Origin of the sequence: Streptomyces sp. NPDC005181, from assembly GCF_040608395.1 — a bacterium.
In the GTDB taxonomy this organism is placed as follows: Bacteria; Actinomycetota; Actinomycetes; order Streptomycetales; family Streptomycetaceae; genus Streptomyces.
Genome location: NZ_JBEXID010000002.1, coordinates 1 through 226670, shown reverse-complemented (window position 1 = coordinate 226670; position 226670 = coordinate 1). Strand labels below are relative to the sequence as shown.

At 69.3% G+C, this 226670-nt stretch carries 213 protein-coding genes, 2 tRNA genes, 1 rRNA gene and 9 pseudogenes (1 of these 225 running past the window's edge); 112 read left to right on the top strand and 113 right to left on the bottom strand.

The window, feature by feature from the left end; translation table 11 throughout:
• The 13 genes from ABZV38_RS02995 to ABZV38_RS02935 all read left to right on the top strand — a co-directional run.
• Positions 1 to 1264, top strand: the 3' portion of a protein-coding gene (locus ABZV38_RS02995; RefSeq protein WP_356323886.1) for an ATP-binding protein. Its footprint begins 131 nt before the window's first position; the window shows 1264 of its 1395 coding nt (coding positions 132-1395); its start codon lies beyond the left edge, outside the window; its stop codon occupies positions 1262 to 1264.
• Between the two features lie 142 nt (positions 1265 to 1406).
• Positions 1407 to 2879: an SCO6880 family protein gene (locus ABZV38_RS02990; protein ID WP_356323884.1), complete on the top strand. Its 1473-nt coding sequence runs from the start codon at positions 1407 to 1409 to the stop codon at positions 2877 to 2879.
• A gap of 34 nt (positions 2880 to 2913) precedes the next feature.
• Positions 2914 to 3366, top strand: coding sequence for a DUF6238 family protein (locus ABZV38_RS02985; protein WP_356323882.1), 453 nt, complete (start codon positions 2914 to 2916; stop codon positions 3364 to 3366).
• 27 nt (positions 3367 to 3393) lie between these two features.
• Complete coding sequence (locus tag ABZV38_RS02980; RefSeq protein WP_356323880.1) at positions 3394 to 4962, top strand: ATP-binding protein; 1569 nt, start codon at positions 3394 to 3396, stop codon at positions 4960 to 4962.
• Entirely contained in the window at positions 4962 to 5483 is a 522-nt protein-coding gene (locus tag ABZV38_RS02975; protein ID WP_356323878.1) for a hypothetical protein, read from the top strand. Before ABZV38_RS02980 ends, ABZV38_RS02975 begins: the two co-directional genes overlap by 1 nt.
• Positions 5484 to 5511: 28 nt before the next feature.
• Positions 5512 to 6210, top strand: a complete 699-nt coding sequence (locus ABZV38_RS02970) for a hypothetical protein (protein WP_356323876.1) — start codon at positions 5512 to 5514, stop codon at positions 6208 to 6210.
• A gap of 141 nt (positions 6211 to 6351) precedes the next feature.
• Positions 6352 to 7497, top strand: coding sequence for a hypothetical protein (locus ABZV38_RS02965; protein WP_356323874.1), 1146 nt, complete (start codon positions 6352 to 6354; stop codon positions 7495 to 7497).
• Positions 7498 to 7594: 97 nt separating this feature from the next.
• The gene (locus tag ABZV38_RS02960; protein WP_356323872.1) at positions 7595 to 8371 is read left to right on the top strand and encodes a hypothetical protein; all 777 of its coding nucleotides are present in this window, start codon (positions 7595 to 7597) and stop codon (positions 8369 to 8371) included.
• A 28-nt stretch (positions 8372 to 8399) separates the two neighbouring features.
• The gene (locus tag ABZV38_RS02955) at positions 8400 to 8897 is read left to right on the top strand and encodes a hypothetical protein (protein ID WP_356323871.1); all 498 of its coding nucleotides are present in this window, start codon (positions 8400 to 8402) and stop codon (positions 8895 to 8897) included.
• Between the two features lie 63 nt (positions 8898 to 8960).
• A complete protein-coding gene (locus tag ABZV38_RS02950) occupies positions 8961 to 9470 on the top strand; it encodes a hypothetical protein (protein ID WP_356323869.1) in 510 nt (169 codons plus the stop codon).
• A 118-nt stretch (positions 9471 to 9588) separates the two neighbouring features.
• Positions 9589 to 10860, top strand: coding sequence for a hypothetical protein (locus ABZV38_RS02945; protein WP_356323867.1), 1272 nt, complete (start codon positions 9589 to 9591; stop codon positions 10858 to 10860).
• 196 nt (positions 10861 to 11056) lie between these two features.
• Positions 11057 to 11734, top strand: coding sequence for a hypothetical protein (locus ABZV38_RS02940; RefSeq protein WP_356323865.1), 678 nt, complete (start codon positions 11057 to 11059; stop codon positions 11732 to 11734).
• 105 nt (positions 11735 to 11839) lie between these two features.
• Positions 11840 to 13627, top strand: a complete 1788-nt coding sequence (locus tag ABZV38_RS02935; RefSeq protein ID WP_356323863.1) for a TraM recognition domain-containing protein — start codon at positions 11840 to 11842, stop codon at positions 13625 to 13627.
• A gap of 136 nt (positions 13628 to 13763) precedes the next feature.
• Here ABZV38_RS02935 and ABZV38_RS02930 read toward each other — a convergent pair whose 3' ends face one another.
• Positions 13764 to 14282, bottom strand: coding sequence for an N-acetyltransferase (locus tag ABZV38_RS02930; RefSeq protein ID WP_356323924.1), 519 nt, complete (start codon positions 14280 to 14282; stop codon positions 13764 to 13766).
• 133 nt (positions 14283 to 14415) lie between these two features.
• Here ABZV38_RS02930 and ABZV38_RS02925 point away from each other — a divergent pair, with 133 nt between their 5' ends.
• From ABZV38_RS02925 to ABZV38_RS02855, 15 genes and pseudogenes are all read left to right on the top strand, one after another.
• The gene (locus tag ABZV38_RS02925; protein ID WP_356323861.1) at positions 14416 to 14661 is read left to right on the top strand and encodes a hypothetical protein; all 246 of its coding nucleotides are present in this window, start codon (positions 14416 to 14418) and stop codon (positions 14659 to 14661) included.
• Positions 14658 to 15827 (top strand): DnaB-like helicase N-terminal domain-containing protein, encoded by a 1170-nt coding sequence (locus tag ABZV38_RS02920; RefSeq protein WP_356323859.1) that lies wholly within the window; start codon positions 14658 to 14660, stop codon positions 15825 to 15827. Before ABZV38_RS02925 ends, ABZV38_RS02920 begins: the two co-directional genes overlap by 4 nt.
• 56 nt (positions 15828 to 15883) lie before the next feature.
• Positions 15884 to 16468 (top strand): hypothetical protein, encoded by a 585-nt coding sequence (locus ABZV38_RS02915; protein ID WP_356323857.1) that lies wholly within the window; start codon positions 15884 to 15886, stop codon positions 16466 to 16468.
• A gap of 1 nt (position 16469) precedes the next feature.
• Positions 16470 to 16652: pseudogene (locus ABZV38_RS02910) on the top strand (hypothetical protein); the annotation flags it as partial.
• A 115-nt stretch (positions 16653 to 16767) separates the two neighbouring features.
• Positions 16768 to 17046, top strand: a pseudogene (locus ABZV38_RS02905) (DNA cytosine methyltransferase); the annotation flags it as partial.
• Between the two features lie 117 nt (positions 17047 to 17163).
• Positions 17164 to 17667, top strand: a complete 504-nt coding sequence (locus ABZV38_RS02900; protein ID WP_356323925.1) for a hypothetical protein — start codon at positions 17164 to 17166, stop codon at positions 17665 to 17667.
• Positions 17668 to 17820: 153 nt separating this feature from the next.
• Positions 17821 to 18411 (top strand): DUF4913 domain-containing protein, encoded by a 591-nt coding sequence (locus ABZV38_RS02895; protein ID WP_356323855.1) that lies wholly within the window; start codon positions 17821 to 17823, stop codon positions 18409 to 18411.
• On the top strand, positions 18408 to 19175 hold the full coding sequence (locus ABZV38_RS02890) for a glycosyl hydrolase (RefSeq protein ID WP_356323853.1): 768 nt from the start codon (positions 18408 to 18410) through the stop codon (positions 19173 to 19175). Before ABZV38_RS02895 ends, ABZV38_RS02890 begins: the two co-directional genes overlap by 4 nt.
• Positions 19172 to 19660 (top strand): hypothetical protein, encoded by a 489-nt coding sequence (locus ABZV38_RS02885; protein WP_356323851.1) that lies wholly within the window; start codon positions 19172 to 19174, stop codon positions 19658 to 19660. Before ABZV38_RS02890 ends, ABZV38_RS02885 begins: the two co-directional genes overlap by 4 nt.
• A complete protein-coding gene (locus ABZV38_RS02880; protein WP_356323849.1) occupies positions 19657 to 20325 on the top strand; it encodes a hypothetical protein in 669 nt (222 codons plus the stop codon). Before ABZV38_RS02885 ends, ABZV38_RS02880 begins: the two co-directional genes overlap by 4 nt.
• Positions 20322 to 21164, top strand: a complete 843-nt coding sequence (locus ABZV38_RS02875; RefSeq protein WP_356323847.1) for a large ATP-binding protein — start codon at positions 20322 to 20324, stop codon at positions 21162 to 21164. Before ABZV38_RS02880 ends, ABZV38_RS02875 begins: the two co-directional genes overlap by 4 nt.
• A gap of 24 nt (positions 21165 to 21188) precedes the next feature.
• Positions 21189 to 21731 (top strand): hypothetical protein, encoded by a 543-nt coding sequence (locus tag ABZV38_RS02870; protein ID WP_356323845.1) that lies wholly within the window; start codon positions 21189 to 21191, stop codon positions 21729 to 21731.
• Between the two features lie 49 nt (positions 21732 to 21780).
• The gene (locus ABZV38_RS02865) at positions 21781 to 22611 is read left to right on the top strand and encodes a winged helix-turn-helix transcriptional regulator (protein WP_356323843.1); all 831 of its coding nucleotides are present in this window, start codon (positions 21781 to 21783) and stop codon (positions 22609 to 22611) included.
• Positions 22612 to 22733: 122 nt separating this feature from the next.
• Positions 22734 to 23678 (top strand): DUF317 domain-containing protein, encoded by a 945-nt coding sequence (locus tag ABZV38_RS02860; RefSeq protein WP_356323841.1) that lies wholly within the window; start codon positions 22734 to 22736, stop codon positions 23676 to 23678.
• A gap of 72 nt (positions 23679 to 23750) precedes the next feature.
• Positions 23751 to 24239, top strand: a complete 489-nt coding sequence (locus ABZV38_RS02855; RefSeq protein WP_356323839.1) for a hypothetical protein — start codon at positions 23751 to 23753, stop codon at positions 24237 to 24239.
• 4 nt (positions 24240 to 24243) lie between these two features.
• Here the strand turns inward: ABZV38_RS02855 and ABZV38_RS02850 are convergent, their stop codons facing one another.
• Positions 24244 to 24516, bottom strand: a complete 273-nt coding sequence (locus ABZV38_RS02850) for a hypothetical protein (RefSeq protein ID WP_356323837.1) — start codon at positions 24514 to 24516, stop codon at positions 24244 to 24246.
• A gap of 220 nt (positions 24517 to 24736) precedes the next feature.
• Between ABZV38_RS02850 and ABZV38_RS02845 the strand changes: the two genes are divergently transcribed.
• The 6 genes from ABZV38_RS02845 (at position 24737) to ABZV38_RS02820 (ending at position 26756) form a co-directional block, all read left to right on the top strand.
• Positions 24737 to 25084 (top strand): DUF317 domain-containing protein, encoded by a 348-nt coding sequence (locus ABZV38_RS02845; protein ID WP_356323835.1) that lies wholly within the window; start codon positions 24737 to 24739, stop codon positions 25082 to 25084.
• 105 nt (positions 25085 to 25189) lie between these two features.
• A complete protein-coding gene (locus ABZV38_RS02840; RefSeq protein ID WP_356323833.1) occupies positions 25190 to 25462 on the top strand; it encodes a hypothetical protein in 273 nt (90 codons plus the stop codon).
• A gap of 53 nt (positions 25463 to 25515) precedes the next feature.
• Positions 25516 to 25728 carry a hypothetical protein gene (locus ABZV38_RS02835; RefSeq protein WP_215127616.1) on the top strand — a complete coding sequence of 71 codons (213 nt, stop codon included), beginning with the start codon at positions 25516 to 25518 and terminating at the stop codon, positions 25726 to 25728.
• A gap of 92 nt (positions 25729 to 25820) precedes the next feature.
• A complete protein-coding gene (locus tag ABZV38_RS02830; protein WP_356323831.1) occupies positions 25821 to 26150 on the top strand; it encodes an esterase in 330 nt (109 codons plus the stop codon).
• A gap of 104 nt (positions 26151 to 26254) precedes the next feature.
• Positions 26255 to 26491 (top strand): MarR family transcriptional regulator, encoded by a 237-nt coding sequence (locus ABZV38_RS02825; RefSeq protein ID WP_356323830.1) that lies wholly within the window; start codon positions 26255 to 26257, stop codon positions 26489 to 26491.
• 85 nt (positions 26492 to 26576) lie between these two features.
• Complete coding sequence (locus tag ABZV38_RS02820) at positions 26577 to 26756, top strand: hypothetical protein (RefSeq protein ID WP_356323828.1); 180 nt, start codon at positions 26577 to 26579, stop codon at positions 26754 to 26756.
• A 154-nt stretch (positions 26757 to 26910) separates the two neighbouring features.
• On the opposite strand, the gene ABZV38_RS02815 is transcribed toward ABZV38_RS02820, so the two are convergent.
• The 13 genes from ABZV38_RS02815 to ABZV38_RS02755 all read right to left on the bottom strand — a co-directional run bounded on the left by ABZV38_RS02815 (position 26911) and on the right by ABZV38_RS02755 (position 43331).
• Complete coding sequence (locus tag ABZV38_RS02815; RefSeq protein ID WP_356323825.1) at positions 26911 to 29874, bottom strand: DEAD/DEAH box helicase family protein; 2964 nt, start codon at positions 29872 to 29874, stop codon at positions 26911 to 26913.
• Between the two features lie 14 nt (positions 29875 to 29888).
• Complete coding sequence (locus ABZV38_RS02810) at positions 29889 to 31886, bottom strand: site-specific DNA-methyltransferase (protein WP_356323823.1); 1998 nt, start codon at positions 31884 to 31886, stop codon at positions 29889 to 29891.
• 4 nt (positions 31887 to 31890) lie between these two features.
• Entirely contained in the window at positions 31891 to 32667 is a 777-nt protein-coding gene (locus ABZV38_RS02805) for a DUF4391 domain-containing protein (RefSeq protein ID WP_356323821.1), read from the bottom strand.
• Positions 32664 to 35840 (bottom strand): helicase-related protein, encoded by a 3177-nt coding sequence (locus ABZV38_RS02800; protein ID WP_356323819.1) that lies wholly within the window; start codon positions 35838 to 35840, stop codon positions 32664 to 32666. The genes ABZV38_RS02805 and ABZV38_RS02800 overlap by 4 nt, the downstream gene beginning before the upstream one ends.
• 288 nt (positions 35841 to 36128) lie before the next feature.
• Positions 36129 to 36527, bottom strand: a complete 399-nt coding sequence (locus tag ABZV38_RS02795; RefSeq protein ID WP_356323818.1) for a hypothetical protein — start codon at positions 36525 to 36527, stop codon at positions 36129 to 36131.
• Positions 36528 to 36647: 120 nt separating this feature from the next.
• Positions 36648 to 38417, bottom strand: coding sequence for a mobilization protein (locus tag ABZV38_RS02790; protein WP_356323816.1), 1770 nt, complete (start codon positions 38415 to 38417; stop codon positions 36648 to 36650).
• The gene (gene mobC, locus ABZV38_RS02785) at positions 38417 to 38875 is read right to left on the bottom strand and encodes a plasmid mobilization relaxosome protein MobC (RefSeq protein ID WP_356323814.1); all 459 of its coding nucleotides are present in this window, start codon (positions 38873 to 38875) and stop codon (positions 38417 to 38419) included. Before mobC ends, ABZV38_RS02790 begins: the two co-directional genes overlap by 1 nt.
• Positions 38876 to 39204: 329 nt before the next feature.
• On the bottom strand, positions 39205 to 39429 hold the full coding sequence (locus ABZV38_RS02780) for a hypothetical protein (RefSeq protein WP_356323812.1): 225 nt from the start codon (positions 39427 to 39429) through the stop codon (positions 39205 to 39207).
• 105 nt (positions 39430 to 39534) lie between these two features.
• Complete coding sequence (locus tag ABZV38_RS02775) at positions 39535 to 40602, bottom strand: DUF2637 domain-containing protein (RefSeq protein WP_356323810.1); 1068 nt, start codon at positions 40600 to 40602, stop codon at positions 39535 to 39537.
• On the bottom strand, positions 40599 to 41165 hold the full coding sequence (locus ABZV38_RS02770; protein WP_356323807.1) for a WhiB family transcriptional regulator: 567 nt from the start codon (positions 41163 to 41165) through the stop codon (positions 40599 to 40601). Before ABZV38_RS02770 ends, ABZV38_RS02775 begins: the two co-directional genes overlap by 4 nt.
• A gap of 117 nt (positions 41166 to 41282) precedes the next feature.
• Positions 41283 to 41990: an ATP-binding protein gene (locus tag ABZV38_RS02765; protein ID WP_356323805.1), complete on the bottom strand. Its 708-nt coding sequence runs from the start codon at positions 41988 to 41990 to the stop codon at positions 41283 to 41285.
• Positions 41990 to 43006: a hypothetical protein gene (locus tag ABZV38_RS02760; RefSeq protein WP_356323803.1), complete on the bottom strand. Its 1017-nt coding sequence runs from the start codon at positions 43004 to 43006 to the stop codon at positions 41990 to 41992. The genes ABZV38_RS02765 and ABZV38_RS02760 overlap by 1 nt, the downstream gene beginning before the upstream one ends.
• Position 43007: 1 nt before the next feature.
• Positions 43008 to 43331 carry a transcriptional regulator gene (locus ABZV38_RS02755; RefSeq protein WP_356323801.1) on the bottom strand — a complete coding sequence of 108 codons (324 nt, stop codon included), beginning with the start codon at positions 43329 to 43331 and terminating at the stop codon, positions 43008 to 43010.
• Between the two features lie 435 nt (positions 43332 to 43766).
• On the opposite strand from ABZV38_RS02755, the gene ABZV38_RS02750 reads away from it, so the two are divergent.
• Positions 43767 to 44213 (top strand): helix-turn-helix domain-containing protein, encoded by a 447-nt coding sequence (locus ABZV38_RS02750; RefSeq protein ID WP_356323799.1) that lies wholly within the window; start codon positions 43767 to 43769, stop codon positions 44211 to 44213.
• A 54-nt stretch (positions 44214 to 44267) separates the two neighbouring features.
• Here the strand turns inward: ABZV38_RS02750 and ABZV38_RS02745 are convergent, their stop codons facing one another.
• Positions 44268 to 45107, bottom strand: a complete 840-nt coding sequence (locus ABZV38_RS02745) for a helix-turn-helix domain-containing protein (protein WP_356323797.1) — start codon at positions 45105 to 45107, stop codon at positions 44268 to 44270.
• A gap of 284 nt (positions 45108 to 45391) precedes the next feature.
• On the bottom strand, positions 45392 to 45721 hold the full coding sequence (locus ABZV38_RS02740; RefSeq protein ID WP_356323795.1) for a hypothetical protein: 330 nt from the start codon (positions 45719 to 45721) through the stop codon (positions 45392 to 45394).
• A gap of 263 nt (positions 45722 to 45984) precedes the next feature.
• Between ABZV38_RS02740 and ABZV38_RS02735 the strand changes: the two genes are divergently transcribed.
• Together ABZV38_RS02735 and ABZV38_RS02730 are read left to right on the top strand one after the other, a co-directional pair.
• On the top strand, positions 45985 to 47178 hold the full coding sequence (locus tag ABZV38_RS02735; RefSeq protein ID WP_356323793.1) for an MAB_1171c family putative transporter: 1194 nt from the start codon (positions 45985 to 45987) through the stop codon (positions 47176 to 47178).
• Between the two features lie 4 nt (positions 47179 to 47182).
• The gene (locus ABZV38_RS02730) at positions 47183 to 48361 is read left to right on the top strand and encodes a cytochrome P450 (protein ID WP_356323791.1); all 1179 of its coding nucleotides are present in this window, start codon (positions 47183 to 47185) and stop codon (positions 48359 to 48361) included.
• Positions 48362 to 48733: 372 nt separating this feature from the next.
• Here ABZV38_RS02730 and ABZV38_RS02725 read toward each other — a convergent pair whose 3' ends face one another.
• The 13 genes from ABZV38_RS02725 to ABZV38_RS02665 all read right to left on the bottom strand — a co-directional run bounded on the left by ABZV38_RS02725 (position 48734) and on the right by ABZV38_RS02665 (position 62064).
• Positions 48734 to 49477: a 3-deoxy-manno-octulosonate cytidylyltransferase gene (locus ABZV38_RS02725; RefSeq protein ID WP_356323789.1), complete on the bottom strand. Its 744-nt coding sequence runs from the start codon at positions 49475 to 49477 to the stop codon at positions 48734 to 48736.
• A gap of 55 nt (positions 49478 to 49532) precedes the next feature.
• Positions 49533 to 50654 (bottom strand): adenosylhomocysteinase, encoded by a 1122-nt coding sequence (locus ABZV38_RS02720; protein WP_356323787.1) that lies wholly within the window; start codon positions 50652 to 50654, stop codon positions 49533 to 49535.
• Positions 50655 to 50681: 27 nt separating this feature from the next.
• Positions 50682 to 51677 (bottom strand): NAD-dependent epimerase/dehydratase family protein, encoded by a 996-nt coding sequence (locus ABZV38_RS02715; protein ID WP_356323785.1) that lies wholly within the window; start codon positions 51675 to 51677, stop codon positions 50682 to 50684.
• A 28-nt stretch (positions 51678 to 51705) separates the two neighbouring features.
• Complete coding sequence (locus ABZV38_RS02710; protein ID WP_356323784.1) at positions 51706 to 52515, bottom strand: aminoglycoside phosphotransferase; 810 nt, start codon at positions 52513 to 52515, stop codon at positions 51706 to 51708.
• 23 nt (positions 52516 to 52538) lie between these two features.
• Positions 52539 to 53195, bottom strand: a complete 657-nt coding sequence (locus tag ABZV38_RS02705; protein ID WP_356323782.1) for a histidine phosphatase family protein — start codon at positions 53193 to 53195, stop codon at positions 52539 to 52541.
• Positions 53192 to 53956, bottom strand: coding sequence for a phosphotransferase (locus tag ABZV38_RS02700; RefSeq protein ID WP_356323780.1), 765 nt, complete (start codon positions 53954 to 53956; stop codon positions 53192 to 53194). The genes ABZV38_RS02705 and ABZV38_RS02700 overlap by 4 nt, the downstream gene beginning before the upstream one ends.
• Positions 53953 to 54798: a class I SAM-dependent methyltransferase gene (locus tag ABZV38_RS02695; RefSeq protein WP_356323778.1), complete on the bottom strand. Its 846-nt coding sequence runs from the start codon at positions 54796 to 54798 to the stop codon at positions 53953 to 53955. The genes ABZV38_RS02700 and ABZV38_RS02695 overlap by 4 nt, the downstream gene beginning before the upstream one ends.
• 31 nt (positions 54799 to 54829) lie before the next feature.
• The gene (locus ABZV38_RS02690) at positions 54830 to 55342 is read right to left on the bottom strand and encodes a topology modulation protein (RefSeq protein WP_356323776.1); all 513 of its coding nucleotides are present in this window, start codon (positions 55340 to 55342) and stop codon (positions 54830 to 54832) included.
• A gap of 96 nt (positions 55343 to 55438) precedes the next feature.
• The gene (locus tag ABZV38_RS02685) at positions 55439 to 56491 is read right to left on the bottom strand and encodes a hypothetical protein (protein WP_356323774.1); all 1053 of its coding nucleotides are present in this window, start codon (positions 56489 to 56491) and stop codon (positions 55439 to 55441) included.
• Positions 56488 to 58212, bottom strand: coding sequence for a carbamoyltransferase C-terminal domain-containing protein (locus ABZV38_RS02680; RefSeq protein ID WP_356323772.1), 1725 nt, complete (start codon positions 58210 to 58212; stop codon positions 56488 to 56490). Before ABZV38_RS02680 ends, ABZV38_RS02685 begins: the two co-directional genes overlap by 4 nt.
• Positions 58213 to 58220: 8 nt before the next feature.
• Entirely contained in the window at positions 58221 to 59180 is a 960-nt protein-coding gene (locus ABZV38_RS02675) for a thymidylate synthase (RefSeq protein ID WP_356323770.1), read from the bottom strand.
• On the bottom strand, positions 59177 to 60775 hold the full coding sequence (locus ABZV38_RS02670) for a hypothetical protein (protein WP_356323768.1): 1599 nt from the start codon (positions 60773 to 60775) through the stop codon (positions 59177 to 59179). Before ABZV38_RS02670 ends, ABZV38_RS02675 begins: the two co-directional genes overlap by 4 nt.
• Before the next feature lie 29 nt (positions 60776 to 60804).
• Positions 60805 to 62064, bottom strand: a complete 1260-nt coding sequence (locus tag ABZV38_RS02665) for an HAD-IA family hydrolase (RefSeq protein ID WP_356323766.1) — start codon at positions 62062 to 62064, stop codon at positions 60805 to 60807.
• Between the two features lie 334 nt (positions 62065 to 62398).
• Between ABZV38_RS02665 and ABZV38_RS02660 the strand changes: the two genes are divergently transcribed.
• Both ABZV38_RS02660 and ABZV38_RS02655 read left to right on the top strand, forming a co-directional pair.
• Positions 62399 to 63787 carry a Tat pathway signal protein gene (locus tag ABZV38_RS02660; protein WP_356323764.1) on the top strand — a complete coding sequence of 463 codons (1389 nt, stop codon included), beginning with the start codon at positions 62399 to 62401 and terminating at the stop codon, positions 63785 to 63787.
• A gap of 75 nt (positions 63788 to 63862) precedes the next feature.
• Positions 63863 to 64348 (top strand): TrmO family methyltransferase, encoded by a 486-nt coding sequence (locus tag ABZV38_RS02655; RefSeq protein WP_356323762.1) that lies wholly within the window; start codon positions 63863 to 63865, stop codon positions 64346 to 64348.
• A 45-nt stretch (positions 64349 to 64393) separates the two neighbouring features.
• Here ABZV38_RS02655 and ABZV38_RS02650 read toward each other — a convergent pair whose 3' ends face one another.
• On the bottom strand, positions 64394 to 65038 hold the full coding sequence (locus ABZV38_RS02650; protein WP_356323760.1) for a uracil-DNA glycosylase: 645 nt from the start codon (positions 65036 to 65038) through the stop codon (positions 64394 to 64396).
• A gap of 246 nt (positions 65039 to 65284) precedes the next feature.
• On the opposite strand from ABZV38_RS02650, the gene ABZV38_RS02645 reads away from it, so the two are divergent.
• Positions 65285 to 65818, top strand: a complete 534-nt coding sequence (locus tag ABZV38_RS02645) for a hypothetical protein (protein WP_356323758.1) — start codon at positions 65285 to 65287, stop codon at positions 65816 to 65818.
• A 197-nt stretch (positions 65819 to 66015) separates the two neighbouring features.
• On the opposite strand, the gene ABZV38_RS02640 is transcribed toward ABZV38_RS02645, so the two are convergent.
• From ABZV38_RS02640 to ABZV38_RS02620, 5 genes are all read right to left on the bottom strand, one after another.
• Complete coding sequence (locus ABZV38_RS02640; protein WP_356323757.1) at positions 66016 to 68256, bottom strand: tetratricopeptide repeat protein; 2241 nt, start codon at positions 68254 to 68256, stop codon at positions 66016 to 66018.
• 181 nt (positions 68257 to 68437) lie between these two features.
• Positions 68438 to 69061: a DUF6879 family protein gene (locus ABZV38_RS02635; protein WP_356323755.1), complete on the bottom strand. Its 624-nt coding sequence runs from the start codon at positions 69059 to 69061 to the stop codon at positions 68438 to 68440.
• A complete protein-coding gene (locus tag ABZV38_RS02630; protein WP_356323922.1) occupies positions 69054 to 69323 on the bottom strand; it encodes a hypothetical protein in 270 nt (89 codons plus the stop codon). Before ABZV38_RS02630 ends, ABZV38_RS02635 begins: the two co-directional genes overlap by 8 nt.
• Before the next feature lie 243 nt (positions 69324 to 69566).
• The gene (locus ABZV38_RS02625) at positions 69567 to 69971 is read right to left on the bottom strand and encodes a hypothetical protein (protein ID WP_356323753.1); all 405 of its coding nucleotides are present in this window, start codon (positions 69969 to 69971) and stop codon (positions 69567 to 69569) included.
• Between the two features lie 235 nt (positions 69972 to 70206).
• Entirely contained in the window at positions 70207 to 70497 is a 291-nt protein-coding gene (locus ABZV38_RS02620; protein ID WP_356323751.1) for a hypothetical protein, read from the bottom strand.
• Positions 70498 to 70589: 92 nt separating this feature from the next.
• Here ABZV38_RS02620 and ABZV38_RS02615 point away from each other — a divergent pair, with 92 nt between their 5' ends.
• From ABZV38_RS02615 to ABZV38_RS02605, 3 genes are all read left to right on the top strand, one after another.
• Positions 70590 to 71252, top strand: coding sequence for a helix-turn-helix domain-containing protein (locus ABZV38_RS02615; protein WP_356323749.1), 663 nt, complete (start codon positions 70590 to 70592; stop codon positions 71250 to 71252).
• The gene (locus ABZV38_RS02610; protein ID WP_356323747.1) at positions 71249 to 72859 is read left to right on the top strand and encodes a tyrosine-type recombinase/integrase; all 1611 of its coding nucleotides are present in this window, start codon (positions 71249 to 71251) and stop codon (positions 72857 to 72859) included. The genes ABZV38_RS02615 and ABZV38_RS02610 overlap by 4 nt, the downstream gene beginning before the upstream one ends.
• A 713-nt stretch (positions 72860 to 73572) precedes the next feature.
• Positions 73573 to 74820 (top strand): hypothetical protein, encoded by a 1248-nt coding sequence (locus ABZV38_RS02605; protein WP_356323745.1) that lies wholly within the window; start codon positions 73573 to 73575, stop codon positions 74818 to 74820.
• A gap of 467 nt (positions 74821 to 75287) precedes the next feature.
• Here the strand turns inward: ABZV38_RS02605 and ABZV38_RS02600 are convergent, their stop codons facing one another.
• From ABZV38_RS02600 to ABZV38_RS02525, 16 genes are all read right to left on the bottom strand, one after another.
• The gene (locus ABZV38_RS02600) at positions 75288 to 75911 is read right to left on the bottom strand and encodes a hypothetical protein (RefSeq protein WP_356323743.1); all 624 of its coding nucleotides are present in this window, start codon (positions 75909 to 75911) and stop codon (positions 75288 to 75290) included.
• Between the two features lie 340 nt (positions 75912 to 76251).
• Positions 76252 to 76325, bottom strand: a tRNA-Thr gene (locus tag ABZV38_RS02595).
• Between the two features lie 126 nt (positions 76326 to 76451).
• Positions 76452 to 77981 (bottom strand): alpha/beta hydrolase, encoded by a 1530-nt coding sequence (locus tag ABZV38_RS02590; RefSeq protein ID WP_356323741.1) that lies wholly within the window; start codon positions 77979 to 77981, stop codon positions 76452 to 76454.
• Between the two features lie 162 nt (positions 77982 to 78143).
• Positions 78144 to 79349, bottom strand: a complete 1206-nt coding sequence (locus ABZV38_RS02585) for a DNA polymerase III subunit delta' (RefSeq protein ID WP_356323739.1) — start codon at positions 79347 to 79349, stop codon at positions 78144 to 78146.
• A gap of 150 nt (positions 79350 to 79499) precedes the next feature.
• Entirely contained in the window at positions 79500 to 82619 is a 3120-nt protein-coding gene (gene tmk / locus ABZV38_RS02580; protein WP_356323737.1) for a dTMP kinase, read from the bottom strand.
• Between the two features lie 236 nt (positions 82620 to 82855).
• Entirely contained in the window at positions 82856 to 85729 is a 2874-nt protein-coding gene (topA, locus tag ABZV38_RS02575; RefSeq protein WP_356323735.1) for a type I DNA topoisomerase, read from the bottom strand.
• Between the two features lie 348 nt (positions 85730 to 86077).
• Positions 86078 to 86275, bottom strand: coding sequence for a hypothetical protein (locus tag ABZV38_RS02570; RefSeq protein ID WP_356323733.1), 198 nt, complete (start codon positions 86273 to 86275; stop codon positions 86078 to 86080).
• Positions 86276 to 86511: 236 nt separating this feature from the next.
• Complete coding sequence (locus ABZV38_RS02565; protein WP_356323731.1) at positions 86512 to 87327, bottom strand: ABC transporter permease; 816 nt, start codon at positions 87325 to 87327, stop codon at positions 86512 to 86514.
• Between the two features lie 19 nt (positions 87328 to 87346).
• Positions 87347 to 88138 carry an ABC transporter permease gene (locus tag ABZV38_RS02560; RefSeq protein ID WP_356323729.1) on the bottom strand — a complete coding sequence of 264 codons (792 nt, stop codon included), beginning with the start codon at positions 88136 to 88138 and terminating at the stop codon, positions 87347 to 87349.
• On the bottom strand, positions 88135 to 89208 hold the full coding sequence (locus ABZV38_RS02555; RefSeq protein ID WP_356323727.1) for an ABC transporter ATP-binding protein: 1074 nt from the start codon (positions 89206 to 89208) through the stop codon (positions 88135 to 88137). The genes ABZV38_RS02560 and ABZV38_RS02555 overlap by 4 nt, the downstream gene beginning before the upstream one ends.
• Before the next feature lie 80 nt (positions 89209 to 89288).
• Complete coding sequence (locus ABZV38_RS02550) at positions 89289 to 90296, bottom strand: helix-turn-helix domain-containing protein (protein WP_356323725.1); 1008 nt, start codon at positions 90294 to 90296, stop codon at positions 89289 to 89291.
• Positions 90297 to 90356: 60 nt separating this feature from the next.
• On the bottom strand, positions 90357 to 91865 hold the full coding sequence (locus tag ABZV38_RS02545; RefSeq protein ID WP_356323723.1) for a class I SAM-dependent methyltransferase: 1509 nt from the start codon (positions 91863 to 91865) through the stop codon (positions 90357 to 90359).
• An 82-nt stretch (positions 91866 to 91947) separates the two neighbouring features.
• A complete protein-coding gene (locus ABZV38_RS02540; RefSeq protein ID WP_356323721.1) occupies positions 91948 to 92586 on the bottom strand; it encodes a small secreted protein in 639 nt (212 codons plus the stop codon).
• Positions 92587 to 92905: 319 nt separating this feature from the next.
• Positions 92906 to 95347, bottom strand: a complete 2442-nt coding sequence (locus tag ABZV38_RS02535; RefSeq protein ID WP_356323719.1) for a sodium-translocating pyrophosphatase — start codon at positions 95345 to 95347, stop codon at positions 92906 to 92908.
• Between the two features lie 285 nt (positions 95348 to 95632).
• Positions 95633 to 96106, bottom strand: a complete 474-nt coding sequence (locus tag ABZV38_RS02530; protein WP_356323717.1) for an ATP-binding protein — start codon at positions 96104 to 96106, stop codon at positions 95633 to 95635.
• Positions 96107 to 96366: 260 nt separating this feature from the next.
• Entirely contained in the window at positions 96367 to 96720 is a 354-nt protein-coding gene (locus ABZV38_RS02525; RefSeq protein WP_003967428.1) for an STAS domain-containing protein, read from the bottom strand.
• Between the two features lie 78 nt (positions 96721 to 96798).
• On the opposite strand from ABZV38_RS02525, the gene ABZV38_RS02520 reads away from it, so the two are divergent.
• Positions 96799 to 99372: a DEAD/DEAH box helicase gene (locus ABZV38_RS02520; protein WP_356323715.1), complete on the top strand. Its 2574-nt coding sequence runs from the start codon at positions 96799 to 96801 to the stop codon at positions 99370 to 99372.
• A 40-nt stretch (positions 99373 to 99412) separates the two neighbouring features.
• Here ABZV38_RS02520 and ABZV38_RS02515 read toward each other — a convergent pair.
• The 7 genes and pseudogenes from ABZV38_RS02515 to ssd form a co-directional block, all read right to left on the bottom strand.
• Positions 99413 to 99634 (bottom strand): annotated as a pseudogene (locus ABZV38_RS02515) (Rv3654c family TadE-like protein); the annotation flags it as partial.
• Positions 99635 to 99774: 140 nt separating this feature from the next.
• Positions 99775 to 100179: a TadE family type IV pilus minor pilin gene (locus ABZV38_RS02510; protein ID WP_356323713.1), complete on the bottom strand. Its 405-nt coding sequence runs from the start codon at positions 100177 to 100179 to the stop codon at positions 99775 to 99777.
• Positions 100166 to 100366, bottom strand: coding sequence for a DUF4244 domain-containing protein (locus ABZV38_RS02505; protein WP_356323711.1), 201 nt, complete (start codon positions 100364 to 100366; stop codon positions 100166 to 100168). Before ABZV38_RS02505 ends, ABZV38_RS02510 begins: the two co-directional genes overlap by 14 nt.
• Positions 100367 to 100421: 55 nt before the next feature.
• Positions 100422 to 101225, bottom strand: a complete 804-nt coding sequence (locus tag ABZV38_RS02500) for a type II secretion system F family protein (RefSeq protein WP_356323708.1) — start codon at positions 101223 to 101225, stop codon at positions 100422 to 100424.
• The gene (locus tag ABZV38_RS02495; protein ID WP_356323920.1) at positions 101222 to 102055 is read right to left on the bottom strand and encodes a type II secretion system F family protein; all 834 of its coding nucleotides are present in this window, start codon (positions 102053 to 102055) and stop codon (positions 101222 to 101224) included. The genes ABZV38_RS02500 and ABZV38_RS02495 overlap by 4 nt, the downstream gene beginning before the upstream one ends.
• 44 nt (positions 102056 to 102099) lie before the next feature.
• Entirely contained in the window at positions 102100 to 103248 is a 1149-nt protein-coding gene (locus tag ABZV38_RS02490; protein WP_356323706.1) for a TadA family conjugal transfer-associated ATPase, read from the bottom strand.
• Positions 103245 to 104294, bottom strand: a complete 1050-nt coding sequence (gene ssd / locus ABZV38_RS02485; protein WP_356323918.1) for a septum site-determining protein Ssd — start codon at positions 104292 to 104294, stop codon at positions 103245 to 103247. Before ssd ends, ABZV38_RS02490 begins: the two co-directional genes overlap by 4 nt.
• 568 nt (positions 104295 to 104862) lie before the next feature.
• Between ssd and ABZV38_RS02480 the strand changes: the two genes are divergently transcribed.
• A complete protein-coding gene (locus ABZV38_RS02480; protein WP_356323704.1) occupies positions 104863 to 105702 on the top strand; it encodes an HAD-IB family hydrolase in 840 nt (279 codons plus the stop codon).
• Positions 105703 to 106254: 552 nt separating this feature from the next.
• On the opposite strand, the gene ABZV38_RS02475 is transcribed toward ABZV38_RS02480, so the two are convergent.
• Positions 106255 to 107079 (bottom strand): oxidoreductase, encoded by an 825-nt coding sequence (locus ABZV38_RS02475; RefSeq protein ID WP_356323702.1) that lies wholly within the window; start codon positions 107077 to 107079, stop codon positions 106255 to 106257.
• A 102-nt stretch (positions 107080 to 107181) separates the two neighbouring features.
• Here ABZV38_RS02475 and ABZV38_RS02470 point away from each other — a divergent pair, with 102 nt between their 5' ends.
• The 12 genes and pseudogenes from ABZV38_RS02470 to ABZV38_RS02415 all read left to right on the top strand — a co-directional run bounded on the left by ABZV38_RS02470 (position 107182) and on the right by ABZV38_RS02415 (position 121569).
• On the top strand, positions 107182 to 108174 hold the full coding sequence (locus ABZV38_RS02470) for an ATP-binding protein (protein ID WP_356323700.1): 993 nt from the start codon (positions 107182 to 107184) through the stop codon (positions 108172 to 108174).
• 396 nt (positions 108175 to 108570) lie between these two features.
• Positions 108571 to 111264, top strand: coding sequence for a bifunctional SulP family inorganic anion transporter/carbonic anhydrase (locus ABZV38_RS02465; protein ID WP_356323698.1), 2694 nt, complete (start codon positions 108571 to 108573; stop codon positions 111262 to 111264).
• A 113-nt stretch (positions 111265 to 111377) separates the two neighbouring features.
• A complete protein-coding gene (acs, locus tag ABZV38_RS02460) occupies positions 111378 to 113375 on the top strand; it encodes an acetate--CoA ligase (RefSeq protein ID WP_356323696.1) in 1998 nt (665 codons plus the stop codon).
• 234 nt (positions 113376 to 113609) lie between these two features.
• On the top strand, positions 113610 to 115019 hold the full coding sequence (nhaA, locus tag ABZV38_RS02455) for a Na+/H+ antiporter NhaA (RefSeq protein WP_356323694.1): 1410 nt from the start codon (positions 113610 to 113612) through the stop codon (positions 115017 to 115019).
• 354 nt (positions 115020 to 115373) lie between these two features.
• Positions 115374 to 115649: a hypothetical protein gene (locus ABZV38_RS02450; protein WP_356323692.1), complete on the top strand. Its 276-nt coding sequence runs from the start codon at positions 115374 to 115376 to the stop codon at positions 115647 to 115649.
• Complete coding sequence (locus tag ABZV38_RS02445) at positions 115642 to 116307, top strand: hypothetical protein (protein ID WP_356323690.1); 666 nt, start codon at positions 115642 to 115644, stop codon at positions 116305 to 116307. The genes ABZV38_RS02450 and ABZV38_RS02445 overlap by 8 nt, the downstream gene beginning before the upstream one ends.
• Positions 116304 to 117743, top strand: a complete 1440-nt coding sequence (locus ABZV38_RS02440; RefSeq protein WP_356323688.1) for a peptidoglycan-binding protein — start codon at positions 116304 to 116306, stop codon at positions 117741 to 117743. The genes ABZV38_RS02445 and ABZV38_RS02440 overlap by 4 nt, the downstream gene beginning before the upstream one ends.
• A 68-nt stretch (positions 117744 to 117811) precedes the next feature.
• A pseudogene (locus ABZV38_RS02435) lies at positions 117812 to 118476 on the top strand (ABC transporter ATP-binding protein).
• 201 nt (positions 118477 to 118677) lie between these two features.
• Positions 118678 to 119364 (top strand): DUF3152 domain-containing protein, encoded by a 687-nt coding sequence (locus ABZV38_RS02430; RefSeq protein WP_356323687.1) that lies wholly within the window; start codon positions 118678 to 118680, stop codon positions 119362 to 119364.
• Positions 119365 to 119693: 329 nt separating this feature from the next.
• A complete protein-coding gene (locus tag ABZV38_RS02425; protein WP_356323685.1) occupies positions 119694 to 120233 on the top strand; it encodes a phage holin family protein in 540 nt (179 codons plus the stop codon).
• On the top strand, positions 120230 to 121192 hold the full coding sequence (locus ABZV38_RS02420) for an alpha/beta hydrolase (RefSeq protein WP_356323683.1): 963 nt from the start codon (positions 120230 to 120232) through the stop codon (positions 121190 to 121192). The genes ABZV38_RS02425 and ABZV38_RS02420 overlap by 4 nt, the downstream gene beginning before the upstream one ends.
• A gap of 173 nt (positions 121193 to 121365) precedes the next feature.
• Entirely contained in the window at positions 121366 to 121569 is a 204-nt protein-coding gene (locus tag ABZV38_RS02415; protein WP_356323681.1) for a hypothetical protein, read from the top strand.
• 74 nt (positions 121570 to 121643) lie between these two features.
• Here the strand turns inward: ABZV38_RS02415 and ABZV38_RS02410 are convergent, their stop codons facing one another.
• The 3 genes from ABZV38_RS02410 to nth form a co-directional block, all read right to left on the bottom strand.
• A complete protein-coding gene (locus tag ABZV38_RS02410) occupies positions 121644 to 122849 on the bottom strand; it encodes a MarP family serine protease (RefSeq protein ID WP_356323679.1) in 1206 nt (401 codons plus the stop codon).
• 86 nt (positions 122850 to 122935) lie between these two features.
• Complete coding sequence (locus ABZV38_RS02405; RefSeq protein WP_356323677.1) at positions 122936 to 123769, bottom strand: CoA pyrophosphatase; 834 nt, start codon at positions 123767 to 123769, stop codon at positions 122936 to 122938.
• 84 nt (positions 123770 to 123853) lie between these two features.
• Positions 123854 to 124678, bottom strand: coding sequence for an endonuclease III (gene nth, locus ABZV38_RS02400; RefSeq protein ID WP_356323916.1), 825 nt, complete (start codon positions 124676 to 124678; stop codon positions 123854 to 123856).
• Between the two features lie 394 nt (positions 124679 to 125072).
• On the opposite strand from nth, the gene ABZV38_RS02395 reads away from it, so the two are divergent.
• Positions 125073 to 125747 (top strand): Crp/Fnr family transcriptional regulator, encoded by a 675-nt coding sequence (locus ABZV38_RS02395; protein ID WP_030972192.1) that lies wholly within the window; start codon positions 125073 to 125075, stop codon positions 125745 to 125747.
• Between the two features lie 109 nt (positions 125748 to 125856).
• Here ABZV38_RS02395 and ABZV38_RS02390 read toward each other — a convergent pair whose 3' ends face one another.
• The 4 genes from ABZV38_RS02390 to ABZV38_RS02375 form a co-directional block, all read right to left on the bottom strand.
• Positions 125857 to 126687, bottom strand: a complete 831-nt coding sequence (locus ABZV38_RS02390; RefSeq protein WP_356323675.1) for an MBL fold metallo-hydrolase — start codon at positions 126685 to 126687, stop codon at positions 125857 to 125859.
• Entirely contained in the window at positions 126684 to 127574 is an 891-nt protein-coding gene (locus ABZV38_RS02385; RefSeq protein WP_356323673.1) for an NUDIX hydrolase, read from the bottom strand. Before ABZV38_RS02385 ends, ABZV38_RS02390 begins: the two co-directional genes overlap by 4 nt.
• A gap of 188 nt (positions 127575 to 127762) precedes the next feature.
• Positions 127763 to 128233 (bottom strand): RidA family protein, encoded by a 471-nt coding sequence (locus ABZV38_RS02380; protein WP_356323671.1) that lies wholly within the window; start codon positions 128231 to 128233, stop codon positions 127763 to 127765.
• Positions 128233 to 128391: a DUF4177 domain-containing protein gene (locus ABZV38_RS02375; protein ID WP_019992579.1), complete on the bottom strand. Its 159-nt coding sequence runs from the start codon at positions 128389 to 128391 to the stop codon at positions 128233 to 128235. Before ABZV38_RS02375 ends, ABZV38_RS02380 begins: the two co-directional genes overlap by 1 nt.
• A gap of 71 nt (positions 128392 to 128462) precedes the next feature.
• Here ABZV38_RS02375 and ABZV38_RS02370 point away from each other — a divergent pair, with 71 nt between their 5' ends.
• Together ABZV38_RS02370 and ABZV38_RS02365 are read left to right on the top strand one after the other, a co-directional pair.
• The gene (locus ABZV38_RS02370) at positions 128463 to 129449 is read left to right on the top strand and encodes an ArsA-related P-loop ATPase (protein WP_356323669.1); all 987 of its coding nucleotides are present in this window, start codon (positions 128463 to 128465) and stop codon (positions 129447 to 129449) included.
• Complete coding sequence (locus ABZV38_RS02365; RefSeq protein ID WP_356323667.1) at positions 129446 to 130831, top strand: ArsA-related P-loop ATPase; 1386 nt, start codon at positions 129446 to 129448, stop codon at positions 130829 to 130831. Before ABZV38_RS02370 ends, ABZV38_RS02365 begins: the two co-directional genes overlap by 4 nt.
• Before the next feature lie 30 nt (positions 130832 to 130861).
• On the opposite strand, the gene ABZV38_RS02360 is transcribed toward ABZV38_RS02365, so the two are convergent.
• The gene (locus ABZV38_RS02360; RefSeq protein WP_030925100.1) at positions 130862 to 131212 is read right to left on the bottom strand and encodes a WhiB family transcriptional regulator; all 351 of its coding nucleotides are present in this window, start codon (positions 131210 to 131212) and stop codon (positions 130862 to 130864) included.
• Between the two features lie 397 nt (positions 131213 to 131609).
• On the opposite strand from ABZV38_RS02360, the gene ABZV38_RS02355 reads away from it, so the two are divergent.
• Entirely contained in the window at positions 131610 to 133847 is a 2238-nt protein-coding gene (locus tag ABZV38_RS02355) for a transglycosylase domain-containing protein (RefSeq protein WP_356323665.1), read from the top strand.
• 97 nt (positions 133848 to 133944) lie between these two features.
• Here ABZV38_RS02355 and ABZV38_RS02350 read toward each other — a convergent pair whose 3' ends face one another.
• Positions 133945 to 134409, bottom strand: coding sequence for a GatB/YqeY domain-containing protein (locus ABZV38_RS02350; protein WP_356323663.1), 465 nt, complete (start codon positions 134407 to 134409; stop codon positions 133945 to 133947).
• Between the two features lie 79 nt (positions 134410 to 134488).
• Between ABZV38_RS02350 and ABZV38_RS02345 the strand changes: the two genes are divergently transcribed.
• Together ABZV38_RS02345 and ABZV38_RS02340 are read left to right on the top strand one after the other, a co-directional pair.
• Positions 134489 to 135427 carry a metallophosphoesterase gene (locus ABZV38_RS02345; protein WP_356323661.1) on the top strand — a complete coding sequence of 313 codons (939 nt, stop codon included), beginning with the start codon at positions 134489 to 134491 and terminating at the stop codon, positions 135425 to 135427.
• A 110-nt stretch (positions 135428 to 135537) separates the two neighbouring features.
• Positions 135538 to 135611, top strand: a tRNA-Pro gene (locus tag ABZV38_RS02340).
• 93 nt (positions 135612 to 135704) lie between these two features.
• Here ABZV38_RS02340 and ABZV38_RS02335 read toward each other — a convergent pair.
• The gene (locus ABZV38_RS02335) at positions 135705 to 136202 is read right to left on the bottom strand and encodes a tyrosine-type recombinase/integrase (protein ID WP_356323659.1); all 498 of its coding nucleotides are present in this window, start codon (positions 136200 to 136202) and stop codon (positions 135705 to 135707) included.
• Positions 136203 to 136225: 23 nt separating this feature from the next.
• Between ABZV38_RS02335 and ABZV38_RS02330 the strand changes: the two genes are divergently transcribed.
• Positions 136226 to 136465 carry a DUF6233 domain-containing protein gene (locus ABZV38_RS02330; RefSeq protein ID WP_356323657.1) on the top strand — a complete coding sequence of 80 codons (240 nt, stop codon included), beginning with the start codon at positions 136226 to 136228 and terminating at the stop codon, positions 136463 to 136465.
• A 168-nt stretch (positions 136466 to 136633) separates the two neighbouring features.
• Here ABZV38_RS02330 and ABZV38_RS02325 read toward each other — a convergent pair whose 3' ends face one another.
• Positions 136634 to 137482, bottom strand: coding sequence for a hypothetical protein (locus ABZV38_RS02325; RefSeq protein ID WP_356323655.1), 849 nt, complete (start codon positions 137480 to 137482; stop codon positions 136634 to 136636).
• A gap of 235 nt (positions 137483 to 137717) precedes the next feature.
• Here ABZV38_RS02325 and ABZV38_RS02320 point away from each other — a divergent pair.
• The 7 genes and pseudogenes from ABZV38_RS02320 (at position 137718) to ABZV38_RS02290 (ending at position 147531) form a co-directional block, all read left to right on the top strand.
• Positions 137718 to 137925, top strand: a pseudogene (locus ABZV38_RS02320) (hypothetical protein).
• An 887-nt stretch (positions 137926 to 138812) separates the two neighbouring features.
• Positions 138813 to 141290, top strand: a complete 2478-nt coding sequence (locus ABZV38_RS02315; RefSeq protein WP_356323653.1) for a SpoIIE family protein phosphatase — start codon at positions 138813 to 138815, stop codon at positions 141288 to 141290.
• 1170 nt (positions 141291 to 142460) lie between these two features.
• Positions 142461 to 143255 (top strand): alpha/beta hydrolase, encoded by a 795-nt coding sequence (locus tag ABZV38_RS02310; RefSeq protein ID WP_356323651.1) that lies wholly within the window; start codon positions 142461 to 142463, stop codon positions 143253 to 143255.
• Between the two features lie 223 nt (positions 143256 to 143478).
• Positions 143479 to 143796, top strand: coding sequence for a winged helix-turn-helix domain-containing protein (locus ABZV38_RS02305; RefSeq protein WP_356323914.1), 318 nt, complete (start codon positions 143479 to 143481; stop codon positions 143794 to 143796).
• Positions 143797 to 144030: 234 nt separating this feature from the next.
• The gene (locus tag ABZV38_RS02300) at positions 144031 to 144888 is read left to right on the top strand and encodes an alpha/beta hydrolase (RefSeq protein WP_356323649.1); all 858 of its coding nucleotides are present in this window, start codon (positions 144031 to 144033) and stop codon (positions 144886 to 144888) included.
• A 447-nt stretch (positions 144889 to 145335) separates the two neighbouring features.
• Entirely contained in the window at positions 145336 to 146055 is a 720-nt protein-coding gene (locus ABZV38_RS02295) for an SDR family oxidoreductase (RefSeq protein WP_356323647.1), read from the top strand.
• Between the two features lie 1041 nt (positions 146056 to 147096).
• Complete coding sequence (locus ABZV38_RS02290) at positions 147097 to 147531, top strand: VOC family protein (protein WP_356323645.1); 435 nt, start codon at positions 147097 to 147099, stop codon at positions 147529 to 147531.
• 321 nt (positions 147532 to 147852) lie between these two features.
• On the opposite strand, the gene ABZV38_RS02285 is transcribed toward ABZV38_RS02290, so the two are convergent.
• Together ABZV38_RS02285 and ABZV38_RS02280 are read right to left on the bottom strand one after the other, a co-directional pair.
• Positions 147853 to 148032, bottom strand: a complete 180-nt coding sequence (locus ABZV38_RS02285) for a hypothetical protein (protein WP_356323643.1) — start codon at positions 148030 to 148032, stop codon at positions 147853 to 147855.
• A gap of 121 nt (positions 148033 to 148153) precedes the next feature.
• Positions 148154 to 148801, bottom strand: a complete 648-nt coding sequence (locus ABZV38_RS02280) for a methyltransferase domain-containing protein (RefSeq protein ID WP_356323641.1) — start codon at positions 148799 to 148801, stop codon at positions 148154 to 148156.
• A gap of 1188 nt (positions 148802 to 149989) precedes the next feature.
• Between ABZV38_RS02280 and ABZV38_RS02275 the strand changes: the two genes are divergently transcribed.
• Positions 149990 to 151420 carry an FG-GAP and VCBS repeat-containing protein gene (locus ABZV38_RS02275; RefSeq protein WP_356323639.1) on the top strand — a complete coding sequence of 477 codons (1431 nt, stop codon included), beginning with the start codon at positions 149990 to 149992 and terminating at the stop codon, positions 151418 to 151420.
• A 9-nt stretch (positions 151421 to 151429) separates the two neighbouring features.
• On the opposite strand, the gene ABZV38_RS02270 is transcribed toward ABZV38_RS02275, so the two are convergent.
• On the bottom strand, positions 151430 to 152884 hold the full coding sequence (locus ABZV38_RS02270) for an MFS transporter (protein ID WP_356323638.1): 1455 nt from the start codon (positions 152882 to 152884) through the stop codon (positions 151430 to 151432).
• A gap of 178 nt (positions 152885 to 153062) precedes the next feature.
• Between ABZV38_RS02270 and ABZV38_RS02265 the strand changes: the two are divergent.
• Positions 153063 to 153179 (top strand): annotated as a pseudogene (locus ABZV38_RS02265) (DUF2199 domain-containing protein); the annotation flags it as partial.
• A gap of 18 nt (positions 153180 to 153197) precedes the next feature.
• Here ABZV38_RS02265 and ABZV38_RS02260 read toward each other — a convergent pair.
• A complete protein-coding gene (locus tag ABZV38_RS02260; RefSeq protein WP_356323636.1) occupies positions 153198 to 153854 on the bottom strand; it encodes a TetR family transcriptional regulator in 657 nt (218 codons plus the stop codon).
• A gap of 99 nt (positions 153855 to 153953) precedes the next feature.
• Between ABZV38_RS02260 and ABZV38_RS02255 the strand changes: the two genes are divergently transcribed.
• Positions 153954 to 154943, top strand: a complete 990-nt coding sequence (locus ABZV38_RS02255; protein ID WP_356323912.1) for a zinc-binding dehydrogenase — start codon at positions 153954 to 153956, stop codon at positions 154941 to 154943.
• Positions 154944 to 154999: 56 nt separating this feature from the next.
• Here the strand turns inward: ABZV38_RS02255 and ABZV38_RS02250 are convergent, their stop codons facing one another.
• The 3 genes from ABZV38_RS02250 to ABZV38_RS02240 form a co-directional block, all read right to left on the bottom strand.
• The gene (locus ABZV38_RS02250; RefSeq protein WP_356323634.1) at positions 155000 to 156094 is read right to left on the bottom strand and encodes a phosphotransferase; all 1095 of its coding nucleotides are present in this window, start codon (positions 156092 to 156094) and stop codon (positions 155000 to 155002) included.
• A gap of 133 nt (positions 156095 to 156227) precedes the next feature.
• On the bottom strand, positions 156228 to 156947 hold the full coding sequence (locus ABZV38_RS02245) for an HAD hydrolase-like protein (RefSeq protein ID WP_356323632.1): 720 nt from the start codon (positions 156945 to 156947) through the stop codon (positions 156228 to 156230).
• A 132-nt stretch (positions 156948 to 157079) separates the two neighbouring features.
• Entirely contained in the window at positions 157080 to 157931 is an 852-nt protein-coding gene (locus ABZV38_RS02240; protein ID WP_356323910.1) for a GntR family transcriptional regulator, read from the bottom strand.
• Between the two features lie 226 nt (positions 157932 to 158157).
• On the opposite strand from ABZV38_RS02240, the gene ABZV38_RS02235 reads away from it, so the two are divergent.
• Positions 158158 to 158400 (top strand): hypothetical protein, encoded by a 243-nt coding sequence (locus ABZV38_RS02235; protein ID WP_356323630.1) that lies wholly within the window; start codon positions 158158 to 158160, stop codon positions 158398 to 158400.
• A gap of 148 nt (positions 158401 to 158548) precedes the next feature.
• Here ABZV38_RS02235 and ABZV38_RS02230 read toward each other — a convergent pair whose 3' ends face one another.
• From ABZV38_RS02230 to ABZV38_RS02220, 3 genes are all read right to left on the bottom strand, one after another.
• A complete protein-coding gene (locus ABZV38_RS02230) occupies positions 158549 to 159799 on the bottom strand; it encodes a GNAT family N-acetyltransferase (protein ID WP_356323628.1) in 1251 nt (416 codons plus the stop codon).
• Positions 159800 to 159886: 87 nt separating this feature from the next.
• Positions 159887 to 160879, bottom strand: coding sequence for an asparaginase (locus ABZV38_RS02225; RefSeq protein ID WP_356323626.1), 993 nt, complete (start codon positions 160877 to 160879; stop codon positions 159887 to 159889).
• 52 nt (positions 160880 to 160931) lie between these two features.
• Complete coding sequence (locus ABZV38_RS02220) at positions 160932 to 161552, bottom strand: ABC transporter substrate-binding protein (protein WP_356323624.1); 621 nt, start codon at positions 161550 to 161552, stop codon at positions 160932 to 160934.
• 116 nt (positions 161553 to 161668) lie between these two features.
• Here ABZV38_RS02220 and dtd point away from each other — a divergent pair, with 116 nt between their 5' ends.
• On the top strand, positions 161669 to 162118 hold the full coding sequence (gene dtd / locus ABZV38_RS02215) for a D-aminoacyl-tRNA deacylase (protein ID WP_356323622.1): 450 nt from the start codon (positions 161669 to 161671) through the stop codon (positions 162116 to 162118).
• A 50-nt stretch (positions 162119 to 162168) separates the two neighbouring features.
• Here dtd and ABZV38_RS02210 read toward each other — a convergent pair whose 3' ends face one another.
• The 6 genes from ABZV38_RS02210 to ABZV38_RS02185 form a co-directional block, all read right to left on the bottom strand.
• On the bottom strand, positions 162169 to 163134 hold the full coding sequence (locus tag ABZV38_RS02210; protein WP_356323619.1) for a folate-binding protein: 966 nt from the start codon (positions 163132 to 163134) through the stop codon (positions 162169 to 162171).
• Positions 163135 to 163155: 21 nt separating this feature from the next.
• Positions 163156 to 163614 carry a transcriptional repressor gene (locus ABZV38_RS02205; RefSeq protein ID WP_356323617.1) on the bottom strand — a complete coding sequence of 153 codons (459 nt, stop codon included), beginning with the start codon at positions 163612 to 163614 and terminating at the stop codon, positions 163156 to 163158.
• Between the two features lie 77 nt (positions 163615 to 163691).
• Entirely contained in the window at positions 163692 to 164264 is a 573-nt protein-coding gene (locus tag ABZV38_RS02200; RefSeq protein ID WP_356323615.1) for an FABP family protein, read from the bottom strand.
• A gap of 272 nt (positions 164265 to 164536) precedes the next feature.
• Complete coding sequence (locus tag ABZV38_RS02195) at positions 164537 to 165502, bottom strand: hypothetical protein (RefSeq protein WP_356323613.1); 966 nt, start codon at positions 165500 to 165502, stop codon at positions 164537 to 164539.
• Positions 165499 to 166287: a hypothetical protein gene (locus tag ABZV38_RS02190; RefSeq protein WP_356323908.1), complete on the bottom strand. Its 789-nt coding sequence runs from the start codon at positions 166285 to 166287 to the stop codon at positions 165499 to 165501. The genes ABZV38_RS02195 and ABZV38_RS02190 overlap by 4 nt, the downstream gene beginning before the upstream one ends.
• 11 nt (positions 166288 to 166298) lie before the next feature.
• Complete coding sequence (locus ABZV38_RS02185; protein ID WP_356323611.1) at positions 166299 to 167249, bottom strand: hypothetical protein; 951 nt, start codon at positions 167247 to 167249, stop codon at positions 166299 to 166301.
• Between the two features lie 105 nt (positions 167250 to 167354).
• Here ABZV38_RS02185 and ABZV38_RS02180 point away from each other — a divergent pair, with 105 nt between their 5' ends.
• Positions 167355 to 167717 carry a DsrE family protein gene (locus ABZV38_RS02180; protein ID WP_356323609.1) on the top strand — a complete coding sequence of 121 codons (363 nt, stop codon included), beginning with the start codon at positions 167355 to 167357 and terminating at the stop codon, positions 167715 to 167717.
• 49 nt (positions 167718 to 167766) lie between these two features.
• On the opposite strand, the gene ABZV38_RS02175 is transcribed toward ABZV38_RS02180, so the two are convergent.
• The 7 genes from ABZV38_RS02175 to ABZV38_RS02145 all read right to left on the bottom strand — a co-directional run bounded on the left by ABZV38_RS02175 (position 167767) and on the right by ABZV38_RS02145 (position 173128).
• The gene (locus ABZV38_RS02175; protein WP_356323607.1) at positions 167767 to 168027 is read right to left on the bottom strand and encodes a DUF3099 domain-containing protein; all 261 of its coding nucleotides are present in this window, start codon (positions 168025 to 168027) and stop codon (positions 167767 to 167769) included.
• Between the two features lie 113 nt (positions 168028 to 168140).
• Entirely contained in the window at positions 168141 to 168428 is a 288-nt protein-coding gene (locus tag ABZV38_RS02170) for a DUF1416 domain-containing protein (RefSeq protein WP_018490348.1), read from the bottom strand.
• A gap of 49 nt (positions 168429 to 168477) precedes the next feature.
• Positions 168478 to 169323: a sulfurtransferase gene (locus tag ABZV38_RS02165; protein ID WP_356323605.1), complete on the bottom strand. Its 846-nt coding sequence runs from the start codon at positions 169321 to 169323 to the stop codon at positions 168478 to 168480.
• Positions 169324 to 169775: 452 nt separating this feature from the next.
• On the bottom strand, positions 169776 to 170465 hold the full coding sequence (locus ABZV38_RS02160) for a DUF2993 domain-containing protein (RefSeq protein WP_356323603.1): 690 nt from the start codon (positions 170463 to 170465) through the stop codon (positions 169776 to 169778).
• Positions 170466 to 170629: 164 nt separating this feature from the next.
• Complete coding sequence (locus ABZV38_RS02155) at positions 170630 to 171928, bottom strand: hypothetical protein (protein ID WP_356323600.1); 1299 nt, start codon at positions 171926 to 171928, stop codon at positions 170630 to 170632.
• Between the two features lie 10 nt (positions 171929 to 171938).
• Positions 171939 to 172193, bottom strand: coding sequence for a MoaD/ThiS family protein (locus tag ABZV38_RS02150; RefSeq protein WP_356323598.1), 255 nt, complete (start codon positions 172191 to 172193; stop codon positions 171939 to 171941).
• A 41-nt stretch (positions 172194 to 172234) separates the two neighbouring features.
• Positions 172235 to 173128 (bottom strand): alpha/beta fold hydrolase, encoded by an 894-nt coding sequence (locus ABZV38_RS02145; RefSeq protein ID WP_356323596.1) that lies wholly within the window; start codon positions 173126 to 173128, stop codon positions 172235 to 172237.
• Between the two features lie 306 nt (positions 173129 to 173434).
• Here ABZV38_RS02145 and ABZV38_RS02140 point away from each other — a divergent pair, with 306 nt between their 5' ends.
• The 6 genes from ABZV38_RS02140 to ABZV38_RS02115 all read left to right on the top strand — a co-directional run bounded on the left by ABZV38_RS02140 (position 173435) and on the right by ABZV38_RS02115 (position 178964).
• Positions 173435 to 174256, top strand: coding sequence for a response regulator transcription factor (locus tag ABZV38_RS02140; RefSeq protein WP_356323594.1), 822 nt, complete (start codon positions 173435 to 173437; stop codon positions 174254 to 174256).
• Positions 174257 to 174280: 24 nt separating this feature from the next.
• Positions 174281 to 175327: a LacI family DNA-binding transcriptional regulator gene (locus tag ABZV38_RS02135; RefSeq protein WP_356323592.1), complete on the top strand. Its 1047-nt coding sequence runs from the start codon at positions 174281 to 174283 to the stop codon at positions 175325 to 175327.
• A gap of 123 nt (positions 175328 to 175450) precedes the next feature.
• Complete coding sequence (locus ABZV38_RS02130; protein WP_356323590.1) at positions 175451 to 176575, top strand: trypsin-like peptidase domain-containing protein; 1125 nt, start codon at positions 175451 to 175453, stop codon at positions 176573 to 176575.
• 11 nt (positions 176576 to 176586) lie between these two features.
• Positions 176587 to 176769, top strand: a complete 183-nt coding sequence (locus ABZV38_RS02125) for a hypothetical protein (RefSeq protein WP_356323588.1) — start codon at positions 176587 to 176589, stop codon at positions 176767 to 176769.
• Positions 176770 to 176808: 39 nt separating this feature from the next.
• Complete coding sequence (locus ABZV38_RS02120; protein WP_356323586.1) at positions 176809 to 177540, top strand: response regulator transcription factor; 732 nt, start codon at positions 176809 to 176811, stop codon at positions 177538 to 177540.
• Entirely contained in the window at positions 177537 to 178964 is a 1428-nt protein-coding gene (locus ABZV38_RS02115) for a HAMP domain-containing sensor histidine kinase (RefSeq protein WP_356323584.1), read from the top strand. The genes ABZV38_RS02120 and ABZV38_RS02115 overlap by 4 nt, the downstream gene beginning before the upstream one ends.
• Positions 178965 to 178982: 18 nt before the next feature.
• Here ABZV38_RS02115 and ABZV38_RS02110 read toward each other — a convergent pair.
• The 4 genes and pseudogenes from ABZV38_RS02110 to ABZV38_RS02095 all read right to left on the bottom strand — a co-directional run.
• Positions 178983 to 179252 (bottom strand): annotated as a pseudogene (locus ABZV38_RS02110) (phospholipase); the annotation flags it as partial.
• A gap of 230 nt (positions 179253 to 179482) precedes the next feature.
• Positions 179483 to 179901, bottom strand: a pseudogene (locus ABZV38_RS02105) (phospholipase); the annotation flags it as partial.
• 104 nt (positions 179902 to 180005) lie between these two features.
• Positions 180006 to 180431, bottom strand: coding sequence for a DUF302 domain-containing protein (locus ABZV38_RS02100; RefSeq protein WP_356323582.1), 426 nt, complete (start codon positions 180429 to 180431; stop codon positions 180006 to 180008).
• 95 nt (positions 180432 to 180526) lie between these two features.
• Positions 180527 to 182368 (bottom strand): bifunctional metallophosphatase/5'-nucleotidase, encoded by a 1842-nt coding sequence (locus ABZV38_RS02095; protein ID WP_356323580.1) that lies wholly within the window; start codon positions 182366 to 182368, stop codon positions 180527 to 180529.
• 233 nt (positions 182369 to 182601) lie between these two features.
• Here ABZV38_RS02095 and mshD point away from each other — a divergent pair, with 233 nt between their 5' ends.
• From mshD to pstB, 11 genes are all read left to right on the top strand, one after another.
• Positions 182602 to 183525 carry a mycothiol synthase gene (gene mshD, locus ABZV38_RS02090; RefSeq protein WP_356323577.1) on the top strand — a complete coding sequence of 308 codons (924 nt, stop codon included), beginning with the start codon at positions 182602 to 182604 and terminating at the stop codon, positions 183523 to 183525.
• Positions 183526 to 183656: 131 nt separating this feature from the next.
• Positions 183657 to 184064, top strand: coding sequence for a GntR family transcriptional regulator (locus ABZV38_RS02085; protein WP_356323575.1), 408 nt, complete (start codon positions 183657 to 183659; stop codon positions 184062 to 184064).
• On the top strand, positions 184061 to 184957 hold the full coding sequence (locus ABZV38_RS02080) for an ABC transporter ATP-binding protein (protein WP_356323573.1): 897 nt from the start codon (positions 184061 to 184063) through the stop codon (positions 184955 to 184957). Before ABZV38_RS02085 ends, ABZV38_RS02080 begins: the two co-directional genes overlap by 4 nt.
• A complete protein-coding gene (locus ABZV38_RS02075) occupies positions 184954 to 185946 on the top strand; it encodes an ABC transporter permease (protein WP_356323571.1) in 993 nt (330 codons plus the stop codon). The genes ABZV38_RS02080 and ABZV38_RS02075 overlap by 4 nt, the downstream gene beginning before the upstream one ends.
• A gap of 270 nt (positions 185947 to 186216) precedes the next feature.
• Positions 186217 to 188463 carry an RNA degradosome polyphosphate kinase gene (locus tag ABZV38_RS02070; RefSeq protein WP_356323569.1) on the top strand — a complete coding sequence of 749 codons (2247 nt, stop codon included), beginning with the start codon at positions 186217 to 186219 and terminating at the stop codon, positions 188461 to 188463.
• Positions 188450 to 189493 carry a CHAD domain-containing protein gene (locus ABZV38_RS02065; protein WP_356323567.1) on the top strand — a complete coding sequence of 348 codons (1044 nt, stop codon included), beginning with the start codon at positions 188450 to 188452 and terminating at the stop codon, positions 189491 to 189493. The genes ABZV38_RS02070 and ABZV38_RS02065 overlap by 14 nt, the downstream gene beginning before the upstream one ends.
• Complete coding sequence (locus tag ABZV38_RS02060; RefSeq protein WP_356323566.1) at positions 189490 to 189903, top strand: NUDIX hydrolase; 414 nt, start codon at positions 189490 to 189492, stop codon at positions 189901 to 189903. Before ABZV38_RS02065 ends, ABZV38_RS02060 begins: the two co-directional genes overlap by 4 nt.
• Before the next feature lie 344 nt (positions 189904 to 190247).
• The gene (pstS, locus tag ABZV38_RS02055) at positions 190248 to 191384 is read left to right on the top strand and encodes a phosphate ABC transporter substrate-binding protein PstS (RefSeq protein ID WP_356323564.1); all 1137 of its coding nucleotides are present in this window, start codon (positions 190248 to 190250) and stop codon (positions 191382 to 191384) included.
• Positions 191385 to 191542: 158 nt separating this feature from the next.
• Positions 191543 to 192541: a phosphate ABC transporter permease subunit PstC gene (gene pstC / locus ABZV38_RS02050; protein ID WP_356323562.1), complete on the top strand. Its 999-nt coding sequence runs from the start codon at positions 191543 to 191545 to the stop codon at positions 192539 to 192541.
• Positions 192538 to 193623 carry a phosphate ABC transporter permease PstA gene (gene pstA, locus ABZV38_RS02045; protein WP_356323560.1) on the top strand — a complete coding sequence of 362 codons (1086 nt, stop codon included), beginning with the start codon at positions 192538 to 192540 and terminating at the stop codon, positions 193621 to 193623. Before pstC ends, pstA begins: the two co-directional genes overlap by 4 nt.
• A 27-nt stretch (positions 193624 to 193650) precedes the next feature.
• Positions 193651 to 194427 (top strand): phosphate ABC transporter ATP-binding protein PstB, encoded by a 777-nt coding sequence (gene pstB / locus ABZV38_RS02040; protein ID WP_356323557.1) that lies wholly within the window; start codon positions 193651 to 193653, stop codon positions 194425 to 194427.
• A gap of 188 nt (positions 194428 to 194615) precedes the next feature.
• Here the strand turns inward: pstB and ABZV38_RS02035 are convergent, their stop codons facing one another.
• Complete coding sequence (locus ABZV38_RS02035) at positions 194616 to 195614, bottom strand: inorganic phosphate transporter (RefSeq protein ID WP_356323555.1); 999 nt, start codon at positions 195612 to 195614, stop codon at positions 194616 to 194618.
• A 5-nt stretch (positions 195615 to 195619) separates the two neighbouring features.
• Entirely contained in the window at positions 195620 to 196240 is a 621-nt protein-coding gene (locus ABZV38_RS02030; RefSeq protein WP_356323553.1) for a DUF47 family protein, read from the bottom strand.
• 201 nt (positions 196241 to 196441) lie between these two features.
• On the opposite strand from ABZV38_RS02030, the gene ABZV38_RS02025 reads away from it, so the two are divergent.
• Positions 196442 to 196807, top strand: coding sequence for a metal-sensitive transcriptional regulator (locus tag ABZV38_RS02025; RefSeq protein ID WP_356323550.1), 366 nt, complete (start codon positions 196442 to 196444; stop codon positions 196805 to 196807).
• A 73-nt stretch (positions 196808 to 196880) separates the two neighbouring features.
• Here ABZV38_RS02025 and ABZV38_RS02020 read toward each other — a convergent pair whose 3' ends face one another.
• Positions 196881 to 197081, bottom strand: coding sequence for a hypothetical protein (locus ABZV38_RS02020; RefSeq protein ID WP_356323548.1), 201 nt, complete (start codon positions 197079 to 197081; stop codon positions 196881 to 196883).
• A 141-nt stretch (positions 197082 to 197222) separates the two neighbouring features.
• A complete protein-coding gene (locus ABZV38_RS02015) occupies positions 197223 to 198143 on the bottom strand; it encodes a hypothetical protein (protein WP_356323546.1) in 921 nt (306 codons plus the stop codon).
• Positions 198144 to 198276: 133 nt separating this feature from the next.
• Here ABZV38_RS02015 and ABZV38_RS02010 point away from each other — a divergent pair, with 133 nt between their 5' ends.
• Complete coding sequence (locus ABZV38_RS02010) at positions 198277 to 198471, top strand: hypothetical protein (protein ID WP_356323544.1); 195 nt, start codon at positions 198277 to 198279, stop codon at positions 198469 to 198471.
• 103 nt (positions 198472 to 198574) lie between these two features.
• Positions 198575 to 200179, top strand: a complete 1605-nt coding sequence (locus tag ABZV38_RS02005) for an FAD-binding oxidoreductase (RefSeq protein WP_356323542.1) — start codon at positions 198575 to 198577, stop codon at positions 200177 to 200179.
• Positions 200180 to 200284: 105 nt separating this feature from the next.
• Here the strand turns inward: ABZV38_RS02005 and ABZV38_RS02000 are convergent, their stop codons facing one another.
• The 7 genes and pseudogenes from ABZV38_RS02000 to ABZV38_RS01970 form a co-directional block, all read right to left on the bottom strand.
• A complete protein-coding gene (locus ABZV38_RS02000; RefSeq protein WP_356323540.1) occupies positions 200285 to 201013 on the bottom strand; it encodes a phosphatase PAP2 family protein in 729 nt (242 codons plus the stop codon).
• Between the two features lie 319 nt (positions 201014 to 201332).
• The gene (locus ABZV38_RS01995; RefSeq protein ID WP_356323538.1) at positions 201333 to 202343 is read right to left on the bottom strand and encodes a bifunctional lytic transglycosylase/C40 family peptidase; all 1011 of its coding nucleotides are present in this window, start codon (positions 202341 to 202343) and stop codon (positions 201333 to 201335) included.
• A gap of 108 nt (positions 202344 to 202451) precedes the next feature.
• Positions 202452 to 203018 carry a hypothetical protein gene (locus tag ABZV38_RS01990; protein ID WP_356323535.1) on the bottom strand — a complete coding sequence of 189 codons (567 nt, stop codon included), beginning with the start codon at positions 203016 to 203018 and terminating at the stop codon, positions 202452 to 202454.
• Positions 203015 to 204686, bottom strand: a pseudogene (locus tag ABZV38_RS01985) (alpha/beta hydrolase). The gene ABZV38_RS01990 and the pseudogene ABZV38_RS01985 overlap by 4 nt, the downstream one beginning before the upstream one ends.
• 183 nt (positions 204687 to 204869) lie before the next feature.
• Positions 204870 to 205385 (bottom strand): hypothetical protein, encoded by a 516-nt coding sequence (locus ABZV38_RS01980; protein WP_356323906.1) that lies wholly within the window; start codon positions 205383 to 205385, stop codon positions 204870 to 204872.
• Between the two features lie 23 nt (positions 205386 to 205408).
• On the bottom strand, positions 205409 to 207199 hold the full coding sequence (locus ABZV38_RS01975; RefSeq protein WP_356323533.1) for an alpha/beta hydrolase: 1791 nt from the start codon (positions 207197 to 207199) through the stop codon (positions 205409 to 205411).
• Positions 207196 to 207594, bottom strand: a complete 399-nt coding sequence (locus ABZV38_RS01970; RefSeq protein ID WP_356323531.1) for a hypothetical protein — start codon at positions 207592 to 207594, stop codon at positions 207196 to 207198. Before ABZV38_RS01970 ends, ABZV38_RS01975 begins: the two co-directional genes overlap by 4 nt.
• A 355-nt stretch (positions 207595 to 207949) precedes the next feature.
• On the opposite strand from ABZV38_RS01970, the gene ABZV38_RS01965 reads away from it, so the two are divergent.
• From ABZV38_RS01965 to ABZV38_RS01950, 4 genes are all read left to right on the top strand, one after another.
• Positions 207950 to 208960, top strand: a complete 1011-nt coding sequence (locus ABZV38_RS01965) for a DUF1259 domain-containing protein (RefSeq protein ID WP_356323529.1) — start codon at positions 207950 to 207952, stop codon at positions 208958 to 208960.
• Between the two features lie 203 nt (positions 208961 to 209163).
• A complete protein-coding gene (locus tag ABZV38_RS01960; RefSeq protein ID WP_356323527.1) occupies positions 209164 to 210369 on the top strand; it encodes a cytochrome P450 in 1206 nt (401 codons plus the stop codon).
• Positions 210370 to 210989: 620 nt separating this feature from the next.
• Positions 210990 to 212054, top strand: coding sequence for a type III polyketide synthase (locus ABZV38_RS01955; RefSeq protein WP_356323525.1), 1065 nt, complete (start codon positions 210990 to 210992; stop codon positions 212052 to 212054).
• A 301-nt stretch (positions 212055 to 212355) separates the two neighbouring features.
• Complete coding sequence (locus ABZV38_RS01950; protein WP_356323523.1) at positions 212356 to 212856, top strand: DUF4328 domain-containing protein; 501 nt, start codon at positions 212356 to 212358, stop codon at positions 212854 to 212856.
• 146 nt (positions 212857 to 213002) lie between these two features.
• Here ABZV38_RS01950 and ABZV38_RS01945 read toward each other — a convergent pair whose 3' ends face one another.
• Entirely contained in the window at positions 213003 to 213752 is a 750-nt protein-coding gene (locus ABZV38_RS01945; RefSeq protein WP_356323521.1) for a TetR/AcrR family transcriptional regulator C-terminal domain-containing protein, read from the bottom strand.
• Positions 213753 to 213877: 125 nt separating this feature from the next.
• Between ABZV38_RS01945 and ABZV38_RS01940 the strand changes: the two genes are divergently transcribed.
• Positions 213878 to 215380 carry an MFS transporter gene (locus tag ABZV38_RS01940; RefSeq protein ID WP_356323519.1) on the top strand — a complete coding sequence of 501 codons (1503 nt, stop codon included), beginning with the start codon at positions 213878 to 213880 and terminating at the stop codon, positions 215378 to 215380.
• A gap of 60 nt (positions 215381 to 215440) precedes the next feature.
• Here ABZV38_RS01940 and ABZV38_RS01935 read toward each other — a convergent pair whose 3' ends face one another.
• Positions 215441 to 215896, bottom strand: coding sequence for an ATP-binding protein (locus tag ABZV38_RS01935; protein ID WP_356323517.1), 456 nt, complete (start codon positions 215894 to 215896; stop codon positions 215441 to 215443).
• Positions 215897 to 216109: 213 nt separating this feature from the next.
• Between ABZV38_RS01935 and ABZV38_RS01930 the strand changes: the two genes are divergently transcribed.
• The 10 genes from ABZV38_RS01930 (at position 216110) to ABZV38_RS01885 (ending at position 225836) form a co-directional block, all read left to right on the top strand.
• Positions 216110 to 216961, top strand: coding sequence for a helix-turn-helix transcriptional regulator (locus tag ABZV38_RS01930; RefSeq protein ID WP_356323515.1), 852 nt, complete (start codon positions 216110 to 216112; stop codon positions 216959 to 216961).
• 11 nt (positions 216962 to 216972) lie between these two features.
• Positions 216973 to 217161 (top strand): DUF397 domain-containing protein, encoded by a 189-nt coding sequence (locus tag ABZV38_RS01925; RefSeq protein ID WP_356323513.1) that lies wholly within the window; start codon positions 216973 to 216975, stop codon positions 217159 to 217161.
• Entirely contained in the window at positions 217154 to 217405 is a 252-nt protein-coding gene (locus tag ABZV38_RS01920; protein ID WP_356323511.1) for a DUF397 domain-containing protein, read from the top strand. The genes ABZV38_RS01925 and ABZV38_RS01920 overlap by 8 nt, the downstream gene beginning before the upstream one ends.
• A 210-nt stretch (positions 217406 to 217615) precedes the next feature.
• Positions 217616 to 218272, top strand: coding sequence for a DUF402 domain-containing protein (locus ABZV38_RS01915; RefSeq protein ID WP_356323509.1), 657 nt, complete (start codon positions 217616 to 217618; stop codon positions 218270 to 218272).
• A gap of 303 nt (positions 218273 to 218575) precedes the next feature.
• A complete protein-coding gene (locus tag ABZV38_RS01910) occupies positions 218576 to 218890 on the top strand; it encodes a hypothetical protein (RefSeq protein WP_356323904.1) in 315 nt (104 codons plus the stop codon).
• Positions 218891 to 219078: 188 nt separating this feature from the next.
• Positions 219079 to 219957, top strand: a complete 879-nt coding sequence (locus tag ABZV38_RS01905) for a hypothetical protein (RefSeq protein ID WP_356323507.1) — start codon at positions 219079 to 219081, stop codon at positions 219955 to 219957.
• Positions 219947 to 221320 (top strand): hypothetical protein, encoded by a 1374-nt coding sequence (locus tag ABZV38_RS01900; RefSeq protein WP_356323505.1) that lies wholly within the window; start codon positions 219947 to 219949, stop codon positions 221318 to 221320. Before ABZV38_RS01905 ends, ABZV38_RS01900 begins: the two co-directional genes overlap by 11 nt.
• Positions 221317 to 222867 carry an SCO6880 family protein gene (locus ABZV38_RS01895; protein WP_356323503.1) on the top strand — a complete coding sequence of 517 codons (1551 nt, stop codon included), beginning with the start codon at positions 221317 to 221319 and terminating at the stop codon, positions 222865 to 222867. The genes ABZV38_RS01900 and ABZV38_RS01895 overlap by 4 nt, the downstream gene beginning before the upstream one ends.
• Before the next feature lie 19 nt (positions 222868 to 222886).
• A complete protein-coding gene (locus ABZV38_RS01890; RefSeq protein WP_356323502.1) occupies positions 222887 to 224305 on the top strand; it encodes an ATP-binding protein in 1419 nt (472 codons plus the stop codon).
• A 1-nt stretch (position 224306) separates the two neighbouring features.
• Positions 224307 to 225836 (top strand): type IV secretory system conjugative DNA transfer family protein, encoded by a 1530-nt coding sequence (locus ABZV38_RS01885; RefSeq protein WP_356323500.1) that lies wholly within the window; start codon positions 224307 to 224309, stop codon positions 225834 to 225836.
• An 81-nt stretch (positions 225837 to 225917) separates the two neighbouring features.
• Here the strand turns inward: ABZV38_RS01885 and ABZV38_RS01880 are convergent, their stop codons facing one another.
• Entirely contained in the window at positions 225918 to 226478 is a 561-nt protein-coding gene (locus ABZV38_RS01880) for a GNAT family N-acetyltransferase (RefSeq protein ID WP_356323498.1), read from the bottom strand.
• A 100-nt stretch (positions 226479 to 226578) separates the two neighbouring features.
• A 5S ribosomal RNA gene (rrf, locus tag ABZV38_RS01875) occupies positions 226579 to 226670 on the bottom strand; the annotation flags it as partial.

Sequence of the window (226670 nt, the reverse complement as noted above, 5' to 3'; positions counted from 1 at the left end):
CGCAGCCGATCTCGCCGCCAAGGCCGTCAACGAAACCACAGCCATCGATCTCAACGCCGGCTGGTTCCGGGACAACTACGAGCTGCTGTTGCCCATCGGACTCGCCCTGACCGTCGGCACGTTCTGCATCCAGTTGATGTTCGCGGCATGGCGACGGGACGAACGCGCCCTCGCCCAAGCGGCGATCGGCACGATGACCGGCGTCCTCTTCTCCTTCTGCGCCGTCGCCTTCACCTCCGTCGCCATCACGGTGGTCGACGCCCTTTCCGACGGCCTGTTCCAAGCAGCCAACAGCTCAGTGGACGACGCGATCCGCCGCGTCATCAAAGTCAACAACCTGGGGGCGATGTACGGCCTCGGCTGGACAGTCCCAGCCCTGGTCGCCTTCGGCTGCGCGATCGGCGCGTTCATGTACTGGGGCGTGATGGTCGCCCGCAAGGTCGGCGTCCTGATCATGGTCGCCCTCGCGGTCTTCGCCGGATCCGGCGGCGGCTGGGAGGTCGCCAAGCGCTGGCGGCGCGGCTGGATCGAGGCCACCGCCACCCTCGTCGTGTCGAAACTGCTAATGACCGTGGTCTTCCTGATCGGCGTCTCGGCGATGGGCAAGTCCGATCCCCAGGACGGAATGGCCGCCCTGTCCGACGCGATGGCCGGCATCGTCGTGATGGTCCTGGTCCTGCTCTGCCCGTACGCCACTTACAAGTTCGTCCACTGGGCGACCGACGGCGGCGGCCACGACGACCTGCACCGTACCGGCGTCGCCGGCATGGCTGTCGCCGCGGGGGCCGCGAAGACCGCGGGCAGCCTCGCGATGCAGGCCAGCACCGGCACTCCTGCTCCGCAGGGGCCGAGCAAGGTCCCCGGCGCGGGCAGCGACGGTGTCGCCTCCGGCATCAACCCCACCGGCGGCAACCTGAGCAAGGAGGGCATCGACGCCGGACCCCCGAAGCCGCAGACCAGCTTCCGGTACGGCGAGGACCCGAACGCCTCCGGCGACAAGGGCCGCGCCCTGATCCAGCGCCCCGGCATCCCCGCGCTGATCACACGGCCTGCCGACACCGAAGCGGGAGGCTCCGAGGGGGGCGCTCCCTCCGCCGCCCAGCCCGCTGGTGCGTCGGCTCCGGGCAGCAGCCTGACCCGCGCAGGTGCCGTGCAGCCCAGCGGTCCCGCCGCACCGCTGGCGCCCTCCACCGGTCCGTCGGCGACCGGCTCCCCGACTCCGACGAGCTGGGTCTACCCCAACCAGCCGCCGTCCGGGTCCTGACCCACCGCCACCCAGGGGGCGGGCTGCATCCTTCCAGCCCGCCCCCTTCCCCCGGCCACCCGAAATGGAGTCCTGCCATGACCTCCAGAAGAGCGCCGCGCCTTCCGCCCCTCCTCGCCCGTCCCCACCGTCTGGAACCGCCATGTCTGACAGCCCCCAGGCCGTAGCCGCCACGGCCACCGTGAAGTTCCCGCACCGCAGCAGGCGCGGCATCCTGCTCGGCCTGACCGCCCCGCAGCTGATCGTCGTGAGCCTCACCGGCCTGCTCCTGCTCGCCGTGATCCTCGCCCGTGGCGTGGTCGGCGCTCTCGAACTCATCCCGCTGTGGGCCGCCATCGCCCTCCTCGTCTTCGTTCGCCACCGAGGCCGATCCCTGGCCGACTGGGCTCCGATCGTCACCCGGTACGTGCTCCGGCGGATGCGGGGTCAGTTGATCTGGCTCGTCCGGCCCTCCCGCCGCCCGGTGCGCGAAGGACTCCTCCACCTGCCCGGTACCGCCGCCAGCCTGCGCGTGGTCACCGCCCCGGACCGCCGGTACGGCGCGGTACACAACCCCCACACCGGCACGCTGACCGCCGTCGTCAAGGTGTCCTCCCACGCCTACGCGCTGCTCGACCCGGGCACCCAGAACGCCAACGTCAACGGCTGGGGACGCACGCTCGCCGCGCTCGCCCGCACCGGCCAGGTCGCCCGCATCCAGGTGATCGAGCGCACCGTGCCGGACTCCGGCGACGCCCTTCGCCGGTACTGGGAGGAGCACGGCTGGCCCGACGCCCCGGTGGCCGGCGCGATCTACAGCGAGCTGATCCAGAGCGCGGGCCCGGCTGCGGCTCCGCACGAGGCGTACGTCGCCATCTCGCTGGACGCCAAGGCCGCGCGACGCCTGATCAACCAGGCCGGAGGCGGTCTGACCGGGTCCTTCAGCGTCCTGGCGCAGCTGACCTCGACCTTCGACCAGGCCGCGCGCACCGCCGGGCTCAACCCCACCGGCTGGCTCACCGCCCACGAGATCGCGGCCGTCGTGCGAACGGCGTACGACCCCAAGGCCCTTGCCGCACTGGACCGTTGGTCCTCCTCCGGGCGTCCCGAGGCCGACCCCGCTGCTGCGGGCCCGGTCGTTGTCGTCGAGAAGTCGGACCACATCGCGACCGACTCCGCCGTCCACTCCACGTACTGGGTGGAGAACTGGCCCCGCACCGAGACGTCGGCGGGCTTCCTGCACCAGCTTCTGTTCACCGCCGGGGTGCGGCGGACTCTGTCGCTGTCGTACGAGCCGAAGGGTCTGGACGCCGCCCTGCGCGATGTCCAGCGCAAGAAGGCCACTGTGATCGCGGACGCCGCTGAGCGAGCGCGGCGCGGCCAGGTCGACTCCGAAGCGGACTCGATCGAGTACCAGGACATCAAGTCCCGTGAGCGCCAGCTCATCGCGGGCCACGCGGATGTCGCCCTGACCGGCCTGCTGACCGTCTCGGCCGACACGGAGGAGGAGCTGCGGTCCGCCTGCGCGGTCGTGGAGACCGCGGCGGTCGGCGCCCAGCTCGACCTCCGGCCGCTCACCTGGCAGCAGGCCGAAGCGTTCACCGCCGCGGCGATGCCGCTGGCCCTCGCCGCCTGATGCCGGCCCTCCTCCCTTCCGAAAGAGCACCCCCATGTCCCGCACCGCCAGCCCGACCGCGCAGGACTTCGTGCCCTTCGCCACCGCCGCGCTCGACTTCCACCGCGCGCTCAACGTGCCAGGCGGTCCGCTCGTCACCACCCGCGCCGAGCTGGACGCCCTGCACGCCCACCTCGTCTCGCTGCACGGCCTGCTCGACGCCCACGCCGCCCGCACAGGCCAGCTCGTGCCGATCGAGGGCGACCAGCTCCGCGCCGCCCGCACCCGAATCTGGCAGGCCGCCGACCACGCCCATGCCGCCTACCACGCGGCCCCTCGGTCGGACTCCGGCGAGGTCCCGGAACGCGAGGCGTGCCAGGCCGGCCTGCCAGAAGGCGCACCGGAGCTGACCATCTGCCAGCGCCACCAGCGCACCGCGCACCTGGTCCGCCGCCGCACCACCCCGGCCGACCTCCACGCGCCGTTCACCGGCCTCGTCCGCCACTGACCCTGCCTTCCGTCTGGAGAAACGTTCATGCCCCGTACCCGCGCCAGCGCCTCCCACCTGTTCGTCCCCCGCAAGGCATCGCGTGCCGAGCAGCGAGCCGCCCGCGCCGGTTTCGCTGAGGCCCGGCGCCAGGCCCGCCTCGCCGGAGCCCCGCCCAAGCGCCGCAACGAGGAAACCCTCGACCCGGAGCTGCGGCCCACCTATCCGCCGTCCGGACGCCCCGGCTCCTCCTCGGCACGCGGCGGCAAGCTCAGCCTGCCCGCCCACCGGATGACCACCGCCACCGTCAGCGGTGCCTATCCCTTCCTCGCCGAGGGCGGCCTGGGCGCGGAGGGAATCTTCATCGGCCGCGATGTCCACGCGGAGGCCGCGTTCTGCTACGACCCGTTCTCGCTGTACAGCAGCGGCCGGATCGAGGGCTTCACCAATCCCAACGCCGTCCTGGCGGGGATCATCGGCATGGGCAAGTCGGCGCTGGCCAAGTCCATAGCCACCAGGGCGATTGCCCACGGCTACCGGGTCTACGTGCCGTGCGACCCCAAGGGCGAGTGGACGGCCGTCGCGCAGGCTCTCGGCGGCTACAGCATCGCCCTGGGACCGGGGCTCCCGGGCAGGCTGAACCCGTTGGATGCTCCGGCCCGGCCCGCCGCGGTAAGCGAGGACGACTGGTCGACCGAGGTCCGCAAGCGCCGTCTCCTGCTCCTGGCCGGCCTCGCGCGCACCGTGCTGAAGCGCGATCTCCAGCCGATGGAGCACACCGCCCTGGACCTCGCGCTGGACCTGGTCGTCGCCGAAGCCGAGGCCGGGGGCACCGTGCCGCTGCTCGGCGAGATCGCGCACACCCTCGGCTCGCCCGAGCGCCTCGACCGGGCCCTCGGCGACCAGGCCGGGCACATGGGACCCGCCGCGCAAGACCTCGCGCACGCCCTGCGCCGTCTGGTCCACGGCGACTTGAGCGGCATGTTCGACGCGCCCTCGACCGTGGCCTTCGACCCGACCACCCCGATGCTGTCGATCGACCTCTCCCGGCTCGGCGGCTCGGGCGACGACACCGCGCTGGTCCTCGCGATGACCTGCGCGAGCGCCTGGATGGAGTCCGCACTCGCCGACCCCGACGGCGGCCGACGCTGGGTGATCTACGACGAGGCATGGCGCGTGATGAGGCACGTCGGCCTCCTGGAGCGCATGCAGAGCCAGTGGAAGCTCAGCCGAGGTCTCGGCATCGCCAACCTGATGGTCATCCACCGCCTCAGCGATCTGCTGAGCGCGGGCGACGCCGGCTCGCGCGGCCGGGTACTGGCCGAGGGCCTCCTCGCCGACTGCAGCACCCGCATCATCTACCGCCAGGAGCCCGACCAGCTCGCCGCCGCCGCGTCGCTGCTCGGCCTGACCGGTGTCGAAACCCAGGCAGTGTCCGCCCTGACCAAGGGCCGGGGCCTGTGGAAAGTCGCAGGTCGGAGCTTCATCACTCAGCACATCCTGCATCCGGCCGAGCGCAAGCTGTTCGACACCGACGCCCGCATGTCCGCCAAAAGCGCCGAGTTCACGCCTACTGACGGATTCTCAATTCCGCTGCGGCTCCGTGAGGTGCGGTGATGAGTCTACGCGGGGTCGCGGGTTCCCGGTCCGGGCTCGTCCCCGGTCTCGGGTTCGGTGTGCCCGAGAACGCCGCCCCACCCAAGCGCCACCCGACGACCGGCCCGGCCGCGAGTCCGGACAGCGGCGCACCGGCCACCGACTGGAACGACCGCCTCGCCGCAGCCCGAACCGAGGAGTTCACCGGCCTGTTCTACGAGGCCGTTACGGAGGACTTCGGCGCGGTGGCCCGCCTGCACCAGATGCTCGAAACCGCCTCCGAGTGGTGCCGCACCCACGGCGCCCGAAGCAGTGCGTCCGAACTGGACGCCATCGCTGCCCGGTTGACCGACCTCGGCGAGGAGCTGCATCTCGTGGGGGAGAACGTCGGCCACGAGATCCGCTCCCGGTCGCACGGGGCGGCAGCAGCGGCCCGCCCCTCGCCAGCGGCGTCGGCCCGGGGAACTTCCCCCGGCCAGCAGAGCGACGCTTCGGCTCCCGTCTCACCGTCCGCTGTGCGCTCGCTGCCGCGTTCGCGGTGAGGCACCCGCATAGGAACGAGGAACAACCATGCCCACCTCTCCCGGCTCCCCCACCTCCCCTGACAGCCAGCCGCAAGACACCGGCGAACAAGCGGCATGGCGAGTGCGCGTCCAGGCCCTGGCCTTGGCCGCTGACGGCATCAGGCAGGCGTCAGACCGATGGGATGCCGTCTCGGACTCGTACTGCGACGAAGACGGCTGGCCCGTCGACGAAACCGGGTACGCCGACGGCAAAGTGGCCCGGGACGCCGCCGCCTGGGAGCACGTCGAGACCTTTCTGGCCCATGGCCCCGGAGTCCTCGCCGGTGTACGGGCAACCGCTCAACCGGCCGACTACCTTGGCGGCACGATCAGCGCCGACCTGCTGCGCCTGCGGGGGATCGATTCCGTACTGGCGCGGGCGGGCGAGATCCGCCGCGAGTGGGATCAGGTCATCGCGCTCATGGAGGGCTCCATGCCCGGGTCACGGGAGCTCTACGAGGAACGGGCCCAAGAGATCCGCAACTCCGAAGGCTGGCACTACGCCGACGAACTCAGCTACAGCGGAGCGGCGTTGGCCAGGGCTGCCGATCACCTGACCGACCGGATCGGTGTCGACCAGTCTGCGCACACCGGGCGTGTCCAGGCGGCCCTGGCCCGATCCGCCTCCGGCCAACGCGGTGCCTCTCCCCCTTCGCCGCCAGCCTCGGCGGCGTCGGACCCCCCTGCCGCACGCCGCTCGCGCTGACGCCTCTAGCACCGACTTCCGGCGAGGCCAAACCGCCCGATCACCGGATCCTCAACGAACGCCACTACCCCTGCCAGCTCCCGCCCGGCTGCGGCTTCCCGCCGTCTACCGCTTGGGACGACCGGCCACGGAGAAGCCCACATGCGCCCCGATCAGACGCTGGTCACCCTCCAACGCGAGGGCACACGCATCACTGCGCGCACCAGCGAACCCTTCATCCAGGAAGCCGCCGCTGGCGCGTCGGAGCGTGAGCACCAGTACAGCCACCTGACCACACCGCTTCGGCAGCGCGGCCTGGCCTGCACCGTCGAGTACGGCCTCAGTGACTACATCGTCCGCGCCGAACTTCCCGACGGCAGCGCCCTGATCATCTCTCCGCCCCAGGAACCGGCCACCGACCACCCGCCCGGGTATCCGGAGAGCTGGTTGGTGACGCGCGGGCATCCCGATGACTCCACGCTCCACGAAGTGATCTACGACTCGGAGCCCGACGGTCCTCACGCCGGGTACGGCGGCAGCGTCCCCCGCCTGCTCGCCGCCATCGACGCGCGCCTGGATCTGCTCGGCCTGCCACCCCGACCGGAACCCCGGCGACTCGCTCAGGAGAGCGCTGCCGACGCAGCGCTCCACCGTGCGGGCTTCGTCCCCGTCGTGCTGTTCCGTGAACGCTTCCACCGACTGCCCTCGGCCATGACCAACCTGGTCGAGCAGCGGGAGATGGTGACCCGGGCCTTCGACATGCTGCAGGCCGAGGGCTTCGACGTCTCGTGCGATCCCGACCTGCTCGATCCCAGCCGGCCGCCCCCTGGCGGTCACGGGTTCAGCCTCGGCGACCGGCTCGGCTACCTGTCCGAGTCCATCCAGTCGGCGGCGCATACGAGCGAGGTCGTCGCCGCGCTGAGCGAGCTCACCGCTCCCGGTGACGGCGTTCTCCAGCGGGTCGTAAAGTCCCTCACCACGACGGCCGACTGGTGGGAGGGCCTAGGCGAACCCGTCGATCCCCACTACGCGAACCGACTGCGCTACATCACCAAGAAGCTCGACTCCTACGCGTTGGAGATTCGGTCCATGCGCGGCGATCTGGCCGACCGGCACACCTACCACCCCGACAAGGTCCTGGTCCGGGTGGACCGAGTCGCTCCGGAGGAGCCTGCGGGGCCTCGCGTCGCCGCCGCTCTCGCGGTCTCGCCGACCGCACGGCGCACGACCCCGGCGGCGGTGCCGTCAGCTCCTGCCGTACGTCCCGCCCTGCCTCCTGCCCGACCCTCGTCCGCACCCGGTCGCTGACCGCTGCCCACCTCGGAGCCCGCCTTGACTAGCACCAGCAGAACCATCCCCGCCCTCGACCGCCCCTCTACCCATGCCCGCACCGGATGGATCCGCCATGCCCACCTCCGAGCACGACCCGCTTCCCGACATCGCATTCGGCCGCCACCCCGACTTCGGCATCGTCGCCTCCAACCCCAAGCAACTGGCCGCGAGCGCCTGGATGTTGAAGGGATTCGACTTCCACCCCGTCCCCGACCACTCCAACCTGTACGCGCTGGCCAACCAGCAGCGCGACGGGCAGGACCGCGCTACCCGGGCCGTCGCGCTGTTGCGCAAGGCCGGCTACCGGGTGGACGCGGACGCGGCATTCGATCCTTCGCCGGCCTCCGGCCCAGCCGCCGCCCGCGACCGGCCCCCGCGCGCTGAGCCGGACGTCGCGTTCGCCGAGCATCCGCAGCTCGGCGTGGTCACCGCGACCGCCGACGGTTCCTCCGCTCTCGGCGGCCGACTCATCCTGGAAGAGAACGGCTGGCGGCATAACCCGAGCCTGGACATCTACACGCTGCCGATCACCACCGACCGTGGCCAGGCGCTCGGCAAGGTAGCTCAGGCCACCATGGCGATACACCGCGCCGACCTCCAGGTAGCCGTGCAGCCCGCCCTCGCCCGGGACGTCACCGCACGCCACCCGCCCGCACCGTCGGCGGCAGCGCGCCATGAACACGGCCCGGACGTCGCCCCCCGCCGGTTCCCCGTCATGAACGCCGCCGCGCTCGCCGCCAGTCCCGCCCGCGCCGGCCTGCCCGGCAAACCCCCGGTCCCCACGCCCGCCGCCTCCGTCCCGGCTTCCCGCCCGGTGGACCCGCGCGTGGCGTTCTCCCGCACCCCCTGACATCCAACACCCGTAAGGAAAAGCTCCCATGGCCGTGAAAACCATCTGGCACATCGACTTCTCGTGCGGGCACAGCGGCGCCCGCGACCTGTCCGACCGGGCGGCCGACCGCCGCGCGGGCTTCGCCGAGTGGCTCGCCAAGCAGGAGTGCACCGATTGCTGGCGGTCCGCGAAGGAGGGCGACGAGCAGGACAAGGCCGCCTGGCTGGAGGCCAAGCGCGCCGAAGAGCAGGCCGAGTCCGATGCCTGGTCGGAGCTGTACCGAATGCCGCCCCTCGAAGGCCGCGAGCGCGCCATCGCGTGGGGCGTGCGCTGCCGCCACCAGGTCCTGGCTGCCGCGTACACCGCTCTGGTCCTCGAAGGCGAGAACAGCGAGGCGCAGTGGGAGGAGATCGAGGAAACGGCTCGCACGATCACCCGCGCCGGGTGGTGGATCGACCAGCGCTCCTCCGAGCCCGGCGACCTGACCGAGCTGCTCCAGGCGGCCACCGTAGCCGACCGGCCCACCGAGAACCCCCACTTCTGACCACCCCGGTGCCCCGCCCCGTCGGGGCACCGGATCCCTCTCCCTGCCAGATGCGGATACCCCATGCCCGAGTACCCCTTGCGCTGCGATGTGCGGCGCACCGAGAGCACCACCGATCTGCTCACCGACCTCCACCGCAGCGAGCCTGGCTTCGCCCCCTTCCTGCTCACCGCTTGGTCGCCGGAGTTGACCGCCCAGGACGCCGTTGTCCTGCCGTACCTGGCGCTGCTGCTCGACGAGCCCCTGTCCTTGCGTAAACCACGGACCGGACACATCGCGTCCCAGCGGCTCACCTGGCACTGCGCGCTCCGCAACACCACCGGCGTGGAACTCGACGACGACGACTGGTTCGAGCTGACGCGCGAGGTCCTCGACGCCACCGGCATCGAGCCGGACGACGACCCGGCCGCCTGCCGGTGGGCCGCCCTGCGCAACCAGGCCAACGGACTCGACATCGTCGCCACCGTCATCCGCCAGGACGGCCACTGGGCCCGGCTGCACAACGACGCGTACTTCGCACGCTCCGCCTGCGCGGACTTCGCCTACGACCACGGCCTCGACGAGCCGCGGTGACCGCAGGCGTCTATCACCCATCTCCGGCCGGGCCAAATCGCGGATTCTGCGGATCCTCTCTCCCTGACGGCCCGGCCACCCGGGCTCCCGTTCGCCACTCCCCTTCGAGGTAGACGCCGTGATCGCCCACCTGCAGCGCGCCAGCCACACCGCCGGTCTGCTCACGTATCTGTTCGGGCCGGGCGAGCGCGGCAACCACACCAACCCCCGCCTGATCGCGGGGGACGGCCACGGCGCCCCGATCGAGATGCTCGCCCAGCCCGACGCGCTGCCGTACCTCGCCCGCGCCCTGGACGCACCCGTCGAGCGTCTCGGGGCCCGCGCGCCCGAGCGGCCGGTGTGGGTCTGCTCGGTCCGCTCCGACCCCCGGCATCCCGACCTGACCGACTCGCAGTGGGCCGAGGTGGCCCGCCGGGTGGTAGCGGTCACCGGCATCGCCCCGGACGGCGATCCGGACGCCTGCCGGTGGATCGCCCTGCGCAACCAGCCCCACCGGGTCTACGTCGTGGCCACTCTCGCCCGCAAGGACGGCAGCCTCCACAACGCCTATCGCGACGCCTTCCACCTGCAGACCGAGTGCCACCGCATCGCCACCGAACTCGGCCACCTGCCCCTGGCCCCACGCCCAACACCCCTCGCCCAGGAGTCCCACGTGCCTGCCCCCTACGTCACCATCAATATCGAGCCCAGCGGCAGCGTCTCAGCGAGGGGCGCCAGTGACGACCTGTCCGCCACGCTCCTCAAGCACGCCGGATTCCAGCAGATCGAGGACTGGTACGGCCGACGCCACCGCCTGCCGACCACCACCCCGCAGGCCGACCGCGCCGCCATCGCCACCCACGCAGCCGAGATGCTCCGCGCCGCCCGGTACAGCGTCGACCTGGACCCCGACCTCGACACCAGCCGGTTGCCCACCCCGGCCAACCCTCTCGGGCTCTACACCACCGGAGCCGAGATCCTGCGGCTGACCGACCAGATCAGGGCCGCCGAGAACGGCGCCGGCCTTGAGCAGGCGGTCGATCACCTTCTTCATCCCGAGCACGGAGTCCTGGAACGCGTCCGGGAAGCGCTGGAGACGGCAGGCGAGCAGATCACCGACCTCGACGACGAGGCGTACGCACTGGCCGACCGGTTCGGCTTCGCTGCGGAGTTCGTCAGCGCAGCGCAGTCGGAACTCGTCGGGGCGGAAGTCGAATTGCATCGTGTCGGCGACTCGCAGCAGGACCAGGTGAAGGCGCGGACGCAGCCCCCGGCACTCCCCGGCTCCCGCAGCGCTGCTCTCGCCACGTCGCCCGCAGCGGCCAAGGTGTCCTCGGCGCTCGGCACTGGAGCACCAGAGGTCGGCGCGGTCGTACATCCGTCGCAGGCCCCCGGCTCTCGGACCCGGTGACCCCGATGCTCTCCTCCCTGCTCCCTCCGTCGGCCTGCCGTGCACCAATCTCATGCGGGCCACCGACGCTCTGGCCAGCGCGTCCGCGATCAGATCGGTCAGGGCCGAGGGGCCTATCCATCCAGGTGGGAAGCGCGCACGGCGTGTGCTCCCGGCCGGGCTGGCACCGATCCAACACCACGACCGAGGAGGAACAGTGCCCAAGTTCTACCCGAGCATCGGCGAGGCCATCGGCGCCGCGATGCAGCACAACATCCGGCTTGCCCACGGCGGCGAGGCGTCCGGCTCCGACACGCCCCTGCAGGTCCGACACCTGCCCCACCCGTCGGCCGACCCGTACTCCGTCCCGGGGATGATCGCCCGGCTTACCGAGACAGCAACTCCCGATGAGGTCGCCGGAATCATCGAGGAGGTCAACGGAGCCCTGGTCGGGGCCCTCCCGCAGCTGACCGAACTCGTGGCTGCAGCCGCCGACTGGACCCGAGCCCGCCTGACCTTCGATAACCCGCACCACAACCCGACCTTCAAGACGTGGACACGCCTGGCCGCCGCCACCCGCCTGTTGCGGGACGTCCAGGAGGAGCTGGGGGTCGCCGAGGACATGGTCGCCGCGTGCCCTGCGGAACTCAGCGACCCCAAGTACCGCGACGAGGTGCCTGTCCTGCGGACCAGGGAACTGCTCAGCGACGTCCTCGGCGACGACGCGATCGCGGACATCAAACCGTCCGCCGCCCAGAACCCAGAAGCGGACCGGCAGCGAGCCGCCCGCGCCTCCTCCCCGCACGCCGCCACCCAGCGGGCCACGCCCTCCGCCGGCACGACGTCCGAACCACCGGCCACCGCGCCGCCGCCCCGGTCGCCGCGCACCCGATGACCTCGGCCACCGTCCCTTTTCCGGAACAGGAGCTGCCCCGATGACCAGCAGAAGAGCGCCGCGCACCCCGCACCGCCTTGTCCGTTCTCCCTCCTTGGATCCGCCATGCCCGCCCCGCGTACCAGCGCGCCCTCGACCACCACCGGCTCCGACGCGCTCCTCTACCTCCTGTTCGGCGTCCTCGGCGCCGCCATCGCCTTCGGCTCCCTCGCCTGGCTGACCGGCAACCTCACCAACTCCCTCGTCGGCGCCGGCCACTGGGCGCCGTTCAAGGCCACCGACGCGCTGCTGCACCCCGACGTGCTGTGGCCGCACCTGAGCCCCACCGCCCTGCTGGTCGGCGCGCGACTCGTCCCCGGCCTGCTCTCCGTCTGCCTCACCATCACCGGCCTGGTCCTGTGGCTGCGGCTGCGCGGCGGCGCGAAGAACGGCCTCGCCCGCAAGCAAGATCTCGCACCACTGCTGGACAAGGAGATCACCGCCAAGGCGAAGAGCCTGCGGCCGAGCCTGTCCGATCTCAAACCGAAAGAGGTCACTCCCGCCGACCGCGGCATCCTCGTCGGCACGCTCTCCCCGGGCCGAGCCGCGGTCCGCGCCTCCTGGGAGGACGTGATCGTCGCGATCATGGCCCCGCGCTCCGGCAAGACGTCCGGGCTGGCGATCCCCGCGATCCTCGCCGCTCCCGGCCCGGTGCTGCTGACCTCGAACAAGGCGGCGAACGATGCCTTCACCGCGACAGTGGACGCCCGCGCCGAGGTCGGCACGATCTGGACGCTCGACCCGCAGCAGATCGCCCACCACCCGCGCGAGATGTGGTGGGACATCCTGGCCGACGCCCGCGACCTGGCCGGGGCGAAACGTTTGGCCGGGCACTTCGTCGCCGCTTCGGTGGACGAATCCAGCGGCTCCGACTTCTGGTCCACCGCCGCATCGAACACTCTCGGTGCGCTGTTCCTGGCCGCCGCCAGCCACCGGAGCCCGATCACCGATGTCCTGGCCTGGCTCGCCTCCCCTGCCGACCGCACTCCGGTGGACCTGCTCACCGATGCCGGCCACGACGCCGTCGCCGCCCAGCTCCAGGGCACCGTCAGCGGGGCCACGGAAACGCGGGACGGCATCTACGAGACCGCGCGGCAGTACGCGAGCTGCCTGCTCGACCCGGACGTCGCCGCCTGGGTCACCCCCAGCAAGCACCTTCCCGAGTTCAGGCCCTCCGCGTTCGCCACCTCCCGCGACACGTTGTACCTGCTCAGCAAGGATGGCGGTGGCTCGGCATCGGCGATCATCGCCGCAGCGGCCGATGCGGTGATGCGCGCGGCCGTGGTCGTCGCCGAGCGCTCCGGCGGGCGGCTCGACCCGCCTGCCCTGTGCGTCCTCGACGAGGCCGCCAACGTGTGCAAAATCGCCGATCTCCCCGACCTGTACAGCCACCTGGGCTCACGGGGCGTGATCCCGATGACGATCCTGCAGTCCTACCGGCAGGGGCAGCGGTGCTGGGGCGAGGCGGGCATGGACGCCCTATGGTCCGCCGCCACGATCAAGATCATCGGAAGTGGCATCGACGACGCCGACTTCGCTGACCGTCTGAGCAGGCAGGTCGGTGACCACGACGTGCAGACGACGTCGGTGTCGACCAGCGACGGCGGCAAGTCCACCTCAGTGAGCATGCGCACCGAACGGATCCTGCCCCCCGACGCGATCCGCGCGCTCCCCAAGGGGAAGGCGCTGCTGCTCGCTACTGGTATCCGGGTGGCGATGCTCGAACTGCGGCCCTGGTACAAGGAGCCCGCCGCCAAGGTGGTCGGTCCGGCCTCGGCCCGCGCGACGAAGGCCATCACCGAGCGGGCCATCGCCAAGTCCCTGGGCCGCGACGACTTCGGGCTGTCGGCATGAGCGCCCCGACGCCCAAGGTGCTCTCGCTCGGTGCCGGGGTCCAGTCGACATGTCTGCTGCTCATGGCCGCCGAGGACCATCCGCCCGGCCTGGACGTGGCGATCTTCGCGGACACAGGCTGGGAGCCCAGCCGAACCTACGAGAGTTCCTTGCGCATCAATGTGCACATCGTTTCGTGGCGGCGCAGTGATCCATCCGGGGCTTGCTCGTCCCACGAGTCAGGTTGACGGTCGTATGCGACATAGCCCAGTCGTTCGTACAGCGCCCGAGCCCGCGGATTGTTCTCCTCCACGCCGAGCTCGGCCTGCCACAGACCTCGGTTCCTGATCCGAAGCTCCGCCGCTTCAACAAGGAAGGTGCCAATCCCGCACGACTGCAATGCCGGATGGACTGCCAGCTGCCAAAGAGTGCCGACACCCTCCTTGACCCGGTAGTCGACGCCACCCTTCGCCACAGGAATGTCCGTTGAAGGGCAAACCGCAAGGTAGTCGACCTCGCCGAGCCGGGCACGCTCCAACTGCCTCGCGACGCTGGCCAGGTGGTGCTCGGACCCTGACCACCCGCACGACACGAGGTCCGCACGCACCAAATCGCGCGCCGACAGCTTCAACACAACGTTGATCATCTTCACCACCTCCAACCAGCCAGCATCCATGCCGGTCACGCGGGAATCAATGCCGTTTCCTCGGCCGTACTCCTGGGCCAGCCACGGCCTCACGACCCACTGGCATGCGCCCCTTCAGCTCACGGCCTGATGCTCCCCCCTCTACCTGTTCAGGAGTCCCCTCGTGTCCTCGCGCACTCCATCCTCCCCTCTGGCACGCTCCGAACGCCTCGCCCAGTCACCGGTCGTCCGGCGCGGCGGCCAGTGGTGGCTGGTCACCCGTTCCGGCTCGATCCTCGCCACCGATCCGACATTCACCGGCGAGCTGGACCGCTTCGCCGGCGCGATGGCCGCCGCCGACCAGGCCATCGCCGATCTCCGCTCCCAGCAGGCTGATCCGCCGACTCCCCACCCCGGGCTGCAGCGATGAACCCGCTGCTGAGTGCCGAGCAGGCGGTGCTCGGCTCGGTGCTGCTCGACCCCGGCCAGCTCGCGCACCTCGACTGGCTCGCACCGGATCACTTCTACCGGCCGGTCCACCAAGCGCTGTTCGCCGCCCTGCGCAAGCTGCGGACCGAGGGCCACCCCGCCGTGGCGACCAAGGAACCGCTGCCGCTGTCCTGGGTGACCGACGCGGTCGACGAGGCCAGCCACCACGTCCGGGGGCTGACCTCTGTATACGCCCACACCCTGATCTCGGCCTGCCCGCGTCCCGAACACGCCCCGGTGTACGGCCGGATAGTGCTGGAGGGCGCAATCCACCGCAGCGTGACCGAGCACGCGATCCGCCTGCACCAAGCGGCCCGTGCCGACGCCCTCCAGGGCGAGGTCAAGGGAGCGCTGCACTATGCGGACGTCCTGACCGGGGTACTCGGCGACCTCGCGCGCCGCTGGGGGTCCGAACCGCGCCCGGTCGCGCCTGCCTCGCCACCGTCTACAGCACCCGTCGCGCCGCCGCCGATACGGGCGGACCAGGTCGCCGAGGACGAGCAGTTCCTGCTGGCGGTCCTGGTCGAGCGGCCGAAGGCGATGGACGAGGTCGTCGGCTGGCTGCGACCGGGTGATTTCGCCGACCCCTCCCACGGCCAGCTCTACCGCTGTCTGGGCGCACTGCACCACCGTGGCGAGCCCATCGACAGGGTCACTGTGCTGTGGGAGGCCCAGCGGCGCGGTTTGCTGGCCGACGGCACGCTGACCGCCGAACAGCTCACCGCCATCTGCGACGGCGTCGGCCCCGGCAGCGCCGAGTGGCTCGGCGAGCAGATCATTCGCTCCTCCGTCGCCCGTACGGCCGCCACCTCCGCCCGCGCCATCCGCGCCCTGGCCGAGAACGAGACCCTGGCCCCCGGAAGGCTCATCAACCACGCCCTGCACGCGCTCGGGCCGCTCGACGAAGTGCGCGCCCGCTGGCAGACCGCGAACGGCCACCCCTCTCCGACGCCACCCCCCGCGCCGCAGGCCGAGGGGCCCCCGACGGCGCGGGTCCACGCCGCCCTCGCCCGCAGCACACCGCAACCGGCCGCGCGGTCCTCGGAATGCCCAGGCCCAGCCTCCACGCCATCAGCCGCACGACCGCCCTCGCGCACCCACGGCTGACCCGCCCTCACCCACCGACCCAGCCCATCCGACTGTCCCCACCTCTGGAACGCACCATGAAAAACGCCCCCCTCTCCGACGCCCTGGCCCTGCGCGCCACGGCCTCCACCTTCGACGCCCAGCGCGGCAAACTGCCAGTGCCTGGTGACCCCCACCGCTCGCCCGATGCCGTCGCCGTCGCACGCCAGATCTCCGAACTTGGAAAGCTGATCACCGACTTGGGCGACGAGCTCCTCTTCCGTGCCGCCGACCCGGATCAGGCGCCCCACACCGCTCGGGTGATCACCAACTTCGCCGCCGCCGTCGAGCTCGCAGGCGAAGCAACTTCCGCCGTGGGAGCGGTGGCCCACCAGCTCGCCTTCCTGAACCAGACCGAGAGTCTGCGCGACCAGCCCGACGCCAGGGATGCCCGGGAGACAGCCGTACGAGTGATGGAGGAAGCACTCGCCACCGCCGACGCGGCCCTGCATGACGGGGCCAACTCCCTGCACTCAGCATCAACAACGGTCTCTCCCGCGTCCGTTCGGCTCCAGGCTGCCTGCAGCCGGTCCACGACCGCCGCGCCCGCTCCGGAGCTGCCACCTCCCGACGTCACCACGGCGGTGGCGGCTCCCTCGGACCGAATCGCACGGAGCCGATGACATGGAGACCACCACCGCGCGAGGGCCGTTGATCGGCTCGCTCTGCTCGGGTTACGGCGGTCTGGACCTCGGGGTCCAGACCGTCCTCGGCGGCACCCTGGCCTGGCACGCCGAGATCAACCCCGACGCCGCGCGCATCCTGGCCCGGCACTGGCCCGGTGTGCCCAATCTGCAGGACATCACCACCGTCAACTGGGCCGATGTGCCTCGGGTGTGTGTCCTGACGGCCGGCTTCCCCTGTCAAAGACGTCTCCGTCGCCGGCCGCAGGGCCGGACTCAACCCCCACACCCGCTCGGGGCTGTGGCTGCACGTCGCCCGTGCGGTCGAAGCCCTCCGCCCCTGCTTGGTCGTGATCGAGAATGTCCGAGGTCTCCTCACCTCGCCCGCCGGTTCCCCTGGCGACGTGGAATTCTGCCCGTGGTGTCTGGGAGACGACCCAACCCAGCCTCCTGTGCGGGCACTTGGTGCCGTACTCGGCTCCCTGGCCGATCTCCGGTACGACGCGAGGTGGTTCGTGCTTCGTGCCTCCGACGTCGGAGCCCCCCATCGCCGCGAGCGGACCTTCCTCACCGCCTGGCCCGCCGAGCACCCTGTTCAAGACCCCGACGAGCAACATCGGGAAGAACGGCGGCTCCCAGCACCCGTCGAAGCGGAAGAGCGGCGGCCACGGCCCGAACCTGGCCGACGAAGTCGAGTGGCTGCTGCCCACGCCGAAGGCATCGGACGGGACCAAGGGCTCGCCGAACCAGCGGCACGGCAACGGGGACATGACGCTGCCGAGCGCGGCAGCATCGCTGCTGCCCACCCCGAGGGCGAACGACACCGGCACTCCTGTCCGCCGTCCGAGCAAGAGCTGGCGCTCGCCCCAGTCGGTGGTGGTCCTGCCGCTGTGGGCGGAGGCGACCCTGGAAGCTGGGGAATCGACGGGCGATGGGGAGCGTACGCCTCCGCAATCGGCCGATGGGAGAACCTCACCCGCCCCGCTCCGCCGCCCACCGACGCTGCCGGACGCCTGCGCGCCGACTTCGTGGAGTGGATGCAGGGCCTGGCCCCTGGCTGGGTGACCGCCACTCCGGGACTCGGCCGACCGGCTCAGCTCACCGCGCTCGGCAACGGCGTGGTCCCCCAACAGGCCGCCCGCGCCGTGCAGTTGCTGGCACCGTCCTTCCCGCGCTGCCCACGCTGCACCGCGCCGTAGCGCTGCACTACTGCCTTTCTCCGGCCGTACCAAATCGCGGAATCTCCGCATCCTCTTGCCTATGCCGACCTGCGAACGGAGCAACGCCATGACCTCCAGAAGAGCGCGCCGCACCTCGCCCCCGCCCTGCTCGCTCACTCCCTTGGATCCGCTATGCCCGACCCCAGCAAGGCCGCCCCCGAGCCGTTCCGTGTTCCCGACGGCGATCTCGACGATCTCGCCAGCACCCTCGCCAAGACCATGTCGGAGGTACGCCAGCACGGTGTCATCCTCGACCGCCTCGGCTCCGAGCCCGTCGCCACCCCTCAGTCCACCGCCGACGCCCCCACCGCGGACACGGCCGACGCCGACAAGGCCGACGTCCCGGCCTCGGTGTTCATCCTCGCCCTGGGCGGCGAGGCGTACGCCGTCGAACTGGCCGCGCTCAGCGACTGGGTGAACTACCTGTTCCTGCCCGTCTACGGACGAGAGATCAGCACCACCCGCCCGTGGTGCGACCAGTGGCACCAGCATCCCGAGGCTGTGGCCCGGCTGCACGCGCTCTGGCTCGCGTGGCAGCAGCTCACTGACGCCGAGGCCGGCCTGTCCGGTCCCTCAACGTGGCACCGCGACCACCTTGACCAGGCCCTGGTCCATCTCCGTGCCCCCGACGGCCCCTTCGCCGCATGCACGACGAGCCCAACCCGGCCCAACCACCGCGTACTGGCCACCCCGGCGCCCGAGCTGGCGGGAGCCACCCAGTGACCACCGAACTCGACTTCCGCCTCGACGACTTCGAACCCATCGACGCCGCCTCCGAACTCGCCGAGAGCAGCGTCTGGGCCGGAGACCTGACCGTGCTGGCCGAGCACCACACCACCCCGAACGGGTCGCACAGCTACCTCGTCGCCCACGACGGGTCGGTGACCTGGGGCGTCCCCGGCGAACCACAGCTCGTTGCCATCAAGATCACGCGGGATCTACGCGAGCGCACGTTCACCTTCGAGACCGCGAACCACGCCGGTCTGGCCTTCGCCCAGAACTGGCTGATCGACCATGGCTGCCCGCCCGAGCAGATCGCCCAGACCGGCGGGGACTCCCTGAAACCCGCCGACGATCTCACCCTCTGGATCGAGCAGCAGATCCGGGAGTCAGGCTCTCGCTACAAAGTCCTCGACAGCTGGACCTCGGACTTCGCCCCGTGCGAGACGTGGACATTGACCCGTGACTCCAGCGCCGCTCAGGCACCGATTCGTGTCTTCCTCGAAGAGGGGAACCACGACGCCCACACGTACACGATGCGCGAGGGCTCCTTCGCCGATGAGGCCGCCACCCTGCACTGGCTGGAAGACCGCAGCAGTCCGCTGCCGCAGCCACCGGATTACCGCGGTGAGGCAGCCGCCCGGCTGACCCGCGCCGCCCTCGCTCGGTCAGCGGGCGCCTCCGCGATCCCGAATGCCGGCCTCGACACGGGCAACGCGCCGTCGACAGGAACCGCCCAGCGCCCGAGCCCTGGGAGGTCGATGTGAGCCGCGCCCGCTTCGCCTTCGCCGCGCACCCGGATGCCATCGCGGACCTGCGTGAACTCCCTGCCGACATCCGCGACCTGGCGCTGCTGGAGCTGCAGAACCTGGTCCACGGCAGCGACGACTGTCTGCCGCTGACCGGCCGCCTCGCAGGCTTCCACAAGGTCTACATCGACCCGGCCGTCTCCTACCGGATGGTCATCCAGTTCCGCCCGGCCCCGCTCACCTCGACCCACAAGCGCGAGATCTACCTCGTCGCGGCCGGGGCCCGGGAGGACTACGCGGTCTACCGCACGGCCCAGCTCCGCACCAACCGCACGGGCCTCGGCCGGCTCGCCGACATGGACCCGGCGACCGAAGCGCGAGTCCAGGCAGCCCGATCGCGATCCCCCCACGCGGTCGACCACGCCGCGTCCCTCGCGGCCACCGCACCGGCGGCAGCCAGCCCCACCGCGCCCGCCGCCTCCCGAAAGGCCCCGCAGCGATGACCGCCGACCGTACGCCCGTGGCCCGCGCCGAACTGGCCGCGCTGCTCACCGACGCCGCACAGAGCGTCTCCGGGGTCCTGACCACCGAGTACCCCACCGCTGCCAGCCGCTCCTACTTGCATCCCGTCCTCGGCGCGCTGTCCGCCGGACCCCGGGTGGTCTGCGAGTTGAACGACCGGCTCGAAGGGTTCGTCATCGAGGAGCCGCTTCCCTCCACCCCTGCCGGTCTGTTCACCCTGGCGTCCTACGCCTCCGCGCTCGGCTGGCTCACCGAGTCCCTCGCTGAGCTGACCGCCTCCGTGGACCAGATCTGCACGCGCGTCGGCATCCCCGCCGAGCCGCCGGACCCGGCCTTCGCCGCGCCGTCACCGGCGGCGCAGGACGACGAGTTCGACTTCGCGTTCAGCGCGCTGGAACTGGCCGCCATCCGTACAGCCGCTGAGGCTGCCGACCTGAGCCCCGGCGACTACGTCGAGGTGCTCTCGCAGTCCCTCCTCGCCGCCTCCCGGATCACCGACGCCTGCATGGAGATCTCCAGCGGCCTACTCGAAGACGCCGCGTACGTCCTCGGCGAGTCGACCGACCACGTCTGGTTCGGCGAGGGCCCCGACAGCCTGCCCACCCTGGTGCGCTCCCTGCTCGCCCGGATGGAGGCGGCCGAATGAACCCCCATGACATGGCGAAGCGGCCCGGCGCGCACTTGGTCGCCGAGGAGTTCGGTGTCGAGAACTCCTGGGCGTTGAGCGACGACCATCCGCCCCGCGACCCGATTCACCTCGTCGGCAGGATGGTCGCCGAAGCCGCTCGCGATGTCGACGAGTTGCACGGCGAACTGGCCCGCGCCGCCCAGTCCGCAATCGAGCTTCTTGAGCCCATAGGGCGGGGCGACCACGCCGGCATGCGCGGCTGGTACGGCATCCTGCGCACCACGGGCCCACAGATCGAGCTGCTCGTCGCCCGCCGGGGTGCGGCGTACGAGCAACTGACTCGGGCCATGTCCACGTACCGCCGCCTTCTGCCCGAGTCCGACACCGCGCCAGCCTCGAACGCACCGCGCCAGAGCCTGGGCCTGGGCCTGGGAGGCCCTGAGCAGGCGCCGGGGCGGGACGACAACTGGGCCATCGCGGGTGGTCGCCAGCTCCGAGCCCTTGAAGCCGTGGAGGCGGGCGGGCTTCGATTCCACCGGAGCGGGGCCTACGGCTACATCTATCTCTCCGACGGACGGGGCCAACGCCCCAACCCGGAGATCTGGCCCGAAACCGTCCAGCGACTGGTCACGGCCGGGCTGTTGGACCAGGACACCAGCGAGGGGCTGTACCGGCCTGGACAGCTCCTCTCGCTCACGCCGCAGGGCGAGGCGGCCCTTCGAGATGCACGTACGGCCACGTCACGCGTATCCGCCGCACTCAGCCGCAGCGACACTGCGGCGATCTCCGTCGTCGTCGCCGATTCGGCTGTCGCACCCGCGACAAGCGCGGCCACCAAGCCTTCCCGTTCCCGCTGATTCCCCCTGGAAAGGACGTCCCCCATGTCCACCGCGATCAACACCCGCCGCTTGGTCGAGCACCGGTACGGCCGCCCGCTGGAGGACCTCCAGCGCCACGGCGCCCATGGCGGTTCGGGCGATCCCGTTCTGCCGATCGTGCTGCGGCGGCTCGGTGGTCTGGCCGAGACAAACGCCCAGGCCCGTGCCGCCCGCCGCAACCTCGACGCGGCCTGGCAGCGCTGCCGCTCCGGCGAGCACGCCCTCGACGAGCTCGTGCTGCAGTACGCGGCCGAAGTCGTGGACCTCGAACGCCAGGAGCAGTCGGAAGCCGAGGCGGTGTGGGACCTGCTGGACGTCCGCCTCCTGCTTGACCAGCCTGCCGCCCGCCGGCCTTCGGCTCGGCGAACCGGACCCGCGCCCGGCGATGAGGACCTCATGGCCATCGCCCGCCAGGTCGCCGCCCGTCTGCCCCGGCTCAACCGCGAAGCCCTGCGACGGGGCCTGCGCGACCGAGGCATCCACGTCAGCAACCGCCGCCTCGGCACCGTGCTCCAGCGTCTTCGCGCCGAGCGCGGCCCTCACTGACCCACGCCCCGGCGCCCGATTCACCCTTCGTCATAACGGAGTTACCGCCATGTCCATCCCCGTACAGCCCGCAACCTCCCAGATCGGCTCCGTCGACGCGCAGCGCGTCGAGGACGCGCTTTCTCTGATAGCGCCGAAGTGGACCAACTGGTCGGCGCAGACCCTGGCCCAGCAGGGCGGCCCCATGCGTGTGCGTGATGTCGCCGCCCGGCTCCCCTTCGTCAGCGAGCAGTTCGTCGGCAAGCGGCTGGCTCAGATGCACGCTGACGGGCTGGTGACCCGAGCCGGTGATCGGCACGGTGCCCCGTACCAGCTCAGCGGGTTCGGCAACTCACTGTCCTCGGTGCACGGGGCCTTGTCCGACTGGTCCCAGGCGAACCTGCCGCTCGGCAAGGTGGCCGGTGCAGAGCGCGTCGAGGACGCCGTGCGCCGGCTGCACCTTCGCCACTCGACCGCCGTGATCCAGGTCCTCGACGCGGGCGGGCCCATGCGGTTCGTCCGCATCGCCGAGGAGGCCGGGCTGGACAACGGCTTCACCCGGCAGCGGCTGATGCGGCTTCAGCTCGACGGCCTGGTCACCCGCACCGGATCGCGCCGCGGCGATCCGTACGTGCTGACCGATGCCGGGCGGGCGCTGGGCCCGGTCTACACAGCCGTCGAGCGCTGGAGCAACCCCGTCGCCACGCCGCGTCCCGCCGCTGCCCCGGTCGCGGCGGCCACGCGCACCCACACCGGCATCCCGCTGGGGTCGGACGGCATCCGTACCGCAGCGGCTCTGCGTCGGAGCACCGCCGCGCCGAGCTCCCTCTTCAGCCACGCCCCGCAGCCGCGGGTGCCGGCGGCCGTCACTGCCCGGTCCGCCCCCTCTCAGGGCCGGTGATCGGCGTGGCACTGAGAGCGAGCCGCGTCTCCCGGTTGCCACGAAGCCCGCGTGCCTTCAAGCAGCTCGTTCCGCTGCGCACGCGGGCGCGTTCCCCTCCTTACGCCCCCGGAGCCTCGACTATGAGCACCCAGCAGCCCTACGACCAGCATCCCTACCAGGAGGTACTGGTCAGCCCCATGTACCTGGCCGAATCCAACGGGACCGGAGACGCTGGCTTCGCCCCCGTCGCCCGCTGGCCGCACCACTATCTCGACGAGGGTCCCTGCCAGCTCCTTGTTACCTCGCCCGACCAGAGGATTCGTATCGGCTGGTTCGGCGACGACTTCGAGCTGTGGAAGATCACCGCAGCCGAGGACGCCGTCTCCGCACCCCGCTGGACGGCAACCTTCAACCATGTCACCCCGGCGGAGATCGTCGCCGGTCTCACCACCGCTCTGGCCCACGACTACGCCGAAGCCGACGCCGCTGACGGCAACGGGCGTTTTCTGGCGAGCCCGTCGTTGTACTGGGCCGACGCCGTCCGGCCGCTGACCGATGCTGGCTGGACCCGCGACGGCGGGGCCAAGCGCGGCACCGTCGAGATCATCGCCCCTGACGGACAAGCAGGCGTCCTGATCGACAACCGTCTCTCTGACTGGGACGACGAAACCGTCACGCTGTGGGCCGGTCCACCAGGATGGGGCACTCGCGCGGAGGCGGTCTTCACAGCCCGCACCCCGTCCCACTTGATCGCCGCGACGGCAGCCGCCATGACCGATTCAGCCCCGGTGCTGCGTGAGCGGCATCAGCTCGATCGCAAGGTGGAGCACCTGATCACGCTCACCCCCGTCGGCCCAACCGTCCCCCAGATCTCTCGGGCTCCGACCCCACTCGACGTGCGCCGCACCGCTGTCGCCCAGGCCGTCCACCGCGCTGCACGCGCTCCGCAGACAGCCGCCGACCTCCGGGTCATGGCCGCCCGCAGCCGCACGGCGACTTCGGCACAGAACCGGTCGAGCACGTCCGCGCACACTCTCGGGGCCCGGCCTCTGGCCAGCCCGTCGGCCCCGCGGCACAGCCGCTGACCCCTGGGCTCCGGGCCTTCCGGGGCATCACCTCTGACCGAAGCAGCACCTCCGAATGCCGGGAGTTCCGCCATGCCCGACACCACCGCGCTCGACCAGGCCACGGCCATGATCGAGAAAGCCTGGGGCCGCCCTATCGAAGCTCTGGAGTCCCTCGCGGTCCGCCGCCCCGCCGAGGACCCTCTCCTGCGCTCGGCGATGCATATCCGATCGACCCTCATCGTCTCGAACAACACGGTCGCCGTCCACCAGGACCGCTTGCACGCCCTCACCCGGCCCGGCCATGTGCCGGCCTTCTACGACCTGGAGCGGATCACGAGCTCGGCGGTGGACCTGCGGGTCGCGCAGGCCGAGAGCCGGACCGCCCTGCAGGCGATCAGCCACGTGATAGAAGCCCGCGAAGCCGCCGCAACAGCGGCCCGCGCACCGGCGGTTCGCTTGGCCCAGGCCGCTGTCGCCCGCTCGGCGCACGCACCGCGCGCCCTGGGCCAACCACCCGACCAGCCCGCTCCGTCGGCCGCTGTCGGTCCGACGGTGGCCGCGACCGGGCCGCGCCGCTAACTGCTCAGTCCGTGTCTTCGTCGCGGTGGGCTTCCCCGAACCGGGAGCCCACCGCGCGGGCCAGCTCCTCCACCGTCAGCTCGACGCGCCGCCCATCCGCGATCCGGTGCTCCGCCACGGCTTCCCCGTCGCGCTTCTCCTCGGTGTCGGGCTTCGTACGCACGGCCCACTGGCCGTCGGCGACCATCGCGATGTCACCCACCGTCCACGGCCGCCCGGCCGCCCGGATCTTGCGCTCCAGCCCTGCTCCGTCCCAGTGTCTGCTCGCCTCCGCCACGTCTTCTCCCCTTTCGGCTTCGTACGGCCTTGCATCGCAACCCAGTTACGACAACCGCCCTCGCCGGTCCATTCCCCGGCCCGTCGGAACAACGCTCCCGACGGCCAGTTCGCCCACGGCAGACACCACCTTCCGGGAAACGACTACGTACTTCGGCACACCGCATGTCAACGTACGGGCGTCGGGAAAAGTCGCAGGTCAACGAAGGGAACGTCTAGTCGTGAGCGCCTCCAGTACCCTCCTGCCCGCTGTCGTCTGCCCCGCCGTGGAGGAGCGCGCCTGGCTCTCCAGCGACCACTGCGCGGGCCCGGTGCTCGAACTTCTCGGGGCGCTCGGCTGGGCGATGGTCGACACCCCGGAAGTCAACGTGCTCTGCACCAGCCCGGACGGCCGCGTCTACGTCGGCTGGCTCCCCGAGGACACCGCCGCCTGGAAGCGGGGCATCGTCTGGCAGGTCCGGGTGGTCCCCGCCGACGCCGAGCCCTGGGTCCAGGAATTCGGCCTCTACACCCCCGCCGAGGCCGTCGCCGGATTCATCGCCGCCCTCGTCGCCACCCCCTCCCGCTGACCGTGCGGCGGCCGGGACACCCTCCCGGCCGCCGCACACACCGCACCCCCGCTGATCGACTCATTCATCGAGCCGACCGTCCCTGACCACCGAGAGGAACGCGTCTTGACCTTCCGCGCCCCGCTGACCAACCACCACGCCGACGGCACCAACTGCCCGGCGGACCACAAGCACACCAGCTCCGCCAAGCCGCTCCACCCCGACTGCCCCGGCCGCACCTACTCCCAGGCCGTCTGCTCCTGCGGTGACTGGCAGATGACGAACCCCGGCAAGGGCTACGTCAACGAGTCCCGCAGGCGGCACCTCGCCAGCCATCCCAAGCCGGAGGCGACCGGCCCGAAGGTCCTGCGCGACCTGCTCCGCCTCGACGCCCACTGACGCTCCAACAACAACCCTGCTTCGCCCAACCGGACCCGCTCCCGGAGGTTCCCGTGCCCCACTACCTGACCGTCGGCCACCTGCTCCGCCAGCTCCAGAACCTCGACCCCAACCTGCCGATCCGCCTCGCCGTCAACCCCGACTGGCCATTCACCCACTACCTCGGCACCGACGTCGTCGTGCGCGACGGCGTCGCGTTCATCGCCGACGACGGCCAGGAGGACTACCTCCCGCCAGCAGTCCGCGGCGCCCTCGCCTGGGCCTGACCCCGGCGCACCGACTCCGACAGGAGGCCCTCATCTCACCGCGACTCCACACTTGCACCGCCCGCCCGCTGCACGGCCTCGCCCTGCGACCCATGCCGTCCGGAGTGCGCGGCGCACTCGTCCACCGCGTCTCCGCCCTGCCCAACGGACCACTCGACGTCTCCTGGCTCCCGGCCGACACCCCCAGACTCCCTCTCGGACGCATCCGCCTTCACTGGGAACCCGCCTCCCTGTCGGGCTGGGACGTCACCGCCCACCTCGGGCTAGCCAACACCGAGGTCCATCTCGCCTCCTGGCCCGCCGCACCCGACGACTGGCCGCACCTGGTCCGCCCGACCATCCACGAGGTACGCGGCCTGTGCGCCGCCCTCGCGGTGGCCACCGCCGCCCTCGACCTCTCCAATCGCCTCGCCAAGGTGTGACCGCAACCGCAAAGGCCGCCCCGTGCCGATCAGGCAGGGGCGGCCTTGCCGTGCGCCCAGCCGCGCGTTGCGTACGCTCGTCACCGACAAACGAGGAGAACACGATGGCCGACGACCAGCAGCTCTGGGGGTATCCGGAGGTCGCCGCTCACCTGGGTATCAGCGTCCGAGCAGCCCGGAGCCGCAAGAGCCGGGGCAGTCTGCCGGAGCCCGACGACACCAGCGTGCCGGACCGGCCGCGCTGGAGGCCCGCTACCTTCCAGGGCTGGCAGCCCGTCGGCCGGGGGTTCCGTAGCGACCTGCACGGCACCGCTCAGCACGACGGCACCGCATCCGGCTGACCGGCGGTCGGGTCCGCCCGTAGGCTGCGGCCATGACGACCGACTCGCCGATGCCGTCCCCGCCGTTCCCTCGCCCAACAGCGCCGTGCTCCGGGTGGTCGTCGCCAACGCCATCGCATCGGTCCGCAGCGGCGAAGCCTCGGTGGAGGAGGCGATCCTCCACGCAGCCGTTCACGGCTGGTACGAGGGCCATGTGCAGGGCGAGGATGAGTGCCCTGGCTGCGACCTCCGGGGCGAGCTGCCCAAACACAGCAACCGCGGCTGACTACCCTGCACAACCGAGGAGCGCCACCGACGTGCCGGTGGCGCTCCTCGGCTTTGGGCGCTTCGCTCGCCCGACCAGCAAGCCCAGCGCACGTTCCATCACGAGCCTGACCTAGGAAGGTATGACGGGCGACCCCAGCGCGCTATGAGACCAACTATCCGAAGACCTGGTCGAAGTCGTCGACGACCAGGTAACTCACCCCGCTCTTAAGGGCTTGGAAGTGCTTCGCCCCGCACCTGGTCTTCCCCTTCTCCGCGGGACGGAGCAGGCCAGCCTGCTGGGTGCTCTTGGTCTCTATCACGAAGTACAGGCGTTCGCCCTCGGAGGAGTTGCGCACGATCGCCCAGTCGGGGTTGTAGGTGCCGAGCGGAGTGGGGATCTTGAACCAGTCGGGGAGCTTGGCGTAGACCTTGACGTCATTGTGCGGCTCTTCGAGTCGGTCGATGAACTTCCTCTCGTTCTCGGAGTCGTACACGACGTCCTCGTACACGCTCTTGAGCGTGTTCTCCCGCAGGTTCTTGTCGAGGTACCCCATCAGCTCCTTCAGTTCGAAACGCTCCTGCGCGTAGTAGGCACCATCGCTGGTCCGCTCATACTTGACGCCCTTCACTAGCAACTGCTGCTTGCAGTGGTTGATGGCGGTGGCTGCCTCATCGATGAACTGCTGCGGGTTCCTGCGGAAGTCGGCCAGCCGCCCACTCTCGACGAGGATCCGCTGGATGGTCCGGCGCGTCAGCTGGGTACGGTTGTGCAGCTCGCTCAGGATGTCGGGCAGCGGGATATCTGTGTCGTTCAGCACGACGGGGGCCGACGCGGACGCTTCGGTCGCGGTGATCCCGACATCGCTTATCACCAGTTTGGCCTTGACCCACTGGAGGCGGGCCGACGGGATGGGCGGTGCCTCCTTCAAAGCTTCGGCGCAGTCCTCAATGAGGCTCTCCGTGGAGAAGCTCACCCGGTACGTGGTCCGGTACTTGATGCGCTCCCAGAGTTCCTTGAACTCCGGGCTGTCCAGTACGGCCTTCCGCGTTTTGACGGTCTTCTTCTTGTCCGCGTTCTTGATCGGCAGCCCGCTGGCGCGCTTGTGCAGTAGCTCCGCGACCTGGGCGGTCAGTGCGGCGAATTCCGGAGGCAGCTCGAACGTCTCCTCCGCGAGCGCGACACGCAGTGCATCCTGGATCTTTCCGGCGGGACTGAGGTAGCCCTGGGCCAAGAGATGGTCGTAGATCTTCTGTGACTGCTCGGATCCAAGGCTCGACAGACTGCCGTCAGGGGCGGCGACGGCGATGCCGGCGAACAGGTGAGGCTCGACCCGGCCGAAGCGGATGTCGGTCTCCTGCTCGATCTCTGACTGCAGTTCAGCTGCGAACTGTTCGAAGCTCTCGGTGGCCACGACGGTGAGCGTGTTGACGTCGAAGCCCTGTACGCGCTCGCCTGACTGGTTCACGGCCAGGCGCAGACCGCGTCCGATGGTCTGGCGGCGCTGGCGCTCGGTGCTCATCTCGCGCAGGCTGCAGATCTGGAACACGTTCGGGTTGTCCCAGCCCTCACGGAGTGCGGAGTGGGAGAAGAGGAATTTGAGGGGCTCGTCGAGGCTGAGCAGCCGCTCCTTCTCCTTCATGATCAGGTTGTAGGCGCTCTCGGCGTCGGAGCCGTCCCGGCCGCGCTCGCTGGTGTCCTTCCAGACGCCCTTCTTGTCAACGGAGAAGTAGCCGTTGTGCACCTGTTCGGCTGTGGACCGCAGGTCGACCCCTTCGAAGAGGGTCTGGTAGTCGGGGTGCGCGGCGAGCCGCCGGTACTCCTCCTCGAAGATCAGGGCGTAGTCGCCCTTAACCGGGTCCCCCTGCGCGTCGTACTGACGGTAGTGGTCAACCTTGTCGATGAAGAAGAGGCTGAGCACCTTGAGGCCCTTGGGGCGAAGGACCAGCTCCTTGTTCAGGTGCTCGCGGATGGTGCGGTTGATGAGCTGGCGCACCATCTCTCGAGGGTCCACATCGCCATGGGTCTCGCCCTCCTTCAGGTACTTGTCCACGCCGCCGCCATGGAGCTGCATGAACTTCGAGCCGGTGGCGGTGCGGATCTCTCCGACCTGGAGGCCCTCGTAGATATCGCGCTCGGTGATGTCGCGGAGCAAGTCATTGGGCTGCACCGTCTTCTTCACCCGGCGGATGCCACCGGGGGTCAGCGCGTCGACCTCGATCTGCGCGCTGAAGACGTTGCGCGGACTCTTGACGGACAGCAGGCGGACGTAAGGGCGACTGTGTGCGCCCTCGACAGTCCCGCCAGCGATCTCGATCTGCTTGACCAGCTTCTGCTCGAAGGCGTCGATCGCGTCCAGCCGGTGCACCATGTGGTGCTTATCCACGTGAGTGGCCGAGTAGCGCAGCGTGCAGAGCGGGTTCATCTCCGCGAGCGCCTGCTTGCCGGCGCCCTGTAGGCCACCGTCGACGCTCTGTGGCTCGTCGACGATCAGGATCGGGTTCGTTGCCCTGATCAGATCGATCGGCCGCTCGCCGCCGATCTGCTCACTGTCCTTGTAGATGCGGGCGGTGTCTTTCTTGTTGATCGCGCCGACCGTCGCGATCATCACTTGGACGTCTGCACTCGTGGCGTAGTTACGGACGTCGCCGAGCCGGGTGGAGTCGTAGAGGAAGTAATTGACGTGGGTTCCGTCGTAGAGATTCTTGAAGTGGTCCTCCATGATCTGGAGGGACTTGTAGACACCCTCCTTGATCGCGACGGAGGGGACGACGATGACGAACTTGGTGAATCCGTACCGTCGGTGCAGCTCGTAGATGGTCCGCAGGTAGACGTAGGTCTTCCCGGTGCCGGTCTCCATCTCCACGGTGAAGTTGAGGTCATGCGGATCCACAGCAGTGGACTGAGGCAGCTGGTTCTCCAGCTGCACGGCACGCAGGTTCTTAAGCAGCTCGTCCGGGAGCAGAGCCAGGCGATTGCCGATACCGAGGTCGCTCTCGGCGGCGAAGAGCGTGTCAACGGCTGCGGCGGTGCTGACCGTGAACTCGCTGCGGCAAGTCTCCTGGCCACGAAAGAGGCCGCAGACGGCCTCCCACGCCTGCCGCTGGTGTTCGAGCTCGGCACTGAAATGCAGCTTCATGTCCCGCCCTCCCACTAGAGACTGCGCACGATCATCTTGACCTGCGACTCCGGCTCGCTGTACTGCTCCAGGATAGCGACGATATTGGCCTTGGCCTCGTCGCTGGTGAAAGCGCTGTCGCGGAAATACACCTTCGTCTCGCCGACCGGGTCGAGCTCCTTGTGCCAGTCGATAATCCCGTGCGCGATGGCTTCAACGTCACCTGATGTGATCTTCTCCGGCAGGCAGGCGAAGAGCACGCCACCGCCAATGGCGTGAACGTCCTTGCCGCCGATCACGTGTGTCTCTATAGGCACGCACAGATCCAGGCCAAGGTGCAACAGCAGCTCGAAGAGCACGTCCTGCTCACTGCGGCCAGGGAGGATGTTATCGACACTGTCGAGAGTTTCCTGCTCGAGGTTCTCCGGGGTGGCGTTCCAAGGGCGGATGTTGGAGGCATCGAGCTTGTATACCCGCATGCCAATATCCCCATTTGTCGAAGAAGTCTCCTTGGCAATGGAAGCAGATGCCCTTCGGAGGCGCTCCTTAGTCAACTCCGCGACGCTATGCGCCTTACCGATGGAGTCGCAAAACTCCACCGCCGGTTTCTGGCTTCCATTATTTGAATCAAGACGCTCCGGGAGCTGCACGAGGATAAATCGCCGACCACCCAGGCCTTCGGAATTTGCTCGCATCACGGCCTCTCCCAAGCTCCCCGAGCCCGCAAAGAAGTCGAGTACAATATCTCCCGGAGAACTTCCAATCCGCGTTAGCAGCCGCAGCAGATCCACAGGCTTCGGAGTGTCGAATACCGACTTCCTCCCATAGATTACCTCGAGCTCACGAGCAGCATGCTGATTAAAAGGCATCTCTGGAAGGATTGATGGAGTCGTCATTCCATCCTTAGCCTCCGACATAAACAGCTTGCGCATGGGCGTAGTCGCCGTACCACTAACACCCCAATATAGGCGCGAGTCTGCTTGAAGTCGACCCATCTCCTCCTCCGAGTGCCTCCAGCAAGTCCCCTCGCGCGGGAATACGACCTGCCCCGTGTGTGGATTAGTGACCCCATAGTGGAGGGACTTCACATCACGGCCACCCTTGGCATTTGCCGTAGTGTCAATCTTTCGAAAAGGTCCACGCGAATCAGGGCCGTCCGGCTCGCGATAGACCTGATAGTAGGAGTCTGCCTTACTTGTCCGAGGCATCAAATTAAAGCTCTCCTCTGCGGCGGTCCGCAGGGATTCCCGAGCAACACTCTTTCCATAGACCAAGATATGGTCATGAACCGATCCAATGGTCCGATCATTCGGCGCGCCGTCACGCTTCTTCCAGATCAAATCAATAACGAAACACTCGCCGCCGAAAATTTCGTCGCAAACCAGTCGAAGATTAGCCACTTCGGTGGAGTCGATGGAAATAAAGATAGCCCCATCATTTCGCAAGAGATTTCGTGCCAGCTTCAGTCGCGGGTACACCATATCAAGCCAGTCAGTGTGAAATCGTCCAGACGACTCAGAGTTGCTGGAAACCTGAATGCCATCACCACCAACCTGCCCCGTCATTTTCAGGTAATTGTGAATGCTGTCGCGAAAATCATCTGCATACACAAAATCCTTGCCGGTGTTATACGGCGGGTCGATGTAGATCAGCTTCACCTTGCCGGCGTAGCTCTTCTGTAGGAGCTTCAGCACCTCGAGGTTGTCTCCCTCGATCATCAGGTTCTGTGTGGTATCCCAGTCCACGCTCTCCTGCGGGCAGGGCCGCAGCGTCCCAGCGCTCGGGGTCAGTGCGATCTGGCGGGCGCGGCGCTTGCCGTGCCAGCTGAGGCCGTACTTCTCCTCCCGCTCCTCGACCTCGCCGCCGAGCAGCTGCTTGAGCACCTCGAAGTCGATCTTCCCTTCAGTGAAGGCATCAGGAAAGAGCGCCTTCAGCTGCTCGACGTTGCCCGCCACGACGTCCATCGAATGCGTCTCCGCGTCGCCCGGCTGAACCCGCTCCATCGTCATCCCGCTCTCTGCTGTCCCGCTCATCCGACTACAACTTGCTCTTCGCCGCGACCAGCCTGGCCTGTAGGCGCTTAATCTCCAAGTTCAGATCGACCTGTCTGGAGGTCCGTCTCTCCTTCCGGGCCTCGCTGCGCAGCCTGGCGAGGTCCAGTTCCAGCTTGCTCACCTCCTCCAGCGCGCTCCGCCGTTCCTGCGCCTGCTCAACCGTGCCGGATGCCTTGAAAACACCGGTCACCCGCGCGGCGAGGAGCGCCAGTACGTGGTCCATCCACCCTTGGTAGAGGGCCAAGAGATCCGTCTGCGGCTGCTTGCCCATCGCGAGTTCGCGCAGGAACATCCGTTCCAGCTCCGAGGTCTCCGGCCCGGATGCCGCGAGCTGCGCGGACAGCACCTCGCCGTCGAGCACGGCTCGCTCCGTCTGCCCCTGCGACAGCCGTTTGAGCGCCATGGAGACGATCGGACCTGACCCTTCCTCTGAGTCCGTTGCGGTCACCAGAATCAGCGGGAGCGGGAAGACCCGGTGGACCAACTCGTTCACCCGCGCTGCCGCAGCCCCCGCGCGCAGCTCCAGAGTCATGACCTGGAGCTCCGGCACACACCGCACGCCGTCGTCATGTCCGCGAATACCCACCACCGTGGGCTTGACGACCGCGACCCACCGCAACTCCTCGATGCAGTCCCTCAGTCGGCGCTGGTCCGCCGCCGTGAAGCCTCCCTGCTCCACCAGCTTGCCCTTGGGTACGCGCACATCGCGCAAGCACTCCTGAGGAAGCCGCAGCGCCTCGACCACCTCATCAGTTCTCACGCCGATTTCCCCTCGCCTGTTCCGGCAGCACCCGGCAGCACGACCAGGAACGCCATCACCTCGAAGTCATCGACTCCGGCGAACCCACCCGCCAGCGCGTGCGTCCCCTCCATGCTGAACAGACTGTCAATCGCCCGCTCCTCCACCTTCCCTGTGATGGAACTCACAGCCGCTGCGAGCGCCCTGCGCGCTACGCGCATCTCCGCCCCCTTTCGGGTGACAGCGTCATATCGCGCACAAGCATCCACGTCAGACACGTCCTGCCCAGCCCCGGCCTTGCGCAGGCGGTCCAGGACATGCTTCGCCTGGCTGTGCGTCAGCAGCACCGCGCCGTCCTCCCCCACATGGACCAGATGGTGAGGCGCGAGCGGGTCCCCAGATTGGCTGGCCCGCTCTGCAGCCTTGCCCTCCGCCCGCAAACAGAAGATGATCCCCGGCGGCACGTCGCCTACCGCGTCAGCGGTGGTCACGGCGTGCGCGCCGAATGGTTCCTGCTCCAGTACCTGCGGATGCGCCTTGCTGTAGTCCGACAGGTCGACCCGAAAGTCGGTCAGTGTGAGGTCTGCGATGGAGACGCCGGTGGACAGGTCCTCCAGATCCAGAACCGAGTCCTGGAGCTTGAGCAGCTGGGTACGCCGGTACTCGAGGTCGTTCATCGCATTACCGCCCTCGGCGGTGATCATGTTCTCCTCGCCTGTGGCAGAGATATCGAGCAGAACCATGCGCCCGCTGACCCGCTGTTCCAGGTTGATGTACTCCTCCAGCTCCAGCTGCGGCCAGAAGTTGACGAGCTGGATGCTCTCGTTGGACGAACCGAGGCGGTCGATGCGGCCGAAACGCTGGATGATCCGGACCGGATTCCAGTGGATGTCATAGTTGACCAGCCAGTCGCAGTCCTGCAGGTTCTGCCCCTCGGAGATGCAGTCCGTGGCGATCAGCAGATCCAGTTCGCCCTCACTTCCAAGGTCCGTCGGCCGTTCCTTCGAACGTGGGGAGAACGCGGACAGGATCGCCGACAGGTCCCTGGGGAGCTTGGGCAAGGTCACCTTGTTGCCGCCCGCTCCGGTAACAAGTCCGGTCTCGATGCCCAGCTCGTCCTGAGCCCAGGCGGCCAGGTGCTGGTAGAGATACTTGGCCGTGTCCGCGAAGGCGGTGAAGACGATGATCTTCTGGTTGCCCTCGTTGATCGGGTTCCGGGTCTTGTCGGCGATCATGGTCTTCAGCTCTGCGAGCTTCGCGTCTCGGTCCGCGCCGACCTTCTCCGCATCATCGAGAAGGCGTGCGAGCCGATTGCGGTCCTCCGTGAGGTCCTGACTCCAACGGCGCAGGTCCACGTCCGTGAGCAGCACCTTGACCTTCTTGCCGATGAGGAGGCCCTCATAGGCCGGGTCATCGATGTCGATGTCCGCGATCTCGGGCGAGCCCAGGGAGCCGTCCTGGTGCGCGATGGCGGCCAGGAGGGACTCGACGTCGCGCAGCTGGCGCCCGACCGTCAGCCGAAACGACTCGATCGAACTCTCAAGGCGCTTGAGCACGTTGACGCGCAGCAGATTGACCAGACTGTTCTCCCGGTCCGCCTGGTTGAAGCTCCCCTTGCCGCTGGACAATTTGGTGCTGTAGCGCTCTTCGTACTCCGCGCGCTTTGCGGGCAGGACGTACTGCATCGGTGCGTAGGCAGCCAGCCGCAGCCGGCGGATCTCGTCGTTAAGTTCCTTGATCGACTGGAATTCCCCGAGAATGTCGACGTCCGCCTTGACGTTGACGGGCTTGCGCCGTTCCGGGAAACGACCCGTCTCGCTGGTGCCGTAGTACTTCTCCACGTGCCTGCGCGACCGGGCGATGGTGACCAGATCGAGCAGTGCGAAGTAGTCGAAGCCGAGCATGTCGATCAGCCGCGCGGGGCTGCGCTCCTGCGGATCGAGGTCCTGCCACGTGTTGAACTGGCGTTGGGCGCGGCGTGTCGTGGCGGCGATGCTCGCGATGCCACTGCCGGCAAGCGCGGCGTCGTCGCCCTCGGTTGCGAAGGCGATCTGGTTGCGCAGATCAGCGAGCCGGTTGTTCACCGGTGTCGCCGACAACATCAACACCCGGGTCTTGACGCCCTCCTGGAAGACCTGGCGCATCAGTCGGTCGTATCGGGTCTCCCCGCCCTGCTTGGGGGAGTTGGCGTTACGGAAGTTGTGTGACTCGTCGATAACGACGAGGTCGTAGTTTCCCCAGTTGAGGTGAGCGAGGTCGATGTCGCCGGACTGGCCCCGCTCCCGGGAGAGGTCGGTGTGGTTGAGGACGTCGTAATGGAAGCGATCGGCTGCAAGGATGTTACGGCGGTCGTTGGCTGCGTAGACGGTCCAGTTGTCACGCAACCGTTTGGGACAGAGCACCAGGACACGGTCATTGCGCAACTCGTGGTATTTGATCACAGCCAGCGCTTCGAACGTCTTGCCCAGGCCGACGCTGTCGGCAATGACGCACCCGCCATACCGGTTGAGCTTGTCGATCGCTCCGACAACGCCGTCGCGCTGGAACTTGTAGAGCTTGTTCCACACCACGGTGTCCCGGATGCCCGTCCTGGCATCCACGATCTTGTCCTCGTCGAGTTCTCCCCCCGTCGCGCTGAAGAGATGGTGCAGCACGAGGTGGTAGATCCGCGCGGGGTCCCGGTAGGTGGCCAGCTCGCGCAGCCGTTCGCCGAGCTCGGACGGTGCACCCGATTCCCCCGACGACTGGGACCACGCGTCTTCGAACCAGGTAGCGAGATCCGCGCTCTCGGTCCTGCCCTCGGACGCATGGACCAGGCTCATCCTGTTGCCGGGAGTGATCCCAAGGCCTGCCGTACTGAAGGACAACGTCCCAGCAGCTGCCTGCTGCGGCTCACCGTCAACGTTACGGACCACCATGGCGCCCTGCGGGACCGCACCGCCCGCCCAACGGACCTCGGCCCTGGCCTGCAGCCAATCCGCACAGCGCCCGGCCAGCCAGCGGGTACGCAGCTGATTGCGAGCGGCTCGATCGCCCGCACCTCCGAGCAAGCCGAGGTCAGCCTCTTCGCTCGGCAGAACCACCCGCGCACCGGCGAGTTTGGACAGCTGGTCCCGAAGCTCGGCGAACGCGAAGAGGGAGAGTTCTTGCGTGGCCAGATCAAGACGGCCCCCTGGCAGGAGAGCCGGGCGCATCAGGTCGATGAGCCGGTCATCCCCACGGTTGCCGACGATTCTCACTGTGTCCCTCTGCTCTCAGTTGCTTCGAACGTACCGCCTCATACCGACAACGCCTGCCGTCCGCACGCCACTCCGGACCAACGGCACGCTACGCAGCATCTTTCCCGATCAGCTGGTGAAGGGCGACCAATTCGGCAGGCTGAGAGGCCCTGCCTCGTGCGAACCCCGGAGCTGTCATCGGCCCCGCCTTCGCCAACGGCGTGTTCCGTACATGGCGAATTGCTGCATCCGAGGCAATTCAGCCTAGTTCTCCAGGTAGGTGCCGGCGAAGGCGCCATCGAAGCCGAGTGCGATCAGGCCCTGCTCGACGCTGGGGTAGGTCGTCCCGTCCGGGATGGCGATCATGGCGTCGAAGTCGGCGCGGCTGATCTCGGGCTCGAGCCACTGGTTGCTGCAGCGGCAGCGGACCCAGACGTTGCGGTCATGGTTGATGAGCAGCCAGTCGCGCCGGGCGAGGCAGGCCGAGCACATCACGGGGATCCCGCGCAGGGACAGCTGAGGTGGGTGGCTGAGGCAGCGCGTCGCGCTGGGTCCACTGGGAGGCTGCGTCTCGAACTGGAGCTGCAGCAGGGGGTCGCTTCCGGCGGGGACGGCGGGCAGGACGGGGGTCGGCTCTACGTGGTGGTCGGTCGTTCTGAGCACGAGCGTCGTCTCCCGGTCGAGGGCGTTCTCTGTTCATCCGTAACCGCCGGTGGAGCCGGTTGTCCAGAGGTTTCGCGCAGTCCGGCAGGCAGGTGGCGGGCCTGCCTGCCGGACTGCGGGTCAGCGGCGCGGCGCGTGGTTGCGCGGGTCCGGTGCGGCGGGACGGGTCGTTGTCGGAGGTGCGGTCCGGGTGCCGGTTCGGTTGGGCGTCGGCTTGGTTCGGCCGGTGCCAGCCTGCGGGGGGCGGGCGGCCTCGCCCGGGTGCGCGGGGAGCTGGGCGAGTCGGCGCAGTCGCCAGACCAGGACGTCGTTCACGTCCTCGGCGGTGTCGAGTTCGCGCATCTCGATGGCCTCCTGCAGCAGGACCTTGGGGTCGTGGCCTGCCTGCTCGGCCTGGGCCAGTGTGGCGGCGAGGGCGTCGGTATTCGTCTCGGCGTAGGCACGAATACCGCTGGCAGGGAGGACTGCGCGGATGGTGGTCTCGTACGTGCGGCGCTCGGATTCGGGCAGAGCGCGGCCGTGGTCGCGCAGGGCCTGCATGGGTGCGGTGGCGGCCTGACGGTAGGCGGCGCGCAGATGCTCGGCGGTCTGGCGGGAGGCTTCGGCCTGCTGGGCGTGACCGCGGGCTGAGTGCCAACGGGCGGCGGCCAGGGCGACCAGGACCAGGGTGGACACCAGCATGGCGGTAGTGCCGCCGTCCTCGCCACGGCCGAGCGCGCCGCCGGCCTGGATGATGCCCCGGGCCGCCGAGCGGATCGAGCGGGTATCAGCGCGCTCGGCGCGGACGTGGCTGCGGGTGGCGCGTTCGAAGGAGCGAGCGGCGGCACCAAGTTCGGCGCGAGTGGCGGCCGGAGAGGTCTGGGCAACCGCGTCCAGGAGTTCGCCGACTCCCACGAGTTGGGCTGCGGCATCTTCGTCGTTGCTGTCAAGCAGGATCGCGGCGCGCTCGGCGATCCCGGTCGCCGTGCGTCGCCCCCGTGCGGGCGGCGACCAGTCCGACCGGCCGCTGGCGGCTTCCGCCGTTGTAACCGCGTCGGCGGTTCCGTGGGCAAGGCGGCGCTGGATCTTCGGATAGGAAAGGTCGGGGGCCAGGGTCGAGCCCGCGAACCAGACCGGTTCGCGGTCGCGGTTGCGGTCGCCGGGCAGTGCGACGGTGTAGCCGAGGATGTCCCCGGACGGGGCGTGCCGGAGCTTGACGCGCAGGCCCGCCTCGCGAAGGCGGGTGAAGAACTCGGGTTCGCCGGCGGCTCCGGCGACGGCCTGGCGGACGGCTTCACGCAGTGTCTCGCGCGGTGTCTCGGGTCGGCCGGTGCGCTCGGCCTTGAAGCGCTCGGCGCTGGTGGGGGTCTTGGCTCCGGTCCCGTCGCCGGGCTTGAGCTTGCGCAGGCCCATCTCCTGTTCGATACGGCGGCATTCGGCCTGGGCCTTCTTGAAGTCGTAGTTCATCCTCGGACGGCGCAGGTCGCCTCGGACCATGGTGGCCAGGATGTGGATGTGGTCGTCGGCGTGGCGCACCGCGACCCAGCGGCAGCCGTCCGGGTCGCCATCGGGGGCGAGGTTGACGGCTTGGACCAAACGGCGGGCGACGGTACCCCACTCGGCATCGGTCAGATTCCGGTCGCCGGGGTCGGTGCGTACCGAACAGTGCCAGACGTGCTCGGCCGGTGCCTTGGTACCGGCCTGCTTGACCCGCAGGTCCAAGGCTGCGGCGAGCCGGGCCAGCGTGACCTTGGGGTCGGGGTCGGGGCTGGTGTCGCGGCCGGGGTCGGGGGCGAAGCCGTCCCAACTGCCGACGAGGTGGGGGTCTGCGTGCTCGTCGCGTTTTCCCGGGCCGTACAGGTAGACGAGCAAGCCGTGGGTGCGCGAGCCGCGTCGGATCTTGGGGACCATCAGAGGCGCTTCTTCACCAGCGTGTCGGCCGCGTCGTCTACGCGGGCCAGGAGGCGGGTCAAGGTCGTGAGGGCGTGGTCGAGTTCACCGGGGCGGGGCTGTCCTCCGGCGTTGTGGACGAAGGCGATCTGGTTGATGTTGTTGCCGATGCGGGAGATGGCGGTGCGCAGGGCGGCCAGCTCGTCGATGGCGGCATCGAGCTGTTCGTTGGTGTGCGCGGTGGTCGAACCACGGGCGACGGCGAGGCCGGCGGCGGCGAGGAAACGGGCGACGGTGACGGCGCGCTGCTTGGCGGCGGCGGTGATCTCGGTCTTCTCGGTGTCGGACAGGCGCGTGGTCGTCTTGTGGGTGCGCTGGCTCGGGTTGCGGGTGCGTCGGCGCGGCGTGCGGTCGGGGAACGCGGGTTGGCTCGGGCTCTGCTGCTCGCGCGGAGCGCGGTCGTCTGCTTCTCCTCCCACGACCGGCGCCCCCTGGTGCCGGGAGTCTGGTTGGTCCCCGAGCGCCCTCGCTCGGGGACCAACCAGACTTCCCCCACCCCCCTGGGCGGGGGCAAGTGCATACGACGGGCCGTAGGACCGTCGTATGCGACAACTTGCTCCGCCAGAAGCCGTGTTGGGGTCACGCTGCGGTCCGGACGTGGTGGCCGCCGGGTCGTTGACGGTCACCGACTCGTCTCCGCGTCCTGCTGGTGGATGTCGCGGACGACTTCCTCGATCCAGTCCATGGCCAGGAGCCGTGTTGGGGTCACGCTGCGGTCCGGACGTGGTGGCCGCCGGGTCGTTGACGGTCACCGGCTCGTCTCCGCGTCCTGCTGGTGGATGTCGCGGACGACTTCCTCGATCCAGTCCATGGCCAGGACCGGGTGGTGCAGGGTCCAAGGGTGGCTGTGTCGGCGTCGTTGCACGGTCCAGGTGTTGTCGGGACCGGATTCGGCGCGGTGGAGGTGGCCGCCCTGGTGCAGGACGGTCAGCCAGGAGTCCACCTCGGCCGGCGTGGCGGGGTTCGTACGCATGGCGGTGCTCTCCGGTTCACTTCAGGAGGTCGTGGGGTGCGTGTCCAGGGGGCGGGTGACCGGCCGAGCTGTCCGGCTCGGTCACCCGCCCCATGTGATGTGCGGTCAGTTCCGGGAGGTGGTGACCGACTGTCCGTGCTGCTGGCGGAGCTGGACCATCAGGGCGGTCAGCGTGTCGCTGGACAGCGGGATCTGCTGACCGCGGATCGCCTGGGCGACCACCTTGCGGGTCAGTTTGTCCTCGGCCCTGACCGCTGACCGGGCGATCTCCAGCAGCTCCTCGGTGTCCGGGTCAGGTCGCCGGTCACCGGGTGTCCGGGTGTCCCGGTCAGTGACCGGTGGCGGAGTGACCGGCGGGTCAGTGACCGGCGGGAGGTTGTCCGGACGACCGGTGACCGGCTCCGTGCCGGCCGGCCGGTCACTGGCCGCCGGAGCGGTGTCCGGCTGTCCGCCCAGGTCAGCGGCCTTGAGCCCCCGGTCATGGTGACCGGTGTCCGGGCTGGTGCTGTCCGCCGGGGCGCTGTCCCCGCCCAGTGTCCGGGTGTCCGGGGTCTGCTTGTCCAGGGACAGTCGGGGCCGGTCAGTCAGGGCGGTGACCGGCTGTCCGGCGCTGACCTGGCCGGGCTGCGGCTGCTGCTGACCGGCCCGGTCAGTCCGAGTGACCGCGATGCGCTCGGGCTGACCGGGGTGACTGGCCTGACCGAGGTCGTCGCGGTCACTTCGGTCACTGTCCTTGACCGGCCCCCGGGCGATGAGGATGTAGAGGTGGACCGCTCCGGCCAGGGCGAGCGGGGCGATGGTGGACAGCACGGCGACCACCGTGTCTCCGAGCCGCAGTCCGGTGTCCGAGGCGGTCTCCTGGTTGAGCCTGACCGCGTGCAGCGCGTTGGCCCAGATGCTGGCGGCGGTGGCCGTGCCGAAGAGTGTCCAGACGTAAAGCCGGGCGCGCAGCGGTGCGTCGCGCAGGACCAGCAGGGCGCGGATGCCGTATGCGATGAACCCGTCGATCACCAAGGGGAAGAGGTAGGTCAGCAGGCCCCGGACGTGGATGGCGACGGCCATCTGCTGCAGCGCGTCGTACGACAGGGCGCATCCCGCACCGCCGAGGGCGATGACGACCGCGCGGTCCCACCCGGTGACATGCGCCGTGCTCGGCGCGCTCGCGATACTCACGCCGCCGTCCCGAAGTCGTCGCGGCCCAGGCGCTTACCGTCGGTCTCGGGGGGCGGGGTGGTCTTCGTGGTCTTCTCCAGGTCTCGGTTGCGCAGGGCTCGGCGGGTTTCGCGGTAGAGCTTCTGGGCGTGCTCCTCGGTGATCTTCAGGAGCCAGGCCAGGCGCTGTTCGGTGAGGCCGTGGCGGTAGGCGGCGTGGACGACCGCGCGGCGCTCGGCCTTGGTGAGGTGGACGTCGCGCCCGGCGATGGTGGCGTTGACCCGGCTGTAGTCGAGGCGGCTGGCGAGGTTCTCGTGTAGCGGCTCGCGCTCCTCCTCGGTCATCCCGCCCCGGATGCCGTGGCTGTCGCTGCCCTCCAGGGCGGCGTCCAGGCAGGTGCGGCGGACCGGGCACTGGCCGCACAGCGACTTGGCGACGGTGATCTTGGCGGTCTCTTCTGGCTCGGGGAAGAAGATTTCGGGGTCCACCGGGTTGTACTCGGTGCTCTGGCAGACGGCCTGGTCCTGCCAGGTGTGGTCGCCGAGCGACCGGTGGCGGGCAGGGCTGATCGTCGTGGTGGTCATGCAGGTTGCTCCGATCGCTCTCCGCGCGCAGGGGCGTCGGCGGAGGGGTGCGCTGGGTCGGGAGGTGCACGGGGCGGCGCGCTGGGGGCGCGGCCCGGCGTGGCGGCCTGCGGTGGGTCAGGCTGCGGGGCGGTGGCGTCTGCGGTCGACCGGTTCGAACTCGACCCGGGTGGTCATCTGCGCGAGTCGAGAGGTGACGCGGTCGCCGAGGTAGGCCCGGAGGTCCTTGATCGCCAGGTTGGTGGTGATCAGCGTCGGGAGCATGTGGTTGTACCGGCGATTGATCAGCCGGTACGTCACTTCCTCGACCCACTCGGACGCCTTGGCCGCTCCGAGGTCGTCGATGATCAGCAGCGGGCATCGGCTGACGGCCGCCAGCTCTCGCTCGCTGTCGGCTCCCGGCCGGGGGCGCAGGTCCGCGTACAGGTCGGCGGCAGTGGTCGCGCGCCAGCGCACGCCGACGCCGGTCTGCACCAGCTGTCGGACCGCGCCGTACGCCTGGTGGGTCTTGCCCGCGCCGACCACCCCGGCCATCAGCAGGCTCGGGCCGGTGGTGACCTGCCGCCGGGCTCCGATGCTCGGGGCGACGGCCTGACGGGCGACATCCCGGGCCCAGTCCAGGACCTGCGGGTGGTCGGCGACCGCGCCCTGGTAGCGCGGGGGCATCGTGGCCAACAGGGCGTCCAGCGGGGAGAAGCGCTCGGGCTCGTCGGACAGGGCGGCGACGGCTGCCGGATCGATGTTGCGGGCAGCCAGGATCCGGGCCATCCGGTCCAGGGTGCCCGCGCCGCCGAGGGTCTGCGGGTCGCGGATGTGGGTGCGCATCACAGCTCCTCGGCGTAGGCGGCGGCGTCGACCGGGTTGGTCCACGCCTGGTGAGCGGGCACGGTAGGCCGGATTCCCGGCCGCGCCAAACCGGCCGATCGTGCGTTCATGGCGTCGTTGACCAGGCTCGGCAGGCGGCTGGGGTGGCCCTGGATCTCCGCGAAGCGCCGCAGTCCGGCGCGGACGTGTTCCGGGGCGATGCCCTCGCCGAGGAGCTTCTTGGCGATGCGGCCGAGGTGTCCGAGCACGTCGCTGGGCGGTCGCTCGTCGCAGGCGGCGACGTACTCGCCGATCAGGTCGTTGGCCGAGACGGTGGCGGCGGGCGCTGTGCGCCCCGTAGGGAATGAAGATCCAGGATCCAAGATCCTAGATCCAGGCGCCGAGCCTTCTCCGAGGTTTCGGGGAGGCTTCGGGGAGTCCTCGGAGAATACCGTCTGACCTGCGGTTTTCGCGCCGGTGGGGTCAGGGGTGCCGACAAGGCCGACGAGGGCTTCCTGCTGGGCGGTCGGGGCCCCGCTTCGGGGGGCGGGAGGCGTCGGTGCGGGCTGCGCGGGCAGATCGAGGGCTCGGGGAGCGTTCGGCGAAGCCTCGGCGAGCCCTCGGGTAGGGGTGGGCGACGCCTCGGTGCGCTTGGTGCAGGTCCCCTTGCAGGTGCCGCACCGGTCCGCCGCGTGGTGCTGCGGGCAGGAGGGCAGTCGGGACTGGCTCGGCTTGTCGATCTTCTGGTGCTCGGACCAGGTCACGATGTGGAGGTAACGGCGGCCGTCGCAGCCGGTGTACCGGCAGATCAGGCTCGCGTTGGCGAGCTGCTGGAGGTCGTCCTCGACGTGGACCGAGGTGTGCTCGGCCCGCAGTGGCCAGAGCAGCCCCGCGATGATCGCGGCGTTGTCGCGGTGGCGGCCGTGGTCGTCGGCCTGGGTGAGGAGGCCGAAGAAGGTCCGCTCGGCCTCGACGCTCGCCTCGGCGAGCGACTCGGAGAAGAATGCCTCCGGCTTGATGGTTCGGATCCGCGCCATGTCAGAGGGCCCTGCCGACGGCGAGGTCGCTCCGGGTCAGGGTCGCGGTGGCGAGGTCGAAGGTGTGGGGCCTGTTCCAGTCGGCGTCCGGCCAGACCCGCAGGACCCACCGGGCTGCGACCCTGGCTGTCGTCCGGTTCAGCTCGATCGGCTCCCCGGCCGCGTCCTTGGCGATGGCGTGGGGGTGGGGCCACGCCTGCTTCGGGTCGGTGAGGCTGACTCGGATGGTCACCGCCCCGGGGATCATGTCGGCAAGCTGTGCCGCGAGGCGGTGCTGGCGGGCCGTGTCCGGGCATGCCAGGGTTCCGCTCGGCATGGCGAGCATGGGATACTCCGTTGTTCGTAGGAGTGCGGTGCGGCGGTTCTCGTGCAAAAGCCCCGCCGCCCGCGAGATGTGAATCGGTGCCCTTCGGGGTGTCGGCCCGGCGTCCAGGAGTTGGTAGCTCCCGGGCGCCGGCCTCCTTCGCCCCGGTGGGCGCTATGGCCCCCGTGCGTGCATCACGCTTCCTTTCTCTTCCTGACCGCCTGGCGGCCGGTGATCCGCTTGTGCGGGACCAGGACCATATGGCGACCCCTGACACAAGTCCAGCTTCTCCGCACCCACTCCCACCAGGTACGGAACACCACAGTGGATGAGATGCGTGGCCAACGTACACCGCAATTGCGCCAATCCGTCAACTGCGATGTCGTCACCCGAGTCGCGCAGGCGCGTGATCACCACTGGAGTGGATAGGATCGCGTCCACGAGGAAGGGTTGGAGATGACCGAGAAGCACGAGCGCCCCTTCGCGGAGCTGCTCGACTACCTGTTCAGGGAGGTACACCCGAAGGAGCGCGGCTCCTACACGTACGCGGAGGTATCGCAGGGCATCCGGGACAGCTCCGGCGTAGCCATCTCGGCGAGCGCCATCCAGCAGCTCCGCACCGGGACCAACACGAACCCGAAGATGCAGACCATCCGGGCACTGGCGGGCTTTTTCGGCGTACCTCCTGGCTACTTCTTCGACGAGGAGGTAGCCGAGCGGACACGTGCCGAGATTCAAGTGGTCGCGGCGATGCGCGACCAGGAAGTGCGGAGGGTCGCCCTGCGGGCAAACGGGCTCAGCACGTCGAGCCTGCGGATGCTGAACGCGGTGATCGACCAAGCCCGGCGGCTCGAAGGAATGCCGGATGACTCGGGCGACTCTGGACTTCTTGACGACGAATGACCCACGCTCCAGCTTGCACCTCGGCGCGGATCGGCCCGTCCCCGCACAGGCCGATTACCCGCTGCTGACTCCTCGGCGGCTTTCCATCAGCACGGTCACGCGTAGACGGTCACTACGCATGGGCCGCAAGGCGATGACGCGAACAGGAACTTCCCGGCCCCGGTGACAGGGCAGCTTGAGCCTGCGCAGGTCGCCGTTGACATGTTCATAGACCTCGCGGCGATCCCACATTCCCTGTACGTCCGGAGATCCCGCGAGGATGTCACGCTCCAAGCGGCGCAGAGCTTCGCTTTTCGGATGATGGACCCGCGCATAGCGAATTTGACCCAGGTAGGGCCGCGCCCAATCCTCCCGCCAGTTCACGAGCTGCTCGCGGGCCTCCCGGCTGAGGAATGTCCATCGCATGAGGTTGGCCTGATGGGCAGCCCAGGGGAACCACTCGCGCAGCGGCTCGTTGTAACCGATCACATTCCATGCCAGGTCCGACACATAGGCCGGATTGGGCGACTGACCGTCGAGGAATTGCTGGAGGACGTCGTCCATTTCGGCGGCAGCGTCCGTCTCCGGGACTGCGGCGAGGGCCGGCGGTCGTCCGATGGCCCCCAAGTACAGGGCGTGGCGTTCAGCGGGGCTCAGCCGCAGGGCGGACGACAGACGGTCGAGGAAGTCCGCCGAGTAGTTGGCTTCGTTTCCCCGCTCCAGGGAGCGGTACCAGCGCTCGCTCACGCCCGCCAGGCGGGCCACATCACGCTGCGACAGGCCAATACTCCGCCTTCCCCGCACCGTCAGCCCCGCGAAGGCACAGGGATCCGACCGGCTCCGCCAAGAACGCAGCAGCTCGGACAGGGACTCATCCTGCGGGTCATCGTCGCCACGCCCATCCCGGGAGTCCATGGAGCGAGATGCTAGATCACCTGATCACATGACATGCCTCACAACATGCAGTGATACCCAATCAAAGGATCATGGGATCGTCATTCAGCGTAGTCGGACATAACGGATAGTTGATCTTTTGCCGAACTGCGCCACGCGACACAACACCGAGAAGCTGTCAGAGATCAAGAGTCGAAGCAGGTCGCCTCCCGCCTCGCTTCGCATAGCGGAATGACTCACAGCCCGTAACCGGAACTGTCAGTTCCGGTCAGCGCGAGTTCCACCTTCTTCCTGACATCGTCTTGTCATCGTTCACCAGCAAGATGGCGTACAGCCCAGGCCGAGGGGGGATTGCCATGCCCTTGCCAGAAATCGACGAAAGCCAACTGCTCAAGTCGTGCGAGGAGCAGGTTGATCGTTTGTGTCTGCCATACCGATTCAGCACCCGGGAATTGCGCGAAGCGATAGCGGCGCTTCGCGGGAAGCCCATATTCCTCAAGCCCCTGAGCACGCTCGGCGCGGTCGACGCGCCGTGCGGCATACGCCTGGAGACGCCAGAGTCCGACCTTCTCTTCTACGAGGAGGGGACCTCGATTCATCACCAGCGGCACATCCTCACGCACGAGCTGTGCCATGTGTACTGCGACCATCCCGGAAGCCTGGAGGTCGACACCTCCACGGCGCGTGCCCTCGGAGTAAATCCCACGCTGGTGATGCGCATGTCGGGACGCACGAGTTATTCCTCTGCAGACGAACGAGAAGCGGAGATGATGGCGACCGTAATTCGCCAGCGTATCTACCGAGAACGCGAATCCCCTCCCCGTCAGCCCGAAAAGGGATCGGATAGCTGGGACGCACTCTTCGCGCAGCCCATTAAGAAAGGTCGGTTCCGCTCACGATGAATGCCGTTTTCCTCGGGATGGCCTGCCTCCTCGCAGCGGCTGCCAGCTACTGGGTCCTCGGCCGGGGCACCCCCCGTCCTGCCGGAACGTGGGCCATGGGTGCCCTCCTCGCCTCCTTCTCCCTGGCCTTCGCCTCCTACGCGCCACTGTTCGAGAACGCGGTCGAGGCGGTCGTGCCACATGTGGGCCGGCTGGTGAGCAACTCCGCCTCGCTGGCGGCTGCCACGTCTGTCCTGGCCGTCTCTTTCCAAGTCAACCTGGAACCCGCGGAAGCTCGGCGGCGCATCCGCTTGCGCGTCATCCTTCTCGCGGCCTCCGTCTTCGGCATGACGGTGCTGATCACGTTTGAGCAGATGACGCACCGCTCGCCGCAGGCATACGCGCTCTACCTGCTCCTTTTCATCTCCTACCTGGGCTTCGCCATCGTCGACTTCCTGCGGCAGGCTTTGCGGCAGTCGAAGTCGACCCGCAGAAACAGCGTTCGGATTGGTCTGCGGCTGGCAGCCGCAGGCTGCGTGTTCGCGCTGGTCTACGCCGCGTACAAGGTCACAGTCCTCTTCTCCCTCGGCCTGGGCTTTCAACTCGTACCCGACCACGCGCGGTGCTCCTCGCTGGTCTCCGTGCCGTGCGTCTTCAGCGTGACCTCCCCGGCGGTCGCGGTCCTGCTGATCTGCCTCGGCCTCACGCTGCCCGCCGTGGTCTATCCGATCAGTCAGGCCCGCCGCCACCGCTGGGAAGTGCGGTCCTTCGACGCGCTCGGCCCGCTGTGGCAGGACCTGTCGGCCGCAATGCCGGAGATCGTCCTGCCAGCCGAAGGGCTTGGCGAGGACGCAGCGAGCGACTCCGACTTCCTCCTCCAGAGGCGTGTCATCGAGATCAGCGACGGCATTCTCGCCCTGCGCCCGTACCGCTCCCGGAGCGTGCACGAAGCCGCGCAGCGGACCGTCGACGCCGGGACGGAGCAGGGCGCCGCGATCGTCGAAGCTACGGTCGTCAAGGCGGCACTGGCCGCTTTCCAGGCCGGCGATCCCGCCGACGAGGTCGCCGTGCCGTCCGCGACGGACACCGCTTCCCGTGCCGGAGACCTCCATGCGGAGACGCAGTGGCTTCTCCGGATCGCCGACGCTTACGCGCACCGCGAGACTGTGCGTGTCGCCGAGGGCGGCCAAACGGAACCGGTTGGACCCTGACAGCATGAACGACCCGACCAAGGACCCTCGATTCCTGCACGACCCCTACCCCACCTACGCGGCCATGCGGTCCGCGTGCCCGGTGCAAGCTGTTCCCACCGGCTCAGGTGGGCACAGCAGCTACCTGGTCACCGGGTACGCGGAGGCCCGGCAGGCACTCAGCGACCCACGGCTCTCGAAGAACACGGCCGCTTTCTTCGCCGACAAGGCGTCACGACGCCGCCTGCACCCCGCGGTGGCGCACAACATGCTGGCCAGCGATCCGCCCCAGCACACCCGCCTGCGCAAGCTGGTGACCAAGGCGTTCACGACGGGCGCCGTCGCCGAGTTGCGCCCATTCATCGGCGAGGTGACCGACACACTGCTCGACCGGTGGCCCGTCGGCGGGCAGGTCGACCTCATCGCCAGCTTGGCGGTACCCCTGCCGGTCATCGTGATCTGCGAGCTGCTGGGGGTGCCGGAGGCCGACCGGCCCGACGTCCAGCGCTGGTCCGCCGAGCTGTTCGCCGCGGGGAAACCCGACCGCATCGACGCGGCCTCGCACGCAGTAGCCGACTACATGACCGGCCTCATCGCCGCCAAGCGCCTGCGGCCAGGTAATGCGCTGCTCGACCGCCTCATCGCGGCCCGCGACGGCACCGACCAACTCAGCGAGCAGGAACTGGTCTCCCTGGCCGTGTTGCTGCTCGTCGCCGGGCACGAGACCACCACCAACTTCCTCGGCAACGCCGCCTTGGCCCTGCTCCAGCACCCTGCCGAGCTGGACCGCCTGCGCAGCAACCCCGAGGAGGTCCCAGCCTCGCTGGACGAGCTACTTCGCTTCGACTCGCCCGTCAGCACGGCCACCTTCCGGTACACCACGGAAGCCGTCACGCTCGGCGGCACCGAGATCCCGGCCGGCGTCCCTGTGCTGGTCGCTCTTGGAGCGGCCAACCGCGATCCGGAGCGGTTTCCGTCGCCGGACCAGCTCAACCTGGATCGGGATGCCGCCGGCCATCTCGGCTTCGGCCACGGCATCCACCGCTGTGTCGGTGCTCCACTGGCCAAGGCCGAAGCCGACCTCGCACTGCGTGCGATTCTGACGCGCTTCCCCGGGCTCCGGCTTGCGGTCCCACCTGATCAACTGGAGTGGCGGGACACTCGTCTAGTCCGCGGGCTGGCCACCCTTCCCATCCTCACCTAGGGCTGACCCATAACTGCTGGTCACGGGGCAGCCCTTGGGTGAGCGGCTGACGCAGTCTCGTGGACATTCCTCTGGTGATATCACCAGAGGAATGGGGAGTCGGGGAACTGGTCACGAACTCGGTCACGCACACGAAAGCCGCGTGCGTGGTGTGCGCACGGTGGGCCGGAGAGCGGCTCCGCTCAGAATCGAACCGCGGCTGAAGCCGGATGAGTGCTGATCCCTCTGGCGCCTCGGCCAGGGGGCTCCGAAGCGCGCCGCGAACCCTGTCCTGCGGTGGGCCGGTTCAACTATCGACCACGACGGTCGGCTGGCTTGTCACCGAGCAGATCCAGAACCTCTCGAGCAGCGATATTGGCAATCCAGGGGCTCTCAAGAATGGGATCGCAGCATCGCGCACGCCCTTTCGAGGTCTTCCGGCGTATCCACCGCGATGCCCTCGTCCTCGACGGGAAGCATCCGTACGCCGTGCCCGTGCTCAACGAGCCGGAGCATCTCGACGCCTTCGGCGCGCTCAACCGGCCCCTGTTCGAGACGCCGGAACAGGTCGAGTCCGCTGCGCGTGAAGCCGTAAAGGCCGAGCTGTCGCAGGTAGTTCGGACGATGGCCCCGCGGATACGGGATCGGCTGCCGGGAGAACATGAGGGCGTTGCCGTTCTCGCCGACCACGACCTTGACGACGTTGTGGTCGATGACCGATGCCGCGTCGTCCAGCCTCGCGTACGCGTTGACCGCCAGGGTCTCGGCGTTGAGGTGGACCAGGGCTTCCGACACCGCGTCGATCGCGGCGGGGGCGATGAACGGTTCGTCGCCCTGGACGTTGATGTATGCGTCGGCCTGGACGCGCTGGGCGCACTCGGCGACCCGATCCGTCCCGGTGAGGTGGTTGCCGGTCATCACGCAGGGGATGCCGAGCCGGCGGCAGGCTGCTTCGATGCGCTCGTCGTCGGTGGCGACCACGGCGTCGTCGATCCGCTTCGCCTCCTGACAGCGCTGGTGGACGTGCCACAGCAACGGCATGTCGCCGAGCAGGGCCAGGGGCTTTCCGGGAAATCGTGAGGCGCCCCAGCGGCAGGGGATCACCGCTATGTGGCGACGCGCTGCGGTGACAGCCACGGCGTTCTCCTGTCGGTCGGTGGCGGATCAAGGGTGTGTGGGACGGGGCACGTGATCACTTGGCGAAGTGGTCGAGCCAGACCTTCGCAATGATCTGGCGGGCGGACAAAGGCACTTCACGCAGGCCGGGCTCACAGTCGCCGCGGCTGAGCGCGGCGGTCGCCGCGAGTATCTCGGCCTGCACGAGGTGGATGTACGTACCGACGGACGCGCCGTGGACGAAGTTGACCGCCCCACCGTCGGCGAGGACGAAGAAGTGGTGGCCCGTCACCTCGTACCGCGTCAGATGCTCCCCGGCGGGTGTCCGCCGGTAGAGCCCGTCGAGCGAGTCCAGTTCGAGTTCGTCCTCGGAGGACGTCACCGAGGCCAAGTAGGCGCCGTTGCGCAGCGCCTCGAAGTGCCCTTTCCGGAGCGCCAGGTTGCCGGTCGCGCACAGCACGAGGTCGGCGTCGCGGAGTGCCTCGGCGCGGGAAGTGGCCGTGCGGAACCCCTGAGAGTGCGCCTGTACCCGCTTCACCGGGTCGCTGTCGTAGACAGTGACGCGTACGTCGTTGGCGCGCAGGGTCTGGGCGATGGCGCGGCCGACCTTGCCGAAGCCGATCACACAGGCACCCCGGCTGACCAGGATGTCGCCGCGGGTGCGGACCAGGGACTCTGTGGAGAAGACGATGGACCGTCCCACCAAGTGGTCTTCGCAGTCCTTCAGCGGGGAACGGGCCACCGAGAAGACAGGGCAGGGTAGTTGGTCGAGTGACGCGTACCGCTGATGTCCGTTCTCCGTGTCCTCGACGACGCCCACGATCCGGCCGGAGAACTTCTCCACCAGAGTGCCGAGGCTGGGTGCGAAGTAGCCCCCGATGTCGAGCAGTACGACGTCACGGCCGGGAGCGGTGACCTCCAGGTAGTCCAAGGCGCTGGTGGGATCCGTGAACAGGTCGCGGCTCAGGGGGTGCACGGCGTACTCGCGGCGCACCTCCGTGAGGGTCTGCGGGGAGATGGATCTGGGCTTGGGCAGCACGGCCGCGACCGTGGTGGTCCGGGCCATCGCGTGGAGGAACGCCGGGCGCTCGGGGAGCAGATGGGTGATGATCAGCGAGCTGATCTGTCCGTCGGCGGGGAATTGCGCGGTGATCCGGCGGAAGAAGGCATCCCGCCGGACTTCTTCGGGGCTCTCCACGGCAACTCCTGTCAGGTCGCGAGATGGTCAGGCCGCTGCGTGGTACGCGGGCTGGGTCAGGGCGTGCATCTGGGCGCGCATGCCGTTGTGAAGGTCGACCGAGGGTTGCCAGCCGAGTAGGTCGTGGGCGCGGCCGGAGTTGGCCCGGGTGGTCAGCACGTCGCCGTTGCGGGCGTGCTCCACGTGGATCTGGATGTCGCGGCCGACGAGGCTCTTGGCGATGTTGATCACTTCGAGCAGGGAGGCGTTGGAGCCACCGCCGACGTTGACGATGCCCGTGTCTGCCGGAGCGGAGGCAGCCGCGATGGTGGCTGCGACCGCGTCGTCGATGTAGGTGAAGTCCCGGCGCTGGTGACCGTCGCCGTACAGGCGGAGCGGCTGTCCGGTGATGGCGGCCAGGAGAGCGCGGTGGGTGAACATGTCAGGGCGCTGGCGCGGCCCGTAGACGGTGAAGTACCGCAGAGCGACGACGTCCGTGGGGCAGTCGACGCGGGCCGCGTGCGCCAGGCAGAGCTGCTCCTCGGCGAGCTTGGTGACCGCGTACGGGGAGGCCGGCCGAGGATGGTCGCTCTCGATACTGGGACCGCCACTGGTGGGTCCGTAGACGCTGGAGGAGGAGGCCACGACCACGCGGGGGACGCGCATGCGGGTGGCGGCGTCCATCACTCGCTGGGTGGCGAGGATGTTGGAGGCCACATAGTCGCCGAAGTGCGGGCCCCACGAAGCTCGTACGCCGGGAATGCCCGCCAGGTGGAAGATCACGTCCGCGTCGAAGAGAAGCGGATCAATCGCGCAGGTCAGCAGATCGGCGGTGATGTGCATGTATCCCGGGAGGCCGTGCGACGCGGCGAGGTTGGCCGCTGCCGTTCGATCTGCGGCGGGGTCGCGACGGTCGACGCCGATCACGGTGGTTCCTGCCTGGAGCAGGATGTGGGCAAGGTGAGAGCCGATGAATCCGGCGGCCCCGGTCACCACCGCGCGCCGGGGTGTCGGTGTGGTCAAGTTGGAGGTGCTTTCTGACACGTAACTCTCCAGAGATTGGTGGGGTCGGTCAACTCAGTCGCGCCAACACGGTGCGGCCGTGGGCGCTGAGAGCGAGGTCGTCCTGCTCGTGTCCCCGGACCAGAGCGGTGGCGGCTTCGATGGCGCCGAAGGATTCCAGGAGGTGCTGCTCGGCGTCGCACAGCTCCCTCCCATACGCGGCGAAGAAGGCACGACGGAGATGAGGGGCAGCCTGCCAGCGACGGAACTCGAGCCGGGCAAAGTCCCGGAGGCGGGCGTCGCGTCGCATGTGCTCGAAGTCGCAGATCCAGAAGCCGTCCCCGATGAGCCAGTTCCTGGGCTGGTAGTCAAGGTGGCACACGGCGCTCTCCACCTGGACGTGGGACAGAAGGTCCGCAACCTGCAGCAGGCTCCTCCTTTCGTCTGTCGACAGGAGGTCCGCGCGGTCGGCCCTGTCGACCCAGCCTCGGAGCCGACCGGCCAGTTCGACGCCGATGCCGCCGGCCTTGGGACCTGCCGTGGCCCGGTGGAGGGCACCCAGTACGAGGCCGGCGTTGTGGTGAGCCTGTTCCTCCTCGGCCGAGCCCGGCGGCAGGATGTCGCCGCTCTGCCCACGTATCGCCGTGAGCAGCAGAGTGCGTGTGGAGTCCTGTCGGCCGACCAGCTCAGGGGCGTGGCCTTGAAGGTGGCGTCTCCACGTCAGGTAGGCGTGCGCCTCGTGGACATACCGGTTCCGGCTGGCGTGCTGCTTGGCGAAGTAGGCGTTCCCGCGGACATCGACAAGGTGCAGCAGGTGAGGCGGTAGGGCCGGGTCCGCGACGATGCGGACGGCTCCGACCGTCTGCCGCGCGAGTTCCATGCGCGGGTCGTCGTACGCCGTGATCACGACGCCGCCCGCATCGCTGAGGCGCCCAGGTGGGCGGTGTCGTTGTGCCGGTCCAGCATCCAACGCCGCTGGTCGAGCCGGTTGAGGTGGTGCTGCCAGCGGGTGATGGAGCCGTGGGACACGGTGAAGCCCGCCGGCGAACCCAGCGGGATCGCGAGAAGCAAGGTGTGCGCGACGATCACGGTCTCGCCGTGTGCGGCGAACAGGACACGATCGCCCTCGTGCCGGTCGATGAGGCCGTGGAGGAAGTCTCCGGCCCGCTGGAGGTAGCCGTTCCAGGTGTCGGACCCATCCTCCCAGGGCCGGTCAGGGTGGGCGTGCGGCCCGCCGTCGGCGGCGGTCTTCACCTCGGTCCAGGATTTGCCGTCGGCCACGCCGTGGATGGGGCCGCCGAGACCGGGCGCGGTGCGCATCGGCAGGCCGAGGGCCTGGCTGAGGATCTCGCCGGTCTGCCGAAGCCGGAGACGAGGGCCGGTGTAGAGGGCGGTGAAGGGTCTGTCGCGATGCTCTTCAGCCAGCCGGGCGGCTGCCTGTTCGACCTGGTGGTACCCGAGGTCGGTGAGCCCGGTGCAGGTGACCGGGCCGCCGACGACGCCGTTGGCGTTGCAGTGGGCTTCGCCGTGGCGGACGAAAACGAGTTCCGTGGTGATCATGCGAGACCTTGGAGTCGGGGGCGCGGAACCGGCCAGCCGAAGCGGTAACCGTTGCGCCCTGCGTACGGGGCGGTCAGAACGCAGTGCAGGGCGAGGAAGTCGTCGAGGCGCTCGCGATCCGTCGTACCGAGCCGGGAGTCGTGGCGGCCGGCGGCCTCGTTGTACGTGCTCAGGGCCTCGTCGATGGCAGGTGGGCCGACCGGGCCGTACGTCATGACCAGCGTCGTGATCAGCTTGGCCAGGTCGTACCCGAACGGGGCGAGTGTGAGGTCGTCGGTGTCGAGGGTGAAGAGCGTGCCGTCCTCGGTGAACAGGAAGTTCCGCGGGTTGCTGTCCTTGTAGAAGGCGGCAGGTCCCTCGGCCGTCTTCTCCAGAAGCGTCAGCGTCGCGTGCAGAGCGATCCTGTCCGGCAGATGGCCTTGCTCCAGCCGCCTGCGCAGTGCCACTTCGCGTACCGCGAGGTAGCCGCCGAACGGAGTGCCGTCGCGGAAGGTGTGCGGCTCGTTCAGTGAGACGGATCGCAGGTCACTGGCCCACGCGGTGCCGTGAGCGTCGCCCAGCAGCCCCGCCAGCCGCGGCAGGTCGCCGGGTTCTGCGTGGCGGCCCTCGATCCACTCGAAGGTCAGGCTGTTCGGGCCGATGACCGTCAGGGCCGGCTGGCGGAGCGGCTGCGCGTGGGCGGCCAGCCAGGTGCGGTGACGGGCGGCAGCGGCAGTGTGTTCCGGGGTCGCGTAGGTCTTGGTGAAGTGGGTGGTTCTCACGTCCGGCCTCCTCGCGGTCGGGCCACGACGTACGTGATGACCGAGTTGGTAGCGATCGGTGCGTCCGGGAGGAGTTCGTGGAGCGTGGCGGCCAGCGCGCCCGGCTTGCCGTACAGGCCGGGGGCGAGGTCGTACTTCGGGTTCGTGGCGACGTACTCGGCCACGTGATCGTGTCCGTCGAAGGTGAAGCGGTGCTCCTCGTGCTCGGTCGCGATCACGTTCAGGGAGGGCTTCGCCAGGTCGGCGAGGTTGCCGCCGTGCGCGGAGACGTAGAGGCTCTCGTGCTGCTCGGCGCGCGGGTCGAGTCCGGCGGCGGCCACCAGGGAGTCCATCTCGCGGTAGCTGTCGAGCGCCTTGGTGACGAGGATGGCCACGCCGTCGGGGGCCAAGACACGGGCGATCTCCGCGATGGCCTGCTCGGGGCGCGTCGAGTGGTAGAGGCAGAAGGCGGCGACGGCCAGGTCGCAGGAACCGTCCGGCATCGGCATTCGGTGGAAGTCCCCCTGCAGGAAGCCCACTTGGACACCGGGAACGCGGCCCACCCGCTTGCGGGCATCGGCCACCAGCGCGGGCGCCGCGTCGATGCCGACGAGGCGTTCCGGATGGAGCTGCTCGGCCAGGACCCGGCTGCTGGTGCCGCGTCCGCAACCGATGTCCGCCACGAGGCGGAGACGCTCCAAACCCTGCGCACAGTGGGACCGGGCCAGGTGGACGATGGTGTCGGGTACCGGCCGACCGGCGGTCCTAGCCCGTATCAACGCGTTGGACCGTCTGGCCAGCCGGGAGGCGTGCCCGTACAGGTCTGCCTGCCGCCCGGGATCGAGGAACGGGTTGAGGTTCATGCGCCGCACCCCCCTCGGAGGCGCGGGCGGCTCAGCTCTGCCGGGCGGCGGCCTTCCGCAACCAGCGCCGTGTCTGCCGTCGGCTGGTCAGCAGCACCACGTCGGCGTGCCCGGTCGCGAACTGGTCGATCTTGGCCATGACACGGGGACGCATCTTGCGCCGGTACGTCGCCACGTACTTGATCACGCCCCAGTGGATGCGGTTGTGCACCCCGTTGCCCTTGTGCCCGGAGCCGTGCCGGAGCTGCCTGGAGAAGACCCCCCACAGTGCGGCGAGGGTGGAGACGTCCATCAGGACGATGGTGTCGCAGGCTTGGAGCCGGATCTGGAGCGTGGAGTTGTAGTTGCCGTCGATCACCCACTTCTCCCGCGCGACCAGGTCGCGCTGGACCTCGGCGAACTTCTCCATGGGCAGTGCGTTCCACTCGTCGTCGTAGAACGCGGCGTCCAGGTGCGTCACCGGGGCGTCCAGGACGTCCCCCAGCGCACGGGCCACATGCGACTTGCCGCTGCCTCCGCAGCCGACGATGGCGACCTTCTTCATGGTGCTCCACCCTAGGGGTGCTCAGGTGTCCGGACGGACCGACCGCCGGCACACGTACGGATGGTCCGGGCTCGGCGGCCCGTGACAGGTGGTTCATCACGCGGCTCCTCGCTGCTCTTCAGCAGCTCCCGTAACCGTGGCGAGAACGGTCTCCAGCGCGTCCACCTGACGGCTGAGCCGGAAGAGTTCCAGACGGCCGAGGCAGTCGGCGATCAGTTCGGCGTGCCGGTGGCTGCCGGCGATCTTCTGAAGGTCGGTGATCCGTCGGATCACCTGTCCGCCGGAACTCACCACCAGTTCCTCGGGCACGAACCGCTCGACGTGCTGAATACCGGCGGGGGCCAGTGGAAGGCACCCGGCGAGAACGGCTTCGAAGATCCGCTGCGTCATCTGACCGACCGCGGCGTATCGCTCGGGCAGCAGCAGGACGGTGGCCAGGGCTCCACTGTAGAGGCGGTGGACCTCTTCGAAGGGGACCCGGCCGAGGAAGGTGATGTGCGGCCAGCGGCTGGTGTCCGTCCACTTTCCACCGACCTGGTGATCGACGCATGCGGCAGCCGGGGAGAAGTAGCGGTCGAACTGGGCGTCGCGGTCGTACCGGTTGCCGACGTAGCCGAGCGCTGTCTCCCGCGGCCTCCTAGCGAGCGCGATCGGGTCCGCCTGGTCCAGCAGTCGGTCGTCGACAGGGAAGAGCAGACGGTGGGCGCCGGGCGTGGGGGTGAGAGCTGCCTCGCACACCGCGACGCCGGGAACATGGCGAAGGACGTTGTGTTCGCGCAGTTGGCGGTCCTTGTCCCAGATCACGGTGGGGGTACTGCGGAGCACGGTGTAGCGCTTGACGAGTTCGGCCTGGCGGTGAAGGTCGCAGGTGTGCCCCTCGGCGCCGCAGGGCGTGTTGTTGCGTCCGTCGATGAGCCAGCGCCATTCGAGGAAGAGCACGTCGATGTCAGGGATGCCGCCGTCGAAGGAGTACGTACCGCCGAGGTCGTCTCCTGCTTCAAGGAGGTCCCGGTCGGCCTGGAGGAAGACGATCTCGTGGCCGCGCGCGAGGAGAGCGTCGACCAGAGGGCGGCGGTGGCTGCGGCCTCCGTCGGGTGTGTCCGTGATGCCGTTGCCGAGGAAGCCCCAGAAGCTGTATCCGATCTTCATTTGGTGATCCACCGGCCTTCCAGCAGCAAAGCGTCGAGCCCGGAGTCGGCAAGGCAGCCGAGGGCCATGTCCGGGGTGCCGCAGATGGGCTTGCCCTTGACGTTGAGCGAGGTGTTGATCAGCACGGGCACGCCGGTACGGCGAGCGAATGCCCGCAGCACGTCGTGCACGAAGGGGTTCTGGGCCGGGCTGACGGTCTGGAGACGGGAGGTGCCGTTGGCGTGGATGACGGCGGGGATGTGTTCGCGGGCCTTGTCCGTCACTCCGGAGGCCATGGACATGTACGGCGCGTCCTGGCCGAGGGTGAAGTACTCCCCTGCCCGGTCGGCGAGGACCATGGGGGCGAACGGGCGGAACGGCTCACGGAACTTCACGCCCGCGTTCAGCCGCTCGACGACGCCGGGCTCCAGAGGCGAGGCGAGGATCGACCGGTTCCCCAGTGCGCGAGGGCCGGCCTCCACACGTCCCTGGAACAGCCCGACGATCATGCCGTGGGCGAGCTGGTCGGCGAGGAACTCCGCGACCTCTATGTCCAGGGTCTTCTGCTGGAGTCCCGGCCATGGTGTGAGGTCCAGGTTCGGCTCTGGGTAGGACGGCCCGAGGTAGCAGGCGCGGGCGACCCCGCACAGCGGCCGGCCGTTCCCGCTGTCGCTGTCGCTGTGCACGGCGACAGCGGCACCGAGCGCGGTGCCGGCGTCGCCCGGAGCGGGCGGCACGAAGACCTCGTCGAAGATGCCCGCCTCGATGATCCGCCCGATGCTGACGCAGTTCGTGGCCACGCCGCCGCCCAGGCACAACCGCCGTGAGCCGGTGAGCAGGCGAGCGCGCCGCGCCAGGTGAAGCATCACCTGTTCGGTGCGCTCCTGCAGCGCTGCGGCCAGGTCCTGGTGAACCTCCTGGAGCGGCTCGTCCGGGCGCCGGGGCGGACAGGTCTCCACGACGAAGCGGTGGGAGGTCCGCGGGTAGCCGGAGATGAGAACGCGAGGCGGGAAGTAGGCCGGGTCCAGGGCGAAGCCGGTGGCGGTGGTGCGGACCGCGCGGGCGAGGAGATGCCGGAAGCGGGTGGCGTCGCCGAGGGCGGCGAGCGCCATCACGGTGCCTTCCTCGTCGCCCCGGCGCCAGCCCAGGTGCTCGGTGACCGCCCCGTACACGTAACCCAGCGAGGCCGGGTCGTAGATCGCCTCCAGGGTGCGGGTGGTGGGATGGCCTGCATGGTGGCCATGGGCGATCGTCGTGGTCTGCCGCTCACCGAGGCTGTCGACGACCAGCACGGCGGACTCGTTCCACCCCGAGGCGGCGAAGGCGGCCAGCTGATGGGCGCGGTGATGCAGTACGGGCGAGACCTGCGCGCCAGGGAACAGCCGGTCGAGGGACTGGACCCGGCGCCGGGTGCGCAACGCGACCTTGGCGAATCCGGCGGCCCGCGGCAGAGCCCGGTCACGGGTTGTGGTCGAGAGCGCGAGGCGCAGGGCTGCGGGGGTTTCCGCCAGGTAGCGGGCCGGCTGGAAGTTGTACGCGACGGCGTCGACGTCGCCGGGTGTGAGGCGGGCCTCGCCCAGCAGCCACTCGACGGCGAGGTGGGGGTACTCGTGGGTGTGCTTCTTCTGGGAGAGGCGTTCCTCCTCGACGAAGCCGACCAGTTCACCGTCCACCAGGAGCGCGGCGGCGGAGTCGTGCGTGTAGGAGCAGAGACCGAGGATGACGGCGGGCACGTGGTCCATCGCGGTCGTCACCTCGTTCCCGCAGCAGCCTGTACGGCCGAGGTTCCGGTGCGGCGGTTCAGTTCGCCGTACCAGGCGGTCAGTGCCTCGCCGAGCGGTCCGTCGACGGCGTCGGCAACGCGCCACGCCTCCTCGCGCCTCCCGTCCTTCCACAGCCGGTAGCTGCACATCGTCTCGGCCATGGAGTCCCAGCCCGGATGCCCGGTCTCAGCACGTGCCTCGACTCGGCCGAGGAGTTCGTCGAAGCCCTGCCACCGCGTGGTGAGTTCGGGCATGAGCGGGCTCGCGGCGACGTCCGTCAGCCCGTCGGCCCTGTCGAGGTCGCGCTCGTAGATGTGCAGCGAGCTGACGTGGTGGTGGTACTCGCCCAGTTCCGCGTCGAGCCAGCCGGCGACCAGTTCGTGCAGCGTGGTGAAGAAGAACAGGTCGTACGGCAGGCCGATCCACACGTCCTGGCCGCGCATGGTGGTGGACATGTGCAGGCGGCCCGCGCGCAGGTGGAAGCGGAAGCCGAGCGTGCAGGGGACGTCCTTGTGCCCGGCGGTGTCGCGGGCCGGGTCGTACAACTGGATCAGGGCGCGACGGGAGTCGGGGTCGTCCTTGAGGATCTCGACCACGCGGTGAAGCTGATCCACCTTCCCGGCCCAGTTCCGCATCCGCGGCCCGTAGGCACCCTGCAGGATCCCTTCATCGGCGTACTGCCGCAGCTGCTCGTTGTATCCGTAGATCCACGGGTCGTCGGTCCCGGAGAGATGCCAGACGGTCTCGGCCACCGCGAAGGCGGGATTCAGGATTCGGGCGGGCGGCGCGTACAGCAGACGGGCCCTGGGCTGGGTCAGCGTCATGTTGACGTCGAAGACCTCGCGGGTGGCCATTCCACGCGGGCTGACCTTGTCCCCGCTCTTGGCCAACATCACCGCTCCGATGAAGAGTTCGGCGACGCTGTCACCGGTGAACGTGTTTGTCATCGCCTGTCGGTCCCTCGCGCTGAGTGGTGGGGAGTTGTGCTGATGGACAGCGCCTGGGCGACGATGTCCGCGACGGCGTCGGCGCTGCGCCCGTCCCGGTGGCAGATCAACTCCCTGGCCGCCGTCGGTACGCGTACGGTCTGCGGAGACTCGTCGATACGCGTCAGGTGCCTGGCGATGTCCCGGCTGGACTCGCAACGCCAAGCGGCCCCGTGGTCGGCGAGTCCCAACGTGCGCGTGGCCGGAAGCGCCAGTTCCAGTACGGGCACTTCCAGGAGCAGAGCCTCGATCCCACACGTCGATGACGCGCTGATCAGGGCATCCCCGCCGGCCAGGCATCCGCGGGCTCCGACCTCCGAGCCAATCAAGGCGACCGGGACACCGTTCAGCACGTCGAGCAGAGGCGACAGCGTCTCGGCGTTCTGGGCGGGGTGTGGCGCCACCACGAGGCCCCAGCCGCCCTGCGCGTTCCGTAGTCCCTCGGCCAGAACCTCCGTCTGACCAAGAAGCCGCTGCTCGCTGAACGGCTGGCACGCCCACACGACGATCCTTGTCGGCGATGAACCCGTCTGCTCCTTCAAAACCCTCTGCAGATAGGCCCGCTGGCCGAGACGGTCAACCTGGGTCAGCCCGTCGAACCGCGGCTGGCCGACGACGTACATACGAGCGTCAGGGCGCCGAGTCTGAGCCTGGGCCGCGCGCACATCGCGCGCCCCCATGACCGCGACATGGCGGGAGCGCTGGGAGTGCGAGGAGGTCTGCCCCTCGATCCACGCGCCGTGCTGGACGTAGACGGTGTCCGCGGCAGCACGTTCGGCGGCGCGAACAGCGAGGACGCCGAGCGGGCTGGTGTCGTTGCTGCACAGCAGGACCCGGCTGTGGGACACGAGGAGAACGGCGTCTAGCCACTCCTCGACGTACAGCGTTGCCGACCAGGACGGTTGAGTGCAGCCAGCGCTGCGTACAAGCAATCGGGCGGCGAGCCACGCCAGTCGGCCGATGCCGATCTCGTGCTGTCCCACTCGTACCGTGCGCTCGTTTTCGGGCCGGAAAGCGCTCCGGGCAGGCACTTCACCATCGCGGCCAAAGGCTTCATCTGACAGGCGGAGCACGGTGATTCCCGGATCCGACGTATCCGGAAAACGTTGATCCGCTTCGGAGGCCATGTCCACGACGGTGCTCCTCACTCCTTGGCCGACGAGGGCGGAGAGAACCGGAAGCAGCGTCTCCGCATGACGGGATGACCAGGAGACGGCGCACACGGGTGCGGTGGTGACCTTCAAGCGAGGCTGGACCGGCACCGCGAGCTCGCCACCGTCCGGGGTGAGTTGGCCGGGCTCGCCGTGCCCGAGGAGAAAGGAAAGACCTGCCTCGGACACTTCGTACGCGACGTAGCCGAGAGACATACTGCCGCCGGCCACCACCAGATCCTCGGCTGCGCCGAACACCGTGGTGGTCGGCACCTCGTCCAGTTCCAGGAGCCGCCTCACCAGGCGGGTGGCCAGGCGGCGAATCGGTACGTGGTGGACCGACAGCCAGCTCACGCCGCCGGCCGTCACGAGCGCATCACCGTACTCTGCTTCCAGCGCGGTCATCAGCGCCTCGGCGCCTTGGCCAGAGTCGGTCACAGCAGGCTCCCCTCGATGAGGGGCACGCTCTTCTTGCTCACGTCGAGCAGTCGAAGGAGGTCCACCGGCGACTGCGCGATCCGGGGCTTCGGAGTGCCGGGGGCGCCGTAGCCCCATGCGGCGTGGACGTAGGAGACGCCGGCTCGGCGAGCGGCCTCACGGTCGACTTCCATGTCGCCCACGTAGGTTGCGGACGCCGGATCGGCCGCGAGGTCGACGAGGGCGAGCAGCAGCGGGTCCGGGGCCGGCTTGCCCCTCCCCGGACCGCCGGGTGCGCGGACCGTGGCGAAGGGACAGCCGAGTTGGGCGAGGAGCGGAGCGGCTCTGTCCAAAGGCTTGGACGTCACGACGCCGAGGCGCCAGTCGGCGGCGGCGAAAGCACGGAGCACTTCTTCCACGCCTTCGAATGATCGGGCCAGAGGGGAGGCGGCCTGCGAGGCCGCCGTGTACGTCTGGTGGATCCGATCGGCGTCGGCCAGTTCGAGCCGCTCCATGATGTCGTTGAACGGACGGCCCAGGTGCTGCTCGTACATCTCGAACGGCAGGTCGACGCCGTGAGTCTGCTGGACCGCACGCCACGCCTCCTGCATGACGGGGCGCGTATCGACCAGGACACCGTCCAGGTCGAGGAGCAGCACGTGCTGCGTCACGACGTCTTCCATCTTCTTCCTCGGAGGTAAGGGCGCGGCGACGGGCGCGTGTTGAGTAGGCATGGCGAACGCCTCCATGGCGAGCGAGTAGGGCTGAAAGGGGTGTGTGGTGGGGGTCGGGCCGCAGGGGACGGACTCTCGGCGTTTCACGACCGCGAGAACCCGCTTGCCGCTGCCGTCCTCGTTGAGGCAAGCCGTCCATGCATCGGCCTCGGCCGTGACGAGCAGAAGACCGCGTCCGTCCAGCGAGTCCGGCCCACTGGTGCGAGGGATCGGCGGCAGGGGGGAGTTGTCCTCCACCTCGATGCCCACGGTTCCGCTCTGGGCGGTGAGGGTCAGAGTGATGTGCTCGGCCACCACCTGGCTGTCCGCGTCCGAGGGACGCTCGGCGCCGCCTGGCGTACCGCCGTGGCGCTCGGCGTTCGTGGTGAGTTCGCTGACGATCAGGACCGTGCGGTCCATCAGCTCTTCAAGTCCCCAGGCCGACAGCGTCTCCCGCGTGAAGGTCCGTGCCGCCCCGGGTGCCATGTCGTCCGAGACCATGGTGAGGCTCACCCGGTACTCGGGAGATTCGATGACGGACTCCAGGCTCCAGATGGGCATCATCTCGGCCTCCTCACAGCGTCCGCCGGAGTCCGTCAAGGACTCGGCGGCAGGTCTCGGTGGAGGCGTCGAAGCTGCGGAGGTGCGCGTCCACCGCCGTTCTCGGACCTCCTTCTCTGGCCTGGGCCGACTCGGAGGCATGGCCCTGCCCACCCGGCGGCATCCGGTCTCCAGAGCCGTACGTCTGGATTGCGTTCACCGAATTCCTCCCGAGGGCAAGCCGGTTGGTGGTTTGGTTGACCTTGAGCGAACCGTGAATCACGGTGGGTTGGTATCCCCCACCGGTCGGCGATGCCGTCAAACCCGTCAAAGATCATCTTGTGAACAGGGGCGCACGATGAGGCGCGAGCGGAACGAGAAGCTGGCCGCTGCGATCGCGGAAACCGGCTGGTCGCAGCCGAAGGTCGCCGCTGCCCTCGTACGGGTTGCGGCCGAGGTCGGCGCCGACGAGCTGCTCGGCACCAGCCGCTCGCACATCGCGATGTGGATCGCGGGAACGGAACCCTCCGGGCGGGCGCCCCTTATCTTGAGTGAGACGTTGTCCCGTCGGCTCCAACGCCCCATCACTCCCGCCGAGATCGGCCTCACCCCGCCGAAATCGGGTGCGGTCACGGCATCCGAATGGCACGTCGATACGGTGAGTGCGTTGGTGGATCTGGGGAGAAGCAACGTGGACCTGGAGCGACGCCGAGTGCTGGCCGGCACTGCCTACTCGGTTACCGGACTCGCCCTGCCTGAACAGACGTGGTGGGACGAGGCCCCCGAACGTGCCCGATCGCGCCCCGCTTCGACGAGCCGGAGAATCGGGACTGCCGAGATCAATGCGCTGAAGGAGATGACCGAGTTCTTCTCGAAGCGCGACCAACGCCAAGGCGGAGTGGACGGCCGGACAGCCCTCTACCAGTACATCTACGACGACGTCGCGACGTACGTCGGCGGTGTCTTCGCCAGCGACGAGACCCGCTGCCGCCTCTTCGCCGCCGCTGCCGAGTTGGTGTACGTCGCCGGCTGGATGAGCTTCGACGCGTCGCACCACGAGGCCGCCCGGCGGTACTTCACCCTGGCGGTGAAGCTGGCGGCCGAGGCCGAGGACGCACCGCTGGCCGGCCACGTCCTGCGTGCCATGGCCCACCAGGCGACAGACCTCGGGCACCCCAAGGAAGCCGTCGACATCGCGACGGCCTCCGTCGAGCACAAGCGGTACACCTTGGCAACTCCCCGCGAACGAGCCCTGCTAGGCGTCGTGCGGGCGCGGAGCCTGGCAATGGCTAGACGGCGGCAAGAAGCGCGTACAGCCCTCCTCCGTGCTGAGGACGACCTCGCGGCGGCAAGGCCCGGGGATGACGAACCCGCCCGCGTCTGGTTCTTCTCCGAGGCCAGCCTGGCGCACGAAACGGCTCGTACTCTCTGGGCTCTCGGCGATCTCCAGGGAGCCCAGGACGAGTTCTGGCGCAGCGTCCATACGAGGGAGACCGGTGCCTTCGGTCGCACTCACGTCGTGACCTTGGGATACCTGGGCGCCGCGCAGGCAAGTCAGGGCAACGTCGAGGCAGCGTGCAGCACTTGGGCCCAAGCCCTGGACGCCATGAACGGCGTCCATTCCGGCCGAGCTCGCGAGGCGGTGATCAACATGCGCCGGGTTCTCTCCCCGTACCGCAACCGCGGGATCAGCGCGGCGGCGGAGATCGACGAACGAGCCAAGGCCGTGCTCAGGCGAGTAGCCTGACCGCGCCATGACGATGGGGGCGCGCGGTGCGGACACGTACCGTGCATCCCATCTGGAGGGAAAGAAGGGGCAGTTGTGACCGCACAGTCCATCGAGGTGCCGATCGTCGCCACGGTTGTCGGGGGCCACCTGAAGGTCGGCGACGACTTCCAGGGCGGCGTGGAATCCATCATCCGGCTGCACCCGGACTACCCCCTCGACACGTTGCAGGGGATCGAGGAGTTCTCGCATCTCCAGGTCACCTGGTACTTCTCCGAGGGCTCACCCAGCGACGTGGCTCTGCACGCCCGCAGCCCTCGCAACAACCCGGAGTGGCCGGCGACCGGAACGTTCGTACACCGCAACCACCGGCGCCCCGCCCGGATCGCGACGTCGTTCCCGCGCCTGCTCGGAGTGGACGGGCGCGACCTCCGCGTGACGGACCTCGACGCCGTCGACGGCACACCGATCATCGACTTCGTGGCCGTGTTCAAGGAGATGCTCCCGCGCGGCCCTGTCACACAGCCTTCATGGCCGACCGAGATGCTCCATGACTACTGGAGGGATGCGCGCGAGCGGTGAGCGACAGATGATCCACGGCCTGGTCCCCGCCAGCACGGCCAAGCTCTACAACTGCCCGCCCACCCCACGGAGCACGTCACCGACGGTCTGGCAGGAGTCGACTCTGTGCTGTGCGCGGCGGGCGCGTTCATCCGGGTCTCGCACGAAGAGAGCCTGCCGTCCCGGGTGGTAGGTGCTGACCACCTTAAGACTCCGTTCACGGACAACTCCGGGGTGCGTCTTGAGCAGGCGGCGCCACGCGTCCTGGGCTTCGCCGCCTTGGAGAAGCACGACCTTGACTTTCGGCATCAACCCCAGCAGCTGTTTCAGGACCTCGACGCCTGCCTGGAGCTCGGCCGCCTTCGGCGAGCGGTTGATGTACCAGGGGTAGGCGTTCCAGGGAGTGACGTCTCGCGGCGCGATCCCCGCCCCCTCGAAGAGCTGGACCTGGAGCTCCGCTGTCGGATCGTCGTTCTCCACGCACAGAAATCCGGAGCCGACACCCTCCTGTGTCTTGGGGCCCGGGTCCCGCAGGATCGACAGGGCGCGCGCCTCCACTCCCCCGTGCCAGGGGGCGACGTGCGGCATCCAGCCACGCTCGTCCTGGTCGCGCAAGGCGTCGACCATCTCATTGATCGGACGTACGTGGGGGGCGTAGCGCCCCTGCTCCTGCTCTATCCGGAACGCCTCGTCCCGCATTCGTCTCGCCATATTTCCTCCGACACCGGCTCACACCATCGCGGGGACCCTACCGGGAACGTCTGACACTGCAGACCGCTCCATCGACCCTGCCCACAGATGCCAGAGGACGAGTAGCGATGGACGCGACGGAGGCGGCGGGCAACTTCTGCTGTCGATGGGAAGTCCTGAGCATCCAGAGAGCTACACGCCACCTGGCCGTAGCTATTACGAGAACTGGGCCGAGGACTGTCAGATGCGCCTGGCACGATGCCTGGCATGAGCCCGACACCAGAGCTGACGCAGAGGACCCTGACCGCACGCGGCTTCCGCGGCTTCGTGCCCTTCCGTGAACTGCCCGACAGCAACGTCCCCACCGGGCACGGAATCTACGTGGTGATCCGCACGGACACCTCGCGCCCGTCGTTCCTCCCCACCAGCCCTGCCGGACACCTAAAAGGCCGCGACCCATCCGTGACCGCCGACAAGCTCGGCGATGCCTGGGTGGACGGGGCAACGGTCGTGTACATCGGCAAGGCCGCGGGCCAGGACGGACTGAATCAGCGGCTTGCCGACTACCGCCGCCACGGCACTGGTCTGCTGGCTGGCCATTGGGGCGGTCGCTACATCTGGCAGCTGGTCGACTCGGACGCACTGCTCGTCGCCTGGCGGCCGATGACCGAGGACGACGCGGGTGAGGCTGAGCAGGACCTGATCGACGAGTTCAAAGCACTCCACGAAGGAACTCTGCCCTTCGCCAACCTCAGGAACAACGCCCGAAGGGCTCCAGGGATGGACACCAACATCGGCTAAGCCGTGGAACCCGCGCTGGGCCAGAGGAACGAGTGGGCGGCGAGGACGACGATGTCACCGGCTTCGTCCTCGACCAAGAGCGCGGACGCCAGGGGTGGGGAGCCGAAGAGGGCCTCCTCCGGCCTGGGCCCGGCGTTCCTCGAACGGCTGGATCTCCGTCGAGCTTGGTGGCGTCGTTGGCCACATCAGCGACGGCGTCAACCGGCAGCTCCGGTCAGCAACGCTTCTATGCGGGAGCGGATGGACGTGGCCCGGGGGTCGGTACAGGGGGTCAGGTGGGTCAGGGCCTCGGTCCAGTGGCCACGGGCAGTCTCGGGATCCTCCGGGTGAACGACTGCGGCCAGGTGGTCGAGTTCCAGGGCGAGTTGCCAGGTGTCCCCCAGGTCGCGGTGAACGGCCGCCGCCTGGCGGTGGAAGGTAGTGGCCTCGCCGTGGCGGTCCATCACGGCATACGTCTGGCCCGTGCCGCGCCAGGCCAGGGCTTCGCGGCTGCGGTCGCCGAGGCGTCGGTGGAGCATGGCGGAGCGCTGGTAGGAGGTCAGGGCGTCGCCGTGCTGGGCGGCGGTGCGCTGGATGTCGCCGAGAGTCAGGAGCCAGAAGCCTTCCCGGGTGTGGTCGCGGAGGGCGAGCGCGATATCGAGCGCCTCGTCGATGGATCGCCGGGCGGCATCCGTGTCACCCTCCTCGAGTCGCAGGGCGGCTGCGATCCGAAGGAGGTTGCCTTCACCGCCACGATTGCCCAGGGCCCGGTGCGCGGCAAGCGCCTCGTCGATGACCGAGGCGGCCTCGGGCAGGCGGCCGGCGCTCAGGCGAGTGCTGGCGATGTTGGACAGTGCGGTGGCGGTTCGTTGACCATTTCCCAGGTCTCGGAAAACGGACATGGCCTGCCCGAAATGCGCGTCCGCCAAGTCGAGTTCGCGCTGTCGTAGATGGATCAGGCCCATGAGGTTGAGGGCCTGGGCCTCGTCGAACCGGCTCTGCGAGCTGCGAGCCAACGTGACGGCTCGCTCCAGAGCGTCCAGGCCCTCGGAGAAATTGTTCAGAGCCCTGTGCGCGATGCCCATGTTGATGAGCAGCCGTGTCCGCGCTCTCTGGTCCTCTCGTCTTGTCGCTGCCTCCAATCCGATTCGGCCCAGTTCCAGCCAGTCCCGCTCCGACGACGAGGCGGGACGTGCGAACCACAGGATCGTGGCCAACTGCCAAGCCGTCTCGTCCATTCCGTTTCGGGCGGCGTCGCGCACGGCGGGGAGGAAGTTGCCCTGTTCCCGTTCGGACCAGTCGACTGCGGCGTTGTAGTCGGTGAAGACGAGGGGCGTGACTTCCGGCAGGGGTCCAGGCAGTGGCAGGTGGTCCTCTGACGGATAGAACCACGTCTGGGCGGCGTCGGCGGTGTGGAGGTACCAGCTCAGGACGCGTCGTCGCGCAGCTTGCCTCTGGTCGGACGACTCCTCTGTCTGCGCAAGGTCGGTGGCGTACGCGCGTAAAAGGTCGTGGAACTGGAACCGGTCCGGAGCGGTCTGCTCCAGCAGGTGGGCCCCGACCAGATCGTCGAGTAACTGGCGTGTTCGGCTGGGTGTGATTTCGCCGAGGGCGGCGGCAGCGGGGAGGCTGAACGCCGCTCCAGGGTGCAGGCCAAGGAGGCGGAAGAGGCGGGCCGAGTGCGTGGACAGAGCGCGGTAGGACCAGGTGAAGACCGAACGGATGGCTTCGGCCTCGTCATCGATGCCGGTACTGAGGGCGTCCCAGAGGGCGGACTCGTCACGCAGATCGCTGATGAGATCGTCGAGTCGCATGTGCGGGTGGCTGGCGGCCCGTTCCGCGGCGATCCGCAGGGCAAGCGGCAGACGGGCGCACAGGCCCGCCAGTTCCGCGAGTTTGTCGCCGTCGTCCTCGGGTCGATAGCCCCTCGTGACCGCGCGCAGCAGAGCGACCGCCTCCGGCTCCGGAAGCGTGCCGAGGGTGATCCTGCGGGCGCCGTCACGCACCGAGAGACCCGCCAGGCGGCTGCGGCTGGTGACCACGACGAGGCTGTCTCCTGCGCCGGGGAGCAGCGGCCGGACCTGGCTGACTGTGGCCGCGTTGTCCAGGAGGATCAGGACCCGGCGGTCGGCGATCAGTGAGCGGTACATCGCTGCCGCGTCGTCGACGTCCTGGGGAACGTCGGCCGGGGACACGCCCAGGGCCCGCAGGAAGCGCTGGAGTGCCTGCGCGGCTGTGACTGGTTCTCCGGGATCGTACCCGCGGAGGTTGACGAAGAGCTGGCCGTCGGGGAACTGGTCCTTGACCTGGTGCGCCCAGTGCAGGACCAGCGAGGTTTTGCCCGCGCCCGCCGTGCCGGCCACCACGTGAACGGAGACGACGACGCGCTCGCCGTTTCGGTCGGCAAGCACCGCGTTCAGCTGTCCCAGTTCGTCGAAGCGGTTGACGAAGGTGTTCACGTCGGCGGGGAGCTGGCGTGGGACGGGCCCCGACGGCCCCGAGGCGGCGCCGTGGTGGAAGTGGATGTCACCAGTGACGCTCCCGGCCTGTACGACATCGCGAGACGACCCAGAGAGGTCGTTCTGCGAGTCTCCGGGTCGCCTGTTGCCCTCTGTAGACACGTCGATCGATGCGCCCTGGTCAGGCCGCAGGCGGCGGAGGCAGGTCGACCACGGCACGGCCGAAGTACGCCTGGACGTCCTCCGCAGCCGCGTACAGGTCCCGCAGATACTCCGACCAGTTCCTCACGGTGCTGGGATCCGTGAAACGAATCGCCCCGTCCGGTTGACCGGCAGCGGTGTACAGCACACGGTAGAGAACCCGACTGTCCAGAAGGCTCAACTCCGGCAGCACCCCATCGCCCTCCGCGACGGCGACCGCGGAAGCAGGCAGGACGCGAATGGAATGCCCGCATTCCGCGCTCAGTCGCAGCCAGTGCAGCTCCCACTGCACATACGGCGTCAGCGGCTCCTCAACCACACGAATACGATGAAAGACCGCCCCCCGCGACACTTCATCCCTGGCCCTTCGAACCAAGGCGTCACGGTCGGCCTCGAACAGCCGCAACACTGCTGGCCAGTCCCCCTGACGCAGCGCCTCCCGGCTGTCGTCGTTCGTCTCCTCGAAGTGCTGCAACCGCTCCAGTTTCCAGGACTCCCCATCGCGGATCGCGGCGCGCCGCTCCCGGAAGTCCCGCTTGTAGTCCTCGCGGGTGAGCCGCTCACCCAGCTCGTCCGGGAGCCCAGGAGCACGGAGATCAAGCATCGGGAATGTCCGCCTTCGCCGCGCTCAGCATGTTGCCCGGGATGACGACCAACCGCTCGTCCGGCCCCAGGTTCACCTCGCCCGGCAGGCTCGACCGGTAGTGCGCGGTGAGATCACGGCCGATCACGGCAACGTCACCGTTGCTCAGCTGCCAGATGTCCGGGCACTCGTCGTCGTCCTTGGAATTGCCCAGCTCCGCCGCCGACTTACCGAGGCGTTTGACGAATAACGCGGACGGATCGGCTTCCCATGCGCGGGCCACGACTGCCTCCAGTATCCACAGCATCACTGACAGTGTCCTCAACGATACCGGGCACACCTGGATGCGTACATCAGGAAAACCGCCAGTCCACGCAGCACTCCCCCAGCGGACGCACGGACGTCTTGAGCTACCGCTCAACACCGCACAGGTGATCGGAGTCATACAGATGACGGGGCGCAACCCCCTGTGTCGACGGCATCCGAACCGGGGCCGCCCGGGACGCCGCAAGGGTCCGAAGCGCCGTCAACTCTCCCGCGCGGGAGGAGATGTAGGACTGTTGAAGGTGATGCCGGAGAAGTCCCGACCCTGGATCACCGGACCATATTGGGTACCGCCACTGACCGTGTTGGTCACCGAGCCCTCAGCCAACGCTGGAATCCGGCCACGCCACGAGTCCAGCGCGGCAGCGAACTCCGGGTCAACGGCCGCCCGCGCGGCGAGGGCACCACTCAACGCTTCTGCCCGTGCCGGTTCGCCTGGTGCCTCGCTCAGCGCCACCAACTCGGCCTCCCCGGATACCGGGGCTCCCGCCTGCCTGCCGAACGGTCTCCGCACCAACTCACTCAGCGTCGCCCATGCCTGCCGACCCAGCTCGCCCCCGGCCCCGCCTGCCAGCGCCGCCAGCACTCCCACCGATACCGGATCCAAGGCGTCTCCTCGACTACACGTTCCCGGTCTCATTTCGACTGACCCACGGTAGAGGAGCGACCATCCTCACCGCAGCCCGAATCTCTGAACCTTTCCAGACGCCGCCCACATGAGCCGAGTCAGACCACCCGCCACTGTCCGGGCAGCAGACTGCACCGAGCACGAGACGATGCCGCGCAGGCCCTGCGCACGGCCGGCAGTCCAGCCGGTGACATAGACGAGCAAACCGCTAGTGCTAGTGGGCGGCAAGGCCGCGACGCTCGCTTCGGTCATCGTCCTGGCTCGCATCCCCCTGCTGGCGCCCCAGCCCCAGCAGCTTCAGCAGGTCGGCCGTCACCACTCGGTAGGCGTTGCCGAGCCGCAGAACCTTGACCGGGTACTCCCCTTGCTTGGCGAGTCCGTAACCGGTGGATCGGCCGATCATCAACGCCCGGTTCGAGGTGTCGAGGTCGATCACGGCGGGAAGGGCAAGCAGTTCGTCGCCCGTCAGCCCTCGCGCCTCACGGACCAAGCCGGATGCCGTCATGATGCCCTCCGCGTGATTTATCGGTGTCGTGGTGACGCCAAAGATGTATCACTATGTTGCGGCGGCGCTTTATTGCTGCATAAAGTGCCACCATGACACCTGATCAATGGCCGACAGCGTTCACCGGTCGGATCGCCCAGCGCTTGCGGGACACACGCAAGGCCGCTGGCCTAACCATGGCCGAAGTCGCCCAGGGCTGCGCCGACCGCGGCTTGCCGGAGTTCACTGAGCACTCCATGAAGAACCTGGAATCCGGGCGCAAGACGAGCATCACCGTCGCGGACTTCGTCGTCCTGGCCGACGTGCTCGGCGTCCCGCCAGTGACCCTCCTCTTCCCCCTCGGTTCCTCGGCCACGGTCGAGGTCCTCCCGGGCAGGGAAGTGTCCACCTGGGACGCCGTCGCGTGGTTCACCGGCGAGACCCCCCTGAACGAGCCCGCCCCAGAAGGCACCGCCCGCGACGTCCTCGACGTCTTCCGCCACCACGGAGACCTGGTGGCCGCCGCAACGTCCTCCCACGCCCTGGCCAGGGAGCGGCGACGAGCGGCGAGCACCACCCTGGACCGGACCCGCAGGGCCACACTCCTGCAGCGCGCCGAGGGCTACGAGGAGCACGCCTTCGAGGACTGCCAGGAACTGCGCGCCTTCCGCACCCGGATGCGTGAGCGCTCCCTCGTTCCCCCTGCCCTTCCCGACGAGATCGCCTTCGTCGACCAGCCCGAAACACAGACCCAGCCGGAGGACGGCCTTCAATGAGTGGCACGACCACCCGGCGGTGTTCCTGCCGCGACCCGAAGACCGGGAAGAACTACGGAAAGGCGTGCCCGAAGTTCGCCAGCAAGCGTCACGGCACCTACGCCGTACGCCACGAGCTGCCCGCCCGCCAGGACGGTACCCGGCGCGAGTACCGCCGCTCGGGCTTTCCCAGCGCCACGAAGGCATCCGAGGAACTGGACAAGATCCGGGCCCTGCTGGCCATACCCGACGAGGACGACCCCGCCGGACTGATGCTCATCAGCGATCTGCTGGAATCCTGCGCCCGGAGCAAGGAGCCGCTACCCGACTACGACGAGACCCGGCGCCGGTTCACCACCGGACAGACCCTCAACGCGAAGACCACCGTCGCCGAGTGGCTCGACCTGTGGCTCACGGGCCGCAAACGGCTGCGGCCGACCGGACTCAAGCGCTACGAGCTGGACGTGCGCGTACACCTCAAGCCGCACCTGGGCGAGCTGCGTCTGGACAAGCTCCGGGTGCACCACCTGGACAAGATGTTCGACGCCGTCAATGAGGCCAACATCGAGATCAGCGAGCAGAACGCACAGCGGCGGGCAGCCATCACTCAGCTCAGGGCAACCTCGCGCAAGGGCGCGGACGGCCGGGCCCAGCGCGCCGCACTCCAGGAGTCGATCCAGGCCATGCCGCCCTTCCGCCGGATCACCGGGGCCAGCACCCAGCAGCACATCAAGGCCACCCTGCGCGCCGCGCTGAACGTTGCCATCGCCCAGCAGGCGATGCCAAACTTCAACCCGGCCGAGCACGTCGAAGTCGAGCCCGGCGCCAAGCCCAAGGCGCTGGTGTGGACCGACGAGCGCCTCGCCCACTGGCAGGCCACCGGCACCAAGCCCTCCCCGGTCATGGTCTGGACGCCGGAACAGACCGGGCGTTTCCTCGACTTCATCGCCGATGACCGCCTCTACGGCCTGTGGCACCTGATCGCGTTCCGGGGACTTCGGCGCGGTGAAGCCTGCGGGCTGCGGTGGATGGACCTCAACCGGGCGGACTCCTCGCTCGCCGTGGCCACCCAGCTCGTCCAGGACGGCTGGGAGATCACCGAAGGCGCCCCCAAGACGAACTCAGGCGTGCGCACCATCGCATTGGACGAGGAGTCCATCGCCTACCTGAGCGAGCACAAGAAGCGGCAGGCCGGCGAGCGCGCTCAGTGGGGTTCCGCCTGGAAGCTGACCGGGCGCATCTTCACCCAGGAAGACGGCTCCTGGCTCCATCCCGGCAAGGTTTCCGACCTGTTCGAGCGCCTGGTGGCCGCCGCCGGGCTGCCCCCAGTCCGCCTCCACGACCTGCGCCACGGAGCCGCCACCCTCATGCTCGCCGCCGGAGTCGACATCAAGGTCGTCTCCGACACCCTCGGCCACTCCGACACTCGCATCACCCGGGACATCTACCAGGCCGTTCTCGACGACCTCGCCCGCGCCGCAGCCGAAGCCGTCATCAAGCTCGTCCCACGAGCCCACACCCGGGGCGGCAAACCCCGTGCGGCAGAGCCGCCCCGGCCGATGCCGGGCATGGCCCCACCGAAGCGCCCCCAGGACGACGCGGAAACGACCGACGGCCAGAGCGCGTAAGCAATCCAGCCAAACAACAGGCCCCGGTCAGCATGACCGGGGCCTGTTGTTGCCATCTCAGCCGGGGCGAGCCGCCCGCCGACCATGGAAGCGAGCAGGCAGTAGCGGCCCTGCCGCAGGCACGTTGCAGCCACCATCTGCTCTGCGGAGATCCTGCGTCAGAATCGATGCTGCGCCGCCAGTCTCAACACCCGCCATGCTTCCCGCGCGGCAAGGCCGGGATTCGACCACCGCCTCGGGTGTCGCGACCGCACTGCGGACCGGGGCGAAGCGCCTCGGTCCGCAGTGCGCCACCGTCGCCCGAACCCGCCGCACCGTACGCGGCGGCCGAGCCACCGACACCCTCCGCGTGCGCCACTGCACCCGCCCGCAGATCGCCCAGATCGCCCAGATCGCCACGCGTACAAGCCGCGCAGGGCTGGCCACAAGGCCGCGACCGCCTGCCTCGCCCGCACCGTCAAGGCAGCGTGACCAGCGCAGCGACCCTGGGGGAACTACCACCCGCGACGTCGCTCAAGCTCTTCGAAAGCGCGCATCTTACAGGCGACCTACTGGACGGTAATCAGCCTTGGTGCGACGCCCACCCGAACGGAGAAGGGGCACTCCCGCCCGATCGCCAAGGCCACTAAACAAGAGCCAAGCGGCCTCGGACCCGGTCCCGTGAACACCGGCTCCAAGGCCTTGACCAGAACCTGAACCCACCAGGAGTGATCGTGAACCACACCGCACAGTCCGCTGCCGCCCTCGCCGCCCCGCCGCTGTTCGACGCCGACGCCCGCACCACCGAGCCCACCGTCCACGACCGCGCCAACCTCGCCCTCGTCCCGTCCGCGCCGGCCTGCGTCGTCTGGTCGTGGTGCACCGTCACCGTCGACCACGAGATGCACACCTCCCACGACGTCACTATCGAGCAGCCCGGCGGCGGGACCGTCCTGGACGCCCGTGTCATGGCCGAGGACGGCCGCGACGGCGGCCCCGGCCTCGCCCCGTTCATCGGCTACTGCGAGACCGACGTCACCCCCGATGGGCTGCGCGCCGAGGTCGCCAACATCCGCGCCGCCCTGCCCCGCCTGGAGGCGCTGGCGGACATCGTCGACGGCACCCCGACAAGGCTGTCGGTTGCCCAGGTTCTCGGCAGCCTCGACCGGTTCCTCACCACCGATGGCGACCCGAAGGTCACCGCCTTCGTCGACTACGTCAAGGAACAGGTCGCCGAGTCCGACGACCCCGCCGCGACGGTGGAGGACATCGCCTTCGCCATCGCCCACCACCGGGCCCGCAAGTCCGTCACAGCCAGCCGAGCCCTCACCGAGTTCCTCACCGAGTTCCTCACCGAGCACAGCATCACCCGGATTCCGGCCAACGGCCCGAACGGTGACTTACTGACCGGGCCGCTCTACTTCCGCGAGCGCGACGGCCGCCGCTTCCTGGTGACGCCGGTCGGCGCGGCCCCGGCCGAAACACTGGAATACCTTCGCGGCGCGTTCACGGCCCGGGAGCAAGCCGTGCCAGAGGCGCGCACCTGGTCCATCACCACCGAGAGCGGGGCGACAGTCAGCGGCCACCTCCCGGCATGGAGCGAGGACGACCCGAGCAAGACCGATCTGCCCGACGACAAGCTCCACCTGCACCTCTCCGACGTGACGCACCACCAGGCCATCCCCGGCCAGCCGATGGTGATCAACACTCCGTTCGGCATCGATGGGGGCCGTGAAATCTACGAAGAGAACGTGTTCTGCGCAACGATCACGTGCTCCCCGCATTCCCCCGTCCCCGCCGACCGTGTCCCGACCGCGACCATCACGGTCGTCGAGGACTGCGTCATGGAGGACTTGGACCCACAGGACGTCACGGACGTCGCGGCCAAGCTGCGCGCGCAGGCCGACCGCCTCAACCAGGTCGCGCAGCAGCTCGCCGACGCCCGCGCAGATTGGGCCGCGAACGCCGAGGCGACGGCGTGACCGAGCACCAGCAGCCGACGGCCGGTACCCCGAGCGTCCGGCCACCGACCGCATCCTGTTTGTAGGCCAGCGACAGCCGGGCACACCGTCGCCACGTCCGACCACGACGACGTCGCCATCCCCTAGCCCGCCTGGTGCCTCGGCCACCACCCAGCCGACGGATACCGCGGACACGGGCCACGAGAGGTCGGAGACGACGTTCAACGTCACCACTGCCCACCGCGAGATCATGCTGATGACGGCAGGCCCAGAGCAACAGCCGCTCACCGAACGCGAGCCCGGTACCGGGGCCTCGTCAACCTCGAGCTCGGCGGCGACTGAGTTGCATCGGCTGGTCTGTGCACGCCTTGTCAAGTGTTCGGTGCGTGTGGGCACCGCCGAGCGTCGAAACGACCTGCTCGAGCAATTGACGCCGCACGATGAGGCCCGCCATTACCGGGCTGGCTCCAGCACATGGCGATTCACTGCTAGCTCCAGCGATGGGCGAGCGCAGCGTCGGCGCGCAGGGTCGCCGGCATGCCCGCATCCACTTCGTTCTGGTCGTGCTCATCGCCGCAGGGGCAGATACTCCAGCCGTCACGTTCGACCCGTAGGGCTACCGTCTCGCTGATGCCGGCGAGTTCGGTCAGGACGCCGACCGGGGTATCGGCCTTATCCCCGACGCCTGCGAAGGACAGGGCCGCTCCGATCTCGGTGGCCAGGTCCAGCGCATGGGAGGCGGTGCGGCCATCGCCGTTCAGCGCCGCGTACTTGCCAGCCTGGGCGGCAGCCATCACCAGGCGGCCGGCAACCTGCACGGGGACCGCGACCATGCGGGCGTCGACCCGTACCGGCCGCACGGCGTGCACGTTCTCAGCACCCTCACGGCCCGGATCCGCAGCAGCGGTGATGGCCTCGGCCACCGCATCCGGCTGGACTAGGTGGAGCGCCTCCTCCTCGTCCATGCCGATCCGCTCGGCCACGGAACGGACCATCAGCGCCACCACGTCGCGCACAGTCACCGGTTCGACCTCGACTCCGCGCGTCAGCAGCACAGCACTCGTCTGGGCGACGAGCGCCTTGAAGCCCACGTTTTCCTGAATGTCCGGCACCCCTTCAGCCTACGGGCTGCTTCTTGTCGGGATGCGACAACTCAACAAGGACAGCGCACCGCTCCACGCGTCCGCCGTCTGCTACCTGGCTCTGCCGGACGGTCGCGAGCGCCTGCTGCCATCACCGGACCACCCACACGAACAGCGCCCCCAGCGAGCCTCTGCGGCGCGCACCGCGCGCTCCCCAGAAACGGCCCGTTGTGCTCCGCCTGTCCCGATGCGCTCCCCTCGCGCTCCCCAGGCCATCTGCGGGGGTCCCCAGCCGAACCAGCGGAACCGCGATACACAGAGAAAAAGGAAAAACCCCAGGTCACGGCGAGTGAGTCCTAGGGTCTTCCAGAGCCGCCTTCGGGATTCGAACCCGAGACCTACGCATTACGAGTGCGTTGCTCTGGCCAACTGAGCTAAGGCGGCACGCCCGTCGCACCATGGTGCGATCAGCGGCGTCGCCAAGTCTACACAGTTTCGGAGGGTGCTCCGTACCGCCCTCCCCCGGAACCGTATGCGCAGGTCAGGGGGGAGATTCGGCGGATCGGTGGGTCAGGAGCACCTCTTGCCCTCGGCAGGCGGGGTGCCGTCCAGGAGGTACGTGTTGATCGCCGTGTCGATGCAGTTGCTGCCGCGGCCGTACGCCGTGTGGCCGTCACCCTCGTAGGTGAGGAGCCTGCCGGAGGAGAGCTGGCCGGCCAGGGACTGGGCCCACTTGTACGGGGTGGCGGGGTCGCGGGTGGTGCCGACCACGACGATCGGGGACGCGCCCTTCGCCTCGATGCGGTGCGGGGTGCCGGAGGCACCGACGGGCCAGTCGGCGCAGTTCAGGGAGGCCCAGGCGAGGGGTTTGCCGAAGACCGGGGACGCCTTCTCGAAGCTGGGGAGGGCCTGCCTGACGGCGCTCGGGCCGGTGAAGGCCGGGGGGGCGTCGAGGCAGTTCACGGCTGCGTTGGCGGGCATCAGGTTCGCGTACATGCCGTTCGGCTGACGCTCGTAGTAGCTGTCGGCGAGGGCGAGCAGGCCGGAACCGTCGCCCGCCCGGGCGCCGGCGATGGCTTCGCGGAGCTGCGGCCAGGTCGATTCGTCGTACATGGCGGCAATGACGCCGATGGTGGCGAGGGACTCACCGAGCTTGCGGGTCTCGCCGGTGGGGAGGGGTTTGGCGTCGAGGCCGGCGAAGAGCTGCTCGAGGCGGGTGGCGGCGTCGGCGGTGGAGGTCGTGCCGAGCGGGCAGTCCGACTTCTTCACGCAGTCCGCGGCGAAGGACTGGAATGCGGTCTCGAAGCCCGCGGTCTGGTCGCGGTTCATCTCGATCGACGGGAGCGACGGGTCCATCGCGCCGTCGAGGACGAGGCGGCCCGTCCGGGCGGGGAAGAGCTCGGCGTACGTCGCACCCAGGAAGGTGCCGTACGACGCCCCGACATAGGTCAGCTTCTCGTCACCGAGCAGGGATCGTAGGATGTCCATGTCGCGGGCCGTCTCGATGGTGGAGACGTGCGGGAGGATCTTGCCGGAGCGCTGCTTGCAGCCGTCCGCGAACTGCTGGAAGGAGTCGCTCAGCTCTGCGACCTCGGCGGCGTCGTCAGGGGTCTGGTCGACCTGGGTGTACGCGTCCATCTGCGGTCCGGTGAGACATTCGACGGGTTCGCTGCGGGCGACGCCGCGCGGGTCGATGGCCACCATGTCGTAGCGGGCACGGACCGGGGCGGGGTAGCCGACGCCCGCATAGCTCTGGAGGTAGCCGATGGCCGAGCCGCCGGGGCCGCCCGGGTTCACCAGGAGGGAGCCGATCCGCTTGCCCGGGCCGGTGGCCTTCTTCCGTGAGACGGCCAGTTTGATGTCGCCGGCGCCCGGCTTCGCGTAGTCGAGCGGCGCCTTCATGGTGGCGCACTGAAATCCGGAGACGCCGCAGCCCCGCCAGGTCAGGTGCTGCGTGTAGTACGGCAGAAGCTCCGGGGGAGCGGCGGGCGTGGAACCCGACGCGCTCGTCGTCGAACTGCCGCTGCTGCAGCCGGAGATGAGTAGGCCGGCAGTGCCGAGCATGGTGGCGAAGGTACGGAGCAGGCGCCTGGTATCCATCCCCGGAGCGTAACCGTCACGCGGCGACTCGCCCGATTCGTTACTCAATCGGGTGAATCAGCGATCCATGGCGAGGATTCGTGGCGGGGATCAGCCCGGGTCGGCAGTCCGCACCCGCCCGAGCTGGAGATCCATGTCGGAGCCTCGTGTCAGAAGTCCGTGTCAGCCTGCGCGTAGTGCCATCGTCATCGCCTCCACCGCGAGCAGCGGGGCCACATTGCGGTCCAGCGCCCGGCGGCAGGCGATCACCGCCTCTATCCGGCGCAGGGTGCGCTCGGGTGTGGAGGACCGGGCGATCCGGTCGAGTGCGTCCCGGACATCGACATTGGAGAGCGCGATCTGTGAGCCCAGCTGGAGCGCCAGTACGTCGCGGTAGAAGCCGGTCAGATCGGTGAGCGCCAGGTCCAGGCTGTCGCGCTGGGTACGGGTCTTGCGGCGCTTCTGCTTGTCCTCCAGCTCCTTCATCACCCCCGCCGTGCCGCGCGGCATCCGGCCTCCGGCGACCGCGCCGAGCGCAGCCTTCATGTCCTCCGTCTCCTTGACGTCGACCTCTTCGGAGACCTGCTTCGCATCGTCGGCGGCGGTGTCGATGAGCTCCTGGGCCGCCTTCAGACAGCCGCCGATGTCCTCGACCCTGAGCGGAAGCCTGAGCACGGCCGCGCGGCGCGCGCGCGCCTTCTCGTCGGTGGCGAGGCGGCGGGCCCGGCCGATGTGCCCCTGCGTGGCGCGCGCCGCGGACGCGGCCCGCTCCGGATCGATGCCGTCGCGCCGGATCAGCACATCGGCGACGGCGTCGACCGGCGGGGTGCGCAGCGTGAGATGACGGCAGCGGGACCGGATGGTGGGCAGCACATCTTCGAGGGAGGGGGCACAGAGCAGCCACACCGTGCGGGGCGCGGGCTCCTCGACCGCCTTCAGCAGCACGTTTCCCGCGCCTTCCGTGAGCCGGTCGGCGTCCTCCAGGATGATCACCTGCCAGCGGCCCACGGCCGGGGAGAGCTGGGCGCGGCGGACCAGCTCACGGGTCTCCTTCACACCGATGGAGAGCAGGTCCGTGCGGACCACCTCGACGTCGGCATGCGTACCGACGAGGCTCGTGTGACAGCCGTCGCAGAAGCCGCACCCCGGTGCGCCGCCCATGGCGCGGTCCGGGCTGGTGCACTGGAGGGCGGCGGCGAAGGCGCGGGCGGCGGTGGACCGCCCGGAGCCCGGCGGTCCGGTGAACAGCCAGGCGTGGGTCATCTTCGACCCCGGCGGCACCCGCTCTCCGGCGGAGATGGCGGTGACCAGCGCATCGGCGTCCCGGGCGGCGGCGGCGAGCTGCTGCTGCACTCGGTCCTGGCCGACCAGGTCGTCCCATACGGTCATGGGTCACCGCCCTTCCGGTGGTCGTGTACGGCTCCGGCTTCCCATTGTGGGGGATGGGTCTGACAATCCCGGCGATCCGGTCCGTCCCCGGCCCCGGCCCCAGGCCCGGCCCCAGGCCCGACTACCGGCCGGGCCCCCGGCCGGCCCCGCTCAGCGGCGCGGGCCGCGTCCGCGTCCGGAGGTACCGGGGTCCTCGTCGTCACCGTCGTGATCACCGAGCAGCTCGTCCGCCAGCGTCGGCAGATCGTCCAGCGGGGTCTCCTCGGCCCAGTCCGGACGAGGCCGCCGACCGCGCGTCCGCAGCTCCTCGGCAGCGTGCGGGGCGCCGTGCGGACCGCTGACCTGCGGCAGCTCCCGGGTGCGCTCGCTCTCCCGCTCCGCTGCGGCGCCGGCCGGGCGCTCGTCCCGGAAGATGCCGCGCGGAACCCGGTCCGCCGGGTGCTCGTCACGAACGTCCCGGACCGGCGGAAGCACCGTCGTCTCGTCCGCGGCGCCCGCAGCATCCCGTGCCGAGGGACGCTCCGACCGGTCTGTGGCGTCGGGGATCTTCGGGAGCATCGCCGTCTCGGCCTCGGGCGACGGCGTGGCGACCGGCGACGGCACCGGCTGCGTCACCTCGTTCGGGCCGACCACCGGCGTCGGCACCGTCAGCTCGTTGTCCTGGACGGACGCGGACTCCGCTCGGGCAGCCCCCGCCGCCTCGGCCTCCGCCTGCCGCCGGGCCGCCTCGGCCCGCAGCAGAGCCTCCTCGGCCTTGCGCTGCTTCTCCAGCCGCCGCGCCTCGGCCTCCTTGCGGAGCCTGGCCTCCTCCTCGGCCTGCCTGCGCAGCCGGGCCTGCTCGGCTTCACGGGCCTGCTCCTCGGCCTCCCGCCTGACCCGCTCCTGCTCGGCGGCCCAGCGGGCCTCCTCCGCCCGCAGACGGGCCTCCTCCGCCTGACGCTCGGCCTCGCGCTGCCGCGCCTCCTCCAGCTCGCGGCGCTGACGCTCCTCCTCCTCGGCGCGGAGCTTGGCGAGCTGTTCCTGGCGCTCGCGCTCCAGTCGCTCCTCCTCCGCCTTGCGGGCCGCCTCTTCCTCGGCCTTGCGCCGGGCCTCCTCCTCAGCCGCCTTGCGCGCCTCCGCCTGGGCCTTGATCTCGGCCTCGGAGAGCGGCAGGAGCTGGTCGAGCCGGTGGCGTACGACGGTCGTGATCGATTCCGGTTCCTGGCCTGCGTCCACCACCAGATAGCGCGTCGGGTCGGCTGCGGCCAGCGTCAGGAAGGCGGCCCGTACCCGGGCGTGGAACTCGGGCGGCTCGGACTCCAACCGGTCGGGCGCCTCGGTGAACCGTTCCCGCGCAGTCTCCGGGTCGACATCGAGCAGCACCGTCAGATGCGGTACGAGGCCGCTCGTCGCCCACCGCGAGATCCGGGCGATCTCGGTCGGGGACAGGTCGCGTCCGGCGCCCTGGTAGGCGACGGACGAGTCGATGTAACGGTCGGAGATGACGATTGCGCCGCGCTCCAGCGCCGGACGCACCAGCGAGTCGATGTGCTCGGCGCGGTCGGCGGCGTACAGCAGGGCCTCGGCCCGGTTCGAAAGACCGGCCGACGACACGTCGAGCAGGATCGAACGCAGCCGCTTGCCGACCGGGGTCGCCCCCGGCTCGCGGGTGACGACGACCTCGTGGCCCTTGGCGCGGATCCACTCGGCGAGCGCCTCGGCCTGGGTGGACTTGCCGGCCCCGTCGCCGCCCTCCAGGGCGAGGAAGAAGCCCGTCGCTGCAGGCGCCACGGCCGGTTCGCCACCGCGCAGGGCCTCGCGCAGATCGCGGCGCAGCGGCACTCCGGACCGGTCGTCCGTCCGGGCGAGGACGACCGCGGCGACCGGCAGCAGCAGGGCGCCGATGAGCATCAGGGTGAAGGCGGCGCCGCCGTGTGCGAAGACGAAGTCACCGGCGGTCAGCCGGTGTGTGCCGATGGCGGCGGCCAGCAGCGGGCCCGCGACCGCACCGAGCGCGATCATGACCCGGACGACGGCCTGGAGGTGCTCGGTGGTCCTGGCCCGGCGGACCTCCTCGGTCTCCTGGTCCACGAGCGTGTGCCCGGTGTTCGCGGCGACACCCGCCGCGTATCCGGCGAGAACCGCGATGAACACCACGGTCGCCGTGTCCGGCACCAGGCCCATCGCGAGGAGCGCGATCCCGGTGACGGCGGTGGCGAGTGCGAGCAACCGGCGCCGCGACAGGGTGGGCAGCACCTTCTCGGCGGTGCGGATGCCGGTCCCTGTGGCGCCGGTCAGGGCGAGGATCAGCAGGGCGAAGGTGACGGGGCCACCACCGAGGTCGGCCGCGTGCAGTGCGGCGACGGCGGCCGCGGCGGCGATCGCTCCGGCGACCGCGGCGCAGGCGCCGACGATCAGTGAGACGGCGCCGGTACGGCCCCTGTCCGGGCCGTCGGCCGTGGACGGCCGGCGCAGGCCCTCCAGGGGCGAGCGCGGGCGGGGCGTCGGCGAACCGGGCAGTTCGAGGAAGTACAGGGTGGAGATCGAGGCGGAGAACAGCCCGGCCGCGACGTACGAACCGAGCGCTGCCTGGTGGAAGGAGAACCACTCCAGCCCCGCACCCAGCAGATTGCCGATGAGCGTGGCGACCAGCAGGACGGCCGCCGCAGCGGGCACGGCGGCGAAGTCCGTACGCACGGAGAGCCGGCGCAGCGCGTCGAGATGGTCCGGCAGCGGGCGTACAACGGCGCCCTCCGCGGGCGGGGCGGGCAGCAGCGCGGGCGCGGCGCTCTCCTTGGCGATGGTCCACAGCCGTTCGCCGACACCCGTGAAGAAGACGGTGATGAGGATCATCATGAGCGCCTTGTCGGGCATCCAGTCGATCCACAGCGGTGCGACGACGAGCAGCGCGAGCCGCAGCCCGTCCGCTCCGATCATCAGCCACCGCCGGTCCAGCGGTCCACCGGGCGCGGTGAGCGTCGTCAGCGGCCCCAGGAGTACGGCTCCGAAGAGGAGCGTGGCAAGGATTCGGGCACCGAAGACGGCGGCGACGGCAAAGGCCGCCCCGCGGTATCCGGATCCGAATGAGCCCTCAAGGACCGCCGCTTGCAGCGACAGCAGCACCAGCACGAGAAGGGCGAGTGCATCGCCGATACCGCCGACGAGCTGCGCGCTCCACAACCGCTTCAGCGGGGGAACACGCAACAGGGCTCGTACGGCGCGCTCGCGTGAGTCTGCGGCAAGTGTGTCGGAGGTGGGGCTCACGACCGTTGGCTGCTCGGCTCGCGTCATCCGCCCAGCCTATCCGGAGCGGCGCGGTCGCCGACGGCCCCATCCGAACATATGGGCGCCATGGACGGGGTTCAGGCGCCTGGGGCGCGGGTTCGGGCGACTGCTGCGGGCCTGTTCCCCACCCGCCCCATCCCGTTGCACCCCATGCCGGACGGGCTGAAAAGACGCAGGGCCCGGCACCTGGAAAGGTGCCGGGCCCCGGCGCTTGCACGTGCTCAGCCGTCAGCCGACTGTCATCAGTCCTCGGCGGGGGACGCCGCAGCCGCCTTCTTGGCCACGGCCTTCTTCGCCGTCGTCGCCTTCTTTGCGGTCGTCTTCTTCGCCGCGGTCTTCTTGGCCGCCGTCGCGGTCGTCTTCTTCGCGGCCGTTTTCTTCGCGGCCGTCGTCTTCTTCGCGGCCGTCGTCTTCGCCGGGGCCTTCTTCGCCGTCGTCTTCTTCTTGGCGGGTCCCTTGGCGCGCTTCTCCGCGAGGAGCTCGTAGCCGCGCTCCGGCGTGATGTCCTCGACGCTGTCGTCGGTCCGCAGCGTCGCGTTCGTCTCGCCGTCGGTGACGTACGCGCCGAAGCGCCCGTCCTTGACGACGACCGGAGCACCGCTCACCGGGTCCGTGCCCAGTTCCTTCAGCGGCGGCTTGGCGGCAGCGCGCCCGCGCTGCTTGGGCTGGGCGTAGATCGCGAGGGCCTCTTCGAGCGTGATGTCGAAGAGCTGGTCCTCGGAGGTGAGCGAACGCGAGTCCGTGCCCTTCTTCAGGTACGGGCCGTAGCGGCCGTTCTGCGCGGTGATCTCGACGCCCTCGGCGTCCTCACCGACGACCCGCGGCAGCGACATCAGTTTGAGCGCGTCCGCCAGCGTCACCGTGTCCGGCGACATCGACTTGAAGAGCGACGCGGTCCGCGGCTTGACCGCGTTCTTGCCGGTCTTCGGCGTGCCCTCGGGCAGCACCTCGGTGACGTACGGACCGTACCGGCCGTCCCTCGCGATGATCTGGTTGCCGGTGATCGGGTCCGCACCGAGCTCGTAGTCACCGCTGGGCTTGGCCAGCAGCTCCTCCGCGTACTCGACCGACAGCTCGTCGGGTGCCAGGTCCTCCGGCACGTCCGCGCGCTGGTGACCCTCTGCGTCCTTCTCACCACGCTCGATGTACGGGCCGTACCGCCCGACGCGGAGCTTGATGTCGTTGCCGACGGGGAAGGAGGAGATCTCCCGGGCGTCGATCGCGCCGAGGTCGGTGACGAGCTCCTTGAGACCGCCGAGGTGGTCGCCGTCACCGTTGCCCGCGGCGGAGGCCGCGCCACTGACGGTGTCGTCGCCCTTGCCGAAGTAGAAACGCCTCAGCCACGGCACGGACTGGGCCTCGCCCCGCGCGATGCGGTCGAGGTCGTCCTCCATCCGCGCGGTGAAGTCGTAGTCGACGAGCCGGCCGAAGTGCTTCTCCAGCAGGTTGACCACGGCGAAGGAGAGGAACGACGGGACGAGCGCCGTGCCCTTCTTGAAGACATAGCCGCGGTCGAGAATGGTGCCGATGATCGAGGCGTACGTCGACGGGCGGCCGATCTCGCGCTCTTCCAGCTCCTTGACCAGCGAGGCCTCGGTGTAACGGGCCGGCGGCTTGGTCGCGTGACCGTCGGCCGAGATCTCGTCGGCGGACAGCGCGTCGCCCTGGGCGACCTGCGGCAGCCGCCGCTCACGGTCGTCGAGTTCGGCGTTCGGGTCGTCGGCGCCTTCGACGTAAGCCTTCATGAAGCCGTGGAAGGTGATCGTCTTGCCGGACGCGGAGAACTCGGCGTCCCGGCCGTCGCTCGCCCGGCCGCCGATCTTCACGGTGACGGAGTTACCGACCGCGTCCTTCATCTGGGAGGCGACAGTCCGCTTCCAGATCAGCTCGTAGAGCCGGAACTGGTCGCCGGTCAGGCCGGTCTCGGCGGGCGTGCGGAAGCGGTCGCCGGAGGGGCGGATCGCCTCGTGCGCCTCCTGCGCGTTCTTGACCTTCCCGGCGTACGTACGCGGCTTCTCCGGCAGGTAATCGGCGCCGTACAACTGCGTGACCTGCGCCCTTGCCGCGGAGATCGCGGTGTCGGAGAGGGTCGTGGAGTCCGTACGCATGTAGGTGATGAAGCCGTTCTCGTACAGCTTCTGCGCGACCTGCATGGTGGCCTTGGCCCCGAAGCCCAGCTTGCGGCTCGCCTCCTGCTGGAGGGTCGTCGTACGGAACGGGGCGTACGGGGAGCGGCGGTACGGCTTCGACTCGACGGACCGTACGGCGAACGCGGAGTCGGCGAGAGCGGCGGCCAGGGCCCGGGCGTTCGTCTCGTCCAGGTGCAGCAGCTGCCCGGAGGCGGACTTCAGCTGTCCGTCCGGGCCGAAATCGCGGCCCTGGGCGATCCGGCGACCGTCGACCGCGCTGAGGCGGGCGGTCAGCGTCGACGGGTCGGAAGCGTCACCGGTACGGCCGGTGGCGAACGTGCCGGTCAGGTCCCAGTACTCGGCGGAACGGAAGGCGATGCGCTCGCGCTCCCGCTCGACGACGAGGCGGGTCGCGACGGACTGGACGCGGCCGGCCGACAGCCGCGGCATGACCTTCTTCCACAGGACCGGCGAGACCTCGTAGCCGTAGAGGCGGTCGAGGATACGGCGGGTCTCCTGGGCGTCGACCATGCGCTGATTGAGCTCGCGCGGGTTGGCCACCGCCTCCCGGATCGCGTCCTTGGTGATCTCGTGGAAGACCATCCGGTGGACCGGGACCTTCGGCTTGAGCACTTCCTGCAGGTGCCACGCGATGGCTTCGCCCTCGCGGTCCTCATCGGTGGCGAGGAACAGTTCGTCGGACTCGGCCAGCAGCTGCTTGAGCTTCCTGACCTGCGCCTTCTTGTCCGCGTTGACGACATAGATGGGCTGGAAGTCGTGCTCGACGTCGACGCCGAGCCGACGGACCTCGCCGGTGTACTCGTCCGGCACCTCTGCGGCGCCGTTCGGCAGGTCACGGATGTGCCCGACGCTCGCCTCGACGACGTATCCGGGGCCGAGGTAGCCCTTGATCGTCTTCGCCTTGGCAGGCGACTCGACGATGACGAGTCGGCGGCCGCCCTGTGCGGTCTCGCTGGTCGGGGACAACTTCGCTCTTCTCTCCGGTCGACACTCAGATGGGCATCCGGGCAGCGCGATGACGCTGCCGACGGTGCTGTCGCTGCGGAGTGTGACGGTACAACCCGCCCCCGTGTCAAACGGCAAAAGCCCGCAACGGCCACTCGAACGGTAACCCGACTTCCGCCATTCCTGCCGCCCGGAGTGCCCGTTACGCGGTCCGCACGGTCGCTGCCTGCGGGTTTCGGGGCGCGGTGGCCGCGCTGTGGCCGCCGGGGGAGAGAGGCTCGGGCCCCGGGCGTGTTCGCGGGCCCGGACCCGGTGGCCGCACGGTCGGGGACACGGCGGGAAGCCGGTGGCGCCGGGCCGGGGAATGGATCAGATGCGAGTGAAGCACCACACGCCGAGGACGAGGAAAAGTACGCCGAACAGAGTGGCGAGTGCGGTGGAGACGACGGGGCTCACGCCGTGAGCGACCGGCGCGCGATGTGCCACACGCGCCCCCGTCCATACCAGCAGCGCGGCCCCGAACAGCGCGAACGCCGCCCCGGCGAAGATCGCAGGTCCGCTCTCCATGTCCGTACGCCTCTCTGTCTCCGCCCGGCACGGAGCCGGTGCCCACGTCGAGTCACCTCGCGTCAGGGGGAGGCTGCCACGCACGGACGTCGTCGACACGAACCCGGGGTGAACTCCAGCACCGCGGCCCGTGGCGGCGGTCGGCAGCGGCGCTCCGCGGCAACGGTCGGCCCCGCGGCCGCGTAGGAGGGCCACACCTGATGGCCACACCCGATGGCCGTGCGCGATGGCCGGATTCACATCACATCGAGCGTCGCGCGTCGCCTGCTGCCGCGTTCGAAGAACGCCAGCAGGACAACGGCGAGCACCGCATACCCGGCCCCCGTCGCCAGCTCGGCGCCGAGCCGCCCCCGGTCGAGCCCACCCCCCGCGGACAACTGCCGGGCGGCCTCGGCGGCATGGGTCAGTGGAAGTACGTCCCCGAAGGCCCGCATCCACCCCGGCAGGGACGCGCGCGGCACATTCGCCCCGGTGAGCAGAAGGAGTACGGAACTCGCCACGTTGGACACCAGGAACACATCGCGGAAACGCAGGCCGAGCGCCCCCAGGGCGAGCCCGAAGGCTGAGTAGCCGGCCGCGGCGGCGACGAGCACCGCGCCAAGGCCGGGCAGCGAGCCAACCGGAATCCGCAGTCCCAGCAGGAGGCAGGCGGCCGTGAGCGTGAAGACGCTGATGAGGAGGCCGTTCAGTACATAGGGCAGAGCGCGCCCGAACCAGAGCGGAGCCCGGTGTCGAGGGCTCAGCAACACCGCGCCGAGCGTGCCGTAGCGGCACTCGTTGGCGATGGCCATGGTGCCGCCGTAGACGCAGGCGGTGGAAGCGGCGACAACGGCGTTGCCCAGCAGGTAGAAGCGGTCGTCGGCGACACCGAGCTGCCGCCCGAGGAAGACGAAGAACAGCAGTTGCAGCAGCGGTCCGACCAGCAATGTGCCGATGAACATGGGCGGCGTCGTCCAGTTGAACAGTGCCCGGTACGAGAGGGCACCACCGATCACGACGAGTCGCAGCGCACGGACGATACGCCGAGCAAGGTGAGGGAGCTGGGAGAGCATGCGTCGAAACTCCTGGGTCTCAGGCGAGGGAGAGGGTGGCAGCGGCTCGCGCACGGCGTTCGACCCGCCCCAGGACGAGCACGGCGACCAGCGCATAGACCGCGCCGAGGGCGAGGGCGACGGCCATCGGGGTCAGCACCTCGCCGATGGCCGCACCACCCGATGTCGCCGCGTGCACGGCCCGCGAACCCCAAGTCGTCGGCAGCGCCCAGGAGACCGGACGTGTCCAGTCCGGGAGCACGGTGACGGGCACGAGCATCCCGGACAGCAGCCACACGGGCGCATCCAGCGGGTTGGCGAGCGCGTTGGCGTTGCGCAGCAGGACGAACGTAGCGGCGAGCAGCAGCCCCATCATTCCGAGCGACAGGACGCACACCGGTACGGCCACCAGAAAGAGCAGCGGGTGCGCGAAGTCGAGGGGCACGTCGAAGAGCACGGCACCCCAGACCACGGTCGCGCCCATGGCGTACGTACCGATGACGGCCGTGGCCAGGGTGATGGGCAGAAGGACGAGGGAGAGCGGTGTGGGCGAGCTGACCAGCGTCTCCAGGGTGCCGAGCCAGCGCTGGTTCTGTACCGCTCCGCCCGATCCGAAGAGCACCGAGGACCAGATACCCATCAGCCCCGCGCCGACGGCTGCGGTGAGCAGCGGGTCGGGGTATTCGGCGGCGCGGAAGAGATGGACGGCGAGGGTCGCGTACACGAGGGGTACGAGGACTGCGAAGGTGATTTCGAGCGGTGAGCGGCTCATGTACGAGACATGGGTCCGCACCCCGACGACGGTCAGGCGGAGGGCCCGCGACACGGTCATACCGCGGCCTCCTCGGACCGGGCGGCCGTCGCGGTGCGGGACTCGCCGCCCGCACCGCCGCCCGCACCGCCGTCCGTGCCGCTCTGCGCCTCCTCGGCTTGCTCAGCCTCCTCGACGATCGCGATGTACGCGTCTTCCAGGGTGGGTTCACGGGTGACGACCCGTCCGATCCGGATCCCGTCGAGCGCTGCCAGGACCTGCGCGTGCAGCTCCGCGCCCCGCTCCGTCTGCACCATGACGGCCTGCCGGCTGCCCCGGTCCTCGGCCGCCACCCCGCGTACGCCCGGCAGCTCCCGGATGCGGTCGAGGTGCTCGCCGGCCGCCCCGTACGCCTCGATCTCCAGGATGTCGCGCTCCTGCACCCGTGACTTGAGCCGGTCCGGGGTGCCCAGCGCCCGGATCGTGCCGCCCGCGATCACCGCGATCCGGTCGCACAGCTCGTCGGCTTCGGCCATGTAATGGGTGGTGAGCAGGACGGTGGTGCCACCGGTCCGCAGATCGGCGACCGTACGGCGCAGATCGCGCGCCGCCACCGGGTCGACACCGATCGACGGTTCGTCGAGGAAGAGGACATCGGGCTTGTGCAGCAGGCCGCGGGCGATGTGCAGACGCTGCCTCATCCCGCGTGAGTAGCCCTCGACGCGTTCCCTCTCCCGGCCGGCCAGGCCCACCAGATCGAGGAGTTCGGCGATCCGGCGCTTCTGGTCGCGTGGCTCGACCGCGTACAGCTCGGCGAAGTAGCGCAGGTTGTCGAGAGCGGAGAGCCGGTCGTACAGGCCCCGGTCGCCGCCGAAGACGTAACCGATCCTGCGGCGTACGGCCACGGGGTCGGACGCCACGTCATGTCCGAGGACGCGGGCGGTGCCGCAGGTGGGCAGCAGCAGCGTGTTGAGCATCTTGATGGTCGTGGTCTTGCCCGCACCGTTGGGGCCGAGCAGTCCGAACAGCTCACCGCGCGCCACCTCGAAGCTGACGCCGCGCACGGCCTCGGTCGCGGTGCGGCGGGGACGCAGAAAACCGGTGCGGCTGGTGTAGGTGCGGCGGAGATTCTTCGCCTCGATCGCAAGCATGGCGGGGACGCTAGGCCCGCCCGTACCGCACCCGCCATCAATTCGGGGGCTGCCGAATCGTCGTTCGCGTCCCGGCCCGGTCAGGACACGGCGCGCAGCACGTCCTCGCCCGACAGCAGCGCGAGCAACGCCCGGCCGGTGTCGGTGAGCTGGTAGTAGACGCTGCGCCCGACCCGGTGGCGGGTGACGACGTCCGCGTCGGCGAGGACGGACAGATGCTCGGAGACCGTGCTCGGTGCGAGGCCGAGCCGGTCGGCTATCCCGGCCGTGGTGAGCGGTCCGCCGAGCTGGCGCAGGACCGATGCCCGGCCCCGCCCGAGCAGCACACCGAGCCGGTCGGTGGCCTCCGGTCCGGCCACGGCCCGCTCACGCAGCGCGCCCGCGCCCCGGGCCTGGAAGGAGACGGCGAGGATCTCGGGATCGTCGGTGGAGTAGAGCCGGCAGCCCTCGGCGAAGACGAGCGGCACGAGCAGGAGCCGCCGCTCGCCCGCGCGGTACTCGGCGTCGATGTGTTTGGTCAGCTCAAGGACGGGTGGGGTCCACCTGGCCCGTGCCTCCAGCCCGGCGAAGAGCGCGTCGATGCCTTCGGTCGCGAAGGTCCGGGCGCGGATGAGGACTTCGTCCTCGACGAGGCGACGCATGGTCGGCCAGTGCGACGCCAGCGCGCCTTCCCAGTACGCGGCATACGCATCCGCGAGTGCGGCGCAGGCAGCCTCGGGGTCATTCAGATAGGGGCGGATGCGGGGATGGTCCTCCAGCCCCGGATAGTGCTCCTCGACCCCGGCCCGTACGGCCTCGGGCGGCGTCGCCCGGATGGTGTCCAGCTCCGTCTCGACGGACGAGGCTCCGGCCGGAAGGGGAAGCAGGAAGTCCGGGAAGTTCGCCGGGCCGTCGATCAACAGCTGCAGCGCCGCGGTCCGGTCGTCCTCGCGCAGCACCTCACGGGCCCGTACGGCCCACTCCTCGTACGGCCAGGAGGGCGTGCGCTGCGGCCGGGCCAGATGCAGGCTGCAGAAGGCGTCCCACAGCGGACTGATGGCGATCCGGGTCGCACCGAGCGTCGTCTCGTCCAACTCGATCCGGATCACGGCGCCCCCACCGTCCCCTCCTGCCTCATCACATCTCCCCGCCCGTCGACGTGCACCCCGTCAGGCCTGCCCCGCCGGTTCCAGGAACCCCTCCCCCACCAGCAGCCGGATCGCCTGCGGGGTGCGGTCGCGCAGCAGCACCGGGTCCTCGTTCATCAACTGGGCGATGGCATCCAGGATCCGGCCCGCGGGCAGTGTCCCGTCACAGACGCCCGCGAAGCCCGCGCCGACCGCGTCGACCTTCGTCGCGCGCCGCATGCCGCGGTTCTGACGCAGCACCACATGCTCGGGATCCTCCGCGCCGGGCAGCCCGACCTGCTCCTGCATCACCTCCGGTGCCAGCGTGAAGTGGTCGGCGAGGAGAGCCGCGTCGTCGTGGGTCCGCAGGTAGTCCTGACGCGCGAAGTGGGCCTCCACCGCCTCGCCGAGCGGCTGCTCCACCGGATGCGGCCACTCCTCGATCACGATCGACGGGTTCTCCACGGCCGATGCCGACTTCCGCAGTGTGATCCAGCCGAAGCCGACACCCTTCGTCTTGCGGGCCTCGAACTCGTCCAGCCAGGCGTCGTACCGCGCGGCGTACTGCGCGGGGTCCGTGCGGTGGTCGCCGCTGTCGCGCAGCCACAGCTCCGCGTACTGCGTGATGTCCTGCATCTCGCGCTGGACGATCCAGGCGTCGCAGCCACGCGGCACCCAGGAACGCAGCCGGTCCGGCCACTCCTCGCCGTCGACGTGCTGCCAGTTGGCGAGGAAGTGTGCGTACCCCCCGTCGTTCAGCCGGTCGCCGGCCTGCTGCACCAGCGTCCGGCACAGGTCGTCGCCGCCCATGCCGCCGTCGCGGTACGTGAGGCGGGCGCCGGGCGAGATGACGAACGGCGGGTTGGAGACGATCAGGTCGTACGTGTCGGAGCCGACCGGCTCGAAGAGGGAACCTTCGCGCAGATCGGCCGGTGTGGCACCGGACAGGGCGAGGGTCAATCGGGTGAAGACGAGCGCCCGGGGGTTGAGGTCCGTGGCCGTGACCCGGGTTGCGTGCTGCGAGGCGTGCAGCGCCTGGATGCCGGAGCCCGTACCGAGGTCGAGCGCGGAGGCGACCGGCGTACGCACGGTGATCCCGGCGAGCGTGGTGGACGCCCCGCCGACACCGAGGACCACCCCCTCCTCGTGCGAACCGATGCCACCCGCGCCGCCGACCGCGCACCCCAGATCGGAGACGATGAACCAGTCCTGGCCCTCGGGCCCGCTGTACGGCCGCACATCGACGGTGGCCCGCACTTCGTCGCCCTCCTGGACCACCCAGCCGTCCTCCACGCATTCGGCCAGCGGGAGCGCGGTCCGGGCCCGCTCGTACGGAACAGGCCGCTGAAGCAGGAAGAGCCGCACCAGCGTGTCGAGCGGGGCGTCACCCCGGGTGGCACGGAGCGCCGGAACCGTCTCGCTGCGGGCGAGCGCGGCATAGGCGGGCGCGCCGAGCAGGTCGAGGAGCCCGTCGGCGGTGAAGGATGCGGCAAGCAGGGCTTCGCGGAGCCGGGGCGAACGGTCGGGCGCGGGGAGGCTGGTCGTACTCACCCGCCCATTGTGGCCGTTCCCACCGACAACGGCACCGGCCCGGCAGCCACCTGGGCCGCCGGGCCGGTCGTGCGGCTGCCGGTTACGACTTCTTGCTGGGCGAGGCGGACGGCTTCGGGGAAGCCGACTTCTCCGGCGCCTTCGACGCAGGGGCGGTCGGCGCGACCGAAGTCTTCGGCTTCTGGCAGCCGGGCTGCTTGGCCATCGCGGCGCCGACCTCGCCGGACTGGAGCTTCCGCAGCGCCTCGTCACCGTTGGTGCTGATCTTGTTCAGCTCGTCGGCGATGCCCTTCAGACCGTCGGCGAACTTCGCCTGGTCCTTCGTGTTGAGCTCGTCGACCTTCTTCTGCAGGTTCGCGTATGCCACCGAGGAGGCGTTGAGCTCCTTCACGGCCTCCTTCTGCGTGGTCTCACCGCCATCGACCGGCGGTGCGCCCGCCGAATCCACCGCTGCGCCCAGCGCCTTGTACGCCTGCGAGATCTGCTGGAAGGCGGCCGAGTCAGTCTTCTGGACGTCGGCGGGCTTGCTGTTGTCGGCAGTCTGCTGCTGGATGGCGGCGTTGGCGTTCGCGATCTTCTGCAGCTGGGGCTGGACCTGGTCACAGACCTTCTTGGCCCAGTCGTTCACCTTGTTGTCGCTGCTGCTGTCGTCGCTGCAGCCCGACAGCGCAAGTACGAGTACCGCACCGCCGGACAGTGCGGCTGCAAGCTTCTTGTTCACCGGATCGGTCCCTTCCAAGGCTCTCGGCCCCGGAACTTACACGCCGGAAGACCTCCATCCGGATGCCGGGCGTCCAGTGAGTGACCTTTTGCAGCCATTTGCACCAAGGGAAATGAGGGAGATACCACTCACGCGCGAACGGGTGAACGAGTCGAACAAGCGAACGCTTTGAACAGACGAAGGGGTGGGCGGCACATCGGAATGTGCCGCCCACCCACCCTTTGCCCAGCTGCCGCCGACGGTCCGACCGGCTGCCGGTCAGCTGCTGTCTGCGGGCTGCCGCGTCGTTCCCGGCGTCCGCCTCACGAAACGGCCGCCCTCAGGAAACAGCCGCCGGATCGGTCGACTCGGCGGTCCTGCCGCCGTCCTCGTCGTCGTCGCCGGAATCACTCTCCTCACCCACGGCGATCCCACGCCGCTTGGAGACATAGACCGCGCCGACGATGACCGCGATGGCGAGCACCGCCACCACCGCCCGCACACCCGCGCTCGCGTCCGCCCCGTAGCTGAACTGCACCACCGCGGGGGCGATGAGCAGCGCCACCAGGTTCATCACCTTGAGCAGCGGGTTGATCGCCGGTCCCGCCGTGTCCTTGAACGGGTCGCCGACCGTGTCGCCGATCACCGTCGCGGCGTGGGCGTCACTGCCCTTGCCGCCGTGATGACCGTCCTCGACGAGCTTCTTGGCGTTGTCCCAGGCGCCCCCGGAGTTGGCGAGGAAGACCGCCATCAGCGTCCCGGTGCCGATCGCGCCCGCGAGATACGAACCGAGCGCCCCGACGCCGAGACTGAAGCCGACCGCGATCGGTGCGAGCACCGCAAGCAGTCCGGGCGTGGCGAGCTCGCGCAACGCGTCCTTGGTGCAGATGTCGACGACGCGTCCGTACTCCGGCTTCTCGGTGTAGTTCATGATCCCGGGGTGCTCGCGGAACTGCCGCCGCACCTCGTAGACCACGGCCCCCGCGGACCGGGACACCGCGTTGATGGCCAGACCGGAGAAAAGGAAGACGACCGCGGCACCGAGGATCAGCCCCACCAGGTTGTTGGGCTGCGAGATGTCGAGGCTCAGTCCCAGCTCTCCGGCGCCGGCCCCGACGTCGTCCACCGCCGTGGCGATGGCATCGCGGTACGAGCCGAACAGCGCCGACGCCGCGAGAACGGCGGTGGCGATGGCGATGCCCTTGGTGATCGCCTTGGTGGTGTTGCCGACGGCGTCCAGGTCGGTGAGGACCTGGGCACCGGCGCCGGTGACATCGCCGGACATCTCGGCGATGCCCTGGGCGTTGTCGGAGACCGGACCGAACGTGTCCATGGCCACGATCACCCCGACGGTGGTGAGCAGCCCGGTCCCGGCGAGTGCCACCGCGAAGAGCGCCAGCATGATCGACGTTCCGCCGAGCAGGAACGCCCCGTAGACGCCGAGGCCGATCAGCAGGGCGGTGTAGACGGCGGACTCCAGACCGATGGAGATCCCGGCGAGCACAACGGTCGCCGGACCGGTCAGCGAGGACTTGCCGATGTCCCGGACGGGGCGCCGGTTGGTCTCGGTGAAGTAGCCGGTGAGCTGCTGGATCAGCGCGGCCAGCACGATGCCGATAGCGACGGCGACCAGGGCGAAGATGCGCGGGTCACCGCCGTGCGAGGTGATGGCACTGTCGGTGACGCCGTCCAGATCGGCGTACGAGGACGGCAGATAGACGTAGACGCCCACTGCCACCAGGACGAGCGAGATCACCGCGGAGATGAAGAAGCCGCGGTTGATGGCGGTCATCCCGCTGCGGTCGGCGCGTCGCGGAGCGACCGCGAAGATCCCGATCATGGCGGTGATCACGCCGATCGCCGGCACGATCAGCGGGAAGGCCAGTCCGGCGTCGCCGAAGGCGGCCTTGCCGAGGATGAGCGCGGCGACGAGGGTCACGGCGTACGACTCGAAGAGGTCGGCCGCCATGCCCGCGCAGTCGCCGACGTTGTCGCCCACGTTGTCGGCGATGGTGGCGGCGTTGCGCGGATCATCCTCCGGGATGCCCTGCTCGACCTTGCCGACGAGGTCGGCGCCGACGTCGGCGGCCTTGGTGAAGATGCCGCCGCCGACCCTCATGAACATGGCGATCAGCGCGGCACCGAGACCGAAACCCTCCAGCACCTTGGGCGCGTCGGCGGCATAGACGAGGACCACGCAGGAGGCACCGAGCAGCCCGAGCCCCACCGTGATCATGCCGACCACGCCACCCGTACGGAAAGCAATCTTCATCGCCCGGTGCGACACAGCGGTGAGATCTTTTTCCGGTTCTCCCTGTGCCGGAGTCGCCTCACGGGCCGCTGCAGCCACTCGCACATTGCTGCGTACGGCAAGGCGCATGCCGATGTACCCGGTGGCTGCCGAGAAGAGCGCACCCACCAGGAAGAACACCGAACGGCCTGCACGCTGCGACCAGTTGTCGGCAGGCAGCAGCAGAAGCAGGAAGAAGACCACGACGGCAAAGATGCCGACCGTCCGCAGCTGCCGGGCCAGATAGGCATTCGCGCCTTCCTGGACGGCTGCCGCGATCTCCTTCATACGGTCGGTGCCCTCACCGGCCGCCAGTACCTGGCGCACCAGCAGCCTGGCGACGATCAGTGCGGCGACGGCCACGGCGGCGACGACGATCACGATGACGCGGTTGTCATCGGTGAGTACCGCGGCCGCGAGTGAGGTGGGTCGGTCGGAAAGTGCGGAAACTTCGGGCAGTTCTGCCAGTGGTGTGTTGAAGAACCCCGCCATACGTCCTCCTCGACGCTCAGCGCTCAAGACGTGGACGGATTGTAGGGAGCAGATCTTGATCAAAACAGAGCGCGGTAAATGTAATTGACCTTCTATCGCAGATCGGCAAATGATCGCATTCTCGGATTGAGCCGAATGCAGTAATGGGGCAGACACATTGCCCGTTGATCAATGATCAAGAAGAAATGAAAAAAGGCCCTGCTCAGCAGGGCCTCGAAGAACGGATCAAGCGTTGCGCGCCGGGTGGGCCGGGACGGGCCGACCGGCCGTCGCGCCTGCGGCGCCTCAGGGAGCCGGTGGTGCGGGCGTCTTCGGCCAGTTCATCCGGATCACTCCGCCGTCGGCTGCCGATCTGACTTCCACATCATCGACGAGGCCGCTGATCACCGCGAGACCCATCTCGTCCTCGCCCTCCGCGTCAACCTCGGATTCCGGTTCATCGCGCCCCCCGCCGGGCGTGGCGCCGCGCGTCCCGGACTCCGTTGCGGACCCGGATTCGCCGCCCGGGCCCGGCACCTCGTCGCCGACCTCGACAGAGAACGACTTCTCCTCCTCGGTCAGGACGACCTTGATCGGAGCGGTGATGCCATGGCTGCGGTGCAGCCCGACAGCACGGCTGCAGGCCTCACCGACAGCGAGCCTGACCTCGTCGAGCACTGCCTCGTCGACCCCGGCCCGGCGCGCCACTGCGGCCGCCACGAGACGGGCCGTTCTGACGTGTTCGGGCTGGGCGCTGAAGCGGAGTTCAACGGTGGCCATGCGATCCCCCTCAGACGTACGGGCGTGCATCTCAGGGGCCCGGGCGTGCCGCCCGGTACCCCTGCTCTCTTCCTCCGGAAGCCGGCGGAGCCACCGGCCGACCGACGGCTTGTCGCCGGCAGCCCGGTCCGGCCACCGGCAGCCGACAGCCCGGCCCGGCGGGCCGGGGGTCCAACGGACCGACGCCCCACCGAACGGACTGTCTGCCGAACGGGCTGCCTGCCGGACCGGCCTTCGGCCGATCCGGCCGCGGACCGACCTCAGTCGGTGGCCGCGACAGCCTCGTCGACCGTGGTGTGAATCGGAAACACCTTGGTCAGACCGGTGATTCGGAAGATTTTGAGAATGCGCTCCTGGTTGCAGACCAGGCGCAGCGAGCCCTCATGGGCCCGGACACGCTTCAAGCCACCCACGAGCACGCCGAGGCCGGTGGAGTCGAGGAAGTCGACACCTTCCATGTCGACAACCAGGTGGTAGCTGCCGTCATTCACCAACTCGACCAACTGCTCGCGCAGCTTGGGCGCGGTATACACATCAATCTCGCCACCGACCTCGACGACCGTACGGTCGCCACCAGGGCCGGACACATTGCGAGTCGACAAGGACAGGTCCACGGATCCTCCAGCACCTTGCTATCGAGCGGTCGCCCCTCGGTCTCCCCGACGGAGCCAGGGGACGGATCGCCAGCCGCGATGGCATTCAATCACTTACCAGCAGCCATGCACGACGCCTTGGGACCATTGTCCGTCACGGCGGTGACACACTCGGTACCGATGGCCAAGAATCACCGCCCCAGCCGACCACCCGAGAGCGGGGACTCGCGCCCCTCTCCCGCCATGGTCCTCGACCGGCTCGCCGCAGGGGCGGGTCGGTCCGCGCGCATCACTCATACGGAGCACTTGCCCCCTCGTACGGGAACCCATGCCATCTGGCCGGATCGCATCCGGCCAGAAGTGATCGCCGCCATCCGGGAAGCCGGGATCGACCACCCGTGGACGCACCAGGCGGCCGCCGCGGAGCACGCCCTGGACGGCGAATCCGTCGTGATCGCCACCGGAACCGCCTCCGGCAAGTCGCTCGCCTACCTCGCCCCGGTCCTCAGCACCCTGCTCGACGGCTCGGAGGCCCCCAACGGCCGCGGCACGACCGCCCTGTATCTCGCACCCACCAAGGCCCTGGCCGCCGATCAGCGACGTTCGGTGAAGGAGCTCGCGGCGCCGCTCTCCAACGGGATCAGGCCTGCGGTCTACGACGGCGACACCCCGGTCGAGGAACGCGAGTGGGTACGCCAGTACGCCAACTACGTCCTGACCAACCCCGACATGCTGCACCGCGGGATCCTGCCGTCCCACCCCCGCTGGTCCTCCTTCCTGCGCGCCCTGCGCTTTGTCGTCATCGACGAGTGCCACACCTATCGCGGCGTCTTCGGCTCGCATGTCGCCCAGGTGGTGCGCCGGCTCCGCCGCCTGTGCGCCCGCTACGGGGCCGATCCGGTCTTCCTGCTCGCCTCAGCCACCGCGGCACAGCCCTCGGTGGCCGCGGGCCGTCTGACGGGTCTCCCGGTCAGGGAGGTCGCCGACGACGCCTCGCCCCGCGGCGAAATGGTCTTCGCCCTGTGGGAACCGCCGCTGACCGAGCTGCACGGCGAGAAGGGCGCCCCCGTACGCCGTACGGCCACCGCCGAGACCGCCGATCTCCTCACCGATCTGACCGTCCAGGGCGTCCGCTCCGTCGCCTTCGTACGCTCCCGGCGCGGCGCCGAGCTCATCTCCGTCATCGCCAAGGAACGACTCGCCGAGGTGGACCGCTCGCTGCCCGCCCGGGTCGCCGCCTACCGCGGGGGATACCTCCCCGAGGAACGCCGCGCCCTGGAACGCGCCCTGCACTCCGGCCGCCTGCTGGGCCTGGCCGCCACCACCGCCCTCGAGCTCGGCATCGATGTCTCGGGCCTGGATGCCGTCGTCATCGCCGGCTATCCCGGCACCAGGGCGTCGCTGTGGCAGCAGGCCGGACGCGCCGGACGCGCCGGGCAGGGCGCCCTGGCCATCCTGGTGGCCCGCGACGACCCGCTGGACACTTTCCTCGTCCACCACCCCGAGGCGCTGTTCCAGCAGCCCGTGGAGTCGACCGTCCTCGACCCGGACAACCCGTACGTCCTCGCCCCCCATCTGTGCGCGGCGGCCGCGGAGCTTCCGCTCACCGAGAGCGACCTGGAGCTGTTCGGTCCTGCCGTGGCCGAGCTGCTGCCGCAGCTGGAAGCCGCGAAGCTGCTCCGCAAACGGGCGTCGGGCTGGCACTGGACCCGCCGTGAGCGGGCTGCCGATCTCACCGACATCCGTGGCGAGGGCGGCCGCCCGGTCCAGATCGTCGAGGAGGGAACCGGCCGGCTGCTGGGCACCGTCGACGAATCGGCCGCGCACACCGCCGTTCACGACGGAGCCGTCCACCTCCACCAGGGCCGCACCTACCTGGTCCGGAAACTGGATCTGGAGGACTCGGTGGCCCTGGTCGAGGAGGCCGCCCCGCCGTACTCGACGACTGCCCGTGACACCACCTCCATCGCCGTCCTGGAGACCGACACCGAGATCCCGTGGGGTGACGGGCGGCTCTGCTACGGCTCCGTCGAAGTCACCAACCAGGTCGTCTCCTTCCTGCGTCGCAAACTGATCACCGGCGAGGTCCTCGGCGAGACCAAGCTGGACCTGCCTCCCCGCACGCTGCGCACCCGCGCCGTGTGGTGGACAGTCACCCAGGACCAGCTGGACGCCGCCCGCATCAACCCGGAAATCCTGGGCGGCGCGCTCCATGCGGCCGAGCACGCGTCGATCGGAATGCTGCCCCTCTTCGCCACCTGTGACCGCTGGGACATCGGCGGCGTCTCCGTACCGCTCCATCCGGACACGCTGCTGCCGACGGTCTTCGTGTACGACGGCCATCCCGGCGGTGCCGGATTCGCCGAGCGGGCCTTCCGCACCGCCCGTGACTGGCTCACCGCCACCCGCCAGGCCATCGCATCCTGCGAGTGCGAAGCGGGCTGCCCGTCCTGCATCCAGTCCCCCAAGTGCGGCAACGGCAACGATCCGCTGCACAAGCGGGGCGCCGTACGCCTCCTCGGCGAGCTCTGCAGGTCCGCCCCACCGGACCCGGACGGGCCGGGGGAGCCGGGGGAGCCGGGGGAGCCGGAGGGCCCGGAGCGGTCCACGGAGAGCCGGACGGCCCCGAAGCGGTCTCCGGAACGGCCTCCGGCGGCCCCGCCCGGGACCTGACCGTCGGCGTGTACGGCCCGAACCGCACCTGGGCCGTCACATCGGCGACCTCTCCCTGCACAGCACACCGCACCACCACCGCCCCCTGAGCCCCGGCCACCTCTTCGGCTGCCCGGCACGCCGCCTCCGTCCCCCGCAGGGCCCGGTCGGCGGCTGCCAGGGCCGCCAGGTCCGCCGCCCCGCCGGCCCGGTGCCGGGCGACCACCACTTGTCCGAGCGCGAGCACGACCGCGAAGACCGCGCACAGTGCGGCCGTGGTCATCGCCACCCACACAGTCGCCACCCCCCGATCTCCTTCCCCGCACCGTCGCGACCCCGAGATGCACCGCACCCGCCATATCCGCCATGCCTGCCGCATCCGCCGCGGGGCCGTCTGCCCCGCACCGACGCCCTCCTCCCCCGTCACGGCGCCGCCCCCACCATTTCCTCGGCCAGCGCTGCCGCTTCCGCGCTCAGCGTCAGGGTCAGCGGGCCGGGCCCGGGCGTCGGCGCGGTCACCCGGACCCGCCACAGCTCCCCGACCCGTTCCAGATCGACCTTCGCCCGGTCGGGTGCCGCCGAACGGGCGGCTGCCAGCACCTGCGCCTCCGGTTCGGAGCGGGCCGCCGCCCGCGCCCCGGCCCTCGACGCATCCACACACCGGATCTGGGCGGAGGCGGCCATCAGCGCCCAGACCAGGGCCAGAGCGAACAGCGCCAGCACCGGAATCACCATGGCCGCCTCCGCCGTCACCGCACCCCGGTCGCCTCCCCCTCCGCCACCTCCGGCCTCGCCGCTCCCGGGACGCCGCCTCTCAGAACTTCGCATCGAGCGCGTCCTTGAGGAGCGACTGCAGCGCCGTCATGACAGGCGGACTGGTGACCACCTTGTAGAGAACCGCCGCGAACGCGCAGGCCGCGATCGTCCCCACCGCATATTCGGACGTCGTCATTCCGCCGTCCGACCGGGCTCGGCGCACCATGCCGCGCACCCAGCCCCTGATTCGCTGTGCCATTTCAACCCCCAAGAGTTCGATTTAAATCGAATGAACACTTATTGCCGCCTTTGTCTCAACCGGTGTGCAGCAGTCCGGTCGCCAGGCCGATGACCACGGGTGCCACCCCGACGGCCAGAAAGGCGGGGAGAAAGCAGAGCCCCACCGGTGCCGTGATGAGCACGCTGGCCCGCTGGGCGCGCGCCACCGCCGCGCTCGACCGTTCCGCCCGCATCGCCTCGGCCAGCCTGGAGACCGGCTCCGCCGCGGGGGCCCCGGTCGAGCCCGCCCGCTCCAGACAGCGGGCCAGCGCACCGGCACCCGGTATCTCGCCGAACCTCCCCCAGGACACGGCAGGTTCACCTCCCAGCCGGATCTCCGCCGCCGTCCGCGCCAGCCGTTCGCCGACCGGACCGCCGAGCGACTCCCCCACCGCCTCGGCCGCCTCACGCGGCCCGGCTTTGGCCGAGATGCAGGCCGCCAGCAGATCGGCTGCCAACGGGAGCTGCTGTGCGGTCTCCGCCACCTCCGCTGCAGGCACGCCGGGTCTGCGCCGATGGCGCGTCCGCTGCCACCGCCACGTGCCGTACGCCGCCGCCAGTCCGGTCGCGCACCCCCATGGACCACCGACCAGGATCCAGCCGGCCACCACAGCGCTCAGCGGTGCGGCCAGTTCCTTGGCCCGGGCCCCGGACACCGACTGCCTGCGCCGCCGCTTGCCGGGGTCGACCGCCAGCAGCAACGCGCCCCGGCGACGCACCGTCCGCTCCCGCCGCCGCGCGGCCAGGGCGAGAGCCGGATACGCGACCGCGCCCAAAACCACCCCCAGCAGCCCCGACCCGCGGGCAAGGTGCACGGCCTCCCCCGTCACCCAGCTCATGCGGCCTCCCCTGCCCGTACGATCCGGCGGGCCCAGAGGAGACCGGCCGTTTCCAGCAGACCGCCGACCGCCAGGCAGACCAGCCCGGCCGGACTGTGCAGGAGCACGCGCAGCGGGTCGGCCCCGAGCGCCGCCCCCAGCCCCAGACCCAGCACCGGCAGCAGCGCCAGCACGGCCACCGTCGACCAGGCACCCGCCAGCTGCGCCCGCAGCTCCTCCCGCCGGCGCCGCTCGGCCCGCAACGCTCCCTCCAGGCGGTCCAGACCGGCCGCCAGCCCGGCCCCTCCGTCCACCGCGACCCGCCAGCACGCCGCCACGCCGGCGAGCCCTTCCAGGCCCGGCTCGCGCGCCGCCTGCCCGAGCGCCGCCGGCACATCGCCACCGAACCGCGCCGCAGCCGACACGGCGGCCTCCGCCGCCCCCATCGCTCCGGTGCCGCGCACGGCGACCAACAGCGCCTGCCCCGGCTCGTGCCCGGCCCGCAGCTCGCCCACCACGGCACCGCACAGCGCCACCACCGCGTCGGCCCGGCGCTCTCGCTCCCGTCGCCCGGCCCGCTTGCGCAGCCACCGCCGTACCAGCGGCACCGCCACCGCGCCCGCGACGACCGGCAGCAGGGACTCCCCCAGCACGGCGAGCACCAGCGCCACCGGCAGGCAGAGCCACTCCCTGCGCCCCCGGAACATCCCGCCGCACCGCTCAAGGACCCGCTCCCAGCAGCTCCGCGGCCCCGACTCGCCCACGCCGTCGGCGAACAACACCCTCGCCCGCCGCAGCCCTTGGTCCTGCCCCACCGCCAACCAGGCAGCCGCCCCCGCGCACACGGCCATCGTGTACGTCGCGTACTCCGCCGCCTCCGCCGACAGTCCTCCGGTCACAGCGCACCCCCGATCAGCGACCGCAGCCGCTCCCAGCCCCGGTCCCGGGCAAAGCCGTCGGCGCCCCAGCGCAACGCGGGGACCGTCACCACCAGACCGGCCGCGTCCCGCTCCAGCACATGCACCTCGGCGATCCTTCGCAGCCCGGCCCGGTCCCGTACGAGATGGACCACCACCGACAGCGCCGCCGCCAACTGACTGTGCAGCGCCACCCGGTCGAGTCCGGCCGCTGTCCCGAGCGCCTCCAGACGAGCGGGGACATGCTCTGCGGCGTTCGCGTGGACCGTGCCGCAACCGCCCTCATGGCCCGTGTTCAGCGCGGCCAGCAGCACCGTCACCTCGGAACCGCGCACCTCCCCCACCACCAGCCGGTCCGGCCGCATCCGCAGCGCCTGACGCACCAGGTCCTGCAGGGTGACCCGGCCCGCTCCCTCCTGGTTGGCAGGGCGCGACTCCAGGCGCACCACATGCGGGTGGTCCGGCCGGAGCTCGGCCGAATCCTCGGCGAGCACGATCCGCTCCCGCTCCCCGACGGCGCCCAGGAGGCTCGACAGCAGCGTGGTCTTCCCCGCACCCGTGCCACCACTGATCAGATACGAGACCCGGGCCTCCACCAGCGCCCGCAACACCCGGTCCCCGCCCGGCGGTACGGTCCCCGCCTCGACCAGTTCCAGCAGCGAGAAGGCTCTGGGGCGCACCACCCGCAGCGACAGGCACGTGGAACCGACGGACACCGGCGGCAGCACCGCGTGCATCCGCGTCCCGTCCGGCAGCCGGGCGTCCACCCAGGGCCGGGCGTCGTCCAGCCGTCGCCCGGCGACCGCAGCGAGCCGCTGCGCCAGCCTGCGCACCGCCGGAGCGTCCCGGAAGGTCACCCCGGTGAGTTCGAGCCCGCCGCCCCGGTCCACCCACACCCGGTCCGGCGCGGACACCAGCACGTCCGTGACCGCGGGATCAGCAAGCAGCGGTTCCAGCACGCCGGTGCCGACCAGTTCGCCGCGCAACTCCTCCGCCGCGCCGAGCACTTCGGCATCGCCGAGCAGCCTGCCCTGGGCGCGCAGCGCGGCCGCCACCCCGGCCGGGGTCGGTGCTGCGCCGCTCTGCGCCAGCCGCTGCCGCACGGCGTCGAGCAGTGCGTCGGTCATGACACTGCTCCCCCGGCGACGCCTCCGGCCAGCGCCCGCTCCCAGAACGCCGTACAGAACCTGGCCAGCGGGGAGCGTGCGCTGCCGCCGGGCGGCGCCCCACCGTCCTGAGCAGCGAGCAGCCCCGGCTCCAGCGGGAGTTCACCGGCGAGCGGCAGCCCCAGCGCATGCGCCACCCAGCGCTCGTCCAGACCCGCCGCGTACGGACCGCGTGCCACCACCCGCAGATCGCCCAGGACCATCCCGGCCATCGACGCCACCCGCTTCGCCGCCGCTACCGCCCGGAGCTCGCCGGGGACCACCAACAGCCCGAGGTCCAGCTGAGCGAGCGCCTCGGCCACCGACTCGTCGACCCGGCGCGGCAGATCGACGACCACCACCCCACCGAGCCTGCGCGCGGCCGCCAGCACCGCCGCCATGGCCGGTGGCGGAACCACCACCCAGTCGTCACGGCCCCAGCTGAGCACCCGCAGCCCGTGCAGTGCGGGCAGCGACTCCTCCAGGGCGCCACCGCCCACCCGCCCTTTGGAATGGGCGAAATCCGGCCACCTCATCCCCTCGGCGCGCTCGCCACCGAGCAGCACATCAATGCCGCCGCCCAGCGGATCGCCGTCGATCAGCATGGTCCGCCGCCCGCTCCTGGCTGCGGCCACGGCGAGCGCGCAGGCCAGCGTCGACGCGCCGGCGCCGCCTCGTCCGCCGATCACTCCGACGGTGAGCGCCGGCCTGCCCACACCCTCCGCCGCATTGGCGATCTGATCGACGAGCCAGCTCTCCGCGTCAGGCAGCCGCAGCACATATTCCGCCCCGATCTCCACGCCCTGCCGCCAGACGCCCGGGGCATCCTGGTCGTGACCCACGAGCATCACGCCCTGTCTGCGCACGGCTCCACGGCATCGCGGAGCCGCGTCGTCGCCCACCAGAACCATCGGGGCCCGCTCCCAGCGGCCTCTGCCTTCGGGCACCGTGTGGTGAACCTCGGGCTCCGCTCCGGCGGCCGCACACAGCCGCAGCAGATCGTCGAGCAGTTCCACATCCTCGGTCACGATCAGCGGTCCGCCGCGCCGCTCTTCGGCGACCGGCAGACGATCCCGTGCGATGGATTCGGCCACGATCTCCGCCCCCTTCTCACTGCACCTTCACCGCGGTTTCGCGGCGATCTCGGAGCCCTCCGAGATCGGCGATATCCGGAACCCACGGACTTCGCGGGTGGAATCACCGTGCAACGCTTCGGGAAATCGTGTGGATCTTGCTCAAAAACTGTGGACAACTCCACCGCTGTGAATATCTCCGTCACCCATACCGGCGACTTCCGGAGAGCAGCACTTCCGTTACACCCTGTGACGAGTCATGGTGGTTCGAGAGTGCGGAAAAACGGGCCGTCACGGCCGAGAAGGAGACAGAATGCTTGATTCCGAGCGACAGAAACGCGTCCGGACATGCGACGACCCCCGCCGGGGGGGGAGAGCGGGGGTCGTCCCCACGGCCGACTCGGGGGGGGAGGAGTCGGACCGGGTTAGCACGGTCGCGAACGATCCGTGACTTCCATGGTGTACCCGAGAGCCTTCTCAGGCAAACCCACGCGCCAGAGTTTACGCCGAATGGTGGCCCCCTATGCTCTGCCTTGTGGAAAACCACTCCTTGCCGCGCACAGCAGCCTTCTTTGACCTGGACAAGACGGTCATTGCGAAGTCTTCGACTCTGACCTTCAGCAAGTCCTTCTACCAAGGCGGACTGATCAACCGCCGCGCCGTACTGCGCACCGCGTACGCACAGTTCGTCTTCCTCGCCGGGGGCGCCGATCACGACCAGATGGAGCGGATGCGCGAATATCTCTCCGCACTCTGCAAGGGCTGGAACGTCCAGCAGGTGAAGGAAATCGTCGCCGAGACCTTGCACGATCTGATCGACCCGATCATCTACGACGAGGCGGCGACCCTCATCGAGGAGCACCACACCGCCGGACGCGATGTCGTCATCGTTTCCACCTCGGGCGCCGAAGTCGTCGAGCCGATCGGCGAGCTGCTGGGCGCCGACCGGGTCGTCGCCACCCGAATGGTCGTCGGTGACAACGGCTGCTTCACCGGCGAGGTGGAGTACTACGCGTACGGACCGACGAAGGCCGAGGCGGTCAAGGCACTCGCCGTCTCGGAGGGATACGACCTCTCGCGCTGTTACGCCTACAGCGATTCCGCGACCGATGTACCGATGCTGGAGTCGGTCGGCCACCCGCACGCGGTCAACCCGGACCGCGCGCTGCGGCGTGAAGCGACGCTCCGGGAATGGCCGATTCTCGTCTTCGACCGCCCGGTCCGGCTCAAGCAGCGGCTGCCCACGTTCTCGATGCCGCCCCGCCCGGCGCTCGTCGCCGCTGCGGCGGTGGGCGCAGCGGCCGTCACCGCGGGACTGGTCTGGTACACCTCGCGCCGACGCACGGCCGCGACAACCGCCTGACGGCCCCGCATCTGGACCCGTGCACCGGGAGCTTCGCCGCTCGCCGTGCGAACCCCGCCACCCGGGTCACCACCCGGCCGCTGTCCGGAGCCCACCTCCGGACAGCGGTCCCGGTCCGCGTCGGACGGTCCCGTCGTCTGCCGGATTCCGGCTCCGACCAGCATGTTCGGATCGTCCATATTTGAACCTAAAAGTAAAGAAGCATGGCCAGCACTACCGTTTACCCCAGGTCTGGAGTACAAAGGACTCAACGGCCCGCGAGACCAAGGACATCCGAGAGGATTACCTGTAACGCAGAGAAGGCCCCACGGACCGAGCATGAAAACCGAGCACCCACGCGACGTCGACCCGTCGATTACGGGCCAGCCGCACCAGGGAACGGGCTGAGTTCCCGACCTGATGGGCATGTATCGAGGACGCATGGTAACTGGGTGGACGTGCCAGCGGCGGTACCGAGGACGGTACCGCCGCAACCCTTTGATCGGGCAGTGAAGTCAGCAGTCGAGCCGCGGAGTTGGCGGCCGAATGGGCGGACGAGCCGCCCGGCGGGAGCTACGCGGCCCCGCGCTGCAGCGCCTCACAGACCGCCGTGGACTCCCTGACGCCCAGTTCCACCGCACGCCCGCAGTGCGCGATCCAGGCAGCCATACCGTCCGGCGTCCCCGACAGATAGCCCTCGAACGCCGCGACGTAGGCCGCCCGGCCCTGTTCCGCATGCCCGACCTCGGCGGGGCAGATCGACTTCGGATCGAGCCCGCTCCCGATCAGCACGATGCGCTGGGCGGTCCGCGCGACCAGTCCGTTGTACGAACCGAAGGGGCGCAGCGCCAGCAGTTCGCCGTGCACGACCGCGGCCGTCACCAGCGCGGGCGCCGCACTCCCCGCAAGGATCAGTCCGCAGAGACCTTCCAGCCGCCCGGCAACCTCATCCGCGTCCGGCAGCGGCGCTTCGATCAGCGGCTCGTCCACCGGCTCGCCGGCCAGCCGGGGCCGGCCGACCGCGTCATCGGGTGCGGCCCCGCCGGCCGCCACCAGATGCAGCCGGGCAAGGACCCGCAGCGGCGACTGCCGCCAGATGGAGAGCAGTTGGCCCGCTTCCGCGGTGAGCCGGAGGGCGGCTCCGATCACCTGCGACTCGTCGTCACCACTGAAGTCGGTGCGCCGGCGCACCTCCTCGAGGTTCCAGTCGGCGCCGGAGAGCGCGGCGGAGCCGCGGGCGCCGCGCAGCGCCGCTTCCGCGGTGACCTCGTTGCTGCGGCGCCGCATGACGCGGTGGCCGTAGACTCGGTCGACGGCCTTGCGTACGGAGTCCACCGCGTCTGCGACCCCCGGCAGGGCGCCAAGGGTGGCAAGCGGGTCTGGGGCAGTCGTACTCATAGGTAGCGAGGCTACGCGCCCCCTACACCCATACCGCCCCGGAGTGGCCTTCTTCACGAAGTTCGACAGCGGAGCGCAGTTGAGCAGCTACCCTAGGTGAACATGAAGATCGCTTTCGTAGGGAAGGGCGGCAGCGGCAAGACCACGCTGTCCTCGCTCTTCATCCGCCACCTTGCCGCCAATGAAGCCGATGTCGTCGCGGTGGACGCCGACATCAACCAGCATCTGGGGGCCGCGCTAGGCCTCGATGACGAGGAGGCGGCGGCGCTGCCTGCCATGGGTGCGCAGCTGCCCCTGATCAAGGACTATCTGCGGGGCAGCAACCCCCGCATCGCCTCCGTCGAGACGATGATCAAGACGACTCCGCCCGGCGAGGGCTCGCGACTGCTGCACGTCCGCGAGGACAACCCCGTCTACGACGCGTGCGCCCGCACGATCACGCTGGACGACGGGGACATCCGACTGATGGCCACCGGGCCGTTCACCGAATCGGATCTGGGGGTGGCCTGCTACCACTCCAAGGTCGGCGCGGTCGAGCTCTGCCTCAACCATCTCGTCGACGGTCCGGACGAGTATGTGGTCGTCGACATGACCGCGGGTTCGGACTCTTTCGCGTCCGGAATGTTCACCCGCTTCGACATGACGTTCCTGGTTGCCGAGCCGACCCGCAAGGGCGTCTCGGTCTACCGCCAGTACAAGGAGTACGCACGGGACTTCGGGGTCGCTCTGAAGGTCGTCGGCAACAAGGTGCAGGGCCAGGACGACCTGGACTTCCTGCGGGCCGAGGTCGGTGACGACCTGCTGGTCGCCGTCGGCCACTCCGACTGGGTGCGGGCAATGGAAAAGGGCCGGCCGGCCCGGTTCGAACTGCTGGAGGCGGGCAACCGGATGGCTCTGCAGGCCCTCGAGGACGCGGCGGAGGATTCGTACGGGCAGCGCGACTGGGAGCGCTACACGCGCCAGATGGTGCACTTCCATCTCAAGAACGCGGAGAGCTGGGGCAACGAGAAGACGGGTGCCGACCTGGCCGCTCAGGTCGACCCCTCCTTCGTGCTGGCCGAGCGCGCACAGGCCGGCGCCGCTCAGCCCGCGTGAGCAGGTTCCGGCACGGCACCCCCTCGGCCCTTTTATCGGCCCAGCCCCCGACCTGTGATTCGACCGGTCGCCCGCGACTCGGCGGCCGGCACAGCGACGGGGCCGAACAGCCCCTGGAGCTCCGCCGGTTACCCGTCGGACTCGTCTGGAAGCCGAGGCGGTGCGGCCAAGGTCGCGCGCAGCCTTCAAGGAATCGGCATGGCAGACCGACTGAAAAGCTGCCTATTCACTTGGACGAGTGATTGAATGCCCCATTCGCCCTAGATCATGGACACAAATCTTTACTCTCCATTACGATTCATTTACCGAGAGTTGAGAAATCCCGCCGCTGCACGCCGTGACCCACGGCCGCGTCCCCACGTTCCGCGACCGCGCTGCCCCGGAGGAGACGGGAACATGTCTGCTTGCGTCCGCATCCGTCATGACCACACAGCCCGCAGTTCGCGACCTTCCCGCGCCTCGGGAATCAAGCGACCTCACAGCCCGCCACCGCCGCGCCGCGGCGGACGATTCCGCATCGCGGGCGCCGACCTGTCCGCATCGATCACTGTCTTTCTCATCGCCGTCCCCATGTCGCTCGGCCTGGCCGTCGCCATGGACGCCCCGCTGGAAGCCGGACTCATCGCCGCCGCGCTCGGCGGCATCGTCGCCGGACTGCTCGGCGGCACTCCCCTCCAAGTCAGCGGCCCGTCCGCCGGTCTGACCGTGGTCACAGCCGAGTTGATCCAGATCTACGGCTGGCCCACCACCTGCGCGATCACCATCGGCGCCGGACTTCTGCAGATCCTGCTGGGCTCGCTGCGAGCGGCGCGCGGCGCTCTCGCCGTCAGCCCCGCCATCGTGCACGGCACCCTCGCCGGTATCGGCGTGGCCATCGCACTCGCCCAGTTGTGCATCGTGCTCGGCGGCTCGCCCCAGAGCTCGGCGGTTGCCAACGCCTTCGCGCTTCCTGACCAGTTGGGCCGGCTGAGCCCGGCCGCACCGCTGATCGGTGCGCTGACCATCACCGTGCTGGTGGTGTGGCCGCGACTCCCCGGGCGGATCGGGCGAGCGGTACGGCGGCTTCCCGCGGCCCTTGCCTCGGTGGCGATCGCGACGGCGGTGGCAGCGGTCACGGCGCCCGGGATCGCCCGGGTCGACCTGCCCTCCTGGCGCTCGCACGCCCTGCCCGAACTGCCGCAGGGCCCCATCCTGGCCCTGGCCACCGCCGTGTTCACGGTGCTGCTGGTGGCCAGTCTCGAATCGCTGCTCGCCGCAGTGGCGGTGGACAAGCTGACCGCCGACCGCGCCGGCGGGCGTACCGCCGATTCCGCCCCGCCTTCCCCGGCCACCCCCGCCGTCCCGGCGGTCCAGCGCTCCGATCTCGACCGCGAGCTGCGCGGTCAGGGCCTTGCCAACGTGCTGTCCGGGCTGCTCGGCGGACTGCCGGTGTCCGGTGGCGCGGTGCGGAGTTCGGCAAATGTACGGGCCGGGGCCACCGGCCGAGCCGCCACCGTGCTGCACGGCGTCTGGGTGCTGCTCGCCGCCGGACTGCTGGTCACGGCCCTGGAGTGGATCCCGCTGGCCGCGCTCGCCGCTCTGGTGATGGTGGTCGGCTTCCAGATGGTGAGTTTCGCCCACATCCGCAATGTCCACAGACATCGCGAATTCCTGGTGTACGGGGCGACGATCACCGGTGTGGTGCTTTTCGGCGTACTGAAGGGTGTGGCCATGGGCATCGCCGTGGCCCTGGCCGTGGCCCTGCACCGGCTGGCCCGCACCAAGATCACGGTGACCGATCAGAATGGCCAGCACCTGGTGATCGTACGAGGGCAGCTGACGTTCCTTGCGGTGCCGCGGCTCAGCCGGGCGCTCGGCGAGCTGCCCCGAGGCGGGGACGCGGTGGTCGAGTTGGACGGCTTCTTCATGGACCATGCGGCGTACGAGACGATCCAGGACTGGAGCGATGCCCAGACCGCACAGGGCGGCCGGGTCGTCTTCACCGGCAGATCCGGCGGCCGGATCGCCGAGCCCGCCTCGGCGGCCCACTCCTGCTGCCGCCCCTGGACACCGTGGCGCAACCATCACTGCCACGACCGGCCCGGCCAGCCGATCGGCGCCCCCCAGGCCGCCACCATGGCCGCCTTCCCCTCCGGCGAACACCTCACCACCGACCAGGGCCCCACGGGCTCGGGCACCGCCGAGTCCGGCACCGCCGACGCCCCAGGACCCCATGCCGCCGACGCCACCACCAGCCCCACCGGGCGGTCCGACACCCCTGGCGAGGAAGCCGCCGTTCCGCGCCGGACCGGCGCGCACCGGCTGGTCAGCGGGCTCAGTTCGTTCCAGCGCAATACGGCCCCGCTGGTGCGCGACGAGCTGGCCCGCCTGGCCCGCGAGGGTCAGCGTCCCTCCCAGCTCTTCATCACCTGCGCGGACTCCCGCCTGGTCACCAGCATGATCACAGCGAGCGGCCCGGGCGACCTGTTCACCGTTCGGAACGTCGGCAACCTGGTGCCCCTGCCGGGCACGGAGGCCGGGGACGACTCGGTGGGCGCCGCGATCGAGTACGCGGTGGATGTGCTCAAGGTCGAGTCCATCACCGTCTGCGGCCACTCCGGCTGCGGCGCGATGCAGGCACTGATGAGCGCCAAGCCGGACACCCCGCAGACATCCCTGTGGCGCTGGCTGCGGTATGGCCTGCCGAGCCTGGAGCGGATGACGTCCCGGCATCACGCCTGGGCGCGGATCTCCGGCCGGCTGCCCGCCGATGCGATGGAGCAGCTCTGCCTCACCAATGTGGTCCAGCAGTTGGACCATCTGCGGGCCCATGAATCGGTGGCGCGGCGCCTCGCCGAGGGTGCGCTCCAGTTGCACGGGATGTACTTCCATGTCGGCGAGGCGCAGGCATATCTGCTGGCCGAGGGCGCGAGCGCCGGTAGCGGAATCGACGAGGTCTTCAACCGGGTGGGCCCCGGCGACCCGTACAACCACGCCCGCCCGTACGACATCACCGGCCTCAGCGATCCCACCGGCGCCGGTGATCCCGATGATCGCGGCGCCTCCGCCGGTCCCTCCGGTTCCGGCGAGCTGGAACCGACGAGCGCCTGAACCACTTGTGTCTCGGGTCCGTGAAACCTTGTGGTCGTTCCTCCATACACGAAACACAGGTCTAAACCAATTCCTGGCAGACACTTGTCACCCGGCCCTTGGCCTGATGAGCTATGCCCCGGGACACAACGGACACCCTGGGAATGGGAGATGTCGTGAGCAACGAAAGCTTGGCCAATCTGCTTCGGGAAGATCGTCGGTTCGCACCGCCCGCCGATCTGGCCGCCGACGCCAACGTCACAGCCGAGGCGTACGACCAGGCCGAGGCGGACCGGCTGGGCTTCTGGGCCGAGCAGGCCCGGCGCCTGACCTGGGCCACGGAGCCGACCGAGACACTGGACTGGAGCAACCCGCCCTTCGCCAAGTGGTTCGCGGACGGCAAGCTGAACGTCGCGTACAACTGCGTGGACCGTCACGTCGAGGCGGGCCACGGCGACCGTGTCGCCATCCACTTCGAGGGCGAGCCGGGCGACAGCCGCGCAATCACCTACGCGGAACTGAAGGACGAGGTCTCCCGCGCCGCCAACGCCCTCGCCGAGCTCGGTGTCGGCAAGGGCGACCGGGTCGCCGTCTATCTTCCGATGATCCCCGAGGCCGCCGTCGCGATGCTGGCCTGCGCCCGCATCGGCGCCGCGCACTCGGTGGTCTTCGGCGGCTTCTCCGCCGACGCCATCGCCGCCCGCATCCAGGACGCGGACGCCAAGGTCGTCATCACCGCCGACGGTGGCTACCGCCGCGGCAAGCCGTCCGCGCTGAAGCCAGCCGTGGACGACGCCGTCTCCCGTATCGACACCGTCGAGCATGTCCTCGTGGTGCGGCGCACCGGCCAGGACACCCCGTGGACCGAGGGCCGCGACGTCTGGTGGCACGAGATCACCGAACGCCAGTCCGCCGAGCACACCCCCGAGGCGTTCGACGCCGAGCAGCCGCTCTTCATCCTCTACACCTCGGGTACGACGGGTAAGCCGAAGGGCATCCTGCACACCTCCGGCGGCTACCTCACGCAGACGGCGTACACGCACCAGGCCGTCTTCGACCTCAAGCCGGAGACCGATGTCTACTGGTGCACCGCCGACATCGGCTGGGTGACCGGACACTCGTACATCGTGTACGGGCCGCTGGCCAACGGTGCGACGCAGGTGATGTACGAGGGCACGCCCGACACCCCTCACCAGGGGCGCTTCTGGGAGATCATCCAGAAGTACGGCGTCACGATCCTCTACACCGCGCCGACCGCGATCCGTACGTTCATGAAGTGGGGGGACGACATCCCCGCCAAGTTCGACCTGTCGTCGCTGCGAATCCTCGGTTCGGTCGGTGAGCCGATCAACCCCGAGGCGTGGATCTGGTACCGCAAGCACATCGGCGCCGACAAGTGCCCGATCGTGGACACCTGGTGGCAGACCGAGACCGGCGCGATGATGATCTCGCCGCTTCCCGGTGTCACGGAGACCAAGCCCGGTTCGGCGCAGCGCGCCCTGCCCGGTATCTCCGCCACCGTCGTCGACGACGAGGCCAACGAGGTGGCGAACGGCGGGGGCGGCTACCTCGTCCTCACCGAGCCGTGGCCGTCGATGCTCCGCACCATCTGGGGTGACGACCAGCGCTTCCTCGACACCTACTGGTCGCGCTTCGAGGGCAAGTACTTCGCGGGCGACGGCGCCAAGAAGGACGAGGACGGCGACATCTGGCTGCTCGGCCGGGTCGACGACGTGATGCTCGTGTCCGGGCACAACATCTCGACCACCGAGGTCGAGTCGGCGCTCGTGTCGCACCCGTCGGTCGCCGAGGCCGCCGTGGTCGGCGCGGCCGACGAGACGACCGGCCAGGCCATTGTCGCGTTCGTGATACTGCGCGGTTCGGCGTCCGTCTCCGACCATCTCGTCGCCGATCTGCGCAACCACGTCGGTGCCACGCTCGGCCCGATCGCCAAGCCCAAGCGGATCCTGCCGGTTGCCGAACTGCCGAAGACCCGCTCTGGCAAGATCATGCGCCGCCTGTTGCGCGACGTCGCGGAGAACCGCGAGCTGGGCGATGTCACCACGCTCACCGACGCCTCGGTGATGGACCTCATCCAGACGCAGCTGCCGTCGTCGTCCTCCGAGGACTGAGGCCGGCAGCAGTAAGCACGAGCAGATACGACCCCGAGGGGCATCCGGCGACGCGCCGGGTGCCCCTCGGGCATTTAGAGTGAAGATCACCGAATACGGCCCCGCACACCCCGGGTACAGTGGCAGCTGCATCAATAACTCATCAAGAAATCTCCACAGGGTGTGCCGGGAAGTCTGGTCGGCAAGTGCATCAGCCATGCCATTGCTGCCGTACCGACCCGGAGGTCTCCACTCGTGGCCGCGCCCGCCCCCGCACCCCCCTCTCCCTCCCGCCGCACCTTTCTCGGACGTCTCTCCCTCCCCGAGCGGAACTACCTCGCGGACGCCCTGCGCACCGAGACCGTCGGCGGAGTCATCCTGCTGGTCGCCGCTGTCGCCGCGCTGACCTGGGCGAACACTCTCGGGTCCAGTTACCGGGCCGTCAGCGACTTCCACCTCGGGCCGCAGCCTCTGGGGCTGGACCTCTCCATGCAGCACTGGGCGGCCGACGGGCTGCTCGCGATCTTCTTCTTCGTCGCGGGTGTCGAGCTCAAGCGCGAACTGGTGGCGGGTGACCTGCGCGACCCCAGAGCGGCTGTCCTGCCGGTCATCGCCGCCGTCTGCGGCATGGCCGTGCCGGCCATTGTCTACACGCTGGTGACTGTGGTCGGCGGCGGCTCCACGGACGGCTGGGCCGTCCCCACCGCCACCGACATCGCGTTCGCGCTCGCCGTCCTCGCGGTCATCGGCACCTCACTGCCGTCCGCGCTCCGCGCCTTCCTGCTCACCCTTGCCGTCGTCGACGACCTCTTCGCGATCCTGATCATCGCCGTCTTCTTCACCGAGGACATCGACTACATGGCGCTCACCGGCGCCGTCGTGGGTCTTGCCGTCTTCTATCTGCTGCTGCGCAAGAACGTGCGCGGCTGGTACGTCTACGTACCGCTCGCCCTGGTCATCTGGGGACTGATGTACAACAGCGGCATCCACGCCACCATCGCCGGTGTCGCCATGGGCCTGATGCTGCGCTGCACCCGGCGCGAGGGCGAGGAGCACTCCCCCGGCGAACACATCGAGCACCTGATACGCCCGCTGTCGGCCGGTCTCGCCGTGCCGCTGTTCGCACTCTTCTCGGCCGGCGTCTCGCTCTCCGGCAACGCGCTGGCGGGGGTCTTCACCCGGCCCGAGACACTCGGTGTCGTGCTGGGGCTCGTCGTCGGCAAGACGGTCGGCATCTTCGGCGGTACGTGGCTGGCCGCCCGCTTCACCAAGGCGGAACTGAACAAGGACCTGGCCTGGGCGGACGTCTTCGCGGTCGCCTCGCTCGCCGGGATCGGCTTCACCGTTTCGCTGCTCATCGGCGAGCTCGCGTTCGAAGGGAACGCCACCCTCACCAACGAGATCAAGGCCGCGGTGCTGATGGGCTCCCTGATCGCGGCCGTGTTCTCCGGTGCGCTGCTCAAACTCCGGGTACGCAGATACCGGACGCTCTACGAGGCGGAGGAACTCGACGAGGACCAGGACGGTGTTCCCGACATCTACGAACAGGACAACCCGGCGTACCACCTTCGGATGGCCGCGATCTACGAGAAGAAGGCCGCGGAACACCGCCGCCTTGCCGAACTGGCGGGGGCAGCGAGCAGCAAGCCGGACAGTCCGGAATGATCTGAGTGCAACAGACCATAAGAAGGCCCCCTACCAGCGGATTTCCCGCCAGCAGGGGGCTCGCTCATGCTGCCCCGCGAGGCCGCCTCCGCGCCCGAGGACCTGGGACCAGGGTCCGGGCCGAAGCAGCTCACGGGCACCTCGGCATCCTGCGCGAGATGACCGGCGGCCCCCCGCATCCGGGGCGCCGGTTCCTGCGGACTCCGCTCGCTGCCCTGCACCGCGAACCCTGATCCGTGATGTGCGTCACATCTCGCTCGAAAGCTCTGCCCTGAGCGGGGGTCCACCGGGTTGAGGAAGTCGACAGGGTGTTCCGCCCCGCACGGCCATGTCCGATCGACACGATGGAACGATGTGACTTCCCTTCTCAAGATGCGTAGTGCCCTGCCGGTTGCCGCTGTGGCCGGTGTTCTGGCGCTCGCCGGGTGCTCCCAGGGCGGCAAGAACTCCGCCGGACCCGAGGCGGCCTCCTCCGCCGGCGGCGCGTCGGCCACGGCAGCCGCCGCCAGGGGCGTGCTGACGATTCCTCAAGACGTCGATGAGGAGACCAAGAAGCAGTACGTGTACCAGAACGCCCTCGCCGCCTGCATGCGAGGCGAAGGGCTTCATCTACACCCCGCTCGTGGATGACGACGAGGTCAAGCCGCTCCCGATCGACGGTCAGGACTACGACCTGTCGAAGGAGTACCGGGGGAAGTACGGGTTCGGCGTCACCTACGCCCCGGTTGTCTACCCGAACGACGCCAACGTACTGGGCACGGATGCCAACACGAACGACTCGCATCCCAACGCGACGTATCGGGACACGCTCTCCCCAGCCCAGCAGCGGGCCTATGACAAGGCGATGGGTGAGTGGCGAGTGGAGGACGGCAAGAAGCTGGAGTCCCCGGGCTGCCGCAAGGACGCGGAGTTGAAGGCTTACGGGCCGGAGAAGCCCAAGGCCGAACTCGCCCGTGAACAGGACGCCGCCAAGACCAAAGACCGCGCGGCGCAGCAGGCCCTCGACGGGGATGCGCAGTTGGTGTCGCTGGCGCAGGACTTCGCGTCCTGCCTCCGCAGTGAGGGGATCGCCGTCACCACCACGCAGCCGACCTCCATCGGGGACATGGTGAAGTTCCAGGTGAACAGCCAGGGCGACAACGTGGACAGGGGGGACAAGGAGACCGCGAGGGCCAAGCTCACCCAGGAGATCAGCACCGCCCTGAAGGATCTGGAGTGCGGCAAGGAGTTCCGCGCCGCGTACTTCCCGAAGCTGGCCAAGAACCCCTTCGTCGGAGTGGGCGGATGAGCCGACTCCGGAGCGGTCCGGCGCGCCGCAGCAGGCAGGTCGCCATCATCGTCGGCGTGGTGGCCGTAGTCGGTGTGGGCGGTTGGTTCACCGGTATGCAGATGCAGTCGCCGGCCGACGCCGCGGCCGCGCACCAGCCGCCGAAGTCCGGCCCGGTGACGGTCGCGGTGGCGCGGCAGAAGCTGACCGCGACCGTGGTGTCCCAGGGGGAGGTGAAGTTCGGGGCACCGCAGGGCGTCTCGCTGTCAGGTCCCGTGGGATCCTCCGGCGACGACGAGACCGCCCAACGGGTCACCAAGCTGCCGACCGAGGGACAGACCCTCGAGGAGGGCAGTGTCCTGATGCAGGTCAGCGGCCGTCCGGTGTTCGTTCTGCGCGGCTCGGTGCCGATGTACCGCTCCCTCGGTCCGGGCGGTTCGGGCGACGACGTCCGGCAGTTGCAGAGCGCCTTGCGCAGGATCGGCTACGACCCTGGCGCCGTGAGCGGGAACTACCGGGAGGGCACCGCGGCCGCGGTGGGTCGCTGGTACGGGAGTAAGGGCCACGAGCCGCAGAGCCCCAGCGTCGCCGACCGGCAGCAGCGCGCCGATCTGGAGGCGGCGGTGTCGACGGCCCAGCTGGAGCTGGTCCAGGTGCAGTCGGGCGGGGGCGACGGCAAGGACGGCGGCACGGCGTCCGCGCCGGGGTCGGCCGAAGCCGAGGCCCTCCAGCGGCGCTCCGCCCGGCAGCGGCTGGACCAGGCCAATGCGGCGCTGAACGCGTTCAAGGCCACGTACGGCACCAAGGTCCCGGCGGGTGAGGTGGTCTTCCTGCCCGACCTGCCGGTCCGTGTCGACAAGGTCAAGGTGAAGCTCGGCGACTCCCTGGACGGCAAGGTGGCCACCGTGACGAGCTCCGACGTGGTGGTGCAGGCCACCGTGCCCGGAGCGGACGGCGCCGCACTGCGCGAGGGCATGGAGGCGCGGATCGAGACGGGTGACGGCCGCGAGGTCCGCGGTGTCGTGTCACGGATCGGCGGCGCGGGTGCCGGCCAGGCCGGGGACAAGGCCGGTGCCGCTTCGGGTGACGACGGGAAGGCCGGCACGGACGGGGAGCCCGCCGGGGACGGGGAGGCCGGCGCCGGATCTGGCCCGGCCGATCCGTCGGCACCGGTGCCGTTGGAGATCTCCGTAGCCGACCCCGGACCGCTGAGGAGCCAGTCGGGCGGCGTCGCCAAGGTGACCATCGAGGTGGGCGCCTCCAAGGGATCCGTCCTGGTGGTGCCCGTGGCGGCGGTCCGCACCTCCGCTGACGGGAAGGCCCGGGTGCAGGTGCAGCGCGACGGCAAGGTCGTGAACGTCCCCGTCCCCGTCGGGCTTGCCGCCGCCGGGCTCGTCGAGGTGACCCCGGACCGCGGTTCGCTGGACGAGGGTGACCAGATGGTGGTCGGCCAGTGAGGCGACGGCCCCCGGCGGCGGTCACGCTCGAGGAGCCGCCGGACGCGGACACCGTGATCGAACTCCGCGTGGTCTGCCGGACCTTCGACTCCGACCCGCCCGTGCACGCGCTGCGCGACGTGGACCTGACGGTCCGCCGAGGGGAGCATCTGTCGATCGTCGGCCCCTCGGGGTCGGGTAAGTCCACGCTCCTCAACACCCTGGGCCTGCTGGACCGGCCGACGTCGGGGAGCTTCTGGCTCGACGGCGTGCTGACCAACGCCCTCGGCGACCTGGAGCACACCGCGCTGCGCGGAAGCCGTATCGGTTTCGTCTTCCAGTCCTTCCACCTGCTGCCGTACCGGACCGTGGACGAGAACGTCATGCTCGCCGAGGCCTACCGGGCCCCCCGGCCCGGCCGCGGGCGCCGTACCCGGGCCGAGCGGGCCCGGGAGGCCCTGGCACGGGTCGGCCTCGGGCACCGCTTCGGCTTCCTGCCCGGCCGGCTGTCGGGCGGCGAGCGGCAGCGGGTGGCCATCGCCCGTGCCCTGATGGGCGAGCCGGCCCTGCTGTTGTGCGACGAGCCGACCGGCAACCTCGACAGCGAGAACACCGAGTCGGTTCTGACGCTCTTCGACGAACTGCAGTCGCAGGACATGACGCTGCTGGTGATCACCACGACGACTCCGTCAGCCGGCGCGCGAGCCGGCGGGTACGGATCTGTGACGGCCTGCTCAGTCAGGAGAGCGTATGAGGAGCCGTACCCGCTCCGTTCCGGCCCCGGGGGCACAGCCGGTCGTGCCGGGCACCGAGCACCGTCCCGCATGGCCCGAGCGCCCCACCGCCGGTGTGGACGCGGGGCAACCGCCGGAGGCACGAGCCACCGAACATCACCGCGGCGAACACCGCCGGTCGCACCGCCGCGACCAGCCCGAACGCCCGCGGATCGACCCTCGTGACCTGTGGTCGGAAGCGCTGGCCGGAGTGCTCGCCCGACGGCACCAGGCTCGCCGGTCGCCCCTCGTCTGCGTCGTCGCAGCCGACCAGGACCCCACGGCCGAAGCCGACGCCCGAGATCCCAGTCGCCGGCCCGGGCACCTTCACCACGGCACAGGCATCCGGCAGTCCGGTCGGTTCGGGCCCGCTGCGCCGCTACCGCGTACAGGTCGAGGACGGCATAGACATATCCGCCGAGGACGCCGCCGCGGAGATACAGACGATTCTCGCCCACGAGCGCGGCTGGGCCGCCCACGGCCGTGGCTCGTTCCAGCTGGTCTCCTCCAACGCCGACTTCGTCATCAAGATCTCCACGCCTGCCACCGCCGACCGGCTCTGTCGCGCACAAGGCCTCGACACCCGTGGGGAGTTGAACTGCGAGACGCCCGAAGGCGTCGTGGTGAACCTGCGCCGTTGGGCGCTGGACTCGCCGCAGTTCGACGGGACGCCGGAGCAGTACCGGCACCTGATCATCAACCACGAAGTCGGACACGAGATCGGCATCCGCACGCACATGGGCTGCCGGGGTCCGGGGCAGCTCGCGCCGGTGATGATGCAGCAGATCAAGGGGCTGAAGGGGTGCCTGTCCAATGCCTGGCCGTACGACAAGCACGGCAGTTACATCACGGGCCCGACCGTGTACTGACGAGGGCCCTTGCCCGAGACCGCTACCGTCCAAGATCGGTCCGCATGTCCTGACCGGACGGATTCGGGCGATCATGAGCACCCACGACGGTCAGTTCTTGACATCAGCCTCCATGCACGTCGGCCCACACCCACGGAACGACAGCAAACCGGGCCGTCTGTGAGCCGTCTCAGGGCCGCCAAGGGCGACCGGCGACGACCAACGTCCACCACCCCGCAGCACGCCAGGAGCAGACAGCGCCACAGAGCCCCAGGCAACGCAGAATGCTCGACAGTCCGGCATGATCTGACACCAGATGTGTTGAGCAGGAGCAGAAGAGGGAGTCAGGGATGAGCGACCCCGGCAACTACGCGGGCAGCGCCGACCGCAGTCTCGGGCAGCTGGTCGCCTCGGCGACGGCCGAGGTGTCCGCACTGGTGCACGACGAGATCGCCCTGGCCAAGGCCGAGGTGCGGCGGGACGTCAAGCGGGGTGTGGCCGGCAGTGTGGCGTTCATCGTCGCAGGCGTGCTGATTCTGTTCGCGGTGCCCGTGCTGAGCTTTGCCGCGGCGTACGGAATCCACAACCTGGGACTCGGGCTCGCATGGTCGTTCCTGATCGTGGGCGGCGCGTTCATTCTCCTGGCGGTCGTGCTCGCGCTGATCGCCATCGCCAAGTTCAAGAAGGTCAAGCCGCCGGAGAAGTCCATCGCGTCGGCCAAGCAGACGGCGGCCGTGCTGCAGGGCGTCAAGCCGCACCCGCGGCCCGCCGTCACTGCGGGCGCGAGCCGTCCGGCCGTCACGGCCTCGGGCAGCACCCCGGCAGGCAAGGTTGTGGCGAAGCCTTCGGTCCAGGACAAGGCGTCCGGTGTGGCACGCTCGTCCACATGACCGTCCCCGATTCCAGCGCATTCGGCCCCACGGGCTCCGGCTCCGGCAGTCCCGTACGCCTCGAGGGTCCCTGGACCCACCGCGACGTGGCGGCCAACGGGGCGCGCTTCCACATCGCCGAACTGGGTGACGGGCCGCTCGTGCTGCTGCTCCACGGCTTCCCGCAGTTCTGGTGGACCTGGCGCCATCAGCTGACCGCGCTCGCCGATGCCGGGTTCCGTGCCGTCGCGATGGATCTGCGCGGGGTGGGCGGCAGCGACCGTACGCCGCGGGGTTACGACCCCGCCAACCTGGCCCTCGACATCACCGGCGTGATCCGCTCGCTCGGCGAGCCGGACGCGGCGCTGGTCGGCCACGACATGGGCGGCTACCTCGCCTGGACCGCCGCGGTGATGCGGCCGAAACTGGTGCGCCGGCTGGTGGTCTCCTCGATGCCGCATCCGCGCCGCTGGCGGTCCTCCATGCTCTCCGACTTCGCGCAGTCCCGGGCGGGCTCGTACATCTGGGGTTTCCAGCGGCCATGGGTACCGGAGCGTCAGCTGGTCGCGGACGACGCGGCGTTGGTGGGCCGACTGATCCGTGACTGGTCGGGGCCGCGGGCCGCGGAGTTCCCCGACGACGCGGCGGTGGACGTCTACCGGCGCGCGATGTGCATCCCGTCGACGGCCCACTGCTCGATCGAGCCGTACCGCTGGATGGTGCGGTCCATGGCGCGCCCGGACGGCATCCAGTTCAACCGCAGGATGAAGCGCCCGGTGCGGGTGCCCACGCTGCATCTGCACGGTTCGCTCGATCCGGCGGTCCGTACGCGGAGCTCGGCGGGGTCCGGCGAGTACGTCGAAGCGCCGTACCGTTGGCGACTTTTCGATGGTCTGGGGCACTTCCCGCACGAGGAGGATCCGGCCGGATTCTCGACCGAACTCATCAACTGGCTCAAGGATCCTGAGCCGGACCGGTAGCCCCGGCAGCCCCGCGAGCGGCCCTGCGGGCACGTGGGGCCGGTAACCCGGCGCGACCAACTGGTGGCTGGAAGAGCACAGTTGTCCGACGAACAGCCAATTGCCCGGCGCATAGGCCAATTGGCTGATGCATGGGCGATTACCGACCATGAGGCACGGGCAGACGTCGGGGTATGGGCTGGACGCACGACTTCGGTGACGCAGCACGCAATCGACGCTCGACCGCTACGGCGGATCCGGGCACTCATGAGGGGGACGGTCCCCAGGGCCGGGTGCACAGTGTGCAGGATCTGCATGATCTCCGTCTGGGCATTCCGCGCATCCTCCGCCGCCGGGCCCGCTGGGTCTCGGCGCGGCTGCGGCATCCCCGCGGATGACCCGCCCCTCACCCGATCACACGGTCAGCTGAGTGCGGGGCGGCTGCCGCGCACTCCCTCACCTTTCCCACGACCTACAGAGCGCACGCCTGGCTGTCGACCTGCTGGTTGGCGATGCGGCCGGTCGTGATGTCCTGGCGGATCTCATCGGCCGTCAGGGCATAGCCCGTGTGGGGGTCGTCCAGCGACTTGGCGAACACGACTCCGTACACCTTGCCGTCGGGCGTCAGCAGCGGGCCGCCGGAGTTGCCCTGGCGGACCGTCGCGTAGAGCGAGTACACATCGCGGCGGACCGTGCCCCGGTGGTAGATGTCCGGGCCGTTGGCGTCGATGCGGCCGCGGACGCGTGCGGCGCGTACGTCGTAGGAGCCGTTCTCCGGGAAGCCCGCGACGATGGCGCTGTTCCCCGTCTCCGCGTCGTGGTCGGTGTCGGTGAACTTCAGCGGTTTCGCGTCGAGGTCCGGGACGTCGAGTACGGCGATGTCGCGCTGCCAGTCGTAGAGGACGACCTTCGCGTCGTACAGCCGTCCCTGGCCGCCGATCTGGACGGTCGGCTCGTCGACGCCGCCGACGACATGCGCGTTGGTCATCACCCGGCGGTCGGAGAAGACGAAGCCGGTGCCTTCGAGGACCTTGCCGCAGCTCGGAGCCGTGCCGACGACCTTGACGATGGACTGCTTGGCGCGCGTCGCGACAGGGCTGCCGGCCAGGGCCGGGTCCGGGGCCTTGACCTCGGTGATCGGCTCGTTGGCGAAGGGGCTGAAGACCTGCGGGAAGCCGTTCTGCGCGAGAACCGAGGAGAAGTCCGTGAACCAGGTGGAGGCCTGGGAGGGCATCACCCGGGAGATGCCGAGCAGCACCGAGGAGTTACGGACCTCCTTGCCCAGCGTAGGCAGCGACGTACCCGCGAGGGCTGACCCGATCAGCCACGCCACCAGCAGCATCGCGACCACGTTGACCAGCGCGCCGCCGGTCGCGTCGAGTGCGCGCGCGGGCGACCACGTGATGTAGCGGCGGAGTTTGTTGCCGAGGTGCGTGGTGAAGGCCTGGCCGACCGACGCGCACACGATCACGATGATGACCGCGACGACCGCGGCCGTCGAGGAGACCTCGGAGCCGTCCGTCAGCTGGTCCCACAGGACCGGCAGCAGGTAGACGGCGACAAGGCCGCCGCCGAGGAACCCGATCACCGACAGGATGCCGACGACGAAGCCCTGGCGGTAGCCGATCACTGCGAACCACACGGCGCCGGCCAGCAGCAGGATGTCCAGCACGTTCACCGTCTATTGCCCTCGCAGATTCGTCACCGGACCCGTTCGGCTGGGGCCGGGCAGGCCCGGAAGGGCCCGGCACGGAAGTCAGCCTGTCATGCGCGCCAGTCGAGCGGCACCTGTCTGGACCTGTCCCAGGGACGCTCCCACCCTGCGAAGTGCAGAATGCGGTCGATCACCCCGGCTGTGAAACCCCAGACCAGGGCGGATTCGACCAGAAATGCCGGGCCCAGGTGACCGCTGGGGTGCACCGTCGTCACCCTATTGGCCGGATCCGTGAGATCCGCCACGGGAACGGTGAAGACCCGGGCCGTCTCCGCAGGATCGACGGCTCCGACCGGGCTCGGCGTCCGCCACCAGCCGAGGACCGGCGTCACCACGAAGCTGCTCACCGGGATGTAGAGCCGGGGCAGCACGCCGAAGAGCTGGACGCCGCGCGGATCGAGGCCTGTCTCCTCCTCGGCCTCCCGCAGAGCGGCCCTGAGCGGCCCTGTGGTCGCCTGGTCGCCGTCCTCGGGGTCCAGAGCGCCACCGGGGAAGGAAGACTGCCCCGCGTGGGAACGCAGGGATCCGGAGCGCTCCATCAGGAGCAGCTCGGGGCCGCGCTCGCCCTCGCCGAACAGGATCAGCACCGCGGACTGGCGCCCGGCGCCGTTCTCGGGCGGCAGGAAGCGGCTGAGCTGCCGGGGCTCGATGGTCCGCGCGGCGCGGACGACGGGGTCGAGCCAGCCGGGCAGGCCGTCGGACGTGACGGCGATCGCGTCGTCACGTCCCGCGCCGGCGGTGCGGTTCTGTTCGCGGTCGTCGTCGCGCTTCTCCACGTCGCTCTGCGCGTGGCTCCGGTCGTGCGTCTGCGCGTGGCTCTGGTCGTGCGTCTGCGCGTGGCTCTGGTCGTGCGTCTGCGCGTGGCTCTGTTCGTGCGTCTTCATCGGCACCCCTCGTCGTCTCACAACGCCTGTCGCCGCGCATTTCGTTCCGGAGCGGCGCCCCCCGTCAGCCGGCCTCCGCCTCCGTCACCCGGCTCCGAGCGCGGGCGCGGGCCTGCCCGGGTAGTCCGGCGGTGGGCTGAGCCGCTGGCCCGGCTGGCCGCCCATCTCGTACTTCAGGAGCTTCTTGGCCTTCTCCGGGTCCGTCTCGCCCTCACCGTACGAGGGGCAGAGCGGGGCGATCGGGCAGGCGCCGCAGGCGGGCTTGCGGGCGTGGCAGATGCGGCGGCCGTGGAAGACGACGCGGTGCGAGAGCATCGTCCACTCGCTCTTCGGGAAGATCGCGGCGATTTCCGCCTCGACCTTCTCCGGGTCCTCCTGCTCCGTCCATTTCCAGCGGCGGACCAGCCGGCCGAAGTGGGTGTCGACCGTGATGCCAGGGACGCCGAAGGCATTGCCGAGGACGACGTTGGCGGTCTTGCGGCCCACACCGGGCAGCGTGACCAGATCCGCCAGCCGGCCCGGGACCTCACCGCCGAAGTTGTCCCTGAGCGACGCGGAGAGGCCCATCAGCGACTTGGCCTTGGCCCGGAAGAAGCCGGTCGGCCGGATGATCTCTTCCAGCTCCTCCGGGACGGCCGCAGCCATGTCCTCGGGGGTGGGGTAGGCGGCGAACAGCGCGGGGGTGGTCTGGTTGACCCTCAGGTCGGTGGTCTGGGCGGACAGGACCGTGGCGACGAGGAGCTCGAAGGGGTTCCTGAAGTCCAGCTCCGGGTGGGCGTACGGGTAGATCTCGGCGAGCTCGCGGTTGATCCGGCGGGCACGGCGGACCATCGCGAGGTGGGATTCCGGCTTCCCGGGCTTCGCTGTCCTGGCTGCCTTCGCGGGCTTCTCCGTCTTCGCTGCCTTCACCGTCTTCGCGGGCTTCTCCGTCTTCGCTGCCTTCACCGTCTTCGCTGCCTTCACCGGCTCCCCCTGCTTCGCAGCCTTTCCCGGCTTCACCGCTGGGCGTTTTGTCGCTTTTGCGGAGCGACTGATACCCTGTTCGCCCACAGCGGAATTTCGGCCTTCCGACACCCCATCAGCCCCCTTGGCCTGCGCTCTCACCGGCGACTTGGACACCCGGCCAGCCTAGAGCCAGGCACTGACATCCGCCCCGGTCACTGCGGATCCACCCCCAATCGGCCCCCTGCCGCACGGTGAGCCGCGCCCGTGCGTCAAACTGGTTTGTGATTGATCGCACTGTTTTACCGTCCGGCATGATGGGGACCACGGTTCCCTGAACAGGCCGACAAGGAGAGAACTCGTGGACGACGTTCTGCGGCGCGCCCCGCTTTTCGCGGCGCTCGATGATGAGCAGGCCGCGGAGCTCCGCGCCTCGATGAGTGAGGTGACCCTCGCACGCGGCGACGCTCTCTTCCACGAGGGCGACCAGGGTGACCGGCTGTATGTGGTCACCGAGGGCAAGGTGAAGCTCCACCGCACGTCCCCCGACGGACGCGAGAACATGCTCGCGGTCCTCGGCCCCGGCGAGCTGATCGGTGAGCTGTCGCTCTTCGACCCGGGCCCCCGTACCGCCACCGCCACCGCGCTCACCGAGGTCAAACTCCTCGGCCTCGGCCACGGCGACCTGCAGCCCTGGCTGAACGTCCGCCCCGAGGTGGCCACGGCCCTGCTGCGCGCCGTCGCCCGCCGACTGCGCAAGACCAACGACCAGATGTCCGACCTGGTCTTCTCCGACGTGCCGGGCCGTGTCGCCCGCGCCCTCCTCGACCTGTCGCGCCGGTTCGGCGTCCAGTCGGAGGAAGGCATCCACGTCGTCCACGACCTGACCCAGGAAGAGCTGGCCCAGTTGGTCGGCGCCTCCCGCGAGACGGTCAACAAGGCGCTCGCCGACTTCGCGGGCCGCGGCTGGTTGCGCCTGGAGGCGCGCGCCGTGATCCTGCTGGACGTGGAGCGCCTGGCGAAGCGTTCGCGCTAGCCGGACACCTTCTCCTCACGACGTGGAAGGCCCCGCCGTCCGGCGGGGCCTTCCACGCGTATCAGGGCCGCGTTCCAGGCCCGCGAACGACCGCATCCGCATCCGCGCGTCAGATCAGCCCGTGCTCGCCCAGATACTCCAGCTGGGCCAGCACCGAGAGCTCCGCCGCCGGCCACAGCGACCGGTCCACGTCCGCGTACACCTGCGCCACCACCTCCGACGCCGTACGGTGCCCCGCCTCCACCGCCGTCTCCACCTGTGCCAGCCGGTGCGCGCGGTGCGCCAGGTAGAACTCGACCGCGCCCTGCGCGTCGTCCAGCACCGGCCCGTGGCCCGGCAGCACCGTGTGCACCCCGTCGTCGACCGTCAGCGAGCGCAGCCGCCGCAGCGAGTCGAGATAGTCGCCGAGCCGCCCGTCCGGGTGCGCGACGACCGTCGTGCCGCGCCCGAGGACGGTGTCCCCCGTCAGCACCGCCCGGTCGGCGGGCAGATGGAAGGAGAGCGAGTCCGCGGTGTGCCCGGGCGTCGGCACGACGTACATCTCCAGGCCGCCGATCGTGATCACATCTCCCGTGGACAGGCCCTCGTCGCCGAGGCGCAGGGCCGGGTCCAGGGCGCGCACCTTCGTGCGTGTCAGCTCGGCGAAGCGCGCCGCGCCCTCGGCATGGTCGGGGTGTCCATGGGTGAGGAGGGTGAGCGCGATCCGCCGGCCCGCGCGCTCGGCGGAGTCGATGACGGCCCGCAGATGGCCGTCGTCCAGCGGGCCCGGATCGATGACGACCGCGAGGTCGGAGTCGGGCTCGGCGACGATCCAGGTGTTGGTGCCGTCGAGCGTCATCGCCGAGGCGTTGGGGGCGAGGACGTTGACAGTACGGGTGGTGGCGGGGCCCGACAGGACCCCTCCGCGCGGCTGTCCGGGAAGGACTGCTGCCTCGCTCATACGGCCTCACCGCCCGCGCTGCCGGTCGGAATGTGTTTGGTGAACTCATCATGCCCCGGCCAGCTCAGCACCAACTCGTCGCCGTCGAGCCGGGCCTGTGCGAGTACGGGGGTGAGGTCCTGGGAGGACGCGGCCTTCAGGGCCTCGGCGGCGGTCCCGTACGGCCGCAGCTGACGCAGCGTCGACACGGTCGGCGGCATCATCAGCAGCTCGCCCCGGTCGTACCCGTCGGCGGCGTCGCCGGCGGCGATCCACACCGTACGGTCGGCCTCGGTGGATGCATTGCGGGTGCGCTGGCCCTCGGGGAGCGCGGCGACGAAGAACCAGGTGTCGTAGCGGCGCGGCTCGAACTCGGGCGTGATCCAGCGCGCCCACGCCCCGAGCAGATCGGACCGCAGCACCAGACCCCGCCGGTCCAGGAACTCGGCGAAGGACAGCTCACGGGCGACCAGCGCCTCGCGGTCGGCCTCCCAGTCGGCGCCCGTGGTGTCGCTGACGACCGTGTCGGCGGTCGGTCCCGCGAGGAGGACGCCCGCCTCCTCGTACGTCTCGCGGACCGCCGCACAGACCACGGCCTGCGCCTCGGCCGCCGTGCCGACACCGAGCCGCTCGGCCCAGCTCTCCAGCGCGGGTCCGGCCCAGCCGACGAGGCGGTCGTCGTCGCGCGGGTCGACCCCGCCGCCCGGATAGGCGTACGCACCCCCGGCGAATGCCATGGAGGCGCGGCGGCGCAGCATGTGGACGGTGGGCCGGCTGCCGGTGTCAGCGGGGTCCCGGAGCAGCATCACGGTGGCGGCCCGCCGGGGAGCCGCGGCTGTCAGCTCGCCCGCGGCGAGCGCCCGGATCCGGTCGGGCCATTCCGGTGGGTACCACTGACCATTGGACATGGCCGGAGGCTATCCGGAACCGCGCCGATGTTCGAGAGGTGCCGATCACGCATCCCGCGATCCTGCCGGGCAGGCCCGAGTTCCGGCCCGCCGCACCGCCCACGGTCCGGCCCGTACGAGCGATCCCGCCCGGTCGCATCGACCGGACGGGATCGCAAAACGCTCGTCCCACCGCCTGTGGCGGCGGCTCAGGCCCCGATCAGCTCGACCTGGACCTCGACCTCGACCGGTGCGTCCAACGGCAGCACCGCGACGCCCACCGCGCTGCGCGCGTGCACGCCCTTGTCGCCGAGCACCGCGCCCAGCAGCTCGCTCGCACCGTTGATCACGGCGGGCTGCCCGGTGAAGTCGGTGGCCGAGGCGACGAAGCCCACGACCTTCACGACCCGCTTGATCCGGTCCAGGTCGCCGGCCACCGATTTCACGGCAGCCAGCGCGTTGAGCGCGCAGGTCTTCGCCAGCTCCTTGGCCTCGTCCGGCGTGACCTCCGCACCGACCTTGCCGGTGACGGAAAGCTTGCCTTCCACCATGGGCAGCTGGCCCGATGTGTACACATACACCCCGGACTGGACGGCCGGCTGGTACGCGGCGAGCGGCGGTACGACGTCCGGCAGCATGAGGCCGAGTTCGACGAGCTTCGCCTCGACGGCGCCCGCCACTACGGCTTCTCCCGCTTCAGGTACGCCACGAGCTGCTCGGGGTTGTTCGGGCCGGGAACGACCTGGACCAGCTCCCAGCCGTCCTCGCCCCAGGTGTCCAGAATCTGCTTGGTCGCGTGCACGAGAAGGGGCACGGTCGCGTATTCCCACTTGGTCATAGGCCGACTGTAATGCCTGGCACACACGGCCTCGTGCGTAGCCCACGGCCCGACTGGTTAGGCTCGAATACGTGAGCAGGTTCCAGGTCGTCAGCGGCAAGGGTGGTACCGGTAAGACCACGGTCGCCGCCGCACTCGCGCTCGCCCTCGCGAGCGAGGGCAGGCGCACCCTCCTCGTCGAGGTCGAGGGCAGGCAGGGCATTGCCCAGCTCTTCGAGGCGGAGTCCCTTCCGTACGAGGAGCGCAAGATCGCCGTCGCGCCGGGCGGCGGCGAGGTGTACGCCCTCGCGATCGACGCGGAGCGCGCGCTCCTCGACTACCTCCAGATGTTCTACAAGCTCGGCAGCGCGGGGCGGGCGCTCAAGAAGCTCGGGGCCATCGACTTCGCCACCACCATCGCGCCCGGTGTGCGGGACGTGCTGCTGACCGGCAAGGCCTGCGAAGCCGTACGCCGCAAGGACAAGCAGGGCCGGTACACCTACGACTACGTGATCATGGATGCGCCGCCCACCGGCCGCATCACGCGCTTCCTCAATGTGAACGACGAGGTGGCGGGGCTGGCCAGGATCGGCCCGATACACACTCAGGCGCAGGCCGTGATGCGGGTGCTGAAGTCTCCCGAGACGGCGGTCCATCTGGTGACGCTGCTGGAGGAGATGCCGGTCCAGGAGACCGCGGACGGCATCGCGGAGCTGCGGGCGGCCGAACTGCCGGTGGGCAGGGTCATCGTGAACATGGTGCGGCCGCATCTGCTGGACGAGGACGCGCTGCGTACCGCGTCCGGCGGCCGCCGCAAGGAGATCGCGAAGACGCTGACCCGGGCCGGTGTGACCGGTTCCGCGGCGCTCGTACGGCCGTTGGTCGCGCAGGCCGCCGAGCACGCCCAGCGGGTGGAGCTGGAGCGCGAGCAGCGTGCGGTGCTCGCGGGTCTCGATCTGCCGACGAACGAGCTCCCGCTGATCGGCGAGGGCGTGGACCTGCCCGGGTTGTACGACCTGGCGATCGAACTCCGCAAGCAGGGCGTGGGCGAAGAGGTGGGGCAAGGGGTGGGTTCATGACAGCGAGTACGAGGACGGGCGCCGCCACGGGCACGGGCACCGGCGAAGCCGCCGCACCCGTTCCGGCCGCCCCCGCCCTGGACATCGACGCACTTCTCGACGACCAGGGCATCCGGATCATCGTGTGCTGCGGTTCGGGCGGTGTCGGCAAGACCACGACCGCAGCGGCGCTGGGTGTACGGGCGGCCGAGGGCGGTCGGAAGGTCGTCGTCCTCACCATCGACCCGGCCCGCAGGCTGGCCCAGTCCATGGGCATCGACTCGCTGGACAACATCCCGCGCCGGGTGTCGGGCATCGACGGCGAGGGCGCCGGAGAACTGCACGCCATGATGCTCGACATGAAGCGGACCTTCGACGAGATCGTCGAGGCGCACGCGGACGGCGAGCGGGCCCGCGCGATCCTGGAGAACCCCTTCTACCAGTCCCTGTCGGCCGGTTTCGCGGGCACGCAGGAGTACATGGCGATGGAGAAGCTCGGGCAGCTGAGGGCGCGCAACGAGTGGGACCTGATCATCGTCGACACTCCGCCGTCGCGTTCCGCACTGGACTTCCTGGACGCGCCGAAACGCCTCGGCTCGTTCCTGGACGGGAAGTTCATCAAGCTGCTGATGGCTCCGGCGAAGATGGGCGGCCGGGCCGGGATGAAATTCCTCAACGTCGGCATGTCGATGATGACCGGGACCCTCGGCAAGCTGCTGGGCGGTCAGTTCCTGCGTGACGTACAGACGTTCGTCGCTGCGATGGACACCATGTTCGGCGGTTTCCGGACCCGGGCCGATGCCACGTACAAACTGCTGCAGGCCCCCGGCACGGCGTTCCTTGTCGTCGCGACACCGGAGCGCGATGCGCTGCGCGAGGCCGCGTACTTCGTGGAGCGGCTGGCCGCGGAGGACATGCCGCTGGCCGGCCTGGTCCTCAACCGGGTCCATGGCAGCGACGCCGCCCGGCTCTCCGCCGAGCGCGCCCTGGCGGCCGCAGAAAATCTTGATGACATCGGCATTGTGGATCAGACGGCCGGGAAGGCTGGACTTCGTGACCCGGCCGGCTCGGCAGTCACCTCTCCCGAAGATCCCGAGTCGTCGCCCTCCCCCGCCCGTTCCGCGCACGCCGAAACCCCTGAGCACGAACCCGCGTCCGAACCCGAGCCCGAGGCTGAAGCCGTCTCCGTGGAGCAGCTGACCGCAGGTCTGTTGCGGCTGCATGCTGAACGCATGCAGGTCGTCGCGCGCGAGCAGCGCACCCGCGACCGCTTCACCGCGCTGCACCCCGAAGTCGCCGTGACCGAGGTCGCCGCGCTGCCCGGCGATGTCCACGACCTCGCAGGGCTTCGGGCCGTCGGGGACCGACTCGCGACCGGTTCTGCTCCGGCCGGAGCTGCATAACCACCTGAAAGGCCTAGCGGCCCTCGCCGACTACCCCACAGCGGCGTACGTCTCGTGCAGTTCGTCGTCATCCAGACCGATGGCCACCGGCAGGATGCCCGTGGACCGCTCGTACTCACTGCGAGCGGTCTCCAGCAGCCGGCGCCAGGACGTGACGGTGGGCCGTCTGCGCAACAGTGCGCGACGCTCCCGCTCGGTCATTCCGCCCCACACGCCGAACTCGACGCGATTGTCCAGCGCATCGGCCAGGCATTCGGTCCGCACCGGGCATCCGGTGCACACCGCCTTGGCCCTGTTCTGCGCTGCCCCTTGTACGAACAGTTCATCCGGATCGGTAGTGCGGCAGGCTGCCTGCGCACTCCAGTCGGTTACCCAGCCCATCACGGCGCCGTCCTCTCCCGAATCGAGGCTCCCCCACGGCGGTAGCGGCATATTCACCGCTACCAGTTGAGGACGTTACGGAAGGTGGCGACAGCACAACACCCCCTTCGGGCCCAATCTTGAATGGCCCGAACGGACTATGCGTACGCGGCAGATCACCCAGGGGAGTGAGGTGACGACATCCGCGACTATTCCGACAAAATCGGGACAATTCACCTGGGTCACAACGGACGTTCGATGACACACAAGGCGAATTCGGGAGCGCCTCGGGTCGCGACCGGACCAAGGCCGCGTCATGCACGGGGGTTGATACGCAACGGGACTGCTGTGACAGTTGGGAGCAGCTTAGGCCAATGCATATACGCCTGTCCGGCGAATGAGAACGTAGGCTGCCCCCATGCCAAAGAACCGCTCGGGCGGGGGTCTCACCGCGACCCAGCAGGCCGCCAAGTTTCTCGGTGTCGCCGCACTCTCCGGAGTCGTACTCGCGGGCATCGCGCTGCCGGCCGCCGGGGCTCTGGGGCTCGCCGCCAAGGGGACGGTCGAGGGATTCGACGAGATCCCGGCCAATCTCAAGACGCCGCCGCTGAGCCAGCGCACCACGATCCTGGACAGCAAGGGCGGTGCGATCGCCACGGTCTACTCGCGCGACCGCACCGTCGTCCCGCTGAAGGACATCTCCCCGAACATGCAGAAGGCGATCGTCGCGATCGAGGACGCGCGCTTCTACGAGCACGGGGCGGTCGACCTCAAGGGCATCCTGCGCGCGATGAACCGCAACGTGCAGGCGGGCGGGACCGCGCAGGGCGCGTCGACGCTCACCCAGCAGTACGTGAAGAACGTCTTCGTCGAGGAGGCGGGCGACGACCCGGACAAGGTCGCGCAGGCCACCCAGCAGACGATGGGCCGCAAGGTCCAGGAGCTGAAGTACGCGATCCAGGTCGAGGAGGAGCTCGGCAAGAAGAAGATCCTGGAGAACTACCTCAACATCACCTTCTTCGGGCAGCAGGCGTACGGCATCGAGGCGGCCTCCCACCGGTACTTCTCCAAGTCGGCGAAGGACCTGAAGCTGGAGGAGGCCGCGCTGCTGGCCGGCCTCGTGCAGTCGCCGAGCCGCTACGACCCGGTCAATGACGCGGAGGAGGCGACCAAGCGTCGCAACACCGTGCTCCAGCGCATGGCGGATGTCGGGGGCATCTCGCAGGCCACGGCGGACAAGGCGCAGTCGGCACCGATAAAGCTGAAGGTCAGCAAGCCGCAGAACGGCTGCATCACCGCCGTCAGCGGGGCCGGTTTCTTCTGTGACTACGTACGCCAGGTCTTCCTCACCGACCCGGCCTTCGGCAAGACCAGGGAGGACCGCGCCAAGATCTGGAACCGGGGCGGTCTCACGATCCGCACCACACTGGACCCGCAGGCGCAGCAGGGTGTGCAGACCTCGATCAAGAGTCACGTCTACAAGACGGACAAGGTCGCCACCGCCGTGACCCTGGTCCAGCCGGGCACCGGCAAGATCATGGGCATGGGCCAGTCCAAGCCGTACGGCCTCGGGCCGAACGAGACCCAGTACAACTACTCGGTCAACAAGGACATGGGCGGTTCGAACTTCGGCTTCCCGACCGGATCGACGTTCAAGCCCTTCCTCGCCGCTGCGGCCATAGAGGGTGGCAAGCCGGCGACGCAGATGTACCCGGCGCCGTACGAGATGGACTACCCGGACACGGTTCAGAGCTGCGGAAATCCGTGGGTCAACAACAGCGTGCCGAAGTATCACCTGGAGAACGAGAGCGAGTCGGAGGAGGGGCCGTACGCGCTGAAGGAAGCGATGGAGATGTCGGTCAACACCTACTTCGTCCAGATGCTCCAGGACATCGGCATGTGCCCGGTCTCGCAGATGACCGACAAGCTCGGCGTGGTGCAGGGTGACGGCAGCAAGCTGCCGCAGAACCCTTCCACGCTGACCCTCGGCTCCAACGGCCTCTCGCCGCTCACCATGGCCAGCGCGTACGCCGCCTTCGCCAACCGGGGCACGTACTGCACGCCGATCGCCATCGAGGCGGTCAAGACGGCGGACGGCAACTCGCTCCCCGTACCGAAGACGCGTTGCTCGCAGGCGATGTCGCAGACGACGGCCGACACCATCAACACGCTGCTGCTCGGCGTGATCGACTCCGGAACGGGTCAGCAGGCCGGACTGGACAGCCGCGACAACGCGGGCAAGACGGGTACGACCGACGCTCGCAAGAACGCCTGGTTCGTCGGCTACACGCCGAACATGTCCGGTGCGGTCTGGGTCGGCAGCCCGTCCCAGAACGTCGAGATGGAGAGCATCACCATCGGTGGCGTGTACCAGGACAAGGTGTACGGCGGTCAGGTGCCCGGACCGATCTGGCGCGACGCCATGACGACCGCACTCAGTGGCCAGCCTGCACCGTCCTTCACCACCGTCGACATTCCGGACGCCCCCAAGGACGAGGACGAGGACAGGGACAGGGGCAGGGGCAGGGACCGGCGCGACAACCGCGATGACGGCAAGAACAAGCCCGGCACCACCACCCCGTTCCCCGGCATCACCATCACGCCGGGCGTGACCGGCGGGAACAATGGGGGCCCCCGCGGCCAGACCAGCCCCTGACCTCTCGACGCAACACCCGTCCACGCAGAAGACAGAAGGCGGGGTGGACCGGAACATCCGGTCCACCCCGCCTTCGCGCAGGTGGAGAACTGCCGCCTCAGCCCGCGAGGAGCTTCTTCACCGCGGCCGCCACCCGGCCGCCGTCGGCGAGCCCCGCAACCTTCGGGTTCACGATCTTCATGACGGCGCCCATGGCCCGCGGCCCCTCGGCGCCGGCGGCCTTCGCCTCGTCGACAGCCGCCGCCACGATCGCACCCAGCTCGTCGTCGCTCAGCTGCTTCGGCAGGTAGGCGTCGAGCAGCTCGCCCTCCGCCCGCTCGCGCACCGCCTGCTCCGTCCGGCCACCCTGGGTGAAGGCCTCGGCGGCCTCGCGGCGCTTCTTCGCCTCCCTGGCGATCACCTTCTGCACCTCGTCGTCGGAGAGCTCGCGCGCCGTCTTGCCGCTGACCTCCTCCTTCGTGATCGCGGTGAGGGTCAGCCGGAGCGTGGACGAGGTCAGCTCGTCACGCGCCTTCATGGCTGTCGTGAGGTCTTCCTTGAGCTTGGACTTGAGCGTGGTCATGTGCTGATTGTGGCAGGTGCGAGGTCCGGACCGCCCGCCGGTTTTCTGCGGGCCGCACGGTGTCTGCGACGATGGGCACATGCGCGCACGCTACGGAGTACCCCTGAAAGTCACGGCAGTCGGCGCAGCGGTCGGCGCCGCCGGTCTCGTCTACGCGGCAGGTTTCGAGACCCGGTCGTTCCGGCTCCGCCGCGTCACGGTCCCCGTACTCCCGCACGGGGCACGCCCGTTGCGCGTCCTGCAGGTCTCCGACATCCACATGGTGAGCGGCCAGCGCAAGAAGCGCGGCTGGTTGCACTCGCTGGCCGGCCTGCGCCCGGACTTCGTCGTGAACACCGGCGACAACCTCTCCGACCCGCAGGCCGTGCCGGAGCTGCTGGACGCGCTCGGTCCGCTGATGGAGCTCCCGGGTGTGTACGTCTTCGGCTCCAACGACTACTACGGCCCCAAGCTCCGCAACCCGGCCCGCTACCTCTTCGAGAAGACCCAGGGCAAGCACGGTCTCAACGGCAATGCCCCGGCGGTCGGCGTCGTCCACAACCCGTGGGAGCCGATGCGCGACGCGTTCGACGAGGCGGGCTGGCTGGGACTGAGCAACACCCGGGGCCGCCTCAAGATCGACGGCCTGGAGATCGCCTTCACCGGCCTCGACGACCCGCACATCAAGCGGGACAGGTACGCGGAGGTCGCGGGCGGCCCGGAGACGGGCGCCGACCTCTCGATCGGCGTGGTGCACGCCCCGTACCTGCGCTCCCTCGACGCCTTCACGGCCGACGGCTACCCCCTGATCCTGGCGGGCCACACGCACGGCGGCCAGCTCTGCATCCCCTTCTACGGGGCCCTGGTCACCAACTGCGACCTGGACACGGACCGGGTCAAGGGCCTCTCCAGCCACATGGTCGGCGACCGGCGCGCCTATCTCCACGTCTCGGCAGGCTGCGGCACCAACCGCTACACGCCGGTCCGCTTCGCCTGCCCGCCCGAGGCGACCCTACTGACACTGACACCCCGCGACTGACGGCCTGCGCCGCCGCCCGGCACATGACGCGTGCCGGGGCAGAAACCGGATTTCGTCTCCGGCCGCGGGTGGGCTAAAGTAATCGATGTCGCCGGGACACCGGCGGCGATCGGGGTGTAGCGCAGCTTGGCAGCGCGCTTCGTTCGGGACGAAGAGGTCGTGGGTTCAAATCCCGCCACCCCGACAGCTGAAGTAGCAAGTCAGAGGGCACATACTGATTTCAGTATGTGCCCTCTGTCGTGCCTGGGGGGCCAAACCGGGGGCCAAAGGCTTTTGATCAAGCCTCGCTGTCGGAGCGCGTGGCCCCGAACTCGAAGATCTCATCCATCGCCTCAGCCCCCTGCGTGATCACTGGGCGGAGCTGTTTGCGGTAGACGGCCTCTGTCGTCGCCTGGCTGCTGTGTCCCACCAGCATCGCGATCCGTTCCGGCGGAATGCCATGATCGGAGAGCAGCGACACGCTGCTATGCCGAAGCTCCCGGGGCGTCCACTCCGGCTCAAGGCCCGCCTTCACCACGATGGCCCGGAAGTCGCGGCGCACGTTGGCGGCGTCGAGGGGCTCGCCACTTCTGGTGGTGAAGACGCGACCCGCGGGACTCCACTCGATCCCATGGGATGCGCGCTCCTGCTTCTGCCAGCGCAGGTGCTCTTCGAGGACTTCCACCACCTGCTTCGGCAGGGCAATCGTCCGCCGGCTCTTCCGGGTCTTGGTCTCCCCGTGCCGTCGAACAGATCGCCATACCGCGACGTGCGGCGGGACCCCGTTCTCGGTCACAAGGTAGACGTGGTCCCACGTGAGTGGGCGAGAGTGAAGGAGCGGCAGCAGGGCGAGGAGCGGCGGCCGCCCACCCGGACTGGATCGTTGAGCTCAGCATCGGTGTAGGCGCACGTCCCATCGAGGTTCACGTCGGCGGGTGCTACGCCGCCGGAAAGCGCCACCGCGCTATCACCCGCGAGCAGGCCCTCGCCGCCCTCGCCGACGGGATCCGGGCCTGCATCCACTGCCGGCCGGACACCGAGCTGGGGGTGCTCGGGTAGTCAGGCGCTGCACGGCTTCCTCGGCTGCCTTCTTCCCCGTGGTCCTCTTGGTCGCCACCTTCTTGGCAGGCGCCTTCTTCGTCGTCTTCTTCGCGGCCGCCTTCTTGCGGGGCTTCATCTCGTGGACCGTGGCGTCCTCGTCCGTCTCGCCGCGGGACTCCTTGGTCCTCAGCCCCACCCGCCCCACTCACTGGGACTGGACTCCGTCATGCCCTGCGAACCGGTGTCCTGGCCCTGAGGAGCCGCCTCCCATCCTCCCCACTCACTGGGAGTGGACTCCGTCATGCCCTGCCAACCGGTGTCCTGGCCCTGAGGAGCCGTTTCCTGCCCAGTCTCGCGGGTGGGAGTCGTGGGCTCCGTGATGCCCTGCGAACCGGTGTGCTGGCCCTGAGGTGCCGTTTCCTGCCCAGTACGGTGGGTGGGTGTCGTGGGCTTCGTGATGCCCTGCGAACCGGTCTGTTGGCCCTGAGGTGCCGTTTCCTGCACAGTTGTCGGCGGCTCCACATGCTCGGGTGGCATGAGGAGGCGAATGCTAATGCTCAATTCCTGACGTTCTCGATCTTCTTGTTCGTACCGCTGCTGTATTGCCTCTCGCCCCTCCCTTGTCGCAGCCAACATTGACTCATGTACCGCGAGCCCCGAGTTCTGCTCAGTTGCCGCGTGGTGGGCCAATTGCCCCTGGTATCCATCGCGGAAGCCCTGGTAGTAGAGGTAATCGTTGTAGGTGTGGCCCTTGGCAGACGGGACCGGAACGGGGGTGCGGGTCTTGCTTACGATGTCCTTCTTGGCTTGGCTGATGCCGGCTGCCGAGCCCTTTTTGTAGTTGGGGTCGACTAGATCGTCGGCGTTGGGGTCAGGAGGGGGCTCTCCCCCGAGGCGATCGGGGGTACTCGGGGCCGTTACCGCTGTCTGCGCCGGAGCCGGGGCGGCCGAGGCCTGCCCGGCGATGACCGGCGAGAGCGTCAGGGAGGCCAGGAGTCCGGGGCCGAGCAGGATGAGGGATCGCTTGGCAGGCACGACGATCTCCTTCCGCAAGGACGTACACGTACGCCCGTCGGAAACGGTGCGCCGGGCCAACCCCGGGCGTTGCCGTGTCGCTGGAGTGTTTCCACGGTGGTCTGTGTGGTGAATCGAGTGCGGCACACCTATCGTCCAGCCACACCACCCTTACACCGATCCTTACGCCGGACCGGAACCCGCGCACCTGGGCCAGCCGGATGCGCCCGTGGTCACCCCGGGCCACCCTGGAGGAATGAGCGCGCCGATAGTCGTCCACGGCCTCTTCCTCTCCGGCGGGCGGAGGGTCACCGTCAACGGGCAGATCGTCGGCCTCGCCCACGACGAGCGACCTCGTCGAATTCCTGAGGCGAGCCGGCCTCGACGACGCCTGGGACCTCCTCGACGACCCCCACTGGATCGAATGGCGCGGCGGACGAGCCCACCGGTACGAAGCGGCGTGACGAAAGTCCCCTGCCCGGCCCGCAGGCCAGACAGGGCGCGTGGTTTATGGGGCAGCGGCTGGCCGCCGTCGGCCAGTACCGCTCCTCCGCGGCAGGCCTGTCGACGATCACCCAATACGTGATCGTCGACACCCTCAAATGCCGGTTTTTGCGACATGGGCGTTGGGGCATCTGTGGGGCGGGCCTACTCGCCCCACGTGTCTGCCCAGGTCACCCTGTGCGTAGAGCGCGGACTGTAAATCTGCCGACGCGCCGCCCCCTGGCCCGGGAACGCTCCGCGCCTGGGAGAAATCTGGGAGAAGATCTTCTCCCAGTGCGACTTCAGAACCTACGGAGACCACGCCATACCAAGGGTCTGACCTGCATACATGTCGGCGAGACCAGGTTCGGACTCCACCCGGACCTTATTCGGGACGAAGAGGTCGTGGGTTCAAATCCCGCCATCCTGACTGGCGTTCTGGGGTCTCTCGGGAGTGGTTGGGGAGTGGATCATGAAAATCCACTCCCCAACCGTCACCCCAGACACGCTCCCAGCACGGCATCGAGTGCACGTACCGGGGACCGCGGATGCATGGCCAACCGTGCATCCAACCCCTCCTCCCACTGTTCGGCCACTTCTCCCATGAGCCGATTCCTCATCCGCGCGGTGATGTGCGAGTAGCGCGCCTGCACCGACCCGCCCTCGTGCCCCAGGCGCTCACCCATCGACCGCATCGGGCTGCAGCACCGAACGGCAGCGTCACTGTCACAGAGCAGAGCCCTATCCGGACAAATGGTTGAAGATGGGATTAATCGGACACCAAGTCCCGCACCGCCTACGCCCAGCCATTCGAGGACAGCGTCCAATGACCACCACTAGCACCGACCAGGTGACACTCGGTAAGCATATGAGTACTTATGAGGTATCGGAATCGGCGATCGCGCTGTTCGACGAACGGGGAACCGTGGTCGCCTGGACGCAGGCCGCTGAGCGGCTTGTCGGGTACTCCGCGCAGGACGTGGTGGGCCGTTCCGCGGCACTTGTACTGCCATCCTTCGAAAATGCGCCGACGATGTCGGCGTTCGTCGAGCAGTGCCGTGCCCAGACCGGCTGGTCGGGCGCAACGGAGGTGCGTCACCAAGACGACCACCTGCTCGACGTCAGTCTGCGGATCTCGATATTGCGGGGGCGGGACGGAACAGCGCGGTGGCTCGTGTCCATGAGCGACGCCGGCACGTTGTCCGGGGACGGGGTGAACGGACTGGTGAGGGGATCGCTTCTTACCCGTGCGCCGATCGGCGTCGTCGTTCGTGACCCGCAGATGCGGGGCATCTGGGTGAACGACGCGATGGAGAGCCACGACGGCATCTCCCGTGACCGGCGGCTTGGGCGTCGACTCACCGACGCGCTGCCTGGTGTCAAGGCCGAAGCGCTCGATGCGGTGATGCGGCAGGTGCTGGCGAGCGGCACCACCAAAGTCCACGAGTACCGGACATGGCTACCGACGAGTCTGGGCCCGGAACACCCGTTCGCGGTGTCGTTCTCCCGGCTCCAAGGCGCCGACGGCCAGGCCCTGGGGGTGTGCACCATCAGCGTTGACGTCATCGAGAGCCAGCTGGCGCGCGAGCGCCTCGCTACTTTCAGCCAGGCCGGCGCGCGCCTGGGCAGGACCCTGGACGTGATGCAGACCGGTCAGGAACTGGCCGATCTCGCCGTGCCGCTGTTCGCCGACTTCGTCGCCGTGGACCTGGAGCAGTCGGTCCCGTTCGGCGAGGGAACCCCGGTCCGCATCGGCTCGATGGGCGAGCGCCTCCCCGTTTTCCGACGTGCCGGTCTGGCCTCAATCCGTCAAGGGGTCCCGGAATCAGCCTGGGTGCGCGGTGAGCCGGTCCCCGTGCCGCCCGCCTCACCCTTCACCGATGTCCTGCGCACCGGGAGGCCCCATCTGGAGCCGATCCTGGACACCGCTCCGGGCACATGGATCGACCAGAACCCTGCACTGGCGCAGAGGATCCGTGAGAACGGCATCCACTCCGCGATGGTCGTACCCATCCGCGCGCGGCGCGTCCTGCTGGGCGTGGCGTTGTTCGTCCGCACCAAGGACCCGGTGCCGTTCCAGGAGATCGATCTGGTCCTGGCCGAAGAGCTCGTCGGCCGCGCCGCGCTGTCGTTGGACAACGCGCGCCAGTACACACGCAAGCAGACCACGGCACTCGCGCTCCAACGCAACCTGCTCCCGCACCATCTGAGGGGAGGCTCGGCGGTCGAGGCGGCCTCGCGCTACCTGCCCGCCGAACTCGACGACGGCGTCGGAGGCGACTGGTTCGATGTAATCCCGCTGTCCGGCGCCCGGGTGGCCCTCGTCGTCGGCGATGTGGTCGGACACGGCATCAACGCAGCCGCGACCATGGGCAGGCTCCGCACCGCCGTCCACACGCTCGCCGACATGGAGCTGCCCCCCGACGAACTGCTCGCCCGCCTCGATGCCGCGGTCCAGCGACTGGCGGAAGCAGACGCCCACGACCCGGACCACGCCCCCGCGGTGGTGGGCGCCACCTGTCTGTATGCCGTCTACGATCCGGTCACCCGGAAGTGCACCATGGCAGGGGCCGGGCACCCCCCGCCCGCGATCATCGACCCGCAGGGCCGGGTGACCTTCCCCGACCTTCCCACCGGAGCCCCACTCGGCATCGGGCTGGGGGTCCCTTTCGAGGCCGTGGAGCTGGAACTGCCCGAGGGAAGTCTCCTCGCTCTGTACACCGACGGTCTGGTCGAGACCCGCGACCACGGCATCGACGTGGGAATGCGCCGACTGGGCACCGCCCTGGCACAACCGGATCGCTCCCTGGAAGACCTCTGCACCCGCGTCATGGAGTCGGTCGCAGATCAGGCGGCGTGCGACGACGTCACCCTGCTCCTCGTCCGCACCCGCTCGCTCAGCCCGACCCAGGTCGCCTCCTGGACGCTGCCCAGCGACCAGACCGCTGTTCACCGCGCCCGAGACCTGGCGGCCGGTCAGCTGGCCGACTGGGGACTGGAAGGTCTTGAGGACTCCACGAACCTGATCGTCAGTGAACTGGTCACCAACGCCGTCCGCCACAGCGCCGGCCCGATCGGTCTGCGTCTGATCCAGCACCAGGTCCTGACCGTCGAAGTGACCGATACCGACGCCAGCACCCCGTGTATGCGCAGCGCACACACCATCGACGAGAACGGCCGCGGCCTCTTCCTGATCTCCCAGCTGTCCCACAGATGGGGCTCCCGCCCGATATCGGGCGGCAAGGTCGTCTGGGCCGAACAAGACCTTGCCCCCGCACTCGAGGAGCAACCAGACCGCGCCTCCCCATCGCGAGCATCCGGCATGAGCTCCAACCGACAAGAATGACAGGGCGTGTGCCGCTCCGGCACCTCCTGTGGACGGCCGGGCGAGGCGCGCGCCCGTCTCCGCGAAACGGACAACACAGCAACGGATGTGATCAAGGAACTGCGGAAGATTGTCGGCAATCTTGTCGAACTCCGCATGCCAGGCCGTTGACCAGGAGAAATACAGAAGTCCTGCTGGAGTACTACTGGAGTACTACTGGCCTCGCGCTTTCATGAAGCGGACTGTCCGACAGGTGGTCAGCGAATCTGAAAAGTGCCGTTGACCAGCGAGAACGGAGGATTGCTGAGGCCCTCGTTCCTGCTCCTGTCGGAGGCACTTTTCAGGTGAAGTAGCCTATCGGTTCGCGCCGACAGCGCCGGAGGCGCGAAAGCGTCCCTGCACCGCATACATGCCCTGCGCTCGCGCGGGATCCGCGCCTGCTTTTCTGTCGGACGCCCCGTCACCGAGCTGGTCCGCCGCGCGATTTGGGCCCTGCCCGAGCAGGTCTGGCACCCCGCGCTGGAACAGGACAGCTCCTTGCGCCACGGTGCGCAGGGTCGCGTCGTCACATACGGTGCGGTCGCGTGGGTGTTCAGGTTCGTCGTCACAAAGGATCACGGACGCCCTCCTTTCGCGCCGCAGGCGTCCGGGGGAAAGGCTCGCCGAGGCGCTGAACGGAACGTTCAAGGCCGAGCTGATCGAGATGCAGAGTCTGCAGTTTGCCAATGAGGCAATTTCTTGCCCGGTGTCACATTTGCCGGACCCGTTCGGTCTTAGAGTTCGAGATCGGAACGCCGGGACAGAGAGGTGGCGGAGACTCGTAGCGAACGCGGCAACGAAATCAGGATTGCCCCCTTTCGCGCCGGCTTACGGCCGAGTCGGACCGGCCTCGGCGGCACGGGAATCGGCGACTACATCTATCCGGCAAAGGCCAAAGACGTACCCGTCGGCCTGTCCTCTTCTGGGTTTCGGCCGATGGCCGCCGCCCAACGTCTCGGCAGAGTAGAGGGAGTGACCGGCCTCAGCGGTGGGCAGTGCGCAACGGTCGCCGTCCTGGTACGTCAACCCGGCCGCGGACAACGACATCCCGGCCGTCCGCACCCCCGTCGCATCCGGTAGTGAAGTTGCGCCTCGCGTCGTCCTTCGACAGATCATGACCGGCCATCGGTCCATCCGCTAAGGAGCACACTGATGCAACCCGACACCATCGTCCTCGTCCACGGCTTCTGGGTGACGCCGCGGGCCTGGGAGAGCTGGATCGCCCACTACGAGAACAAGGGCTTCCGTGTCATCGCGCCGCCGTACCCCGGATTCGAGGTGGAGGTCGAGGCCCTCAACGCCGACCCGACCCCGATCGAGACTGTGACCGTTCCGGCAATCATCTCCAGCCTCGAGAGGCTGATCACGGGGCTGAACCGGCCGCCCATAGTGATGGGTCACTCCGCCGGCGGCGCCTTCACCCAGATCCTCCTGGACCGCGGCCTCGGCGCCGCCGGAGTGGTGATCAACTCCGCGCCCGCCGAGGGTGTGCCGGTCGTACCGCTGTCCCAGATCCGGTCCCTCTTCCCCGTCCTGAAGAACCCGGCCAACCGGCACCGCGCCGTCGGACTGGACTTCGGCCAATGGCGCTACGCCTTTGCGAACACGTTTCCCGAGGACCAGGCCCGCGCCACGTATGAGCGCTACCACATCCCCGCACCAGGCAGCATCGTATGGAGCAGCGCGCAGGCCAACCTTCACCCCGGCCACACTGACACGTACGTGGACTTCCACAACGCCGGCCGGGCACCCCTGCTGTTCCTCTCCGGCGAGTACGACCACCTGATGCCGGCGAAGGTCCAGGAGTCCAACGCCAAGCACTACAAGGCGGAGGGCACCACCACCGAGGTCAAGGTGTTTCCCGGCCGCTCCCACCTGATGCCCGTCCAGGACGACTGGCAGGAGGTCGCCGATTACGCCCTTGACTGGGCGCTCGCCCACTACTGAGCCGTGCCCGCTACGCGTTCAGGACGGCATTTGTCCGTCCCGAGCGCTGAAAGGGAGCACCACCCGGATCCGGACGGCACGGCAGATCGAGGACGAGTGCCTGCACCCGGATGAGGCCGCGCAGGCGCTTGGGCTACCGCGGTCGACGGTCTTCAAGCTGTCCGCCTGCCGTGAGGGCGGGGAGGACGCGTTGCGGGCCAAGCCCGGTCCCGGGTAGCCGGAACTGATCCGCCGCGACTTCGGGGTCGCCCTGTCCGCGGTCAGTGTCGGGTGGCTGCCGCGCGAGCTGGGTCTATCACCTCAGCGGCCACTGTGGCGGGCCTGGCAGCAGGACCCGGCCGCGGTCGAGCGATGGAAGTGCGAGGAGTTCCCCGCGATCAAGGCCGAGGCGGAACGACAGCGGGAACCGGAAGTGCAGCCACAGACAGCGGGAATTCACCTCGACCGGATATCGGTGCCCCTTGCGCGACGGCGATGTACTCACCCCCGGCAGCCCCTTCCCGGCATGATCAACCCGAAGATCATCCCACCCGCTCAGTGAACGTTGCAGCGGCCCGCGGCGGGTTTCTCCTGGGCCTGATCGGCCCGAGCTTCTTGCGGATTGGGCGCACGTCGTATCAATTCAGCGTCTCTCCCTGTCACATTTCGTCCAGCTATTTCATCAATAGTGCGGAACCGCAAGCAGGTTCCATCTTCCAACTGGATCGTCTCCGGCCCTGCGGCAATTCAGGTCACCGCAGGCCGACGACCGCCAATCATCCCTTGGAGGGACTCCATGTTCAGTACGTCCAGGAGCGTGCGCCGCGCTCTTCTCACCACCCTGGCCGCCACACTCGGCACAGCCGCCGTGGTCACCCCCATTGCCACCGCAGCCCCCGGGCACCAGTCGGCCGAGCCCCGGCCGACCGTCGTCCTGGTTCATGGCGCCTGGGCGGACTCCGCCGGTTGGGACGGTGTGGTCAAGCGCCTGCAGGCGGACGGCTACAAGGTGACCGCCCCGGCCAACCCGCTGCGCGGCCTGGCCAGCGACTCCGCCTACCTCGCCGCCTATCTCAAGACGATCCCCGGCCCGGTCGTCCTGGTCGGCCACTCGTACGGTGGCGCAGTGGTCACCAACGCCGCCACCCAGAGCTCCAACGTCAAGGCCCTCGTTTACGTCGCCGGCTTCGCCCTCGACAAGGGCGAGAGCGGCAACGAGATGTTCGCCAAGTTCCCGGGCTCGCACCTCTCCGACGACCCGGCCGCGCCGGTGCCCACCGCGCTCAACGCTGTTCCCTTCCCCCAGGCCGACGGCACGACGGGCGTGGACCTCTACATCAAGCCGGACAAGTTCCGCGACGTCTTCCTCAGCAACCGCCTCACGGCCCCCACCGCCGCCTCCCTGGCCGCGACCCAGCGCCCGATCAGTGCCCAGGCGGCCGGGGACCCCTCGGGCACCCCGGCCTGGAAGACCATCCCCTCCTGGTACCTGGTCCCCAGTAAGGACCACGTCATCCCGCCGGCCGCCGAGCGCTACATGGCCGAGCGCGCGGGCTCCCACACCATCGAGATCGACGCTCCGCACGCGGTCCATGTCAGCAACCCGGGCGTCGTCACCGGGCTCGTCGAGCGAGCCGCCTCCCAGGTCGGCTGAGCCGACGGCCCCGCTGCGGCGCGCGGTGCAGCGGCTGCCGGTCCCGACCAGATAGGTGAGGCGCGGTGGCGCCCCGGGCCGCACCGCCCGGTCGGGACTGCGGTCAGCCGACCGTACTGCGGGCCGCAGCGAGCCGGCACGGTCCAGCGGGAGAACGAAGCGGACCGTGCCGGTTCCGACGCCACTGCGAGCGCTGTCGGGCGGTGGCGTCGCGGCGCGGCTGTGGTCCTAACGGCCCACGGGTCTACTGAGGAGGTCCATGGCAGGACGTCTTGGTCGACCACCTGTCTCGACGGAGCCGCGTTGCTCGCGTTCTGACCAGCACGGAGACGTCTCACTGCCCCTCTTGACGTCGCCCACCAACGCGCTGACTACCCGGCCTTGGGGCAAGGCCCCCCGCCCCCCACACAATCGATGCGCGGATCAGCGCAGCAAAGGAGTGAACCCATGACCCGCAGGCGAGTACTCATCACGGGCGCGTCCAAAGGCATCGGCCACGCCCTCGCCGAGCAGCTGGCAGGAGAAGGTCATACCCCCGTGGGCATTGCCCGCAGCGCGCCGCAGTCCTTTCCCGGCGAGTTCCACGAAGCCGACCTTGCCGACCGTGCGGCCACCGATCAGGTCCTGGGCGCAGTGCTGGGCGCGGGACCGGTCGACGCCGTGGTCAACAACGTGGGTCTGGTGCGAGCCGCGCCCGTCGGGGAGGTCGCTCTGTCCGACCTCGACGCGGTTCTCGACATGAACGTGCGCACCGCGGTCCAGATCGTCCAGGCCGTCTTGCCCGGCATGCTCGAACGGTCCTGGGGCCGCGTGGTGAACGTCACCAGCCTGGTCACCCTGGGGTTGCCCGATCGAACGTCCTACGGTGCGGCCAAGGCCGCCCTGGAGTTCTTGACGCGAGGCTGGGCCGGAGAGCTTGCTGCACACGGGATCACCGTCAACGCCGTCGCCCCGGGCCCCACCGAGACCAAGTTGTTCCGGGAGACCAACCCGCCGGGGTCGACCTCAGCCGCCCGCTACCTGGCGACTGTTCCCATGGGAAGGTTCGGGCGCCCGGACGAGCTCGCAGCCGCCATCGCCTTCCTGCTCTCCGAGAAGGCGGGTTTCATCACCGGCCAGACCCTGCGCGTCGACGGCGGTGCGAGCATCGGCCGCAACAGCGCCTGAGAACGGCCGGCGGCGACCGTACGGCCCGTGACCGTGGTGCCCCGCAGTGAAGCGCCGCCCAGGCGCGACATCACGACGGTCGGCGCCCCGGGCCGGTGCGTGGACAGCAGATCGGGACCAGCCGCGGCGAGGGCGCGCAGGGGCGCACTGTGTCACAGCCCGGGCGTTCCGGCTCGTTACTTGCGCGAGCGACCGATCCACGGACGGCGTCGAGGCGAAACGTGGTGGTCGGCAACGCCGACCGACCCCACGGGTTCCCGGCTGCCTGTCCCACTGCGCCGTCCCTCGACGCTCCCGGCGGGCTTACGTCCACGAACTCCGTCGACACCCCCGCAAGGACGGCCTGTGCGTCGTGTCGTCGGCGGTCAAAGCGGGCGCCTGCTGACTGCCCGCCAGCCGCGGCGAACACGCCATGAACATTCGGCAACTCAAGAGGCACGCCCTCGAAACGACTTGGGAACGCGCCAGTCCCTGACCCCCGGCTTCGCGGCACACGACAGGCAACCCATCCGACCAGGCTGGACAGAGGGACGCTGCTGGAGTACCAGCGCCAAGGCAGGTGCAGCGCCGCCTAGTTCGCCGTCTCCTTCCCGGCTCGGGGAGCACGGCATACGGACTGGTCCGGCCGGGCTCCTGCGTCGTCGATCCACTGGTGTCCCTGCTGCGTGCGGGGCCGACCCGAGTCGGACCCACTGGCATCCCGTGTCACAACATCCTGCTCTGTCCTGTCCATTCGCTGACAGACAAAAACAGAGGCGTGGCGGACCTGCCGGACAAGATCGCACAGGCCGCGCGTCTGGTCTGGGTGAGCTTCTCCTTCAGGGACATCACGAGAATCGATCTTGCATACCCCCACGGCGAAGAAGCCCTATCAGGGGGCTAACTCCGTTCTGGCTAGAGCCACAGATCAGATGCCGCACCGAGTCGGCCTGAGTGTCTAACTGCGCTCCACTCATCGCCAGGAGTCGGCCGCATGCGCCACAACCTAGCCAGGGGCGGGCCCGTGGAGACGACGAAAGACCCCGCCTCTATGATGCACCGATGGCGTCGATCAAGCAGTTCCAAGTCACCTTCGACTGCGCAGAACCTGAGCGCGTCGCTCGTTTCTGGTGCGAGGTGTTGGGGTACGTCGTACCGCCGCCACCGGAGGGGTTTGCTACTTGGGACGATTTCAATCGCTCGCTGCCGCCTGAGCGTCAGGGTTCAGCGTTTGTCTGCATGGATCCCTCAGGTGTGGGCCCGCGAATGTACTTCCAGCGCGTTCCCGAAGGCAAGGTCGTCAAGAATCGGCTGCATCTTGACGTGCGGGTCGGCACCGGGCTCGTGGGTGAAGAGCGCCTCGCCGCACTCGAGGCCGAATGCGCACGACTGGCCGCGCTCGGCGCGGTACGCGTGCGACTACTGCTTGCCGATGGCGACAACGAGTCGTGCCTCGTGATGCAGGACATCGAGGGCAACGAGTTCTGTCTCGACTGAGTGGCCGCGAACGTGGCACCCTCGCGAGTCGACTGGTGCAGTTCGCCATCACGAGGGTCGCCGTCCCGCGGCGCGCCAACGGTCCTGATCCAGAACCACCCTTCGGTGTCCACGAGCACGAATCTAGCGGCGATCGGCGCGAACATCCGCTCATGCCGCAGACAATGCGCGCTCACGCACCTCCGTGCACTCCTTCGTCCGGGCTCTCGCGCCGACACGCCCGAGGGTGTCGGCGACGAAATCCCCTCCGTCACTCTTAGTGAGGAGCACGAGCTTGGGCGCGCTGCACTGCCAGTCAAGATCATTTCGGTTAAGCCTGTGTCAGATGCTCACTGCTCCGACCTGACCCGGATCAACGGGGCGACTGATCGACATTCGCGACAACCTCATCGCTCGTATCGCCGAAGCCGCGAAGGCCGGCTCGGCAAGGTTGAAGGACTGCAGGTCAGCCTCGCGGGCGCACAGAATAAGCTCGCCCAGATCGACCAGCATCTCCATCAACGAACAACCGTCGGTCTCGGTTGGCCTACGACCAGGAGCGGAGATCAGTGAGCACCGGTTCAGATTGGGAAGAACCAGAGCACGGAATGAGCGCGTGGCCGATCGAGCGCCTTCAAGCGTTCTAGGCTTTGCGGGCGAGCAGTTGAATCTCCTGGAACTGCCGTCGGTCGGTGGGCTGAGGCTCGCGAACCATCCGGGCCACCTCGGCCAACCCGGACTTGCGTAGCATCGCGGCGAGGTGATCAGGCGACCACCGATAGGCCAGTGCGACTGTGTGATCGAAGACCTGCGTCGGGTGAGACGGATCATCGCTGGCCGAAAAGCCGACCAGAAGGTGGCCGCCAGGTGCCAGCACACGGTGGAACTCCGCCAAGATGACGGGGAGTTCTTGCGGCGGAGTGTGGATGATGGACCAACGTGAGAGTACGCCGCCCAGCACGCCGTCAGCGATGTTCAACGCGGCCATTGAGCCCGCGTCGAACCGTAGGCCCGGATAGGCCTGTCGAGCCAACTTGATCATCGCGGAAGAGGCGTCAACGCCAAACGCCGCCAGCCCCAACTCATGCAGATAAGCGGTGATATGGCCAGGTCCACACCCCAAGTCCGCGACCTGACCGTCCCCACTCGCGCTTACGACCTCGGCGAAGGCAGTCAAGATCGCGCGATCCAAAGGCCTGTCACGCAGCTCATCGCGGAACCGCTGCGCATAGGTATGGGCAGCAGCGTCGTAGGCCTCGCGGGTGACACTGGGGGCATCGTGTTCGACCATGCTCGCGACAGTATTTCCTGGCGCGGAGGCGAGCCGAGAGAATCACAATCTTCCCTCCCGCCTGTTCGCCAGGGCTATCGCTAGTTCAGCAGGCCGAAGCTGATGGCGCCGCTCCAGATCGTCGACGGCATGCGCACCTCCCGGAACCCCGTACGGCCTGTCGGGCGGAGGTCCAGGCCGCAGCAGGGAGAGACACCGGGGCCACCACCCGTTCCTCATGCCGGGCTGGGCCCCGCGCATCCCGGCCAGCAGTGGGGGCGGACCCATGCCTGGCGTTCCTCGACCTCGCCGCCCTCTGCTGCGTCTCTCACCACATGACACCCCGCATAGGCGCATACGCGTCGCCGCGGCGGGGAGAGCAGGGTGGACAGACATCCGCTCCTCGCAGACCGAGATCTGTGGAGCGCTCAGACGTCCGGGCTTGTTGATTGGCGAGTAGATCATCGCTAAGGGCTGTCCCGTAGACGCGATGACCGCGGTATTCACAAACTCCGTCATCGCGCCGATACTGACAGTAACGGATCAACAGGGGGCCACAGGACGGCTCCGCCAGACAAACGGGGGACCCATGATCTTCATTGTTTCCATGGTGGTTGCGCTCGCGGCCGCGGCCGGGGTGTGCTTGGTCGTACTGCGGCGCAGAGGCGGCTCGGGGGAAAGTGGGGCACTGCAGCGTGGGGCGGCGGACCAGGGACTCGCACAAGGGCTGGGCATGACCCCCAGGGCATAACTACCACCCCATACGGGACAACCTCTAGCGCATCGGCTGACAGTCGAGGGGGCCAAACGGGGGGCCACCGGCGGTGGCCTTCCTCGCACTCTCATGGACGACTACGGACAGAACCTTGCGCGTCAGTTCAGGTCAAATAGCAGACAAACAAGACCACTTGAGCACGCGATCGCGTTCGGGACGAAGAGGTCATGGGTTCAAATCCCGCCACCCCCAGGGCCCCGGCGTTCTCCCCGACAGCTGAAACACAGGCCAGAGGCCACCTCCTCAACTGAGGAGGTGGCCTCTGCTGTATCCGGGAGCCATTCGGCGGGAGAGGCGGCGGCGCCGGAGCCGGAGTCGGCGAAGCAGGACTCATCGGTCAGGCTGCGCGAACGCCATGCCTGCCTCGCACAACCGTTCAGTCCCCTGGGCCGTCTACGGAACCGTCTGGACCCGTCCCAGGGAGAAACACCGCCATGCCTCTGCAGCTCCGCACCGTCGTCGCCACCGTGGCCGCAGCAGCGCTGACCGGTGGCCTGCTCACCGCCGTCACCGCGGCACCGGCAGTCGCCGCCCCCGCCAAGTACGCCGACGACTTCAACGGCGACGGACACCGGGACCTCGCGATCGGCATGCCGTACAAGACCATCAACGGCGCCTCGGCCGCGGGGGGCGTGATCGTGGCTTTCGGCTCCACCACCGGTCTGACCACCAAGCGGGTCGGGCTCAACCAGAGTTCCTCCGGGGTTCCGGGGACGCCGGAGGAAGGAGACCGCTTCGGTATCTCGATCGCCGGCGGAGACCTGGACGCGGACGGATACGCGGACCTCGTCGTGGGCGCCGACCACGAGGGTGTGGGCAGCAACGACGGCCAGGGCAGCGTGACCATCCTCTGGGGCGGCACCAAGCCGTTCACCAGCAGCACCACGACCGCGGTGGCCGACCCGCACGCGTGGCAGGCCCACGGCTGGGATGTCGCGGTGGGAGATTTCACGGGGGACGGCGGTGCGGACCTCGCCGTGATCGAGTCGGAGTCCGTCGCCGTGTATGAGGGGGGTTTCGCCCGCGGGAGCCAGCCGGAACCGACGTACACCGGCCTGACCGGGCCTGGGGGGCAGCTCGGCAACAGCGAGGCGGCCGTGGGCGACATCAACGGGGACGGCAAGGACGACCTGGCCGTGACCGGACGCGACTACGGGTACGACCGGCCGGCCGTCGACGTCTTCTACGGTGCGGCAGGCAGGCCGCAGGCGGCACCGCAGGTGACCGGCGGTGGCACGGCAGTCGCCCTCGGCGACATCAACGGGGACGGTTACGACGACATGGCGGCGTCCCTCACCTGGCCCGAGTACTACTCCGCCGCCGATCCGAGCGCCGGCGCCGGCTATGTCACCGTGCGGTACGGCACCGCGACGGGCGTGGGCGGTCCGGTAGTCATCCACCAGAACAGCGCCGGTGTGCCCGGCGCCAACGAGGATGCCGACGGCTTCGGCAACTCGCTGGCGATCGGCGACATCACCGCTGACGGGCGGGCCGAGTTGGTGGTCGGCGTCAACGGCGAGGACCTCGGCAGCACCAAGAACGCCGGCGATGTGGCGGTGTTCCGCGGCTCCGCCTCCGGAGTGTCGATGTCCGGGGTCGTGCGCATCTCCCAGGGCACCACCGGGGTGCCGGGCAGCCCCGAGACCGGTGACCTCTTCGGCGGCCAGGTCCGGCTCGCCGACTACAACCACAACGGCAAGGCAGACCTGGCCGTCACCGCACCCTTCGAGAACGGTCGCAACGGAGCCCTGTGGACCCTGCTGGGCACCTCGTCCGGCCTCACCGGCTCCAGTTCCAAGGTCTTCGGCTCCGACGACTACGGCCTCGCGAACGGATCGCGGCTCGGGGAGTCACTGCTCGACTGAGCCGGGCAGTCAGCAGCGACGGGTCTGGTACGGCACGGGGGCAGGTTCCGGTTCGGGCGGTGTCGGGCACCGGCTCAAGGCGACGAGGAAGGTCAGCACGATTCCGCCTGCCACAACGAAGAGCGCGGTGCTGATCCCGTCGGCGGTGGCGATGCGGAGCCGCTCACCGGAGAGGCCGTCGAGGCCGGCAGTCGCTACCAGGACGAGGATGGCGAGGCCGACAGCTGCGCCCGCGCCCGAGCCGGTGGAGGCCATGCCGGAGGCGATGCCCTGTTGTCGGTCGGAGATTCCGGTGGCGGCGGCGATGAACATGGTGGTGAAGACCACCCCGTCGCCGATGCTGAGCGCCACGAGGCCGGGGATGAGTTCGATGTATGTGCCGTTCGGCGCGATCGCGAGGCCGATTGCGACCGCACCGAGCGCACCGACGGCGAGAGCTGCGGCCAACGTGCGCCGGAGACCGAACCGCGTCACGAGCTGGCCTGCGCTTGTCGAACCGGCCACCACCACTGCCGTAGGGATGAGGAAGCCGGCGCCGGTCTGCAACGCGTCGTAGCCCAGAACCTCCTGGAAGTAGAGGGACAGGAAGTAGAGCACGGAGCCGAAGGTCGCCATGAACATGAACGCGATGACGACGCCGGTGATCAGGTTGGGGTTGGAGAGCAGCCGAGGTGGCATGAGCGGGTCGTGGCTGCGCCGCTCGATGAGGACGAAGGCTCCGATCAGCAGGAGGCCCGCCACTGCGCTCACCAGGATGCCCGGCGAGAGCCAGCCCCATCCGGGGCCTTGCACGAGGGCGAACACGATGAGGGTGACACCGAGAGTGACACTGAGCGCACCGGGTAGGTCGAACGTGCGGCCCTTTTCGCGTTCACCGTCCCGGGGGATCACTACGAAGGCAAGCAGCAGCGCAGGGCCGGCCAGGGCGACGTTGACGAGGAAGACCGCTTCCCAGCCGAACGCCTGCGTCAGAAGACCGCCGAGCAGCACGCCGATGACGAGTCCTGCCGCACCTGACCCTCCCCAGATTCCCAATGCGCGGTTGCGGGTGCGGCCTTCGACGAAGGTGGTGTTGATGAGTGCCAGGGTGGTGGGGAAGACGAGAGCTCCGCCGAGACCTTGGAATGCTCGGGCGGTGAGGAGCATTCCGGGGCCGGTCGCGAATCCTCCCGCGAGCGCTGCCCCGGCATAGAGTGCGAGGCCGGTGGCCAGGACGCGGCGTCGTCCGAGCAGGTCGGCGGCGCGCCCGCCGAACAGCAGGAAGCCGGCCGAGGCCACTGCGTAGGCGCTGATGACCGACTGGAGTGTCTGCGCGGAATAGCCGAGGTCGCGTGCGATGTCGGGGAGTGCCACGACCACGATGTACTGGTCGAGCGAAACGATCAGCATGGCGAAGGACAGGAGCGCCAGCGTCGCTGTCTCACGGTTCCAACCGAGGCTGCCGGGCGCAGATGGTGTCTCCATGGGGCGCACGGCAGCACTCCTGATGATCGGTCACGTCCGCGCTCACGGCCTGCCGGGAAAGTCCGTCCGATGCGGGGCGGACGGGCCTCGCCGAGAGGGAGGGTTGCCAAGACCCTATACAGCTGGCCCTCACCGATCCCGTCAACGACCCACGCTCGTCGGACGGCACTCCCGCGCCGAGCTGGAACCCACGGACCACCCCATCGCCGTGGAACAGCGGACGGACATCACCCGGGACCGGATGCGGGAGATCGCCGAAGCGGTGCTGCACCCCGGGGACGGCGGCCCTGCCTGAGCCGGGCGGCCACCTGTCCTACCGCGCCTGCTCCAGCCCCGACCTCAGCTGCACGAAGGCGAGTTCGGCCGCCCGCACCGCGTCCTCGTACACCTCGTCCGCGCTCTCCCCCGCGTCGATGCGCCGCCAGTTCTCCAGCGCCAGGATCCGCTGTACGGCGATGATCTGCCCCGCCGCCAGCCGTTCCCGTACGCCGTCACCCAGCGCGCGGGCGAGCGCCGCCTCCGAGCGGCCCTGGTATCCGTACAGGCGGGCCACCAGTGACGGTGTCCCGTACAGCATCCGGTGGAACGCCAGTACCTGCGGGTGATCGCAGAGCCCGGTCACCGGGTCGCGGCGCTCCAGGCCGTCCAGGAAGTGGCGGCGCAGGGCGTGCAGCGGCGATTCGTCCCGGCCCCGGGCCGCGACCACCCGGGCCGCCTCGTCCTCGTGGTCGGCGAACCGGTGCAGCGCCAGGTCCTCCTTGGCCGGGAAGTACCGGAACAGTGTCGGCTTGGAGATGTCGGCGGCGGCCGCCACCTCGGCCACCGAGACCTTGTCGAAGCCCCGCTCCAGGAACATGGCGATCGCGGCATCGGAGACCGCCTGGTACGTCAGCTGCTTCTTCCGCTCACGCAGGCTGATCGGCGCCTGCGCCGCCGTCCCGGATCCGGTCTTCTCTCCGCTCATGACCATGAAGGGTACGCCCTTGACCTCAACCGGACTTGACGTCCGAGAGTGGTCGCACGGGCACCGGACAGGCCGGCCACCCGGTGACGGAGAGGTGTGATCCGTATGCGTGTGGCGCTGGTCAGGGAGCTGGGCGGCCCGGAGGTACTGGTTCCGGCCGAGCTGCCCGACCCGATGCCCGGGCCCGGCGAGGTGGTGATCGACGTGAGCCACGTTGACACGCTCTTCGTGGAGACCCAGATCCGGTCGGGTGCGTTCAGCGACTACTTCCCGGTCCGGCCGCCGTACGTACCGGGCGGCGGGATCGCCGGGACGGTGCGCACGGTCGGCGAGGGCGTCGACGCGGGATGGGCCGACCGCCGGGTGATCGCCTCCGTCGGCTTCACCGGCGGGTATGCCGAGCAGGCGGCGGCCCCCGCCGACCACCTGGTGCCGGTACCGGACGAACTCGGGCTGCGCGAGGCCGCCGCCCTCACGCACGACGGGGTGACGGCCGCCGCACTGCTGGAGGCGACCGCCCCCGGACCCGGCGAACGCGTACTGGTCCTCGGCGCATCCGGCGGCATGGGGACCCTCCTCGTGCAGCTGACCCACGCGGCAGGCGCACACGTCGTCGCGGTGGCCCGCGGCGACCGGAAGACGGCGTTGGTACGGGAGTTGGGTGCCGACGACGTCATCGACGGCACGGACGCGGGGTGGCTGGGCCAGGCGCGTACGGCCCTGGAAACGGCGGGCGGCCCGGCCGATGTGGTCCTCGACGGGGTCGGCGGCGCCATGGGCGCGGCCGCCTTCACCCTGACCGCCGACGGCGGCCGCTTCTCCGCCCACGGAGCACCGACGGGCGGCTTCGCGCCGATCGACCCGCAGGAGGCCGCGCTGCGCGGCATCACGCTGCGCGGCATCGGGGACGTGCAGCTGACCGATGCGGAGTACGTACGCCTGGCCGGACACGCATTGGGTGAGGCGGCGGCCGGGCGGCTGCGACCGGTGATCGGGCACGTCTACCCGCTGGAACAGGCGGCCGCGGCGCACACGGCGATCGAGGAGCGCAGCCTGCTGGGCAAGGTGCTGCTGAGCACGCGGGAGCAGGAGTGACGGGTCGGGCCGGGGAACTGGGGCGCAAAGGCCGGCCGGCCCGGTCGGCGTGCTGTTCAGCGTGCGGCTGCGGTGACGACGGGTGGGCGCGCCTTCAGCCAGCGGGCATAGGCGGTGATCACCTCACCCACCGAGGGCTCGGACTCCAGCCCGAGCGGTAGGCGTGCCGCCCCAAGCGCCCGCTTGATCCGCCAGGCGACCCTGGGCAGTTGTAGCCGGTTCGGCTCGGCGCCCTGCTGCATCAGCGCCAGCGCACCCCGAATCACGTCGGTGTAGACGGACTGTGCCCTCTTGTACGCGAGCAGCACGTTCAGGTCCGTGTCCCAGCCTTTGACGCACTCCGGGCGCCGGCTCTCGACCGCTCTTCGCCAGAGCTCGCCGACCCGGTCCGCCTCCCTGGCCGAGTAACGCATCAGATGGAGGTGGGTGGCGAGGTCGTACAGCGGATCACCGATCATGGCGAGCTCCCAGTCGATGGCCCAAAGATCGCCCTCGCGGTCGACGATGAAGTTACGTCGGTGCAGATCACCGTGGATCAGCGAGAAAGAGCGCGGCGTCAGTGCCTCGGCCCGGACCTTGAGACGGTCCAACGCACCGTCCCGCACGCCGAGTTCTGCCAGGAGCCCGTGATACGCGACGCCATGCTCCAGGTACACGCGTTGCTCCGTGAAATTGATCAGTCGAGTCAGGAATCCGTGGGAGTCGCCGTCGCCGGGACGGTCCACGCCGTCACAGACCCTGCGCGCTCCGACATCGTCGATGCCGAGGGAGGTCAGCTCACCGAAGAGCTCGCCGAGCTGGGACCGGTGCTTCGGTGAGAGGGCCTTGCTCGGCAGCACGCCGGCCCCAAGAGTCCTCCCCTCGATGAACCGTTGCACACGTACGCCACGGTCGATCACCTCCGGGATCCGCGTCACACGTCCCTGCAGCTCCAGGAGCAGTTCCTCCTCCGAGGCGAAACATCTCCGGTCGAACCAGAGCAGCCCCGCGCGGGGCTCCCGGTACTTGGCGCGGCCCCCGTCGGGCAGCGGAACAGCGTAGGCCTCGTGGTGGTGCCCCTTGAGGGGACCTTCGATCGCCGGGTCGTCGAAAGGCCGCCCAAACGTGTCCGCCGCTCGGCGCTTGACCTCGGATTCCAGCGGAACTGCCATGTCTCGGTGCCTTCGGTGGTACAGGACTGAAGCTGTTGAAGGGAAACTACTGGTGCCATCGTCTTTGAGGCGTGTACGACTCGGACGACCCCGTGTCTTTACTCCACCCGACCGCACGCCGCCCGAACGCCCTTCACCGCCGCTGACCCCGCACACCCTTCACCGCCTCGACCAGAAGCTCCAGACGCTCGACGGTGACCCCGTCCTCGGCACCCAGTGCCTCCCACTTGCTGTGGTTCTTCGCATATCCGATGAAGGGAATTCCCAGCGTCCGGGCGGCTTCGAGGTCGGCCCGCGAATCCCCGATCATGAGTGCGTCGGCCGCCGCCGATCCGGTCGACTCCAGGGCCCGGCCCAGGCAGTGCGGATGCGGCTTGAGCAGTGCAGGATCGCGCATCCGACCATGCACATGCCGTCCGAAGCAGTCGACCATGCTGCGGCCGGCGAGATAGTGATTCACCGCGGTTGCGGAGTTGTTGGTCGTCACGGCCAAGACGTATCCCTCGTCGCGAAGGGTGTGTATCAGCACATCGGCGTCCGGAGTCGCTTTGGCGCTCTCCGTGGCCTTGACCTCCTCGGCCGTGAGCCGCCGCTCCAGGTGCCCGACCAGGTCGGAGTCCGCGTAGAGGCCGGCGACCGCCTGCAGCACGGCCAACGGGTCCCTCTCTCCGACCGGTTCGGACACGCTGGCCGGATCGCCCCCGCGCAGCCCCAGTTCGTCGGCCAGCGCCTCTGCGACCCGCTTCGCAGTGTGGCCGGAGAACAGATCGCAGACGGGCCCGTCGAAGTCGAAGAGCACACACTTGGCCGACGCGAAAAGGGCCGACAACGCCCTCGGGTGCGGGTTGGTCACAGCACTCCGTCCGTGGGGCAGCAGGCAAGTGGCGGGGGCTCGCACCCTCCATACTGCCCGCAGACTCCGGGAACGTCAGAGGAGTCGGGCCATCAATCGACATGACCACGACGACAATTGGGGCACTCCGTGTCAGGTGCCCAGGACCAGTTCGGTCGCAATCGTGTTCCACAGACTCTCGAACCACGCCGCGGACTGCGCCACGAACAGTTGATCGCGTACCCCGGCAGTGCTTTCGAAGCGGAAGAGCGTCGAGTCACTGCCCAGCACATCGAACAGCTCGATCGGTGAGCCCTTGATCAGCTCCTCACGCTTCTCCACCGTGTAGTACGCGAACAGCGCCTCCGTTCCGTTCAGCAAGTACAGCTTCACCGGCGGAGTGAACGGCAACGCCCTCATGGTCACTTCGACGTCCAGGTCGTGCGTGCTGCGCAGCGATTCAAGGTTGTGCTTGAGCACCTGACCCTGCGAGTTGCGCAGCGCCAGCCAGCGCTCGTGCACCGCCCCGTCGCCCTGCAGAGGTTCGGCCCGCCGGGGAAAGGCCAGGTCGAGGTCACGGGCGGGCAGCATCACCCGGACCTTCACCGAACTCGGAGAAAGCCTCCCCGCCCTGATCCGCTGCAACGACTCGGCCAGGGCGAGGGTGAGGGACTCGGCCGTCAGACAGAGCGCATCGATCCGTACGGCGTCGCCCTGGAACGCTCCCAGGATCCGGGGGCCGAGCCCCGCCGCCGTCTGCTGGGGGACCTCGACCTCGGCCGGGCTGGCGACCCGGGGCGGAGCCCCTCTGGTGACAGCCGTGAGCAGCCCGTCACCCTGCAGACGCTGCAGCGCCAGCCGGACCACTCCGCGCTCGACCCCGAACTCCTCGGCCAGCACGGCCTGTGTCGGCAGGTGATCGCCGGACTTCAGGTCTCCGGTACGGATGCGCGCCCGAAGCGCCTCCGCCACCTCATCAGGTGTGGGCCTACGGTTGCCGTTCATCGCTGTGCGCTCAGGGGTCACAACGGAACGCTACAACTTCCCGCCATCAAGCGGGAGTTGTTTACGAGATGGCACCAACTGGGAACAACTTAGGCAGTTGGTCGCAACCTCTCCGAGTTCGACCCTGCACATCCCCGCTCGCCCGTCCACCGTCGTACGGGTGCTGCTCGCGCATCGGCTGATTCCCCGAGCTTCTCCGCTCCCCACCTCCCGAGGAGGGACCGCCATGCCCTGGATCACCCTTTTCCTAGAGCAACTGCTGCAATGGAAACTCGGCTTCATGGGTGGCGTGAGCGCCTCCCTCATGGCAGCCGGGATCAAGCTGGGCAACACAAAGTGCCTGATCGTGGGCTGCGTGATACTCGCGCTGCTCGTCGGCTCCGCACACGGCTCCCCTGCGACACCGTCGACTCGTCAGAAGCCGGCACGCGTTGCCAGTTTGTCCCAGTTCGAGTCAGAAAACGCCTGAAACGTGCGCACAACGCCGGCCTGATCGGATGCGGAGCCGGCCGAGGCGCCGATACGGAGCAGGGCGGCCCCCGCACCATTGATCCCGTTCAGCAGCTCATCGGCGATCCGCTTGTACTGATGCGCGCTGTTGCCGCCCGGCACACGCCTCAGAAAACATCCGGGCACCACGCCCGCCGCCCCGCCCGGAACACCCCGTCCGCCACCGCCGCAGCGCCCGGTACGAGCTCCTCGATCCGGCCCAGCGCAGCCAGCCGCAGCGCCGATTCGTCGCCGAGGTAGAGCGTCCCCAGCTCCCGTACGTCCAGCGCCAGATCCGCGCTCCGCGTCGTCGGTGCGCACGTGGCGCCGGCTGGGGAGGTGTCCAGGCGGAAGCGGCCGCCGGCGAGGCCCGCCGGGTCGTGGATGTCCAGGGTCAGGGAGGCCGGGGCCGCGTAGGTGCGGGCTTCCAGGGCTCGTACGACGTCCAGGACGCGCACCCACATCCAGTCCGCCTGCGTCACGATGCGGGCCGCACGGGGGTCCGGGAGGAGAAGGGGGAGCAGGTCGTCGGGGGCGCGGTGGCCGGAGCGGACCGTGGTGATCCAGTCGATCGAGCAGACGAAGTGCCACAGCGCCCGTTCCGCCGCCGGGGTCTCGGCGATCAGGCCGAGTACGGACGCCCGGTTCAGCGGCTGCTTCGCGTCGCCCCAGTTGTCGTCGGCGCGGTAGACGAGCAGGCCGTCGACCTCGCCGTCCGCGTTGCGGTACACCGCATGGAACGGTTCGGTCCAGGAGCCCGGTACGGGCACGTCCTCGCCGGTGTTCAGCTGCCACCAGCGGTCGCCACGGCTGACCACGCCGTGCTGCCGGGCGCGCAGCCGGTCGTGCAGGGCGGGGCCTGTCTTGCGTACGTCCGCCGCGTCGACCAGGTCGATACGGCCGCCGTCCGTCGCGGACGGGCCCGACCAGCGCGGGTCCAGGCCGGCCCGGGGGATGTCGATCTCCCACTCGGTGGTCCAGGCGGCCGGGCCGAACCCGTACCGCCCGTAGATCGGGTACTCGGCGGCGATCAGCGTGGCGACCACGTCGCCGCGCTCCTTCGCCGCTGCCAGGTCCGTGGCCATCATCCGGCTGAGCAGTCCGCGTCGGCGGTGCGTGGGCGACACCGTGACGTTGGTGACCGCGTCGGACGGCACCGTGGCACCGCCGACGACCGTCAGCTCCTGCGCGAACGACCGGAACGACGCCACACACCGCCCGTCGTCGAACACCCCTTGGGTCCGGTCCAGATCCATGTGCGGGAGGCGGCTCGCGGCCTCCCCCTCCGTCACCGTCGGCGGGCGCAGAAAGCCCGTGTTCACGGCGCGCAGCCAGCCGGGGAACTCGGATGCGGTGACGGTACGGACCTCAGGACTCATGTGCCCCACGCTAGGCATACGGTCCGGAGGATGTCGCCCGGTTTTAGGGCGGGAACGAGGGGCCCGGACCGGACTTCACCGGTCCGGTCAGAATGCCGCCCTGATCTCGCCCACCTCCGCGCTGCCGCCCAGCAGGGGCGCCCGTCCGATCCGGTCCACCACCGGGGCGTCGACGCCGAGCAGCTCCAGCGCCCTGGCCAGCACCGGGCCGAGCGCCCGGCCCCCGCCGTCGGTGATCTTGAACGCCAGCGCCCGGCCGTCCGGCAGCGCCACCGCCTGGACCGCCTCCGCACCCATCTTGGAGAGCGTGCCCGGGACCTCGCGCATCAGCCAGGTGTCGGGCCGCCGGGTGCCCGCGACGTACTCGGGGTGGGCGCGCATCGCGTCCGCCACCCGGCGCTCCACGGAGCCCTCCTCCGCCCGCACGAACGAGCGGAACGCCCGCGCCAGACCCACCAGGCTGATCGCCATCAGCGGCGCCCCGCAGCCGTCCGTGCCGACCGCCGCGACCGGTTCGCCCGCCGCCTCCTCGACCACCTGGTGGACCAGCTGCTGGAGCGGGTGCGCCGGGTCCAGATAGGTCGCCCGGTCCCAGCCGTTGCGTACGCACACCGCGAGCATGGCGGCGTGCTTGCCGGAGCAGTTCATGGTGATCCGCTCACGGACCTGGCTGGCAGCGAGATACGTCTCCGCCTCCGCCGGGTCCAGCGGCAGATCGGGCGGGGTCTGCAGATCCTCGGGCGTCAGTCCGTGCTCGGCGAGCATCTTGTGCACGAGATCGAGGTGGAACCCCTCGCCCGAGTGGCTCGCGGCGGCCAGCGCCAGCCGCTCCCCGGAGAGGTCGAGCCCGGCCCGCAGCACGGCGGCGGCCTGCATCGGCTTGTTGGAGGAGCGGGGGAAGACCGGCGCGTCCGGGTCCCCGAGGGTCCGCTCCACACTGCCGTCCGCTGCCAGCACGACCAGGGAGCCCCGGTGATGGCCCTCCACGAAGCCGGACCGTACGACCTCGGCCAGAACAGGAAGGGCGGGGGGAGCGGGCAGCGCGGGGGACGCCGGGGATATGAGAGGTGTGGAGGTCATGGGAGCGGCCTTCCGGGCGGGGCGATGACCGGCCCCGCCCCGAAGGATCGCTTCAGGCGAGAAGGTCGTCTACTTGTGCTTCCCCGTCACGGTACCTGCGGGCGATCTCGGCGCTGCAATCGTCAGCGGTACGTTGCAGCTGGTGACGGCGGCGGGAAACCTGCTGCTCGTAGCGGACGAGCCGCCCCATCGCGGTGTGCAGCTCCTGGTCCGTACGGGCATCGAGGTCGGAGAGCTCGACCTCGGCGAGCGTCTCGGCCGCCAGCCGGCGGAACTCGTCGCTGCGCGGTGTGGTGAGCGTGACATGCCGGGCGGAGGAGCGGTGCTGGGACGGGGTGTCGGCGAGGATCTCGGAGAGCCGGTCCACGACCGGGGCCTCGGGGTCCCGGCGGCGGGCCAGCTCGGCCCCCAGGATGTCGATGCGGCCCTGGACCAGACGGCGTACGTAGCTGAGGTCGGCCTCGTCGCGCTGCGAGTCACGGCGCAGGTTGCGCAGCTCCGGCAGCCGCAGGGCGCCGAGCTCGGGCGGTGACTGCCCCGGCACACCGTCGCCGATGCCCGGACCGGTCCGCTGCACGGGTGGCCGCATGGCGCCGGCGCTGGTATCGGTACTGGTGGTGGCACGCGTGACCGGTACGGCACCGGCTGGGTGCCCGGCTCCATATGTACTCATGCTTTGTCCATCCCCTCGACCGGTGCGTCGGCACACCGCCTCCGTGCATCGTGCCATTCCGCACGGCCCCTACGCAGGTGCTCTGTACCCGTTCAGCCCAAGATAGGTTGGTCTGTATGCGTGCAGTGATACAGAGGGTGTACGGCGCGAGCGTCACGGTCGTCGACGGCGCGGGCGACGGAAGCGGCCCCGCGGTGGTGGGCGAAATCGTCGGCGAGGGGCTGTGTGTGCTGGTCGGAGTCACCCATGGGGACACCGTGGAGAAGGCGGCGCAGCTTGCCCGCAAGCTCTGGTCGGTCCGCATTCTGGAGGGCGAGAAGTCCTGCTCCGACGTGAATGCGCCGCTTTTGGTGATTTCGCAGTTCACTCTCTACGGGGACGCCCGGAAGGGCCGCAGGCCCACCTGGAACGCCGCGGCACCCGGCGAGATCGCCGAACCGCTGGTCGACGAGGTGGTGGCGCAGCTGCGGGCGCTGGGGGCACATGTGGAGACGGGCCGGTTCGGAGCGGACATGCGGGTCACGCTCACGAACCATGGCCCGTTCACCGTCCTGGTCGAGGTCTGAGCGGGGTCCGCCGGGAGCCGGACGGGTGCGCGCAGAATTCAGGCCAAGATCTACGGCTCGACGACCGTCTCCTGGGCCGCCGCCGTGTCCCCGGCGAGCAGTTCCGCGTCCACCGCCACGTTCCGCTTGACCAGCGCCAGCGCGATCGGGCCCAGCTCGTGGTGGCGGGCGGACGTGGTGATGAAGCCCAGCTGGCGGCCGTCCGCCCCGTCCGCGGCGAGCCGCACCGGCGTCCCGTGCCCGGGCAGCAGCACATCGCTGCCGTCCAGGTGCAGGAAGACCAGTCGACGCGGCGGCTTCCCCAGGTTCTGCACCCGGGCCACGGTCTCCTGGCCGCGGTAGCAGCCCTTCTGGAGGTGGACGGCGGTGCCGATCCAGCCCAGCTCGTGCGGAATGGTGCGGTGGTCGGTCTCGAAGCCGAGCCGGGGGCGGTGTGCCTCGATGCGCAGCGCCTCGTACGCCAGGATGCCGGCCACCGGGCCGTGCTCGGCGGCGTACTGCTCCAGGTCGGCGCGGGGCAGGAACAGGTCGCGGCCGTGCGGCGCCTCCCGCACGACGACGCCTGCCGGTACCTCTTCGATGGAGCCGGCCGGCAGGTGCACGACGGCGAAGTCCTCGGTGCGGTCGGCGACTTCGACCTGGTAGAAGAACTTCATCGACTCCAGATAGGCGACCAGTTCGCCCTGGGTGTCCGGTTCGACGTGCGCCCACACCGTCTCGCCGTCGTCGACGAGATAGAGGGCGTGCTCGATGTGTCCGTTCGAGCTGAGGATCAGCGCCTCGGTGGCCTGTCCGGGAGCGAGTTCGCTGACGTGCTGGGTGAGCAGCAGGTGCAGCCAGGCCAGCCGGTCGCTTCCGGTGACGGTGACGACGCCGCGGTGCGAGAGGTCGACGAGGCCGGCGCCGTCGGCCAGGGCGCGCTGCTCGCGGAACAGGTCGCCGTAGTGCGCGGCGACGCCTTCGTCGCGACCTTCGGCGGGAACGGCGCCGGGCAGGGACAGCAGAGGGCTCTTCATGCGACCAGCGTACGACTCGATTTACTGCCCGGAACCAGGAGCACGCGCCGGTCCGGCCGCCGCCTTCGCCGTGCAGTCGGCACAGCGGCCGAAGATCGCGAAGTGCTTCATGTCGGTCTCGAAGCCGAAAGTGTCCCGTAGCTTCGTGGTGAACTCGGCGACGACGTCGACATCGCCCTCGATGACATTCGTACAGTCCCGGCAGACCAGATGGATGTGGTGGTGGCGGTCGGCCAGGTGGTACGTCGGTGCCCCGTGCCCCAGATGGGCGTGGCTGACCAGCCTCAGCTCCTCCAGGAGCTCCAGGGTCCGGTAGACGGTGGAGATGTTCACGCCGGACGCCGTCCGACGGACCTCGCAGAGGATGTCGTCCGGCGTCGCGTGTTCCAGCCTGTCGACCGCTTCCAGGACAAGCTGCCGCTGCGGCGTCAGCCGGTAGCCGCGCTGCCGAAGGTCGCTCTTCCAGTCGGTGCTCACCACAGGCCCAGTGTAGGACCGGATGAGCACCTGCCCGCAGGCCGCGCGACTACTTGGTCATCCGATTGCGGGTGGTGCGTCTACTTGAAGAACGCGATGCCGTCGTCCGGCAGGTCGCCGAGGCCCTTGGCCATCGCCTCGACCTCTTCGGGGGTGACGACCTTCTTCAGGTGCGCCGACATGTACGGGCGCAGCTCCACCTCGGGGGTGGCCTTCTCGCCGACCCACATCAGGTCGCTCTTCACGTAGCCGTAGAGCCGCTTGCCACCGTTGTACGGGCCGGAGGCCGCAGTCCGGGCCACCGCGTCGGTGACCAGGTCGATCTGCGGCTTCTGGTGGGCGAGCTCGCCGTACCAGATCTCGATGACGCCCTGGTCGCGGACCATGACGACCTCGACCTTGCGGTCCTTGTCGATGCGCCAGTAGCCGGACTCGGACTCCAGCGGCCTGAGCTTGTTGCCCTCGGCGTCGAGCACCCAGGAGTGCGAGACGTATTCCAGGAAGTCCCGGCCGTCGTGGCTGAAGGAGACTTCCTGGCCGAAGTTGCACTTCTCGGCGCCGGGGAAGTCGGACACGCCCGCGCCCGTCCAGTTGCCCAGCAGGAAGGCAAGCGGGACGAGGTCCGGGTGGAGGTCGGACGGAATCTCGATCATGAGCGGCTCAGACGATCTGTGAGGGGGTGGTGAGCGGTGCGGACGCGGGTCAGCGCTGGCCCTGGTACAGCTTCTTCACGGTCAGGCCGGCGAAGGCGAGAACACCGACGCAGACCAGGACCAGCAGGGTGGAGAAGAATGCCTCAAGCACGGGAGCTCCTCGGACGAGCGGTATGGCGGCAGTACAGGGCCGGGCCCCAGCCTAATGGGTAGGGGCCCGGCGCGATGGTCCGGGGCGTGCCGAGGGGGAGGGGACTCCCTCGGCGTGCGGATCAGCCCAGCAGCTGGTTCTGCAGGATCAGCGTCTGGCGGAACGGGATCTGCTCGGCGGTCTTCTTGCCCTGCTGCGAGTGGATGACCAGGGCGAGCGTGTCACCGGCCTGGATGTAGGCCTCGTGGATCCGCCCCTTCCCGGTCTTCGTCTCGCCGAACGCGTAGACCGCGGTCTCCGGCACCTTGCCGCCGGCGTTCCAGCTCTCGTCCATCTGCAGTTCCGTCGGCCAGTCGAGCGGTATGCCCGCGGTGCTGCTCACATAGGTGTCGTCCCGGAGACCCTGGGCGAACGCCGTCGAGTTGAACTGGAGCAGATAGACCCTGGACCTGGTGCCGTCCGGCATGGTCCAGCCGCGCGCCGCGATGTGGCGCAGGGCCGAGTCGTCGAGCAACTGGGTGAGCTCACCGCGCTTGTCCTTGCGGAACTCGCCGACGAACTGCGCCGTGCTCACCCAGCCGCCCGTCAGCTTCTTGTCCACGGTTGCTCCGGCCGGGGCGGGGATCAGCAGCTTCCGCAGGTCGGCGTGGTGAATCTCGGCGACATTGCTCTCGTTGAACGGGCGCGGCGAACCGGCCGGCAGGGCGGGCAGGCTGAGCTCCGGGTAGTCCCAGCGCCCGTCGTCCTCGGTGGCCAGACCCGGTACGTCGGTGCGTTCCATCGAGGTGATGCCGAGAGCCGTACCGGTGCCGAGACCCCCGAGCACCAGCACGGCGGCGGTCCAGCGGGCGACGGCCCGCAGGGCGCGCCGGGACGACTTCGGAGCCGGTACGGGCTCCGCCACCGGAAGTGCCTGCTCGGGGGCCGTCAGTGGCCCGGCGACCGCTGAGGGCTCCGTGGCCGGTCCGTCCGTGGCCCGGATGGGCTCGGCGGCCGCTACAGGCTCCGCTCCCGTCGGCGGAAGCTGCTGCTCCGGGACAGCGGGCTCCTCGGTCGCGGCGGTCGGTGCCACCGTCTGCTCGGTCATACGTACTCCCCCGGGGACTCGATGTGGTCGAGCTGGTCCTTCACGAGATCGGCGACGTCGGACGCGCTGAACGGCTTGGTGCCGTACGCCTCGATGGTGACGAACAGCTCCCCGTCGTAGGCGACGCAGGACAGGCCGTCGAGCTTCACCTTGGTCCGCGCGGAATCCCGGACGCACCTGGCCTTCTTGTGGCCGTCGATCTTCGGCCCCTTGCGGAGGCCGACGTAGGTGTCCATCAGCTCCGTCTGGAAGCCGTACAGGTCATGGACAGCCTTCTTGTCCTTCATCTTCACGATCTGGGTCTCGACCGTCAGATCGTTGTCGTCCGATGTGTACGAGCGCTGCGCGATGCCCTGAAGATGGAGCCGGTCGATGCGCTGGTCCCGTTCGCGGCGCTGCCTGCCCGCGATCCCCCGGCCGCTCTCCTTCATCTGGGCCGTGGCCTTCTTGCCGCTGATCTCGTCGTCGTTTCCGTACTCCCCCATGTCCGGGCCGAGACGGTAGTTCTCCGGGACCGGCAGCAGCAGCTTGCTGAGCTCGGTATCGGCCCTGCCCCGGCCGACGTCCCCGGCGGGGTCCTTGGCGGGCTTGTGCGCTCCCTCGCCCCAGACCTTGGTGGTGACCGTGCGATCGGCGCTGTCCACGGTGACCTTGGTGTAGGCAGCCGCACCGCCGACGGCGCCGAGGACCAGGACCGCGGGGAGCACGGCGAGCACCACGCGCCGGGTCCGGCCCTTCGGGGCGGAGGGGGCCGGCTCGGCGGACGGGGCGCTGTCGGGTGTCATGTCGTCGTCGTTCACAGCCGCTCCAGCTGTCGCTCGGCCAGGGTCCGGATGTCCTTCTTGCTGATCGGCACGGTGTCGAAGATGTTGATGTCGAGCATGACGTCGCCGCGCTGGGCAATGGCCCGAGCGTGGTGGACAGACAGGTAGCTCGGCTTGTTCACTGCCTTGTACACGAAGTAGCGGCCGTTGCCGCTGCCCTTGATCGGATCGCCCTCGTTGCCTGCGCCTTCCTTGGCGTAGGGCATGTAGTCCAGCTGGCCGTTCGCATGGTCGGGCGCCCCGAGCCATGCGCCGGAGCGGAACTGCACGAGGCGGATGCTCACATCGCGGTACTGCCCCTGCGACCAGTTGACGGCCGCGATCCGGCGGACGTCGGCCTCCGCGAGCGTTTCGAACATGTAGTCCTCGCTCTTGAACTCCCGCGCGTACGCGTCAAGGGACCTCCACCCGTTCTCCTGCAGCGGGAAGACGGGGCGGCGCGCCCCCGAGGGCTTGTTGACGAGCAGCTCACGCAGATCGCCGTCCGTCTTCCGCCGCCGGTCCTGCGACACGGGCAGCGGGTCCGGGGCCTTGTCCGCAGGCAGCGCCTTCGCCGGGTAGGCAAGGTTCGGCTGCGACAGGGCGGGCAACGGGGTCGGGGCGCGGTCGGCCTGCACGCCATAACCGACGGCGGTGCCGCCGGCGATCCCGAGCACCGCGGCGGCGGCGATCAGCACAGTGGTGCGACCACGCGGCCGCGGCTTGCCCGGCGTCGCCGGCGCACCGGACTCGGCCACCGGAGCGGGCGCGGGCTCGACGACCGGCTCGGTCACCGCCACCGGCACGGGCGCGGGCTCCACGACCGGCTCGGTCGCGGGCGCGACCACCGGCGCGGGCGCGGACGGCTCCACGGCCTGAACCTGCGCCTCGACCTGCACGGGTGGCTCGGCCGGCCCGTCAGGAATGGTGTCTTTCGGTTCCAAGAGGGTCCCCCCACGAGACCTGAGGCGCAGATTCCGTTACCTGCGCACACACCTGACCCCTGGTAAGGGGGTGGGGTTGTACCTCGGACGATTACAGTTCGGCATATGCAGAAGAAGCTCGTGATCAAGGTGACCGCAGGTGCCGACTCCCCCGAGCGCTGCTCACAGGCGTTCACGGTGGCGGCGGTCGCCGTCGCCAGCGGTGTGGAGGTCTCGCTCTGGCTGACCGGCGAATCCGCCTGGTTCTCCCTGCCGGGCCGCGCCGCCGAGTTCGAACTGCCGCACGCCGCACCGCTGCCGGATCTGATCGAGTCGATTCAGGCGGGTGGTCTGATCACCCTCTGCACACAGTGCGCCGCGCGTCGCGACATCACCGAAAACGATGTCCTCGAAGGCGTACGGATCGCAGGCGCCCAGGTCTTCGTCAGCGAGATCATGGCCGACGGCGTCCAGGCCCTCGTCTACTGAAGCCGCCGTTCACTCAGGCAGCGGGGCAGCCGCCTGCGGAAGCCGCCGTCTACTGAGGGCGCTTCTTGCCGTCGAGCTCGTCCCACCACTCGTCCGACTTCGGGTCGCCGGACGGATCGTCCCACCAGCGGTCGTCCGGCCCCCGCCGGTTGGCGACCATCGCCGCGACGGGCGGGATGACCATGGCGACCACGCACATTCCTATGGCGACCGGCATCGACCAGAGTCGCACGACGGCCCAGGCGGACACGAACAGGACGATGCATCCGCCCATCAGCAGGAAATAGCCACGACGGCGCCGGGCGTACATGACTCAAGCGTAGGCCCCGGTCGGCGCGTGCGAACGGCGCGAAGGGCCGTACCCCGGTTCAGTAGGCGTCCAACCCCCTGGGGTACGGCCCTCCGGCCGATCTGTGCCGCGAATCAGACGGCGATGGCCACCTCGGAGAGGCCACCGGTCTGCGCGACGACTGTGCGGTCGGCGCTGCCGCCCGGGACGAGGGCGCGCAGCGTCCAGGTGCCCTCGGCCGCGTAGAAGCGGAACTGTCCGGTCGCCGAGGTCGGGACCTCCGCGGTGAACTCGCCGGTCGAGTCCAGAAGACGGACGTAACCGGTGACGGGCTCGCCGTCGCGGGTCACGCTGCCCTGGATGGTGGTCTCACCGGGCTTGATGGTCGAAGCGTCGGGGCCGCCGGCCTTTGCTCCACACATGGTGTTCTGTCCTTCTGGTCGAGGGTCGTGCTGGTCCAGGCGTACGGAGTTACTTGTTGGCGCCGAGCTCGATCGGCACACCCACGAGGGAGCCGTACTCGGTCCACGAGCCGTCGTAGTTCTTGACGTTCTCGACACCGAGCAGCTGGTGCAGCACGAACCACGTGAGCGCGGAACGCTCACCGATGCGGCAATACGCGATGGTGTCCTTCGCCAGGTCGACCTGCTCGGCCTCGTAGAGCGCCTTGAGCGCTTCGTCCGACTTGAACGTGCCGTCGTCGTTGGCGTTCTTCGACCACGGGATGTTGCGGGCGCTCGGCACGTGGCCGGGGCGCTGCGACTGCTCCTGCGGGAGGTGCGCCGGGGCGAGCAGCTTGCCGCTGAACTCGTCGGGCGAACGCACGTCGACCAGGTTCTGGTTGCCGATCGCGGCCACGATTTCGTCGCGGTAGGCGCGGATCGACTCGTCCTGGGCCTTGGCCTTGTACTCGGTGGCCGGGCGGGACGGGATCTGGTCGCCGTCGACCAGGTCGCGGGAGTCGAGCTCCCACTTCTTGCGGCCGCCGTCGAGCAGGCGGACGTCCTGGTGACCGTAGAGCTTGAAGTACCAGAACGCGTAGGACGCGAACCAGTTGTTGTTGCCGCCGTAGAGGACGACCGTGGTGTCGTTCCCGATGCCCTTCTCGGACAGCAGCTTCTCGAAGCCGGCCTGGTCGATGAAGTCGCGGCGGACCGGGTCCTGGAGGTCCTTGGTCCAGTCGATCCGGATCGCGTTCTTGATGTGGTTCTTCTCGTACGCCGAGGTGTCCTCGTCGACCTCGACGAGGGCGATCTTCGGGTCGTCGATGTGGGCCTCGACCCAGTCGGCGTCTACCAGGACGTCACTGCGGCTCATTATGTTCTCCTCCGGGGCAGTCTGCGGCGAGATGGTGCGTGATGCGAGATGTACGGGGCGCAATATTTGCGCATACACACATGCAGAGGGGTGGGCCCTGACAGCGGTCGAAAGGCCGGGAATGCGGGGTGCGACGATCCCGCTCAGATGGTGCGACAGAGCATGGCGGCGATGCGGCACAGGTCTACTGCCCGCCGCTTCGTGAGATCCGCCTGTCGCTTCATGTGTCCGATCGTAGGGACGTACGGGCGGGCATGTCACCGTTGTGTCGCATATTGAGACACGATCGTCCACAATGCGGGACGAGGGCAAGCCTGCCGCGCCGGACGGGCCGGGCCGGGGTCGATCGGGCCCCCCGGTCATCTACGGGTCGGACGTGTCCGTCTCATTATGTGGCGCAGCGCCTGTCGGAGCTCCTACCCAGCCGCGGCACGCCTTACGTATCGGACTGCCTATCCGCCGAGCGGGATGTCCGACCCGGTCACGGAGATCTCCAGGCCGTTCTCGGTCGGCTCGATCCTCTGCAGCTTGAGGCCGTTCGGCAGGGCACCGGTCTCCCGCTCGAAGTCGGTCTTCCTGCGCACCAGGCCTTCGAGGCCGGGGATGCCTTCACCCGGCACCTTGTCCGCGTGCACCCGGATGGTGTGGCCGTCGACCAGGGAGACGGTGGAGGTCACGCTGCGTGTGAGCGTGCGGCCGAGGATCTCGACGGCGCCGGTCACCTTCACCTTGCCGTTGCCGCCGTACTCGACGACGACGCCGTCGTCGGCCGCGTGCGTCAGGTCCTCGTACGAGATGGTCGCCGTGCCCGTGGCCCGGGCGGCGGTGGCGCTGGAGAAGCCGTCGGCCAGCGTGACGTCGTGGAGTTCGGCCTTCATTTCGCTGATCCGGATCCTGCGGCCGCCGGCGTCGGTCTCGATGCCGGTGAGCTCGATGTCGACCTCGTCGAGCGCGGATCCGGCGACCTGCGTCAGGAACGGGAAGCCCTTGATGGAGATGTCCGTCGAGTCGACCGTGGAGCCGGTGATCTCGACTCTGCCCTCGGCCTCCGACTCGGCGAAGTACACCGCCGCCCGGTCGACGGCGATGAAGATGCCGCCCAGAACCACCACTATGACCAGCAGTATTCGCAGTGCGCGCATGCCCGTTCCTCCCCCACCCTGCATCCGATCCGGCCGGACCCCCCTGGTGTCCGTGAGCCTGCTGCGGCTGCACGGCGCACCCGGGGTGATCGACGAACCGGGGACCCTCCCCGGTTCCCGGGCCGATGCACGTATCGGCCCGGGACGGGCCGGGGCGTGCCGGGTCAGGAGAGGGCGCGGCCGATCAGATAGACGGCAGGCGCCGCTGCGGTCAGCGGGAGCGCCACACCGGCGGTCAGGTGCACAAAACGTGACGGGTAGTCGTAGCTGGCCACCCGCAGTCCGATCAGTGCACAGCCGCCGGCTGCGAGCCCGAGGAGGGCACCCTTCGCGCCGAGGTCGGTGAGCCCGCCCGCCGCGACACCGGCGCCGGCGGCGGCGAGCAGCGCCACCACGACCGAGACCGGTCCGGGCAGCGGCAGCGCGCGGGCGAGCACGGCGACCGCGACGGTCACGCCGCCCACTGTCACCGCGTCCGGCACCGCCGCAAGATGTCCGGCGGCGAGGATCGCCAGGGCCGCCGAGGCGACGGTGGCCATCAGCCCGTACATCCGCTCGTCGGCGCCCGCGTGGCTGCGGAGCTGGAGGACGACGGTGAGCAGCACCCAGATGCCGAGGGTGCCGAGGATCGCCGCCGGGGCGTTCTCCCGCCCTGCGGCGAGCAGCACGACATCGGCGACGAACCCACCGGCGAAGGCGAGTGCGATGCCCTGCCGGGCCGGCCACATGCCGTTCAGCCGGAACCAGCCCGCCGCGGTCACGGCCTGGAGCAGCACCAGCGGCACGAACAGGGCGTACTGACCGATCGCGGCACCGAGGGCGAGCAGCAGCCCGAGCCCCGCGGTGATCGCGGCCGGCTGCATGCCCGGCGCGATGATCGGCGAACGGCCCTCGGCGCGGGCGCGCTGGGCGTCGGTGATGCGGCTGTTGCCCAGGGTGGTGGGCGCGCTGTAACCGGAGGTGTCGGGCCCGGCCGCGATGTCCGCTGCGGCATCGGCCGGGGCCGCCTCGGCGACCGCGACGGCCGGGGCCTCGGGTGGCAGCGGATACGAGCCCGGGGCGCCCTGTGGAGCCGGCTGCTCACCGGCCGCGGCGACCGGCTGCTGCGGCTGTGCCGGCTGGACCGGGTACGGCTGCTCGTACTGCTGCTGGGCATACGGCTGTTCGTACTGCTGCTGGGCATACGGCTGCTCGTACTGCTGGTTGTACTGCGGCTGCTGGTACTGCGGCTGGTGCTGCCCGGGCTGGACGGTCGGCTGGTACTGGGTGTCCCAGGTCTGGCCCTCCCACGTCTGCGTGGCACCGGGGTCCTGGAACGCCTGGTTGTCCGGGTCGTACGGGGCGTGCTGCCCGTACGGCTGCTCGCCGTACGGGGGCTGCGGCTCCTGCCCCTGTCCGTACGCGTACCCGTACCCCGCCCCGGACTCCTGTCCGTACGGATGCTGCTGATCGCTGCTGCTCATGTTCTGCGGTTCACCCTCCTGCGAACGGCGGGAGCACCTCGACCGTGCCGCCCTCGGCAAGGCGTACGGTCTCATGGCTGCGGGTCCCGACGGGGTCACCGTCGATCAGGAACGAGCACCGTCGCAGCACTCGGGTGAGCTCACCGGGGTGCCGCTCACGCACCGCGTCGAGTGCCTCGGCGAGCGTCGCAGCCGCGTACGGCTCCTCCGCGGTTCCGGCGGCCGCCTTGGCGGCGGCCCAGTAGCGGATCGTTCCCGCTGGCATGGCGGCGCTCCCTTCGTCTCGCGTCAGTTGTCCATGATGAATCACGCCGCGACCGACCAGTCCGCGATGCGGGTGAGCAAGCTCTCGTCCGCTGCGTTCTCGGCGTGCCCCATGCCCCGCTCCAGCCACAGCTCGGCGCCGCCCTGCGCTGCGTCCGCCAGCATTCTCGGGTGGTCGACCGGGAAGTACGGGTCCTTGTCGCCGTGCACGATCAGCAGCGGGGCCGGGGCGATGAGCGGGACCGAATCGACCGGGGAGAGCGGCACGGGGTTCCATCCGTTGCGGTCGATCCGGGTGCGGAAGCCGTACCGGCCGACCAGTCGGCCGGTGGGCCGGGTCACCACCCAGTGCAGGCGTCGCATCGGAGCCGTACCCCGGTAGTACCAGCGGGCGGGGGCACTCACAGCAACCACTGCATCCGCGTGCGCTTCTGTGCGCCCCCCGTGCGCGGGAACCGTACGGGGGAGCTGTTCCGTGGCCGTAGTCGTGCCGGGTGCCGTATACAGCGCGCCGTGCCGAAGCACCACAGAACCCCCCATCGAGAACCCGACCGTAACCACCCGGCGGTGTCCGAGGGAGCGCGCCCAGGCCACCGCGGCGGCCAGGTCCAGCACCTCGCGGTCACCCACCGTCGACCGCCCGCCGGACCCCCCGTGGCCCCGGAAGGAGAACGTGATCACGGCCGCACGCTGGGAAAACACCTGTGCCGCGCGCCGCACGGCAGGCCGGTCCGCCGATCCGGTGAAACCGTGCGCGACCACGATCGCCGTATCGGCGGCGGCCGGGCCGGCGGCGGGCCCGGCACCGGCCGTACACGGGTCGTACACCGCCTCGATCGACAGCCCGTCATCCGTCCGCAATGTCGTTCGCCGGGCTCCCGGCGTGATCGAGCAAACAGAAGAACTCCGAAACGAACCCTCGGACACAGAACTCATGTGGGTTATTCTGCTGGGAAGAGGATCCGGGCAATGCAGCCCCCGGGTCCTTTTGTGCTTTCCGCGCGTTGTTACGACGACGTTTCGACAAGCTCAGCGGTCCCAGGACGTGGGACCGCGCCGTAAAACCCGTATGACAGATGTCGTACGGCCACACCGAACCGTACGAAGAAGTGCCGCATACTCCCCCGGGCCCCGCCCGGGAGTGCCCCTCTCGCAGGGAACGAGGAGGACCGACGTAATGGGCGAGCAAGGCGAGCAAACCGTGCACGATCATCGACCGACGACCCAGGCAGGTGGGCGGCGATGAGTTCACTGCTGCTTCTGACGAATGCCCTCCAGCCGTCGACGGAGGTGCTTCCCGCCCTCGGTCTGTTGCTGCACAGCGTGCGGGTGGCCCCCGCCGAAGGACCCGCTCTCGTCGACACCCCCGGTGCCGACGTCATCCTGGTGGACGGCCGCCGCGACCTGCCTCAGGTGCGGTCGCTGTGCCAGCTGCTGCGGTCCACCGGACCGGGCTGTCCGCTGATCCTCGTCGTGACGGAGGGCGGTCTCGCGGCCGTCACCGCCGACTGGGGCATCGACGACGTACTGCTGGACACGGCGGGACCGGCCGAGGTCGAGGCCCGGCTGCGGCTCGCCACCGGCCGGCAGCAGATCACCTCCGACGACTCCCCGATGGAGATCCGCAACGGCGACCTGTCGGTCGACGAGGCGACGTACAGCGCGAAGCTGAAGGGCCGGGTCCTCGACCTGACCTTCAAGGAATTCGAACTGCTCAAGTACCTCGCCCAGCACCCGGGCCGGGTCTTCACCCGCGCCCAGCTGCTCCAGGAGGTCTGGGGCTACGACTACTTCGGCGGTACGCGGACGGTCGACGTCCACGTCCGGCGGCTACGCGCCAAGCTCGGCCCCGAGCACGAGTCGCTGATCGGCACGGTCCGCAACGTCGGCTACCGCTTCGTCGCACCGGAGAAGGTGGAGCGCGCGTCCGAGGAGGCCAAGGCCAAGGCCCAGGCGGCGGCGAGGACGATGGCGGCCGCACCGGCCGAACCCGTCGCCCGTCCGGAGCACTCGGAGGTAGCCGAGGTCACGGAAGAAGCCCCGGTCCGGCCTGCCAAGAGGTAGGTCCATCCGCGTAGACTGCCGCGCGTGGCCAAGGTGACGCGGGACGATGTGGCGAGACTGGCGGGGACGTCGACCGCGGTCGTCAGCTACGTCATCAACAACGGACCCCGGCCGGTTGCCCCGGCCACGCGCGAGCGGGTACTCGGTGCGATCAAAGAGCTGGGCTACCGGCCCGACCGGGTCGCGCAGGCGATGGCGTCGCGGCGGACCGATCTCATAGGAATGATCGTTCCGGACGCGCGCCAGCCGTTCTTCGCAGAGATGGCGCACGCGGTCGAACAGGCCGCGGCCGAGCGCGGAAAGATGGTCCTCGTCGGCAACTCCGACTACCGCGACGAGCGCGAGGTCCACTACCTGCGGGCCTTCCTCGGGATGCGGGTCTCCGGGCTGATCCTGGTCAGCCAGGGCCCCAGCGAGCGAGCGGCGGCCGAAGTAGAGGCGTGGGACGCACGGGTCGTGCTGCTGCACGAGCGGCCGGAGGCGATCGACGACGTCGCGGTCGTCACGGACGACATCGGCGGCGCGCAGCTGGCCACCCGGCACCTTCTCGAGCACGGCAACGCATACGTGGCGTGCCTCGGCGGCATGGAGACGACCCCGGCGGTCGGCGACCCGGTCGCCGACCACGTCGAGGGCTGGCGTCGGGCGATGCACGAGTCGGGACGGTCGACGGAGGGCCGGCTCTTCCAGGCCCCGTACAACCGTTACGACGCCTACCAGGTGGCGCTCGGGCTGCTCGTCGGCCCGGACCGCCCGCCGGCGATCTTCTGCTCGACGGACGACCAGGCCATCGGGGTATTGCGGGCGGCGCGCGAACTGCGGATCGACGTGCCCGGGGAGCTCGCGGTGGCGGGCTTCGACGACGTGAAGGAAGCGGGTCTGACCGATCCGCCACTGACCACGATCTCCTCGGACCGCCCGGCGATGGCGCGGGCCGCGGTGGACCTGGTGCTCGACGACTCGCTGCGGGTGTCGGGGTCGCGACGGGAGCGGCTGAAGCAGTTCCCGTCGGCGCTGGTGGTGCGGCGGTCGTGCGGGTGCGGGGAGCCGGCGGCCGGTCTCCGGAGGTAGGCGGCGACGTCCGCACGGCCTTTATGACGTCCGCACGGCCTTTATATCGGGCATACGTGGTTCTGCCGGGCTTCTCAGGGCGTGCTCAGGCTTCTCTCATGTTCGCTGGCCACAGTCGGAGACATGACTGAGAGCCAGCGCCCGAGCGGCGAGTACCCGATGTACCCCTCGTACGGCAACGGCGACGCGGCCTACCCGCCGCCGCCTGCGTACCAGCCCGCGCAGCCGATCTCCACGGGCCCCGGAACCACCGTGTGGCCGGGCAGCGGCGGCGCCGACGGTCACAGTGGCGGCGACGGCGGCTTCGGTCAGGGGCTGCCGCAGCCCGCCCCCCAGCCGTCCCGGCACGGGCGCCGGGTCAAGCGGCCGGTCGCCCTGCTGGCGGCCGTGGCCATCGCGGCGGCGGTCGTCGGCGGTGTCACCGCCACTGCTGTCGGCCAGTTCACCGGCACCGGCTCCAGCGGCACCGCCGGCAGCTCAGTGGTCAGCGGCACGACCGTCTCGCAGAGCAGCGCGGGCACCGTCGCCGGTGTCGCAAAGGCGGTGTCGCCGACGATCGTCGAGATCGGTGCGACCTCGACCGCGGGCGAGTCCACCGGCTCCGGCGTGGTCATCACGTCCGACGGCGAGATCGTCACCAACAACCACGTCATCGCGGGCGCCTCGTCGATCAAGGTGACGCTGAGCACCGGCAGGACGTACACCGCGAAGGTCGTCGGCACCGACGCCGACAAGGACCTGGCACTGATCAAGCTGGAGGGCGCGAGCGGGCTGAAGACAGCCACGCTCGGCGACTCCTCCGGGATCAAGGTCGGCGACCAGGTCGTGGCGATCGGCTCGCCCGAGGGCCTCACCGGCACCGTCACCAGCGGCATCGTCTCCGCACTGAACCGCGATGTCACCGTCGCCAAGGACAGCGAGGGCGGCCAGGACCAGGGGCAGCAGGGCAGGGGCGGAAGTGACTGGCCGTTCGAGTTCGGCGGGCAGCAGTTCAACGGCGACACCGGCAACTCCACCACCACGTACAAGGCCATCCAGACCGACGCCTCGCTCAACCCCGGCAACTCCGGCGGTGCGCTCATCAACATGAACGGCGAGATCATCGGCATCAACTCCGCGATGTACTCCGCGAGTTCGTCCGACGGATCGAGCAGCTCCGGTGCCGGCAGCGTCGGTCTCGGCTTCGCCATCCCGGTGAACACGCTCAAGGCCGACCTGGACACCCTGCGGGCCGGCAACAGCTCCTGAGGAGATCAGTCATGAACCACCCGTCCGACACCCCCACCGGCCCGGCCGACCTGGCGCTGCCGCTCGCACTGGCGGCTGAGTCCGCCGCGGCGGCCCGGCGCGCCCCGGAGCTCCGTACGACCACCACGGTCACCGCCGGCCGCAAGAGCCGGGCCGCGCGACGCCGCTCCGTGGCCGTGGCCGTGCGAGGCTGAAAGCACCCCGGCAGAACAGAGAGAAGAGGACGACGAGCGATGAGCCCCGCCGAAGACGATCCGCAGCGCATCCTGATCGTCGACGACGAGCCGGCCGTGCGCGAGGCCCTGCAACGCAGTCTCGCCTTCGAGGGATACGGCACGCAGGTCGCCGTAGACGGAATCGACGCGCTGACCAAGGCGGAGTCGTACGCCCCCGATCTGATCATCCTCGACATCCAGATGCCGCGGATGGACGGGCTGACCGCCGCCCGCCGCATCCGTTCCACCGGCGCCACCACACCCATCCTGATGCTCACCGCCCGCGACACGGTCGGCGACCGCGTCACCGGGCTCGACGCGGGCGCCGACGACTACCTGGTCAAGCCCTTCGAACTGGACGAGCTCTTCGCCCGCATCCGGGCCCTGCTGCGCCGCAGCTCGTACGCGGCCGCGGCGGGTGGCGACGTCCCCGACGGCAATGTGCTGTCCTTCGCCGATCTGCGGATGGACCTCGCCACCCGCGAGGTCACCCGCGGCTCGCGCCGCGTCGAACTGACCCGGACCGAATTCACGCTGCTGGAGATGTTCCTGGCCCACCCGCGGCAGGTGCTGACCCGCGAGCAGATCCTGAAGGCGGTCTGGGGCTTCGACTTCGAGCCGAGCTCCAACTCCCTGGACGTGTACGTGATGTACCTGCGCCGCAAGACGGAAGCGGGCGGCGAACCGCGGCTCGTGCACACCGTGCGGGGCGTCGGGTACGCGCTGCGGGCCGGCGGGGGCGAGGGGTGACGGGCCCGTTGCGGCGGTTCCGCGCACTGCCGCTCCGCTCCCGGCTGGCGATACTGGTCGCGACCGCGGTGGCGGTCGCGGTGGCAGCGGTGGCGCTGGCCTGCTGGCTGACGACGCGGGACCGGCTGATCGAGCAGCTCGACAGCAGCCTGCGGCAGGTCAATGTCGACCGGCTGGACGTCGAGAATCTGAACACAGCCTGCCTGCAGGGGGTGCCGCAGGACAACAACCCCGGCGGGCCGGAGATCCCCTACACGATCCAGGTGGTGACACCGACAAGCACGAAGCCGTGCACCTGGCCGGCCACCAAGTCCGCGATTCCTGTGCAGTCCGCCGACCGGGCCGTCGCAGCCGGGGAGCGGCAGGACGCGGTGCACACCACCGAGGCGAAGGACGGCGTCAAGATGCGCGTCTACACCTCGGTCGTCCACATCGGCCCGCTGGTCAGGCCCGGCCTCGCCGTCTCGGTGGCATTGCCCATGGAGCAGGTCACGGCCCCCCTCAATCAGCTCGCGGTCGTCCTCCTCATGGTCTCCGGCATCGGCGTCATCGGCGCGGGCGCTGCCGGGCTCTGGGTCGCCCGCGCCGCCCTGCGTCCCGTCGACGAGCTCACCGAGGCCGTCGAGCATGTCGCCCGCACCGAGGACCTCACGCTCCGCATCCCGGTCGAGGGCGAGGACGAGATCGCCCGGCTGTCCCGCTCCTTCAACTCGATGACCGCCTCCCTCGCCACCTCCCGCGACCGGCAGGCGCAGCTGATCGCGGATGCCGGGCACGAGCTGCGGACCCCGCTGACCTCCCTGCGTACGAACGTGGAACTGCTCGCCCGCAGCGACGAGACGGGCCGGCCCATCCCGCCCGACGACCGCAAGGCGCTGATGAAGTCGGTCACGGCGCAGATGACCGAGCTGGCGGCGCTCATCGGCGACCTCCAGGAACTGGCCCGCCCGGACGCGGCCCAGCCCGGCCCGCTCCAGGTCGTCGGCCTGCACGACATCGCCTCCACCGCCCTGGAGCGGGTACGGCTCCGCGGCCCGGAGCTGACCATCACCGCGGACCTCGAACCCTGGTACGTACGGGCCGAGCCGGCGGCGCTGGAGCGGGCGGTCGTCAATGTCCTCGACAACGCGGTGAAGTTCAGCCCGCAGCACGGCACGATCGCCGTGGCCCTGTACGGCGGAGAGCTGACCGTACTGGACCAGGGTCCGGGCATCCCCGCCGAGGAACTCCCGTACGTCTTCGAACGCTTCTGGCGCTCGCCGTCCGCCCGCCAGCTGCCGGGCTCGGGGCTGGGCCTGTCGATCGTGGCGCGCACGGTCCACCAGGCGGGCGGCGAGATCGTCCTGCGCCCGGCGCCGACCGGTGGCACGGAGGCCTCGATCCGCCTGCCGGGCGCACCGCAGCCGCCGCCGGAGAACCCCTGAGCCGCCCCCGGCGACCGCTCAGGTGCGGAGGTTGTGCCGGATCAGTGAGGCGACCAGGCCGGGTCGGGTGGCGGGGAAGTCCAGCGGGACGATCCCGAGCCCGGTCCAGCCGGACACCTCGGAGCCGTCGAGGAACGACTGCACCTGCGGGTTGAGCCGGTCCGCGTTCCAGCGGGGCGGCATCAGGGCCGCCGTGCTCACGTAATTCATGAACAGCTTCCCGGGCTGCTGCGCGGCCTTGCGGAACTGGGACTCGATCTTCGGGTACTTGGCGAACGGCTCCGCCATACCTGATTTTGCGCGGGACTTGCTGCCTTCAGGCCGGGCGGGCAACACATCCCGCCGCACGGAGCCGCGACGCGACATGCTTCGCTGCACTCCTGCTTCGGCAGCGGTCAGGGCTTGGCCGTCACGTGACCCGCGGGGTCACGTGAGAAGCCGCCTCGTTGACGAGGGGGAGGAGTCACGTAGTCGTCCTGGATGTGTCGTCGGCGACGAGATGCAGAGCCCGGGGCGACGTAACACACCCCCGGGCACTCTGCTGTTATCAGCGAGAAGCGCAGCCTTGCCGCAGGCCTCCCCCCGCACGAGCAGCGCGGAGTTGAGACGGAACGGCGACCGTCGACCCGTGGTGTCGACGTAGACGTCGAAGATCCGGCGGACCTCCGCTTCGCTCTCCTCGGAGTACTCCTGCGCTGAGCTGCTCGGCGACGGTGGTGTTCTGGCACTCGGTCCACGGGCCGCCGTAGCGGGCGCCGGAGTCGTGCGCGCCGGGGATGGTCAGGCGCTGCACGGGGGTGGCGTCGGCGAGGCCGGCCATCCAGTCCTGCGTGGTGAGGGCCGCCCGGCGGGCTGCGGCGGTCGCAGGTTCCGTCCCGGCGAGAGCGGTGGCGGAGAGGGCGAGTGCGCCGGTTAAGAAGGTTCTGCGGGTGCTCATGCGGGTGCCTCCGTCGGCTGTGTGGGGGGCAGCCTTCGGAGTGTGACGGGTACACGCCACAAGAGGAACGGGACCCCATCGCCCGGACGCGGCCCTGACAGCGCCTAGACCATGGCCGGGCCCGTCGCCTGGCGTACCGCTGCCACCGTGCTCGCCTCCACCGCGGCGACGCCCGCTTCGCTCGCCGGTCCCAGGCCGTGGCGGGCGGCGAGCCATGAGGCGTCGTTGCAGGTCACCCAGGTGTCGCCGGCGGCGTCCTGCCATGCCAGCGCCTTCGACGGGAGGTCGATGCCGGCGGTCTGCCGGTCCTGCATCAGCTGCGTGCCGCCCTCGGGCTTGCCGAAGATGAGCAGCTCGGTCGGCCGGAGTTCCAGGCCGATGCGGGCCGCATGGTCCGCATGGTCGATCCGTGCGAACACCTGGAAGCCAGAGGCGGTGATCGCCTCCTGGAGCCGGTCGATCGTTTCGCGGACGGACCCGTTGCAGGCAACGGTGACCAGGCCGTCGTCTGCGTCTGCTTCTGCAGTCATGTCTCCGACACTAAGCGAGGCCCCGCCCCGAACCCGTGACGACAACGGGGCGGTGGGCCGGATGGCCCACCGCCCCGCACACTCGGTCACCGAACCTACTGAATGACCGTGATCCGGTCCGTGGCCGGCGGTGCCAGCGGCGCCGTGGCCGACGAGTGCGCCGCCAGGTACGCGTTGAACAGGTCCAGGTCGGACGCGCCGACCAGCTTGTCGGTGCCCTGTCCGAGCGCCGCGAAGCCGTCGCCGCCGCCCGCCAGGAACTCGTTCATCGCGACGCGGTACGTCTTGGCCGGGTCGATCGCCGCGCCGTTCAGCTTGATCGTGTCGACGGCGACACGGGCCGCGCCCGTCTTCGTCATGTCGAGGGTGTACGTGAGGCCCTTGGACACCTGAAGGATCTTCGGGCTGGCCGCGTTGGCGCCGCTGACCTGCTGCTGGAGCGCGCTGATCAGCTGCGCGCCGGTCAGGTCGACGACGTTCATCATGTTGGTGAAGGGCTGCACGGTGAACGACTCGCCGTACGTCACCACCCCGTCGCCCTCACTGCCGGTCGACTTGTACACCAGGTCTCCCCGGATACCGCCCGGGTTCATGAAGGCGACGACCGCCCCGCCCTTGTCCGCCGGGGCCAGGCCCTCCAGCTGCGCGTCGGCGATCAGGTTGCCGAGCGGCTTCTCGGGGGCCGTGGAACCGCGGCCGTTGATGTCGGCGGAGATGAAGCCCTGCGGCTTGCTCGCGATAGGGGCCGCGAGGGTGTTCCAGCGGGCGATCAGGGCCGTCATGTCGGTGGCCTTGGGCTGGTCCCGGGTGACGATGTGGTTCGCCGAGGTCGGGTTCGAGGAGCTCGACGACTTCACCGACGTACGCACGATGTCCTTGGTGCGGCGGTCGTACGTGAGGGTCGTGTCCGTGTACAGCTTGCCGAACGACGACGCCGAGGTGACCAGGCGCGGGTTGCCCGCCGGGTCCGGCACGGTGCACACGTACGCCTGGTGCGTGTGGCCCGTGACCAGTGCGTCGACCTTCGGGCTGATGCCCTTGGCGATGTCCATGATCGGCCCGGAGATGCCGTCACCGGCGCCGGGGCTGTCGCAGTTGTAGTTGTACGAGGAGGAGGCCGGCGCCCCGCCCTCGTGGATGAGCGCGACGATGGACTTCACGCCCTGCCGGTCGAGTTCCTTGGCGTACTTGTTGACCGTCTCGATCTCGTCGTGGAACTTCAGGCCCTTGACGCCGTTGGCGGTGACGATGTTCGGCGTGCCCTCCAGGGTCACCCCGATGAAGCCGATCTTGACGCCGTTCTTCTTCCACACCGTGTACGGCTTGAGGATCGGCTTGCCGGTCTTCTCGTCCGTCACGTTGGCGGCGAGGTACGGGAAGTCGGCGCCCCGGAACGTCTTGTCCTTCTCGTAGCACCCCTCGACCGGGTGGCAGCCGCCGTTCTGGAGGCGGGCCAGCTCGGTGGCACCCTCGTCGAACTCGTGGTTGCCGACGGTCGTCACATCGAGGTCGATCCCGTTGAGCGCCTCGATGGTCGGCTCGTCGTGGAAGAGCCCGGACAGCAACGGGCTCGCGCCCACCATGTCGCCGCCGGCCGCGGTGATGGAGTACGGATGGCCCTGGCGCGCGGTGCGCAGCGAGGAGGCGAGGTACTCGACACCACCGGCCGGGACCGCCTTCGTCGTGCCGTCGGCCTGTGTCTCGGTGACGTTGCCGGCCGAACCGGCGGGCGGCTCCAGATTGCCGTGCAGGTCGTTGAAGGACAGCAGCTGGACGTCGACGGTGCGGGCGGGCGTGTGGTGCCCGTGACCATGGCCGTTACCGCGGTCCTGGGCGCCGGCCGGCATCGCGGCAACGAGCGCGCCGACGGTGGCCAGCCCGGCCGCGGCGGCGAGCACCCGCCGTGACGCACGGTTCTTCTGCGGTGTCGCTGACATCGGTCCCCTTGTGAGTTCAGCGGGAGGGTTCGGCCCGCAGCCTAGAGTCAACGCGCGTAGCGCGACAGGTGTTTCGAGTTACGAACCGGTTGCCATGTAGTGAGTAAGGGGATCAACTCCCCCGCACCACCCGCATCTCGCACCTACTCGGTCGAAAACGTCACGGCAATGGCCGAACCCCGCGACACCCCACTGCCCCCCTCACCGCCCCGCCCCGCCGTACGCTCGTACGCATGACGACTGATGTACCCCTCCCCGCCCCCGGGCGTGAGATCCGGACGCTCGACGTGCTCTCTGCCGACCAGGCCGGAGCCGTCCTCGATCTGCTCGACGAAGCGACCCGCGCCGACGGCAGGCCCGCGGTCTCCGAGCAGGGCCGGCTGCAGCTCAGGGGCGGGCGCCGGGAGGGTGTGCGCCACCTGCTGCTCACCAGCTCGGGCACCCTCGTCGGGTACGCGCAGCTGGAGGACACCGACCCCGTCGAGGCGCCGGCCGCCGAGCTGGTCGTGCACCCCGCGCACCGCGGCCAGGGGCACGGGCGGGCGCTGGGCGCCGCGCTGCTCGCCGCCACCGGGAAGCGGCTGCGCGTCTGGGCGCACGGCGGGAAGTCCGCGGCGCGCCATCTCGCCCAGGTCCTCGGCCTCTCCCTCTTCCGTGAACTGCGTCAGCTTCGCCGCGGCTTGAGTCCGCTGGACATCGCGGAGCCCGTACTGCCGCCGGGCGTCACCATCCGCACCTTCGTGCCCGGCCAGGACGACGCCGCCTGGCTCGCGGTGAACAGCGCCGCCTTCGCCCACCACCCCGAGCAGGGGTCGCTCACCCAGCGCGACCTGGACGACCGCAAGGCCGAGCCGTGGTTCGACCCGAAGGGCTTCTTCCTGGCCGAGCGCGACGGCGAGCTGATCGGCTTCCACTGGACGAAGGTGCACGCCGAGGAGCAGCTCGGCGAGGTGTACGTCCTCGGCATCCGGCCCGACGCGCAGGGCGGCGGCCTCGGCAAGGCGCTCACCGCGATCGGGCTGCGCCACCTCGCCGCCGAGGGGCTGCCGACCGCGATGCTCTACGTCGACGCGGACAACAAGGCGGCCCTGACGGTGTACGAGCGGATGGGCTTCGCCACCCATGAGGTGGACCTGATGTACCGCACGGAGTCCTGAGCAGCCGGTACGAAGTCCGGGCAGCCCGCTCGCAGTCCTGGTCCGGCACCGCTTTCCGCGGGGCGGCGTCGCTTGACGCCGCCCCTTCTTTCCGACACCCTTTCACTACTCAATTAGTGAAAGGAGTGAACATGGCAGAGTCCGCAGCGGTCGAGTTCCGCATCGACCGCCGCAGCGGCGTCGCCACGTACCTCCAGATCGTCCAGCAGACCAAACAGGCCCTCCGCCTCGGACTGCTGGAGCCCGGCGACCGGCTGCCCACCGCACGCGAGGTCGTCGAGACCACCGCCATCAATCCGAACACCGTGCTCAAGGCCTACCGCGAGCTGGAACGCGAAGGCCTCGTCGAGGCCCGGCGCGGGCTCGGCACGTTCGTGCGGCGGACCCTCGGATCCACGGCCACCACGGACACACCCCTGCGAGGGGAACTCACCGACTGGGCCCGCCGGGCCCGGGAGGCGGGACTGGAACGCGACGACATGAATGCGCTCTTCACTGCCGTACTCGACAGCATGTTCAAGGGGGACAGCCACACATGACAGGCGCTGCGATCGAGGCGACCGGCCTCGGTATGAAATACCGGCGCAGGGCCGGGGGGTGGGCGCTGCGCGACTGTTCGTTCCGGCTGCCCACGGGGCGCGTGTGCGCGCTCGTCGGACCCAACGGCGCAGGCAAGTCCACCCTGCTCGCCCTTGCCGCAGGGTTCCTGCGGCCGGTCGAGGGAACGGTACGGATCCTGGGCACCACACCCGCCGAGGCGCGGCCCCGGATGGCCTTCGTGGCCCAGGACAAGCCGCTGTACCCGCAGTTGACGGTCGCCGAGACGCTCTGGGCGGGCGCCGAGCTGAACCCCGCCACCTGGGACCGGGCCACGGCCGAGCGCGTCATCGGGGATCTCCCCGATGACGCCAGGGTCCGTACGCTCTCCGGCGGTCAGCGCACCCGCCTAGCGCTCGCCCTCGCACTCGGCAAGCGCGCCGAACTGCTGCTGCTCGACGAGCCGATGGCCGATCTCGACCCGCTCGCCCGGCACCAGCTGATGGGCGTCCTGATGGCGGAGGCAGCCGAGCACGCGACCACCATCGTGATGTCCTCGCACATCCTCACCGAGCTGGAGGGCGCCTGCGACTACCTCCTGCTCGTCGACGGCGGCCGGGTCCGCCTCGGCGGCGAGACGGAGGACATCCTCGCCGCGCACACCCTGCTGACGGGTCCGGTACGGGACCTGGCGCCGCACACCGTCGTCGAGTCCCGCACGACGGGACGACAGCTGACCGCACTGGTACGGAGGGAGGGCCCGGTGGACGACTCGGCCTGGGAGATCGCGGAACCGTCACTGGAGGAGCTGCTGCTGGCGCATCTCCGTTCACCGGAGGCACCTGCGCTGCTGACGCCGAGCGCGGAAGCCGGCAGAGAGGTGGCTGCCGTATGAGCGCCATCGGTCTGCATACGCCCGTCGCACCCGCCGCCGGGTTGCGGGGCCCCCTCCGGGTCCTGCTGCGCCAGCACCGCCGTTCCCTGTGGGCGGCCGGCGCGCTGCTGGTGCTGGGCATCGGCATCGTGGTCGGGCTCCGGATCTGGGTCGCGGTCGCGAGCTCGGCCGAACGCTGCGCCGACGGCGATATCACCCGCTGCGGCGACGGCTCCTACCTGTCCACCTACGCCCGCTCCCACACCGAGGGCTATCTGGCGAGCGGTGGTACCGCTGTCCTGCTGCTCGCCGGGCTCATCGGCGTCTTCGTCGCGGGACCGCTGATCGCCCGCGAGCTGGAGAGCGGCACGTACCGGATGGCCTGGACCCAGTCGGTGTCCCCGGCCCAGTGGCTGGCGGCCCGGCTCGCCCTTCCTGCGGCTCTGGCGACCGCCGGTATGACCACTCTCGTCCTCGTCTACCGATGGGGCCGGTCAGGCATAAGAAGCAAGGCGGACGCCTACGACCTGAACTGGTTCCAGAGCGGTATCCACCCCGCGCTCGGCCTGACCGCCGTCGCCTACGCCCTGCTGGCCGTGGCCGTCGGTGCCCTGTGCGCCGTGGTCGTACGCCGTACCGTTCTGTCCATGAGCCTCACGGCCCTGGTCCTGGGCACGGTCATGCTGGGGCTCGGCAAGCGCCGCTACGAGCTCTGGCCGACCGTCCGCTATCTGGGTCGCGACTTCCCGAGCGGTGACCCCTGGCACATCGAGTCGGGCATGCTCACCGCCTCCGGCAAGGAGATCTACTGGAAGGACTGCCTCCCGGCCGGCTCGGGGGAGGCCTTCACGAGCTGCCTGCGCAACCGGGGCGGCATCACGGCCTTCAGCGACTACCACCCCGCCTCGCACTTCTGGCCGCTCCAGCTGGTCGAGACCGGCATCCTGCTCGTCCTCGCCGCCGCTGCCGTGGCCCTCGCCTTCCGCGTGCTGCGCCGCCGCCACGGCTGATCCGCTCCTATCACCGGGGTCCGGGCCGCATAGGGGGCGGCCCGGACCCCGCACAGGCGCCCCGCCGCCGCAACCCCGCACCCGCACACCGCTTCCTGCACGTCATGTCGCCGTTACCGCCCATTCAGACGCGCTTGCAACCCTCTCAGGATGCAGCCAGCTGTGCCGACCCCCCGCAACGGGAAAAATCCCGGCAGAGACCGTGCGATTCCCGCGATCTCCGTACCGTCCGACGCGCCCCAGGGGCCTTCCGCGCGGAACAATAGGGCCATGAGCCAGCAGCCCAGCTCCGAGGTCCCGGTCCAGCACGCCGCGCAGCCGTCCATCGGCTCTCTCGCCGCGCACCGCCCGCATGCCGTCGCGTCGGCAAACGGCGGTATTTCCACCGCCGCCGACCTCGATCCCGATCTCGACGCCGACGCGGATGCGTACGAACCCGATGTCGACGGCGACGAGCTGCCCCATGGCCGGTTCCTGGACCGGGAGCGCAGTTGGCTCGCATTCAACGAACGAGTGCTCGAACTCGCCGAGGACGCTGCTACGCCCCTTCTCGAGCGGGCCAATTTCCTCGCCATCTTCGCCTCGAACCTGGACGAGTTCTTCATGGTCCGGGTGGCCGGTCTCAAGCGCCGTATCGCCACCGGCGTCGCCACCCGCTCCGCCTCCGGTCTGCAGCCCCGCGAGGTCCTCGACCTGATCTGGACCCGGTCGCGCGAGCTCATGGCCCGGCACGCCGCCTGCTACCAGCAGGACATCGCGCCCGCACTTTCCGACGAGGGCATCCAGCTGATCCGCTGGCCGGAGCTGACCGAGAAGGAACAGGCCCGCCTGTTCACCTTTTTCCGGCAGCGGGTCTTCCCCGTACTGACGCCGCTGGCCGTCGACCCGGCGCACCCGTTCCCGTACATCTCGGGCCTCTCGCTCAACCTCGCGGTCGTCGTACGCAACCCGGTGAGCGGTCACCGCCATTTCGCCCGCGTCAAGGTGCCGCCGCTGCTGACCCGGTTCCTGGAGGCGTCTCCGCAGCGGTACGTCCCCATCGAGGACATCATCGCTGCGCATCTGGAAGAGCTCTTCCCGGGCATGGAGGTCCTCGCCCACCACATGTTCCGGGTCACCCGGAACGAGGATCTGGAGGTCGAGGAGGACGACGCCGAGAACCTCCTCAAGGCCCTGGAGAAGGAGCTCATGCGGCGCCGCTTCGGCCCGCCGGTACGCCTGGAGGTCGAGGAGTTCATCGACCCGTACGTCCTTGACCTTCTGGTCCGCGAGCTCAAGGTGTCCGACGCCGAGGTCTACCCGCTGCCCGGACCGCTCGACCTCACCGGCCTGTTCGGCATAGCGTCGCTGGACCGGCCCGAGCTGAAGTTCCCCAAGTTCATCGCGGGCACCCACCGCGATCTCGCCGAGGTCGAGTCCGCCTCCGCACCCGACATCTTCGCCGCACTGCGCGAACGCGATGTGCTGCTGCACCACCCGTACGACTCGTTCTCCACCTCCGTCCAGGCGTTCCTGGAGCAGGCGGCGGGTGACCCGGACGTGCTCGCGATCAAGCAGACGCTGTACCGGACCTCGGGCGACTCGCCGATAGTCGACGCGCTGATCGACGCCGCCGAGTCCGGCAAGCAGGTCCTCGTGCTCGTCGAGATCAAGGCCCGCTTCGACGAGCAGGCCAACATCAAGTGGGCGCGCAAGCTGGAGGAAGCCGGCTGCCATGTCGTCTACGGCCTCGTCGGGCTGAAGACCCACTGCAAGCTGTCGCTCGTGGTCCGCCAGGAGGGCGACACCCTGCGCCGCTACTCGCACGTCGGGACCGGCAACTACCACCCGAAGACGGCGCGGCTGTACGAGGACCTCGGCCTGCTGACCGCGGACCCCCAGGTCGGGGCGGACCTCTCCGACCTCTTCAACCGGCTCTCCGGCTACTCCCGCCGCGAGACGTACCGCCGACTGCTCGTCGCCCCGAAGTCCCTGCGCGACGGACTGATCTCCCGCATCAACAAGGAGATCGCGCACCAGCGGGCCGGACGCCCCGCCTACGTACGGTTCAAGGTCAACTCGATGGTCGACGAAGCGATCATCGACGCCTGCTACCGGGCCGCCCAGGTGGGCGTGCCGGTGGACATCTGGGTACGCGGCATCTGCGCGATCCGCCCCGGCGTCCCCGGCCTCTCCGAGAACATCCGGGTCCGCTCGATACTGGGCCGCTTCCTCGAACACTCCCGGGTCTTCTCGTTCGGCAACGGCGGCGAACCCGAAGTGTGGTTCGGCAGCGCCGACATGATGCACCGCAACCTCGACCGCCGGATCGAAGCACTGGTCCGCGTCACCGACCCCGCCCACCGCGTCGCGCTCAGCCGACTCCTGGAGACCGGTATGGCCGACACCACCTCCTCCTGGCACCTGGGTCCCGACGGGAACTGGACCCGGCACGCCACGGACACGGACGGCCAGCCGCTGCGGCATGTACAGGAAATGCTCATTGACGCCCGGAGGCGCCGGCGTGCGACGCCCTGACCACCAGACGACGACCCGGACGGACGTGTCCGCGGGCGCGGTCCTCGGCCCCTACCTGCAGGAACAGGCCGCGGACTTCCTGCGGAGCCTGCGACTGCGCCGCGAGAACAGCGCCCCCACGGACGCCGGGTCACTCGCCGCCGAAGAGGCCGCCGGCGCCCTGCGCCGGTCGGCCCGCCGCATCAGCGGCACCCTGCACACCTTCCGCTCGGCACTCGAACCGGGCTGGGCCGAACAGCTCCGTACGGAACTGGCCTGGCTCTCCGGCACCCTGGCCCGCGAGCACGCGTACGCGACCCGGCTCACCCGCCTCCTCGATGCGCTGCACGCCCTGTCCGGCACCTCGCTGCCGGCGGCCCGCGCGCAGGCCGCCGGCACCGCATCCCGCGACACCGATACCACCCAGCGCGAAGTCGCCCCGCAGGTCGCCCACGCCAAGGAACGCGCCGCGCTCGACGTCGGTGCGGCGCGGGCCGGGGCGCTGCTGGAGCGGCAGCTGACCCTTGCCAGGACCCGCGCACACTCGACGGCGCTCCAGGCGCTCGGCTCGTCCCGGTTCCACGCCGTCGCCGATGCGGTCGCCCTGCTCGCCTCCGAGGTCCCGCTCTCCGCCGCGGCCACCGCCCCGGCCGTCGAGATGCTGCACGGGCCGGCCGACCGTGCCGAACAGCGGCTGCTCGGCGCGGTGGCCGCGCTCCCGTCGGACGAGGCGGTCGAGCCGTACAACGAGGCGTACGACGCGCCCTGGCACCAGACCCGCCTTCTGCTGCGACTGCACCGGTACGCCCACGAGGTAGTACGCGGCGCCCCCGACCCGGTCCTGGCCGCGCCCGGGCACGCGCTCGACCTGCACCGGGACGCGGCGGAGGCCGCATCGGCGGCGGCATCGGCGGCCCGCACACCCCGGATCGCGCCGGCCACCGCGTACGCCCTGGGGGTGCTCCACGCCGACCAGCGGCACGAGGTGGAGGCGGCCCGCGGGGTGTTCCGGGAGACCTGGCCGTACGCGGCGGCCGTGACCGCGTCATGACCGGGACCACCGTGCAGGCCGCGGGGTGCGTGCTGTGGCGCCGGGCTCCGTACTCCGGAGAACTGGAGATCTGCCTGGTCCACCGGCCCCGCTACGACGACTGGTCGCACCCGAAGGGCAAGCTCAAGCGCGGCGAGCCGGCGAGGGACGCCGCACTGCGCGAGGTCCTGGAGGAGACCGGGCACCACTGCATACCGGGCGCCCCGCTGCCCACCGTCCGGTATGTCGCGAACGGCCGGCCCAAGGAAGTCACGTACTGGGCGGCCGAGGCGACGGACGGCGCGTTCGTCCCGGGCGACGAGGTGGACCGTATCCTCTGGCTCCCCCCGGAAGCAGCCCGCGGCCGGCTCACCCAGCCCCGCGACCGCGCCTTGCTGGACGCAGTGCTGACCGCCCTGCCGACGGCATAGGGCGCATTCAAGCCAGCCCGGCACCACCCAGGCCCGGCCGGCACCTGAGGGCGCCTTCGAGCCGCCCGGCGCACCCCGGCCCGCCCTGCACCTGAGGACACAGAGGCCACCGGACCACCGGTCACCACACGCTCCGTGCACACCACGCGACCGCCGCGCGAGCACCGCACCGCACCGCCCGCCACGGTTCACCTTCCGTTCACTCTCCCCCGTAGGCCACTTCACCTGTTCTGCCTAATTTCGGCAGTGCACGGTGCGCGGCGAAACGCCGCACCACCCACCACATCGCACGCCGTCGTAGAACGAAAAAGACCTCGGCGGCTTCTGGAAGGAAAAACCCGAAAGTGAAGCTTCAGCGCAAGAACCGGCTTCGTGCCACCGCGCTCGGTGCCCTCGCCGTCTCCAGCGCCCTGGTCCTCACGGCGTGCGGTTCGGACAACAACAGCGGCAGCGCCACCGGCGGCAGCGGCGAGAAGACGAGCGCCGCGTCGGACGTCAAGTGCGACGACGCCAAGGGTCAGCTGCTCGCCTCCGGCTCCAGCGCGCAGAAGAACGCCATGGACCTCTGGGTCAAGAACTACATGGCCGGCTGCGAGGGCGTGGAGATCAACTACAAGGCGTCGTCCTCCGGTGAAGGCATCATCGCCTTCAACCAGGGCACCGTCGGCTTCGCGGGCTCCGACTCGGCCCTGAAGCCCGAAGAGGTCACCGACTCGAAGAAGATCTGCAAGACCGGCCAGGGCATCAACCTCCCGATGGTCGGCGGCCCGATCGCGATCGGCTTCCACCTCGAGGGTGTCGACAGCCTGACGCTGGACGCCCCCACGCTCGCCAAGATCTTCGACGGCAAGATCAAGAAGTGGAACGACACCGCGATCGCCAAGCTCAACGACGGCGCGAAGCTTCCGAACAAGGCGATCCAGGCCTTCCACCGCTCCGAGGACTCCGGCACCACGCAGAACCTCGGCAAGTACCTCGCCGCCACCGCATCGAACGACTGGAAGTACGAGCCCGAGAAGAAGTGGCCGGCCCCCGGTGGCCAGGCCGCGTCCGGCTCCGCCGGTGTCGCCGCCCAGGTGAAGCAGGTCGACGGTTCGATCGGTTACTTCGAGCTCTCGTACGCCTCCTCGCAGTCCATCTCCACGGTCGACATCCAGACCGGTGGCTCCGCCCCGGTCAAGGCCTCCTCGGAGAACGCCTCCAAGGCCATCGCCGCCGCCAAGATCACGGGCACCGGCAAGGACCTGGCGCTCGGCCTCGACTACACCACCAAGGCCGAGGGTGCGTACCCGATCGTCCTGGTGACGTACGAGGTCGTCTGCGACACGGGCAACAAGGCCGAGACGCTCCCCACGGTCAAGTCCTTCCTGAACTACACCGCCGGTGACGCGGGCCAGAAGCTCCTCACCGAGGCCGGCTACGCGCCGATCCCGACCGAGATCAACGCCAAGGTCCGCGAGACCATCGCTTCCCTCTCGTAATCACAAGCACCACCAGTAACACCAGCTGAATCAGCTCCACAGGCAACACACGGCAGGCCGACCCGGTGCACCCCTCCGGGTCGGCCCGCCGCCCCATCCCATCCGGTGCACCGCCGCCAGGGGAGCCACACCGCTCCCCCACACAGACCGGAAAGACCATGGCTTCCACCACACCGATAGACACGCCACCGGCGCGCCCGGTGCAGCGCAAGCGCGCCAGGCCCAAAGCCACCGGACGCGCAGGCGACAAAATCTTCCTGGGCCTCTCACGGGGTTCAGGCATTCTGCTGCTCGTGATCATGGCGTCGATCGCCGTGTTCCTGACGTACCGCGCGACCCTCGCCGTCTCCAAGGACCAGGGCAACTTCTTCACCACGCTGGACTGGAACCCGGTCGGCGACAAGCCGGTCTTCGGTATCGCGGTCCTGCTCTTCGGCACGGTCGTCAGCTCGATCATCGCGATGCTCATCGCGGTTCCGATCGCTGTCGGCATCGCCCTCTTCATCTCGCACTACGCGCCGCGCAAGCTGGCCGCGCCCCTCGCCTACGTCGTCGATCTGCTGGCCGCAGTGCCGAGCATCGTGTACGGCATCTGGGGCGCCCTCTTCCTGGTCCCGTACCTGGAGGGCCTGAACCTCTGGCTCGACCAGTTCTTCGGCTGGACGTACGTGCTGGAGAAGACCGAGGTCGGCGTCGCCCGCTCGCTCTTCACGGTCGGCATCCTGCTCGCGATCATGATCCTGCCGATCGTGACGAGCGTCAGCCGCGAGGTCTTCCTCCAGGTCCCGAAGATGAACGAGGAAGCCGCCCTCGCTCTCGGCGCCACCCGCTGGGAAGTCATCCGCCTCTCGGTGCTGCCCTTCGGCCGCTCCGGCGTGATCTCCGCGTCGATGCTGGGCCTCGGACGCGCACTCGGCGAGACGATGGCCGTCGCCACGGTCCTGTCGCCGAGCTTCATCATCTCGGCGCATGTACTCAATCCCGGCGGCGGAACTTTCGCCCAGAACATCGCCGCGAAGTTCGACGAGGCCGACCAGTTCGGGCGTGACGCCCTGATCGCCTCCGGCCTCGTCCTCTTCGTCCTCACCCTGCTGGTCAACGGCGCGGCCCGGCTCATCATCGCCCGCCGCAAGGAGTACTCGGGGGCCAACGCATGAGCCGTGTAACCAACACCGGTATACAGGAGCGCCCCTCCCCCACGGCGGCGGCTTCCCGGAACAGCCTCAGCAGCCGGGCGCTCCCCCGCTGGGCCCCGTTCGCCTTCGCGGCCGCAGCGGTCGTGCTCGGCGTCGGCATCGGCGCGGCGGCGGGCTGGCAGAGCCGCACGCAGTGGGGCCTGTTCTCCGCGGTGCTCTTCGTCGTCATCTCGTACGTCACGACGTCGGTCGTCGAGAACCGGCGCCAGGCCAAGGACCGGCTCGCCACCAGCGTCGTCTGGGTGTGCTTCTTCCTCGCCGTCGTCCCGCTGGCCTCGCTGGTCTGGACGACGGTCAGCCGCGGCTCGAAGGCCCTGGACGGCTACTTCCTCACCCACTCCATGGCCGGCGTGCTCGGCACGGAGCCGGGCGGCGGTGTCTACCACGCACTGATCGGCACCCTGGAGCAGGTCGGCATCGCCACCGTGATCTCCGCCCCGATCGGCCTGCTGACCGCCGTCTACCTGGTGGAGTACGGCAAGGGCGCGCTCGCCAAGGCCGTGACGTTCTTCGTCGACGTGATGACCGGTATCCCGTCCATCGTGGCCGGCCTCTTCATCCTGTCGATCATGCTGCTGGCGCAGCTCCAGCCGTCCGGCCTGATGGGTTCGCTGGCGCTCACGATCCTGATGATCCCGGTCGTGGTCCGCTCCACCGAGGAGATGCTCAAGCTCGTCCCGAACGAGCTCCGCGAGGCATCGCTCGCCCTCGGCATCCCGAAGTGGCGCACCATCTTGAAGGTGGTCCTGCCCACCGCGATCGGCGGCATCACCACCGGTGTGATGCTCGCGATCGCCCGGATCGCCGGCGAGACCGCACCGATCATCCTGCTGGTCTTCGGCAGCCAGCTGATCAACCCGAACCCCTTCCAAGGCGCACAGTCGTCGCTCCCCTTCTACATCTGGGAGCAGTACAAGATCGGCAGTGAGGCGTCGTACGACCGCGCCTGGGCCGCCGCTCTGGTCCTGATCGCCTTCGTCATGATCCTCAATCTGGTGGCCCGCGGTATCGCCCGCTGGAAGGCCCCGAAGACCGGCCGCTGACGCGGCACGAAAGAAGCAGTGATTCAGATGGCCAAGCGCATCGACGTCAGCGGCCTGTCCGCCTATTACGGCTCCCACCTCGCCATCGAGGACATCTCGATGACCGTCGAGCCCCGCTCCGTGACCGCCTTCATCGGCCCGTCCGGCTGCGGCAAGTCCACCTTCCTGCGCACCCTGAACCGGATGCACGAGGTCACCCCCGGTGGCCGCGTCGAGGGCAAGGTGCTGCTGGACGACGAGAACCTGTACGGCTCCCACGTCGACCCGGTCACCGTGCGCCGCACGGTGGGCATGGTCTTCCAGCGCCCGAACCCGTTCCCGACCATGTCGATCTTCGACAATGTCGCGGCGGGCCTGAAGCTGAACGGTTCGTACAGGAAGAGCGAGCTGTCGGACGTCGTCGAGAAGTCCCTCCGCGGCGCCAACCTCTGGAACGAGGTCAAGGACCGCCTGAACAAGCCCGGCTCCGGCCTCTCCGGCGGCCAGCAGCAGCGCCTGTGCATCGCCCGCGCGATCGCGGTCGAGCCGGATGTGCTGCTGATGGACGAGCCGTGCTCCGCCCTGGACCCGATCTCCACCCTCGCCATCGAGGACCTGATCGGCGAGCTGAAGGAACGCTTCACGATCGTCATCGTGACGCACAACATGCAGCAGGCGGCCCGCGTCTCGGACCGCACGGCGTTCTTCAACCTCGCGGCGGTCGGCAGGCCCGGCAAGCTCGTGGAAATCGACGAGACGGAACGGATCTTCTCCAACCCATCGGTCCAGGCTACGGAGGACTACATCTCCGGCCGCTTTGGGTGACCAAGGACAGCCTTGGGGTGCTGCATGGCGGTGCCACCCACAAGGCAAAGGGTCCGCCCCCGCTCCCCACAAGGGAACGGGGGCGGACCCAATTCACTTCAAGCCCACCCGGCCGACAGACCCACTCCGGCCGGCGGCACATCATTGAGGACAAAGCAGCCACCGGGCACCCCCGGTACCCCAGCCCGTCACCCGAACAGCAGCACGACAAGCCCGTAACTCGTAGCAGCGACCAGGGCCGCAGCCGGCATCGTGATGAACCACCCGAGGATGATGTTCTTCGCGACCCCCCACCGCACCGCGTTCACCCGCTTCGTCGCCCCCACACCCATGATCGCCGAGGTGATCACATGCGTCGTGGAGATCGGTGCGTGAAACAGGTACGCCGAGCCGAACATGATCGACGCCCCGGTCGTTTCGGCGGCGAAACCCTGCGGCGGGTCCAGCTCGATGATCTTCCGGCCGAGCGTCCGCATGATCCGCCAGCCACCCGCGTACGTACCCAGCGAGAGCATCAGCGCGCAGACGAGCTTCACCCAGACCGGGATCGGGTCGTTCGGACCCTCGACATCGGCGATGACCAGCGCCATCACCACGATGCCCATCGTCTTCTGCGCGTCCTGCAGACCGTGCCCGAGCGCCATCCCGGCCGCCGAGACCGTCTGCGCTATCCGGAAACCGCGCTTGGTTTTGTGCGGGTTGGAATTCCGGAACAGCCACATGATCGTGACCATCACCAGATAGCCGACTATCAGACCGACGACGGGCGAGACGAACATCGGGATGACGATCTTTTCGAGCACCCCGTCCCAGTGCACCATCGTTCCGCCGGCCAGCGCCGCGCCGACCATGCCGCCGAACAGGGCGTGCGAGGACGACGACGGAAGCCCGAAGTACCAGGTCACGAGGTTCCAGATGATCGCGCCGACGAGCGCGGCGAAGAGGATGCCCATCCCCTTCTGTCCCTCGGGCGTCGCGATCAGGCCCTCACTGACGGTCTCGGCGACCCCCTGGCCCAGGAAGGCACCGGCGAGGTTCATCACCGCGGCCATCGCCAGGGCCGCCCGCGGGGTCAGTGCCCGGGTGGAGACCGAGGTGGCGATGGCGTTCGCCGAGTCGTGGAAGCCGTTCGTATAGGTGAAGCCGAGCGCGACAGCGATGGTCACGATCAGCGCAAAGGTGTCCACGTGGTTCAGGACTCCTTGACCGCAATGGTCTCCACCGTGTTGGCGACGTGTTCGAACGCGTCGGCCGCCTCTTCCAGCACATCCACGATCTGCTTGAGCTTCAGGACCTCAATGGCGTCGTACTTGCCGTTGAAGAGATGGGCGAGCAGCTTCCGGTGGATCTGGTCGGCCTGGTTCTCCAGACGGTTGACCTCGATCCAGTACTCGGTGAGGTTGTCCATCGTCCGCAGACTCGGCATCGCCTCGGCGGTGAGCTCGGCCGCCCGCGCCAGCACCTCGATCTGCTGCTCGACACCCTTGGGGAGTTCTTCGACCTGGTACAGCACGACCAGGTCGACGGCCTCCTCCATGAAGTCCATGATGTCGTCGAGCGACGATGCGAGCTTGTAGATGTCCTCGCGGTCGAACGGCGTGATGAAAGAGGAGTTCAGCTGGTGGAAGATCGCGTGGGTGGCATCGTCCCCCGCGTGCTCCGCTGCCCGCATACGTTCCGCGATCTCGACTCGGGAGGCAGAGTCCGCCCCGAGCAGTTCCATCAGGAGTTTCGAGCCCGTGACGATGTTGTCCGCGGATGCGGAGAACATGTCGTAGAAGCTCGTCTCCCTGGGGGTCAGACGAAAGCGCACGTGGGGTCCTCGGGATGCTTTGGATTCGGTCAGGCTGATGCTAGGCGCATCATCCGGCCACGGCTAACCGGCATTCTTCAGTGTCGCGCATCGGACACAGTGATCAGCATGGGCCCCCGGTCACGGTTCAGCTGAATTCGTTAGGATATACCCTCCAGGGGTATATAAAACGGCAGGGTAAAGGGAAAACGGGAGGCATCCATGAGCACCACCGAGACCACAGAGGCGACGGATCCCACAGAGGCGACGGACCCCACATCGATCGTCACCGACCACGACCGCGGCATACACGGCTACCACCACCAGAAGGCCGAGCACGTCAAGCGGCTGCGCCGGATCGAGGGCCAGATCCGCGGCCTGCAGCGGATGGTCGACGAGGACGTCTACTGCATCGACATACTGACCCAGGTCTCGGCGTCCACGAAGGCCCTCCAGTCGTTCGCGCTCCAGCTCCTGGAGGAGCATCTGCGGCACTGCGTCGCCGACGCGGCGGTCAAGGGCGGCGAGGAGATCGATGCGAAGGTCGAGGAAGCCACGAAGGCGATCGCCCGCCTCCTCCGCACCTGAGGTGACCCCACCTGACGTGGACTTCCGTCACCCCTTCCTTTTCACCGCTCTCCCGACCGGCCCCCTTCGCCCGTCACCCCCGGTGGTCGCCCTGCCGGGGGACGGTGGGGCGTTCGGCGGTGGCCGTCACCCTGACGTTGAGCACTTCGTCGATACGGTCCGCACTGAGCCGTTCCCCGATCGCCGCCGACGCCGCGATCATCAGCTCCCCGCACAGCTCGATCTCGGCAAGGGCCACACGGTCCTGATCGGTCCGAGTGCTGAGCGTCACCACGTACGTCACCTCTCACTGCCGTCGCCGACTTCCTAGCGTAGGGAGCGGACCACGCGCCGCGCATGGCACGGACGGACCATTTCGGCCCCGCCGGATGCCTACGCACCCCGACCGCGGCCCCGCCCCGACGCCACCACCCCGCTACCGCTGTCCCTGTTGGATCTTCCCGGTGTAGATGTCCCGATCATCCGGAAGCTGTACGGTGACCGGCGCCCCGAACCCGGACAGCAGCGTCGTCGACACCACCTGCACCGTCGGCCCCCCGTTGCCCCCGTTGGCGAAACTGAACCGGTGCCGCACCTTCCGCAGCCGCCCCGCCTCGTCCAGATACACGTCGAAAGGCACCGCGTTCGTACGGAACCCTCGCGCCGCCGCCGCCAGCGCCTCGCGTGATCCCGGCGAGGCGACCCGCGCTGCCCGCCCGATGTCCGCGGTCCCCCGGTAGTGCCGGACCACCACCCCGGCCAGCTCGCTCTGCCCCACGTACGTCACCTCGCGCGCCCCACGCAGAAGTTCGGCGGCGGCCATCGGATCGGTGGCTCCGCCGGTGACCAGATTGCCGTCCTCCAGGGCCGTCGTATCGACCCTGACCCACTTGCTGTCGGGCACTCCGGCGCCACGGTTCTTCATGTACAGCGCACCGGGGGCGAAAAGCTCGGTGATGGGACGGTGTTCCTCCTCGCCCGCGGCGTCCTTCGGCAGCACGAGCGTGAGCCGGCCGAGCTGCTTGCGGAAGTCGTACGCGCCTCGGCCGGTGATCGTCACCCGCGTCCCGCCGGCCGCGGTCTCCATCGACGTACGCACCTCGGCGGTTCCGCCGACGGTCCGCCCGCCTGGCTGATTCCCGCCCCTCCCGTCGCCCCCGGCGAGCACCTCGGCCGCCCGATGGACGACGTCGACGGAATCGGCCCCGCCCCGCTCGTCCGCGACGGCCCGGTCGCCGACGACACCACCACTGCCGCCACCGGCCGAGCATCCGGCGGCCGCCGCCATCACGCCCACCACGGCGAGGACGCAGACAGCGCGCGCCCCGCCTCCGGACCTGTGCTGCTGCACCACCATCGCCTGCCAACCCCCAACGACGTAACTGCTTGCCCGAGCACCCCGCCCACTTCGCATAACGACCACCCCTGTCCCCCGTCACGCCGTGCCCCCAGGCCTCACCGCCAGGTGGCCGTGCCAGTACCGTGGACGCGTGTACGACCAACACACCGACGAGGTCCCACCGGCCGCTCCCGGCGCGGCGACCCCACCCCCCACACACGAGCCGTTCACCATCGAACGCGGCTCGTTCTGCGTCGCCCGCTGCGGCTGCGGCTGGACCGGTCCGGCCCGCCGCTCCCGCGACCGCGCCCGCACGGACGCCGAAGAGCACTGCTCCGCCCCCTGATCACCGATCACCCCTCTGATCGCCGATCGCTTCCCCGACCGCCGATCACCTCCCCGATCGCTGATCACCCCGACCCGCGACGAGGCCATCACCCGGAGGTCCGATGAACCTGCCGAACCGGCGCACCCTGCTCACCGCGGGCGCGGCAACAGCCCTCGCCGGCGTCACCGCATGCAGCCCGGCCAACTCCAGTTCCGACTCGGGCTCCGGCAGCAGCCCTTCCACCACCACGACGCGCACCCCGTCGAAACCACCCGCGTCATCGGCCTCCGCCACCTCCCCGACGGGTCCGGCGAGCTGGTCCGCCCTCGCCAAGAGCCTCGAAGGCACCCTCGTACGCCCCGGCGACGCCACCTATCCGACCGCCCGTCAGCTCTACAACACCCGGTTCGACGACCAGAAGCCCGCAGCCGTCGCCTACGTCCGGCACGAGGCGGACATCCGTGAGTGCCTGGCCTTCGCCCGCCGCAGCTCCACTCCCGTCTCCATCCGCAGCGGCGGCCACTCCTACGCGGGCTGGTCGAGCGGCAACGGCCGCCTGGTCATTGACGTCTCGTCACTCGCTCGCGTCGACCGGGACGGCACCATCGGCGCGGGTGCCAAGCTCATCGACGTCTACCAGGGGCTCACCCCGCACGGCCTGACGATCCCCGGCGGCTCCTGCCCGACCGTCGGCATCTCCGGCCTGACCCTCGGCGGCGGCCACGGTGTCGCGTCCCGCGCGTACGGCCTGACCTGCGACAGCCTCACCGCAGCCACTCTCGTCACGGCCGACGGCACGACCGTGACCGCCGATGCCAAGCACCATCCGGACCTCTTCTGGGCGCTGCGCGGCGCGGGCAACGGCAACTTCGGTGTGGTCACCGAGCTGAAGTTCCGCACCCGCCCGGCCCCGCAGACCGTGATGGCGTACATGTCCTGGCCCTGGTCACGCGCCCAGTCCGTGATCGCGGCCTGGCAGGCATGGGGCCCGGACCAGCCGGACGAGATCTGGTCCTCCGCGCATCTGGCGGCCGGTCCGGGCGGCGGCAGCCCGACGGTGTCGGTCGCCGCGTTCAGCCTCGGCACCTATGACGACCTGCAGAATGCCGTCGACCGCCTCGCCGACCGGATCGGCGCATCGGCGACCTCGGTCTCGCTGCGCCGCCGCAGCTACCAGGACGCGATGCTCGTGTACGCGGGCTGCTCGGGCATCACCGACGCCCAGTGCCATCTGCCGGGAGCGACACCCGGCCGCACCCCGCAGGGCACGCTCCAGCGCGAGACGTACGCCGCCGCGTCCGACTTCTTCGACAGCTCTCTGTCCCCGGCGGGCCTGCGCGCCCTGCTCGACCGGGCCGAGGCGTTCACCCGGATCGGCGTGGGCCCGAGCGGTGGCGGCGGATCGATCGCGCTGACGGCGCTCGGCGGGGCGATCAACCGGGTCGACCCGGCCTCGACGGCCTTCGTCCACCGCCGCTCCCGGATGCTCGCCCAGTACATCGCTTCCTGGCGCCCCGGCACGGCCGGCACCGTCCAACAGGACTGGCTGAAAAACACTCACGCGGCGCTGCGGCGCTACGCGTCCGGGGCGGCGTACCAGAACTACACCGACCCGACGCTGAGCGACTGGCGGCAGGCGTACTACGGCACGGCGGCCGACCGGCTGACCCGTCTGAAGAAGCAGTACGACCCCGGGCGGCTGTTCACGTTCCCCCAGGCGCTGTGACGCGGGGGCGGCGGGCTGCGGAACGAACCCGCCCCGCCGCCCGCCGCCCCGGACCACCACGCCTGTATCGGCACCTGCGCCGATACAGGCGCCTCCCGCTACCGCCTACGCGGCCAGATCCTTCTCGCCGGCGCTGCCACCGGACCCCGGGCGCGGCTCGGGGATCCCGAGCGCCCCGCCCCGGCCCTCGGCCGTGGCCGGCACCGGTCGGCGCGACCGCACCAGCCGGCCCACCCGTTCCGACCGGGCGACGGCCGCCACCACCGGAGTCAGCAGCGCCATCGCGAGCGGCGCGAGCAGCAGCGCGGTGGCGGTGCCGAGCGCGAATCCGCCGATGACGTCGGTGGGGTAGTGGACCCCCATGTAGATCCGGCAGAACCCTTCCACCAGCGCGAGGGCGATCGCGGCGAACCCGAACTTGCGGTTGGCCACGAACAGCCCGACGGCCAGAGCCATCGCCATGGTCGCGTGGTCGCTCACAAAAGAGAAGTCGTCCTTCCCCGACACCAGGACGTCCAGCCCCTGATGGTCGCGGAACGGACGCGGCCGCTCCACGAAGCCCCGGATCGGAATGTTGACGAGCAGGGCGATGCCTGCGGCGAGCGGTGCCCAGACGATCCCGGCGACAGCCGTCACCGAGTCCTCGGCCGTGCCGCGCCGGCGAACGCACCACCAGCACCACAGGACCACCAGGACCATGCCGAGCATGATCCCGTACTCGCCGACGAACTCCATGACCCGGTCGAACCAGGTCGGAGCGGACCTCGCGAGCCCATTGATGTCGTAGAGCAGGCTGACGTCGGGGTTCGACCCATCCAGTGCGAGTCCAGCCATCTGCTGCGGCCCCTTGCCTTGTCTGCTGCCGCGGTGCACACCCGTGTGCACCGCTTATGACGAACCCCCGTGTTCGGTTCGACCACTGCTTCGGTCGCTACTTCGATCCCGCGGCGATCGCTCCTGCGTGATGCGTGTGACTGTGCCGGTCAGTGCCGCATGGTCAGTGCGCATGCTGTCCCAGTCCAGGGAACGACACGCTCCGGGCGTACGTTCCACTCTCCACCGAATGATCACCATGACGTTATCGAAGAGTGACTCATCGTCGCAGCTCAGGGCCCAGGCTTCACAGAGAGTTCCGGCCATGTCCGACGCCGCGTCATACCGTCGGCAGCACAGTCGGAAGCGCCGCGGCCCCGTCCTTCGTGACGCGTGTCGCACCGAAGTAGTCGGGCGTATCGATCTTGTCGAACCGGATCACGGCGCCGGTGTACGGCGCATTGATCATGTACCCGCCGCCGACGTACAGCCCGACGTGATGGATCGCCCGGGAGTTGGTCAGGTCGTCCGAGAAGAACACCAGGTCACCGGGGAGCAGCTCGTCCCGTGACGGGTGCGGCCCGGCGTTGTACTGATCGTTCGCCACACGCGGCAGCTCGATGTCGACGGTCCGGTACGCGGCCTGCGTCAGCCCGGAGCAGTCGAACCGTCCGCCCTGCTCGGCCGTGCCGTTCCCGCCCCACAAGTACTTCTTACCGAGCTTGTTCTGCGCGAAGTAGATCGCCCCGGCCGCCTGCCGTGACGGCTCGACCCGCCCGACCGGCCGGGCGAAGCTCTTCTCCAGGGACCGGATGATCTTGACGTAGTTCTGCGTCTCGGAGATCTGCGGTACGCCGCCCGCCTTGATCACCCGGTACGCACCGGCGTTGTACGCGGCGAGCATGTTGTCGGTGCGATCCCCCGGCACCTTCTTCACGTACCCGGCGAGTTCGCAGTCGTAGCTGGCGGCGGACGGGATCGCGTCGGCCGGATCCCATACGTCCCGGTCCCCGTCGTTGTCCCCGTCGATCCCGTGACCGGCCCAGGTCCCGGGGATGAACTGCGCGATGCCCTGAGCGTCGGCCGGGCTCTGGGCCCTGGGGTTCCATCCGCTCTCCTGGTAGAGCTGGGCGGCCAGCAGCGCGGGGTTGATGGCCGGGCAGAGGTTGCCCCACTTCTGGACGAGCGGCTGGAACTTCGCCGGCACTGCTCCCTTGGCCAGGCCGACGGCCCCGTTGCTGCCGGCGCTGCCGAGGCCGGCGGCAGCGGAGTACGTACCGACGACGAGCAGCGCCATGAAGCACACGGCCAACCCGATGCCGATCCCACCGACCACCCAGAATTTGCGCACCCCTCAACCATCCCCCATCGGGGCAGGGTTCAAGGGCCGTTTCGCGGGTGTGTGCGAGTTGTCCGGATCACCACCGTCATCGGAGCCGTCGCTGTCGCTGATCAGGCATCAGGACGCCCCGGTGGACCAGTAGTCGGAGCGGACGTGGGGACGGGGCAGCGGGTAGACACCTTCGTACGACGGGCCGTTCGGCTCGGAGGCGGAATCGGTGACCTCCGACTCCTTCACGCAGGGGCTGTCCGACTCGAAGAACGCCTGCCCCTTTCCGCGGAAACTCAGACTCAGGCCGAACCCGGACTTCGTCTGTGCGTAGACCGCCGGGAACTCCTTGTCGTTGTTGATCCCCTTGATCCGGTAGTCGTTCTTCCGCCAGAACTTCTCCACCAGGTCCAGGAATTCCTCGCGCCGCTCGGCCGACACGATGGTCATCACCGTGCGCCTGCGGGTCACATCGCAGCTTCCCGTGGTCGTCGGGCCGTGCGCCCACTGCACCTCGGGCTCGATGGCCTGCAGCACGGCGTCGAGCATGTCGTCGGACCGGTCGGCGGCTCCTTGCATGTCGATGGTGCCCTTCTTCCCTCCCGCTCCGGTCGTCCGCAGGGGATCGTTCGCACAGCCGGACAGCGAGAAGCCGAGAGCCAGGGCCACCGCAACGATCTGGAACATTCGCTTCATCGCTGTTCCTCCATCTTGAGCCGGCTGGAGTGGCCCGACACGATCAGAGCGATGCTGTCCGCCGCCATGGCGTCCCGTACCGGATCAAAGTACTGGGAGTGCGCCTCGCCACTCAGGCCGTGGCTGCTGATCACCGGCGGCCCATCGGCCACGGGGAAACGCCTGGCCCCGAATGCCTTGCTCGCCGGGTCCTTGCCGAACCACAGATCGTCGTCCCCCGGGTCGGCCAGATCCCCCGCGAGGTACGCCCCGGCGGGCCCCGCCAGCACCAACCCCACGGCGCCCACGGCCGACTGCAGCTTGGACGGAAGCTTGGTCACCGGGTCGTTCGCCGCGGCTCCGACAAAGACATGGCCGGCGCCCACCCCGAGGTCCACGGCATGGTCCACGCCCACCCCGGGACTGCCGACCAGGATGATGTCGTCGACCCCCGGAATCCCACCGAGGCGCTGCGTCGCCGCGCCCACCGTCCGCGAACCATGGGAATGCCCGATGGCCGTCAGATGGGGATCCTTGTTCTGATTGGTGGCTGCAATGCCGCCCATGAAGTCGCTGTAGGCGGCACCGCCCTTCACCGCCCGGCCGTCGCCCATGACCGCCAGGCTCCCCAGCCCGTCCGGGGTCTGCGGCGCGTCGTAACCGAGCCAGACGATCGCCGCACTGGACCGGTCGTACCCCTGGGCACCGATCGCCGTGTCCCGGGCCCGCTTGAGGTCGTTCTTCGCGAACTCCTCGTCGAGGGAGGTATTCAGCCCCGGCACATACGCCGACACATTCCTCGACATGTCCGGATTCCCGTACGAGACGATCGCCCGCCCGTTGCCTTCGTTCCCGATACCGAGCAGGAATATCGGCGGCTGCTTCCCGTTCTCCATCAGCTGCCGGTCGATCTCCCGCAACCCCGCCAGCTGCTTCTTCGACTTCGCGTCGTCCTGACCCTCCATCTTCCCGATCAGGTCACGCAGGTTGTCACGGTTGACCGTGTCCCGCGTCGCCGCCGGGATCCCGTCCAGATTGCCTATCCGGTCCGGGGACACCGCGAGGTACTGATCCCGCTGATCCTGCGTCAGCCCGTCCCACCACGCCTTGTGCCCGGCCGGAGTGGCATTGTGCGGGATGCGGGCATTGAGGTACGACCTCCGTAGCCATGAGCGCGCCGACCAGAGCGACGACCACCAGGACCGTCCGCAGATACTCCATCGCGCTCTGGCCGCGGTCCCGGCGTGACGTGATCGACCGTAGAGGAACGAACGGCTTGCGCGGGCCGCGCTGTTCGATACCGAGTTCGAACCACGCGCGTAGACTTCGATGAAAAAGAAGAACGGCGACGACGATCGGCATCACCAGTTGAGGCACACCTTGGCCGTCGCCGCCGTCGCCGCTCAGCGATGCCAGCGCGCCCAGGGCGAGCCAGACATGTACAGCGAAAAGACCACGCCAGATCCAGACGCCACCGGTTCGCACATACAGCGACAGTACGAACCCGGTAGCGCCCGGTAATGCCGCGTACAACAGCATCCCCAGCAACCGGCCGTCCACCGCATCGACCGAGGACGCCACCGTCAGCACGTCGATCGCGCCCACGACAGTGACAACGAAGATCACGCGGACGAGGATCAGCACCGCTTGCAGAACACTCGGCAGCGGCCGCCTGCCCGGACGGGCCATCACCACGCCCGCACCAGCGCCACCCGGAACCGCTAACCCTTGTATTCCAGACACGGCAAGTCCCCTACCTCGTGAGTGGGTGCAGTGATCAGCGGCCGGTCCGCATCTCCACGTATGCGACCACACAGGCACCGGGCAGGGCATGGGCCCCAGGACCCAAAATGAGTCTCAAGTTCCGCAACGTCAGGAAGCGCCGGCCGACCAGAAGTCGGAGTGGACGTTGGGACGGGGGAGGGGATAGACGTCCTCGTAGGCGGGACCGTTGGGCTTGGTGGTGGACTCGACTACCTCCGACTCCTTCACGCAGGGGCTGTCGACTTCGAAGAAGGCCTGGCCTTTGCCGCCGATGCTGAGGGTGACACCAAAGCCGTCTTTCGTCTGGGCAAAGATCGCTGGGACGTCGACATCATTGTTGATCGCCTTGATTCGGTATCCGATCTTGCGCCAGAATCGATCTACGACGCCCAGGAAGCTGCCTCGACGCTCCGCCGATACGATGGTCATTACGGTGCGCCTTCGAGTCACATCACAACTGCCCGTAGTGGTCGGGCCATGAGCCCATTGAACCTCCGGTTGAATCTCTGTCAACACAGCATCAAGAATGCCATCGGCGTGGTCCGCTGCTTCTTGCATGTTCATATCTGTCCTCTCGCCATCGCTTACACAGCCGGAGATCGGCGCACACAGTAGTAGTGCCATCACGATGGCCAGAGAGCGGCGACTCATCGGTACTCCTCCATCTTGATTTTGTGGGAGCGCCCGGCAGCAACCAGAGCGATACTTTTCGCCGATACCGCATCCCTTTCTGGATCAAAGTACTGAGAGTGCGCATCGATTGAAATCCCATTACTGCCGATCAGTTGCGGGCCGTCACCTACCGGAAAGCGCCTCGCACCAAACTCCCGACTAGCCGGGTCCTTGCCGAACCAGAGATCGTCATCTCCTGGGTCGGCGAGATCTCCAGCGACATGGGAAACGGATGGCCCTCCAGCGATCAACCCCACCGCACCGACAACAACTTGCTGCTTGGAAGGAAGCTTGGTCACCACGTCGTTGTCGGCCGCCCCGACGAAGACGTGATCCTTCCCGACTCCGAGATCCTCAGCATGGTCCACACCGACACCGGGACTGCCGACGAGGACGATGTCATCCACTCCGGGAATCCCGTCACCTTGCTGCGTGGCAGCTCCAACAGTGCGCGAACCATACGAGTGCCCAATGGCCGTCAGGTGCGGGTCCTCGTTGTCGTTCGTAGCCATCAGCCCCTCCATGAAACCGTTGAATGCGCGACCACCCCTTTCAGCCCTGTCGTCGCCCATTACCGCTAGGCTCCTCAGTCCGTCCGGTGACTGCGGTGCGTCATATCCAAGCCATACGATCGCCGCACTGGAAGCATCGTGGTCAATGGTGCCGATCGCCGTGTCTCGAGCACGCTTAAGATCCCCCTTCGCAAAATCCTCATCCAGGGAAGTATTCAGCCCCGGCACATAGGCCGACACATTCCTCGACATGTCCGGATTCCCGTACGAGACGATCGCCCGCCCATTCCCCTCATCCCCGATCCCCAGCAGGAACATCGGCGGCTTCCGGTCATCGTGCAGTTGCCGGTCGATCTCCCGCAGTCCCGCCAACTGCGTCTCCGCCTTGCCCCCCTCCTGTCCCTCCAGCTTCCCGATCAGCAGCTGAAGGTTGTCCCGGTTGGCGGCATCCCGTACCACCGCCGGGATCCCGTCCAGGTTGCCGATCCGGTCCGGGTACACCGCGAGGTACTCCTCACGCTGTTCCTGCGTCAGCCCGGCCCACCACGCCTTCCGTTCGGCCGGGCTCGCGTCGTACGGGATGGCGTCTTTCAGGTATCCGCGCGCCGCTCCCCGTACGGCTGCCGCGTCCGCCGCCGCGTCCGTCCAGGTGGCGTCGGGGACCTTCAGACCCTCCTCGGCCTTCAACTTCCGCAGGATCCGCGTGTACCGCCAGTCGATCTCCGTGGCCGTCCGTACGGCCTTCTCCACCCGGTCCGCGATGTCCTGCGCCTTTGCCGCGTGCGGGTTGGGTGCGACGAGCCCCGAGGACGGCAGCAGTCCCGGTGGTCCTCCTCCGGTCGCTGTCCCGCCCGGCAGCGGCTTGCCGTCGATCAGGCTCTCGCCGGCCTCCGGGTATGTCACCGACCCGTTCGCGTGCACCGTGAGCTTCAGGGCGTCCGCGTCGTCCAACGCCGTTTGCAACGCCCGCTGTTGGGCCCGCATCTCGTGCGCCAGGCTGTTCAGTGCGGTACGGAGCAGACCGCACTCCGTGTACACGTACTGGAAGTTCCGGCTCAGCTGCTGCAGCCGCGTCATCGCCGCATCGGCCGCCTCGCCCTGCTGCGTACCGTGCAAGCCCTTCATCAGCTGCCTGTCGATACTGTCCCGGCCCGCGTCGGCCCGGTTGCTCGCCCGGCCCCATCCGTCGGCCGCGCCCTCGAGCTCGGCGCACTTCAGGTCGCGCAACTGCGACCACGTGAGCGTCGAAGTCACTGCCCACCACCGCGCGCCGCCACCGGTGCGAAGGACTGCCGCACGGCCTCGTCCGTCTCGCCCTGGGCGCGAGCGACGTCCCGCAGTTTCCCGGCGAGGCTCCGGCACTCCCCGCGGGCGGCTTCGATCCGCCGCTCCCACGACTCGCGTACGGCGCCCAGTTCGGCCAGTGCGTCCAGCCCGGCGGTCCCCGTCACAACGCCCTCATGCGCGGTATTCAGCTCGGACTTCACCGGTCCCAGCTGCGTGTGCAGCGCCTCCGCTCCCCCGGCGGCCCGCATCCAGGGCCCATCGCTGTGCTTCAGCTCATCCCTGCCACCACCGCCGTCTCCCCCCGCCCCGCCCAGATCACTCAGCCTCTGCCTCTGCCCGCCCACCACGGCCACGCCGCTCACCCCGCTCCTTGATCGTGGAGCGGCACTGTGCCAAATCCGGCGCGCCCGACATGCCGACCGCAGCAGCCCGCGGGGCGGGCGTACGGCCCTGAATCCCAAGGCCCTGCCGCCCGCCTCACCCCCAGCAGGATTCACTCGAATGGTGGGCCCTCGGACCAGGGCGACGACCCGAACGCGGGCCTCTGTCGAGCAGAACGACCTTGGCGACAAGCGATCACATTCGAGGCCGTCACAAGGCCCTGCTCAAGGGTCCGTTCGAGGTCAGATCGAAAAAAACACATCTGGCCCACATAGGCCCAGTCAACGCCAATAACACACATTTCTCATGGTTTCATCTCGCCATGGAGGAGATCAGATGATGACTGGAGACCGACGGCAGGACACGTACAAACAGGCGGCCACGTCGCGGCGGCGCGTGCTGGCCGCTGCCGCACTGGCACCGGTGCTGGCCGGGGCGGGGGCAGGGCCGGCCGCCGCTCGCGCGGTGTCCGCCGGGGCGGCCGGGGCCTGGCCTCACAGGCCGGTCAAGCCGGTGACCACCACCGAGTCGGACTGGGCCGGTGTAGCGCAGGAGCTGGGTCGTCGCGGCAGCATGCTGCGAGGAACGACGTACCACACAGCCTTCCCCCGCAGAGATCTTCACGTGATCTCCGACGGCGTCACCATCACACCGGCGCTCGCACTGGGCACGCACGTGGCCTTCGTCCGTTACGCCGACGGCAGCACGATGGTCATGGGCGATGTGGCGGTCACCGAGGACGAACTGCAGCAGGTGACCGACGCCTTTCAGGCGAACGGAATCTCGCAGACCGCGCTCCACAAGCATCTGCTTGCCCAGAGCCCCGACATCTGGTGGACCCACGTCCACGGACACGGCTACGACGCAGTGGCCCTGGCGCACGGCCTGCGCGCGGGATTCGACCTCACCGGGACCCCGCCGCCAGTACCGACCGGCCAGCCGGTCCCCATCGACCTGGACATTGACGGAATCGAGGCCGAGCTGGGCGCCAAGGGTTCCATCGACGGTCTGGTCTACAAGGTCGTCTTCTCCCGCCGCGAGACGATCTGCGACGGGCATCTGGTGCTGCCTCCCGGTCTGGGGTCGACCAGCGCATTCATCTTCCAGCCGCTGGGTGGCGGCCGGGCCGCGCTCAGCGGCGACTGCGTCATGCTCGCCGATGAGGTCCAGAACGTACTGGGGGCCCTGCGGAGCGGCGGGATCAAGCTCGTCGAGCTGCACAACCACCACTTGTCGGAAAACCCCCGCCTGTTCTTCACCCATTTCTGGGCCGTGGACGACGCCGTCAAGCTCGCCCAAGGGCTGCGCCCCGCGGTGGATGCCACCAACGTCGCGCCGGCCGGCTGAACGACAGGGCAGGGAGCGGGTTGTTCTCGGGGGCCCGCTCCCGACGTCCCTGCGCAGGAGCCTTCGGCATCACCGGGGCGGGCACTTCATCTGGGGCAATTACCCCGGAGCAGCGCGCGCCCCGGTGGACAACGGGTACCTATCACCCGTTCATCCCACTGGGTCAATGAAACACCCATTAGATCCCTTATCTGGAGCTCCGTATGGAACCAGTCGCCACCCCACGGAACTGCCCGTTCGACTATGCCGAGGCCCTCGAATTCGACCCGCTGCTCAGGCAGCTGCAGTCCGAAGAACCCGTTGCCCGCATCCGGCTGCCCCACGGCGACGGAGAGGCATGGCTCGTCACCGGCTACGACGACGTGCGCACGGTGACCACCGACCGGCGTTTCAGCCGCAGCGCCATCATCGGCAAGAACTTCCCGCGCATGACTCCTGAACCCATCGTTCAGGACGAGGCGATCAACGTCATGGACCCGCCGGCCAGCAGCCGCCTGCGGAGCCTGATCTCCAAGGGTTTCGCGCCGCGCCACATGGAACGCATGCAGGTTCGCACCCAGCATGTGGTGGATGAGCTGCTGGACCGTATGGAGAAGCACGGTTCCCCCGCCGACCTCTTCGAGCACCTGGCGGCCCCGCTGCCCCTGACCACCATCTGCGAGGTCCTCGACATTCCCGAGGCCGACCGCTCGCAGCTGCGTGCCCACGCGCGGACCATGATGGACACCACCATCGACAACCGGGACGACGCCGTCCGGGCCAAGGCCGACCTCCGCGCCTACTTCACGACGCTGACGGCGGACCGGCGCGAGAACCCGGGGGACGACCTGATCAGTGCGCTGGCCACCGCCCGCGACGGGGATGAGCTCCTCAACGACCAGGAACTGACCGTCATGGCCATGGTCCTGCTCATCACCGGCCAGGACACCACCACGTACCAGATCGGGAACATCGCCTACACCCTGCTCACCCGGCCCAAAGAGCTCGCCATGCTGCGCGAGCGCCCCGAGATGCTCCCGCAGGCCATCGAGGAGCTGTTGCGCTTCATCCCCTTCCGCAAGGGCGTCGGCATCCCCCGCGTCGCCATGGAAGACACGGAACTGAGCGGGGTGAAGATCCGAGCAGGCGACATCGTGCACGTCTCCTACCTGACGGCCAACCGCGACGGCCGGAAGTTCGACCGGCCCGACGAGCTGGATCTGGAACGAAACGGTCCGTCCCACATGACCTTCGGCTGGGGTGGCCATCACTGTCTCGGCGCCCCGCTCGCCGCCACGGAACTCCAAGTCGCACTCGGAACCCTTCTGGAACGCTTCCCGGACCTCAGGCTGGCGAAGCCGGCCGAAGAAGTGCGGTGGAACAAGACGTCGATCTGGCGCTATCCGCTCGCACTTCCCGTCACCTGGTGACGTCGATATCTCAGCAAGCCATCGAGCCCTTCCGCCCGGCAACGAGGGCGGCGCCGATCGGGTGAAGCAGCGCCACAACGGCACGCGGACACCGGCGGGGCCGCCCCGCCGTGCGTGATGCCCCCGCACGGCGCGGTGCGTCCCGCCCTGTCACGGGCCGCACCGCCAAGGGCAGCGGAACGGGACGTGCGCGGGCCGGACAGTACCCGGCTCCGGGGCCCGCGCGCCGTCACCGGGGAAAGGGCTGTCATCGGCCCCGGAAGGGGCTGTGACCGGCCCGGCGCCACCCCGGGAGACCGGCAGGACCCGGAACGATCGGGGCCGCCCCGACAGCGCGTTCTGCCCGAAATGCGACCCTCATCCGCCTGCCGTAGCGTGATGCGAGGGCCAGCCAAGGTGTGGCGGAAAACCCTCTGTCCATACGGCGAGAACTTGGTCATTCGTCGGTCGGCCCGTCCGCGCCCACTCCAGGGGCATCGCATCTCGGCACCGCAACCACCAACGACCCGCTTCGCGCAATTCCGCGCGTACCGCGCCGCAGTGGCGGCCGTCCGCCGGCGGATGTCCCGGATCTGTTCAGGGCTCGGCCGTGTGGACCACCGTCCGCTAGGAGGAGATCCATGGCGGTACTCTGCAAGCCGGCAATCGCAGTTCCCGAGTACGTCATCACCAAAGACGAAACACTCGAACTGGCACAACGGTTGCACGGTGACCATCCGCAGCTCAGTCTCGTCCTGCGTCTGATCGAGAACACCGGTGTGCAGAAACGGCACCTGATCCAGCCGATCGAAAAGGTGCTGGAGCACCCGGGGTTCGACGCCCGCAGCATCGTCTACGAGGCGCAGACCAAGGACCGGGTGCCGGCTGTCGTCCGCCAGGCACTCGACCAGGCGGAACTCGAGCCGTCACAGATCGACTTGATCATCTACGTGTCCTGCACCGGCTTCATGATGCCTCCGCCGACTGCCTGGCTCATCGGCAAGATGGGCTTCCGGCCGGAGACACGACAGATGCCGATCGCCCAACTCGGCTGCGCCGCAGGCGGCGCAGCCGTGAACCGGGCCCACGACTTCTGCACGGCGTACCCCGACGCCAACGCCCTCATCATCGCCTGCGAGTTCTGCTCGCTGTGCTACCAGCCCACCGATCTGGGTGTGGGATCCCTGCTGTCCAACGGTCTGTTCGGCGACGGGATCGCCGCCGCAGTGGTACGGGGCCGCGGCGGCACCGGGATCCGCCTGGAACGCAACGGCTCGTACATCATTCCGGACACCGAGGACTGGATCTCCTACGCGGTCCGGTCCACGGGCTTCCACTTCCAGCTCGACAAGCGCGTACCCGGGACCATGGAGCCACTCGCCCCGGCCCTCAACGCCGTGGCGGAGCAGCACCAATGGAACGCCAGCAAGCTGGACTTCTACATCATCCACGCGGGCGGTCCGCGCATCCTGGACGACCTGAGCCGCTTCCTCGACGTGCCGCCCGAGGCGTTCCGCTTCAGCCGGGCGACGCTCACCGAGTACGGCAACATAGCCAGCGCGGTGGTACTCGACGCACTGGCCCGCATGTTCGACGAGGCGTCAACTCTCCACGGCCACCGCGGCATGATGGCCGGCTTCGGGCCCGGCATCACCGCCGAGATCTCCCTGGGGACCTGGACCTCGGAGCCCGAGGCAGAGGGCTGAGCCGCACAACAGCACGTTGTGCACGCCCGGCAGCGTGACCGCGGCTCCGGCGCACCACCTCCGGCCCCCGGCCCTCAGGCGCTGTCCGCAGCCCGAGGGCCGGGGGCAGTGGTTACGGGACAGCCCGTGATCCGCTCCAACCGCAGCCCCGCACCAGCGCCCGTGCCGCCGGAATCCGGCCGGTCCCGATGGGCTACATTCACCGGCCATGACATGACCGTCCGATGCCGTCCCGAGCAGTCCTCGATCGCTCGCGCGGGCCGCACAGATACTCATAGGGCTGTACGCCCTGCTCGACCCCATGCGACCGAGGCTCTTCGACGCAACCGACCACGGGCTCTTCTACTCCCGCTACGTGTCGGCTTCCTTCCTCGTGGGGCTCGCCACGCTCGTCACCTTCCTCCTCTGGTTCCGCCGATGCCGGTACAACGCCCAGGCGCTGTCGGTCGGCCCGTTCGCCCACACACCGGGCTGGGCGGTGGGCGCCTGGTTCACGCCGGTGCTGATGTGGTGGCGGCCCCGTCGTATCGCTCTCGACATCCACCGGGCCGTCGGTCACGACCCCGCCCCGGAGACCACCGTCGCCCTCATCAACGCCTGGTGGGCGACGTGGATCGCGCACATGACCGCAGCGGTCATCGCCACCCGCAGGGACTACGCCGACTCCGTAGCCCTCTCGGTAACAGCGCAGGTGCTGTATCTGATCGCCGCGGTACTCGTCATCCTGGTCATCCAGCGGATCACCGCCGCGCAGACGAGGGCCGTCGCCACATACGTACCGGCCGAGTCGCCGGCTGCCTGACCGCCCTGCAACGGTTTGGCTCGCGACCACGCCGGGAGCACTGAACTACCAAGGGCCGTGCGGCTCTACCCGCTTCGAGATCGCCGTCCGGACATCCCGAGCCCGCCAGGTCCGGCGACACGGAACCGACCGTCCTCGGTACATGTTCAGTCGCGCGGGAGCCGCATCGCCAGGCCGTCGAGGACGACTTCCAGGCCGTAGGCGAACTTGGTTTCGCGAATCTCGACGGGGTCGAGAGCCACGGGGGCGGCGTAGGCGTCGGCGAGGTGGTCGTGGCCGGCCGCGGCCCGCTGGGCGGCAGGCATGAGGCGGGCGATGAAGGCTGCTTCGGTCTCGCCGGAGCGGGCGACCGTGGTGAGCCAGGCCGCCTCCGTGGTGCTCATGCCGATGACGTAGGACAGGACGGTGTCGATCGCACGGCTCGGCTCGGGAAAGCCGGCGGCCGTGAACAGGACGGCCAGTCGCTCGGAGAAGGACATGAGGTTGGGGCCCAGGTAGGCGAGGCCCGCCTGACCGAGGACCGAGGACAGCCACGGGTGGCGCAGGGCGGTCGCCCGGAAGGACCGGGCGGCCTCGGTGGCGGCGGCGCGCCAGTCGGCGCTGTCGGCCTTGGGGTCTCCCCGGACGAAGTCCGGGGAGGGGACGGTGATCTCGGCGGCGACCTCGTCCACCGCGAGCTCCATCAGCTCGTCCTTGGTCGCGACGTGCCGGTAGAGGGAGGTCGCGCCGGCGTTCAGGCGGGCACCGAGCTTGCGCATGCTCAGCGCTTCGATGCCCTCGGCGTCCAGCATGGCGATCGCCTCGCGGACGATCGCGGCCCGGCTGAGTGCGGGCTGGTCGGGCGCGGGCTGCTGCCGGGCCCACACGGACGGGATCGGGTTCGTCTTGGCGGCCATGACCCTCCTTCAAGGCGTACAGCGTTCGCATTCAGCGTACAGGAAGGGACCTTGCGAACGCCGTACTCACGTGCGTACAGTGTTCGCATCGCAGGAACATCGTGCGCAGGCCGAGAGGAAACCCCATGGAAACCCGTAATCCGCGCCGCTGGTGGATTCTCCTCGTGCTGTGCCTCAGCACGCTGATCCTGGTGGTCGACAGCATGGCGCTGACCGTCGCGGTGCCGTCGATGACCGAGGACATCGGCGCGAGCGCCCAGGACATCCAATGGATCCTCGACTCCTACATCCTGGTCTTCGCCGGGCTCCTGCTCACCTCCGGCAGCCTCGGCGACCGGTTCGGCCGCCGGAAGATCGTGATCATCGGCCTGTTGCTCTTCGGGGCGGCATCGCTGGCCGCGACCTTCTGCGCGAACCCCGGCGAGGTGATCGCAGCGCGGGTCGCGATGGGCGTCGGCGGAGCGCTGATCATGCCCTCGACGCTGTCGATCCTCATCACCGTCTTCGACGAGGAGGAACGCCCCAAGGCGATGGCGGCGTGGGGCTCGGTGTCGATGCTCGGCCTGGTCGGCAGCCCGGTGCTCGGCGGCGTACTGATCGACCACTTCTCCTGGCACTCGATCTTCTTCATCAACGTCCCGGTCGTGGCGCTGGCCGTCCTGGCGGCCCTCATCCTCATGCCGGAGTCGAAGGGGCCGTGGCAGAAGCCCGACCCGATCGGAGCGGTGCTGTCCGCGGTCGGCATGACCGCCCTGATCTGGTGGATCATCGAGCTCCCCCAGCACGGCGCCTTCGGCGGCCGCTCGGCAATCACCCTGGCCGTCGCGGTAGTCGCCCTCGGCGGGTTCGTGGTCTGGGAGAACGTCACCCCCGCGCCGATGGTGCCGCTGGTCCTGTTCAAGCACCGCAACTTCAGCGGCGGTTCGCTCTCGCTGACCCTCGTGCAGATCGGCAACGGCGGCCTGCTGCTGGTGCTCACCCAGTACCTGCAGTTCGTGCTCGGCTATTCGCCGGTCAAGGCGGGCCTCGCGTTCGTGCCGCTGGCCGTCGCCGCGCTGATCGGCAACGCCGCCGGCGCCGGGCTCGCCGCGAAGATCGGCAACCGCTTCCTGGTGCTGGGCGGGATGCTCGTCATGGCCTCTTCCTTCGCGCTGCTGACCACCGTCTCGGCAGACTCCGGCTTCACCGTCCCGGCGGTCGCGCTCGGACTGCTCGGCCTCGGCGCCGGCCTCGCGATGCCGGCCGCGGTCGGCGCGCTGATGGGCACCATCCCGGCGGAGAAGGCTGGCGTCGGCTCGGCCCTGAACGACACCATCCAGCAGGCCGGTACCGCGCTCGGCATCGCCATCCTCGGCTCGCTCCTGACGAGCGGCTTCCGCAGCGAGATGCCCGCCGACGCACCCGAGCAGGCCAAGCAGTCGATCGTCGGCGCACTGGCCGCCGCCAACGGCGACACCGCGCTGGTCCACGCCGCCGGGGAAGCCTTCACCGCCTCGATGTCGACCACCTTCACCATCAGCGCGATCGGTGTCCTCGCCGCGGCCCTCCTGGCCACCCTGGTCATGCGCGACGCCAAGCCCGAGCCCGCCGCAGCCCGGGCGGACGAGGCCGAACTCATCGCCTCCTGACCTCGCCAAAGCACGGTGCCCACCAGCGGGGCCTCATCCGCTTCACCGGATGAGGCCCCGCTACGCGTGCCCCCTCTCTTCCTCCGCCTTCGCTGCACACTCCACCCAGAGCAGCTTCCCGCCCTGCCCCGGCAGGCCACCGCGCATCGGGTACGCACCCCAGCTGTCCGCCCAGAGAGTGACCAGATAGAGCCCACGCCCACGCTCGGCAAGCTCCGCCGGTGCCTCCGCGCTCCATTCGAACGGGGCCGGGATGTGCGGGTTGGTGTCCCAGACGCTCAGCCTGATCCGATCCCGCCCGGCGTCGCGCAGACGTAGGGAGTACGGGCCCGTGGAGTGCAGGTAGGCGTTGGTGACCAGCTCGCCCGCCAGGAGTTCCGCGGTCTCGGTGAGCCCGCTCATGCCGTGTACGCGCAGGACGGAACGGAGGGTGGTACGGGCTACGCCGGGGGCACGGGGATCCTGTGGGAGTTGGAGGGTGTACGTCCAGGGCGGCGTTACGGTGGCCAGAACCATGGAAGTCTCCGATCGCGGAGGGAAGTTGGATCGTGCGTTTCTGGTTGCCCGGTGACGAGGCCGCTCCGTCGAGCGGGGTACTTCCGGGCGGACGGCCTGGACCTCAAGCTAGCGGCTCACCGCATAAAGTATTTGCCCGATCGACAATTGCTTGAGAGAAGCACTCGTGTGAGTGACGCCATCACCACTGTGTCCAGCAAGGAGAGTTGACGCATGGCGCTCAGAGGCAATCCCAGCGTCCGGCGACTACGCCTCGGGACCGAACTGCGCAGGTTGCGAGATCGCGCAGGGCTCACCGCCACTGAGGGCGCGCGCCTGCTCGGCATCAGCCAGGCCCAGCTCAGCAACATCGAGGCGAGCCGTTTCGGTGTGAGTCCGGAGCGACTGCGTGCCATGGCTCGCAACTATCGCTGCTCAGACACCGCTTACATCCAGGGATTGCTGGATCTCGCCGGGGAGCGCACGCCCGGCTGGTGGGAGACGTTCCGCGAGGTCCTGCCCGCTCCTCTGCTGGACATCGCCGAACTGGAGCACCACGCAACCGGACTGCAGTCCGCCAATACTGCCCATATCCCGGGCCTTCTCCAGACCACGGACCACGCTCGCGAGATCTTTCGGCAGGTCGTACCCGAGTTCTCCCGTTCGGACATCGAACACCGAGTGAACCACCGGCTCCAGCGACAGGCCATCCTCTACCGCACAGCTTCGCCGCCGTACCAAGCGGTCATCCACGAAGCAGCGCTCCGCGTACCGGTCGGTGGCACGACCATCGCCAAGGCCCAGCTGCGCCATCTACTGGAACAGAGCGAGCGCGAGCACATCACGATCCAGGTGATCCCGTTCGCCATCGGCGCCTATCCCGGATCAGGCCAGACAATCCTGTACGTACGCGGATCGGCACCCCGACTCGACACCGTCTCCCTGGACCAGTCGCACGGCCCCGCTCTGGTGGACGCCGAGGCAGAGCTGGAGGCTTACCGCCTCCTCCTGGCCCGCATGGAGGCGGTCGCACTGACACCGGCCAAGTCCCGTGACTTCATCCATAGCCTGGTCAACGAGCTGTGAAGGAGCCCACCATGCCCTCGCACCAGTGGCAGAAGTCGTCGTACTGCGGACAGGGCGAGTCCTGCGTACACGTCGCCGCCCACGACAACACGATCAACGTCACCGAGAGCAGCGACCCCACCGGCGCGATACTCCGCACCACCCCCACCGCCTGGGCCGCCCTCCTCCGAAGCGTCAAGGACGGCACCAACCATGGCTGACCGGGACGTAGCCGCCGACCTCACCTGGGTCCGCGCCGCTCCCGAGGGTGAAGAGGGCCCCGGCCCCTGGATCGAGCTCGCCTTCGGCCCGGACGAGCTCGTCCACCTTCGAGAGACCGGCGACCCGACCACCATCGTCACGACCACCCGGACGAAATGGGAGGCCTTCACCAAGGGCGTCATCGCCGGCGAGTTCGACCACTTCGCCGCACTCGACAACCAGGGCCCGGCCACCCTGTCCTGACCGCTCGGCGCCGGCCTGTCGGACCGCACGAGCCGGTGTGCTCCCGCCAACTCACCGGCTGCTTCTCCGGAACCGTTCGGAACTGTTCGCTGCTCGCCCGACCGGCCGGCGTTCGCCACGCAACGAACCCGTCCGCGCATTGAACCCGCTGCTGTCCGGGCACAACAGAGCACATCGCCACCGTCAGGCCCCGGCAGCAAGGACTGAGCCATGAACCGTCTCGCGCGCTTGATCAACATCACGGACGATGTGCCGGGCCGGATTCTGCACTGGAACTTCTTCATCGGCGGCCACTTGAGCGCCTCAGTACCCGTACGTCTCGTCGAGCGCACGGACGAGGGCCAGCTGGTGTGGATGGAGACAGGCGCGCCCATGTGGCGCACGGAGCTCCCGGGAGGGGCGCATCTTCGCGACATCGCCCCGGACGACCGGCCTGCCGCCGGATACCCGGTGGTCCCCGGCCGCTGGCCGATGGGCAGCGCCCTGTTCTATCAGCCCACCGGCGCCGCACATTCCGTACTCTGGCTCTTCGGCCGCAGGGGGAAGTTCCGTGGTTGGTACGTGAATCTGGAGCGCCGCGTCCACCACGGCGATGACATCGACATCGCCGACCACGAGCTCGACATCAACGTGGCGCCGGACCGGTCCTGGCAGTGGAAGGACGAGGAGTCCTTCGCCGAGAAGACCGGCCACCCCGTCTACTGGTCGGCCGACGAAGCGGCAGCCATCCGCGCCGAGGGCGCGCGAGTCGCACGGCTCGCCGAGGCCGGAACCTTTCCCTTTGACGGCTCCTGGTGCGACTTCCGGCCGCCGAAGACCTGGACGACACCGCCCCGCCCGCCGGGCCCCCGCCGCCCCCTTCTCTGACTGCCCCTCACCCCGCCTGCCCTGATGGGTGCAGTTACGGAAACGAAGCGGGCCTCGGCCAGGGTGGCGGGATGCCAATCGTTGCCCGGGGTCACCCTCCGTGATACACAGAGTAACCATATGTGTTCGGTCATACACCGATTCGATCCGCAGGTCAGGGCGGTCGGACCGATCAAACGTGCGAGATCCCATGAAAGAGAGCCGCCAAGTCGTCGTACGTGGGCGGATTCATCAGCGAAGATAGAGAGTGACCCTTGTCGTACGGCAGGGGAAGCGAACTACCCAACAGGGGCGGTGACTTACATGGTCCTGGCAGCTGACACTGATAAGGGCGATATCAGCACCATCATCAACGGCATCGCTCCCAAGTGGGGGCCGTTCGGAGCCCTGGGTGACGAAGCCAAGGTGATGATCGAGGTCGTCATGGCCGTTGCCATTCTGCTCTGCTTCGGCATCGCCATCTGGGGAGCGGCCAAGCAGCGCATCGGCGCGACGGCGCTGCGCGACACGTTCAGCGCGGAACAAGGCAAGGGTCTGATTGTTGCCGGTTTGACCGGTGTGTTCATCATCGGATCGCTGGGAACCCTGTTCACCATCGTCTACGGGATGGCCATCTAACCGTCCGCCAACCTGCCCGGAGGTGCCGTTCCCGCCCCGGTTCCGCTCCCACACCACCCGTCCGTCGTGCCCACCGGCAGAGGTTGCGTCTCCCTGATGTCGAGTCACCACACCGCGCCCACGCGGGAACCAGCACGGCTACCGTCGTACTACGCGGAATCGCACACGGTTGAGGGGGCCAACGCGGCATGAGTCTCGGCGACGATCACGGCTACGGCAACGATTCGCGCTCGGGCCGTACAGACGATGGATACAGCACCCTCGGCGGTACGCGCCAGACCCGTACCCGATTTGCCGACGGCGCAGGCGGCGACGGCTTCGGCGGCAGCCGCCGCCCGGCCCGCAGCTCGCGGTCCCTGGTCATGGTGGTCGGCGTGGTCGTTCTGCTCATCGCTGCTATCGCGTTCGCGAACATGGGCGGGGGCAGCGACGACAGCGGCTCCTCGGGCGGGAACAACGGCGACAGCAAGGCCGGCGCGGCGCCGACGGCAGCGACGGGCACGAAGCCGGTGAAGGGGAAGAACGGCGCGATCGCGTCGGGGTTCGCGCATGACGAGCAGGGTGCGCAGAGCGCGGCGGCGAACTACTCGGTGGCGCTTGGCTCAGCCGAGATGTTCAACAAGGCCAAACGGGACAGCATCCTGAACGCCGTCATTGCGCCCGCTTCTGTAAACGGGTTCCGCAGCACCCTCGACCAGGCCTACTCCTCGCAGTTCTTCAAGAACGTCGGCCTCAACGAAGACGGATCAACCCCTGAAGGCTTCACCTTCATCTCGCGCACCACGCCCATCGGCACCAAGGTCACGAAGAACTCCGGTGACCGGATCACCGTAGAGGTCTGGTGCACGGGCCTGATCGGGCTGGCGGGCGAGGGGTCAACCAAGCCCGTAACGGATGGCTGGTTCACCATCACGATGGTGCTGGAGTGGATCGATGGCGACTGGAAGGCCGTCACCCACTCCCAGAAGGACGGTCCCGCCCCCGTGGGAAGCGACACAAGGGCGTCCAGTGCCGACGAGATCGCTGGCGCGGTCAATGGGTTCGGAGGCTTCACCTATGCCCGGTAGTCCGTATCGACGCGTGAGGTCTGTCGCAGCGCTAGTGACAGCGGTACAGGTGTCCGCCATCCTGCTGGCCACAAGAGTTGCCGCTGCCCCGTCGCCGAGCCCCAGCCCGAGTAAGAGCAACAACGCCTGCGACCTCATCCATGGCCCGGCCAAGGACTACTGCGAAAACGGCGACGCCGGCAGCCCCAGCACCACCTCCCCCGACGACGCCGCCAACGCCCTCGACCCCCTCTCCTCGCTCGCCCGCGGTTGCGCCGACGCCGCGGCCTGGATCGTCGGCAAGCTCAGCGAGGCAGTCAAAGGCACCGCGAACGTCGACTTCACGAACCCCAAGTTCCTCCAGCAGTACGCGGTCATCTTCGCCGCGTCCACCGTCCTCACGCTCGTCCTCTGGCTGCTCGCGGTGGCCAAGCGCGCCATCCGTGGTGTTCCGGTGGCCACCGCGATCTCCGAGGCTGTCGGGTTTCTCTGGCTGACCGTGCTCGCCTCCGCGTTCACGCCGCTGATCCTCTACACGGTCGTCTCGGCGACCGACGGGGTCACCGACGTCATCGCGTCGTCCTCCGGCGGGCAGACGGACGTCTTCTTCGGGGCGTTCGCCGAGGCGCTCGACAAGGGCTCCGACATCGGCGGCGGACCGATCATGCTGATCGTCGTCTCGCTCGTGTCGATCCTCGCCGCGGGCGTGCTCTGGCTGGAGCTCGTGATCCGGGCGGCCCTGCTCTACGTCGGCGCGCTGCTTGGCGTCGTCGTCTACTCCGGGCTGGTCGACAAGAACATGTGGGGCCACGTCCGCCGCTGGGCGGGCATCATGATCGCGGTGATCATGGTGAAGCCGGTCATCGTCATCGTCCTCGGGCTGGCCGGCGCGCTCTCCTCCGACGGCGGGCCGAACGCGTTCTCCGCGGTCGTCTCCGGCCTCGCCATCATCCTGCTCGCCATCTTCGCCTCAGCGATGATCTACCGGTTCGTGCCCGGCTTCGGCGACGAGATCCAGGGTGCCCGCACCAACCGCAAGCAGGCCACCGACGGCGCCCAGGCCGCCGCCCTGATCAGTTCCCCGGCCGCTCTCGTCTCCCAGGGCATCAAGACCCACAGCAGCCGCAGCGGCGGGGGCGGCGACAGCGGCGCCGGATCCGGCAGCGGCGGCAGGCCCGCCAACCCGGTCAGCGGCGGGGTGGCCGCGCACAGCTCCCGTGACACCGCCGGGAGCGGGGTCGGCGGCGGATCTGTCCCCTCCGCCGCACCTCCGCCCCGCAGCGGATCGGGACCCACGTCCGGCACCCCGCACAGCAGCCGCACCCCCCGAGGCGGCGGTACAGGCAGCTCAGGTAACAACAGCACAGGAGGTGGAGGGCGTTGACGACCCAGTCCCATCCGGTCACGCCCCGCCGTACGTATCTCATCGGCCGGGCCCGGCCGAACGCGATCGTCGGCAAGAACCGCGAGACCGGCGAGATCGCATTGATCATCGTCGGCGCGTTCCTCGGCATGATGAGCGGGCTGATCGTCCCCGTCCTGTCCCTGCGGATCGTGCTGCTCACGGGCTTCCCGCTGGTTGCGCTGGCGATGGTGTACGTCCCGTACAAGCACCGCACCTTCTACAAGTGGTTCGAGATCAACCGCAGCTTCAAGCGGTCCCTGCGCCGCGGCACCGCGTACCGTTCCGCCGCCATGGAAGCAGGCGTACGGGCCGACGGCCGCGAGATCGAGATCGGGCCGCCCCCCGGCATCGGCCGGATCAACTGGCTGGCCGCACCCTTCGGCCCCGATGAGATCGCCGTACTGCTGCACGCCGACCGCCGCACCGTCACCGCGGCGATCGAGATCGAGGGACCGGGCGTCGGGCTGCGCGACAGCGAGGACCAGGAGGCGCTGGTCGACCGCTTCGGCACACTCCTCAAGCATGTGGCCAACGGCGACGGCTTCGTGACCCGCATTCAGATGCTGGCCCGCACCCTCCCCGCCGACCCCGACGCACACGCCAAGGACGTCGCCCAGCGCGGCGACAAGGCGGCTCCGGGCTGGCTGCAGGAGTCGTACGACCAGCTCCAGTCGATGGTCTCCACCTCCAGCGAACAACACCGCGCCTACCTCGTCGCCTGCATGCACTTCAACCGCGAACTGGCCGCCGAGGCGAACGCCATGGCCCGCGCCGCCCGCCCGCAGGCCGGCCGCAAGCTCGACCGGGACGCGGGCCTCGCCGTCGTCATGGCGCGCGAACTCACCGACATCTGCGCCCGCCTCGCCGAGGCGGACATCCGCGTACGCCAGCCGCTCGGCCAGAGCCGGCTCGCCTCGCTCGTGCACTCGATGTACGACCCCGACCATCCCATCGACCACATCCAGGCGATGACGAAGCGCAACGCCTGGCCCGCCGAGCTGGATGCCGTCGAGCCGACGTTCCTGCAGGCCAAGACCCGTGAGTCGTCGACCCGCGCGCCCTGGTGCCACGCCACGGCATGGGTGAAGGAGTGGCCGATGACGCCTGTCGGCGTCAACTTCCTGGCCCCTCTCCTCGTACACACCCCGGACGTCATCCGTACGGTCGCGGTCTGCATGGACCTCGAACCCACCGAGGTCGCCATCGAGCGGATGCTCACGGAGAAGACGAACGACGAGGCCGAGGCGAGCCGTCAGGCCAAGATGAACCGGACCGTCGACCCGCGCGACATCGCCGCCCACGGCAGGCTCGACCAGCGGGGTGAAGATCTCGCGAGCGGCGCGGCCGGGGTGAACCTCGTGGGGTACATCACCGTGTCGTCGCGATCACCCGAGGCCCTCGCCCGCGACAAGCGGACGATCCGGGCCTCGGCCGGCAAGTCGTACCTGAAGCTGGAGTGGTGCGACCGCGAGCACCACCGCGCTTTTGTGAACACGCTGCCGTTCGCCACCGGCATCCGTCGCTAACCGAGAGGACAGTCACGCCATGCGAGATCCGCTGTCCGCGTTGTCGGATGCCTTCACCTCCTTCCTCTTCGGGAAGGTGGAGACGACCAGACTGCCCGTGCGCACCTCCACCGGACAGGCCCAGGCCGTCTACCTGCCCACCGCGGCCCCCGGCCTCGGCGACTCCGGCGTGATCATCGGCCGCGAGGTGTACTCCGGCAAGGGCTACATCTACGACCCCTTCCAGCTGTACGGACAGCAGCTCCCCGCCCCGCACTGGCTGGTGCTCGGCGAGTCCGGCAACGGCAAGTCCGCGCTCGAGAAGACGTACGTGCTCCGCCAGCTCAGGTTCCGCGACCGCCAGGTCGTGGTCCTCGACGCGCAGGGCGAGGACGGCGTCGGCGAGTGGAACCTCATCGCCCAGGAGCTCGGTCTCACCCCCATCCGGCTCGACCCGACCTCGGCCCTGAACGGCGGCATCCGGCTCAACCCGCTGGACCCCTCGATCACCACGACCGGCCAACTTGCTCTGCTCCGTACGATCATCGAAGTCGCGATGGGCCACGGCCTCGACGAGCGGTCCGGCTTCGCGCTGAAGGTCGCGCACGCCTACGTCAACCAGACGATCACCGACCGGCAGCCGGTGCTCACCGATATCGTCGAGCAACTGCGCCACCCGGAACCCGAGTCCGCCGAGGCGATGAACGTCGACATAGACGACGTACGGGCGTGGGGCCTCGATGTCGCCCTCGTCCTGGACCGACTGGTCGACGGCGACCTGCGCGGCATGTTCGACGGCCCGACCTCGGCCGGCATCGACCTGGACTCACCGCTGATCGTCTTCGACCTGTCGCACATCGACCGGAACTCGATCGCCATGCCGATCCTGATGGCCATCGTCGGCGTCTGGCTGGAACACACCTGGATCAGGCCCGACCGGAAGAAACGCATCTTCCTGGTCGAGGAGGCCTGGCACATCATCAACTCCCCGTTCGTCGCCCAGCTCTTCCAGCGCCTGCTGAAATTCGGCCGACGGCTGGGCCTGTCGTTCGTCGCCGTCGTCCACCATCTCAGCGACGTGGTCGACGGGGCCGCAGCACGCGAGGCGGCGGCGATCCTGAAGATGGCCTCGACCCGGACGATCTACGCGCAGAAGGCCGACGAGGCCAGAGCGACCGGGCGCGTACTCGGCCTGCCCCGCTGGGCGGTCGAGATCATTCCCACCCTCACTCCCGGCATCGCGGTATGGGACGTCAACGGCAACGTACAGGTCGTCAAACACCTGATCACCGAAGCGGAACGCCCCCTCGTCTACACCGACCGCGCCATGACCGAGTCCTCTGTCGCAGATCAGTTGCCGGAGGACGTCCGAGCCGCGGAGCTGGAGGCGGAGCAGCGCGCGGCACGCATCGAGCACCTGCAACGACTGAACGAGTCGTCCGAGTCAACGGTGGCATGACATGGCGGGACGCACAGAGCAGCAGACCGGACCCAACACCGGCGGCACCGGCGGTGTCCCGGACGGTCTGCTGGTCGGCCTGCTGGGCTTCCTGCTCGGGCTGACTGTCCTCGTCTGGACGGCCACCGGCCTGTCCGGACTGTTCACGCACGGCGCCTGGCCGAAGGGTGTCACCTTCACCGAGACCCCACTGGCCATGCGCCGGCTGGCGGCGGGCCCGCACGACATCCCGGCCGCCTGGCCCGGCACACCGGCGGGGGAGCTCTCCGGATATGGGCTGTTCTGGGGCCTGTTCATCGGCGAACTCATGGTGCTGATGGTGCTGACGGTGTTCGTGATGGGCGTGGTGACCCGCTGGCGAGCGGTACGGGCACGCCGACGGGAAGAGCGCCGACAGGAAGATTATGAGGACCGTTACGCGGGGCACATGCAGCACGCCGAGCCCGCCGCAGTGGAAGCGGTGGAAGCCGTAGGAGCAACCGCCCCTGCGGCACCGATCCCCGCCCCTGAGCCGGCCCCCACGACCACAGCCACAGCCACAGAAGCGCCCGCCGAGGCCGATCTCCGGACAGAGGTCCTCCCCCTCGCTCCGGCCGTCCCCTCCCCTCGCACGCCCCTCGTCGTCTACGGCCCGGCGGCCACCCGCCGTCCCACCGTCGTCCAGGCCATCCGGGAGGCCGACGGACCGGCCCTCGTCGTCACGTCCGACCCCACCGTCTGGGCGGAGACGAAGGACGCCCGCGCCAAACTCGGCCCGGTCCTCGTCTACGACCCGGGTCACCTCTGCGACACCCCGGCCCGCCTCCACTGGTCGCCCACCGCGGGGTGCGACGCCACGGACACGGCGGCCGCCCGCGCCATCGCTCTCCTCGCCCCGGTCCGGCCGCAGGCCCGTCTCGACGCGATGACGGCCGAGACCGCGGAGACCCTCCTCCAGTGCTGGCTGCACGCCGCCGCCATAGACGGTCGGCCGTTCCGCCAGGTGCACCGCTGGGCCCTCGGCGGCAACGCCCATGAACCGGTGCGGCTCCTCCGCACCCATCCCAAGGCCGCCTCCGGACTCGCCGGCCTGCTGGAGTCCGCGCTCACCGGTCATCCCGAACGCCGGGAGATGGCACAGGCCCTGACGGTACGGGCGTTCGCCGCACTTTCCTCGGTCCACATCCGCGAAGCCTGCACACCGAACCGATCCGATGCGCTCGCACTGGAATCTTTTGCGGGCGAAGGGGGCACGCTTTATGTGGTCGGTGAACCCATCGAACATCCTCGCTCCGGACCGGGTGCGATGCCCCTGCTCACCGCCCTCGCCTCACACGTGGTCGAGCACGGCCGCCGCATGGCCGCACGGTCAACCGACGGTCGGCTCGACCCACCAATGACGCTCGTCCTCGACGACGTCGCGGCCGTGGCGCCCCTTCCCCAGCTCCCGGAGCTGCTCTCGACGGGCCAGGACCACGGCCTGCCGACGCTGGTCCTGCTCCGCTCTCAGGAACAGGCCCGAGCCCGCTGGACTTCCCCGCTCCAGCCGTAACGCAGCGGCCGGAACAGTGGCCAGGAACGGGAGTTCAGGCGCCGAGCGGGCCGACAGTACGCCGAGCGGGTACTGAAGACGTCAGACGGGGCGGACGATCTCGTACTCCAGCTCCAGCGCCGTCGGATCGCCCGGCACGGCGAGGGTCGCCCCGGACGGTACGAAACCGAACCGCCGGTAGAAGGCAGCGGCCCGCGGATTGTTCTCGTGCACATACAGCCGCACCCGCTCGATCCGCGGCTCGCCCAGTGACCACGCCCAGTCGACCCCAGCGCGGAACAACTGCTCGGCCAGCCCACTGCCCCGCGCCTCCGGCCGTACGAACACCCCGACCACATGGGCCTGGTGAACCTTGGCCGGCTCACCGAACCGCAGATCCCCGTCCGGCCGCTCGACAAGCACGCTGACCGACCCCGCCCAGCTCCCGTCGGGCGCCTCGGCGACGAACTGACGCACCTCGTCACCACTGGCCTCGGCCCCACCGACCGTGCGGCCCTGCCAGAACTCGTCGGGCTGGGCCACGGCCTGCTCGTACGTCTCCAGAAAGGCCACCGGCGCCACAGGATCCTGCAGAGCGGCGAGCCGGAGCTCCTTGGCGAGCGCCCATTCCTCGGCGCGTACGGGGCGAATCACATAGTCCATAAACCGATCCTCTCCGAGTTCCCCTTCCCGAGCAAAAAAATTCTGCCCGTGAACGCAGGAAAGCCCCGCACCAGAGGTGCGGGGCTTTCCCGGAATAATTGTTCGGCGGCGTCCTACTCTCCCACAGGGTCCCCCCTGCAGTACCATCGGCGCTGAAAGGCTTAGCTTCCGGGTTCGGAATGTAACCGGGCG

What these genes read in the sequence shown, in the direction of transcription:
- ABZV38_RS02990 (WP_356323884.1), top strand. Translation starts at nt 1,407, where the DNA reads ATGTCTGACAGCCCCCAGGCCGTAGCCGCCACGGCCACCGTGAAGTTC.
- ABZV38_RS02985 (WP_356323882.1), top strand. Translation starts at nt 2,914, where the DNA reads ATGTCCCGCACCGCCAGCCCGACCGCGCAGGACTTCGTGCCCTTCGCC.
- ABZV38_RS02980 (WP_356323880.1), top strand. Translation starts at nt 3,394, where the DNA reads ATGCCCCGTACCCGCGCCAGCGCCTCCCACCTGTTCGTCCCCCGCAAG.
- ABZV38_RS02975 (WP_356323878.1), top strand. Translation starts at nt 4,962, where the DNA reads ATGAGTCTACGCGGGGTCGCGGGTTCCCGGTCCGGGCTCGTCCCCGGT.
- ABZV38_RS02970 (WP_356323876.1), top strand. Translation starts at nt 5,512, where the DNA reads ATGCCCACCTCTCCCGGCTCCCCCACCTCCCCTGACAGCCAGCCGCAA.
- ABZV38_RS02965 (WP_356323874.1), top strand. Translation starts at nt 6,352, where the DNA reads ATGCGCCCCGATCAGACGCTGGTCACCCTCCAACGCGAGGGCACACGC.
- ABZV38_RS02960 (WP_356323872.1), top strand. Translation starts at nt 7,595, where the DNA reads ATGCCCACCTCCGAGCACGACCCGCTTCCCGACATCGCATTCGGCCGC.
- ABZV38_RS02955 (WP_356323871.1), top strand. Translation starts at nt 8,400, where the DNA reads ATGGCCGTGAAAACCATCTGGCACATCGACTTCTCGTGCGGGCACAGC.
- ABZV38_RS02950 (WP_356323869.1), top strand. Translation starts at nt 8,961, where the DNA reads ATGCCCGAGTACCCCTTGCGCTGCGATGTGCGGCGCACCGAGAGCACC.
- ABZV38_RS02935 (WP_356323863.1), top strand. Translation starts at nt 11,840, where the DNA reads ATGCCCGCCCCGCGTACCAGCGCGCCCTCGACCACCACCGGCTCCGAC.
- ABZV38_RS02930 (WP_356323924.1), bottom strand. Translation starts at nt 14,282, where the DNA reads ATGGATGCTGGCTGGTTGGAGGTGGTGAAGATGATCAACGTTGTGTTG.
- ABZV38_RS02920 (WP_356323859.1), top strand. Translation starts at nt 14,658, where the DNA reads ATGAACCCGCTGCTGAGTGCCGAGCAGGCGGTGCTCGGCTCGGTGCTG.
- ABZV38_RS02915 (WP_356323857.1), top strand. Translation starts at nt 15,884, where the DNA reads ATGAAAAACGCCCCCCTCTCCGACGCCCTGGCCCTGCGCGCCACGGCC.
- ABZV38_RS02895 (WP_356323855.1), top strand. Translation starts at nt 17,821, where the DNA reads ATGCCCGACCCCAGCAAGGCCGCCCCCGAGCCGTTCCGTGTTCCCGAC.
- ABZV38_RS02880 (WP_356323849.1), top strand. Translation starts at nt 19,657, where the DNA reads ATGACCGCCGACCGTACGCCCGTGGCCCGCGCCGAACTGGCCGCGCTG.
- ABZV38_RS02875 (WP_356323847.1), top strand. Translation starts at nt 20,322, where the DNA reads ATGAACCCCCATGACATGGCGAAGCGGCCCGGCGCGCACTTGGTCGCC.
- ABZV38_RS02870 (WP_356323845.1), top strand. Translation starts at nt 21,189, where the DNA reads ATGTCCACCGCGATCAACACCCGCCGCTTGGTCGAGCACCGGTACGGC.
- ABZV38_RS02865 (WP_356323843.1), top strand. Translation starts at nt 21,781, where the DNA reads ATGTCCATCCCCGTACAGCCCGCAACCTCCCAGATCGGCTCCGTCGAC.
- ABZV38_RS02860 (WP_356323841.1), top strand. Translation starts at nt 22,734, where the DNA reads ATGAGCACCCAGCAGCCCTACGACCAGCATCCCTACCAGGAGGTACTG.
- ABZV38_RS02855 (WP_356323839.1), top strand. Translation starts at nt 23,751, where the DNA reads ATGCCCGACACCACCGCGCTCGACCAGGCCACGGCCATGATCGAGAAA.
- ABZV38_RS02830 (WP_356323831.1), top strand. Translation starts at nt 25,821, where the DNA reads ATGCCGTCCGGAGTGCGCGGCGCACTCGTCCACCGCGTCTCCGCCCTG.
- ABZV38_RS02825 (WP_356323830.1), top strand. Translation starts at nt 26,255, where the DNA reads ATGGCCGACGACCAGCAGCTCTGGGGGTATCCGGAGGTCGCCGCTCAC.
- ABZV38_RS02815 (WP_356323825.1), bottom strand. Translation starts at nt 29,874, where the DNA reads ATGAAGCTGCATTTCAGTGCCGAGCTCGAACACCAGCGGCAGGCGTGG.
- ABZV38_RS02810 (WP_356323823.1), bottom strand. Translation starts at nt 31,886, where the DNA reads ATGAGCGGGACAGCAGAGAGCGGGATGACGATGGAGCGGGTTCAGCCG.
- ABZV38_RS02800 (WP_356323819.1), bottom strand. Translation starts at nt 35,840, where the DNA reads ATGCGCCCGGCTCTCCTGCCAGGGGGCCGTCTTGATCTGGCCACGCAA.
- ABZV38_RS02790 (WP_356323816.1), bottom strand. Translation starts at nt 38,417, where the DNA reads ATGGTCCCCAAGATCCGACGCGGCTCGCGCACCCACGGCTTGCTCGTC.
- ABZV38_RS02780 (WP_356323812.1), bottom strand. Translation starts at nt 39,429, where the DNA reads ATGCGTACGAACCCCGCCACGCCGGCCGAGGTGGACTCCTGGCTGACC.
- ABZV38_RS02770 (WP_356323807.1), bottom strand. Translation starts at nt 41,165, where the DNA reads ATGACCACCACGACGATCAGCCCTGCCCGCCACCGGTCGCTCGGCGAC.
- ABZV38_RS02765 (WP_356323805.1), bottom strand. Translation starts at nt 41,990, where the DNA reads ATGCGCACCCACATCCGCGACCCGCAGACCCTCGGCGGCGCGGGCACC.
- ABZV38_RS02760 (WP_356323803.1), bottom strand. Translation starts at nt 43,006, where the DNA reads ATGGCGCGGATCCGAACCATCAAGCCGGAGGCATTCTTCTCCGAGTCG.
- ABZV38_RS02755 (WP_356323801.1), bottom strand. Translation starts at nt 43,331, where the DNA reads ATGCTCGCCATGCCGAGCGGAACCCTGGCATGCCCGGACACGGCCCGC.
- ABZV38_RS02750 (WP_356323799.1), top strand. Translation starts at nt 43,767, where the DNA reads ATGACCGAGAAGCACGAGCGCCCCTTCGCGGAGCTGCTCGACTACCTG.
- ABZV38_RS02745 (WP_356323797.1), bottom strand. Translation starts at nt 45,107, where the DNA reads ATGGACTCCCGGGATGGGCGTGGCGACGATGACCCGCAGGATGAGTCC.
- ABZV38_RS02740 (WP_356323795.1), bottom strand. Translation starts at nt 45,721, where the DNA reads ATGGCACAGCTCGTGCGTGAGGATGTGCCGCTGGTGATGAATCGAGGT.
- ABZV38_RS02735 (WP_356323793.1), top strand. Translation starts at nt 45,985, where the DNA reads ATGAATGCCGTTTTCCTCGGGATGGCCTGCCTCCTCGCAGCGGCTGCC.
- ABZV38_RS02730 (WP_356323791.1), top strand. Translation starts at nt 47,183, where the DNA reads ATGAACGACCCGACCAAGGACCCTCGATTCCTGCACGACCCCTACCCC.
- ABZV38_RS02710 (WP_356323784.1), bottom strand. Translation starts at nt 52,515, where the DNA reads ATGGAACTCGCGCGGCAGACGGTCGGAGCCGTCCGCATCGTCGCGGAC.
- ABZV38_RS02705 (WP_356323782.1), bottom strand. Translation starts at nt 53,195, where the DNA reads ATGATCACCACGGAACTCGTTTTCGTCCGCCACGGCGAAGCCCACTGC.
- ABZV38_RS02695 (WP_356323778.1), bottom strand. Translation starts at nt 54,798, where the DNA reads ATGAACCTCAACCCGTTCCTCGATCCCGGGCGGCAGGCAGACCTGTAC.
- ABZV38_RS02690 (WP_356323776.1), bottom strand. Translation starts at nt 55,342, where the DNA reads ATGAAGAAGGTCGCCATCGTCGGCTGCGGAGGCAGCGGCAAGTCGCAT.
- ABZV38_RS02685 (WP_356323774.1), bottom strand. Translation starts at nt 56,491, where the DNA reads ATGAAGATCGGATACAGCTTCTGGGGCTTCCTCGGCAACGGCATCACG.
- ABZV38_RS02680 (WP_356323772.1), bottom strand. Translation starts at nt 58,212, where the DNA reads ATGGACCACGTGCCCGCCGTCATCCTCGGTCTCTGCTCCTACACGCAC.
- ABZV38_RS02675 (WP_356323770.1), bottom strand. Translation starts at nt 59,180, where the DNA reads ATGACAAACACGTTCACCGGTGACAGCGTCGCCGAACTCTTCATCGGA.
- ABZV38_RS02670 (WP_356323768.1), bottom strand. Translation starts at nt 60,775, where the DNA reads ATGACCGCGCTGGAAGCAGAGTACGGTGATGCGCTCGTGACGGCCGGC.
- ABZV38_RS02665 (WP_356323766.1), bottom strand. Translation starts at nt 62,064, where the DNA reads ATGATGCCCATCTGGAGCCTGGAGTCCGTCATCGAATCTCCCGAGTAC.
- ABZV38_RS02660 (WP_356323764.1), top strand. Translation starts at nt 62,399, where the DNA reads ATGAGGCGCGAGCGGAACGAGAAGCTGGCCGCTGCGATCGCGGAAACC.
- ABZV38_RS02650 (WP_356323760.1), bottom strand. Translation starts at nt 65,038, where the DNA reads ATGGCGAGACGAATGCGGGACGAGGCGTTCCGGATAGAGCAGGAGCAG.
- ABZV38_RS02645 (WP_356323758.1), top strand. Translation starts at nt 65,285, where the DNA reads ATGAGCCCGACACCAGAGCTGACGCAGAGGACCCTGACCGCACGCGGC.
- ABZV38_RS02635 (WP_356323755.1), bottom strand. Translation starts at nt 69,061, where the DNA reads ATGCTTGATCTCCGTGCTCCTGGGCTCCCGGACGAGCTGGGTGAGCGG.
- ABZV38_RS02620 (WP_356323751.1), bottom strand. Translation starts at nt 70,497, where the DNA reads ATGACGGCATCCGGCTTGGTCCGTGAGGCGCGAGGGCTGACGGGCGAC.
- ABZV38_RS02615 (WP_356323749.1), top strand. Translation starts at nt 70,590, where the DNA reads ATGACACCTGATCAATGGCCGACAGCGTTCACCGGTCGGATCGCCCAG.
- ABZV38_RS02610 (WP_356323747.1), top strand. Translation starts at nt 71,249, where the DNA reads ATGAGTGGCACGACCACCCGGCGGTGTTCCTGCCGCGACCCGAAGACC.
- ABZV38_RS02590 (WP_356323741.1), bottom strand. Translation starts at nt 77,981, where the DNA reads ATGGATACCAGGCGCCTGCTCCGTACCTTCGCCACCATGCTCGGCACT.
- ABZV38_RS02585 (WP_356323739.1), bottom strand. Translation starts at nt 79,349, where the DNA reads ATGACCGTATGGGACGACCTGGTCGGCCAGGACCGAGTGCAGCAGCAG.
- tmk (WP_356323737.1), bottom strand. Translation starts at nt 82,619, where the DNA reads ATGACGCGAGCCGAGCAGCCAACGGTCGTGAGCCCCACCTCCGACACA.
- ABZV38_RS02570 (WP_356323733.1), bottom strand. Translation starts at nt 86,275, where the DNA reads ATGGAGAGCGGACCTGCGATCTTCGCCGGGGCGGCGTTCGCGCTGTTC.
- ABZV38_RS02565 (WP_356323731.1), bottom strand. Translation starts at nt 87,327, where the DNA reads ATGCTCTCCCAGCTCCCTCACCTTGCTCGGCGTATCGTCCGTGCGCTG.
- ABZV38_RS02560 (WP_356323729.1), bottom strand. Translation starts at nt 88,138, where the DNA reads ATGACCGTGTCGCGGGCCCTCCGCCTGACCGTCGTCGGGGTGCGGACC.
- ABZV38_RS02555 (WP_356323727.1), bottom strand. Translation starts at nt 89,208, where the DNA reads ATGCTTGCGATCGAGGCGAAGAATCTCCGCCGCACCTACACCAGCCGC.
- ABZV38_RS02535 (WP_356323719.1), bottom strand. Translation starts at nt 95,347, where the DNA reads ATGGCGGGGTTCTTCAACACACCACTGGCAGAACTGCCCGAAGTTTCC.
- ABZV38_RS02530 (WP_356323717.1), bottom strand. Translation starts at nt 96,106, where the DNA reads ATGGCCACCGTTGAACTCCGCTTCAGCGCCCAGCCCGAACACGTCAGA.
- ABZV38_RS02520 (WP_356323715.1), top strand. Translation starts at nt 96,799, where the DNA reads ATGGCATTCAATCACTTACCAGCAGCCATGCACGACGCCTTGGGACCA.
- ABZV38_RS02510 (WP_356323713.1), bottom strand. Translation starts at nt 100,179, where the DNA reads ATGCGAAGTTCTGAGAGGCGGCGTCCCGGGAGCGGCGAGGCCGGAGGT.
- ABZV38_RS02505 (WP_356323711.1), bottom strand. Translation starts at nt 100,366, where the DNA reads ATGGCACAGCGAATCAGGGGCTGGGTGCGCGGCATGGTGCGCCGAGCC.
- ABZV38_RS02500 (WP_356323708.1), bottom strand. Translation starts at nt 101,225, where the DNA reads ATGAGCTGGGTGACGGGGGAGGCCGTGCACCTTGCCCGCGGGTCGGGG.
- ABZV38_RS02495 (WP_356323920.1), bottom strand. Translation starts at nt 102,055, where the DNA reads ATGGCCGTGTGCGCGGGGGCGGCTGCCTGGTTGGCGGTGGGGCAGGAC.
- ABZV38_RS02490 (WP_356323706.1), bottom strand. Translation starts at nt 103,248, where the DNA reads ATGACCGACGCACTGCTCGACGCCGTGCGGCAGCGGCTGGCGCAGAGC.
- ABZV38_RS02480 (WP_356323704.1), top strand. Translation starts at nt 104,863, where the DNA reads ATGCTCTGCCTTGTGGAAAACCACTCCTTGCCGCGCACAGCAGCCTTC.
- ABZV38_RS02475 (WP_356323702.1), bottom strand. Translation starts at nt 107,079, where the DNA reads ATGAGTACGACTGCCCCAGACCCGCTTGCCACCCTTGGCGCCCTGCCG.
- ABZV38_RS02470 (WP_356323700.1), top strand. Translation starts at nt 107,182, where the DNA reads ATGAAGATCGCTTTCGTAGGGAAGGGCGGCAGCGGCAAGACCACGCTG.
- ABZV38_RS02465 (WP_356323698.1), top strand. Translation starts at nt 108,571, where the DNA reads ATGTCTGCTTGCGTCCGCATCCGTCATGACCACACAGCCCGCAGTTCG.
- acs (WP_356323696.1), top strand. Translation starts at nt 111,378, where the DNA reads ATGCCCCGGGACACAACGGACACCCTGGGAATGGGAGATGTCGTGAGC.
- ABZV38_RS02440 (WP_356323688.1), top strand. Translation starts at nt 116,304, where the DNA reads ATGAGCCGACTCCGGAGCGGTCCGGCGCGCCGCAGCAGGCAGGTCGCC.
- ABZV38_RS02425 (WP_356323685.1), top strand. Translation starts at nt 119,694, where the DNA reads ATGAGCGACCCCGGCAACTACGCGGGCAGCGCCGACCGCAGTCTCGGG.
- ABZV38_RS02420 (WP_356323683.1), top strand. Translation starts at nt 120,230, where the DNA reads ATGACCGTCCCCGATTCCAGCGCATTCGGCCCCACGGGCTCCGGCTCC.
- ABZV38_RS02415 (WP_356323681.1), top strand. Translation starts at nt 121,366, where the DNA reads ATGGGCTGGACGCACGACTTCGGTGACGCAGCACGCAATCGACGCTCG.
- ABZV38_RS02405 (WP_356323677.1), bottom strand. Translation starts at nt 123,769, where the DNA reads ATGAAGACGCACGAACAGAGCCACGCGCAGACGCACGACCAGAGCCAC.
- ABZV38_RS02390 (WP_356323675.1), bottom strand. Translation starts at nt 126,687, where the DNA reads ATGAGCGAGGCAGCAGTCCTTCCCGGACAGCCGCGCGGAGGGGTCCTG.
- ABZV38_RS02385 (WP_356323673.1), bottom strand. Translation starts at nt 127,574, where the DNA reads ATGTCCAATGGTCAGTGGTACCCACCGGAATGGCCCGACCGGATCCGG.
- ABZV38_RS02375 (WP_019992579.1), bottom strand. Translation starts at nt 128,391, where the DNA reads ATGACCAAGTGGGAATACGCGACCGTGCCCCTTCTCGTGCACGCGACC.
- ABZV38_RS02365 (WP_356323667.1), top strand. Translation starts at nt 129,446, where the DNA reads ATGACAGCGAGTACGAGGACGGGCGCCGCCACGGGCACGGGCACCGGC.
- ABZV38_RS02360 (WP_030925100.1), bottom strand. Translation starts at nt 131,212, where the DNA reads ATGGGCTGGGTAACCGACTGGAGTGCGCAGGCAGCCTGCCGCACTACC.
- ABZV38_RS02355 (WP_356323665.1), top strand. Translation starts at nt 131,610, where the DNA reads ATGCCAAAGAACCGCTCGGGCGGGGGTCTCACCGCGACCCAGCAGGCC.
- ABZV38_RS02350 (WP_356323663.1), bottom strand. Translation starts at nt 134,409, where the DNA reads ATGACCACGCTCAAGTCCAAGCTCAAGGAAGACCTCACGACAGCCATG.
- ABZV38_RS02345 (WP_356323661.1), top strand. Translation starts at nt 134,489, where the DNA reads ATGCGCGCACGCTACGGAGTACCCCTGAAAGTCACGGCAGTCGGCGCA.
- ABZV38_RS02315 (WP_356323653.1), top strand. Translation starts at nt 138,813, where the DNA reads ATGAGTACTTATGAGGTATCGGAATCGGCGATCGCGCTGTTCGACGAA.
- ABZV38_RS02310 (WP_356323651.1), top strand. Translation starts at nt 142,461, where the DNA reads ATGCAACCCGACACCATCGTCCTCGTCCACGGCTTCTGGGTGACGCCG.
- ABZV38_RS02300 (WP_356323649.1), top strand. Translation starts at nt 144,031, where the DNA reads ATGTTCAGTACGTCCAGGAGCGTGCGCCGCGCTCTTCTCACCACCCTG.
- ABZV38_RS02295 (WP_356323647.1), top strand. Translation starts at nt 145,336, where the DNA reads ATGACCCGCAGGCGAGTACTCATCACGGGCGCGTCCAAAGGCATCGGC.
- ABZV38_RS02290 (WP_356323645.1), top strand. Translation starts at nt 147,097, where the DNA reads ATGGCGTCGATCAAGCAGTTCCAAGTCACCTTCGACTGCGCAGAACCT.
- ABZV38_RS02280 (WP_356323641.1), bottom strand. Translation starts at nt 148,801, where the DNA reads ATGGTCGAACACGATGCCCCCAGTGTCACCCGCGAGGCCTACGACGCT.
- ABZV38_RS02275 (WP_356323639.1), top strand. Translation starts at nt 149,990, where the DNA reads ATGCCTCTGCAGCTCCGCACCGTCGTCGCCACCGTGGCCGCAGCAGCG.
- ABZV38_RS02270 (WP_356323638.1), bottom strand. Translation starts at nt 152,884, where the DNA reads ATGGAGACACCATCTGCGCCCGGCAGCCTCGGTTGGAACCGTGAGACA.
- ABZV38_RS02260 (WP_356323636.1), bottom strand. Translation starts at nt 153,854, where the DNA reads ATGGTCATGAGCGGAGAGAAGACCGGATCCGGGACGGCGGCGCAGGCG.
- ABZV38_RS02255 (WP_356323912.1), top strand. Translation starts at nt 153,954, where the DNA reads ATGCGTGTGGCGCTGGTCAGGGAGCTGGGCGGCCCGGAGGTACTGGTT.
- ABZV38_RS02250 (WP_356323634.1), bottom strand. Translation starts at nt 156,094, where the DNA reads ATGGCAGTTCCGCTGGAATCCGAGGTCAAGCGCCGAGCGGCGGACACG.
- ABZV38_RS02240 (WP_356323910.1), bottom strand. Translation starts at nt 157,931, where the DNA reads ATGAACGGCAACCGTAGGCCCACACCTGATGAGGTGGCGGAGGCGCTT.
- ABZV38_RS02235 (WP_356323630.1), top strand. Translation starts at nt 158,158, where the DNA reads ATGCCCTGGATCACCCTTTTCCTAGAGCAACTGCTGCAATGGAAACTC.
- ABZV38_RS02230 (WP_356323628.1), bottom strand. Translation starts at nt 159,799, where the DNA reads ATGAGTCCTGAGGTCCGTACCGTCACCGCATCCGAGTTCCCCGGCTGG.
- ABZV38_RS02225 (WP_356323626.1), bottom strand. Translation starts at nt 160,879, where the DNA reads ATGACCTCCACACCTCTCATATCCCCGGCGTCCCCCGCGCTGCCCGCT.
- ABZV38_RS02220 (WP_356323624.1), bottom strand. Translation starts at nt 161,552, where the DNA reads ATGAGTACATATGGAGCCGGGCACCCAGCCGGTGCCGTACCGGTCACG.
- dtd (WP_356323622.1), top strand. Translation starts at nt 161,669, where the DNA reads ATGCGTGCAGTGATACAGAGGGTGTACGGCGCGAGCGTCACGGTCGTC.
- ABZV38_RS02210 (WP_356323619.1), bottom strand. Translation starts at nt 163,134, where the DNA reads ATGAAGAGCCCTCTGCTGTCCCTGCCCGGCGCCGTTCCCGCCGAAGGT.
- ABZV38_RS02200 (WP_356323615.1), bottom strand. Translation starts at nt 164,264, where the DNA reads ATGATCGAGATTCCGTCCGACCTCCACCCGGACCTCGTCCCGCTTGCC.
- ABZV38_RS02195 (WP_356323613.1), bottom strand. Translation starts at nt 165,502, where the DNA reads ATGACCGAGCAGACGGTGGCACCGACCGCCGCGACCGAGGAGCCCGCT.
- ABZV38_RS02190 (WP_356323908.1), bottom strand. Translation starts at nt 166,287, where the DNA reads ATGACACCCGACAGCGCCCCGTCCGCCGAGCCGGCCCCCTCCGCCCCG.
- ABZV38_RS02180 (WP_356323609.1), top strand. Translation starts at nt 167,355, where the DNA reads ATGCAGAAGAAGCTCGTGATCAAGGTGACCGCAGGTGCCGACTCCCCC.
- ABZV38_RS02175 (WP_356323607.1), bottom strand. Translation starts at nt 168,027, where the DNA reads ATGTACGCCCGGCGCCGTCGTGGCTATTTCCTGCTGATGGGCGGATGC.
- ABZV38_RS02170 (WP_018490348.1), bottom strand. Translation starts at nt 168,428, where the DNA reads ATGTGTGGAGCAAAGGCCGGCGGCCCCGACGCTTCGACCATCAAGCCC.
- ABZV38_RS02165 (WP_356323605.1), bottom strand. Translation starts at nt 169,323, where the DNA reads ATGAGCCGCAGTGACGTCCTGGTAGACGCCGACTGGGTCGAGGCCCAC.
- ABZV38_RS02160 (WP_356323603.1), bottom strand. Translation starts at nt 170,465, where the DNA reads ATGCGCGCACTGCGAATACTGCTGGTCATAGTGGTGGTTCTGGGCGGC.
- ABZV38_RS02155 (WP_356323600.1), bottom strand. Translation starts at nt 171,928, where the DNA reads ATGAGCAGCAGCGATCAGCAGCATCCGTACGGACAGGAGTCCGGGGCG.
- ABZV38_RS02150 (WP_356323598.1), bottom strand. Translation starts at nt 172,193, where the DNA reads ATGCCAGCGGGAACGATCCGCTACTGGGCCGCCGCCAAGGCGGCCGCC.
- ABZV38_RS02145 (WP_356323596.1), bottom strand. Translation starts at nt 173,128, where the DNA reads ATGAGTTCTGTGTCCGAGGGTTCGTTTCGGAGTTCTTCTGTTTGCTCG.
- ABZV38_RS02140 (WP_356323594.1), top strand. Translation starts at nt 173,435, where the DNA reads ATGAGTTCACTGCTGCTTCTGACGAATGCCCTCCAGCCGTCGACGGAG.
- ABZV38_RS02130 (WP_356323590.1), top strand. Translation starts at nt 175,451, where the DNA reads ATGACTGAGAGCCAGCGCCCGAGCGGCGAGTACCCGATGTACCCCTCG.
- ABZV38_RS02125 (WP_356323588.1), top strand. Translation starts at nt 176,587, where the DNA reads ATGAACCACCCGTCCGACACCCCCACCGGCCCGGCCGACCTGGCGCTG.
- ABZV38_RS02120 (WP_356323586.1), top strand. Translation starts at nt 176,809, where the DNA reads ATGAGCCCCGCCGAAGACGATCCGCAGCGCATCCTGATCGTCGACGAC.
- ABZV38_RS02100 (WP_356323582.1), bottom strand. Translation starts at nt 180,431, where the DNA reads ATGACTGCAGAAGCAGACGCAGACGACGGCCTGGTCACCGTTGCCTGC.
- ABZV38_RS02095 (WP_356323580.1), bottom strand. Translation starts at nt 182,368, where the DNA reads ATGTCAGCGACACCGCAGAAGAACCGTGCGTCACGGCGGGTGCTCGCC.
- mshD (WP_356323577.1), top strand. Translation starts at nt 182,602, where the DNA reads ATGACGACTGATGTACCCCTCCCCGCCCCCGGGCGTGAGATCCGGACG.
- ABZV38_RS02085 (WP_356323575.1), top strand. Translation starts at nt 183,657, where the DNA reads ATGGCAGAGTCCGCAGCGGTCGAGTTCCGCATCGACCGCCGCAGCGGC.
- ABZV38_RS02080 (WP_356323573.1), top strand. Translation starts at nt 184,061, where the DNA reads ATGACAGGCGCTGCGATCGAGGCGACCGGCCTCGGTATGAAATACCGG.
- ABZV38_RS02075 (WP_356323571.1), top strand. Translation starts at nt 184,954, where the DNA reads ATGAGCGCCATCGGTCTGCATACGCCCGTCGCACCCGCCGCCGGGTTG.
- ABZV38_RS02070 (WP_356323569.1), top strand. Translation starts at nt 186,217, where the DNA reads ATGAGCCAGCAGCCCAGCTCCGAGGTCCCGGTCCAGCACGCCGCGCAG.
- ABZV38_RS02060 (WP_356323566.1), top strand. Translation starts at nt 189,490, where the DNA reads ATGACCGGGACCACCGTGCAGGCCGCGGGGTGCGTGCTGTGGCGCCGG.
- pstC (WP_356323562.1), top strand. Translation starts at nt 191,543, where the DNA reads ATGGCTTCCACCACACCGATAGACACGCCACCGGCGCGCCCGGTGCAG.
- pstA (WP_356323560.1), top strand. Translation starts at nt 192,538, where the DNA reads ATGAGCCGTGTAACCAACACCGGTATACAGGAGCGCCCCTCCCCCACG.
- pstB (WP_356323557.1), top strand. Translation starts at nt 193,651, where the DNA reads ATGGCCAAGCGCATCGACGTCAGCGGCCTGTCCGCCTATTACGGCTCC.
- ABZV38_RS02025 (WP_356323550.1), top strand. Translation starts at nt 196,442, where the DNA reads ATGAGCACCACCGAGACCACAGAGGCGACGGATCCCACAGAGGCGACG.
- ABZV38_RS02015 (WP_356323546.1), bottom strand. Translation starts at nt 198,143, where the DNA reads ATGGTGGTGCAGCAGCACAGGTCCGGAGGCGGGGCGCGCGCTGTCTGC.
- ABZV38_RS02005 (WP_356323542.1), top strand. Translation starts at nt 198,575, where the DNA reads ATGAACCTGCCGAACCGGCGCACCCTGCTCACCGCGGGCGCGGCAACA.
- ABZV38_RS02000 (WP_356323540.1), bottom strand. Translation starts at nt 201,013, where the DNA reads ATGGCTGGACTCGCACTGGATGGGTCGAACCCCGACGTCAGCCTGCTC.
- ABZV38_RS01990 (WP_356323535.1), bottom strand. Translation starts at nt 203,018, where the DNA reads ATGAAGCGAATGTTCCAGATCGTTGCGGTGGCCCTGGCTCTCGGCTTC.
- ABZV38_RS01980 (WP_356323906.1), bottom strand. Translation starts at nt 205,385, where the DNA reads ATGGCACTACTACTGTGTGCGCCGATCTCCGGCTGTGTAAGCGATGGC.
- ABZV38_RS01965 (WP_356323529.1), top strand. Translation starts at nt 207,950, where the DNA reads ATGATGACTGGAGACCGACGGCAGGACACGTACAAACAGGCGGCCACG.
- ABZV38_RS01960 (WP_356323527.1), top strand. Translation starts at nt 209,164, where the DNA reads ATGGAACCAGTCGCCACCCCACGGAACTGCCCGTTCGACTATGCCGAG.
- ABZV38_RS01955 (WP_356323525.1), top strand. Translation starts at nt 210,990, where the DNA reads ATGGCGGTACTCTGCAAGCCGGCAATCGCAGTTCCCGAGTACGTCATC.
- ABZV38_RS01950 (WP_356323523.1), top strand. Translation starts at nt 212,356, where the DNA reads ATGCGACCGAGGCTCTTCGACGCAACCGACCACGGGCTCTTCTACTCC.
- ABZV38_RS01945 (WP_356323521.1), bottom strand. Translation starts at nt 213,752, where the DNA reads ATGGCCGCCAAGACGAACCCGATCCCGTCCGTGTGGGCCCGGCAGCAG.
- ABZV38_RS01940 (WP_356323519.1), top strand. Translation starts at nt 213,878, where the DNA reads ATGGAAACCCGTAATCCGCGCCGCTGGTGGATTCTCCTCGTGCTGTGC.
- ABZV38_RS01935 (WP_356323517.1), bottom strand. Translation starts at nt 215,896, where the DNA reads ATGGTTCTGGCCACCGTAACGCCGCCCTGGACGTACACCCTCCAACTC.
- ABZV38_RS01930 (WP_356323515.1), top strand. Translation starts at nt 216,110, where the DNA reads ATGGCGCTCAGAGGCAATCCCAGCGTCCGGCGACTACGCCTCGGGACC.
- ABZV38_RS01925 (WP_356323513.1), top strand. Translation starts at nt 216,973, where the DNA reads ATGCCCTCGCACCAGTGGCAGAAGTCGTCGTACTGCGGACAGGGCGAG.
- ABZV38_RS01920 (WP_356323511.1), top strand. Translation starts at nt 217,154, where the DNA reads ATGGCTGACCGGGACGTAGCCGCCGACCTCACCTGGGTCCGCGCCGCT.
- ABZV38_RS01915 (WP_356323509.1), top strand. Translation starts at nt 217,616, where the DNA reads ATGAACCGTCTCGCGCGCTTGATCAACATCACGGACGATGTGCCGGGC.
- ABZV38_RS01910 (WP_356323904.1), top strand. Translation starts at nt 218,576, where the DNA reads ATGGTCCTGGCAGCTGACACTGATAAGGGCGATATCAGCACCATCATC.
- ABZV38_RS01905 (WP_356323507.1), top strand. Translation starts at nt 219,079, where the DNA reads ATGAGTCTCGGCGACGATCACGGCTACGGCAACGATTCGCGCTCGGGC.
- ABZV38_RS01900 (WP_356323505.1), top strand. Translation starts at nt 219,947, where the DNA reads ATGCCCGGTAGTCCGTATCGACGCGTGAGGTCTGTCGCAGCGCTAGTG.
- ABZV38_RS01890 (WP_356323502.1), top strand. Translation starts at nt 222,887, where the DNA reads ATGCGAGATCCGCTGTCCGCGTTGTCGGATGCCTTCACCTCCTTCCTC.
- ABZV38_RS01885 (WP_356323500.1), top strand. Translation starts at nt 224,307, where the DNA reads ATGGCGGGACGCACAGAGCAGCAGACCGGACCCAACACCGGCGGCACC.
- ABZV38_RS01880 (WP_356323498.1), bottom strand. Translation starts at nt 226,478, where the DNA reads ATGGACTATGTGATTCGCCCCGTACGCGCCGAGGAATGGGCGCTCGCC.